Origin of the sequence: Providencia sp. R33, assembly GCF_019343475.1 — a bacterium.
Taxonomy (GTDB): domain Bacteria; phylum Pseudomonadota; class Gammaproteobacteria; order Enterobacterales; family Enterobacteriaceae; genus Providencia.
The window spans coordinates 4,487,637-4,718,322 of sequence record NZ_CP072453.1 but is presented as its reverse complement, the minus strand read 5'-3'; the positions used below and the strand labels follow the sequence as shown (position 1 = coordinate 4,718,322).

The 230,686-nt window shown below is 41.4% G+C and carries 206 protein-coding genes, 1 tRNA gene, 1 other RNA gene and 5 pseudogenes (2 of these 213 only partly in view); 95 read left to right on the top strand and 118 right to left on the bottom strand.

Annotated features, from left to right (window positions below):
• From J6836_RS21840 to J6836_RS21805, 8 genes are all read right to left on the bottom strand, one after another.
• Positions 1 to 909, bottom strand: partial view of a hypothetical protein gene (locus J6836_RS21840; protein WP_219245891.1) — the 5' portion only. Its footprint begins 246 nt before the window's first position; the window shows 909 of its 1,155 coding nt (coding positions 1-909); the start codon lies at positions 907 to 909; the stop codon falls past the left edge of the window.
• 11 nt (positions 910 to 920) lie between these two features.
• Entirely contained in the window at positions 921 to 3,530 is a 2,610-nt protein-coding gene (locus tag J6836_RS21835) for a fimbria/pilus outer membrane usher protein (RefSeq protein WP_219245890.1), read from the bottom strand.
• Positions 3,527 to 4,294, bottom strand: a complete 768-nt coding sequence (locus J6836_RS21830) for a fimbrial biogenesis chaperone (RefSeq protein ID WP_165119696.1) — start codon at positions 4,292 to 4,294, stop codon at positions 3,527 to 3,529. Before J6836_RS21830 ends, J6836_RS21835 begins: the two co-directional genes overlap by 4 nt.
• Positions 4,288 to 5,034 (bottom strand): fimbrial biogenesis chaperone, encoded by a 747-nt coding sequence (locus J6836_RS21825; protein WP_255586428.1) that lies wholly within the window; start codon positions 5,032 to 5,034, stop codon positions 4,288 to 4,290. The genes J6836_RS21830 and J6836_RS21825 overlap by 7 nt, the downstream gene beginning before the upstream one ends.
• A 37-nt stretch (positions 5,035 to 5,071) precedes the next feature.
• A complete protein-coding gene (locus tag J6836_RS21820) occupies positions 5,072 to 5,617 on the bottom strand; it encodes a fimbrial protein (protein WP_137019000.1) in 546 nt (181 codons plus the stop codon).
• 23 nt (positions 5,618 to 5,640) lie between these two features.
• Entirely contained in the window at positions 5,641 to 6,207 is a 567-nt protein-coding gene (locus J6836_RS21815) for a fimbrial protein (protein WP_137018998.1), read from the bottom strand.
• Positions 6,182 to 6,910, bottom strand: coding sequence for a fimbrial biogenesis chaperone (locus J6836_RS21810; protein WP_137018996.1), 729 nt, complete (start codon positions 6,908 to 6,910; stop codon positions 6,182 to 6,184). The genes J6836_RS21815 and J6836_RS21810 overlap by 26 nt, the downstream gene beginning before the upstream one ends.
• A gap of 70 nt (positions 6,911 to 6,980) precedes the next feature.
• A complete protein-coding gene (locus J6836_RS21805) occupies positions 6,981 to 7,517 on the bottom strand; it encodes a fimbrial protein (RefSeq protein WP_243154752.1) in 537 nt (178 codons plus the stop codon).
• A 1,656-nt stretch (positions 7,518 to 9,173) separates the two neighbouring features.
• Here J6836_RS21805 and J6836_RS21800 point away from each other — a divergent pair.
• Together J6836_RS21800 and J6836_RS22835 are read left to right on the top strand one after the other, a co-directional pair.
• Positions 9,174 to 9,905: pseudogene (locus tag J6836_RS21800) on the top strand (IS5/IS1182 family transposase).
• A gap of 71 nt (positions 9,906 to 9,976) precedes the next feature.
• Positions 9,977 to 10,212: pseudogene (locus tag J6836_RS22835) on the top strand (ATP-binding protein); the annotation flags it as partial.
• Between the two features lie 184 nt (positions 10,213 to 10,396).
• Here the strand turns inward: J6836_RS22835 and istB are convergent.
• Together istB and istA are read right to left on the bottom strand one after the other, a co-directional pair.
• Positions 10,397 to 11,173 (bottom strand): IS21-like element helper ATPase IstB, encoded by a 777-nt coding sequence (gene istB / locus J6836_RS21790; RefSeq protein ID WP_166697141.1) that lies wholly within the window; start codon positions 11,171 to 11,173, stop codon positions 10,397 to 10,399.
• Positions 11,170 to 12,192: an IS21 family transposase gene (gene istA, locus J6836_RS21785; protein ID WP_219244838.1), complete on the bottom strand. Its 1,023-nt coding sequence runs from the start codon at positions 12,190 to 12,192 to the stop codon at positions 11,170 to 11,172. Before istA ends, istB begins: the two co-directional genes overlap by 4 nt.
• 860 nt (positions 12,193 to 13,052) lie before the next feature.
• Between istA and J6836_RS21780 the strand changes: the two are divergent.
• A pseudogene (locus tag J6836_RS21780) lies at positions 13,053 to 13,201 on the top strand (IS3 family transposase); the annotation flags it as partial.
• Positions 13,202 to 13,453: 252 nt separating this feature from the next.
• Here J6836_RS21780 and J6836_RS21775 read toward each other — a convergent pair.
• From J6836_RS21775 to J6836_RS21635, 29 genes and pseudogenes are all read right to left on the bottom strand, one after another.
• Positions 13,454 to 13,606: pseudogene (locus tag J6836_RS21775) on the bottom strand (IS110 family transposase); the annotation flags it as partial.
• A 134-nt stretch (positions 13,607 to 13,740) separates the two neighbouring features.
• Complete coding sequence (locus tag J6836_RS21770) at positions 13,741 to 13,965, bottom strand: hypothetical protein (RefSeq protein WP_137018994.1); 225 nt, start codon at positions 13,963 to 13,965, stop codon at positions 13,741 to 13,743.
• A 507-nt stretch (positions 13,966 to 14,472) separates the two neighbouring features.
• Positions 14,473 to 14,700 carry a hypothetical protein gene (locus tag J6836_RS23260; protein ID WP_219245889.1) on the bottom strand — a complete coding sequence of 76 codons (228 nt, stop codon included), beginning with the start codon at positions 14,698 to 14,700 and terminating at the stop codon, positions 14,473 to 14,475.
• A 283-nt stretch (positions 14,701 to 14,983) separates the two neighbouring features.
• A complete protein-coding gene (locus J6836_RS22825) occupies positions 14,984 to 15,274 on the bottom strand; it encodes a glycoside hydrolase family protein (RefSeq protein ID WP_255586285.1) in 291 nt (96 codons plus the stop codon).
• Between the two features lie 31 nt (positions 15,275 to 15,305).
• The gene (locus J6836_RS21755; RefSeq protein WP_219245888.1) at positions 15,306 to 15,599 is read right to left on the bottom strand and encodes a class II holin family protein; all 294 of its coding nucleotides are present in this window, start codon (positions 15,597 to 15,599) and stop codon (positions 15,306 to 15,308) included.
• 201 nt (positions 15,600 to 15,800) lie between these two features.
• Entirely contained in the window at positions 15,801 to 16,028 is a 228-nt protein-coding gene (locus J6836_RS21750) for a hypothetical protein (protein WP_219245887.1), read from the bottom strand.
• Between the two features lie 67 nt (positions 16,029 to 16,095).
• A pseudogene (locus J6836_RS21745) lies at positions 16,096 to 16,770 on the bottom strand (type I restriction endonuclease); the annotation flags it as partial.
• 128 nt (positions 16,771 to 16,898) lie between these two features.
• Complete coding sequence (locus J6836_RS21740) at positions 16,899 to 17,288, bottom strand: zinc-ribbon domain-containing protein (RefSeq protein WP_219245886.1); 390 nt, start codon at positions 17,286 to 17,288, stop codon at positions 16,899 to 16,901.
• 275 nt (positions 17,289 to 17,563) lie between these two features.
• The gene (locus tag J6836_RS21735; protein WP_219245885.1) at positions 17,564 to 17,800 is read right to left on the bottom strand and encodes a helix-turn-helix transcriptional regulator; all 237 of its coding nucleotides are present in this window, start codon (positions 17,798 to 17,800) and stop codon (positions 17,564 to 17,566) included.
• Between the two features lie 113 nt (positions 17,801 to 17,913).
• Positions 17,914 to 18,258 (bottom strand): hypothetical protein, encoded by a 345-nt coding sequence (locus tag J6836_RS21730; protein WP_336432747.1) that lies wholly within the window; start codon positions 18,256 to 18,258, stop codon positions 17,914 to 17,916.
• A gap of 157 nt (positions 18,259 to 18,415) precedes the next feature.
• The gene (locus J6836_RS21725) at positions 18,416 to 18,703 is read right to left on the bottom strand and encodes a transposase (protein WP_219245884.1); all 288 of its coding nucleotides are present in this window, start codon (positions 18,701 to 18,703) and stop codon (positions 18,416 to 18,418) included.
• A 223-nt stretch (positions 18,704 to 18,926) separates the two neighbouring features.
• The gene (locus J6836_RS21720; RefSeq protein WP_219245883.1) at positions 18,927 to 19,196 is read right to left on the bottom strand and encodes a PAAR domain-containing protein; all 270 of its coding nucleotides are present in this window, start codon (positions 19,194 to 19,196) and stop codon (positions 18,927 to 18,929) included.
• 100 nt (positions 19,197 to 19,296) lie between these two features.
• Positions 19,297 to 19,779 carry a hypothetical protein gene (locus J6836_RS21715; protein ID WP_219245882.1) on the bottom strand — a complete coding sequence of 161 codons (483 nt, stop codon included), beginning with the start codon at positions 19,777 to 19,779 and terminating at the stop codon, positions 19,297 to 19,299.
• Positions 19,780 to 19,865: 86 nt separating this feature from the next.
• Positions 19,866 to 20,366, bottom strand: a complete 501-nt coding sequence (locus tag J6836_RS21710; RefSeq protein ID WP_219245881.1) for a hypothetical protein — start codon at positions 20,364 to 20,366, stop codon at positions 19,866 to 19,868.
• Positions 20,366 to 22,279, bottom strand: coding sequence for an S-type pyocin domain-containing protein (locus J6836_RS21705; RefSeq protein ID WP_219245880.1), 1,914 nt, complete (start codon positions 22,277 to 22,279; stop codon positions 20,366 to 20,368). The genes J6836_RS21710 and J6836_RS21705 overlap by 1 nt, the downstream gene beginning before the upstream one ends.
• On the bottom strand, positions 22,276 to 23,082 hold the full coding sequence (locus tag J6836_RS21700) for a DUF4123 domain-containing protein (RefSeq protein ID WP_219245879.1): 807 nt from the start codon (positions 23,080 to 23,082) through the stop codon (positions 22,276 to 22,278). Before J6836_RS21700 ends, J6836_RS21705 begins: the two co-directional genes overlap by 4 nt.
• Positions 23,079 to 25,208 carry a type VI secretion system Vgr family protein gene (locus J6836_RS21695; RefSeq protein ID WP_219245878.1) on the bottom strand — a complete coding sequence of 710 codons (2,130 nt, stop codon included), beginning with the start codon at positions 25,206 to 25,208 and terminating at the stop codon, positions 23,079 to 23,081. Before J6836_RS21695 ends, J6836_RS21700 begins: the two co-directional genes overlap by 4 nt.
• 69 nt (positions 25,209 to 25,277) lie before the next feature.
• Positions 25,278 to 25,796 carry an Hcp family type VI secretion system effector gene (locus J6836_RS21690; RefSeq protein WP_219245877.1) on the bottom strand — a complete coding sequence of 173 codons (519 nt, stop codon included), beginning with the start codon at positions 25,794 to 25,796 and terminating at the stop codon, positions 25,278 to 25,280.
• A gap of 705 nt (positions 25,797 to 26,501) precedes the next feature.
• The gene (locus J6836_RS21685) at positions 26,502 to 27,668 is read right to left on the bottom strand and encodes a GTPase family protein (RefSeq protein WP_255586284.1); all 1,167 of its coding nucleotides are present in this window, start codon (positions 27,666 to 27,668) and stop codon (positions 26,502 to 26,504) included.
• 280 nt (positions 27,669 to 27,948) lie between these two features.
• Entirely contained in the window at positions 27,949 to 28,281 is a 333-nt protein-coding gene (locus J6836_RS21680; RefSeq protein WP_219245876.1) for a hypothetical protein, read from the bottom strand.
• Positions 28,282 to 28,323: 42 nt separating this feature from the next.
• Positions 28,324 to 28,815 (bottom strand): hypothetical protein, encoded by a 492-nt coding sequence (locus J6836_RS21675; protein ID WP_219245875.1) that lies wholly within the window; start codon positions 28,813 to 28,815, stop codon positions 28,324 to 28,326.
• Positions 28,816 to 29,096: 281 nt separating this feature from the next.
• Positions 29,097 to 29,603, bottom strand: a complete 507-nt coding sequence (locus tag J6836_RS21670; RefSeq protein WP_219245874.1) for a hypothetical protein — start codon at positions 29,601 to 29,603, stop codon at positions 29,097 to 29,099.
• 470 nt (positions 29,604 to 30,073) lie between these two features.
• The gene (locus J6836_RS21665) at positions 30,074 to 31,018 is read right to left on the bottom strand and encodes a COG2958 family protein (RefSeq protein ID WP_219245873.1); all 945 of its coding nucleotides are present in this window, start codon (positions 31,016 to 31,018) and stop codon (positions 30,074 to 30,076) included.
• A gap of 2 nt (positions 31,019 to 31,020) precedes the next feature.
• Complete coding sequence (locus tag J6836_RS21660; RefSeq protein ID WP_219245872.1) at positions 31,021 to 33,921, bottom strand: type I restriction endonuclease subunit R; 2,901 nt, start codon at positions 33,919 to 33,921, stop codon at positions 31,021 to 31,023.
• A 68-nt stretch (positions 33,922 to 33,989) separates the two neighbouring features.
• A complete protein-coding gene (locus tag J6836_RS21655) occupies positions 33,990 to 35,192 on the bottom strand; it encodes a restriction endonuclease subunit S (RefSeq protein WP_219245871.1) in 1,203 nt (400 codons plus the stop codon).
• On the bottom strand, positions 35,192 to 36,799 hold the full coding sequence (locus tag J6836_RS21650) for a type I restriction-modification system subunit M (protein ID WP_219245870.1): 1,608 nt from the start codon (positions 36,797 to 36,799) through the stop codon (positions 35,192 to 35,194). Before J6836_RS21650 ends, J6836_RS21655 begins: the two co-directional genes overlap by 1 nt.
• Before the next feature lie 276 nt (positions 36,800 to 37,075).
• Positions 37,076 to 37,501: a zinc-ribbon domain-containing protein gene (locus tag J6836_RS21645; RefSeq protein ID WP_219245869.1), complete on the bottom strand. Its 426-nt coding sequence runs from the start codon at positions 37,499 to 37,501 to the stop codon at positions 37,076 to 37,078.
• A gap of 127 nt (positions 37,502 to 37,628) precedes the next feature.
• Positions 37,629 to 37,868 carry a helix-turn-helix transcriptional regulator gene (locus J6836_RS21640; RefSeq protein WP_219245868.1) on the bottom strand — a complete coding sequence of 80 codons (240 nt, stop codon included), beginning with the start codon at positions 37,866 to 37,868 and terminating at the stop codon, positions 37,629 to 37,631.
• A gap of 99 nt (positions 37,869 to 37,967) precedes the next feature.
• Positions 37,968 to 38,585 (bottom strand): inovirus Gp2 family protein, encoded by a 618-nt coding sequence (locus J6836_RS21635; RefSeq protein ID WP_219245867.1) that lies wholly within the window; start codon positions 38,583 to 38,585, stop codon positions 37,968 to 37,970.
• An 861-nt stretch (positions 38,586 to 39,446) separates the two neighbouring features.
• Here J6836_RS21635 and J6836_RS21630 point away from each other — a divergent pair.
• The 11 genes from J6836_RS21630 to J6836_RS21585 all read left to right on the top strand — a co-directional run bounded on the left by J6836_RS21630 (position 39,447) and on the right by J6836_RS21585 (position 49,080).
• Positions 39,447 to 40,265 (top strand): hypothetical protein, encoded by an 819-nt coding sequence (locus J6836_RS21630; protein WP_219245866.1) that lies wholly within the window; start codon positions 39,447 to 39,449, stop codon positions 40,263 to 40,265.
• Positions 40,266 to 40,347: 82 nt separating this feature from the next.
• Complete coding sequence (locus tag J6836_RS21625; protein ID WP_219245865.1) at positions 40,348 to 41,232, top strand: GTPase family protein; 885 nt, start codon at positions 40,348 to 40,350, stop codon at positions 41,230 to 41,232.
• Between the two features lie 217 nt (positions 41,233 to 41,449).
• Positions 41,450 to 41,713, top strand: coding sequence for a hypothetical protein (locus J6836_RS22820; RefSeq protein WP_255586283.1), 264 nt, complete (start codon positions 41,450 to 41,452; stop codon positions 41,711 to 41,713).
• Positions 41,665 to 42,144, top strand: a complete 480-nt coding sequence (locus J6836_RS21620; RefSeq protein ID WP_255586282.1) for a WYL domain-containing protein — start codon at positions 41,665 to 41,667, stop codon at positions 42,142 to 42,144. Before J6836_RS22820 ends, J6836_RS21620 begins: the two co-directional genes overlap by 49 nt.
• Positions 42,145 to 42,170: 26 nt before the next feature.
• Positions 42,171 to 42,455 carry a hypothetical protein gene (locus J6836_RS21615; RefSeq protein ID WP_219245864.1) on the top strand — a complete coding sequence of 95 codons (285 nt, stop codon included), beginning with the start codon at positions 42,171 to 42,173 and terminating at the stop codon, positions 42,453 to 42,455.
• Positions 42,456 to 42,488: 33 nt separating this feature from the next.
• Positions 42,489 to 42,803, top strand: a complete 315-nt coding sequence (locus J6836_RS21610) for a hypothetical protein (RefSeq protein WP_219245863.1) — start codon at positions 42,489 to 42,491, stop codon at positions 42,801 to 42,803.
• Positions 42,804 to 42,892: 89 nt separating this feature from the next.
• Positions 42,893 to 43,333 carry an antirestriction protein gene (locus J6836_RS21605; RefSeq protein WP_219245862.1) on the top strand — a complete coding sequence of 147 codons (441 nt, stop codon included), beginning with the start codon at positions 42,893 to 42,895 and terminating at the stop codon, positions 43,331 to 43,333.
• Between the two features lie 60 nt (positions 43,334 to 43,393).
• Positions 43,394 to 44,230, top strand: a complete 837-nt coding sequence (locus tag J6836_RS21600) for a DUF932 domain-containing protein (protein WP_219245861.1) — start codon at positions 43,394 to 43,396, stop codon at positions 44,228 to 44,230.
• 615 nt (positions 44,231 to 44,845) lie between these two features.
• Positions 44,846 to 46,555 (top strand): ATP-dependent nuclease, encoded by a 1,710-nt coding sequence (locus J6836_RS21595; protein WP_219245860.1) that lies wholly within the window; start codon positions 44,846 to 44,848, stop codon positions 46,553 to 46,555.
• Complete coding sequence (locus tag J6836_RS21590) at positions 46,552 to 48,006, top strand: UvrD-helicase domain-containing protein (protein WP_219245859.1); 1,455 nt, start codon at positions 46,552 to 46,554, stop codon at positions 48,004 to 48,006. The genes J6836_RS21595 and J6836_RS21590 overlap by 4 nt, the downstream gene beginning before the upstream one ends.
• A 165-nt stretch (positions 48,007 to 48,171) precedes the next feature.
• Positions 48,172 to 49,080, top strand: coding sequence for an IS481 family transposase (locus J6836_RS21585; protein ID WP_371031959.1), 909 nt, complete (start codon positions 48,172 to 48,174; stop codon positions 49,078 to 49,080).
• A gap of 473 nt (positions 49,081 to 49,553) precedes the next feature.
• On the opposite strand, the gene J6836_RS21580 is transcribed toward J6836_RS21585, so the two are convergent.
• Positions 49,554 to 51,764, bottom strand: coding sequence for an extracellular solute-binding protein (locus J6836_RS21580; RefSeq protein WP_219245858.1), 2,211 nt, complete (start codon positions 51,762 to 51,764; stop codon positions 49,554 to 49,556).
• Positions 51,765 to 52,107: 343 nt separating this feature from the next.
• On the opposite strand from J6836_RS21580, the gene J6836_RS21575 reads away from it, so the two are divergent.
• The 3 genes from J6836_RS21575 to J6836_RS21565 are packed head-to-tail and all read left to right on the top strand — an operon-like array spanning position 52,108 to position 54,927.
• Positions 52,108 to 52,929 (top strand): MBL fold metallo-hydrolase, encoded by an 822-nt coding sequence (locus tag J6836_RS21575; RefSeq protein WP_219245857.1) that lies wholly within the window; start codon positions 52,108 to 52,110, stop codon positions 52,927 to 52,929.
• Between the two features lie 13 nt (positions 52,930 to 52,942).
• Complete coding sequence (locus J6836_RS21570; RefSeq protein ID WP_219245856.1) at positions 52,943 to 54,190, top strand: MFS transporter; 1,248 nt, start codon at positions 52,943 to 52,945, stop codon at positions 54,188 to 54,190.
• A 23-nt stretch (positions 54,191 to 54,213) separates the two neighbouring features.
• Positions 54,214 to 54,927, top strand: a complete 714-nt coding sequence (locus J6836_RS21565) for an MgtC/SapB family protein (protein WP_219245855.1) — start codon at positions 54,214 to 54,216, stop codon at positions 54,925 to 54,927.
• A gap of 71 nt (positions 54,928 to 54,998) precedes the next feature.
• On the opposite strand, the gene hypT is transcribed toward J6836_RS21565, so the two are convergent.
• Positions 54,999 to 55,907: a hypochlorite stress DNA-binding transcriptional regulator HypT gene (gene hypT / locus J6836_RS21560; protein ID WP_219245854.1), complete on the bottom strand. Its 909-nt coding sequence runs from the start codon at positions 55,905 to 55,907 to the stop codon at positions 54,999 to 55,001.
• Between the two features lie 456 nt (positions 55,908 to 56,363).
• Here hypT and J6836_RS21555 point away from each other — a divergent pair, with 456 nt between their 5' ends.
• From J6836_RS21555 to J6836_RS21530, 6 genes are all read left to right on the top strand, one after another.
• On the top strand, positions 56,364 to 57,095 hold the full coding sequence (locus tag J6836_RS21555; protein ID WP_219245853.1) for an aspartate/glutamate racemase family protein: 732 nt from the start codon (positions 56,364 to 56,366) through the stop codon (positions 57,093 to 57,095).
• Positions 57,096 to 57,173: 78 nt separating this feature from the next.
• Positions 57,174 to 58,475 carry an anaerobic C4-dicarboxylate transporter gene (locus J6836_RS21550; protein ID WP_219245852.1) on the top strand — a complete coding sequence of 434 codons (1,302 nt, stop codon included), beginning with the start codon at positions 57,174 to 57,176 and terminating at the stop codon, positions 58,473 to 58,475.
• 734 nt (positions 58,476 to 59,209) lie between these two features.
• The gene (locus tag J6836_RS21545; protein WP_219245851.1) at positions 59,210 to 60,283 is read left to right on the top strand and encodes a zinc-binding dehydrogenase; all 1,074 of its coding nucleotides are present in this window, start codon (positions 59,210 to 59,212) and stop codon (positions 60,281 to 60,283) included.
• A gap of 149 nt (positions 60,284 to 60,432) precedes the next feature.
• Positions 60,433 to 61,293: an ABC transporter substrate-binding protein gene (locus tag J6836_RS21540; RefSeq protein ID WP_370661211.1), complete on the top strand. Its 861-nt coding sequence runs from the start codon at positions 60,433 to 60,435 to the stop codon at positions 61,291 to 61,293.
• 157 nt (positions 61,294 to 61,450) lie between these two features.
• Positions 61,451 to 62,935 carry a sugar ABC transporter ATP-binding protein gene (locus J6836_RS21535; RefSeq protein ID WP_219245850.1) on the top strand — a complete coding sequence of 495 codons (1,485 nt, stop codon included), beginning with the start codon at positions 61,451 to 61,453 and terminating at the stop codon, positions 62,933 to 62,935.
• A gap of 10 nt (positions 62,936 to 62,945) precedes the next feature.
• Entirely contained in the window at positions 62,946 to 63,917 is a 972-nt protein-coding gene (locus J6836_RS21530; protein ID WP_219245849.1) for an ABC transporter permease, read from the top strand.
• 163 nt (positions 63,918 to 64,080) lie between these two features.
• On the opposite strand, the gene J6836_RS21525 is transcribed toward J6836_RS21530, so the two are convergent.
• From J6836_RS21525 to J6836_RS21515, 3 genes are all read right to left on the bottom strand, one after another.
• Positions 64,081 to 65,088: a LacI family DNA-binding transcriptional regulator gene (locus J6836_RS21525; RefSeq protein WP_219245848.1), complete on the bottom strand. Its 1,008-nt coding sequence runs from the start codon at positions 65,086 to 65,088 to the stop codon at positions 64,081 to 64,083.
• A gap of 249 nt (positions 65,089 to 65,337) precedes the next feature.
• Positions 65,338 to 66,132: a sulfite exporter TauE/SafE family protein gene (locus J6836_RS21520; protein WP_219245847.1), complete on the bottom strand. Its 795-nt coding sequence runs from the start codon at positions 66,130 to 66,132 to the stop codon at positions 65,338 to 65,340.
• A 54-nt stretch (positions 66,133 to 66,186) separates the two neighbouring features.
• A complete protein-coding gene (locus J6836_RS21515) occupies positions 66,187 to 66,534 on the bottom strand; it encodes a thioredoxin family protein (RefSeq protein WP_219245846.1) in 348 nt (115 codons plus the stop codon).
• Positions 66,535 to 66,706: 172 nt separating this feature from the next.
• Here J6836_RS21515 and J6836_RS21510 point away from each other — a divergent pair, with 172 nt between their 5' ends.
• On the top strand, positions 66,707 to 67,582 hold the full coding sequence (locus J6836_RS21510; RefSeq protein WP_219245845.1) for a leucine-rich repeat domain-containing protein: 876 nt from the start codon (positions 66,707 to 66,709) through the stop codon (positions 67,580 to 67,582).
• A 49-nt stretch (positions 67,583 to 67,631) separates the two neighbouring features.
• Here the strand turns inward: J6836_RS21510 and J6836_RS21505 are convergent, their stop codons facing one another.
• The 3 genes from J6836_RS21505 to J6836_RS21495 form a co-directional block, all read right to left on the bottom strand.
• A complete protein-coding gene (locus tag J6836_RS21505) occupies positions 67,632 to 68,039 on the bottom strand; it encodes a DUF3597 domain-containing protein (RefSeq protein WP_219245844.1) in 408 nt (135 codons plus the stop codon).
• Between the two features lie 183 nt (positions 68,040 to 68,222).
• Positions 68,223 to 68,603, bottom strand: a complete 381-nt coding sequence (locus J6836_RS21500) for a hypothetical protein (protein ID WP_219245843.1) — start codon at positions 68,601 to 68,603, stop codon at positions 68,223 to 68,225.
• Between the two features lie 23 nt (positions 68,604 to 68,626).
• A complete protein-coding gene (locus J6836_RS21495; RefSeq protein WP_219245842.1) occupies positions 68,627 to 68,812 on the bottom strand; it encodes a hypothetical protein in 186 nt (61 codons plus the stop codon).
• 104 nt (positions 68,813 to 68,916) lie between these two features.
• On the opposite strand from J6836_RS21495, the gene J6836_RS21490 reads away from it, so the two are divergent.
• Positions 68,917 to 69,114, top strand: coding sequence for a SymE family type I addiction module toxin (locus tag J6836_RS21490; protein WP_255586281.1), 198 nt, complete (start codon positions 68,917 to 68,919; stop codon positions 69,112 to 69,114).
• Positions 69,115 to 69,164: 50 nt separating this feature from the next.
• On the opposite strand, the gene J6836_RS21485 is transcribed toward J6836_RS21490, so the two are convergent.
• Both J6836_RS21485 and J6836_RS23255 read right to left on the bottom strand, forming a co-directional pair.
• Positions 69,165 to 69,863 (bottom strand): hypothetical protein, encoded by a 699-nt coding sequence (locus J6836_RS21485; RefSeq protein WP_219245841.1) that lies wholly within the window; start codon positions 69,861 to 69,863, stop codon positions 69,165 to 69,167.
• An 11-nt stretch (positions 69,864 to 69,874) separates the two neighbouring features.
• A complete protein-coding gene (locus tag J6836_RS23255) occupies positions 69,875 to 72,124 on the bottom strand; it encodes a VENN motif pre-toxin domain-containing protein (RefSeq protein WP_255586280.1) in 2,250 nt (749 codons plus the stop codon).
• On the opposite strand from J6836_RS23255, the gene J6836_RS21475 reads away from it, so the two are divergent.
• Entirely contained in the window at positions 72,099 to 72,293 is a 195-nt protein-coding gene (locus J6836_RS21475; protein ID WP_219245840.1) for a SymE family type I addiction module toxin, read from the top strand. The genes J6836_RS23255 and J6836_RS21475 overlap by 26 nt on opposite strands.
• Positions 72,294 to 72,335: 42 nt before the next feature.
• Here the strand turns inward: J6836_RS21475 and J6836_RS21470 are convergent, their stop codons facing one another.
• The 6 genes from J6836_RS21470 to J6836_RS21445 all read right to left on the bottom strand — a co-directional run bounded on the left by J6836_RS21470 (position 72,336) and on the right by J6836_RS21445 (position 89,006).
• Positions 72,336 to 72,668, bottom strand: a complete 333-nt coding sequence (locus J6836_RS21470; RefSeq protein WP_219245839.1) for a hypothetical protein — start codon at positions 72,666 to 72,668, stop codon at positions 72,336 to 72,338.
• Positions 72,668 to 84,373 (bottom strand): hemagglutinin repeat-containing protein, encoded by an 11,706-nt coding sequence (locus J6836_RS21465; RefSeq protein WP_219245838.1) that lies wholly within the window; start codon positions 84,371 to 84,373, stop codon positions 72,668 to 72,670. Before J6836_RS21465 ends, J6836_RS21470 begins: the two co-directional genes overlap by 1 nt.
• Positions 84,374 to 84,384: 11 nt before the next feature.
• Positions 84,385 to 86,094, bottom strand: a complete 1,710-nt coding sequence (locus J6836_RS21460) for a ShlB/FhaC/HecB family hemolysin secretion/activation protein (RefSeq protein ID WP_219245837.1) — start codon at positions 86,092 to 86,094, stop codon at positions 84,385 to 84,387.
• A gap of 426 nt (positions 86,095 to 86,520) precedes the next feature.
• Positions 86,521 to 87,186 carry a heme exporter protein CcmB gene (gene ccmB / locus J6836_RS21455; protein WP_219245836.1) on the bottom strand — a complete coding sequence of 222 codons (666 nt, stop codon included), beginning with the start codon at positions 87,184 to 87,186 and terminating at the stop codon, positions 86,521 to 86,523.
• Entirely contained in the window at positions 87,186 to 87,803 is a 618-nt protein-coding gene (gene ccmA, locus J6836_RS21450; protein ID WP_219245835.1) for a cytochrome c biogenesis heme-transporting ATPase CcmA, read from the bottom strand. Before ccmA ends, ccmB begins: the two co-directional genes overlap by 1 nt.
• A gap of 24 nt (positions 87,804 to 87,827) precedes the next feature.
• A complete protein-coding gene (locus tag J6836_RS21445) occupies positions 87,828 to 89,006 on the bottom strand; it encodes an NAD-binding protein (RefSeq protein ID WP_219245834.1) in 1,179 nt (392 codons plus the stop codon).
• A 363-nt stretch (positions 89,007 to 89,369) separates the two neighbouring features.
• Here J6836_RS21445 and cptA point away from each other — a divergent pair, with 363 nt between their 5' ends.
• Entirely contained in the window at positions 89,370 to 91,079 is a 1,710-nt protein-coding gene (gene cptA, locus J6836_RS21440; protein WP_219245833.1) for a phosphoethanolamine transferase CptA, read from the top strand.
• Between the two features lie 49 nt (positions 91,080 to 91,128).
• Here cptA and J6836_RS21435 read toward each other — a convergent pair whose 3' ends face one another.
• Positions 91,129 to 91,815: a DUF421 domain-containing protein gene (locus J6836_RS21435; RefSeq protein WP_219245832.1), complete on the bottom strand. Its 687-nt coding sequence runs from the start codon at positions 91,813 to 91,815 to the stop codon at positions 91,129 to 91,131.
• A 290-nt stretch (positions 91,816 to 92,105) separates the two neighbouring features.
• Between J6836_RS21435 and J6836_RS21430 the strand changes: the two genes are divergently transcribed.
• From J6836_RS21430 to J6836_RS21415, 4 genes are all read left to right on the top strand, one after another.
• Positions 92,106 to 92,429 carry a hypothetical protein gene (locus J6836_RS21430; RefSeq protein ID WP_219245831.1) on the top strand — a complete coding sequence of 108 codons (324 nt, stop codon included), beginning with the start codon at positions 92,106 to 92,108 and terminating at the stop codon, positions 92,427 to 92,429.
• Between the two features lie 189 nt (positions 92,430 to 92,618).
• Positions 92,619 to 93,059: a GNAT family N-acetyltransferase gene (locus tag J6836_RS21425; RefSeq protein WP_219245830.1), complete on the top strand. Its 441-nt coding sequence runs from the start codon at positions 92,619 to 92,621 to the stop codon at positions 93,057 to 93,059.
• Between the two features lie 73 nt (positions 93,060 to 93,132).
• The gene (locus J6836_RS21420) at positions 93,133 to 93,399 is read left to right on the top strand and encodes a DksA/TraR family C4-type zinc finger protein (RefSeq protein WP_219245829.1); all 267 of its coding nucleotides are present in this window, start codon (positions 93,133 to 93,135) and stop codon (positions 93,397 to 93,399) included.
• 430 nt (positions 93,400 to 93,829) lie between these two features.
• On the top strand, positions 93,830 to 95,836 hold the full coding sequence (locus tag J6836_RS21415) for a BCCT family transporter (RefSeq protein WP_219245828.1): 2,007 nt from the start codon (positions 93,830 to 93,832) through the stop codon (positions 95,834 to 95,836).
• A 139-nt stretch (positions 95,837 to 95,975) separates the two neighbouring features.
• Here J6836_RS21415 and J6836_RS21410 read toward each other — a convergent pair whose 3' ends face one another.
• The 4 genes from J6836_RS21410 to J6836_RS21395 form a co-directional block, all read right to left on the bottom strand.
• Entirely contained in the window at positions 95,976 to 96,581 is a 606-nt protein-coding gene (locus tag J6836_RS21410; RefSeq protein ID WP_219245827.1) for a hypothetical protein, read from the bottom strand.
• Positions 96,578 to 101,875, bottom strand: coding sequence for a DUF637 domain-containing protein (locus tag J6836_RS21405; protein ID WP_255586279.1), 5,298 nt, complete (start codon positions 101,873 to 101,875; stop codon positions 96,578 to 96,580). The genes J6836_RS21410 and J6836_RS21405 overlap by 4 nt, the downstream gene beginning before the upstream one ends.
• A 24-nt stretch (positions 101,876 to 101,899) precedes the next feature.
• On the bottom strand, positions 101,900 to 103,573 hold the full coding sequence (locus J6836_RS21400) for a ShlB/FhaC/HecB family hemolysin secretion/activation protein (RefSeq protein WP_219245826.1): 1,674 nt from the start codon (positions 103,571 to 103,573) through the stop codon (positions 101,900 to 101,902).
• Positions 103,574 to 103,942: 369 nt separating this feature from the next.
• Positions 103,943 to 104,539 carry an FMN-dependent NADH-azoreductase gene (locus J6836_RS21395; protein WP_219245825.1) on the bottom strand — a complete coding sequence of 199 codons (597 nt, stop codon included), beginning with the start codon at positions 104,537 to 104,539 and terminating at the stop codon, positions 103,943 to 103,945.
• Positions 104,540 to 104,642: 103 nt separating this feature from the next.
• On the opposite strand from J6836_RS21395, the gene J6836_RS21390 reads away from it, so the two are divergent.
• Positions 104,643 to 105,545, top strand: coding sequence for a LysR family transcriptional regulator (locus J6836_RS21390; RefSeq protein ID WP_219245824.1), 903 nt, complete (start codon positions 104,643 to 104,645; stop codon positions 105,543 to 105,545).
• 572 nt (positions 105,546 to 106,117) lie between these two features.
• On the opposite strand, the gene hpaR is transcribed toward J6836_RS21390, so the two are convergent.
• Complete coding sequence (gene hpaR / locus J6836_RS21385) at positions 106,118 to 106,573, bottom strand: homoprotocatechuate degradation operon regulator HpaR (RefSeq protein WP_219245823.1); 456 nt, start codon at positions 106,571 to 106,573, stop codon at positions 106,118 to 106,120.
• Between the two features lie 429 nt (positions 106,574 to 107,002).
• Here hpaR and J6836_RS21380 point away from each other — a divergent pair, with 429 nt between their 5' ends.
• From J6836_RS21380 to J6836_RS21240, 29 genes are all read left to right on the top strand, one after another.
• A complete protein-coding gene (locus tag J6836_RS21380) occupies positions 107,003 to 107,632 on the top strand; it encodes a fumarylacetoacetate hydrolase family protein (RefSeq protein WP_219245822.1) in 630 nt (209 codons plus the stop codon).
• Complete coding sequence (locus J6836_RS21375) at positions 107,632 to 108,399, top strand: fumarylacetoacetate hydrolase family protein (protein ID WP_219245821.1); 768 nt, start codon at positions 107,632 to 107,634, stop codon at positions 108,397 to 108,399. The genes J6836_RS21380 and J6836_RS21375 overlap by 1 nt, the downstream gene beginning before the upstream one ends.
• On the top strand, positions 108,399 to 109,865 hold the full coding sequence (gene hpaE / locus J6836_RS21370; protein WP_219245820.1) for a 5-carboxymethyl-2-hydroxymuconate semialdehyde dehydrogenase: 1,467 nt from the start codon (positions 108,399 to 108,401) through the stop codon (positions 109,863 to 109,865). The genes J6836_RS21375 and hpaE overlap by 1 nt, the downstream gene beginning before the upstream one ends.
• A 240-nt stretch (positions 109,866 to 110,105) precedes the next feature.
• Positions 110,106 to 110,987 (top strand): 3,4-dihydroxyphenylacetate 2,3-dioxygenase, encoded by an 882-nt coding sequence (gene hpaD / locus J6836_RS21365; protein WP_219245819.1) that lies wholly within the window; start codon positions 110,106 to 110,108, stop codon positions 110,985 to 110,987.
• A 9-nt stretch (positions 110,988 to 110,996) separates the two neighbouring features.
• Positions 110,997 to 111,380 (top strand): 5-carboxymethyl-2-hydroxymuconate Delta-isomerase, encoded by a 384-nt coding sequence (locus J6836_RS21360; RefSeq protein WP_219245818.1) that lies wholly within the window; start codon positions 110,997 to 110,999, stop codon positions 111,378 to 111,380.
• A 27-nt stretch (positions 111,381 to 111,407) separates the two neighbouring features.
• Positions 111,408 to 112,634 (top strand): Bcr/CflA family multidrug efflux MFS transporter, encoded by a 1,227-nt coding sequence (locus J6836_RS21355; RefSeq protein ID WP_219245817.1) that lies wholly within the window; start codon positions 111,408 to 111,410, stop codon positions 112,632 to 112,634.
• The gene (locus J6836_RS21350; RefSeq protein WP_219245816.1) at positions 112,631 to 114,094 is read left to right on the top strand and encodes an NAD-dependent succinate-semialdehyde dehydrogenase; all 1,464 of its coding nucleotides are present in this window, start codon (positions 112,631 to 112,633) and stop codon (positions 114,092 to 114,094) included. The genes J6836_RS21355 and J6836_RS21350 overlap by 4 nt, the downstream gene beginning before the upstream one ends.
• A gap of 174 nt (positions 114,095 to 114,268) precedes the next feature.
• Entirely contained in the window at positions 114,269 to 115,072 is an 804-nt protein-coding gene (gene hpaH / locus J6836_RS21345) for a 2-oxo-hept-4-ene-1,7-dioate hydratase (RefSeq protein WP_219245815.1), read from the top strand.
• Positions 115,073 to 115,082: 10 nt separating this feature from the next.
• Entirely contained in the window at positions 115,083 to 115,889 is an 807-nt protein-coding gene (hpaI, locus tag J6836_RS21340; protein ID WP_219245814.1) for a 4-hydroxy-2-oxoheptanedioate aldolase, read from the top strand.
• Positions 115,890 to 116,049: 160 nt separating this feature from the next.
• Complete coding sequence (gene hpaX, locus J6836_RS21335; protein ID WP_219245813.1) at positions 116,050 to 117,417, top strand: 4-hydroxyphenylacetate permease; 1,368 nt, start codon at positions 116,050 to 116,052, stop codon at positions 117,415 to 117,417.
• A 349-nt stretch (positions 117,418 to 117,766) separates the two neighbouring features.
• A complete protein-coding gene (hpaA, locus tag J6836_RS21330) occupies positions 117,767 to 118,648 on the top strand; it encodes a 4-hydroxyphenylacetate catabolism regulatory protein HpaA (protein ID WP_219245812.1) in 882 nt (293 codons plus the stop codon).
• Positions 118,649 to 119,125: 477 nt separating this feature from the next.
• Positions 119,126 to 120,688 (top strand): 4-hydroxyphenylacetate 3-monooxygenase, oxygenase component, encoded by a 1,563-nt coding sequence (hpaB, locus tag J6836_RS21325; RefSeq protein WP_219245811.1) that lies wholly within the window; start codon positions 119,126 to 119,128, stop codon positions 120,686 to 120,688.
• Positions 120,689 to 120,707: 19 nt separating this feature from the next.
• Complete coding sequence (gene hpaC / locus J6836_RS21320; RefSeq protein WP_219245810.1) at positions 120,708 to 121,226, top strand: 4-hydroxyphenylacetate 3-monooxygenase, reductase component; 519 nt, start codon at positions 120,708 to 120,710, stop codon at positions 121,224 to 121,226.
• Between the two features lie 236 nt (positions 121,227 to 121,462).
• On the top strand, positions 121,463 to 122,296 hold the full coding sequence (locus J6836_RS21315) for a winged helix-turn-helix domain-containing protein (RefSeq protein WP_219245809.1): 834 nt from the start codon (positions 121,463 to 121,465) through the stop codon (positions 122,294 to 122,296).
• Entirely contained in the window at positions 122,274 to 122,768 is a 495-nt protein-coding gene (locus tag J6836_RS21310; RefSeq protein ID WP_255586278.1) for a FidL-like protein, read from the top strand. Before J6836_RS21315 ends, J6836_RS21310 begins: the two co-directional genes overlap by 23 nt.
• Before the next feature lie 452 nt (positions 122,769 to 123,220).
• Positions 123,221 to 123,772, top strand: coding sequence for a fimbrial protein (locus J6836_RS21305; protein WP_219245808.1), 552 nt, complete (start codon positions 123,221 to 123,223; stop codon positions 123,770 to 123,772).
• A gap of 44 nt (positions 123,773 to 123,816) precedes the next feature.
• Entirely contained in the window at positions 123,817 to 124,386 is a 570-nt protein-coding gene (locus tag J6836_RS21300) for a fimbrial protein (protein WP_219245807.1), read from the top strand.
• A 34-nt stretch (positions 124,387 to 124,420) separates the two neighbouring features.
• The gene (locus J6836_RS21295) at positions 124,421 to 126,910 is read left to right on the top strand and encodes a fimbria/pilus outer membrane usher protein (protein ID WP_219245806.1); all 2,490 of its coding nucleotides are present in this window, start codon (positions 124,421 to 124,423) and stop codon (positions 126,908 to 126,910) included.
• Between the two features lie 13 nt (positions 126,911 to 126,923).
• The gene (locus J6836_RS21290) at positions 126,924 to 127,652 is read left to right on the top strand and encodes a fimbrial biogenesis chaperone (RefSeq protein ID WP_219245805.1); all 729 of its coding nucleotides are present in this window, start codon (positions 126,924 to 126,926) and stop codon (positions 127,650 to 127,652) included.
• Positions 127,653 to 127,680: 28 nt separating this feature from the next.
• The gene (locus J6836_RS21285) at positions 127,681 to 128,031 is read left to right on the top strand and encodes a hypothetical protein (RefSeq protein WP_219245804.1); all 351 of its coding nucleotides are present in this window, start codon (positions 127,681 to 127,683) and stop codon (positions 128,029 to 128,031) included.
• On the top strand, positions 128,024 to 128,551 hold the full coding sequence (locus J6836_RS21280) for a fimbrial protein (RefSeq protein ID WP_219245803.1): 528 nt from the start codon (positions 128,024 to 128,026) through the stop codon (positions 128,549 to 128,551). The genes J6836_RS21285 and J6836_RS21280 overlap by 8 nt, the downstream gene beginning before the upstream one ends.
• A gap of 11 nt (positions 128,552 to 128,562) precedes the next feature.
• Entirely contained in the window at positions 128,563 to 129,072 is a 510-nt protein-coding gene (locus J6836_RS21275) for a fimbrial protein (RefSeq protein ID WP_219245802.1), read from the top strand.
• A gap of 14 nt (positions 129,073 to 129,086) precedes the next feature.
• The gene (locus tag J6836_RS21270; RefSeq protein ID WP_219245801.1) at positions 129,087 to 130,142 is read left to right on the top strand and encodes an MrpH family fimbial adhesin; all 1,056 of its coding nucleotides are present in this window, start codon (positions 129,087 to 129,089) and stop codon (positions 130,140 to 130,142) included.
• An 18-nt stretch (positions 130,143 to 130,160) separates the two neighbouring features.
• Positions 130,161 to 131,567, top strand: a complete 1,407-nt coding sequence (locus tag J6836_RS21265; RefSeq protein WP_219245800.1) for an O-antigen ligase domain-containing protein — start codon at positions 130,161 to 130,163, stop codon at positions 131,565 to 131,567.
• A gap of 62 nt (positions 131,568 to 131,629) precedes the next feature.
• Positions 131,630 to 131,893, top strand: coding sequence for a helix-turn-helix domain-containing protein (locus J6836_RS21260; protein WP_219245799.1), 264 nt, complete (start codon positions 131,630 to 131,632; stop codon positions 131,891 to 131,893).
• Between the two features lie 170 nt (positions 131,894 to 132,063).
• On the top strand, positions 132,064 to 132,621 hold the full coding sequence (locus J6836_RS21255; protein ID WP_219245798.1) for a LemA family protein: 558 nt from the start codon (positions 132,064 to 132,066) through the stop codon (positions 132,619 to 132,621).
• 20 nt (positions 132,622 to 132,641) lie between these two features.
• Positions 132,642 to 133,682 (top strand): E3 ubiquitin ligase family protein, encoded by a 1,041-nt coding sequence (locus tag J6836_RS21250; protein WP_219245797.1) that lies wholly within the window; start codon positions 132,642 to 132,644, stop codon positions 133,680 to 133,682.
• A gap of 1 nt (position 133,683) precedes the next feature.
• Positions 133,684 to 134,226 carry a LemA family protein gene (locus J6836_RS21245; RefSeq protein ID WP_219245796.1) on the top strand — a complete coding sequence of 181 codons (543 nt, stop codon included), beginning with the start codon at positions 133,684 to 133,686 and terminating at the stop codon, positions 134,224 to 134,226.
• Positions 134,223 to 134,618: a hypothetical protein gene (locus J6836_RS21240; RefSeq protein WP_219245795.1), complete on the top strand. Its 396-nt coding sequence runs from the start codon at positions 134,223 to 134,225 to the stop codon at positions 134,616 to 134,618. The genes J6836_RS21245 and J6836_RS21240 overlap by 4 nt, the downstream gene beginning before the upstream one ends.
• Positions 134,619 to 134,669: 51 nt before the next feature.
• Here the strand turns inward: J6836_RS21240 and J6836_RS21235 are convergent, their stop codons facing one another.
• From J6836_RS21235 to J6836_RS21200, 8 genes are all read right to left on the bottom strand, one after another.
• Positions 134,670 to 135,893 carry a RhtX/FptX family siderophore transporter gene (locus J6836_RS21235; protein ID WP_219245794.1) on the bottom strand — a complete coding sequence of 408 codons (1,224 nt, stop codon included), beginning with the start codon at positions 135,891 to 135,893 and terminating at the stop codon, positions 134,670 to 134,672.
• A 1-nt stretch (position 135,894) separates the two neighbouring features.
• A complete protein-coding gene (locus tag J6836_RS21230) occupies positions 135,895 to 137,310 on the bottom strand; it encodes a PepSY-associated TM helix domain-containing protein (protein ID WP_219245793.1) in 1,416 nt (471 codons plus the stop codon).
• Positions 137,307 to 137,558, bottom strand: a complete 252-nt coding sequence (locus J6836_RS21225) for a hypothetical protein (protein WP_219245792.1) — start codon at positions 137,556 to 137,558, stop codon at positions 137,307 to 137,309. The genes J6836_RS21230 and J6836_RS21225 overlap by 4 nt, the downstream gene beginning before the upstream one ends.
• The gene (locus tag J6836_RS21220) at positions 137,558 to 139,699 is read right to left on the bottom strand and encodes a TonB-dependent siderophore receptor (protein WP_219245791.1); all 2,142 of its coding nucleotides are present in this window, start codon (positions 139,697 to 139,699) and stop codon (positions 137,558 to 137,560) included. The genes J6836_RS21225 and J6836_RS21220 overlap by 1 nt, the downstream gene beginning before the upstream one ends.
• A 108-nt stretch (positions 139,700 to 139,807) precedes the next feature.
• Positions 139,808 to 140,677, bottom strand: a complete 870-nt coding sequence (locus J6836_RS21215; RefSeq protein WP_219245790.1) for a helix-turn-helix transcriptional regulator — start codon at positions 140,675 to 140,677, stop codon at positions 139,808 to 139,810.
• Between the two features lie 97 nt (positions 140,678 to 140,774).
• Entirely contained in the window at positions 140,775 to 141,956 is a 1,182-nt protein-coding gene (locus tag J6836_RS21210; protein ID WP_219245789.1) for a cyanate transporter, read from the bottom strand.
• Positions 141,956 to 142,420: a nucleoside deaminase gene (locus tag J6836_RS21205; protein ID WP_219245788.1), complete on the bottom strand. Its 465-nt coding sequence runs from the start codon at positions 142,418 to 142,420 to the stop codon at positions 141,956 to 141,958. Before J6836_RS21205 ends, J6836_RS21210 begins: the two co-directional genes overlap by 1 nt.
• On the bottom strand, positions 142,420 to 143,106 hold the full coding sequence (locus tag J6836_RS21200) for an ankyrin repeat domain-containing protein (RefSeq protein ID WP_219245787.1): 687 nt from the start codon (positions 143,104 to 143,106) through the stop codon (positions 142,420 to 142,422). Before J6836_RS21200 ends, J6836_RS21205 begins: the two co-directional genes overlap by 1 nt.
• Before the next feature lie 84 nt (positions 143,107 to 143,190).
• On the opposite strand from J6836_RS21200, the gene J6836_RS21195 reads away from it, so the two are divergent.
• Positions 143,191 to 144,045 carry a LysR substrate-binding domain-containing protein gene (locus J6836_RS21195; RefSeq protein WP_219245786.1) on the top strand — a complete coding sequence of 285 codons (855 nt, stop codon included), beginning with the start codon at positions 143,191 to 143,193 and terminating at the stop codon, positions 144,043 to 144,045.
• A gap of 203 nt (positions 144,046 to 144,248) precedes the next feature.
• Here J6836_RS21195 and fbaA read toward each other — a convergent pair whose 3' ends face one another.
• The 13 genes from fbaA to dnaQ form a co-directional block, all read right to left on the bottom strand.
• Positions 144,249 to 145,325, bottom strand: a complete 1,077-nt coding sequence (gene fbaA, locus J6836_RS21190) for a class II fructose-bisphosphate aldolase (RefSeq protein ID WP_219245785.1) — start codon at positions 145,323 to 145,325, stop codon at positions 144,249 to 144,251.
• A gap of 59 nt (positions 145,326 to 145,384) precedes the next feature.
• Entirely contained in the window at positions 145,385 to 146,548 is a 1,164-nt protein-coding gene (pgk, locus tag J6836_RS21185; protein ID WP_219245784.1) for a phosphoglycerate kinase, read from the bottom strand.
• A 99-nt stretch (positions 146,549 to 146,647) separates the two neighbouring features.
• Positions 146,648 to 147,676, bottom strand: a complete 1,029-nt coding sequence (epd, locus tag J6836_RS21180) for an erythrose-4-phosphate dehydrogenase (RefSeq protein ID WP_219245783.1) — start codon at positions 147,674 to 147,676, stop codon at positions 146,648 to 146,650.
• A 316-nt stretch (positions 147,677 to 147,992) separates the two neighbouring features.
• Positions 147,993 to 149,984, bottom strand: coding sequence for a transketolase (gene tkt, locus J6836_RS21175; protein ID WP_219245782.1), 1,992 nt, complete (start codon positions 149,982 to 149,984; stop codon positions 147,993 to 147,995).
• Between the two features lie 502 nt (positions 149,985 to 150,486).
• Positions 150,487 to 151,167, bottom strand: a complete 681-nt coding sequence (locus J6836_RS21170; protein ID WP_219245781.1) for a TenA family transcriptional regulator — start codon at positions 151,165 to 151,167, stop codon at positions 150,487 to 150,489.
• 223 nt (positions 151,168 to 151,390) lie between these two features.
• On the bottom strand, positions 151,391 to 152,029 hold the full coding sequence (locus J6836_RS21165; RefSeq protein ID WP_255586425.1) for a fimbrial protein: 639 nt from the start codon (positions 152,027 to 152,029) through the stop codon (positions 151,391 to 151,393).
• 28 nt (positions 152,030 to 152,057) lie between these two features.
• Entirely contained in the window at positions 152,058 to 153,674 is a 1,617-nt protein-coding gene (locus J6836_RS21160) for a fimbrial protein (protein WP_255586277.1), read from the bottom strand.
• A 7-nt stretch (positions 153,675 to 153,681) separates the two neighbouring features.
• On the bottom strand, positions 153,682 to 156,180 hold the full coding sequence (locus J6836_RS21155; RefSeq protein ID WP_219245779.1) for a TcfC E-set like domain-containing protein: 2,499 nt from the start codon (positions 156,178 to 156,180) through the stop codon (positions 153,682 to 153,684).
• 18 nt (positions 156,181 to 156,198) lie between these two features.
• Positions 156,199 to 156,882, bottom strand: coding sequence for a hypothetical protein (locus tag J6836_RS21150; RefSeq protein WP_219245778.1), 684 nt, complete (start codon positions 156,880 to 156,882; stop codon positions 156,199 to 156,201).
• Positions 156,883 to 156,972: 90 nt separating this feature from the next.
• On the bottom strand, positions 156,973 to 157,578 hold the full coding sequence (gene ecpA, locus J6836_RS21145; RefSeq protein WP_219245777.1) for a common pilus major fimbrillin subunit EcpA: 606 nt from the start codon (positions 157,576 to 157,578) through the stop codon (positions 156,973 to 156,975).
• Between the two features lie 123 nt (positions 157,579 to 157,701).
• A complete protein-coding gene (locus tag J6836_RS21140; RefSeq protein ID WP_219245776.1) occupies positions 157,702 to 158,022 on the bottom strand; it encodes a helix-turn-helix domain-containing protein in 321 nt (106 codons plus the stop codon).
• A gap of 955 nt (positions 158,023 to 158,977) precedes the next feature.
• Positions 158,978 to 159,054 (bottom strand) — tRNA-Asp (locus J6836_RS21135).
• 159 nt (positions 159,055 to 159,213) lie between these two features.
• Positions 159,214 to 159,978, bottom strand: coding sequence for a DNA polymerase III subunit epsilon (gene dnaQ / locus J6836_RS21130; RefSeq protein WP_219245775.1), 765 nt, complete (start codon positions 159,976 to 159,978; stop codon positions 159,214 to 159,216).
• A gap of 54 nt (positions 159,979 to 160,032) precedes the next feature.
• On the opposite strand from dnaQ, the gene rnhA reads away from it, so the two are divergent.
• Positions 160,033 to 160,503 (top strand): ribonuclease HI, encoded by a 471-nt coding sequence (gene rnhA, locus J6836_RS21125; RefSeq protein WP_219245774.1) that lies wholly within the window; start codon positions 160,033 to 160,035, stop codon positions 160,501 to 160,503.
• Here rnhA and J6836_RS21120 read toward each other — a convergent pair.
• The gene (locus J6836_RS21120) at positions 160,500 to 161,231 is read right to left on the bottom strand and encodes a class I SAM-dependent methyltransferase (protein WP_219245773.1); all 732 of its coding nucleotides are present in this window, start codon (positions 161,229 to 161,231) and stop codon (positions 160,500 to 160,502) included. The genes rnhA and J6836_RS21120 overlap by 4 nt on opposite strands.
• Positions 161,232 to 161,265: 34 nt before the next feature.
• Here J6836_RS21120 and gloB point away from each other — a divergent pair, with 34 nt between their 5' ends.
• The 4 genes from gloB (at position 161,266) to J6836_RS21100 (ending at position 164,645) form a co-directional block, all read left to right on the top strand.
• Entirely contained in the window at positions 161,266 to 162,021 is a 756-nt protein-coding gene (gene gloB / locus J6836_RS21115; RefSeq protein WP_219245772.1) for a hydroxyacylglutathione hydrolase, read from the top strand.
• A gap of 80 nt (positions 162,022 to 162,101) precedes the next feature.
• On the top strand, positions 162,102 to 163,475 hold the full coding sequence (mltD, locus tag J6836_RS21110) for a murein transglycosylase D (RefSeq protein ID WP_219245771.1): 1,374 nt from the start codon (positions 162,102 to 162,104) through the stop codon (positions 163,473 to 163,475).
• Positions 163,476 to 163,999: 524 nt separating this feature from the next.
• Positions 164,000 to 164,368 carry an Hha toxicity modulator TomB gene (tomB, locus tag J6836_RS21105; RefSeq protein WP_219245770.1) on the top strand — a complete coding sequence of 123 codons (369 nt, stop codon included), beginning with the start codon at positions 164,000 to 164,002 and terminating at the stop codon, positions 164,366 to 164,368.
• Positions 164,369 to 164,441: 73 nt separating this feature from the next.
• Positions 164,442 to 164,645 carry an HHA domain-containing protein gene (locus J6836_RS21100; RefSeq protein WP_004905417.1) on the top strand — a complete coding sequence of 68 codons (204 nt, stop codon included), beginning with the start codon at positions 164,442 to 164,444 and terminating at the stop codon, positions 164,643 to 164,645.
• Between the two features lie 352 nt (positions 164,646 to 164,997).
• Here J6836_RS21100 and ffs read toward each other — a convergent pair.
• Together ffs and J6836_RS21090 are read right to left on the bottom strand one after the other, a co-directional pair.
• An RNA gene (gene ffs, locus J6836_RS21095) (signal recognition particle sRNA small type) lies at positions 164,998 to 165,094 on the bottom strand.
• A gap of 153 nt (positions 165,095 to 165,247) precedes the next feature.
• Entirely contained in the window at positions 165,248 to 165,706 is a 459-nt protein-coding gene (locus J6836_RS21090) for a YbaY family lipoprotein (protein ID WP_219245769.1), read from the bottom strand.
• A gap of 239 nt (positions 165,707 to 165,945) precedes the next feature.
• On the opposite strand from J6836_RS21090, the gene tesB reads away from it, so the two are divergent.
• Positions 165,946 to 166,812 (top strand): acyl-CoA thioesterase II, encoded by an 867-nt coding sequence (gene tesB / locus J6836_RS21085; RefSeq protein WP_219245768.1) that lies wholly within the window; start codon positions 165,946 to 165,948, stop codon positions 166,810 to 166,812.
• Positions 166,813 to 166,949: 137 nt separating this feature from the next.
• On the opposite strand, the gene amtB is transcribed toward tesB, so the two are convergent.
• The 5 genes from amtB to J6836_RS21060 all read right to left on the bottom strand — a co-directional run bounded on the left by amtB (position 166,950) and on the right by J6836_RS21060 (position 172,815).
• Positions 166,950 to 168,182 (bottom strand): ammonium transporter AmtB, encoded by a 1,233-nt coding sequence (gene amtB / locus J6836_RS21080; RefSeq protein ID WP_442959481.1) that lies wholly within the window; start codon positions 168,180 to 168,182, stop codon positions 166,950 to 166,952.
• A 58-nt stretch (positions 168,183 to 168,240) separates the two neighbouring features.
• Entirely contained in the window at positions 168,241 to 168,579 is a 339-nt protein-coding gene (locus J6836_RS21075; RefSeq protein ID WP_219245766.1) for a P-II family nitrogen regulator, read from the bottom strand.
• A gap of 173 nt (positions 168,580 to 168,752) precedes the next feature.
• Entirely contained in the window at positions 168,753 to 170,537 is a 1,785-nt protein-coding gene (locus J6836_RS21070; protein ID WP_219245765.1) for a SmdB family multidrug efflux ABC transporter permease/ATP-binding protein, read from the bottom strand.
• Complete coding sequence (locus J6836_RS21065) at positions 170,534 to 172,279, bottom strand: SmdA family multidrug ABC transporter permease/ATP-binding protein (RefSeq protein WP_219245764.1); 1,746 nt, start codon at positions 172,277 to 172,279, stop codon at positions 170,534 to 170,536. Before J6836_RS21065 ends, J6836_RS21070 begins: the two co-directional genes overlap by 4 nt.
• 74 nt (positions 172,280 to 172,353) lie before the next feature.
• A complete protein-coding gene (locus J6836_RS21060; RefSeq protein ID WP_219245763.1) occupies positions 172,354 to 172,815 on the bottom strand; it encodes an Lrp/AsnC family transcriptional regulator in 462 nt (153 codons plus the stop codon).
• A 276-nt stretch (positions 172,816 to 173,091) separates the two neighbouring features.
• Here J6836_RS21060 and queC point away from each other — a divergent pair, with 276 nt between their 5' ends.
• Positions 173,092 to 173,790 (top strand): 7-cyano-7-deazaguanine synthase QueC, encoded by a 699-nt coding sequence (queC, locus tag J6836_RS21055; protein WP_219245762.1) that lies wholly within the window; start codon positions 173,092 to 173,094, stop codon positions 173,788 to 173,790.
• A gap of 36 nt (positions 173,791 to 173,826) precedes the next feature.
• Here queC and J6836_RS21050 read toward each other — a convergent pair whose 3' ends face one another.
• From J6836_RS21050 to bolA, 9 genes are all read right to left on the bottom strand, one after another.
• Positions 173,827 to 174,255: an acyl-CoA thioesterase gene (locus J6836_RS21050; RefSeq protein WP_219245761.1), complete on the bottom strand. Its 429-nt coding sequence runs from the start codon at positions 174,253 to 174,255 to the stop codon at positions 173,827 to 173,829.
• A 181-nt stretch (positions 174,256 to 174,436) separates the two neighbouring features.
• Complete coding sequence (locus J6836_RS21045) at positions 174,437 to 174,808, bottom strand: ComEA family DNA-binding protein (RefSeq protein WP_219245760.1); 372 nt, start codon at positions 174,806 to 174,808, stop codon at positions 174,437 to 174,439.
• Positions 174,809 to 174,952: 144 nt separating this feature from the next.
• Positions 174,953 to 176,824, bottom strand: a complete 1,872-nt coding sequence (gene ppiD, locus J6836_RS21040; protein WP_219245759.1) for a peptidylprolyl isomerase — start codon at positions 176,822 to 176,824, stop codon at positions 174,953 to 174,955.
• Positions 176,825 to 176,999: 175 nt separating this feature from the next.
• On the bottom strand, positions 177,000 to 177,275 hold the full coding sequence (hupB, locus tag J6836_RS21035) for a nucleoid-associated protein HU-beta (protein ID WP_206084605.1): 276 nt from the start codon (positions 177,273 to 177,275) through the stop codon (positions 177,000 to 177,002).
• 234 nt (positions 177,276 to 177,509) lie between these two features.
• Positions 177,510 to 179,945, bottom strand: coding sequence for an endopeptidase La (gene lon, locus J6836_RS21030; protein ID WP_219245758.1), 2,436 nt, complete (start codon positions 179,943 to 179,945; stop codon positions 177,510 to 177,512).
• A gap of 205 nt (positions 179,946 to 180,150) precedes the next feature.
• Positions 180,151 to 181,428, bottom strand: coding sequence for an ATP-dependent protease ATP-binding subunit ClpX (gene clpX / locus J6836_RS21025; RefSeq protein WP_206084603.1), 1,278 nt, complete (start codon positions 181,426 to 181,428; stop codon positions 180,151 to 180,153).
• A gap of 117 nt (positions 181,429 to 181,545) precedes the next feature.
• On the bottom strand, positions 181,546 to 182,166 hold the full coding sequence (gene clpP / locus J6836_RS21020; RefSeq protein WP_206084602.1) for an ATP-dependent Clp endopeptidase proteolytic subunit ClpP: 621 nt from the start codon (positions 182,164 to 182,166) through the stop codon (positions 181,546 to 181,548).
• 543 nt (positions 182,167 to 182,709) lie between these two features.
• Positions 182,710 to 184,014: a trigger factor gene (tig, locus tag J6836_RS21015; RefSeq protein ID WP_219245757.1), complete on the bottom strand. Its 1,305-nt coding sequence runs from the start codon at positions 184,012 to 184,014 to the stop codon at positions 182,710 to 182,712.
• Between the two features lie 353 nt (positions 184,015 to 184,367).
• Positions 184,368 to 184,706, bottom strand: a complete 339-nt coding sequence (gene bolA / locus J6836_RS21010) for a transcriptional regulator BolA (RefSeq protein ID WP_219245756.1) — start codon at positions 184,704 to 184,706, stop codon at positions 184,368 to 184,370.
• Positions 184,707 to 184,970: 264 nt separating this feature from the next.
• Here bolA and J6836_RS21005 point away from each other — a divergent pair, with 264 nt between their 5' ends.
• From J6836_RS21005 to J6836_RS20965, 9 genes are all read left to right on the top strand, one after another.
• Positions 184,971 to 185,552, top strand: a complete 582-nt coding sequence (locus J6836_RS21005) for a YajG family lipoprotein (RefSeq protein WP_219245755.1) — start codon at positions 184,971 to 184,973, stop codon at positions 185,550 to 185,552.
• A gap of 121 nt (positions 185,553 to 185,673) precedes the next feature.
• Positions 185,674 to 187,176 (top strand): muropeptide MFS transporter AmpG, encoded by a 1,503-nt coding sequence (ampG, locus tag J6836_RS21000; RefSeq protein ID WP_219245754.1) that lies wholly within the window; start codon positions 185,674 to 185,676, stop codon positions 187,174 to 187,176.
• A 283-nt stretch (positions 187,177 to 187,459) separates the two neighbouring features.
• Positions 187,460 to 188,230: a nucleoside-specific channel-forming Tsx family protein gene (locus tag J6836_RS20995; RefSeq protein ID WP_219245753.1), complete on the top strand. Its 771-nt coding sequence runs from the start codon at positions 187,460 to 187,462 to the stop codon at positions 188,228 to 188,230.
• Between the two features lie 437 nt (positions 188,231 to 188,667).
• On the top strand, positions 188,668 to 189,618 hold the full coding sequence (cyoA, locus tag J6836_RS20990) for a cytochrome o ubiquinol oxidase subunit II (protein ID WP_219245752.1): 951 nt from the start codon (positions 188,668 to 188,670) through the stop codon (positions 189,616 to 189,618).
• Positions 189,619 to 189,622: 4 nt separating this feature from the next.
• Entirely contained in the window at positions 189,623 to 191,614 is a 1,992-nt protein-coding gene (cyoB, locus tag J6836_RS20985) for a cytochrome o ubiquinol oxidase subunit I (RefSeq protein WP_219245751.1), read from the top strand.
• Entirely contained in the window at positions 191,604 to 192,218 is a 615-nt protein-coding gene (locus J6836_RS20980) for a cytochrome o ubiquinol oxidase subunit III (RefSeq protein WP_219245750.1), read from the top strand. The genes cyoB and J6836_RS20980 overlap by 11 nt, the downstream gene beginning before the upstream one ends.
• A complete protein-coding gene (locus J6836_RS20975; RefSeq protein WP_219245749.1) occupies positions 192,219 to 192,551 on the top strand; it encodes a cytochrome o ubiquinol oxidase subunit IV in 333 nt (110 codons plus the stop codon).
• A gap of 12 nt (positions 192,552 to 192,563) precedes the next feature.
• Positions 192,564 to 193,451 carry a heme o synthase gene (gene cyoE / locus J6836_RS20970; RefSeq protein ID WP_219245748.1) on the top strand — a complete coding sequence of 296 codons (888 nt, stop codon included), beginning with the start codon at positions 192,564 to 192,566 and terminating at the stop codon, positions 193,449 to 193,451.
• A 352-nt stretch (positions 193,452 to 193,803) separates the two neighbouring features.
• Complete coding sequence (locus J6836_RS20965) at positions 193,804 to 195,165, top strand: MFS transporter (RefSeq protein ID WP_219245747.1); 1,362 nt, start codon at positions 193,804 to 193,806, stop codon at positions 195,163 to 195,165.
• A 217-nt stretch (positions 195,166 to 195,382) separates the two neighbouring features.
• On the opposite strand, the gene J6836_RS20960 is transcribed toward J6836_RS20965, so the two are convergent.
• A complete protein-coding gene (locus J6836_RS20960; protein ID WP_042846924.1) occupies positions 195,383 to 195,874 on the bottom strand; it encodes a YajQ family cyclic di-GMP-binding protein in 492 nt (163 codons plus the stop codon).
• 183 nt (positions 195,875 to 196,057) lie between these two features.
• On the opposite strand from J6836_RS20960, the gene panE reads away from it, so the two are divergent.
• The 5 genes from panE to J6836_RS20935 all read left to right on the top strand — a co-directional run bounded on the left by panE (position 196,058) and on the right by J6836_RS20935 (position 199,052).
• On the top strand, positions 196,058 to 196,969 hold the full coding sequence (panE, locus tag J6836_RS20955) for a 2-dehydropantoate 2-reductase (protein WP_219245746.1): 912 nt from the start codon (positions 196,058 to 196,060) through the stop codon (positions 196,967 to 196,969).
• Positions 196,932 to 197,552 carry a protein deglycase YajL gene (yajL, locus tag J6836_RS20950; RefSeq protein WP_219245745.1) on the top strand — a complete coding sequence of 207 codons (621 nt, stop codon included), beginning with the start codon at positions 196,932 to 196,934 and terminating at the stop codon, positions 197,550 to 197,552. Before panE ends, yajL begins: the two co-directional genes overlap by 38 nt.
• Positions 197,553 to 197,797: 245 nt before the next feature.
• Entirely contained in the window at positions 197,798 to 197,941 is a 144-nt protein-coding gene (locus tag J6836_RS20945; RefSeq protein ID WP_206084588.1) for a Hok/Gef family protein, read from the top strand.
• A gap of 412 nt (positions 197,942 to 198,353) precedes the next feature.
• Complete coding sequence (locus J6836_RS20940; RefSeq protein WP_206084588.1) at positions 198,354 to 198,497, top strand: Hok/Gef family protein; 144 nt, start codon at positions 198,354 to 198,356, stop codon at positions 198,495 to 198,497.
• 411 nt (positions 198,498 to 198,908) lie between these two features.
• Positions 198,909 to 199,052 (top strand): Hok/Gef family protein, encoded by a 144-nt coding sequence (locus J6836_RS20935; RefSeq protein WP_219245744.1) that lies wholly within the window; start codon positions 198,909 to 198,911, stop codon positions 199,050 to 199,052.
• 72 nt (positions 199,053 to 199,124) lie between these two features.
• On the opposite strand, the gene thiI is transcribed toward J6836_RS20935, so the two are convergent.
• Positions 199,125 to 200,576 carry a tRNA uracil 4-sulfurtransferase ThiI gene (gene thiI / locus J6836_RS20930; RefSeq protein WP_219245743.1) on the bottom strand — a complete coding sequence of 484 codons (1,452 nt, stop codon included), beginning with the start codon at positions 200,574 to 200,576 and terminating at the stop codon, positions 199,125 to 199,127.
• Between the two features lie 219 nt (positions 200,577 to 200,795).
• On the opposite strand from thiI, the gene xseB reads away from it, so the two are divergent.
• The 4 genes from xseB to caiF all read left to right on the top strand — a co-directional run bounded on the left by xseB (position 200,796) and on the right by caiF (position 205,000).
• The gene (gene xseB, locus J6836_RS20925) at positions 200,796 to 201,047 is read left to right on the top strand and encodes an exodeoxyribonuclease VII small subunit (protein WP_219245742.1); all 252 of its coding nucleotides are present in this window, start codon (positions 200,796 to 200,798) and stop codon (positions 201,045 to 201,047) included.
• A 3-nt stretch (positions 201,048 to 201,050) separates the two neighbouring features.
• Positions 201,051 to 201,968 (top strand): (2E,6E)-farnesyl diphosphate synthase, encoded by a 918-nt coding sequence (gene ispA, locus J6836_RS20920; protein WP_219245741.1) that lies wholly within the window; start codon positions 201,051 to 201,053, stop codon positions 201,966 to 201,968.
• A gap of 234 nt (positions 201,969 to 202,202) precedes the next feature.
• A complete protein-coding gene (gene dxs / locus J6836_RS20915; protein WP_219245740.1) occupies positions 202,203 to 204,068 on the top strand; it encodes a 1-deoxy-D-xylulose-5-phosphate synthase in 1,866 nt (621 codons plus the stop codon).
• A gap of 539 nt (positions 204,069 to 204,607) precedes the next feature.
• Positions 204,608 to 205,000: a carnitine metabolism transcriptional regulator CaiF gene (caiF, locus tag J6836_RS20910; protein ID WP_206084583.1), complete on the top strand. Its 393-nt coding sequence runs from the start codon at positions 204,608 to 204,610 to the stop codon at positions 204,998 to 205,000.
• A 67-nt stretch (positions 205,001 to 205,067) separates the two neighbouring features.
• On the opposite strand, the gene caiE is transcribed toward caiF, so the two are convergent.
• The 6 genes from caiE to caiT all read right to left on the bottom strand — a co-directional run bounded on the left by caiE (position 205,068) and on the right by caiT (position 212,175).
• Complete coding sequence (gene caiE / locus J6836_RS20905) at positions 205,068 to 205,661, bottom strand: carnitine operon protein CaiE (protein WP_219245739.1); 594 nt, start codon at positions 205,659 to 205,661, stop codon at positions 205,068 to 205,070.
• A gap of 23 nt (positions 205,662 to 205,684) precedes the next feature.
• The gene (gene caiD, locus J6836_RS20900; protein ID WP_219245738.1) at positions 205,685 to 206,470 is read right to left on the bottom strand and encodes a crotonobetainyl-CoA hydratase; all 786 of its coding nucleotides are present in this window, start codon (positions 206,468 to 206,470) and stop codon (positions 205,685 to 205,687) included.
• Positions 206,471 to 206,555: 85 nt separating this feature from the next.
• A complete protein-coding gene (caiC, locus tag J6836_RS20895) occupies positions 206,556 to 208,115 on the bottom strand; it encodes a crotonobetaine/carnitine-CoA ligase (RefSeq protein WP_219245737.1) in 1,560 nt (519 codons plus the stop codon).
• A 72-nt stretch (positions 208,116 to 208,187) separates the two neighbouring features.
• Positions 208,188 to 209,408, bottom strand: coding sequence for an L-carnitine CoA-transferase (caiB, locus tag J6836_RS20890; protein ID WP_219245736.1), 1,221 nt, complete (start codon positions 209,406 to 209,408; stop codon positions 208,188 to 208,190).
• A 72-nt stretch (positions 209,409 to 209,480) separates the two neighbouring features.
• Entirely contained in the window at positions 209,481 to 210,623 is a 1,143-nt protein-coding gene (gene caiA, locus J6836_RS20885; protein ID WP_219245735.1) for a crotonobetainyl-CoA dehydrogenase, read from the bottom strand.
• Between the two features lie 34 nt (positions 210,624 to 210,657).
• A complete protein-coding gene (gene caiT / locus J6836_RS20880) occupies positions 210,658 to 212,175 on the bottom strand; it encodes an L-carnitine/gamma-butyrobetaine antiporter (protein ID WP_219245734.1) in 1,518 nt (505 codons plus the stop codon).
• A 504-nt stretch (positions 212,176 to 212,679) separates the two neighbouring features.
• Here caiT and fixA point away from each other — a divergent pair.
• The 5 genes from fixA (at position 212,680) to J6836_RS20855 (ending at position 217,425) form a co-directional block, all read left to right on the top strand.
• Positions 212,680 to 213,450: a putative electron transfer flavoprotein FixA gene (gene fixA / locus J6836_RS20875; RefSeq protein WP_219245733.1), complete on the top strand. Its 771-nt coding sequence runs from the start codon at positions 212,680 to 212,682 to the stop codon at positions 213,448 to 213,450.
• An 11-nt stretch (positions 213,451 to 213,461) separates the two neighbouring features.
• Entirely contained in the window at positions 213,462 to 214,403 is a 942-nt protein-coding gene (locus tag J6836_RS20870) for an FAD-binding protein (protein WP_219245732.1), read from the top strand.
• Between the two features lie 52 nt (positions 214,404 to 214,455).
• Positions 214,456 to 215,742, top strand: coding sequence for an FAD-dependent oxidoreductase FixC (gene fixC, locus J6836_RS20865; protein ID WP_219245731.1), 1,287 nt, complete (start codon positions 214,456 to 214,458; stop codon positions 215,740 to 215,742).
• A complete protein-coding gene (gene fixX, locus J6836_RS20860; protein WP_219245730.1) occupies positions 215,739 to 216,026 on the top strand; it encodes a ferredoxin-like protein FixX in 288 nt (95 codons plus the stop codon). The genes fixC and fixX overlap by 4 nt, the downstream gene beginning before the upstream one ends.
• 73 nt (positions 216,027 to 216,099) lie before the next feature.
• Positions 216,100 to 217,425 carry an MFS transporter gene (locus tag J6836_RS20855; protein WP_374447070.1) on the top strand — a complete coding sequence of 442 codons (1,326 nt, stop codon included), beginning with the start codon at positions 216,100 to 216,102 and terminating at the stop codon, positions 217,423 to 217,425.
• 66 nt (positions 217,426 to 217,491) lie between these two features.
• Here the strand turns inward: J6836_RS20855 and pgpA are convergent, their stop codons facing one another.
• The 11 genes from pgpA to queA all read right to left on the bottom strand — a co-directional run bounded on the left by pgpA (position 217,492) and on the right by queA (position 227,683).
• Positions 217,492 to 218,001, bottom strand: coding sequence for a phosphatidylglycerophosphatase A (gene pgpA, locus J6836_RS20850; RefSeq protein ID WP_219245729.1), 510 nt, complete (start codon positions 217,999 to 218,001; stop codon positions 217,492 to 217,494).
• Positions 217,991 to 218,983: a thiamine-phosphate kinase gene (gene thiL / locus J6836_RS20845; protein WP_219245728.1), complete on the bottom strand. Its 993-nt coding sequence runs from the start codon at positions 218,981 to 218,983 to the stop codon at positions 217,991 to 217,993. The genes pgpA and thiL overlap by 11 nt, the downstream gene beginning before the upstream one ends.
• Positions 218,984 to 219,235: 252 nt before the next feature.
• Complete coding sequence (gene nusB, locus J6836_RS20840) at positions 219,236 to 219,652, bottom strand: transcription antitermination factor NusB (protein WP_219245727.1); 417 nt, start codon at positions 219,650 to 219,652, stop codon at positions 219,236 to 219,238.
• Positions 219,653 to 219,744: 92 nt separating this feature from the next.
• Positions 219,745 to 220,218 carry a 6,7-dimethyl-8-ribityllumazine synthase gene (ribH, locus tag J6836_RS20835; RefSeq protein WP_206084570.1) on the bottom strand — a complete coding sequence of 158 codons (474 nt, stop codon included), beginning with the start codon at positions 220,216 to 220,218 and terminating at the stop codon, positions 219,745 to 219,747.
• A gap of 91 nt (positions 220,219 to 220,309) precedes the next feature.
• Complete coding sequence (gene ribD, locus J6836_RS20830) at positions 220,310 to 221,422, bottom strand: bifunctional diaminohydroxyphosphoribosylaminopyrimidine deaminase/5-amino-6-(5-phosphoribosylamino)uracil reductase RibD (RefSeq protein WP_219249572.1); 1,113 nt, start codon at positions 221,420 to 221,422, stop codon at positions 220,310 to 220,312.
• An 8-nt stretch (positions 221,423 to 221,430) separates the two neighbouring features.
• On the bottom strand, positions 221,431 to 221,880 hold the full coding sequence (gene nrdR / locus J6836_RS20825; RefSeq protein WP_206084569.1) for a transcriptional regulator NrdR: 450 nt from the start codon (positions 221,878 to 221,880) through the stop codon (positions 221,431 to 221,433).
• Between the two features lie 194 nt (positions 221,881 to 222,074).
• Entirely contained in the window at positions 222,075 to 223,043 is a 969-nt protein-coding gene (gene secF, locus J6836_RS20820) for a protein translocase subunit SecF (RefSeq protein WP_219245726.1), read from the bottom strand.
• A gap of 10 nt (positions 223,044 to 223,053) precedes the next feature.
• A complete protein-coding gene (gene secD, locus J6836_RS20815; RefSeq protein WP_219245725.1) occupies positions 223,054 to 224,901 on the bottom strand; it encodes a protein translocase subunit SecD in 1,848 nt (615 codons plus the stop codon).
• Positions 224,902 to 224,927: 26 nt separating this feature from the next.
• Positions 224,928 to 225,260: a preprotein translocase subunit YajC gene (gene yajC / locus J6836_RS20810; protein ID WP_004905542.1), complete on the bottom strand. Its 333-nt coding sequence runs from the start codon at positions 225,258 to 225,260 to the stop codon at positions 224,928 to 224,930.
• Positions 225,261 to 225,395: 135 nt separating this feature from the next.
• Positions 225,396 to 226,523: a tRNA guanosine(34) transglycosylase Tgt gene (tgt, locus tag J6836_RS20805; protein ID WP_219245724.1), complete on the bottom strand. Its 1,128-nt coding sequence runs from the start codon at positions 226,521 to 226,523 to the stop codon at positions 225,396 to 225,398.
• 89 nt (positions 226,524 to 226,612) lie between these two features.
• Positions 226,613 to 227,683: a tRNA preQ1(34) S-adenosylmethionine ribosyltransferase-isomerase QueA gene (gene queA, locus J6836_RS20800; protein ID WP_219245723.1), complete on the bottom strand. Its 1,071-nt coding sequence runs from the start codon at positions 227,681 to 227,683 to the stop codon at positions 226,613 to 226,615.
• A gap of 606 nt (positions 227,684 to 228,289) precedes the next feature.
• On the opposite strand from queA, the gene J6836_RS20795 reads away from it, so the two are divergent.
• The 3 genes from J6836_RS20795 to ggt form a co-directional block, all read left to right on the top strand.
• Entirely contained in the window at positions 228,290 to 228,901 is a 612-nt protein-coding gene (locus J6836_RS20795; RefSeq protein ID WP_219245722.1) for an acyl carrier protein phosphodiesterase, read from the top strand.
• 210 nt (positions 228,902 to 229,111) lie between these two features.
• A complete protein-coding gene (locus tag J6836_RS20790) occupies positions 229,112 to 229,714 on the top strand; it encodes a peroxiredoxin C (protein ID WP_219245721.1) in 603 nt (200 codons plus the stop codon).
• 226 nt (positions 229,715 to 229,940) lie between these two features.
• Positions 229,941 to 230,686, top strand: the beginning of a protein-coding gene (gene ggt, locus J6836_RS20785; RefSeq protein WP_219245720.1) for a gamma-glutamyltransferase. The gene runs 1,021 nt beyond the window's last position; only the first 746 of its 1,767 coding nucleotides appear in the window; its start codon is at positions 229,941 to 229,943; its stop codon lies off the right edge, out of view.

Genomic DNA, 230,686 nt, shown 5'->3' with positions numbered 1-230,686 from the left:
GTTGCCCGAAAAATAAATCGGGTTAATGCCAGCCGATAACGAGAGTGTGGCAGTCATAGGATTAGTATTTTGTTGACAATTGACCGTCAAGTTCCCATCCGATTTAGTGGTCAATAATTGCCCATTAGTCGCATTGGCGGATTGCGGCCCAAAATCAATCACCGTAGGTGTTGTTAAAGTACACCCTAATGTACTCACATTAATAGGATAATAGGTATTTGCTGGAAATAAAATTCCATAAGGATAAGGGCCAGCACCTCTAGGATCCCTAAGAATTATTTTAAAAGGATAGTTTAGATTGCTTGTATATCCTGATTTCTGGGCTCCCGTACCATAAATTAAAACACGTCCAGTCGCGCTAACTTGGTGAGTTACATATATATCATTATCATATCCATTATTAGGCGTTGACTGTTTCGGACTCCAGACACAGCCGGTTTCGCTCCCCAGATTTTGATTTGTATTTGAACCATAACCATTAAATATCGCAGTCACGGTATCCACATAGTTAGTATTGCCTATTTTCCAGCTACGATTATCCGTGTATGTAATTTCTGGTACCAACATAAGAGTACCTTCTGTATTTAATTTTATACCTGTAACTCCATCAATTTGCATTACTCCATATTCCGGGGTGGTTGCAACTTCACAGCGTGTATAATCAGAATAATAGGAAAGATAAACATAACTGAAGGGAAGAAAATTAATTGCATTACTTGTACGCCCTGACATTGATGTTGAAACTATATTATTCGCAACTCCAACAAGTCCACGACCACTTTGAACAGTAATTGATTCTGCATTAGCTTGATAAGCAATCGAGATAAATAAACTCATAAAGCTATATACATAAATAAAAGCTTTCTTTCTCGCTGTTTTTGAAAAAAATCCAAATAGATTAAACATCACTTTTGTACTCCTTAATGTGACATCTCTGTGATGGTATGACAGACCACCGTTAACTGGCGTATTGCGGTGTAAGGACTTTCCAGCGCCTTCGCCAAATCAAAATCGGCACCACATCGTTGAGCCTCTGTATTGCCCCATTGCACAGTCAAAACACCTGTCTCCGGTAATCCTGACAAATAAACTTGCCCATTATCCCCCACAATCCCGGTATTCTGATTGGGTGTCTCATCCTCATTATTGACGACAACCACCGCGCCCAACGGAATGACTTCGTCACTTTTTAAGGTCAGCAAGGCTTGATACCCTTTTTTCGTCTGAAAATGGGCTTTAACGACCGCGCCTTTGGTGGGGTAAAGATTGACCGATGTCTCTTCACTCGCCACATTCTCTGGTAACGTATTCACATCCAAGCTGACCACGTTTTTACTGTAATCCATTAAATAAGGTACCACCGCATAACCCCGCCCCCCGATGGTGGCACTACCCCCATTTAAGGTAGCGCCCTTCGCATCCAGGGCGTCTATCAGTGCGACTGAACTGCCCAAAAATCGGCTCAGAGTGATCCCCCCGGAATGTGCAACCATTCCCCCATTCGCACTGAGGTTTATTGACTGCATATCACTACCGTAACTGTATCCACCGCCGAGATAACCGTTATCGCCCTGATAGCCTACATTCAGCGTACTCGTGTTATGCTGAGACTGATTATCCCCACTTTCCGTTAATTGGTAAGTCAATGCATTATCCAACAATCGTCCATTGATCCCGAATTGTTGGTAAGTTCGCCCGTGGTTATCATGCGTCATTTGGTAGCTACTTTGGATATCTTGCAATAGTGGTTGATGACTGAACAAGTCAAAGGGAACATTGATATTCAACGCAATTTGCCGATTTTCGGGCCAATCCCCATCCCCTTCTGCGCGGCTAATACTGTAACTGAGGGCATAGTTCACGCCTTTAACACTTCCGTTGTAGCCAAAACCTAAAGTCGTAATCGTTTGCTCAGTTCCCCAATAATCTTCTCGCATACCCTGTAAAAAAATCCCCCCCCACTCCCCAAATGACTGGTTAATGTAGGTTTGAAAACTGCTGCGCTGACGTGACGTCAGCCAAGGTGCAAATCCTTGCTTCACCTGATAGCCCGCTTGGTTAAAATCCGCAAAGCTGTAATAATCTTTCGTGGAATATCTCAACGCCGTTAAATCAATAGAAGTGCCAGTTTCCAGCAGGTTTTTCGAGTAACGCAGTCGATACGACTGCCCCTCTTTAGTCGCCTCCGGCAATTCAGCACGCGTGTGCGTGATATCACTTGACAACGCCCCAAATGGCCCTAACGATATCCCGGTTCCCAGCATCACAGCGTAGTATTGCCTCGCGGCTAGCGCCCCTCCGTACAAGGTGATGGACTGAGGTAAACCATAGATAAGGGTCGCCTGCACAAAATCAGCGGCTTTCGAACCCACCGTGATCCCCCCATTATATTGGCCCGCTGTCATTTCATATTTAACACCTCCGGGGCGTAACATCACCGGTAAACTGGAAAAAGCTTGGGTAAACGTTCGGGTCGTGCCATCTTCTTCCGTGATAGTGACCTCTAAGTCCCCTGCCGAACCGGTCGCATACAAGTCATTGATATTAAATGGCCCGGGTGCAACATAGGTCTGGTAAACGGTGTTACCGTTTTGACGAATGGTGATACGCGCATTCGATTGGGCAATTCCGCGGATATCCGGTGCAAACCCGCGTAAACTACTCGGTAGCATCTGCTCATTGGACGCCAATTTAATCCCTTTAAAAGGTAGGCTATCAAAAACGGCATTCCCCGTACTGCTTTCTCCCACTAAAAATTCGGCACTAAGTCGCTGAATATCCCGCATAAGATGCGTATTGTTGAAGTTGGTATGCCGCGCGCGTGTTGTGATCCCCGCCTGAGTGGTACTCGTATCGGTATAGGTCATGGTGCTACGCAGTCGCCATGCCCCTAAATTTAGGCCGCCATTCAGGTTGACAAACGCATTATCATTTTGACTTTTAAGCCCATTGGATTTACCCCTCATCCATTGACGCCCGCCACTCAATTGGTAATTTAAGAGAAACGCCGTGATCCCTTGATCCAATAACGCGGGGTCAATATAACCGCGATAATCTGGGCGCATAGCCACTTGGGGCACACTCAGGTTTAAACGGAGCTTTGCCATATCAAACTGCACCTGAGCGGCGGGGATCCATGCTGACAAATCCTCAATTTTGGTGTCAGAGGCTAAAGCGTTTAGCTTCGGGATAGCCGCCACATTAACCCCGGATTCAGTGAGCAATGCGGGGGTAATATCGGGGGTCACTCTTCCTTCAGCCGTTGCCGTAAAGGCAATTTCACGTTGTCCGATAACTTGTTGATTAATGAGCAATGTCACCATATAGCGCCCTGCCGGGATATGGTCCGGTTGACTGAACGTTGATAAATCAATTTGCTGCGGGTCAACGCCTGCAGGCAGGTTCAATAACGCAGGGTCAAAATAAGTCTCCGCCTGCCCCCAAATTGATAACCCCATTGACACGCTTAGCGCACAGATATGCAGTAAAGTCCATGGCCTGCGGTTATTTTGCCGATGAAAATCAGTCATTGGGGCTCCTTGGCGGTCAGTCGACCTTGTTCAATTTTCGTGGCTAATCCATATTCATTGAGCACCCGCCATAAAACGTCACCTTTTGCACTTTTGGGTAACGGATAACGTTGTTCACTGAAAGGTGAAACCATCCGACTTAAGGCCGTATCCGGAATGGGATAGGCTCCAACTTGCAAACTGGCAAACGTCATCGACAACGGGGTGGGATTATTCACGACCAAGTATTCCCCTTGCCGTTCAAAGCGTAACTGCCTCACCACATTGTCAATGCGGGTATTCTCAAGACGTTGAGGGCGGTATAACATCTTGAGATAAATCACGGGGCTTAACACAAATTCACCTGCTTGAACTCCCTGATTGTTGGTCGTGGGAATGGCCTTTAGCGCGATGTAAAAAACGGATTCTTTATCCACGGGTAACTGTCCTTCATTTACCCGCTGAATACGCCAACGATAACGCTCTCCTGGTGCTAAACGCGTGAGCGGTGGTGTCACCATAAACGGAGAATCCATTCCTTCACTTCGTTGTGGATTAGGTAAGCCAGTGTCCGGGTCGACCGATGTTAGCCAACTTTGTATCAAATAAGGTGCTGCTGAACTATTTTCTAACTCTGCATACGCCCCCCCTTTGTCACTTTGTTGATAAACGATGCGGGCGGTAGAAAAGCGTAATCCACTGTCTTGTTGCGCAGATAAAGGCAGACTCACGGCCAAAATCCACATGCCAACCCCCCAAGTCCATCGCTGAAGGTGGATTAACATTTGTTACCTCCACGTTGTACTTGGGTGTCAAATTGGGGGGTACTGCCGCCGTAATCATTCAGTGTACGCCACTGTATACGTTGAATAGGCAGAGCGACATTCAGTGTATGATGACTAAATGGAGCCAACATCAAACCAGCCGGAAACGGCAATGGGCGCTCAGCCGTGTGCAGTGTACTGAACGTCAGATAATACGGGGTCGGATTATCAACGCAGAGGGTGTGATCCGATTGAGTAAAGGTGACTTGGCTCGATGCTTGCTCATACGTCATTGGTAACGTCTGTGGTCGATAAAACAATTTGACGACTAAGCGAGTGGCCACCGATATCTGGGCAACGGATGGAGTACCGTCCACCGATTTGGGTATAGCCGGTAACGCCGTTGCACTGAAATAAAACAGGGATTCGCGATCCGTTGGCAGGCTTTCTATCCCTGCTTGAGGCAATATTTTCATCGATTGCTGACTGTTGGACGCCAATCGAAATAACGGAGGCGTCACGAGCCATATGCTCGATACCTCACCGTCAGGCGTTTTATCCCGTATGTTGGTTTGGATCAGATACAGCTTGTCACTGTCATTCTCTATCGTGACGACCTGTTGCGATTGATTTGCCTGAACGATGATCCGGCTTTGGTCTAAGCGCAATCCTGCCGCAAATACCGATGGTAGGAATAAGAGACTCATCAGTGCCAGCAGACTCAAACCTAATGTTGCTTGTTTGCTCAAAATAAAGGGCATTAATTTCACGTGCTTTCTCTCTTAATATCTATTCGCGCTAATATGTCAATACCGTAAACGTCATCGTGGCGCGCATATCACCCACCGACATGTCATTCACATTTGTGCAATGGCCACAAGAAAGTGCCGCAGTCAACGTACGTGTATCATTTTCGGTACTCATACTGTTTAGTAACCACACTTCATCACCGTGGGTTTTCGCGATACCATCAGCAAGCAATTCAATCCCCACACCTCCTGCACTGCCACTGGCTTTAAAAAGGGCATGACCGTTGACGGTCACCGTTGGTCCCGTCACTACCACATGGCTATTCGCTAATGTCCCTGGGCCACTGCACTCAGTGAGGGTTAGCACGATATCGCGATTAAGACTATCGGTTGTCCCAGCATCATTTTTGATTATCGTATCTACCTGTACCGGCCCGTATTCAATTAAGGCATTAGGGCGAACGTCAATTTTACAGGTCTTGGTATACAAGGAAGCTTCGAACTGAACGGTCACGGAGTTAGTGCCTGCTGGTGCGCATAATGGCAGTAATACCCCCCAAACTCCGACGAAAGCCCGCGCAATTTTTAGAGCCATGTGAGACACTCCTCTTTTCGAAGTTATGGGGTGATATATGTCAAGGTGATAGTCGCGTTGACGTCACCGACGGTCACTGGGACACTGGCGTTTTGCTTCACCAAACCGACCGTGAGGAGCTGAGCGCCTTGTGTGTTGCTGGGTAGAACAAACGTATCGTTTGCCTGCAACGTCGTGCCTGCAGTATAAAACCCCACTAATTGTGAGACCTCGCCGAGTTTGAGCATAAATCCGCTGCCTGCCGCACTTTGACTTTGCGGTGACGATAAAAATACGTGAGCATCAGCCGCAGCCGTTTGCCCTGTCAATTTTACGCTTGGCAAAGTTTCGGCAGAGAATCCCGAACAATCATAATTCAGATGAAGAGGGGCACTCTCAACCGCATTACCTGACTGAAACTCACTGATAATGTGAGGCGATAAAAACGTCACGGTTGTCGGTGACACACTCAGTGCACACGTGCCTTTTGTGATCGATGCCGTCATTTCCAAGGTGTCATTGGCAGCACTAACGCACAGTGAAACCATCATGCCGCTCATCAGTGTTAGGCTTAACCTCGCTGCCTTAGCGTGGGACGTGATGAACATCATAGCCCCCTAAATCATTGATTGTGGTCCACGCTATCGCCCCATTTTTTACCGTTGTCGGATAGGTGCGTTCACTGAAAGGAACCAACATCGCTTCTTGCTGCCGAATAGTAATAGACTGTTTCCCCATTGTTAACCCTGCCAAAGTGACATGATAAGGCGATGGGTTAGTTACTGTGACTCCTCCCGGAGCGACTTCAAATAAGAGCCCGGCTTGTGCTTGCATTGGCGTAGAGGTTAGCCCTTTAGGGCGATAAAACACTTTAATCACATTTTCTAACGCAATTTTAACCGTGCCGTGGTTTTCTTCGTTTGGATTTATCACGTTATGTGCGTTATTCGGAATAGCCCGGGCATGAAAATAAAAAACGGACTCCCGGTCTGTTGGGAGACGCGTTGTCAATCCTGACTTCTCGACTAATCGTACTTCTTGCTGACTATTGGGAGCCATCTTTATCATTGGCGGTAATGCATCAAAGGGTGCAAAGGCTGTCGATTCAGCATTATCCGCACTGAGATATGATTGTACTAAGTACGTCTCTTCATCAGTATTGTTACGTAACGTCACCGATGCGGCTTGGCTACCTTGGTTAACAATAATTCGAGTGGCGTTAATCCCCACCCCCGCAGCAAACGATTGAGAAAGCCCCGTGAAGAGCAAGAATATAGGGATTAAACGGGTTGCGGAGAATGAAGGGAGCTGCATAATAACCTCAATAAAAAGACCTTCAAAAGTACGATGGCATGGGATGATGTCATGCCATCGTCGGATTTAGTTAGTTATAAGCAATTGAAAACGTGATTGGTGCTTCAATTAACTGTGATGCCGGAGTCGCAACAGTTGAGAAAAGAGCGGCGGTCATTGGAATGGTCGCACTACCATTTGCTTTTAACCCTGCGGTTAGTGTACTGATTGCTTTTACATCTGTAGCGACGTTGGGTTTGACAGCAACCGAAGCTGCTTTCAGTTGGACCCCCACGGTTCCGCCATCTTTGTTGTTAAAATATGCATTATTAGCCGCTAATGCAGTGCCTTTAGCCCAAAGATCGATTTGTCCTGTTGAGTCGGCGGTGCAGTTAGTTAAATTTAATGTGAAATTTTGTTCGCTGCCTGTAATCTCTGAGTTAGCGGTAATGCCTGTTGAGGTATACGTACCTAAATCAATACTGTTTTTAGTCACACTTAAGTCGCAGGTAGCCGCCGCAATTTGGCCAGTGATAGTCACTTGTGCATCCGTTGCTGCGTGTGCTGTGCTGGCTAAAGTAATGCTGGCTGCCAATGCAGTCAAAAGTACCGTTTTGTTTAAAGACATACTCTTTATTCCTTTTGGGTTGATGAATTGCGCGTAATTGCGCAGGGGGAATACAATAAAAACTAAAATGCGTTATACTTCATTCATATTTAAGCGAATTTTACATTCCAAAAACAATTATGAATTAGGATAATTATTCTACTTTTTATTTAATACAATGAATAATCCACCCTTGTTATTTCAGAAACAAGGCTACAAACATTCAAAATTAGACTACCGAATAATAATCAATTTAATTATTAAAACGAATTTACCAAGCGCTACTTAAGTAGAGCTTGATGCAAAATTAAAAATCATCACCTACATCATTCATATCACAATAATAATAAATTTAGATTAAGTAAAATCGTTAATGTCGATCGAAAAGCACTCATTTGATAGCCTGCAACTATTAATGCTTATCCTATGATCGTTTTAAACGATCGATTTGACTATTGACTTTCTATAATGGAATAAAAATCAATGACTTAAATTAACGGTTAAATTTAAATCACTTAAAGAATTACCCTAACTTGCTCCAGCGCATTTATATTAAATCATGTTTAAGCATCTCAATTTGGTTATTAGCTTTGATGAAGTGAATCATTTCTAAATATATTCCTTTTTTATACATAATTTAATATTTAAATGGACTCACAAAATACCCCTTCTATACCCAAACTAATTTTTTTTGAATAGATAATATCGATAACTGTATTTAACCAGCTCTTTAGTCGAATCCTAATTAAAATATCAGCTAATAGTTTTTTAGCTCTTAATAAACGTTCATCGTTTATGGGAATAAAGACAAACATTATAGGGATATAAACATCGAAAACACATAATCGGTGTATATTCTTAGCAAAATGTTGAGTTTCGTCAATTTAATATTGCATATTCGCCAATATTTTGTAACTTTTGTTACAATTAAATTATGTAGAATATAAAAATCAAATAAAACAATAACTACATACTCATACCTCAGATTAAGTAGTCTAAAAAAAATGGTGATTCTCACTAATTCTTACTCAAATAATGATTAAAAAAAATTTTAACTCTAAAAATAGCCAAAAAAAAATATTTGGTTACACTTTGTCATAAATTAAACGTTCGAGAACAAGAATATAAAGTTATACTTAACATTCCCAAATATAATTTCTTTATGGCAATTCGCTATCGTAAGTAACTAGCATGAACATACGGATAAAAAAGAACAGAAAAAAGACTAACAACACACTGTTTTATATTTATTTTTTTAATTATCACTTATAAATTCAAATTAAATAGTACCATATTTGATAAATTTCAAACCATCGTTATATTATAAGAAAAATAGCGAATCATAAATTAAATTAAAATCACATTTACAGTAATAACATTGATTATAGTTTCCATTATCATTTGATTAATTCTCTTAATAATGATATTCCCTGTTTATTCTCTGAGCCACAATAAAATACCCTAAATCAGAGTAATCAAAAAAAGATTTCTCCTGCCATAAAAAACTCTTAAAAAATAAACATCTCTGTAGGAATAATGTCCTAAGTGACAAATTACACTAAAATAACAATTAGAATTTAGAAAGCTTGTTTAGAGTCTATCCTAAATTGAATTATCATATAATAATAAGTTAAAGATAATTTCTGATAGAGAAATACGGCAAGCAACAAGTGGCAGATTAGCGACGAACTATGGATAAATATAGCTCCACTCATACTGATGTATAACACTCATGCGCCACTGGGGAGCACATCAATAACCATGCACCAATGAACGCCACTTTCTTTGTACTCATGACTGACTGCCAGTAGAATACGCTAAATGTGCCAGGTATCAGTTCACCAAGCTCAGCCATAGTTGTTTCCAGGAGTGACTTAATGCTGGTGCTTTCGAATGTTTATAGTAAAACCGATTATTGGAGAGTGAGAAGCAGGACACTATTGATAGTTCATGATTATCGCTGAACGACGTCATGATCAAATCTCCGCGAGCAGGCATAAAATAAGGCTGTAATCCAACAAAGCGAGGGAAACAGGACGCAAAGCACAGCCTGATGACCTATGAGCTGTCGCTCTCTCTGATGTAATAGAAAGGCAATACTCGCCACATAAAGCTGATTGCAGACAACCTCGATATCATTCAAACCAGAAAGCAAGTAAAAGACCCTGCCTCTGTATGGATAAAGGCTACGAAGCAGAATGACTAGAGTTATATCTAAAAAAACAATGAACCCCATAACCAGTCGAAAAAATCTGATGCAATAAAAAATAGCGATTTTAAGACTCATCGCTGGGTTGTGAAAAAACATATACCTTGATGAACCGTTTCCGTCGTTGATTTTCTCGTCGGAAGAAAAAGCTCAAGAACTTTGAAATGATGCTGCATTTTGCATGTGCTGTCATTGCCTAGAATAAAATCCTATACCCAATTAATGTTAAATAAATGTAAATTATAAGTTAACGCTGCAAGTGCAGAAATAGGATGTTGTCATACTCGATGAATTAGGTTATTTACCCTTAAGTCAGCGAAGAGAGACATTACTATTTCACTTTCTCAGTCAATTAACTTGATCATTACAAATAACCTTGGATTTTCAGAATGGGTAAAATTATTCACGGACACAAAGATGACGAACGCACTATTAGATCGTCTAGTTTATCATTGCTATATTATTGAAACAGGAAATGAATCTTATCGTTTTAAACACCAAGATTAAGATTATTTTTAGATGTTAGGTGAAGTATTTCTTATCAGATCATCATGGTGTTTTTTTTTGCAGATCATTGACAACAGAAAATACAAATAGAATAAATATGTATGCTTATACTCTCACTGTCAATGGCAGTTTAATTTTGACCCCTTTAAGGATCCAGTTGGCAATTTAAAATTGACCCCATTGACTACACTTCAGATACTATTGGTGCAATGCCTATTTTACGCTTATCTTTTAAACGGTAGCTTTCACCACTAATTTGAATAACATGGCAATGATGTAGTAACCTATCTAACATCGCTGCTGTCAATGTCGTATCATTGGCAAATGCGCCTGCCCATTGACTGAAGGGCAAGTTGCTGGTTAATAACGTACTCCCTTTCTCGTACCGCTTTGCAATTACGTTGAAAAAGAGATTAGCCTCCTCTCGACCAAAAGGTAAATAACCAATCTCATCAATAATGAGGAGCTTGGGGCTCATAACGACCCGTTGTAGGTAAGCTTTTAATTTACCTTGATTATGGGCCGTTCCCAATTGCAACATTAAATCTGCAGCGGTAATAAATCGCGTTTTTACATTGGACATGATCGCTTTATAACCCAGCGCGATAGCTAAATGTGTTTTTCCAACACCACTCGGGCCCAGCATAACAACGTTCTCATGACGTTCAATAAAACTGAGACCTGATAATTCAATCAGTTGGGCTTTAGGCACACCGCTAGCAAAGTTAAAGTCATATTCCTCAAGTGTTTTGATATTGGGTAACCCTGCAAACTTCAATAATGCTGCCTTAGTACGCTGCATCTTAGCATTGAGTTCCTCGGTAAGAAGTTTTTCAATAAAGTCAGCATACGACCCTTCTTGTGCTAGGTGTTTTTCAGCAATCCTAGGCCAACTTTCCGGTAATGCGTAGAGCCCGAGTTGTCGACAAGCATCAGTAATCCGCTCAGATTGTAAATTCACAATGCCCCCTGTAAAAGTTGATCATAGACGCTAAGTGGATGCTGTAGACTTTCAAATGGCATCGGCATTGTATTTATCCTCTGATAGCCATAAACATTGCCAAACTTTATCGGCAATGGCAGTAAGCCATTCTGCTCTGTGATTAATCGTTGGTTCGGTACTTCACCAGTTGTACCGTGGACTCTTGCATTGGCAACTTGAGTCAACCAGTAACCGATATAACCATTTGCAGTTTGGACATCGAGTTGTAACTCTGACATCCTTAATGTTGCTTGTAATGGCACAACAAAGCTTGATTTTAGGTAACGGTTAAAACGTTCAACTTTCCCCTTTGTTTTAGCGCGATAAGGACGACAAACGGTTAGGTTAAAACCATAATCCTGAGCAAGAGATAAAAGTTTAGGGTTCCAACGATGCTCTCCTATTCGGTAAGCATCACGCTCAAGGATGATCGCCTTTGCGTTATCAAAAAGGACTTCATGAGGAACACCACCAAAAAACTCGAAACTACGTACCAATCCATCAATCCACGCATCAGTTCGTTCATTGTCATAAAAATGAACATAACTGGCGCGAGAATAACCAAGCGTTGCAACAAAGGCCTTTAATGCCTGTTTACCTCGCCGAATAATGGTAAAATCAACTTGCAATTGCTTTCCTGGCTCTGTTTCAAATCGCACAAGTGGCTCAGGCAATGCTTTAGGTTTTAAAGCTGCAAGATATCCACTCAATATTCGACGTTTTCCTTGATACCCCAAAGCAAGGAGTTCTTCATAAAGAACGGATGCAGGTATCCAATCAGGATGAGCCGCATCAATCCGAGACTGAATATAATCTTTAAATGGATCCAATTTACTTGGTCGATGAGCTTTACGCTGATAAACAGGTTTTGTATCAGTACGTTGCAAATACTTTTTAATAGTATTGCGCGCTAGACCTGTTTCACGAGCAATCCTTTTGATCGATTTGCCCTGTTGTTTGAGAACTTTTATCGTCACAACCCTCTCCTGAGTTAACATTGAAAAGCGGCCTCACAAGTAAAACCGCTATATTACGTCAGGGGTCAAGATTCAATTGCCAATATGGGGTCATTTTTACACTGCCAGTAACACACAGGAGTCACCCAATCAGATTAAACATTTTTTCATGACAGCGACTACACTAACTGGGTGTCCTGTTGAAAATAGATCATTTTAAATTCCCATAATGTTTATAGTCTACTTATAACTAAACTTCACAATACTGTATCTTATTGATTGCTTATGAGAACTCAACACTGATACTATTTTGTACTTATCTTCATTGTTATAATGAATTGTATTTAAAAGATTTATACTTGACTTCATACACGAATTTTTAATAAAAAAACCCTCCAATCGAAACTTACACGCTCCCACGAGTTCAGGTACTTCAACTATTTTACCAAAAAAGGTCACTTTAACCTCCCCAGCATTTACAGCTGAGCTGAACAATACAATCATTAGAAAGAAATACATGTTTTTTATCATATAAACCTCTCATTCAACGGTATAATCTATCAATATCTAGCTCCCCCTCTTTTCTTTTGAAATACATCATTAACTATTTATTAACAATGCATTCACTTATTGTATTTAAACAATGCAACATGTCAAATAATTCCACACAAAAAAATAATGTTAGTTATCAGTTTTATGATGGAACACATAAAACTGAATAAAATATTGTATTTAGAAAAAACTTACTGTGCCATTAATACCCGTCAATTAAGGTGTTGATCTCAATAGTTATCGATATTAGCGTCATCCTTCAAAGCCACGTTTCTGCTGGAGTTCGTAACATCACTGACATCATATCCAATACAAACTAGGTTCCTTTGATACACTATCGAGAAACTAACCTAATGAAACAACTCGGTTTAGTGAATCGCCAATTGCTGAAACATCGGTATAAAAATACGGTGCAGGAACATATCGAAATACCAAATCATTTAGCACGCCAATTTGCGTCACGGAGCCAAACCAAGTTTGGGTGGATGACGTAACGTATAATGAGCCCAGAGCTCAAGGCGAGCATGGATATTCGAATAAACCGCGAGTCTGTCTGGAATATTGAGCCAGTAACTCATGACGAGAAGGCCAACAATCCCACTGGGGGTGACGGTGGAGAACCTGAGCAACAGTGACCTGAGGTATGCCAGCAGGGTGATGTAACCCACTGATAATAGGGGGTGAGGCAAGATTCACTAAGTCGATATGCCACCATAAAAGGCTGAAAAATATGAACCAGCTAAGACGCTCTCACAACAAGAGCTGATGGACATGTCGATAAAAAATCTGTCAGCTTAGAGCGAATCAACTTCTTACGTAACAAGGTATTACCTTGTGTATCTTGGCAATGAATATGAAAAGAATGTTTGCCTAAATCAATACCGATTAAAATGACGTTATTCATAATGGCCTCTTCCCCCCCAGCCAACTTCCCACTCACAGGGCGTGACTATCTCATTAAGCCACCAGTGACTAGCTGATCGTTTTTAGATGAGTGACTTGTTTTATCTACATAGCGGTGTATTACTCAACAAGTACTCATTCTTTAGGATGCTTTTTATCTATATAAGCATGATAGATTTTTGACAGACCATTTACAGACCAAATTGAAAGAATAACTATAACTGTTATAGGCCAAATCAGCGAAAAAAACATAGCCCAAATAAATGGTACTTTGTCAAATCTTTGATGAAACTGGAAGTAAACCAATAACAGGAAAAAGCCTAATACTGCTCCAGCTCCCCATATAAAAAGCTTATCCATTGCTCACCCCACCAAAAATAGTGTTTTCTTTGATTCATACGTAAAGATAAGTTTAATTCAGCTCATAGATTAAACAAAACTCAATTTCGCTCTACGGGGGATAACTCACATTCTTCAAACCATACATTCACCGCACGGCTATCTGCATATAGATGATGGACATAATGCTGATTAGTGCCGTTCAGGTATTCTGCACGCCCTTTAATATAACATTCTTCACCACTGATGGTGATCTGTACAACCTGACCTTAATTCATGTTTAAACATAGCATTTCCTCTCTATATGTCACCAATCGTTTTTCGATAATCTATTCCATATTTAGTAACAATTTATTCGTAGAATATTTAACATATACTGATATTATCCACACACCCAATTGGGTTATTAATAAAACGAGTAATTATTATTCCGAATTTTTGTGCCTCAGCCTACTGGGGCTTTTTTTTCTTTCGGAATACTTTTATCTAACTCTTCACAAAATTGCTCTGGTTTATAGAATCCTTGTGTTACCCATGATATTTCTCCTGTGATTTGGCTTCCACCTCAATACCATAGCGATAAGCTGTAGTAACTATTTGATTAAACCGATTGAATTGAAGCGACTCAATAGTAATGATTTTGCTTTTATTACTGTCATCCACTTTCTGCAATGAATTACTTCCATACTCAGTTACAGCCCACCAACTTAGACCAACAACCATGAGAAGTAACCAAGTGGAACTACCTATTTTCATAAGTTCATTTGCTTACCTCGATAGTACTCTAGTCCTTTTTGATAATGTTTCGGTAAACTCATCTTATCAATAGCACAGATATCGTCTCTAAGCACATATACGACAGCTGCAAAGTAGATGAGAAATCTAATAATGAAAGCGGATATGCATAGGCGAACTTGCCAAGGTATATCACTTTTTCTACGTCTTGTATTGTCATTACTCCTTTCCATTTGACGTCCCGTGAATATATCCAGCGTTTAAGTTCATTACAGGGTCTGCTTGATCACAAACATTGAGTTTTTTAAGTGGCAGGAACGAGAGCACCCCCTGTTCCTACGTTATAAGTAAACCAGTAAAGTGTAGCTCTGGTGTAATCAGGAATATTGACCTTAATTAAGGAGTTCACTGCTTTAATAATAATTGCCAAGCCTTTTCCTAATAAATCTTCGCACTCAACTTTTGTATAAGTTTTTGTGGGAATAATGCCAGAGCCGGTGTACCCATATCGTACCGTAAGTATTCCAATAGGATAGGGATTGGGATTGGGATCATCTCCCTCAAACTCAGTAGCCATCGCAAATATTAAGGTCATCCATCAGCCAGCTATAGCAACTCTTTTTATTTTATTTAGTATCTTTGGTATAAGCGGCTTCTTTGCGCTTATCTTCTCTTCGTGTGAAATATACACTTATCAAAAATGAAGCTACACCTAAAAGCAAACTGCCAAACACATCAATTGCTTCCCATTGCTCAGATGAGAAGTTATCTAACAATTGTTTTAGACAATAGAATGTTGAACCCGTAGAGGCAGCATAGGAGGCACCAGTTATAAATTTATTGATACGTATCCCCCTACGGAGTGCCCTATATTTAGTTAATAGAAAGCTACCAACAGCGACATTGCAGTAATTAAACATGTTGATGGTGATTTGTGGTAGCTATGTACGAAACAGGCCACGCAATGCGCAGCCCTTGGAATACCTTTTGGAGTATTTTGTTGTTGTAATAGTATTGGCAGGTTTAGTTCAGTCAGGCATGTTCCGCACTATCAGAACTTTTATAGTAGAGAATTTTGTTACTTCACTACAGCCTATACTTCAAACGATAATAATTTAAAGTTATCGTTTTTTCTCAAAAACACTATTCTCAGCTTGTATATCTGTCATACATTCTGAACAAGCCCTAACTCTGCTCGTAGTCATACATTCAACTTTCTGTAATGCACCATATTCACCAAAATAGTAACCTACATAAGTAGCACCACTATATTGAAAAAGTTGTGAACACGCTTTTTTGTGCAATATGACCGCTCCATCATGCTCACCTTTTGTTAAATAATAATCCATAATGCTTTTGCCTTATTTTTTATCTATTATTTTAAATTAGCAAATAGACTGCCTCGTGCCAACGTGTATTGCGGTCGGCAAGAAACAAAATGCGTTTTTTATTTTTTGCTTTCCATCGACGCCAGATAATCGGAAAAGCTGTATAAGTTTTACCTGTAGCCATCACGAGTAATACGCGTTTTTGTCAGGCAGAAACGGCTTCTACAGTTTTATTAATGGCTTGTAGCTGATAATAACGAGGGGACTTTCCACTACTATCATCGTAGTAATCTTGACTAATTATGGGTAGCTGCTCGGCAGTAAAACCTTTCCAAGTACAGTATTTAGTCCAAAGCAGTTCTGGTGTTGGAAAGTCGTTGAGTGTTATTTCGGATTCAATCTGCACAGAATTTGTTTTATCGTAGAAGATAAAACCATCACCATTAGAAGCAAAAACAAAAGGGACGTCAAGCAGGCGTGCGTAATCTAACCCTTGCTGCATCCCTTTCCCCATTTCGTGTTTATTCGCTTTCGCTTCTATGACGGCAAGGGGCAACCCTGGCTTATGATAGAGCACTATGTCGGCTGATTTCACTGTCAACCGTGCTGCTAACTTACCACGGACCACAACTTTACCATCACGCAGTTTGACTTCTTGGCGGATCTGCGACATCAGGTTCCAACCTGCATCTTTAACTGCTGGGAGGATATATTTTGTAATGATGTCTGTTTCAGTCAGATGAGATTTATTCATACCAGCCATAGCCGCTCTCTCAACGAAATTGGGTTTAGTGTTTAATTATACACAGAATAGAGGGGAGAGTTAGGTTATAAAGTGAATAGCATTATAATTATTAAAATCCATTAATATTTAAATCGCTTATATGGAAATTACCTATTTGTTTTAGGCTGATGTTCTTCTGTCACATTCAAAGCAGGAATACACCAAATCCCCTCATGGCACTTCGGGCAACATTTTTGATTACTTGTAAAATACTCACGACACTGCACGCAAAACCAATCCGTGATCTTTAAAATAGGGGACACTGATCGAACCTGTGTGCTCAGTCGTGCCTTGTCTTCTAAGTTCTTGATCTTACTGATGACCCGCGGACAGTGCTCTGCGGTCTGAGGATCAGAATGGGTAAACCATGACTCCGTTGGCGTCTTGTGCAGTGTGACGGGCTCACCGCAGTGAGCACAGTAATAGTTTTCTCGTGAATAACTCGGTTCCTGATTGGCTCCCGCGAAACGATTGTTCTGCGTTAGGGCTAGCGACATTTTGACTTCATGTAATTTAAGCATGGTTGTGCTCCTTCGGTAAAATTTAAACTAAACGTTCTGAGTACCCAACATTCAGGATCCACACTCGGCAACCCACCTTGAAACTCAGAAGACCACTGAGCATAGGCTGCATGCATATCGAGTCAGGTTCGTATATTTAGGACGTCGCTTTGCCTAGAGCGCATTCAATCGCACCAGGTGTGGTTGAAAGTGAGTTGGTGGGTAATGGGTAGGTATGCTATGGAAAATGCACGGCGACTCGCGCTAGCGCCTTAGAATTCAAGGGCTGAGTTGACTTCTCTCGATTCATCAATGCGTGCTTGTAGCCATTGTACGACTTCACTTTTTAACCAGCGCGACATACGACCAAACTTGATAGGTTTTGGGAACTCGCCATCTTGGATCAACTTATAGAACCACTTATCTGTTAATCCTGTTAGTGCGGTGATAAATTTCATGTCAATGAATTGGTCATCAAGTAATGCAATATTTTCAGTTTGCGTGCTCATGGTAAAACTCCTGTTTTTAATGTGGATAAAAAGCAGGAGCGATATCGAAAAATGGGATGTGGATATCACTCCACATCATTAACCGGATGTGTAAAAAATAATTTGGTTGCTAACTACTGGCGTTTTCTCGGTTTGATTTCGCCTCGCCAAAAGGTGCGTTTGAGTTCAGGCACAGCAAGGCGAACCCATGCATCAGCTTTACATAAATACCTCACTGCATTGAGCAATCCTTTCTTACTCTCCGCATCAGCACGTTTTAGTAAGCCAATCCCTAGTTCGCGATATCTTTCTTTTTGGTAATTACAGTTAAAGTACAGGCCTGCCATGTCCGTAATACGTTCTTGCCAGAGTTCACCAATGAGTTTGCCCAGCGTGATGTCCTGCCTCACTTTCTGACCGTTAAAGAAAAACAAGGCGTGGTAATGAAAGCCTTTTTCCATGCCAAATTCCAATTTCAAGATATACCCAACACAGTGTGAAAAGAGTGGGTCGCTATTAATGGCTTTGTACAGGGCTTGGCGATGCTGGCGCAGGTGGTGAGCTTTGACTCTATGGCAAATACCACTTTTGTAAGACAGGTCTATTGTGTTTTATGCTCTTGAACAAACCAACACCTTATAGCAACTCTTTCGCAAAGAAGGCACTCGCCTTTTTTAGGATTTCTTTCTCCATTTTCAATTGCTTAACTTCTTTGCGCAGAGCGAGTAGCTCTTGTCGCTCAAAAGGGGTTAATGCGTTAGGCTTATTTTCGGCTTCATGGCGCTTTCGCCAAGCATAGAGCAATTTAGTGGTAATTCCGAGAGCATTAGCCGCTTGTTGAACGGTATAGCCTTGTTCGAGTATTAAATTAATCGCTTCTTTTTTAAAACGTTCAGTATATTGCTTCGGTGATTTTCGTTTCATATCGACATCTTATTTTAAAGGTGAATAGATTCCTTTATCAAAGTGTCCACATTTATTAAAGCACAACAAAGAGAATAAATGATGCGATGATATGTTGGTTATATTAGTGAGTTAAAACATAAATCAAACTGAATAATATCATTTAGCCACCTTTGCGAATATTCGTAAAGGTGGTCATTACCTAGACTTTATTTTTTCCTAAGTACTGATATCGAGCTATGATTTAACCTAACGCGACAAGCACGCATCCTCCAGAACATCCACAAGCGACTTTATGACCTTCTAACGCGACAGGTATACCGTTAATTTTCATTAAGCTATCACCTTCAACGATAGCCCCTGTTTTTTTACATGATGGGCAATAAACAGAGTCACCCACACAGGCCACACCTTGAGTTTGCTTAGCAAGAGAAGATGCTGTCAGCACCGTCCCCCCCGTATTCGTCGTATCATTTTTTAAAATGAGTTTTCTGCCGTTCACAAGACTACGCATTGCGTTTTTTCTCCTGATCAAGCGTTGCTAAAAGTTGTTCAACCTATTATTTAAAATCAACTGTTTGGCGTAAAAAAATTAGAGGACTTTTCTAAAGAAGCTAGCAAATACTAAAAATGTCAAAAAAGTTACCTATAAACCAAATAACAAGTAAAACAGCAACAATGCTAGCTATAACTGCGGCAGCATACAATAGAAGAGAAATAGCGAGAACACTCCCATTTAGCGCTAATGCTATTCTGGATGAGTTTTTGTTTTCATGGCGAATAAATGAAATAGCCGCAAAAATAATACCAAATACACCGAGCGTTATACTGATTTGTTTTGATAATTCAATTTTATCTAATAAAAGTTGTCGCTGTTCATTGGCAGGATCTACGTTAGGAGCTTGATACGCTTTTCCTTTAATTGCATCCATTGTCGCTTTTTTTATGCTACTTACCTTTTCATGAACAATCTGCTCTAACTTAGGTTTAGATTGGACATATTCACGCTCAAAGCTTTGATTAACAAGTATTACAAGAATACTAAAAGCTCCAATGATGATAGCAACTAAACTGAATCGATTATAAACCATAGACATCAGTATTCCCTATTAAATTATCTCCAATATAACATCCTAAACAATATTCATTTATTGCTAGTTTACATTATTACACTAAGTCGGATTTATGAATGACGCTTCAAAGGTAAATAATGTTTTTCTAAATATTTATCGACATGTTTAGCAAGATTAATTAAATCCGCATAGGCTACCGGTCCTAATTCAGGCATTTTTCGTGATAAATATTCTGCCTTTGTTATCATCAATCTATTAGCTTCATCGATTACTTCCTGCTCCAAAAAGATAGAAGGTACTACTGCCCAATTATATTCAGGTGTGTTCGTTTTTTGTCGTCCCGTTAAAGCCCAGTCGATTTTTCCATGATAAGAGTCAACAGCTGCTTTCAATACAGCAATAAAATCTTGATGATTACGCTCATCTACAGGACGAAAGTTTGTTGAAGGAGCTCGATTTATAGTATCAACAATATAACGTTCTCCATCGATAAAATTGCTTGGGTCAACATATTTTTCTTTAAATCGTCTACTGCAATGTACCCATTCTAAATCTATGTATTTTTTTATAACCAGTAATAACTCATCACCTTGATTATTTTCAATTTTCATTATTTTAATCCTGTAGGCTTGTTAGTAATCGTTAGCTTTCCATCATTAATACCTTTGATGTGTTTCTCCCAATCCCCTTTAGGAATTGCTTGGGAGGAGATGCGGGGTTCATAAATATACATCCCATCTGAATAAACCTGATGGTATTCCATACCATTTTCAAACTCTCCGTTTTCAAATACCTTTATTGAACCATACTTTTCAGTTGATCTGACTTCAAGGATCTCACCTTGCCCCCCCGCGGCTTCTTTCAAATCTCTGGCGATTTCAGAACAATCATAATTTTCATCTAAGACTTTTTTCTGGTACTCACGCGAATTCATTTTATCCAATACATCTTGATTCGGTGGATAGTCTGGATGTGGATCTCGAAGCGGTTTATCAAGTCCCGGTATTTTTGGGTTTAAACTGATATAAACGGGTTTAACATCCTTCCTATCTACCGTCAGAATATAATCCCGAAAATCCACTGGTTCAACATCGTGCCCCGTATGGCGCCAAACGATTCCATCATCTGCAACGGGTAGTGTCTCTGGCCGATAATCGAAGTCATGAATAGCAAAACCTTCCGGTTTTTCGACCTTTTGTGGCAACGGCGAAGGGCCCGCATGAATGATAGGTTCATTTGGAATATCATCAATCCGCGCTGAGATATTAATTATCTCACCCGATGCCGACACGCCCATGTAAAGCGTTGTGCCGTCTGCATCAAAGCGGTAAATTTCAGCTTGAGTATTGGCGTTCGGCAATCCATTTGAGGATTGATATATCGGTAAGCTCAACACCCCTCGCGCTTCAGCGTCGGAAGCCAATTCACCTTTAATTACGGGGACTTGGTCAAAGCCACTGTCTCGCTCAGTATGGTACGCAATCAGTTGAGATGCACTTGCCATCGCTGCCGATGTGGTTCCCGTTGAGGCAAACCCCACTCGCATACGTGTTGGTGCGGTACCCCCTATTTCCGCGATTTCCAGCAAGTCTGGGTGTGTTAAACTATCCCCATCATAGATATTCGGTATCATACCAACCAATACGCGTGCACTGTCAAACCAAGTCGACGAACCGAATCCTTTCGATACCCCTTTGGCTATTGCATAGTCATTTTCAGACTGGAAAGCAAATCGACTTGAGTCTTGATTGATATCCGGTGGATTAATTGCTTGTTGACCCATAGCGCCACCTGCAGCTGCCCCACCGAATCCGCCTATAGGACTCGGAGGCATAGGAGCTACGAAGGCATTGGCAGTACCAATCCCTAACAAGCTCAAAAATGAGGAAGAACGTTGACGAGGTTGTTTCGCTGCGGCATCAATACCACAGGTATACGCGTTGTAATCACATAGCCCAAAGTTCGCCAAGTCTTCGACAGTGTCACCCGCATCCGTATTGCCCAGTCCTCTCAACGTGGATTTGGCAAATACCGGCTCTGCGATGCGCTTAATCGCAATCACACGGCGATGGTCATAGGGAAACAACAAGGGATAGCCGTTATCGCGCTGCTGGTAATGCACTGAACGGCTTATTTGCCCTGCCGTCATACGGTGAACGGTCGTCGGGGCATTGGGGTTAAACGCCCCTGCGCGGTTATTTTCACTCAGGAGATACCCTTGTTCACGGCAATAATCACTCAGTGCCTTATCGTTGCCTTGAATAGCCGCCGGAGGCGACAGCGTTGTAAGGGCATCGGCTAAGGGTTGCGGTTCAAGGCTCAGTGTATACGGGCGAGCCGTTAAGCCTTCCGCTTTTATCAGGCCTTGTGGGTCGCTACTGCCTTGCATCGTACGACCTGTACCTCGCTCGGCGAGCGTATACGGCACGTTGGCTAAAGGCTGCCCCTTATCATCGACCAATTGCAGTTCTAACCAAAATCGGTAGTTTTCACAGATAATACACGATTCGACTTTCTGACTCATGACGGCTCCGTTGTCGTGGTTAGCCAGCCTTGTTGCTGGGCATAGTCCGTAAACTGGGTGGCGGTACGGGTATGAATATCCCCCGCGAGTGAGGGATGCAGATGTAACCAATCCACTAAACGTCGGTGAAGTTGACCTTCCGGTGTGTCGAGGGATAGAGCGTCCTCCGCATGGTTTTCCCACAATTCACAGGCAAGGTTTTCCGCTAACAGTTGGATAAATTGGGCGGAGTTTTCCCACGCAGCCTGTAAATGCTCCCCCATGATGAACGGACGGGCTTGCAGTTCAGGAATAGGCAAAGGGTTATGGCGAGTAGGCGATTCAAAAAAAGCAGGGTCACTGAGTGTCTCCAGCATCACCTCATGAACAGGGGTCATCAACACAGACCAATCCACCGCACGCATTTTGGGAATAAGCACATTCGCAATGCGCGTATCCATTAAACGCAGCACCACGAGCTCTTCATTCAGCTCCACCAATTGGCGGTTTTGCCAATGCCGTAACTGGTATTGCCAATCCAGCGAGCTGCGATACGCCCAGCCCCATGTGTTATCACTGAAGCCTTTACGGTCAAGCAGTTGCCCCAATGGGGCATACGCACTCGGTTTTAATTGCACAAGCCACGGGCTCTGACCGATTAAATGGGCCAGTGAGGTGCCATTGTAAATAGGAAATGCCTGTTCAACCCAATCATTGGCAAACAATAAGTCTGTCGGGTTGGGTGTGGCTAACGTATTGAGCAGCAAATAGACGGGGTCGGTATTCGATGCGGTTAACCATGTTGTCCAAGGGGTGAGTCTCATTGATTTCCCCCACTCGGCTTAATCACCCAACTGCCCGTCGCTTGGGCTTGCATCGCGCAATAGGGTTTAATGGGGTAAGGCGGTATCGCAAACGGGTCAACACCATCTGGCAATTGAATATTCACTGCTTGCCCTGTGCCCCCCGCACTGTCACCAATCGCCACATTACCGGAGGTAAACACATTGCCCGGTGTCACCCGCACAAAACTGCCACCCACTTTTAAGGTAATTTCCGTCGCCGCATCAATCACCACTTTGCCTTGGCTGGTGATGTGGGTCTCTTGACCACTTTCACTCACCAGTGCACCGTTAATTTGTTGGTGATAACTGCCAAGCACCTGTTCAGAGATATCACCTTCTATTTGGGCTTTGTGTGTTCCCTTAACGTGAAGATGCTCATCCCCTTGAATGTCAGTAAAACGGTGTTGGTCAATGCGCTGTTTGACATCGTTTTGTACATGGGTATGGCTGTCATGTTGAATATGCACATTCATGTCACGCTGGGCATGAATGTACACTTCTTCTTGCCCCGCTTCATCTTCAAAGCGTAATTCGTTAAAGCCTTCCCCTTTGTGGGTGCACGTTTTAAAGGTAGTGCGTGTTTTTTGGGCTGGTAAATCTAACGGAGGGGCATTGCGACCGTTGTACATGCACCCCGTAATCACGGGGCGGTCAATGTCGCCATTCAGGTAACTGATTAAAACCTGCTGCCCAATATGAGGGATACTCATAAACCCATAGCCATTTCCGCTCCAGCCATGCGTCACGGGCACCCAGCAAGACGCACTGTGGTCAGGGATACCACGCCTATCCCAATGGAAATAGACGGTCACTTCCCCTTTGCTGTTCGTGTAGATTTCTTCCCCTTTTGGCCCTACGACTGTCGCGACTTCATCCCCATCGGCAAGCGGCTTATATCGGTAAGGCGGACGCCACTCTTGGGTGCTGGGCACAAAGGAAAGCTGATTGCTCAGTTGGGTGCCTTCTCCGCCACTGTTATCCGCTAATGGCTGCACACCGTGATGGGATACGCTAACCACCTGCCACGTGGTGTTCATACGCGCGCTGGGGTGGTTAGACAAGGTAAAAATACGCCCCGGTGCTAACTCAATGCAGTTAGTCGTGGCTGACCCCACTTGGCGCGGGTTTTGCGATTGCTCGTAACGAATTTGGTTTAAGTGTTTACCTTCTGCATCTTCTTGAAAGCGACCGTAACTTTCAAACATTTCATGTTGTTGGTGAACCTCCCCCGTCACTTGGTGTGCCAACGGATACGATGGGCGTACCGAGTTGTAATCTTTATCTACACGAATATCGCTGCACAGCTGCTCGGCATAACGCCATGTGGTGGCGGTGCTGTCGGTGATATCCGTTTCAGATTGCGGATTATAGGTGAGCGAAATACCCGCCTTCATACCTAAATGACGGTCACTGTAAAACAGTTGTGGGCCTTCTTCGAACCAGTAATTAATCCCTTCTTCAGCAGCAAGTCGACACCAGAATTCATACAGGGTTTCGCGCTTTTGGGTGATGTAGGGACGTTCAAGATGCTCTTCGGGATGGTAGAATTGCATATCGTGTTTCACACGCGCTTCATCCAGTAACACCTTAAGCACTTGGGGCACCGTCATATTTTGGAAAATTCGGCTATCCTGCTTAAGCGTCATTACCCACATTTCAGGGCGTATCACAAAGTGATACCACGTTTTCACGCCATCCGTGTTCCCTTGCTCTGCCCCTGCTAAAATCCCTTGCACCGTGCGAAGAATTTTTCCATCTCGCTTTACGGTCAACGAAGAGGCCGCACCCAATACCGTTTGAAAATCAATCTCGGGTAACGGACTGACCGCCTGAATCGACAGTGAAAAGAGTTGGGAAAGCCCTTCTTGCAAATCAAATTGCGTGACTTGAAAGGTGTTTTCAGGGAGTCCACCAATCGTACAGGTGAATACCAACCCCGTTCCCATTTCACCACTCATAATACAGTCTAGCAGTTGACCATGAGCTTCTTGCAGGGCTTGGTCCTGTGCATAGGTTCTGCCACCCGCATACCCACCACCGTGAATAAGTGGGTTATTTTCGGGGCTGCCAAGTCGTTTGTTTTTATTGGGGTCTGTCCAAGACATGGGGATTTCCTCCACAGGAGAAAAAGCTAAAAACGCAAACGAGCCTCGAAAGGCTCGCTAAATTCGAACTTATGCTTCGAGCGGCGCGCGCCAGTCATCGGCACCGGATGTGCCCGCAACAGTGTGTTCCCAGTCCACTTTACGGTAAGACAAAGACACTTCGATTAACTGCGTGAAATCCGCTTTCGCAGGGTCTTGGCAGTGCGGCATTTGGCAATCGATATTAACAATCGTCGCATCGGTTAATGTAGTGGTGAAGAAATGTTCTTGCTTGCCTTCCACTGACGTGCGGTACCATTTGAGTTCCACTTTCGGCAGCATTTCACCCGAGGCTAATGCGTTATATAGCAGTGGAACCGCTTTATTTAATGCCACCGTGAAACGGAAGGGTTTATGTGCACGCTGGCCTGAAGGTTGACCGGATTGTGGGTCTGTCGGCACAGTCACGACGTGAGAAAATTCTTGCACCAGCATTTGGTCTTCATGACCTTGCACGTAGATGTTACCCACAGAATCGGCAGTAAATGCACCGGCAGTGATGTTGCCTTGGGTTTTTCCTTGAATGGAAATATAACATGGAGTTGGCATAGCGATATCCTTTATCCAGAATGACAAATTGAGTTAGGTCGACATAATTATCGATTAATTTCCGTCATCTCAGCCAGTGCGCACGGTAAGATTTACTTGAAGGATAATAAAAGCTGATGAATAGGCTGTAAAGCTACCGGTCTTTTTGTATCTCTCTAGGATAAGTGACTTAGCGTAAACTGGTTGAAATATCGCTATATAATGCCAATAAAAACACCATAAAAAAATGAAAATAGAATAATCATCGAGCAAAAAACACACTAAACTGCGATAAGCCCAGTAAGTTCTAATGTACATAGAAATAAACTATGTAACCAAATATTTCATACAGAAGGATTAATACAACCTACTGATTTTAATTGAATAATATTGCATGACCATCCAATTTCCACTTTCAGTGAAATGATGACTAAAAATCGGCAGTGTATTTATCTACTATTTACCCATTAATAGCCATTAATTTTATTGATGGTATAACAGATAGCCTTTATCGCTAAACTGATAACGTGACGAAGGATAATGAGAGGGCGTTTAATTTTATTTGTACCATCCACGGGGACAAAGCTAAGCAATTTCAAAAATAAAAGAGGGGGACAGAAAAGCCGTGACTGAAAAGAGGTCATCGGCTTCATCGTTTGGCTAAGCTGTTTTATTGACAGAGGCCTCTACTATTTAAGCGCTTCTATTTTGGGGAATATTTGTGAATTAGCCAAAGAAAAAACCCCATACTTTTTTCACCGCGGAAACCACAAGCTTTTTCGCTGCTTTAGCAACGCTCGCGACAGGTTTAGGCAAATAATGGTCAATAATATCATCCAGTGCTTCATCCACAGTTGCTTCAAAACCGCCTTTTGCCTCTTCAACTATTTCCGTTGTTTTTACCTCGTTTTTGACCTGTGCTACGACACCACTTTTAGCTTCCTTTGGGAGCGCTCTGACCATCGTCTCGACCAGTTTTGAGATATTGTATTTTTCATTTGCAGAGACTGAGATAATAGGATGTTCAGTGAAACCAAACCGCTCGATTAAATACGCTTCTTTTTTTCGTATGTTAGTCAGTTGGTTAAGTGAAGGTTGATTATGTTCTACATCCCATTCTCGGAATGGTTCGATTTTATCGATTTGGTTTAAAACAAAGACGGTTTTTTTATCTCCGCCTGCTGGCTTTAAAACCTGTTGGTAAAAATGCTCGTCTGCGGAAAAGGCACGATCATCACCTTTAACAACCCAAAGAATTAAATCCATCTTGGGTAGCAAGCGTTTATATAATGCTTCATACTCGCTGTCCCTCTTCGCATTCTCGCCCCCCCCCGGGATATCAATCAATCGAATTGCTCTGTGACCAAATTCAATTTTAATTTCTTTTGTTTCTCTTGTGCAAGCTTCAACATCACTCACAGGGCAAACATTGCCTTTAAATATCGCATTAATAAGACTTGACTTCCCCGCCCCTGTTTTTCCCATGACACCAATAACTGGCTCATAGTCAATAATATTTTTAATTCGATTAAAAACAGACTCTCTAATTTCTTTAGGTAGGATATCTACTGCATTTTTAATTAATTGACCACCTTGGTTTTCATTTTCCATTTTAATATCACTCACAGTGTTATTTTCGATAACTTTCATTTTTACTTTCATTGCCTGTATATTGTTCTTTATTTCTTTTAGCTTATTTCTATTGTCTATTGACATATCGATGTTGTGATATAATTTCTCATTCACGTCTTTTTCTATCTTAGCTAAAGAGTCTAACATTAATGACTTGGCATATTCATAACTTATTTCATTATTATTGTTTAACATTAACGCTTTATACTTTTTAACTATAGAATTTAATTCTTTTCGCTGTATCAAACAAAAATCATTCATAAAACCCTATCCTTAATGTTCACCTTAATTCCACTCATAACCCCATACTGATATCAATTCTAAAATTGCTAATTTCTGAAAATCGCAAATACACCATAAAATTTATATCAACCTTTACATCACGAAGAAATTGCATTTTTTACTTAAGTTGTTTAACTCATCAAGATATAACTACAGTTTTATTAGCTCATAATTCGTTCAATGTTTAACAAGATTATTCTTCTCACCACTGTTCTTGAGTTAATTTACGTAATTTATTGTGCTAAAGACAATGACAAATTCAATCTTCTATTTGAACAAAAAATTGGCCTTTCTTATTTTCATCTAAAAAAACAGAATAGTTGATAACTTCAGAGGTCATTCTACCGTTAGCTCCTCGCAAAACAACGCGAGCTTCACAGGAATACTCTTTTGCTTTTTCATACTTTTCAATTAAATCATGTCCTGTCACTGTGGGTATAACTCCCTCAACGCCCAGATTATTAAAGTAATTAACAATCACTTTATTTAAAAGTTCTTTTGTCTCTTTACTATCACATTTAGGTGGCATATTTTCACTACAACCCAGTATGATAAATGAAGTCAGTATCATTAATAACAATTTAAATTTCATTACATTGCCTCTTAATTAAAAAAAGAGTGTGTTTTTCTAACATCACTGAATGTATGCAACATTAGGAATACCCTTTTCAGTGAGTGAATGACCAATCCTAATCGTATCGGGTAGACATTTATCCTCTATATTTTCCCCTGTCATTTTATTCTGACGGCTAAATGACATCTCATTCGTATAAATACGTTTGGTGCCTTTATTTCCAATAAATGTTTTCATATCACGATAGAATGAAACCACAACTGCATTTTCACTCTCTGGACTATCCCCCCGAAGACCAAAAAAAAGTATTTTTCCATCTTTATATAAAATATCTTGTTTAACTTCACCTGATGGGATATCCAATTTTATCAGTCCTCCACCTTCATCAGGATCATCTCCGGGAGCAAAGAACGCGATATAGACAGTATGACTGCCATGACTGACAGTCATTTGTACACCGTCATCAAGCGTACATTTCAAATCAAAATCCTCATCAGCAAAAGAAGCGGTTGTCAATAATATCCCTATAATCATTAAAATAACGTTCTTCATTGTAGTTTGCCTATTGAATAAAATTCACTCAGCCATAAAAATAAACTCTGGCATTTTACATATTAAAATCATCAAACGATAAAGACATCAAAGGTATTCGCTTATAATAAGCATGAGCATTCATTCTTTTTTATCTATCGCGAACGGTATTCATCTTTATGCTCTCTTTGAGGCTTGTATGGTCATTGAATAAAATTGCAATACAATTAAAAAATGCCAGTTGTATTCGCGGTATCACATTGTTCTAATGTTAATTTATTATCAATCTATTTAAGACATTGTTATTTCTCATTTTCATGATTGGCTTTTTTCTCATTTTGTAAATAAGCCTTTTGAACCAAATCACTTTTTTCTTTTATTTCTGAAATAGAATTAATTAAAAAATTGATGTAGTACGTGGAGAATAGCAAGGTATAAAATGCATTAGGTTTAATATCCACCCCATAGACTTTTAAATAATACATTTGTAGTACACTTTTCGCTTTGAACGCCCAAACAATTAGCGCAATGAAGTACACTTTTGAAAGAATGATAGAGAAACTATAAAAATCGCTGCCCATTGACATCACCAGTTGTGCATCACCTAAGAACATACTCCAACCCAGCAATAAGGAAGGAACAACAAAATAATAAGGATGAATAATGACGCTCTGCGTTTCCGACCCAATCAGTTTACTGGCATTATACAACCAGATAACCGGGTAAATACCCGCTGTTACTAGGGTTAATAATACAAATTGAAGCGTTGTCGTGCTTAGCTTTTTAGATAAACTATCAATATCAGACATGCGATTTCCTATATTCAAGATATGAGATACCACGTTGAGTTTTTAGAAAAACCAACGAATAGACGTGAAACATTACTCCGATATTAACAATATATCAGAGTATTCAACCATTATTATCGGTAAAGTTAGGCTGTTATTAATGTACACAACAACCCCAATGGGTTCAAATAGGTTTAACAGATCAATAAATTAAAACCGATCGGTTTCAACGATCGATTTTAATTTGTGATAAAAATCAATCAATTAAAATTGCAATAATCTTAAGCTAAATAAAAAAGCCCTTTTATTTAAAAAATAAATGTCACACATTGAATTGCATGTGCCCTAAATGGGGTAATCACAAGAATATAAATCGGGGGGATTTTCAAGAATGGAGCGAAAAGAGGCAGGCTGTTCGGATTATTGAGTGTGCTTAATGGTGAAAAAGGGTGAGAGATGCAGTACCCCCTAATCAAAACTAAATGGGCGCATTACTGGCGCCATTTCCAATCACTTTTTTTCACTTCACCGAGTTTATAAAATTCACTGACTAACTCAATATAATGTTCAAAATCACGATTGATGGAGATAAGACGATTACAAAGCTCCCAGTCCACATTTTCTTTTTCGGTGGCTTGAATGAGGATTTGGGTATTCGCGATATCCTCTTTATCCAGCAAAATAATCCCAATATGATGGGCGGCACACAGCATTCTGAGCTCTTTAAGCGTCTCATCCCCGGTGATTTCGGCAGCGACTAAATAGCCAACATTGGCCCATGACGAGTTAGATAGGGTTTGAAAGAACACCTCTCTGACATTACTCATATTAATTCTTTTTTTGACTTCAAAAGACCATAAGCGTGTTCGGGGTTCACTGTATTCATTCACACAGGCTTTTAATGTCGATTGCCAGTGTTGCCCTTTATCTTCTAACCCCACTAAGTCAGGGTGAAGCCATTTATTGCCATTTTTACCTTGTGTATTTTGGCTTTTCTTTTCATTAACACGCAGTGAATAGGCATTCATGTAACGCACCAACCATTCATTCAGCAAAGGATAAAGGTCATGCTCCGTCCACTCATTGGGATGAGCCGTGATATCAGTAATTTCACTTTGAGCGATTTCCTCATCATCGGTCATCTCACTGTAATAATATTTTCGGGGACGCTCAATTGTGGTTTTTATTCTGACAGGCCGTTGTTTTTTCGGGGTTAACCATGTGGGGGTTAAAGCACCAATTTCCGCGGCATACTGTTTCACTGCATCGTCTAACGTCGTAAGTGATTGGCTTTTATTGATTTTCTCTTTGGCCCAATCCGGGTCTTGCTTCACGAGTTGCTCAGCAATCTCCCGTGCCGTATATTGCTTCCCTTGATTTTGTTTGAGAAAAGCTAACGTTTTATCATACAGCGAACGTGTTTTTGAGGTGCTCACGGTTACAGTCCTTCTAAGCCATCAATAAAGGTATCGAAAAAGATATTGAGTTTTTGACTCACATTCGCAAAGACTTTCTTGCGTTGTAAAATCTTCGGGGAGTGGATTAAAGCGCCAGCCATTTCTTCTGTACGCGGAAGGCGCCCTTCAAAAAGGTACGTTTCTATCATACGACGGATGACATCCGGCTTAAGCTGCTCACGCTCACACAAATCATCAATGGCTTTTTGCTTCTCGGTATCTAAGTAGGCTTGGAAGCGTTGTCGAATGTCGTCATCCTGCTTTAACTGAGACAAGTCATTTTCAATAAATTGTTCAATCAGACCTTGTTTACTGCGTAAGCGCGTGTCCCCACTGATGATATCGAGGACTTGTTTTTTCCGCTCGGCTTTTTTATCGTCAGGCATATCCCGCATTTCACCGAGTAACCGTAAGATATACCCCACATTAATATCATCACGATGAATTAAGCTTAATTCAAAATCAATGTCAGTCAATGGGGAGGATTGTGCGGTATCGCCTTGTTGGTTGCGGCGAACGCTGTCATAAATATCGAGGTATTTACTTTTGAAGTCTTCCAACATTTGAACCGGCACAACTAAATTATCATCACTGTGTTCAATAAAGGTATTCATGATATTCCGCAAGCGCAGCACATCGCGATACGCCTTCACAAAGGCCTCTTTTTCTTCATCCGTGTACAGTCGGTCTACCGCGGCCGGATTTTCGGCAATATCCAGTAATGCTTGCAGTTTTTCACGGTAGTCAATCTGATATTCATTGTACGGTTGAACCAGTACGATAGTCTTCGCATTCTTGTTTGAAAATAAACGAATAGCGTCATCGGTATTTTGTTTTAGGTTTCGAAAAGACACAATGTTGCCTTGCTTTTTTTTGTCACCCAAAATCCGGTTGGTGCGAGAAAAGGCCTGTATCAAACCATGGTAGCGCAGGTTTTTATCCACATATAACGTATTGAGCGGTGGACTATCAAATCCAGTTAAGAACATATTGACGACCAATAAGATGTCAATCTCACGATTTTTTACTCGCTCAGCAATGTCGACATAGTAGTTGCGAAAACTGTCGCTATCTTTGGCACTTTGGTTTGTTTTAAAGTCGCGATTATAGTCGAGAATAAATTGGTCTAAATGGTCTCGGCTGGAAGAAGGACCTTTTGATTCTGGCAAGACCACATCTTCTTCATCCAACATGTCGCTAGCGCTTTCTTTATCCAGTGGCTCATTGGGGGCATACGTAAATATGGTGGCGATTTTTAACGGGCGATAATGGGGATTTTGACGCTGTCGTTCGGCCTGTTTTATTTTAAACAGGTGATAATAACGAATGAGTAATTCAACACTGCCCACACAAAACAGTGCGGTGAACTCACGATGAGCCGTTTTTGCATCATGGCAACCTAAAATATAATCAACCACTTGAGACAAGCGTGTTTCACTTTCTAAAACGGTTTTGCTTTCCGTAGGCTGTGTCAAAATGGCATCACAGTGGTTGGGATTAACGGTGCGATTTTCCCCTAAATACTCCACGGAGAAACGCAGTACATTTTCATCGCGTATCGCATCAACAATCACATATTTATGCAGGCACTCATCAAACAGCATTTCCGTGGTTTGCTCTATCCCCATGGTCATGTTGACATTTTCCGCAAAAATTGGCGTTCCTGTAAAACCAAATAACTGTGAGTTACGAAAGAACTTGCGAATATTACGGTGGGTTTCACCAAATTGACTGCGGTGACATTCATCAAAAATAAATATGACGCGCTTGTCTTGTAAATATGCCAACTTAGCCACGTGGTTTTCTTGAGTAATTGCCGTGTTGAGTTTTTGGATCGTAGTTAATACCAGCTTTGTGTCTGTATCAACCAATTGATTGACTAAAGTACGGGTATTATTGGTGGTGTCGACACTGTCTTTTTTAAACGCGTTAAACTCGCGCGCGGTTTGGTGGTCGAGGTCTCGGCGGTCAACAACAAAAATCACTTTATCAATTTCCGCCATCCCCATAATCACTTGACTGGCTTTGAATGAGGTTAGCGTCTTACCCGAGCCGGTGGTATGCCAGATATAGCCATTGCGCGCTGATGCTTGAACATGCTCAACTATCGCTTCACACGCATACATCTGATAAGGACGCATGACCATCAGGCATTTCGCCGTCTCCTTCAGCACCGTGTAGTGTGTTATCATTTTGGCGATATGGCATGGCTTCAAGAATTCAGCCGTAAACGCATGTAAGTGGGTGATGAGGTTATTTTCTTTGTCTGCCCAGAAAAACGTTTGCTCAAAACTCAACGACTTATTGTTAGCGTAATACTTGGTGTTGACGCCGTTACTGATAATAAAGATTTGGGTAAACAGGTAAAGGCCACTGCCCACCCAAAAGGCATCACGGTGATAACGGTCAATTTGATGAAAGGCTTCTTTAAGCTCTAGCCCTCGACGCTTCAGTTCAATTTGTACCAGTGGTAATCCATTAATCAGCAAGGTAACATCAAAACGTGTTTTGCGCGTTTTCTGCTGTGCATTGTATTGTCGGACTTGATTAGTCACTTGAAACTCATTGCAACACCAATCTTCTTTATTAATGAATCGTATCCACTTGGTTGACCCATCATCGCGGGATAACGAGTAATAATCCCGCAAGACTTTCGCACGCTCAAAAACTGTATTACCTACGGTTAAATGCAGGTAAATTCGCTCAAACTCGCCATCCGTTAAGGGAGCGTGTTGTAGCTTATTGTGCACCTCAATTTGCCCGCGAAGGTTGGCTTTCATTGACGCTTCGTCATGTACATCCACCCAGTCATAATGCAAATCAGTGGTTAAACGTTGAATTAAATCCTGTTCTAATTCAAATTCACTCTGTGTTTTTTGCATATGACGGGCTCCATTATTTTTATTCGATTGATATCAGTAGGGTAAAACATTCAAGTCACAGTAACAAATTACACAAACATTTGTTGTAGTAATCCCTGTTTCCATTGTTTTAATATATCCAGCTTAGTGTTCTCAAGGGTGATTTTATCATCAATCGATGAGAAGAAATTAGCAATTTTCACTTGCTCATCTAAAGATGATGGAAGTGTTATTTCTAAACTTTTGAGTTCTTTAGCATACAAATGAACAACCGAGTTACCTTGAGCTAATTTGGAAATTTCCTTTTTCTTATAATGAGTTAAATAATAAGCAAGTAAGAGACTATTGTAATCATTTTTAAGCCGAATAATATTCAAATCCCCCCCTAGAAGTACACCGGTAATTAAAACAGTTGATGCTTTAGATATATCTTCAGCTGTCTCTCCGGATGAGGGTATCAAAATATCGCCGTAATGGCTGATGAGTGATTCAGATGAAGAAAGGTTTGTTTTTGATAAAATATGGTTAATTTTTTCATTATAATGGGTGTATAACTCGCCATATCTAATACATTCATTTTCACCCTTGCTGGTAATATCTTGTTTAGAAATACCCTTCCCTTTATAGAAATTCGCCATTTTACCTAAAGCCGTTGTTTCCCAGCTAGGGTAAAAATCACCACTATCATTTTTAAAACGAATTTTTTGGCTAAACAGCTTTTGCATCATCCCTTTTTTATACTGCTGTAATAATTCTACTTTACGGGTTTGTAGCGTAATGTTCTCATCAACTAAAGATAAGAAATCAGCAATTTTATTTTGCTCTTTATCACTAGGAAAATAAAATTGTTCTGAAGAAACTATATCCCAGTCAGCTCTCGGCATTTTAGAGCCTGATGATTTTTTAGCTGATTCAACAAAAGTATTTGTTTGTATATATTGATATAAAAATTTATTTGTAACTTGTTTTCCTGTTAAAACCCAAAACTCTGTCGAACAAACACCATCGAATGTGGTATATAGATATTTTTTTAAATATGGTCTTAACTTTCCAAAAAGAACATCACCTTGAAAAAAAACATTTTTTATACTTGATTGTTGCTTTGCTGAATAAGTTTTTAGCAATTGACCACTTTCTTGTGATACACAATCTAATTCAATACACGGAAAATCCTCGTCCGCTAAACTAGGATTATACTTTTTACTCTTATTGGAAACTATTTGACCAAAGCTATTACTTTGCCAATTCTGTTCAAATCCATTAAATCTTAACTTAGGTGTGATTTTTTTCATTAATCAGCGCCTTTTGATGAAGTGAATGGCAATGTAATTTGCAACTCTTGGCAATACTGAGCAATTTTCTCATCTACACTAGCTATTTCTGACTCAAGGCTAATAAGGTCATTTGCAATACCATTTATATCAATTTCGTCTTCAGCTTCAAAGGTATCCACATAGCGGGGTATATTCAAATTGTAGTCGTTACCTTTAACTTCCTCTAATGTGGCTAAATGACTGAATTTCTCAATTTCGGTTCTGTCGGTATAGCAATCGATAATTTTATCAATGTGCTTAGGGGATAAAAGGTTCTGCGTTTTGACCTTGTCAAACTCTTGGCTTGCATCAATAAAGAGAATATGGTCATCATCTTTACGGCATTTTTTCAGCACCAAGATACAGGTTGGAATACTGGTGCCGTAGAACAAGTTTGCAGGCAATCCAATCACGGCATCAATACAGTTGAGCTTTTCAATCATGTATTGTCGAATATGACCTTCTGCGGCCCCGCGGAATAACACCCCATGAGGGAGTACAACTGCCATCGTGCCATCTTCCGCTAAGTGATAATACATGTGCTGGACAAAGGCCATATCTGCTTTGGTTTTCGGTGCTAATTTACCGTATTGACTAAAACGTGGGTCACTGAGCATTAAACTATCCGCAGACCAATGTGCTGAAAATGGCGGATTAGCGACAATTGCATCAAAGCGTTTATCCAGATGCTGCGGTTGAGTTAATGTATTTTCTTGCACAATCTCAAAGTCTGCATAATGAACCCCATGCAATATCATGTTCATTCTAGCCAAGTTATAGGTGGTACGGTTTAATTCTTGTCCGTAAATTTTACCCACGGAATGTGCTTCACGTTTAACTCGCAACAGTAATGAGCCTGAACCGCAAGTTGGGTCATAAACATTCTTTAATTTGAGTTTATGTGCAGTAACAATCTTAGCTAACAGTGTAGAAACAGGTTGGGGTGTATAGAACTCACCTGCTTTTTTCCCTGCACCACTAGCAAACTCACCAATTAAGTACTCATAAGCATCACCCAGAATATCCGTGTTAGCATCCGTTAAATTAAAACTCAATTCATCGAGCTTATTAATGATGCTCGCAATCAATTCATTCTTAGCCGCTTCCGTATTCCCCAACTTACTGGAGGTTAAATCTAAATCTTCAAACAGGTTACTAAAATCATCGACAGACTCTGAGCCCAATGTGCTTTGCTCAATCCCGCGTAGTATTTTACTTAAATCCTCTAAGATAAAACCTTGTCCAACCCCTTTCGGGTCAGCTTGAACACGTTTAGCCAGTGAGTGAAAAAGAGATTCAGGAGGAAGGTAATATCCAATCGCTTCAATGGCATCACTTTTTACTGCTTCAAGAATATCCGCATAGTCCGGTGAGCAAATGTCCAGTGAGCTATAGGTTAAACCGTCTTGTTTCAATATATGGTCTGCATAATTAGCAAATTGCTCAGATAAATACTTATAGAAAATAAACCCTAAGCAGTAATCTCGAAATTCATCTGCATGCATTTTTCCACGTAAAGAATCTGCGATATCCCATAATTTACCTTGAAGTTCACGCAGTTGCTGTGCGTCATTTGCCGTTGTCATGTCATTACCTTGATGATTGAAAAACTGCTACTCACATCCCTTTATATAGTGGGGTGTGAAAGTCACGATGGACACAAAATATCATAACGCCATCTTATCATAAAACCACGATAGAAACTGACTATGGCTGACAGCCCTGCGGATTAAAAACGTAAGATGACTACCTTAAGTTTTCAATTCTAAATTACCGAAGAATAATGGTCATAACACCGGATGAATACTTAACACACTCATCCATCCGCTGAGCCTTTAGATAGATGAGTGGGTAAGTTGAAATCAATACGGCAATGACCAATCTGATTTTGTTGCTGATGAAGTATCCCTTAATGCTGCCTCCGTACTGTAAACACTCTGCTGACAATAAGGGCAACCTTTTGGACCATGATAATCGCGCTGGCAAAGAGTACAGAACCAATGTCTTACAGGCACAAGCGGAGGAAGCCAAGCCCACCATCCTGCCAGCTTAAAATGTCGATAAAGTGGGTTTAGTTGTGCTTGGCAGTATGAACACTTCAGCTCCTCTGCGTTATTCACATGCATAAAATAATATTCTCGTCCTTCTTTATGTAACGAAAGTGCCGCTTGGCAGTGATAGCATTGGTACTGTGTGAGTGGTTGAGTCCCAGCGACTTGAGCACCAATGATTTTTAAGTCAGGGTTTAACGCGAGATAAAGTCGTACTGGCGAAGGTATTAGCATCATTATAATTTAACTCCAGTAAATTCCCCTCTTCTCAATAGGCGCATCAAAACACCGCATACGGATGGGCTATGCAGCAATATCAATGACGGAAGATAACTAAAAAGAAGAGGTAGCGGATAAGAGGGATTTATGACATGCGAGACATTTCAATACGTGCTGATAGCCACTGTTCAACTTCGCTTTTCAGCCAACGAGAGCTGCGCCCTAACTTAATGGGTTTGGGAAACTCACCATCTTGAATGAGCTTATAAAACCATTTGTCCGTTAGCCCTGTTAATTGGGTAATAAATTTCATATCGATAAATTGATCATTCAGTAATGAAGACGATGGAATTGCGGTCGTTGATGCTTCAATTGGATTTGTCATGAGGAAGAACTCCTGTCTTTAAAATTAAAGTCAGAAGCGATACCGGTTTGATGAAAGGGATATCACTTCAAGTCATGACATCCCTTCTCCAGTTTTTAATTACCGACTGCATCCAAATGACCGCTCACCCTCTACATAAAACTTGGTATGCAACTTAGCGAGATACCGAATTCGATTTAAAATAATCTCTTGGGACTGATTCGTCACAATGTAGGTATAAACGCCATCTTCAGTTTCTTCTTGCTCGACACGATATAAATGCGTGACATTTTTACCCGCAATATTGACTAATGGACGAGACGGTAAATACGCTATTTTGATGGCACTGCACCAAGCCTGTTGTAACATAACATAAAGGGTTCCACTCTCTTTTTTGAAATCCCCTAAGGAGTGATAGATATCTTTGTTAAGCAGTAACATCACGTGGTAGTGCTTTTGTTTATTCTTTTCACCAATCTCTTTCACCCATGAATAATGTAGTTCACAGGAAAGATTACGTTTCCAAGCCTCTTCTTTCTTTTTAAGGTCATTTTTGATTTTAGCCTTAAGAGATTCAAAGAATCGGGTAATAGCTGTAGAGTCATCGGCAACATCTTCTGTCGTTATAGGAAAGCGTAAATCAAGGTGTATGGCTGTTAAGCGTTTATGTACCGCTAGTGCTTTATTGATGGTACGGTTAATTTGGTTTACATAGTGTTGGTTTAGCTTTTTTGACATGACGTATTCCTCTTGTGTTGATTGGATGTCATATCAATGGGAAGGCTTGTTGCTAATTACAGTTTCGTTATTAGGAGAATAAGCTAACCGATCTAAGTCTGCTGCTTAAGGCAGCAAGATCATCATACTGACTAAACTTTTAAGGGAAGATGAGGTTGGTAAGTCACTGTAGATTTATAAGGCATGTGCTTAACTATTTAGGTTATCTATGCATTAATAGGTTTATGGAAGATGATGACAATCTAGGTCTATAGGTATCGTTTTAGATGTGTAGGTTGGTTTTTGTATTAGAATAGTCGTGTTGATATTTAAATGTATTGTTTATATGTAGCATGTATATTTATATAACTATACCAACACATTGATTAGGCTATTTTCGTTAAAAACCCTCAGTAAGTACTCAAGCGTATGGACGTTAACCTGAAATTAAATTGAGTTTGAGCGCATTTTTTCAATAAAAACCACAACTCACTACTCTGATATTAGCCCCCTATTTTCACTTCTCAATGACCTCATTTTTATACTCTTCCCCCTTAAAAAACATGCAAATTTTAACTGCTACCCTCATTTTTTCGCGGGTCATCACGAATACCGTAAGCCCTGAAGCCTTCCAGCCAATATCATCAAAAACAAAGACGGAAAATTATAGATATATGATAATAATGATATTTAATAAATGTGCGCACTTTGAGGTATGCGATAATCTACGTAAAAATTAAGCTTATCGCTTATCCGTGCCTTTGGGGGCTGAACGTTTTTGCCGAGTAACGCTTATTATTTTTTTACGACACAACGTATCTACTGGGTAACGTTTCATTGTGTCATACTCGTTCATTTGACAGTGTGGATTAGGAAGGGACGATGACAAGTGAATATCGAGTTCATATTAATTTTAAAAACCAGCGCATCTATGATCACATCCGTAAAGGTGCGAAGCGCGCTAATACAACACCAGGAAAATTTGCAGAACAACTTATTGAGAAAGAAATTAATCGTTCTATCACACATTATGACAGTGATAATGCCGATTTGAATCAAGCGTATAAGGATATGACATGGATAAAGTCGAAAGAAGGACTGATGTCGAGACCAACTAAATTCTGGCCCGGCGGCGTAAATAAAGATTACACAGTAGAGGAGTTTAATGCTCGATTCATTAAATCTAAGAAAATTAACAGAACGACTGTATCTGAATTAATTAAGGATGAAATTATCAATCTAAAAAATTATCCTGACAATCTCATCAAGCCACTTGCCGATATAACGCTTATACTCATAAAAGAGGTTAATGTGAATATCTTAGACATAAAAAAAAGTGATCATGATGAAAAAAAATATCAGCCAAAAATTAGAGTTGCCTTGAACTATGAGGCAGAAATCGTCCCTGTGTATTTAGGTAATAACATCTTAGAAATAAATATTCTAGACATTAAACACTATACATTTGCCCAGTTATTTCAAGAAAATCGAGCTTATCATTTAAAAAAATTATTCTGTGTTCAAATAACGCGAAAAGGGGGGTATTTTTTGAGGGCACTCAATTCCCCCATTTACCGTGATGACGTGTTATGTGAAATCAAAGAAAAATATCAACAGAAAGTTAAAGCCTACATTGATGATAAAAATATCAGTATAAAAAACCGTTCAGAGCAAGCTAAGCAACTGATGGTACTTTCTTAGTTATCACTTAATCACAACCCCTTTCAGTTAGATATTTTTTCAGCGCCATATTATCTCCTTGTAAAATCACAAGGAGATTTTTATGTCTGCTGAACATATTGTTTCATCATTAATCAAAGCCACTCTACCTAACTCACTGTCACACCTGCAATCTCAGCTATTACATGAAATTAATCAACTCGTTCATTATTCCCCTACCATTGGCCTCATGGGCAAAACGGGCGTGGGAAAATCGAGTTTATGCAACGCCCTATTCCAATCTAACGTCTCTGCAATAAGTGATGTCGAAAGTGGCACACAAACTGCCAAGCGGCTGCAAATGACGTTAGGAAAACGCACATTAACACTGATTGATTTTCCGGGCATCGGCGAATCACTGTCGTGTGATAAAACGTATCAAGCGTTATATCAGCAGATGTTACCGGAGCTGGATTTGATTATCTGGGTGTTAAAAGCCGATGATAGGGCATGGACGTCGGATGAGGTAACTTACCGCTTTTTAACACAGCATTGTGGGTATCAAGCTGCGCAATTTTTATTTGTTATTAATCAAGCTGATAAAATTGAGCCTTGCCGTGAATGGGATGTTCATGCTTGCCACCCATCCCACCAACAAGCTAACCATTTACAGTTAAAAATCGATGCCGTACAAAAAGCATTCTCTCCTCGACATCCCGTCATTGCTATCTCCGCGAAAGAAGGCTATCAAATTGATGTGTTCGTTGAACATTTCATACACGCCTTACCTGCAAAAGCCAGTAGCAGTACCTTGACGCAATTAAAGCCAGTCTACCGGACAGAGTACATCAATTCACAGGCGAAACAAGATTTTGGGCAATGTGTGAATAAGGCGATGGATGACCTGATTTATCAACTGCCTCTCCCTGTAGGGATAAAAGACACCTTTATCCAAATCAAAGACACACTGGTGTCTGCTGTCGTCTCACTTTGGCGATGGTTATTTTAGTTATTCATATACGAGTTACCCTCCGTGATTAACGACAGGATGTGTCACCCTTATTGATTGCTGTTCAAAAGGAATGTAATTTGCTTTATTTTCAATTTGTTATTGATTTTCAAATAACATAAAACGTTACAATTTCCATGTTGATGGCGACATATCCTGTCAAGGTGATTTCTTATACTACTTCCCTCTTATCCACTTACCTCCGAGCACTACATATATGAAGGAACATGAACTACGTCATGACCGTTTAGCGTTGCAGCTCTCCTTGATTATTAGTCGATTATTCTCAGGAGAAACTTTATCGTTACATGCTCTATCTCATGAATTTGGTGTATCTGAACGAACACTTCAACGCGATTTTCACCAACGATTAGCTCACCTTGATTTGGAATCAAGTAAAGACGGCTACCGTTTATCAGGCGTAGTGACTCCTTGGCGAACACCAGATACCTTTACTTTTTTACAAAAGGTGGGCTCTTAGCCTATTTTCCGGGGCTAACACGCAAAACCGTCAATAACTTGTTGCAAAACGAACTGGTCTATCCATGTTTAATACTGCATCCATCGAACATTAAACTATCAAAAAACAGCGCAGACTGCTTTTATAAGCTCATTCATGTGATCACTAATCAGGTCGTCATCTCTGTTAAACAAACGAATGGTATTTATCTACACATTGAGCCTTACCGCATGGCATTACAAGCAGCACAGTGGTATCTCATCGGTTATTCATCTAGCCAACTTACCGTAATTACACTCAACAATATTGAGTCCATCAAAATCACAGAAATTCCATTTCAGCGACGAAAAGAAATTTGTCGACTCACTTCAGAATCTCAGTTTATCCAAGGATTACCTTATTTCGAATTTATTCAATACGTTATCAACCAAACTCATCATTTTTCATCATGATGTCATCTTATCAATAAGGAATAACAATGAACCTAAATCCTATGTTCTCACCACTTAAAACAAAATTTGTCCTATTTAGTGCAGCCATCTCATTCAGCACTCTACTGGTAGGATGTGGTGAAAATGCCTCCTTCATCACACAGTGCAAACTTCAAGGGGGAAGTCGTGCAATGTGTGAATGTTCGTGGGATAAAATGGCTGAAAAATACCCCACGAAATACTTGGTTGCCATCGGAGAAGGCAAAGCGATGCCACCAGCCGATTTCACTCAGCAAATGCGAAATGCCTTTATTCAATGTAGTCGACAATAATCCGTTTAACGTCTAATCAGAAGGTCGTTAACTATGCTCTCCCTTTTTTTAAAGTATCTGGCTATCGCATTTAGCTTCGCCTTTATTATGCTCATTTTTAATGTGTTCAGCGCGACAGGTCATATTCGTGGATTCTGGCATGGCGCGAGTATTTTATTCTGGCTCACGCTGAGCCCAGCGATAGGTATGACATTAGGTGCCCTGATAAGACAATGGCTAATGCCTGATGCAATTTATACTCATGAAGGTTCATTAGGCATTGCTAAAGCTAAGCTCTTTTGGGCGATTGGACCACAAGGTATTGGTTGGTTATCCGGCGCCCTTGCTGTTGCCGATAAACTGGCTTAAAGCTTAATCAGTTATTTCATTCATTTTACCATCACGCCAACAGGGGAAACCTTGTTGGCGTTTTTCTTATTTCTGTAACGGAGAAAATTATGACGCAAACCTCTTTAGGTTCTAATGACATCAACATCATTCATAGCAGTACAGTTCCACTTATGCAGCGTTCTGATTTTTGGCTTAATTATTTTAAAGGCATCAAGGGCTGGCACACCTTTGAAGTCGTCATATTCACCACTATGGGGCAGTTTTGTGACGATTATGAAGGCGGCTATTGGGAGTATTGCACCTTATCGAACGGTGGTGCCTTTATTTACCCCGATTTAAATCAAGAAAAACTGACATTATTTAACCCTCATAACGGCAATGAAGCTGACGTCAGTTGTGAAGCGGCAGGGATTGCTGTGTGCTTGATGATGTACAGTTTATGGTCATTTCAAATCGAGAGTGAATTATTAGTCGAACGCTTTTATCAACTGCGTGATTATGCGGCACAACACTCAGAACGTTCCGCTATTTTCCATCTTATCGATTAAATCCCTCTTAATTCACTCTTTCTGTTTTACCTATCGACTTTATTTTTAAGGAAATTCATTATGACTCGTTTAGCTTCTCGTTTTGGTGCAGCGAATAGTATTCGTCGTGACCGCCCACTTACCATTGAAGAATTATACCGAACCGTACCGAGCGTATTTTCTGAAGAAAAACACGACTCTCGTAGCGAAAAGTACACTTATATACCTACTATTACCTTACTCGATAGTCTACAAAAAGAGGGTTTTTATCCGTTCTTTGCTTGCCAAACCCGTGTTCGAGATGAAAGCCGTCGCGATCATACGAAGCATCTGTTGCGGCTCCGACGCCATGATCAAATTACAGGCAACCAAGTCCCCGAAATCATTTTGCTCAATAGCCATGATGGGTCAAGTAGCTATCAAATGCTACCGGGATTTTTTCGCTATGTTTGCCAAAACGGGCTCGTTTGCGGTGACACTTTTGGAGAAGTCAGAATCCCTCATAAAGGCAACGTCGTTGATAAAGTCATTGAAGGGGCTTATGAGGTTTTAGGCACCTTCGATGCTATCGCTGAAAAACGTGAGCAAATGCAATCCTTACTATTACCGCCACCAGCGCAGCAAGCCTTGGCTCAAGCCGCGTTAACATACCGTTATGGTGAAGCGCATCAACCGATCACCGAAGCTCAAGTATTACAGCCTCGTCGCTTTGAAGATAAGAAAGACGATCTTTGGACGGTGTACCAACGTTTACAAGAAAATTTAATTAAAGGGGGACTATCCGGCAGAAATGCCAAAGGCAAACGCGCTCGCACGCGTTCAGTGAATGGGATTGATGGTGATATCAAATTGAATAAAGCCTTGTGGGTACTAACGGAACAAATGCACGCCCACTTTTCTGGGCGCGAACGACTATAGCCACAGTACACGTTAAATAATTTGATCTTACGGTGAACACGATGAAACTATCAGAACGGCAGCTAAAAACCTTGGGTAATGTGAAACTCAATTATGGCCCACTCTGCAACAAAAGGACGCTCAACTCGCTGGAGAAAAAAGGCTTAATCCGATGGCACACATCTAGTCGTTGGATCTTAACTGAATTAGGTTTTCATATGCTGAATAACGTAAAAGAGGATCTTTAAACATTAAGGTATTAAATAATTCATCCCCTTAACTTCCCCTTCCTCTATCAATGACTTGTATTAGCTCAGGCTTGAACCGACAAGGTTTATAGGTAGAACACGATTAAACCTGAAAGTCTGGTCTGAGCGAACACACCATTGTTGTTCCTACCAAACTCGCAATATTGACTACCTTGCAATATATTGTTAATACACGGTTATATGGTGAGCATAGTAAGTTCACTTTCGACCCAATGCCCCCTTCGGCTCGCAATCGCTTGGGCTTTAATGACTCTTCGAAAAAAGTGGCTATATAATGATTATTTTTTCTACTAAGTTTGTTTTAACCTGTACTATTTAGTGTTAACTTTATGAACATAATTACAAACAATAACTACATGGAATATAAATGTATATTCGTACGGTCAAGATTGAAAACTATCGAGCCTTCAAAGACTTCGAGATCAAACTTTCTCCACTCAACCTAATTATAGGTGAAAACGAAGCAGGCAAAACCAATCTATTTGACGCGCTTGCTCTGCCACTTAACGGCAATGATATTAGTTTCTACAAGAAACGCCTCTTGGTATCGGATATCAACCGTGAAGCAATCAAAAACTTTTATCAAGCTATCATCAACGGTATGGAAGATGATGAGATCAAGGATTTGATTCCAAAGGTTCGAGTTGAGATCGAGTTCACTGATCCAAAGAACATTATTGAAGAAGGCGTTATTGGTAAGTGGATAATCGGAGAAGAAGCAGATAATAGCTATAGGATTCGCTATGACTTCATGCCCAAAGAAGTAGATCATTTTGTAAATACTGTCAAAGATCAACTCAAAGGGATTAGGGACATCAAAGACACACGCTGGTTTAATCTACCAATAGAGCTGTACGACTACGACGTAACCCAAAGCAATAATGGGGTAAAGGTTAGCTACTCTGATTTAAGGCTTATAGCCATCAACTCAATCAACGCCGAACGTGACGATTTTGCCGAGAGTAACACACAAAAATCAAACGACATTCTGACCAAGATGCTGATTTCCTCTCTCGAGGATGTGGATAAGGCCAAGATTAACAGTGCATACACTTCCTTTTTTGATGAAATCGAAAGCACCGAGACATTCAAAAAGATTGTTACACCTGATCCAGACTTTGAGAATTTCTTCGACGAGATTGTAGATAAGCTTGAATGTATCCCCAACCTACCTAATTTAAAGAGCATCTTATCTAATATCACCTTGAAGTCTGGTGAAAGCTATCTATATCAGCGTGGCCTTGGGTATCGCAATCTCATTTACATTTACCTATTATTTGAGTTTTTTAACGTCAACAAAAATGTACTTAACCTCTGTTATATAGAAGAACCTGAAGCACACCTTAGTGTCAACAATCTTCGCTTCGCAACTGACTTTATATACAAAAGCACACAAAAAGGCGGTTCATCTCTACAGACGCTAATTAGCTCCCATAGTCCACAAGTCATCAACAAACTTGAGTTAACTAATGTTATCGTCCTATCTGGAAATGAAGCCATTCACCTAGCTGATAGTAAGATGTATCTAACTAACTACCTTCGTAAGCGACCTAACTTTGACATTCTAAAACTACTACTTAGTAATAAAACTGTTCTTGTTGAAGGCACTACCGAAGAGATGCTGATCAACGCTATCCTCTACCGTAACAACAAGAATGTAAGTAGTCTTGAAGTAATATCTATCGAGCAAACTGGCTTCACGATTTTTATGGATGTCTGGTTACAAGTCAATAAAAGCAATCCCAAGAAGAGACTGAGTATCATTCGTGATTATGATAATAATGATTCGACTAAAGATAAGCACCAAAAATACGATACTAATAACGACAACATAAGAGTAAGAACCACTAGTAAATATACGCTTGAAGACGATCTAGCAGAAGCTACTGGAAATCTTGAACGTCTAAATACACTGTTTAAAAAGAAATACAAAACCCCAGAAGAGATGTCCACATTCCTGAAAAAACGTAAAGCAGAAAGAATGCTCAAAATTGCAGACTCTATCTTAAATGAAGAGAACGAAAATCCAATCAAACTACCTACCCATATTCAAGAAGCCTTGGATTTTATGAAATGATTGAGGTTCAAATAGCTGGAGCAGGTGCAGGTAAGACTCACGGTCTAGCCCAAAGGATCATCTCGCACTATGACCCAACGTTGTATGGAAAAATCTTTGCGATCACATATACCAATAATGCAGCGAAGAACATCTCCGAAGCTATCATAAAACAACTCGGGTACTTGCCAGAGAATATTGTTATTTGCACTGTTCACACGTTTCTATTGAATGAGATCATTTACCCTTACTCTCCGTTTGTTCTAAATGAAGTTTATACCACCTCTTCTCGGTGTAAAACATTCTCAAATTATCCACCGGGAAAGACTGACGAACAGAAGAAGAAAGAAAAGGCAAGTACCATAAGCAGGCTAAAGAAAAGCGGTATAATACACGTCGATGAAACTTATTCCGCTGCATGGAGGGTTGTCGATGAAAACTACTCAAAACACAGTAGCCAAAAGAAAAAGTCTAAAGTTAGGAAAGTTCACAAACTACTAAGTAGCGCTATTAATAAGATTTTTCTCGACGAAGTTCAGGATCTTGATGAAATTGCCCTTAAGGCTTTTCAACAAATTGGTGAGAACTCAGTTGACATATACATGGTGGGAGATCCCAAACAAGCAATAGATTATCCAAAATCTTTCAAAGATTGGTTAGCTGCAAACAAAGCCAACGAAAAAATTAAAGTACTTCCTAATATAACAACTTCTCGTAGGGTTCCACAGAGAATTCTTGATCTCTCAAACATCTTCTGCCCCAGAGGCCAAGAGCAAACTAGTTTGTCAGACGTTGAAGGACGCCTAACATATATCACATCTAAAGATGATTATTACGACGAAGTTCTCTGTCATCACATTGAAAATGGAAGCTTAGTTAGCATCTTAAGAAAAGAAGGTAACTACTCAACCAAACAATCAGGATCACTACCAGAGTTCGATCCAGAAATAGAAAAAATCCTTACGAAGAAATTCTCTGAATACGAAGGCGGAGTGGTCATATACTCATTGCAGCGTTTCTTTGCGTCCTTGTTATCTGCCAATGATAACAACAGGTCTATACGTAAATTTCTTACAGAACTAGAAATCTCATATGAAAAAGAGCTGTTTAAAAAGCTTTGCCGATCAGCTGAGCAGTATAGTACATCTAAGGATAATTCAGCTAAATACGCAATCAGTAGCATCCAAAGAACTAAGGGCTTAGAGTCTAAGGTTTGTGTCTTAGTCTTAACACCTGCGATTTTTAAATGCTTAATACAAGATGGAGTTACTAAATACAACAAGACTTGGAATATGGTCTATGTTGCGTTAACTCGAGCAGAATCTGAACTAGTTGTTGCTGTAGACATGGATTTACTTGGTAAAGTGTATGAGCATGATGATATTGTTGAACGGCTTGAATCTATTGGGTTTGAAGAGCTAAATCCAAATCATCCAAATCACAAAACCGAAGAAAAATTAGGAAAGGAATAATATCAACAAATGAAAAGAGCCTAGTACGCTTTTGGCATAGACCGATCTATCGGATTACATTTAGTTTTGTACCACTACCATACTAGATCAAATCTGAGCGAGCACTATGAAAGTCTGGACTTCGGTTGACAATTAGTTTTTTCTAGTTGTAGCCGGAGGTCAGATATGATGAATATTAAAGCTAAACGAGATATTGCACATAAAACAAAAATCTTAAATCATGCTCGCGAGAGCAAAAATATTGCTAAAACTTGTCGTCATTTTGGGATCAGTAGAGAAACTTTTTATACTTGGAAAAGTGCTTATGAACGAGATGGCGAGAAAGGATTAATCAACAATAAACCCTGTCCTGAAAATCAAACCAGAAGAGTTGCGAAACATATCGAAGAGCTGGTTATTTATCTGCATACGACTTACCATTTTGGCCCCCAGCGCATAGCTTGGTATCTTCTGCGGTTTCATAACATCAAAATATCACGCTCTGGCTGCTACTATGTATTACTAAGAAACAAATTAAACCAACTTCCCCAAAATCAGCGAAGTCGCTCTAAACCACTATTTAAACGTTATCAGAAACAAGTGCCTGGGCACCATGTTCAAGTTGATGTGAAGTTCCTATTTTTTAATACGCCAGATGGTCAACGAATTAAACGTTTTCAATATACGGCGATTGATGATGCGACACGGATCAGAGCACTTAAAATTTATGAAAAGCACAATCAGGCTAATGCCATTGATTTTATTAATTATGTTGTAAATAAATTTCCCTTTAGAATCAAAACGATTAGAACGGATAATGGTCACGAATTCCAATCAAAATTTAATTGGCATATTCATGATCTCGGGATGGAGCATGTTTATATTAAGCCAGCTACCCCCAGGTTGAATGGCAAGGTAGAGCATTCTCATTTAACAGATAAACAAGAGTTTTATCAATTAATCGATTATAAGGATGATGTCGATTTACATGAAAAATTAGCTGAATGGGAGGCTTTTTATAATTGTCATCGCCCCCACTCAGCTCATGCTGGTAAAACACCGTATGAAGTGTTAAAAAATAAGCTTGGTCTTTAAGACTAAACGTCAGCCGAGGTTCTGAGTGACACAGCACATATAACTTAATGAGGTTGACTTTAGTGATCTCAAATACAACCTCCACGGAAATCCACCACAATCAATGGAGATATTCATTTAATAAAATTATGCTAAGATCATTCAACTTGACGTTGAATAGTACCGTTGAAGTTCGTAACAAGTACGATTCCGCCTTGCGAACCCAAACTGTAATTCAGGGTGGGACAAAAAAGTACCCTATTCGACTTCAAAATCAATGCAAAAACATCTTGGGGCCCTAACGGGGGCTCTTTTTTTTTGAATTTCGATAATTATAGGCATATCAATGTGATACATAGTGAGTTTCATTCTGAGTCCGGGCACCACTATTTAAAGAAACCAGCCTAAGGCTGGTTTTTTGCGTTTATAACGCCTATCAAAATTAACAATGCGACTTTTGCCGCATTGCTCTTACCAATCAAACAACGCCTACCCTATCGTTCCCCTTGTGTATCCACTAATAAACGCTGATTAATGTATTCAATGGTTTCGTCAATTGTCATGATCTTATTCACCACATTGGTAATTCCCTGACCAATAATCACTTCAGCTTGGCGCAAGTTAAATAACTTGCCGTTTGGAATGGAAGATTCACGGATCCCACCGTTAATTTCTTGATAAGCCAATGGCATCCACGGATAGCGATGGCAAATTTCTTGGTTATAGCTGAAATCTTGGTGATTGCTATTCCCACCTAATAAAATCAGGTGATCCATCACGATAGGCGAATAGAGCCAGCGATAAAACTGCTCTGCGTAATGTGATTTTTGGCTGTAACGGGAGACCCCAAGCGCCCCACCTCCAAGCTGTGGAAGACCTCCCGGCACAGGTGCATAACCAATTTTAGGGAAAATATCACTGTGAGCCACATCATTGAACAGGTTCATATAGGCAATCAGCATGGCAAGTTCCCCTTGCTCAAATTGCCTGACTGATTCACTCCACCACTTATCATAGATATTTTCAGTGACAGAAACTTGGTGTAGGTAATCACTTAACACCTTACCTGCCAAAGGCATTTCTAATCGAGGAATGTCCCCCTCTCCAATTAACCGCCCACCTTCTGCGTAGTAGCGTAATAAATATTCACTAGCGATAAGACCTGCACTTCCCAGTGTTGTTGATGCGCCAATTGGCCGGGAAAATTGCCCTTCCTCATGCAACTCTGTAAAAAACTGCGTAACTTGGTCGTATTCATGAAAATGAGTCGGCACAGTTAATTCATTGCCTGTTTTCTCGTAATACATACGTTTTAGAATCGGGTCTTCAAACAGGTCTTTTCGATAAAATAGCAGCTGTGCGCTCGCATCAAAAGGCATAGCATACGCGGTGTTCCCCACTAAACTAAATTTTTGTTGAGTGGGTAGGGAAAAGCTACTTAATAAATCCGTTACTCCATCCCCGACTTTATCTAATGGCTGTAATATACGCTCTGCAAACCAAGGAAAGCAGGCCATATCAATACGCAATAAATCATAATACGGATGCAAATGTAGCTGACCTAATATTTGGTAAACTTCATCATACGGGTGTATGGCTAAATTCACCTTAATACCCGTTTGGCGATAAAAATGGGGCAAAAGTTTTTTAAGCGCATTGGTTGAAGGGCTTGGCAAAATAAGGAGATTCAAACTCGGGTCATCGGTATTAACGGTGCTCAGTGCTGGCGTTGCAGTATACAAGTTGCCACTTTGGTTACGTACATAAACGGCATTTTCACCCACGACGTCACTTTCCAGCTCATCTTCTTTCATTAATTCATCAACAACTTCTAAGCCTAATTGCGCATAGTTCATCGCAAAGCAATGCAACCCCTTTAATATTGGAGGAATATTACCACTTAAGACGAAAATGGCGGGACAGTCACAATTACTGCCAAAAAAGCTGGCTTGAGTTAAAAAACTCGCTTTTTCAATATCTTCAGCGACAAATAAGTCTGGTGTTTGGTCTAAGGTAAAAAAATCAAAAGCTGCTTTGTACGATTCATCATTCGACGCGCGTATCACAACATATTTTTTATTTGGTGCATGTTGTTTGAGGCTTTTTTGTAATTCACTCACAAAGGTTGAGTGTTCTAATTCACCGTGTTCATCACTAAAAATCCCCACCAATTGACTGCAACTTGTCGCAATTTGTTGGCAAATTGCATCAGCGGCTTGAGAAAAATCTAACGTGAAAAAGTGATGGGCATGGGCTGGTTGGCGATAAATAAACACTATCTGAGAAGCAGGCAGTTTTAACGTATCAAAATAGATATTTGCGTCTTGCAAGCAACTCACTGCAACCACCTGTTTATAGCCACCCGCCGCAATTTTTTGTAATGCATCTAGCTCTGTAGTTTCAAGATCATCCGTCAAAAATAGATCATAGGTTATCTCTGGGTACAAAGAGATTGATTGCCTAAATGAATTAAAAAAGATTGCGTATTTATCGGATACCAACTGCGGTAACAATATCGCAATTTTATGGCTCTTATTGGTTCTCAACAATTGCGCTTGTGTATTGAGCTGATACCCCATTTGCTTTGCCGCTTTATACACTGCTTCAATTTTTTCCACACTCACATTTCCACGTTTATTCAAAACGTTAGAAACCGTTCCATGAGAAACACCCGCCAATTTTGCAATATCTTTAATTGTTGCCATGTCTTTTTCACCTTAGTCGCTTCTCGCAATAGCATACCTGAATTATTTATCACGACTACCGATAATTAATTTGAACGTTCCAAAATAAACTCGCTGATATAACAAGCAAATAAGCCAAAAAACTTCAATTTTATACAAATACAGAAAACACTTATAAATAAACTTATTAATCAAATAGATAGATATTTTAATTTGAATGAGATCACTGATCTGAACATCAATTATTGGCAAAATAAGCCACTCACATTAATATTGGAACGTTCAAATAAGTAACTTATAGATTTAACACAAGCACCAGGGATTTAATAAAATTAAATAAAACAATAAGATAAAGGTAATTATCATGAAAATTCACTTTTTAGGCACTGCGGCATCAGAGGGTATACCAAACCCTTTCTGCCGTTGTGAGCATTGCCAAAAAGCAAGGCAACTTGGCGGTAAAGATATCAGAACCCATTCTTCAGCGATTGTTGACGATCTGATGTTGATCGATGTATCCCCAACATTTAGCTACCAACTCATGCGCGATGGAATGGATGCAACCAATTTTGAAAGCCTGTTATTCACGCACACTCACCCCGATCATTTTAATGTGGGCGATCTGTTCAGTAGAATGGAAGGCTATGGTTTTGAAATCCATCATCCACTTCATATCTTTGGCAATGATCGTGCGATCAACGGCTGCCTTGAAGTGTTACCGGGGTACAGCAAAGAGCGTTTCGCTTTTCATTGTTTAATCCCTTTTGTCACTGTTGAAAGAAACGGATATAAAATTACCCCATTACTGGCAAACCATGCGAAATGGGAACTTTGCTATGTTTATCATATTGAAAAAGATGGCAAGGCGATTTTTTATGGCCACGATTCAGGCTGGTTCCCAGAACTGACTTGGCAATGGCTTGAAAACAAACCTCTGGATATTGTCGTATTCGAATGTACCTATGGCCTAAATGGCAATAACCGTACCGATAACCATATGAGCCTAGAAACCGTTTTTGCAGCGCAAGAAAGACTGCAACAACAAGGTTGTTTGCATTCAGATACTCAAATTGCCGTTTCTCATATTTCACACAGTGGTAAATTACTGCATGAAGAATTAGTGGCAGTTTGTGCTCCTTACAATATCCGTGTCGCATATGACGGATTAACGTTAGAAACAAATTAAGAGGGAAATAAAAATGGATATGAAAATTACTTCCCGCTTACTAATTATGATGTTTGTGCAATATTTCATGCAAGGTGCGTGGAATATGACTATGGGGCTGGTATTAAGCACCTATGGAATGGCACATATCATTGGTAATGCTTATGCGTTATTAGGTGTCGCAACCATTATTTCACCGCTATTTATAGGTATGGTTGCTGACCGTTTCTTTGCATCACAAAAAGTGATGGGGATCCTTCACTTAATTAATGCTGCCGTCATTTTATGTGTGCCTCAATTTATTGAAGCACAAAATAGTGGCATGACCCTATTTTTGATCTTTATTATTGGTCTGCTGTTTTACCCAACGACGGCGCTTTCTAATAGCATCAGTTTCTCCCATATTAATGGCGTGAAATATTTCCCTATCATTCGTGTATTCGGTACGTTTGGTTTTATGGCTATCGGGTTTATTTTAGGGGAAATGGGCTTCTCTGGCAGCACAATGACATGGTATATCGCTTCTGCGGTTGCTGTTGTATTAGGCTTTTACTGTTTTACACTGCCAAATACTCCACCAAAAGCCAAAGGCAAACCATTCTCTACACGCGATATTTTATGCCTAGACGCACTTTCATTATTTAAAGACCGCTATTTCGCGATTTTAATGTTTAGCATCTTTGTATTAATGATCCCAAAAACAGCTTATTCCGCCTATATCCCTGTGTTTATTAAAACGCTCGGATTCGATAATGCCGCATCGATTATGCAAATCGGTATTGCTTGTGAAGTGCTGTTTATGTTCTTCCTGTCGTTCTTCTTAATGAAATTTGGTTTTAAAATCACCTTATTATTAGGGGCAATTAGCTGGATTATTCGCTCCACTTTATTTGCCTATGCTGCGGTTGATACCAGTTTGTACTTTATCGTGTTTGGTTTAATGCTTCAGGGATTATGTTGGGACTTCTTCTTTACCGCTGGCGATATTTATGTCGACCGTAAAGCAAAACCAGAAATCCGCGCACAAGCTCAAGGGTTACGCTTTATTGTTTCAAACGGCTTCGGGTTATTATTTGCCTCCACGATTTGTGGGCAACTATTTAACTCAACGGTCACAGAAAAAGGCAGCGAATCTTTACCACAATGGGAAACCTTCTGGCATTACCCTGCTATCGTTGCCGCGGTTGTCAGTGTGTTCTTTATCTTCTTCTTTAAAGATGATGTATCTAAAAAGAAAAATAACGACGATAAAAAAGCACCAGAGGGCGCTGTAGCACCATAACTCGAAATATACAGAGGTAAGCCATGGATGCTCTTATGCAGTTTGTCGACACCATTGGCCCTTTGTCACTATCAAGTATCGCTAAATTACTCGCCGCCTTTATTTTAGGCGGCTTTATTGGCTTAGAGCGTGAATCAAAGGGAAAACCTGTCGGCTTTAAAACTTGTGTCATTATTGCCGTTGCCAGTTGTTTATTAACCATTGTTTCCATTCAATCTGCCGAATATTACGCCAATATTTCAGATAATATTCGCAGTGACCCAATGAGATTAGCTGCACAAATAATCAGTGGTGTGGGCTTTTTAGGTGCTGGTGTTATTTTACATCGTCGTGATGATGCGATTTCTGGATTAACAACCGCAGCGATTGTTTGGGCTTCAGCAGGAGTTGGAATTGCTTGTGGGTCAGGCTTTTATTGGCACGCATTAATTGTCACCGTTCTTTTTTTCTTGGCGATTCAACTGAGCCCACAAGTGGCATTGTTTCAGATGAAAAATCAAAAATTAGGTAAGATTAAAGTTCGAATGTTGTTTACCCACGAGGATGGTGTTCCCTTGCTCATTGAGTATTTAAAACAACATAGGGACATTATTGAAAACCTAACAATACGCGATATTAAAAAAGAGCGAGTAGAAGTCAATTTAAAACTGGTGGTTCGCCAAAAAACCACATTACCTGAATTTTATTGCTCGTTAAAACAGTTATCCTATGTGCATTCTGTTTCTTTAGATCACTAATATTCAATAATTATATGCCACAAAACCCGCGACTAAAGCGGGTTTTGCTACTATCGAATTTCTGTTAGGTTTTACAAATGCTTTAAATCCTCTGGAATATTTTTTTTCAAAATACGCCAAAAATCCTCTGCGGTTTTATTTAAACGAGTATCCATACGGTAGATGTAAGCTTGAATTGGAATGGTTAACTCTGGGGTATCAAGACAAACCAGCTTCTTTTCTTTCAGCTCATTAACCACCGAGTAAATCGGTAACCATGCGATTCCATGACCATCCAATGCCATATTTTTCAATAATTCACTCATGGAAGACATAAACAATGTTTTCGAACTAATTGTACCGAACTCACTTAACCGACGATTAACTAATCGGCCCATATAGGAGGCACTGGTATAATTCAGCAAGGGAACTTGTGGTTGGTAAATATCGAATAATGGCTTGCCAAATTCATCTGCAGCACAAATTGGGTAAAGCTCAGATTCAAAAACATTTAAACACGAAAATGGCGACTGCATTAAATCCTCATCATAAAATGAGATGATAAAATCACTTTTCCCCTCTCTCAATGCATTCACCACCTGCACCACGTCAATGGCTTCAACATGATAAACAAATTCTTCGCCAAAACCAGACAACGCATGAACAAGCTTGGGTAATAAGGTTAATGATAAAGAATGTGCCGCTGCAATTTTAATATTCGGTAAACTTAAAATATTATGACCAGATAACTCATTTAAATTACACTCTAATTGCTGTAACAAGCTACGAGCTTGGGAGTGGAAAACTTTGCCTTCTTCAGACAGCTGCAAGGGTGACGTTGTTCTATCAAACAATTCGACACCAATAGCCTCTTCTAGTGCCTTAATACGCCGGCTAAAAGCCGGTTGAGAAATATTTCGCTGCTCAGCGGCATGAGAAAAATGCCGACAAGATTCCAAGGTCAAAAAATCGTACAGCCACTTTGTTTCTATATTTTTCATGTTATTAAGCCTTAAGCAGACTCGCTGTTAAAATATAAAATAATAATGAGATTCTTATTGGTATATTTAGTTAACTATCAGTTAAATTATCATGCATAGATTGTATGTCTGTTATTTGTATTATGCATAAGGTTATCGTTTCAAACATTAATAAAAATCAAAATTTATTTTTTATTCACTCTAGTATCTTCATCAAACCTAATTATATTCAGGCTTTACCTGCCATTTCATTGCTCTTCTTCGAGTTAACATTAAAATCTTAATGCATATCTTGCATCATCCCATACTTACTTGCATTTCTCTTACCTAAAAAACATTGCTAAAAAATAGATACCGATTAATCAGAGCTAATCGTTAATAATTAATTCAATAATGTATTTCATGTTAAATAAGTTAAGCAATATCGCGTTTAATTTATCTTAAATCAAAAAAGATAAAAATCGCAGGAGCGTAATAATGAAAGGTTTAATTGGTGTATTAGGTGGAATGGGCCCAGCAGCAACCGTCGATTTATTTAATAAGTTTGTAACATATACGGTTGCAAATAAAGATCAAGAGCATATTCCATTAATTATTTCATCTATTCCTGATATTCCAGATCGTACAGAAGCATTGCTAAACCACGGGGTATCGCCACTTCCTTTAATGACTGATTACTTAAAAAAACTTGAAGATGCAGGGGCGGAATGTATTGTTATCCCTTGTAATACAGCTCATTTTTGGTTCGATGAACTAAAAAATGCTTGTCATGTAGATATGCTCAGTATTGTTGAAACGACCATGCAAGAGGTTCAACTAACTAAGAAAAAAAATATCGGTTTATTGGCCACCAATGCAACTATGTATATGGGGCTTTACCAAAAAAGTATTGAACAAAAAAATCTAAACTGCATAACACCTGATGAAGAAAGTCAGAAGTTAGTTATGAAAAGTATTTACTTATTAAAGTCTGGAAATAAAGATGCAGCGGAAGAAATTATGAAGTCACAAGCTGAATTATTATTTTCACGCGGAGCTGATGTCATTGTTTTAGGCTGCACTGAAGTTCCCGTTATTTTAGCCAATGAAGTTAATAAATATCCCGATAAATATATAGATTCAACAGGTTCTTTAGTGAGAGCAGGTATTCATTGGTATGAAAGTCGGGTTGGAAAATCACATTTAATAACAAACAAAAATTCACAGTAAATATTTAACCACTATTAATAATAATCATTTTTATAAATTCTATTACTAATGACAGTATATTGTCTATTGGAGACGATTATGGTTTGGCTAGAGATCATTGTTGTACTAGGTGCAATTTTCTTCGGTATACGCATGGGCGGAATTGGTATCGGCCTTTGCGGGGGATTAGGCTTAGCGGTATTAACTATTGGTTTTGGTTTGCCAATAGGTTCTCCTCCTGTCGATGTTATTTTAATTATTATGACCGTTGTTGTCGCAGCATCCGCATTACAAGCAGCAGGTGGGATGGATTATTTAGTTCGCCTCGCCAGCACATTTATGCGTAAAAATCCGAAGTACCTAAATATTATTGCGCCAATCACCACCTGGGTGATGACCATTATGGCGGGTACTGGTTTTATTGTTTTCTCAATGCTTCCTGTCATTGCTGAAATTGCCAAAGACTCGGGTATCCGCCCGTCTCGGACACTGGCAGGCTCTGTTGTTGCCTCACAGATTGCTATTTCAGGCTCGCCAATTAGTGCTGCAATGGCCGCAATGTTAACCATTATGGAGGGCAATGGCGTTACATTTATTGTTGTCATGTCAGTGTGTTTACCTGCCTCCTTCGTGGCTGCGATGGTTGCTGCATTTATTGCATCACGCCAAGGCTGTGAGCTGGAAGATGATGAAGTTTATTTAGATCGTTTACAAAAAGGGTTAGTTCATAAATACGAAGAGAAAAAAGGTGAAAGCACCACTCGTGAAAAATTTTCAGTCGTGGTTTTTCTCATCGCAACCGTAGGGATTGTGATATTGGCGGCTTTCCCACAATTACGCCCAGGTTTTGATATCGGCAAACCGATGGGCACCCGTGATATCATCATCATCTGTATGCTCAGCGCAGCCTGTTTGATGGTTATTTTCTGTAAAACATCACCAAACTCTATCGTTTTAGCGCCAACATTTCGTTCAGGAATGAGCTCTCTTGCAGTCATACTGGGGATTGTGACGCTAGGTACCACTTTTGTTGATGCCCATATGGATCAAATCAAAGCTATCGCAGGGGATGTGTTATCTGCCTACCCTATCTTGTTAGCTGTCGTGCTGTTTTTTACCTGTGCATTGCTCTATTCCCAAGGGGCAACAACACCGCTAATCATTCCATTGGCCATTGCTTTAGATGTACCAACATGGGCTATTTTAGCGTCATTTGTTGCTGTCACAGGGGTGTTTGTTTTACCAACTTACCCAACGTCATTAGCCGCAATCGAATTTGACTCCACAGGTTCAACTCGCGTCGGAAAATATATTCTTAACCACCCCTTTATGCTGCCAGGGCTGGGTGGGATTATTGCAGGGGTTGCCTTTGGATTTATTATCGCGCCGATGATTGTTTAGCTTGATGAGTGAGGGTCTCATCCCTCACTCATCACTATAAATAAAAACACCTATTTCCTTACAAAATGAAGTTATTAATTGGTATTTTTTGGCTTTATTCTTAGTTGAATTGATTATATACAATGCAGAATAGAGCCCTTTTTTCTTTCAAACCTTATTTATTCATACTCAATTTTGATAAAAATTTAAGTTACAGAACTTGTTGCTTTCACGTCTTACTATAAAATTATTTTTAATAAATAAAATATTGGCTTATTTCCAATTTTAAATCACCTTACTTAATGAAAATGAAATTAATTTTCATATAAAAATGTGAGCTGAAATGTTTTTGCATGAATTATCCACTTCTGAAAACAGTTAAAATAATTATACTCGGCTTCATATTCATTTCTTAATAAAGCTAACACGAGGGATGAATTTTATTTTATTACTTATTTTTCATCGTGTTAGAAACTTGTGATTGACGTTTCCTCCCTCTTTTGAAGGTGCCCTGAAAGCAATTAAAATTAAGAGTTAAATCACAAATCTTAGTTTTTCTTCTTCGCTCTTTCAAAAATGACGACGTCGTCATATTAAAAATAAATTATTTTATCTATAACATTAAAGAACCATTTTTCTTACATTCGTATCCAAATTTATCGTTAAGCGTAAAAATTAAAGCAATTTAGAGATAAAAAAAACGCTTAATGTTGACGTCAACATTAGGGCTAACAACTAGAAAGAGGTTTTAGAACATGAGTAACCTACCTGAAAAAATGAAAGCCGTTGTTTGTCATGGTCCCCATGACTATCGCTTTGAAAATATTAAAAGACCTGCGGCTGGCTTTCGTGAAGTTGTCATTAAAGTCGATGGCTGTGGGATCTGTGCAGGTGACTGCAAAGCCAATGATGGCGCACAAATGTTCTGGGGTGATGACCCTTGGATCAAAGCCCCTGTCGTTCCAGGTCATGAATTTTATGGCCGCGTAGCAGAATTGGGCGAAGGATCCGCTGAAAAATATAAATTAAAAGTGGGTGACCGTATCCTCGCGGAACAAATCGTTCCTTGCTGGGAGTGCCGTTTCTGTAAATCAGGTAAATACTGGATGTGCGAAACCCATGATATCTACGGTTTTCAAAAAGAAGTTGCAGATGGCGGTATGGCAGAATACATGCGCTTTTCTGAGCGCGCTATCATTCACAAAATTCCCGATGAGCTTTCCGATAAAGACGCCGCATTAATCGAACCAATGGCCTGTGCTATCCACACTGTTCGCCGTGGTGATATCGATTTAAATGACGTCGTCGTCATTGCAGGTGCAGGTCCACTTGGTCTGTGTATGATCCAAGTTGCAAAACTTAAAACACCAAAAAAATTAGTCGTCATTGATGCTATCGACGAACGCCTTGAATTAGCGAAAAAATTTGGTGCTGACGTGGTGATCAATCCACTGAAAGAAGACGCCATCAAGTTAGTCAAAGAGATGACGGAAGGCTACGGTTGCGATGTTTATATCGAAGCAACAGGCGCTCCTATTGGCGTGACGCAAGGGTTAGAAATGATCCGTAAACTTGGTCGTTTCGTTGAATTTAGCGTATTCGGTAAAGAAACTACCGTTGACTGGTCAATTATTGGTGACCGTAAAGAACTGGATATCCGCGGCGCGCACTTAGGCCCATACAGCTACGAGGTTGCTATCGATCTCTTTAGCCGTGGCTTAGTCAATGCCGATGATATCGTTACCCACTTCTACTCCATCGATGATTGGGAAGAAGCCTTTGTCATGGCGAAATCTGCCGACTCAATTAAAGTCGTCATCAAGCCATAGGCATGCACTAACTGTTTGTAATAATTAATAATTTTAATAAACACAAAACAAGTAACACCCTACATATAATTAAACGCTCTTTAGGAGAACATCTTATGTTGAGTAAATTCAAAAAGTTAGCTGTAGCTGCAAGTGTCCTGACTTTAGGTATGGCGTTCAACGCTACGGCAAAACCCGTTTCAGTTGGTATGTCGTTTCAAGAATTAAACAACGAATATTTCGTTACGATGAAAGAAGCTCTGGAGAGCGCAACTGGCGACATGGGTGCTCAGCTGTATATTTCTGATGCAGCGCATGATGTATCTAAACAAACCAGCGATATCGAAGATATGTTACAGAAAAAAATCGATATCTTGTTAATCAACCCTGCAGATAGCGTTGGCGCAGAAACCGCGGTACTAGCAGCGAAAAAAGCGGGTGTTGTGGTTATCGCTATCGATGCACAAGCGAATGGCCCAATTGACTCTTTCGTCGGGTCTAAAAACTACGATGCAGGCTTAATGGCAGGTAAACGTTTAGGTGAAGCTCTGGGTGGAAAAGGTGAAGTCGCGATTTTAGATGGTATCCCTGTTGTGCCAATCCTCGAACGCGTTCGTGGCTTTGAAGCTGCAATGAAAGAATATCCAAACATTAAAATTGTCACCAAATTAAATGGTAAGCAAGAGCGTGACACTGCGATGAACGTCACAGAAAATATGCTGCAAGCTAACCCGACTTTGAACGGTATTTTCAGTGTTAACGATGTTGGTTCATTAGGCGCATTAGCGGCTATCGAATCTTCAGGTCGTGATGTGAAGCTCGTCAGTGTTGATGGTTCACCTGAAGCCGTTGCTGAAATTGCGAAAGGTAACTCACCGTTTATTGCAACTTCTGCACAGTTCCCACGTGACCAAGTTCGTATTGGCTTAGCAATGGGTCTGGCGAAATATTGGGGTGCTAACGTACCAAAAGAAGTACCGATTGATGTTAAATTAATCGATAAAACAAATGCAAAAGATTTCCACTGGTAATCGAACGTTGACTCACTAATTGTATTGCACCTGTACTCTACGTATTAGGTGCAATACCTCTACATAACAATTAATAATTAAATACATATTGGAATCACTTTATTCCAAATGGCTTTGTTACCCATTTTTAAGCGGTTAAGAAATATAGGGAAGCAATATGATGCAATTATTAGCATTACAAGATGTCAGTAAAACTTTCCCTGGAGTTAAGGCGTTAGATAATATTAATCTCTCCCTTGAAAAAGGTGAGGTTCACGCATTATTAGGTGAAAATGGCGCAGGTAAATCTACGCTAATGAAAGTTTTATGTGGAATACATAAACCTGATAGCGGAAAAATTCTGATTGAAGGTAAAGAGCATACATTCCATAACTACAGGGATGCAATTAAGGCAGGCGTTGGTATTATTTTCCAAGAATTTTCCCTGATCCCTTATTTAAATGCATTTGAAAATATCTTTTTAAATCGCGAGTTAAAAAATAAATTTGGTTTATTAGATAGAAAACTGATGCGCCAAAAGTCTCAAGCCTTATTGGCCGATCTGGGTGTTAATATCGATATTGATGAGCCAATTAGCCACTTAAGTATCGCTGAACAACAATTTATTGAAATTGCCAAGGCACTCTCTTTAGATGCCAAAATTTTGGTATTAGATGAACCAACAGCAACACTAACACCGAATGAAGCAAATCATCTATTTGATGTAATGAGGGACTTAAAAGCCAAAGGTGTTGGCATGTTTTTCATTTCTCATCACTTAGAAGAAATTTATGAAATATGCGATACCATCAGTGTACTACGTGATGGGCAATATATTGGCTCGCGCAAAGTCGATGAAACGGACTTAGATGTCATTATTGAAATGATGGTTGGTCGTGAAGTGGAAAATATCTATCCACATAAGCGTGAATTCACCCAACAAGAAATTATTCTTGATGCTGAAATTCAACGTTTTGCGAATAGTCCAGTTAACCACCTGCAATTGAAAAAAGGCGAGATTTTAGGGTTAGCAGGCCTTGTAGGTTCAGGAAGAACCGAAACTATTCTCGCCATGATTGGTGCGGATAAGGCGTATAAGAAAAAAGTCGTTTTAGAAGGCAAAGAAGTCAAAATTAAATCTGCGGCAGCAGCTCTGCAATTAGGTATCGGTTTATTACCTGAAAGCCGTAAAACCCAAGGTTTAGTTTTACCGTTCTCAGTCAATGAAAATATTTGGCTGAATAACCATGCTCAAAAATTATTTTTAATTCAAAATAAAAAAGAACTGACTTTATCTATTGATTTAATTTCTCAAGTAAAAGTTAAAACACCAGAGCCTCACACTGCGGTTTCCACATTAAGTGGTGGTAACCAGCAAAAAGTTGTTATTGCTCGCTGGCTAAATAAACAAGCCAAAATTCTTATTTTCGATGAGCCCACTCGAGGTATTGATGTTGGGGCAAAATCAGAAATTTATCAGCTAATGCGCTCACTCACTGAAAAAGGGATCTCCATTATTATGATCTCTTCTGAATTACCCGAAGTTATCGGTGTGAGTGACAGAGTTTTGGTCTTTCGTGATGGTGAAATTGCCGCTGAGTTAAGTGGAGATGATATTAACTCGACTCAGATTATGGTGCATGCGGCTGGCAATATTATATAGGATAACGACTATGTCTAATCAAAGTGCAATTCCTTTAACTAAACCTAAATTTAGTTTTTCTAGATTAACAAAAATACCGGCATTTTTACCATTTGTTGGTTTAATTCTTTTATTTACTTGTATGTCCATTTTTAATGAGCATTTTTTAACGGTAAATAACCTTTCAACGATTGCGCGCCAAGTTTCAATTAATGCCATCATCGCTATTGGGATGACCTTTGCTATTTTAACAGGTGGAATTGATTTATCTGTAGGTGCCGTTATGGCGCTGTCAGGTACTTTAATGGCTGGCCTGATGAAATATTACGGTATGGATCCTTACGCTGCTATTGCTCTGGGATTATTATCAGGGATCGCATTTGGTTTTATTAATGGAATTTTAGCCGCTTACGGTAAAATGCCACCAATTATCGTCACATTAGGCGCGATGATTATTGCGAAAGGTTTAGCATTAATTTACACCGGCGGTTATCCAATATCTGGTTTACCCAAAGAGTTTGCCTTCTGGGGACGCGAAGAGCTAATGGGAATTCAAGTCCCCATTTTATTAATGCTTGGCCTTTATCTTATTTTTTATGTTGTTTTAAACCATGTCTCATTTGGTCGCTATATTTATGCCATTGGTGGAAATGAAGAAGCCGCTCGCTTAAGCGGTATCCGCGTTGAACGTTATAAAATGCTGGTATACGTAATAAGTGGTTTTACCGCCGCATTTGCAGGGTTAATTTTTACATCACGTGTCATGAGTGGGCAACCTAATGCTGGCGTCGGTTTTGAATTAGATGCGATTGCCGCCGTGGTATTGGGTGGCGCTTCCATTGCAGGTGGACGCGGCATGATTATCGGCACTCTAATTGGTGCGATGATCCTAGGGGTACTCAATAATGGGTTGAATTTATTGGGTATTTCCCCTTATGTTCAATACATTGTCAAAGGTTTAATTATCTGGGGTGCAACATTTATTAGCTCTATGAAGCGCTAAGTTTTTTCATGATCCAACCTTATCGGTTAGTTGCTTGTCGATTATGACAACCAATTAACCGTTTTTTTTAATCATTAATTAAAATGAAATATAAAACAGTAAAGGTATTCTGGAGAAGAAAGGATTGGATAAAATAGCCCCTTTACGGGGCAATTTTTTATTATTAATAAATAACAAGCTTACCATTAACAAAAATTTGTTTCGTTTCATGGTCTTTATTGGTATCACGCTCTATTTCTGAAAATAATAATTCTGTGGTTAATTCACCAAGGTAAACGGAATCATGATGAACACCAGAAATAGACAAATGATAAGTATCTGCATAAGGCGGTAAATCGACTGAAAAGTAACGACAAGATAACCCTAATTCTGCAATGATTTTATACATCCCCGCGGTAATAATTCCATTCAACCCAACAATGTACATACCCGGAGTGTAAAGCTCTTGAACCTTTTGTCTTAAATAGGCTTCATCTTTCTTATTAAACATATAACTACTATATAAAACATTAAGATTTTTTCTATTTGGAAAACTTGCATATATTCCTGATAAACGAGACAAACTAATTTCTGAATCTTTAGGGCCAGAAATAATTAACGTATTTTCGCTATTTTGTTCATTAAGGAATTTTCCTGTTAATGCACCAATTTCAAAGTTCTTTAAAAATAACCCTGAATATTTTTTTTCATAACCATAAATCGCACGGTCGACAAATACTAATGGCACATTATGTTGATCAATTAATGAAAGATAGCTGGGCTGATAATCTTTATCATCACGTACAGGGGATAGCAGAATACCACTTGCCTTGTAACTAACTAAGGTTTCTATTGCGGTTTTCTCTGCTTTTTCATCACTATCCGAATCAAAAATCATCACTTGATACCCTTTCTCTTTCGCTAAACGAGAAACGGTTTGAATGAGTACCACATAGAAAGGGTTAAATGTACTATCCGTAACCACACCAATTATACGGCTATTTTTATTTTTCAGATTTCGTGCAAAAAGATTTGGAACATAATTGAGCTCTTGAGCAATTGCTAATATTTTGTCCCTTGTTTCTTTCTTTACCATTTCAGGATGGTTAAATGCACGTGAAACGGTAATATCAGTAACATTTGCACGCTTAGCTATATCAATTATTGTTGTTGAACTATCTTGTTTTGTCATAATTATATTAGTCAACCTTTAATGACACCCCTGATTGATATAGTGAAATTCCTTTAAGCTATTATCAGAGAAGATGAAATGCGATTATTCATTATACCGTATTGATGGTGAAGATAAATCGTTTTTCTTCAATAGTGGCACAATAACTCACTAAAATCCAAAAGGGTGATATGCACCATAAAATGCAAAAATAATTAAATCACAAATAGAGCGAGTTAATTTATTCTATTTCATAATTAAACATACAATTCAAATTATATTTAACTCATCAAATATTGAATAGAGCAGCCCGATAGAGACCATAACAATTAAACTCGCAAATATATTTTTAACTAATTTCAATGAAATATAATTCATGATTAATCGCCCTATTAACATACCAATAATACAAGAGGCGATAAATATTAAGCTAATTTCTTTAGGGTATTGAAACCCATTCAAAATATTTATTAGGATGCTTACGCTGCCAATACAAAAAATGACCATTAATGAAGTGGCAATAATGCTTTTTATATTTAAGTTGGACACTTTCCGTAAGGCAGGGACTATCACAAAACCACCTCCAACACCTAGCAACCCAGTTAAAAGTCCCGCAATAATTCCTATCCCACCCAATATGGATGCCGTTTTTATATTCCAAATAAACTTGCCTGTTTCTTGGTTAATTTGGCAGGGTACATCGTTTAGTTCAGTTAATTGGCTAAAAAAAGTACGATATGCAACAAAAAGCATCACGAGGCTGAAGGCTAACGTCAGCCAAATAGGCGTAATTATTTGAGCCAGATAAATACCATATTTGGCAAAAGGAATACTAACTATGGCAATCCATATAGCCGCTTTGTAACGTATTGTTTTACTAATAAGCCCTTGAATAACACCAATAAAAGCAGCCAATGTTATTGCCAAAAGCCCAACAGGGGCAGCAAGTGCCACCGTCCAATTTTGGCTCGCCATCAACGCAGGAACCGCCAAAATACCACCGCCTGCCCCTGTTAACCCAAGCAAGCACCCAATCAGTAAACCTTCAAGAATCAATAGCAGCATAACAATGAGTTTATTCGTGTTATAAAAAAGGGAAAATCACTTTAAACCGAACGCCTAATTAATACAAAATATTTGGTTTAAAGTTTCTACAGCTTTAGCGAAAGATAGTTCTCCCGCCATCACTTTTATCAATCGAGACTCTTTAAAAACAGCGATCGTTGGGACAGATTTAATACCATATTTAGGCGCTAATATGGGGGACTGAGCGATATCAACCATAGCAAATTTAACCGAACTTTTTTCAAAGTGGCTCGCTAATTGCTCAAAAACAGGCTTCATATTTTTGCAAGGTATACACCATGATGCAGAAAAATAGACAACAACAATGGGTGAGTCTTGCTCTTGTGGGTTATATAATGTGCGTGAGAAATTTTCACTATCTAACAATAAAATATTAGACATGTTGTTCACCTAGGCTGATATTGATATCCGTTAACTTTTTAAACTGTATCATAGATAGCGGCATGATTAATGACTTAAAACGCCATTCAATTCAATCTTATTATGTTGTTCATTATTTTATTTTTTGCAGATAAAATGCAATTAATACATTTTAATTAGAGCGAGGAAGGCGATGCTACACCAACATTCAAACTCACAGTTTGAACTCAATCTGGATTCAAGCTGCCGAGACGAAATTGACACACACATTCTAGCACCTTTCGATTACAGCTTAGTCAGTGCATATAACAATAAACTCAGTGTATTTCCTCGTAATGTAACTCACTGTAAAAATCTCAGCGTTCTCAATCTTTCCTGTAACCAGATTCAATCGATTCCTGCTGAAATAGCAAAGTTAACACAGCTCAAAATGTTAGATTTAGGGCACAACCACATTGCCGAAATTTCAGATGAAATAGGTAAACTGCATCAATTGCAATTTCTCTATTTGAGCGACAATGGCATTCGCTCTCTGCCAAATTCATTATCCCAATTAAAAAATCTTGTTTATTTCAATGCAACGGATAACCTGTTAACTGAGATACCCTCTTGGTTTTCTCAGTTACAAAACCTTAATGAATTGCGGCTGTATAATAACCAAATCGAAAGCTTTCCCGACTCTCTTTCTCAATTAACTAATATGCATGAAATACATTTGATGAATAACCGTATTTCAGAACTTACGGATAATATTTCGGGACTATATTCTCTTCGTCTTCTGGATCTGAATCAAAATAAAATTCACACGATCTCCCCTGCAATATCTGCCCTTAAGAAATTGCATACTTTAAATCTAAGGTTTAATCAGTTAGCTCAACTACCTGAATCAATTAGTGAAATGGCATCTCTCCAATATTTGGATTTACGAGCCAATCAACTTCAAACACTACCTGACAGTTTAATAAATTTAACTAGCCTAATTAAGCTAGATTTACGATGGAATAGCTTTACTGAGGAACCAAAAGTGGTTGAAGCACTGAGAAATAAAGGCTGTACCGTTTTTATTTAATGATGACTTTAAGCGTGCCGCAGTCATGACACTACGGCACTGCTGAAAATTATTTTTTGAGTTGATTCACAAGCTCATTCACATTACCACCTGCTTGCTCTAATTGCTTAATAACTTCTTTAATTAGCCACACGTTCATGGTTGCAGTATCATTTGTGTCACCTTGGTAACCTAGCTCTGCGGCAAGTTTTTTCCGTGCAGTTAAGCTGTTATCCAAACCCAATAATGTTAATAAATCAACAATCGACACTTTCCAATTCAATTTTTGTGGGTAACTTTTTGCCAAGCCTTCTAGCACAGCCATGGCATCAATTTTATTTTCTGAAATAGCATCATTACTAATATTAATATTGGCTCTAATCGCTTCCGTCATGGCTGCAACAGGGTCTGCACTATTTTCTATTTTTGCATCCGCGGGTTTAAAAACCTTAGTTAAAATCTCTTGGAAAAAGCTCATAAGTGCCCCTCTCGTATTGTGCTAAAGGATAATATTCTTCATATAAACTATAGCACCCTACACTGAGAAATCTATTTTTCTGGTTATATGCTAGGTGGACATCTTTAGGTTATCAAAGTTCGATGACGGTATTGACTACAGACTAAATAGATCGCTTGAAGGTTAGGATAAGTTAATTATTCTTTATAAAAATTTATAATAACGTTGCTTAATTCTTAGCATTGATGTCTCAACTGATATTTTATCTTTAGGATTATCAATGAGATAACTTTCTGATAAATATTGCATTAACTCTATAAAAATAGACACTGTCATTTCCGTACTTTCCAACCCACCAACGTAAAACTCAACAGAGTCAAAGTCATTTGGGTCATCATAATCGCCATCCAATACAAAATCGAATCCTTCACTTTCACCATTGCTAATGCCATGAGATGCATCATAAAGGAATTGTCTATATGTCATTTTTTCCCTTTTAATCAATGATTCGAGCAAATAATAGAGATCTCCCCCCTCATGACTTATTAAATAGTTTTTTGTTTTTTTCAACCAACGAATGTCCATTAACTTTCACCTCCAGAAAATATTCATTTAAAGTTTATTACTAATATACCTTTTTTAAGATTAGCTAGTATCACCGTGATATCAAAACCGCCTTTGCCTGCATTAATACCCGTTTGTTTATCCACCGATTGATAATCACTGTGCATCTCGGTTTTATTCACATTCGCCGATGCCGTGGTATTCAACCCTGTGCCAATACTCCCCGACAAGCTACCGCCTTTTTGCTTCGAGTCGTATTTGTCGGTGGTTTGTTCGGTGTGCTTGAGTAAAAAAGACAGGAAAATAACAAAATAGGCTTGGAATATTTGGATAGGTGACTAAAGAAGATGAGGTCAAAAGCAGACGATATTCAGTGGGTTACTTGCCGAACAGCGGTAAACCCAACCCCAGCCCCCAACTGATAATCAGCGGTAAGTGGTTGAAGGAGTTGGGGTTTGAGGTGGGCAGTCACTATACCCTCACTCGTCAAGCCGGACAGTTGATTATCCGGTTGGCTGAGGGGGAACGCTAAAAAATATTTTTGACTAAAGTAATGCTTTTTTATTATCTACTTGATAGCATTCAATTTTTAGGAATGTAGTTTTTAATTGCAAAACTCCCATACTCTGTATCATCAAAATATTTAATAAAACCATCAAAGTTTAATAAGCTAGACTTTATCCCATTAAATTTACTTTTATCCATCCATCGTTTTTTCGTTTCTACGAATAAATCAAGCGCATTATTAAATGTATTTACACTTGTAGAGTCAATAAAACATTTGTAATTCATTGATTCAATCAATATATCTGACTCATCAAATTCAATTTTTATAGAACCATTAAAAATTAACATTATATTTACCATCGAATCCACATAGTCAGAGCTATAGCCTACAAGCCATATACATTTATCACCGATAGAAAACTCACTATCCTCCGAATGATAATGATTTTTTACTCCTGATTTAATCTGAATATAAGTACATTTTATACCGCTGATATGCAGTGTTGCTTTCTTTAACATTAATGTAAGCATTTCTAATTCTTCGTTTCCTATGCTTTTTAAAGCTTTTGCAACAATACTATCGCTATTATTATTTATTATCGGGTTATACCATTCTTCTTCATCAAGATTAACTATTATGTTACTCAATGATATTGAAGAATAAATAGAATTATTACTAAGATCTGAAATCGAAAAATATGATTTCAGATCTATATTATTATCTAAACAAATCATTTTCGGATAACTACAAGTTATGTCTATATCATATTTCATATATCACCCGATCACTCTCTTTCAAATTTATATTCTTTAACAGTTGGGTTATTTATAGGCTTACCATTTGAATTTTTAAAGCCTTCACTTGAAATTACTTTCACTTCTACTAATTTAAACCCATTTTTCTTAGCTTCTTTTTCAATGTTTTTCATAGCAGGATTATTCCAAGACCCCGTAACTACCATAGTTCCATCTTTATCCAATACTCTCAATACTTCATTATTAAACGGTTTAAATCCGTATGGGTTTTCCATGACAATCACTTTTTGGGAACCTGTCGCAATATTTGATAAATCATTAGCATTACCTGCATGAACGCCTAATCCTCGTGGATAATCTGGGTGCGAAATATTATATGCATTTTCAATCGGCTTTTTACCTGCACCAACATTTAATGTTCCACCTTGCTGAGGTTTATTGTAGTAACCTTTTTCCCATGGTATTAATGTGTTATTTGCTGCTTTAGCTCCATAAACCATCGCAACCGTATCCTGAAGAGCCATACCAAATTTCGCCCATCCAGGCATCTCATCCATTGATTTCTGATATATCGCAGCCATTCTATTATCAGACTGAATCTTATTCATGGCCTGTTCAAGGGTATATCCTTTGTACATCAAAGCACTAACTTCGCGAGAATATTCGTCTACAAGTGCATCAAATTGCCTTTTTTCATCTGGATGATCTTTTAATGCATCATAGAACGCCTGATATTCACCTTCTAATTGATAGGTTTTTTCTGCACTCATCGCCTGTTTTTTATCATTTATACAGGCTTCTGACATACCACCTTGGCAAGCAGCCATTAGTGATTCATTGCGTTCATCACTTTTTTCTTTAAGCGCATTCAGTTCTGATTGTTCCGCATCGGAGATAGTGCCTTGTTTCAATTTGTTTTCGAGGGTTTTCTCTCTTTGCTTTTCATCAAAACTCAGATAGTTATTCTCAACCGTGGTCTTCCCGGCCTCTGCGGCATTTGCCGCACTTGACGTATCGCCGCCAACTAATCCACCCGCGATACCCGCGGCCAGACTCGCAAACGCACTTACCGTCGATTTTTCATCTTCCGTTAGCTCACTTGGCTTTTTCTTATACAGCTCTTGCGATAGCATTCCCACCGCTTCTGCCGTCATCGCACCTAACGATTGTGCCCCTGCATTTTCACCTTTTGCCAGTGCTAATGCAACATTCGCAATACCGTGCGCCGCTATGCGGCCTTCTTTATTTTCAGCTGGGATATGTTGCGCTATTTGATTCGCAATATACGGTGCACTCGCATTCGCCACCGCTTTATTTACATCCCCATTCACCAATCCTTGGATTAAGGCTGTGCCCGATTCCACAATGCGGCGATTATCACCACCCACGCCCCACTCTGATGCTTGAACCGCTTTTTCAATGCGGTCGTTCAATACCGCCTCACGAATAGCTGTTTCATCCCCTTTTAAGTTCGGGTCTTTGATAGAATCAATCGCTTTCTTACGCTCATCAGCTGTGACTGGTGTTTTATCGAAGTTTTTCGTCTCTTCTTTGGTCGCGTCTATCCGCTTTTCCGTCACCGCAATATCCGTAATCTGCTTACCTAACTCGCCGACTAGCTGCGTTTTCTCTATCCGCTTCTGCTCTTTCTCTTTGTCAAAAATCGTGTTGAGCTTCTCGTGGGCATTGTCCGTATCACGGCTTAGCGCATTGACATCTTGTTTCTGATTATCCTTATCGCGGATAACAATCTCACCCTCCGACACCGCCGCATGCGTGGTATTGCTGTCTTTCCCTTTGTTATTCACATTGGTCAATAACGAACCTGCCGCATTACCTGCTAACTGGTCTTCAAATGGCGAGCCTCCCGTGCTAAACCCGCCACTTTGGCTATCCACTTTGTACTCGGCTTTGTTTTTGATATCCCCAAAGCCCAGTGTGCCCGTGTCGAGTTTGTTTTTATCGGCCTCGGCCGTGCTACCAATCACCGCACCATCAAGTTGCGTGTGATTGCCCACCGTGATATCAAAACCGCCTTTGCCTGCATTGATACCCGTTTGTTTATCCACCGATTGATAATCACTGTGCATCTCGGTTTTATTCACATTCACCGATGCCGTGGTATTCAACCCTGTGCCAATACTCCCCGACAAGCTACCGCCTTTTTGCTTCGAGTCGTATTTGTCGGTGGTTTGTTCGGTGTATTTGAGTAAAAAAGACAGGAAAATAACAAGATAGGCTTGGAATATTTGGATGGTGACTAAAGAAGATGAGGTCAAAAGCAGACGATATTCAGTGGGTTACTTGCCGAACAGCGGTAAACCCAACCCCAGCCCCCAACTGATAATCAGCGGTAAGTGGCTGAATGAGTTGGGATTTGAGGTGGGTAGCCACTATACCCTCACTCGTCAAGCCGGACAGTTGATTATCCGGTTGGCTGAGGAGTGAGGCTTTTAACGAAGATCCCAGCACTTACTGGGATCTTTTACTTTAATCTTCGTATTTAAAATCTATATTAATTTTCATTGTTTCTAAGTCTAATGTAGATTCACAAGCTTTCCAAACGGGAAGGCCATTCGTTAGATTATTTTCAATATAATAGTTTTGCAGTTCAACTAAATTGTGAAGCATATTTGTATTCACGACGCCACCCGCTGTAAGCCATTTCAACTCATTTTCATTATCAATATAATCATATTCATATTCACATGTGTCACCCTCGGCTGATAAGCTAGCTCTCATTATTATTTTTTGAGCATCATCTGGAGCTATGCCGTATAGTAATAACCCTATCTCATTATATATTTCTTGTTCAGTTTTCATTATTTACCTCCAGAATCGTTAATAAACGTTCTTTCTACAGGACGCTCATTTCCAATCTTATACGTAACGTTAAAACTACTTGGCCGACCACTTTGTCCTGAATATACCGGTTCTATTTTAACATTAACTTGTTTACCGTTCTTTAACGCGTCAGCCCATGAGTTCTCCATTTTTTTCCATTCACCTCTATTCAAGTTAGAGTTCATTGGAACAATATTGAGTTTTTCTCCTGGACCATTGAAACGAGTTGCAATTAAATGTCCACCTTCATCACCAGCAACGCCACATTTGCCAGCTTTACATTGCTGATAGCTATTTCTATCATTGGTATTTAATGAAAGTTTTGCTTCTACACTTTGTACTCGTCCTTGAGAATCTGTTTTATAAGTGTTGTTCCCATCGACTTTATAAACTGTATTTGGCTCAGGTTTATTCAGCTGCTTATTCCAATCACCTTTACCACCAGACTTGATATCAACAACTTTATGCTCTGTTGATGATGGATTTTTTTGAGAACTATTACTTTGTTCTTTTTCTTTATTCCCTTTGTCACCTTTACCTTTGATCCCTAAAGCTGACACACCGCCTGAGCCTGATACAGGTCCTCGGATACCCGTACTATCTAGAATTTCCTTACCTTGTAGTGCAACACGAACTGATGTAGGGAGTGATTGATAAATTGCATGAGCACTTTCGGCATTCTCTGCATTCACAAACGCATTGAATTTCGCCTGTTCTTCAGGACTTAACTTAGAGGCTAAAGCCGCTAATTTGGAGTTAGATTGCTCACTCCCTGTGTTCATCATTTCCCAAGCAGCAATCGAGCAATACACATTATCGCTACATTCTTTTGCTACCGCTTCTTCTCTTTGCTTCTCACTCAACGCACCATATTTTTCATAAATAGGTTGAGTGTCTTTGCCCTCTTTCTCTGCGATCTCCAGTTCTTTCTGCATGTTGAGAACATCTTTATTTGATAGATAGTTATTCTCAACCGTGGTCTTCCCGGCCTCTGCGGCATTTGCTGCACTTGACGTATCTCCGCCGACTAATCCACCCGCTATACCCGCGGCCAGACTCGCAAACGCACTTACCGTCGATTTTTCATCTTCCGTTAGCTCACTTGGCTTTTTCTTATACAGCTCTTGCGATAGCATTCCCACCGCTTCTGCCGTCATCGCACCTAACGATTGCGCGCCTGCATTTTCACCTTTTGCCAGTGCTAATGCAACATTCGCAATACCGTGCGCCGCTATGCGGCCTTCTTTATTTTCAGCTGGGATATGTTGCGCTATTTGATTCGCAATATACGGTGCACTCGCATTCGCCACCGCTTTATTTACATCGCCATTCACCAACCCTTGGATTAACGCCGTGCCCGACTCCACTATTCGGCGCTTGTCACCACCCACACCCCAACCGGATTCATTCACTTTCGCCTGAATAACTTGCTCGTGAATATAGTTATCAATTGCCTCATCGCTGACCACTTTTCCTTGTACTTCTAGCGCTTTTTTCGCAGCCTCACGCTCTTGCTGTGTCGTGATGTTCTTGCTCTCGTTCGCCTCCTTCGTGGCTTTTATGGTCGCATCCGTCACCGCAATATCCGTAATCTGCTTACCTAACTCGCCGACTAGCTGCGTTTTCTCTATCCGCTTCTGCTCTTTTTCTTTGTCAAAAATCGTGTTCAGTTTCTCGTGGGCATTATCCACATCACGGCTTAATTCGGTGACATCTTGTTTCTGATTATCCTTATTGCGGATAACAATCTCACCTTCCGACACCGCCGCATGCGTGGTATTGCTGTCTTTCCCTTTGTTATTCACATTGGTCAATAACGAACCTGCCGCATTACCCGCTAACTGGTCTTCAAATGGTGAGCCTCCCGTGCTAAACCCGCCACTTTGGCTATCCACTTTGTACTCGGCTTTGTTTTTGATATCCCCAAAGCCCAGTGTGCCCGTGTCGAGTTTGTTTTTATCGGCCTCGGCCGTGCTGCCAATCACCGCACCATCGAGCTGCGTATGATTGCCCACCGTGATATCAAAACCGCCTTTGCCTGCATTGATACCCGTTTGTTTATCCACCGATTGATAATCACTGTGCATCTCGGTTTTATTCACATTCACCGATGCCGTGGTATTCAACCCTGTGCCAATACTCCCCGACAAGCTACCGCCTTTTTGCTTCGAGTCGTATTTGTCGGTGGTTTGCTGGCTCGATAAAGTTAAATCGCCGCCAACATTGGCTTTCACTGTCTCGCCACTGACCTGCGCACCTGTTAATGTGGTATCTTTGCCGCTGTTCAAGGTCAGTTGTTTACCAGCATCCACCTGTGTATCGGTGTAATACTCGCTATTACCTTTTTCGAAACCGCTGCCTTTATTGACGCTGGCATTGACGTTCCAACCGCCTGAGCTGATACCCGCACCAATTGAACTGCCTGAGCTTGAGTTTTTGCCATCCACTGTTTGCGTGTTACTAGCACTGGTTAGGTCGATATCATTTTTTGCCGTTAACGTGATGTTTTTATCTGCGGTTAACTGGCTGCCTTGTACTGCCAAGTTGCCTTGGCTGCCCTCTTTTTTACCTGTGGCCGTAAGGTTAATATTGTCCCCAGCGCTCAGGCTGCTACCAGATGCAGTATTTTGCTGCGTTTTTGTCGTGGATTTTGACGAGCTACTGCCATAAGACACGTTCACACCAAAGGCGTCTGTGACACTGCCGCCTTTTTTCAGCCCAGCCAACTCACCGGCTTGTTCTGCTTGAACACCTTGCAGACCCGCTTTCATCCCTTTAAGTGCCGCTAATTGGCCATCGTCTTCCTGTTTCGCCGATTTCGCTGTCTGCGCCATACCGTCTAACATACTGCCCGCAGCACCACCTAATGACACCGTGAGGCCGCTAGACTTACTTTCCACCGTCGTTATATCGGTTCGGCTATTTTCAGCGGCCGTAATATTCACGTCACTGCCTGTGATATTAATATCTTTCGCGGCGATCACATCACTGCCATGGATGTTCGCTGAACCACCAGCCTCCAGTGTCACATCACCTGCGGAGCTGCCGATTACGCTGCCTTTTTTCAAGTTACTGTCACTATCAGTCGTGACTTTTTGAGACGTTGACCCGACAGTTAAGCCCAAGCCACCTGTACTCATCAGCCCTGATTTTTTCGTCTTCGACATGTGCGTTTCATGTAACGCCTCATCAGATGTGGTGACATTCAGCTGATTACCAGCATTGACGGTAACATCGTTAGTTCCCAGAACATTGCTGCCCTGAATATTGACGTCATTACCTGCGGTCATTTTGACGCTATCGCCACTTAACGTACTGCTGATTGCCGTACGCTCGTTGACTTCATCATGGGTTTCTTTTGTGGTGCTCGATAGAAAACCTTTGTCCGTGTGTTTGGTGTGCTTAGCATAATCACTGCTTTCCACCCCAGAGGTCAGGTTAATATCACGCCCCACATTCACGGCTAATTCGCCGCCACTGGATACATTCGCTACGCGAGCGGAGAGGTCTTGCCCTGCGGACAGTGTTAAATCCCCTTTAGTTTGGATTTGGGTGCCCACTTCAGTGCTATTTTCGCCGCGGTAATAATTCGTTGAATTATGCGTGTAATCAAAAGCCGAACTCACATCTCGCGTTTCTAAGCTGATATCACGCCCAGCGATAATGGACGTTTTACCTTCTACGCCTAAATTGCCGACATCCGTTGCAATCAAGTTGATATCTTGCACGGCTTTTAAGGTCAGTTGGCCGTTATCCCCTGTAACATAAATACTGGCAGGGCGGTCGAGCCATTGAGAATTGCCTTCGCCACGCTGCGCAGTTTCACTGAGAATGTCGCGCCCGGCTGAGAGTGATACGCTATCTAAACCACGGATTTCACCACCCACATTGTTTATATCTTTCAATGTGTTGAGTTGAACGTCTTTCCCTTGAATGCGCCCGCTGTTTTCAATGTTTTCTGCACGTAAATCCGTTAATTCGCGGCTGTTAATTTCACCACTATTGAGCAAGTCGCCCGTGATATTGGCAGACACATTGCGCCCTGCAAGTAGTGCTCCATTGCCGTTTAGATCGCCTTGGCGTGCACGAACATACACCTGCGGTACACTCACCATCTCAACACGGCCATCAGGCAAGGTGACTTCTTTATTTACCATCCATACGATATCGCTGGTCAAGTTAGCCATTTGCTCAGGCGAAAGTGCGACACCCGGTGTTAGGTTAAACTGTTGACCAAATGCCACACCGTTAGTTAGCAGGGCTCGATACTGCTCTTCATCGCTACTATAGTTGCCCAGTAACCGCTGACCTGTGGTTTCAATTAGCTGGTCACGAACTAAACGCTGCTCATAATAACCGTCACCTAAGCGCTTATGCAGTTGCTCATTGGTGACGATATCAATGCTGGATAACCACTTTTTGTAGTTAGTGAACCGTGAGTCTGTTTCAATCAAGAATTGGCTGTCAGTGCCGGGTATGACGTTGAACAGGCTGTTATCTGGTAATTGGGTGTTTGGCCCAACGGTTCTGATCACGGTATCGAGGTTATCTTTACCTTGAGGCGCTTTTTCTGCCGTGATATTTTCCCCTGCACCTGCATCACCTACCCCTTGAACATCAGCGCCATTCCCCACATTGGCATCACCAGTCTGCGCTGTCGCGCCAACGGTTTTATCGTCGCTCACGTCAGTTTTCGCCGAAACCGACGGTAATTGCGTCACTTCAGCTTGTTGGCCTGCAGCAAGCTCAAGAGGCGTATTTTTACCGCCTTTTAATGTGGTTTCTGCCAGCAATGCCCCTTGGTTATCTGTTATCGTTGATTCAGACACGGTATCCGCTGCGCCATCGAGTAGATTGACTTTCACACCATCCAAGTGAGTTTTATTAATTCCCCCCGCTTGCTCTTTTACTTCCAGTAAATGTAGCGGTAAATCCTCTTCACTATTAATACCTTGGTATTTTGACGTGCTAGTACGAGTTTTCCATTTACCACCGCCTTTGTAACGATAAATGGTGTCACCGTCTTCAACGATACGGCGGATGCCTTGTGCTTCTTCATTTTTTAGGCCATAACCCATTAAAATCAGGTTTTGCCCCGCAACAACACGTGAATTTTCATTATTCAGTTGCTGCCCATCAATGGTTAAGTGTTTACCACTGGTGATTAATGCCGCATCGCGTTTAATGACCTGTGTTTCATACACAACACGGTTATAGTCATATTCGTAAAAATCTTTTGTCCAGTTACCATATTCAAACATCCGCCAGCGATTGGATTTTTCATAGTGAATGCCCACTTCCTTATTGAGCGTACCATCATCATTAATCGCATAACGGGTTTGGTTACCATTACGTGGCTGAATTTTATAACGCTTACCATTACCGTAATCGAACCAATCGAAGTGTTCACGGCTAACTTCAATCGGCTTTTCAGTCAGTTCTAAATGAATATCTTTATTTTCAAGTAGAGAGGTTTTGAGAGTGAGATTGCCATCCGCTTCAATATTTGCACTGTGATTTTTCACGCTTTTAGCATGGCCAGTGGCTTGCAGTTTGTCACTAAGCACATTACCGATGGTCAAATCACCATCACTGTAAATTAAGGCGTGGTCACGGTTCACCAGTTCAGAAACCGCTAAGTTAACTTCTTTGCGCCCTGCAATAACAGCCGATTTATCCCCTTGCTTATCATTCAATAAGGTATTGACTGCTATCGATAAGAAATCGCCATAAATACGCCCTGTACCGACGTTATCGAGTTTTTTTGCCACAATGTGGGTCAAAGTGCCATCAATTAGCCCTGTATTGATGATGTTGCCACTGGCGTTGATTCGCGTATTGTGACCACTGATTTCCCCAGATACCTGATTAATGACCGTCGTCGTACTCAATGCAAACTCACCAAGGCTAGATATTAACCCATAGTTTGTGAAGCCTTGGGCAAAATTAGCGGTTAAGCGTTCCCCCGCCTGAATGCGCCCATGGTTTTCAAATGCTTGATTGATAGCCAATGTCAGTACTTTTTGGGCAATAAGTTTCCCTTCACCGGTTAATGTGTTTGCAGATACACTCGCAGAACCGTTGCTAACAATCACCCCTTGCTGGTTTGTGAGCGTTAAGGCTTTCCCTTTCGCATTATCAGCAACAGTCAAATCTGACCCTGCGGATACCATGCCTTGGTTATTATTTAAGGATTGAGCGATATTTGCCTGAATAGTTTGCCCTGCACGTACTGCACCACGTTGGTTATTCAATTCCGTCGCTTTTAGCGTGACATTCTGCCCTTCAATCCCTTGCCCTGCTTGGGCGGTATTTTGGTTATCAACATTCGTTGCTGTGATATTCAGGTTATCATTGGCTTTAATCCAACCTTGTTGGTTATCAAGCTGTTGCGCTAAAACCAACTCAACGTTGTTCAGCCCTTGAAGAGTACCTTTGGTGTTATTCAGGTATTGGCTGGCAACCTGTAAATCCGCCCCAGACAAAATTTGTCCTTGTTGGTTATCAATACGTTGCGTAATCGTCAGGTGGCTATTTCCCTGTGATTGCCATGTTCCTTCGCGGTTATTCAGGGTGGCGCCTGTGATTTGCGCTGAAGACTGGCTTAAGAGTGTACCTTTTTGGTTATCGATATGATTAGCATCAATATTTAAACCTTGTTTACCTTGCACAAACCCTTGCTGATTCTTCAGATCATTGGCTGTTAGAGTGAGTTGCCCTTCACTCGCCAACACGCCCTCTTGGTTCAATACATCGTTTTTCTGAGTATTGATATCCAATAAGCCACCTGAATAAATCCGCCCTTGCTGGTTATCCAAGGCCTGAGAGGTTAATGCACTTGCCCCCGCACTTTGGATTTGCCCTTGCTGGTTCGTTAATTTGCCGCTGTTGAGCGTGAAGCTCCCACCACTTAACAACCCACCACTTTTTTGTGTGTTGCTATTGTTTAGAAGCTGCCCATGAGTGTCCAAAACTAACTGCTGGCCAGCTTGAATCCGCCCTTGTTGGTTATCAAGCTCGCCACTGTTTAGGCTTAACCCGAGACTGGCTAAAATTTCCCCTTGGGAGTTATCGACACGGTTTTTCAGTGTGTCTATTCTGATATCACCTGCTTGAATATGGCCTTGTTGGTTAATCAGCTCACCAACCATTAACGCCAGTTTTTGGCTAGCAAAAATCCCTTTATCATCTGTTTTGCCGGTGTTAGTTAAACGTTGGCCTTGAGTATCAAGGACGATAGATTGCCCCTTAACCGTGCCTTCTGTGTTATCCAACTGCTGAGTTTTCATCGAGATAGCAGATTGGCTGCCAATCAAACCTTGCTGGTTAGTTAACGCTTGGCTGTTAAGCGCCAATGGGCCTTTTGCCACAATACGGCCTTTTTCGTTATCGAGATCCCCCGAGGTTAACGTTAGCCCGCCCTGTGCATAAATACCTTTATTATCACCACTTTGTGTATTATGTAATTGCTCGCCATGGGTATCAATCTGCATGTCACTACCAGACTGAATGCTTCCCTGTTGATTCTCAATTTTACCGCTGTTTAATGTGAGTTTTTGTTGCGCTAACAATGACCCTTGGGTGTTATCGAATAACTGTTTTTGGGTATCGATATTGATGGTATTGGCCTGAATGTACCCTTGCTGGTTTTGCAGGGCTTGGTTACGCATCTGCAATAGTTGTTCAGCTGCAATTAGCCCCGCTTGGTTATTGATATTATTCGTAATATCTAATGTGCTATTTCCATGGCGCGCGACAACTTTACCGTGTTGGTTATCCAACTCCCTCGCGGTGATTTTCAGGCCATTTTCACCCACCAGAGCGCCATTTTTGTTGACTAGCTCATTTTTTACACCAATGGATAGGTGACCATTATTTGCTGTTAAGATCTGGCCATCTTGGTTATCAAGGGAATCGGCTGTGATTGTAAAGTCACCATTACTGCCAATTTCACCTGCTTGGTTGTTTAGCCGCCCTTGCAGCGTGATTTCCCCTGCTTTATTACCTGTTTGTAATAATTTACCGTTTTGATGTTCAAGCGTATTTGCCGTGATCAAAACCTGATCAGCCTGAGTAATCCCTTGGTTTAATGACAGCGTTTCACCTTGAATATTCAAGGTATTCGCAGCCAATAGCTCGCCCTCATCACCATCAAGAGATTGGCTGTTCAAGGTAATATCACCCATACTCGCAATCACTTTACCTGTGCGGTTAATCAGTGATTGGGTATCAGCAAATACCCCTTGGCGCCCAGTTAAGGTACCACCCGTGTTATCCAGTACCTTCTGAATCTGTAGGTTTAACGCCCCCATTCTTGCACTGAATATTTTGCCTTGTTGGTTTCCTAACGTATTCGCTGTTATCTGCCAAGAACCATTACCACTGATGTTACCCGCTTGGTTATTCAGGTGCTGAGAAACAAGGAGTGAACCTTGCTGCTCACCGAGTTGGGTCATTGTACCTTGCTGATGATTTAGATTTTTCGCTATCAGCTGAATGTGATTGGCTTGTGTATTTCCTGCGCTCAAGTCAATATCTTGCCCATGCAGTACAAGCTCCCCATCTGCGACGATTTCTCCACGCTGGCCTTGTACATTATCAGCAACAATCAGCATGTCCCCTTGCTTGCTAATCACCTTGCCATCCACATTAGAGAGTCGCGAGGCATTCAATGTAAAATCTTGCTCAGCAAACAGCGTTCCTGCCGTGTTATCCACGCTGTCTTTCGCATTAATAAACAATGCGCCCACTTTCGCGGCAACGACCGTACCTTGTTGGTTAGCCAACGTGTTGACATCCAGATGTAAAGCGCCTTGGCTACTGATATTACCCGCTTGGTTATCAAGGGTTTGAGTCAGCTTTATTTGGCCTTTTTCACTGCCCGTTTGCAGCATTTTTCCACGTTGGTGGGAAAGATTTTTCCCGTCTATTTGAATATTATCTGCTTGGGTAATTGCATCATTAAGGTTGAGATTCTCTCCCGTTAAAGCCAACTTACCTTTGGAGAGAATTTCGCCTTTCTCGCCATCTAGCTGTTTAAGTGTTAGCTGGTTATCACCAAAGCTCGCGATAAGTTTACCTGATTGATTAATCAAACGATTTGCTACAAGTTTAATACCTTGATTACCTAATAATGTGCCTTGGGTATTATTCAGTGCTTGTTGAATATTCAGGGATAATTGCCCTAATTTCGCTGCAATAATTTTGCCGTCTTGGTTATTCAACTCATTGGCTGAAACCTCAATTTGCCCATTGCTGGAAATTTCCCCACGCTGATTATCAAAATGATTTTGAATGCGTAGTTCCGTTTTTCCTTCCCCAATTTGCAGTAACGTTGCACCTTGATGGGAAAAGTTATTGGCTAAAATAGTGATTTGATTAGCTTGCGTAAACCCATGATTTAAATTGATATCTTGGCTTTCAATGCGCAGAGAGTTTTGTGCAAAAACCGTTCCTTTATGGCCATCCAACTGGTTTGCAGTGAGTAATGCAGCGCCTGATAAACTGCTGATTTTTCCTTGTGTATTCACCAGTTGATTGGCTTTGATGGCTAAATATTTATCGGTTTGGATCACGCCCTGCGTGTTATTCAATTTTGTGGTTGCGGTGATCTCTAACTGTTTGTTAGCACTGGTGAATAATTTTCCATCAGTGTTATCAAGGTTATCTGCCTGTATGCGTAAATCACCTTTGGATGACACGCTTCCCCCATGGTTATCCAAGGTCGTCGCAACGTCCACCGTCATGGCTTTATCGCCTGTTTGGAGGAGATTTCCTTGGCGATGAGAAAGCGCATTGGCTTTTAAGGTGATTTGCTCTGCTTGTGTCGTCCCATTATCCAAATTCATGGATTGTCCTGCTAAACTTAGGCCGCCACTGGTCAGAATTTCTCCTTTTTGTCCATCGAGCTTGTCTGCGTTGATGGCTAGCCCTTGTTTACCGGAGGCTAAAATCGTGCCTTGTTGGTTGTTCAGGTTTTGGCTTTGGATATCGACTTTACCATCACGGCTGAGCAACTGCCCTGACTGGTTATTCAACTGTTGGATGGTGATGATTGTCTCACCCGCAAGGTTAATTTCCCCTTGCTGGTTTTCCAGTACTTTGGTTTGTAAGGTATTTTTTGAATGACCGGTTTGTACCAGCTTTCCTTGTCGGTTATGAATAAATTCAGGGGCAATTAACGACAATTCTTTGGCAACAATTTCCCCTTTTTGGTTATCAATCCCTGTTTTTGCCGTTAATGTGGCTTTATCCGTTGCCTGCAGATGTGCTTCTTTAGTGCGAATTTCTTTTGCTGTCGATGTCAGTGTGATGTTTTGAGCTTGAGTATTTGAAAACGAAAGGTCAAGTTCGCTCCCTGTCGCAGTTAACGATTCTTTAGCGACAATATCACCTTGAAGCGTAACGTTTTTATCACCTTTAACCGTTAAAGAACCCGCCGAAGTTAATTTTCCTTTGCTATCGACCCCTGCCGCGAGCAACGCGGTTTTGTCACTATTGATTTGTGCGGCATTTAAGTTCGCATCACGCCCTGCAACCATTTGGCCTTTATCGGTGTTGGTGATTGCCTGCTTAGAATTAAGCTTCACATTTTGCTGAGCTAAAACAGTACCTTGGTTATGAATGGATTGCTCGGTGTCGATGGCGATATTTTGGCTTGCCGTGATCACCCCCGAGTTTCCCACTTTACCATCCACTGATAAAGTGATGTCCCCAGCTTCTGCCCCAATATGCCCCGCATTTCGTACACCTACGCCATTTTCTGTTCCACGCATTTTGATGGTATTAGCGTACATTCCACCCAATGCGGCAACATCTAAAGCAAATTCAGGTTTATCGGCCGTTGTGGAATTATCTGTTTTAAGAATGGTTTTTCCATCCGCAGCAACGGTATTTTTCCCTGTGGTAATTGCTAAATCTTTAGCGTGTAATTTGGCATTAATATTGACTGAGCGAGCGATTAACGCCGTATAGTTGGTGCCGTTACCGTTGTACCCCTTACCAATAATATTGATACTACCTTTATCGACTTCAAACCCTTTAATTTTGCCATTTTCAATCAAGGTCTTACCTGCCGATAGCAAAGCTTTGTCCGCATTGATAAACCCACAACCATTACAGGTGATCCCCGCAGGGTTGGCGATGATCACATCGGCTTTTTTCCCTGCAACTTCAATAAAACCATTTAATTGGCTCGGATCGCGGCTATTGACCTCATTTAAGATGATTTTCGCCTCACCCTTTGACAGCCACTCGTTACCTTGGATCATTCCACCCAATTGTGTGTTAACGTCGTGGCGGCTGTTATTCAGGATCGCTCCTTTGTTATCGACATCAAATTGGCTGTATTGGTTACGTGAAACGCCATCACGATTAGGCGCTTGAATGTTCACTTGAGGTAACCCATTTTGGGTATTCACAATCGTCGGCTGCTGATTGCCCGGTGCGTTACCATCCGCTTTAATATTTGATGCAGAGGCACTCATACTCACCATACCCAACGTCAGCCAAAGGCTGGTAACAATGCGTTTAATTGACCAGCGAATTCGGCTATTTGCGGCTTTTTCAACACGGTTTTCTGTTTGGCACGCAGGCCCTGCTTGATGGCTGCGAGTAATATCCGCAACGACCATCACCATTTGGCGCGCTGCATTAAAAATTAAGCGGTAAAATAACTTATTCATCCTGAGATACCTTAGTAATTCCAGTTAACAGAAAATGCAAACGTCGCCGGATCCGTTTTAAATCCGTCAGGTTTAGAGAATGGTGTACCAATAGAGAGGTCATAACTGAGGTTAGCCGCACTGATCGCTCCTCGCAGGCCAATTGCGCCCCCCGCAAGGTGATTGCCAAGATTACGGTATGTGCCGTGCCCGCCAATTTCCCCATAGTCTGCCCCAAGATAGAGCTCTTGGTTCGGAATTGGTGTTACCCATGAAAGGGTATTTCTTAGCGTCCACCCTTGGTCTGCACTGAGTGTGCGTTCCCCATCAAAACCCCGGACCGTCCAGCGGTTACCAATACTGAATTGATCTTGAGGAGTGAGCTGTCTGTCACTAATTTGGCGTAAATATTGGGTTTCAAAACGCAGTTGTTGGTCTAAAACATGAAAAGGAATGCTTGCGGAGGCCGAAAATTGCATCACTTTTGCCAGCGCTGTAGCATATTCCCTTGAGTTAGGATCGTTCGTTTCTTCAAAAGCAGGCATCGCACCAAACCAACGAGTTCCATGCTGATAGCTTGCGCTCGCAGTGATCGTTGACTGCCCGATATATTGACGATGATTGAGACCCAGTTTCCAAGAGGTGGTACGGCGCTTTTGGTTTTCAATTTCGGTATCACGAACAAAGTTGCGTGTTTCCCGTAAGTTAACATCATACGTTGCCGTAGTTTTTGCTGTTGCATCGCGATATAGCACATTGCTGAGCTGCAAGTTTAAGCTCTTACTTTTCCCACGGTATTGAATATCATCATTCATACCAGCAATTGTTTGTGTGTATTCATAATCACTTGCTGTGGTTGCAAATTGCCAATAACCAAAAGGAACAGAATAGTGGGCACTGTAGTTCGTCGTATCTTTACTACTTGAAAAGCTCAAGTCGCGAGTTGCAGTAATGTAGAAAAGATCGCTAAGCGAAGTAGGATTATCCAAGGCAAGCATAATACCTGCTTGGTTTTTACCGGTACTTTTTGACCCTGTGTTATCTGCCCATGCGCTCGCATGCCAGTAGCGTGACTGTTGTCGATTAATCACAATTTGCGTTTCACCCGGCCCATCCCCGGGGATCATTTCCATCGACGCTTTTACAGTTGGTAAACGTTGCAAATTTTCGAGGCCTTGCTCAATATCACGTAAATCTAATAAGTTCCCAGCATGCGCTGGCATCGCGGTATATAACGTGCTGTATTGAGAAGAGTCATCAGTAAAGAGAACTTTTTGTACCTTACCAGGTAAAACCACCAATTTAAGTGTGCCCGTGGATAAATCTTGCTCAGGCACCAACACACGGGAAGTGATCCAACCATGGCTGATCAAACGATTCTGTACGTCAGTAATTAAGAGATTGATGCCATCAATACCAATGCAATGCCCAACTGCTTGATTGGCTAAACGTTGCACTGGAACCCAATGAGGTAGCCCTTTCTGTCCTGTTATTTCAACCTGTTCAATCACAAAACATGGCGTTTCTTCAGGAAATTGCAACTGTGTTTTTGCAATAGGAGCAAGCAAGCTGACATCAGGCGCTTTCGCTTCAAACTGTTGTTGTTGCGCTTGCTGCTGCTGTGTCTGCCGATTAAATAAATTATCTGTATTATCAGGTTTCAATAATGAGGCTTTTGCGACAATAGGAAAACAAACGGTAAGTAAAATTGATCCATAGATAAAATTACGCTTTAAAAACATTATTTTTATTAATCACTATTATTTGAGTTAGGTCGATATACGCAACTTTACATAATTTGAGTTAAATTACAATCGGACTAGCCCCAGCATTTTTATTACACCCATGGAAAAATAAATCAACCAACTGTTTTTATTAAATATTTAATTTGTAAGAAAGATTTTCAAAAAAATAAAGAAAAAAACTGATATTATTTAATATAGAGTTAAATTAATGATTAAATTTGATTAATTCGATATAAAAATCAATATCCATATACTTTTTTTGACGACAAAAATAAAGCGTAACTAATAGTCACTCTAAAAATGAGTAAGATTTTCTTATTGATTTGGATTTTATTGTGAAAAAGATTTCGATTAGTGAAAATAACTAAAATGAATATAAAAGGGTAGGTGATTACCCTTGTTATAATGAAAATGATGTAATTTTTAGCTATTACTAATATTGATTTTCAACGCTGCCGCAATTGCTAAAGGGGAGAAAGTAATACTTGCGGCAAATAATGCGGCGAGAATGGCAAAATAGCCATCTAATGGCATTTTGAAACTGTGGGCTTCCATGGTACCTGTCGCATAAATCAGCACAGGAATATATAACGGTAATACCAGCAAACTGACTAACACACCGCCTTTTTTTAATGACACTGTCAGCGCTGCGCCTATCGCGCCAATAAAGCTTAAAACGGGCGTACCGAGCAGCAACGTTCCCGCAAGTACCATTAAGGTATCGCCATTAAATGACAACATCAGCGCCGCTATCGGTGACAATAAAATCAGCGGTAATCCTGTCACTAACCAGTGCGCAATGACTTTTGCGAAAACGGTGATAAACAAAGGATGAGGCGCTAACAACAGCTGCTCAAGTGAGCCATCAAGGTAGTCATCTTTAAATAAACGCTCTAAAGAAAGCAAAGAAGACAAAATTGCGGCAACCCAAAAAATACCCACAGAAATACGCGATAATAGCTGGGGCTCAGGCCCAATGCTCAGCGGAAAAAGCGTAATAACAATCAGGAAAAACCACAGTGGGTTAACTAACTCAGAAAAACTGCGAAAAGCAATTTTCAGTTCTCGCCTAATTAATAACCAAAACATTATTCACCTCCCCCTGTCAGTTTTAATGAACCAAATTGCCCTGACATTGCTTGGTGAGAGGTAAACAAAATAATGCCCCCTTGCTTGGCATGTTGATGAAAACGCATCGTTAACCGTTCAACCCCTGCCACATCAATTGCCGTAAAAGGTTCGTCTAAAATCCACAACGGCGCTTCACTTAACCACAAGCGCGCAAGGTTCACTCGGCGCTGCTGCCCCGCAGAAAGCTGGTTCACAGGGATATCTTCAAAGCCAATCAATGAAACTTCCTCTAAAGCCTGCCATATGCTCTCGCCCTCAGGCCCTTTATGGTGCATTTGATGATAAAACTTGAGGTTTTCATATGGCGTGAGTAACGATTTAACCGCGGGTTTATGGCCTAAATACAGCAAATGACGGGTAAATTCTTCTTTAAGTTTATCAATCGGTTGATTCTGCCAGCACACATCCCCTTCGTCAGGCTTAAGTAACCCCGCCATCATCCGTAAAAGCGTGGTTTTCCCTGCGCCATTAGGCCCTTCAACCTGCAAAATTTCACTGGGTTGAACAGTAAATTCAAGCTGTTGAAATAAAATGCGATTTTGACGATGGCAACTGACTTGTTGTGCACTTAGCATGCCGCTGATTTCCTGTTTATTATTCTAAGGTTTGGCAATTTTGTTCAACAGCATATCACTGATGGAGTCACTCGATATTGCTTCACCGCAAAGCACTTGCATCAAAACTTCAGAACCTAAGGTTGATAACGAAAATAACATGTCGGGTTTAAGCAAACGAATTTTATCCATATTGCTTTCTTGGTTGATCAAGACAACAGTTTTCACAGTGCTATCGTTGCCCGCTAATTCCCTGACACCCAATAAAGCAAACGTACTGAGTGAGTCACTGTCCGTCATGATAAGCACGCACTTTGCATGTTTAACATTCGCGGCGGCAAGTAGCTCCGAACTGGTAGGGTCGCCTGTGACAATATTGTCTTTTTCAGGGTAATGGCTACGGTGATTTTCTTGGCAAATAACCGCCACAGGTAGCTCGCGTTTTTTTAACCCTTGATACACATTGACCGCCATTGGCGTGCTACCAATCACCACATAATGATTTTTCATATATGAAAACCTCTTGCGCACAATTTCTTTTGTGCCTTTTGCCAATACGCCAACAACATACACCACTGAAGTGGTAAAAATAGTGATCCCTAAAATAATCACCGTAACAGTAAAGACCCTAGCATCTAACGTTACAGGCACAATATCGCCAAAACCAACAGTCGTCATGCACACTAATGCGAAATAAAAGGCCGTGGTGCCATCTTTTACGATAGGTAAGAATTCATTGCCAATATAGAGGGTGCCAAAAATGGAATATAACAATAACGAGATAATACAAGTGATTGCCACAAAGCCGGCACTGGTTAAGCTGTGGTGATGATAAAGCTTCCAAAATAGCCCTAATGCAGTAAATAAGGACAGTGAAAAATAACCTTGGTGAATATTTTCTTGCGCGAGTCGTAGGTCAACAAATGAAATTATTCCTAATAAAAACAGAGCAAAAATCCAAGCGATACGCGCACCGTTTAACATAAAGAGAGAAAGGAAAATAAGTGAAATACCGAGTAAAAAGCGCGGAATATCCAATAATTTCATAAACCCTAATGATTTTAACCATTCAGTAAAACCACTTTCACGCCAGTCAATGTAATCTGTATAAGCGCTTAATACGGGTTTTAAAATCATCGAACCATCAATGATGATCAAAATAGAAAGTACGATCCTAATCGTTAAGGATGATCTCAAAAAAGCCACAAACGCGTTATCTAACATGACGGACTCTCACCCTTTCTCAGCAAACCATTAAAACTTTTTATATACCATAAATATAACAAAAGATAATATCAATTCGGCTAGCCCGATAACAAACGATAATTCGTTATCTTGTCATTTAGATTATGAATGATAAAACATCGTCTATAATTGAAAATCATCTTATTAGGTGATGAGCTAAAATGGATTGCACTCAGCGCCATTTAGCCAAAAAAAACATAACATTAAGAAATACTTAAAGATTTACTATAGATGACCAAACTATTATTGAACTTAAGTTAGGCCAGTAAATCTAAAAAACGATTTTTCGATTATTTTTCAATATTACTTCGCGATTAAAGAAAATAAGAGTTTAAAAATACTATGCTCAACATTACACGCACAGAGAAATTTAGCTGGTTATCGCTGTTCTGGCTATTAATCTACTTTTGGTATTTCTCATCGTTATTGCAGCTTTATGTGGTCGTCACTGGCCAAAGTAACAGCATCGGGCTGAGAGATTCACTGCTGTATAGCTCATTATGGTTAATCCCTGCCTTACTTTTCCCACGGAAAATTAAGCTTATCTCAGGGGTTATTGGGGTCATCTTGTGGCTATCTTCTGTGGTCGCCCTCGCTTACTTTGTGGTTTACGGCCATCAAATATCGCAAAGCGTGATGTTTGTGATGTTTGAAACCAATACCAATGAAGCAGGGGAATTCCTCAAACAATACTTTAGTTTTAAAGTGGTTGGCGTCATTCTTGCCTATACCTTAGTGGCTATTTTCTTGTGGTCACGCCTAAAACCGGTTTATATACCGAAAAAAGGCAACGTGGTTGTTTCCTTGCTGATATTGGTCATTTTATTTGGTGTGCCGTACTACAACAAAGGCATCAAACAAGATAGACCACTGCCAAATGTGGCTTCCTATGTGAATAGCAAATTGGCTTACGCCGCACCATGGCAGTTTGTTAGTGGTTACTTCCTCTATAAAAATCAGTTAGCCAATATGGAAGAGCTGATCCGCGATAACAGCAAAATTCCACCACTTGCGAACTTTGTGGATGCTAATGGCAGTACACCACGAACTTTCGTATTAGTGATTGGTGAGTCCACCAGCCGCGATAGAATGAGCCTGTACGGTTATCAGCGCCCAACGACCCCTGAATTAGCTGAGCTGGCAAAAGACTACCCCGCTAACTTATCGGTATTTAATGATGTTGTAACCCCTCGTCCGTATACCATTGAAGCTCTACAACAAATTCTCACGTTTGCGACCCAGACTGAGCCTGAACTGTTTAACTCCCGCCCTTCTATCATGAATATGATGAAGCAAGCAGGCTTTAAAACGTTTTGGATCACCAATCAGCAAACCATGACTGAGCGAAATACTCTACTGACGGCCTTCTCTCGCCAGACCGATAAGCAGTATTACCTCAATAATGATATGGCTCAGAGTTCGCGTATCTACGATGACGTGGTGTTCGACCCGTTCAAAGAAGCCCTTGCCGACCCAGCAGAAAAGAAATTTATCGTGGTGCATCTGCTAGGGACCCATATGCGTTATGAATTCCGCTACCCTGAAGATAAAGCGGTGTTTACGCAAAGGGACAGTTTGGTACCAGCTAACCTGAAAGATGACCAAGTCAAAGATTACAACGCCTATGATAATGCACAGCATTATAATGATTATGTGGTGTCTACCTTAATTAAAGACTTTGATTCTTCAAAAGAAAATGGCTTCTTAGTCTTTTTCTCTGACCACGGGGAAGATGTCTATGATACACCACCACATGAGATGTTAGGCCGTAGTGAAGGTAAACCAAGCAAGGTTATCTACAATGTGCCGTTTCTTGTTTGGCAATCACCTGAATGGTTAAGTACCCATCAGTTTGATTTAAATGATAAAACAACCCGTCCATTTAGTACGATGGATTTTATCTACGCATGGTCTGACTTAGCGGGCTTCAACTACACAGGTTATGAACCAGAAAAGAGCCTGTTTAGCACAGAGTTTAAGCCTCAGCTTCGTTATATCGGTGACCCTGATAATAAGTCCTCAATCATGCTTTATGATGATTTGAAGAAGTAATGTCATTACAAGTAGATGGAGTGCATTGCATTTCATCTACTTGCCTACCTTAAGCAATGCTTTTTAGTTCATGTGTACCTTCGCGGTTTATTTTGCCATCTTGCAAAATAAAAGTGACTTCACCACGCCAGAACTCCGCTAAGAAAATATCATCAAGTGATTCAATACCTTGAAATTCAATCTGTTGTTTTAACCAAGCTTCATCCCTTTCTATCGATTCCAACTCACTGGTTCTTATCACACCATCTTTCATTAAAATAACCGAAGGCATATTTTTTTCATCACAAATGATGGTCAGTTGCCCGTCAGGCTCAATTTGTGCGTAGTAAATTTCTTGAAATGAATGAATACCTTGGGCATGAATACGCGATGAGATATTGATGATATCTATTTTATTTTTTTTCTTGAGTATATTTTCCATAATGAATTGCCCCTTTTTAATAATCGGTATTGGGTTGCCAATCGCCACATTACGGAAAAAGTTCACTTTTTTTGTTAATAAATTCAAAGAGCTAATAAATAAGACACCAATCATTAAAATCGTTATATATTGATACAGCGGTATCGTATCACTATAAATCACCCCTCCAATAATCCCCCCTAAAACAAAATTACCAATAAAATCAATCGGAGTCATTTGGGAGAGCTGTGTTTTTCCAGATAAATTCATATGGGTAATAACGATAGCGAAACCAATAATGAACTTTAAAATGATAAACGAATAATAGTACGTCATATTGCTATCCTTTTATTTACCTAATTTAAAACGTTTTTTTTGCTTCTTGTGCAATCAGTTTAGCCTGTCTATTGAGCTTTAGGTGCGATAACTTCCCCAACCATTAAAAACCATGAATATTCAGCATAAGATAGAAATTAACAATGCCAGAAAACCAAAAATCATTTTAATATTTCAAAAATTCATCCATTGGTTTTATAAAAAGCTTAAACTCAGCTATATTAAACGATGAGCACAAGTATTAATGCTGATAAATAGTTTTAATCTCACTTAATTCTAAGGACATGTTTATGAAAAAGAAAATCATCGCTTCATTATTCTTTGTCGGTCTATTTACTGTCATAACAGGCTGTGATGACTCATCTAAACCTAGCGATACTGTTAAGCAAGCTGAAGAAAAAGCTCAGCAACTCAAGGCCGATGGCGAACAAAAAGCCAATGAACTTACTGAAGCAACAAAAAATAAAGCAGAGGAGCTGAAACAAGATGCTTCTGCACTTGGTCAAAAAGTTAAAACAGATGCCATCAATAAAGCTGATGAAGTGGCAACTGACGTTAAAGAAAAAACAGAATCCATCAAAGCTGAAAATGATGCAAAAACAGAGAATAAGTAATGTTTAAAAAAGTACGCTAAGCGCGCTGCAATCGCACTTAATCATTACCTCAAATGCAGGTTTTTCACCTGCATTTGCCTGTTTTATCTATTAACATCCTAAAAAGCACCAAAACCTACCTGTTCCAATGGCTATCTCGTTATATAGTAAACCTTCTTTTATTTTATGACGTCAATACTAGGACTCTCCATGGAAATCAAACACAGCCTTGGCCATGCAAACCCTGCACTGGTCGTAGATGCTTTTGACCTACGCCAGCAAGTTTTCACTCAAGAACAAGGCTTCCCCGCTGACATTGATGTGGATGAATATGATGATGCCGCACTGCATGTGGTTTTATATTTAAACCAGCAACCTGCAGCGGTTTTGCGCTGTGTATTTTTAGATGATGGGCTGATCAAAGTCGGACGTGTAGCCGTGCAAAAAACGCACCGCGGCAAAGGCTTAGGGCGTGAAATGATGAAATTTGTCCAGCAATATGGCGCTGAAAATCAGCATCAAAAAATCGGACTTTCAGCCCAACACACCGCCATTGCGTTCTACCAAAGCTTAGGCTATCAAACCGAAGGGGAAATGTACGATGAAGATGGCATGGACCATATTTTTATGAGCTTATCTTTAAACCGTTAACCCTGCCCTTGAAATTACTGTTCTCGCCTCTATATTAATGTTAGGTCAATTATTAATCAATTAGAGGTGTGCTATGGCTAATGGCTGGGCAAATGAAGATGCAGTGCAGGAACAAATTGATGCCACGCTAGATGACGCAATTGCGAAGGCACGTGGCCAATTGCCTTCAGGCGAAAGCGCCGAATTTTGCGAAGAGTGCGGCGAACCTATTCCTGAAGCACGCCGATTAGCCGTATTAGGCGTGAAACTCTGTCTAAAGTGCCAATCTGAACTAGATAAAAAACAAGCCGCTTTTAGTGGTTATAATCGGCGTGGGAGTAAGGATAGCCAATTGAGATAATACGTTTTATCATCAACTAATCCGCACTTTATAACAAGTTAATAGTGACTTTCACCTATCTTCCTTAACTTATTGGTAAAACATGTAAATTTATCATTCTTAATGATTAATAAATTGATAATTAACATGATATTCCATCCATTTAACCAATCTTATTTCCCCCTATTGTTGATCATTCATCCATATCATGGCAGTATAACCGCCTATTTTTTAACTTCCCGAGGTGGCAAAGACTCGATATTTATCATTTTTTTCGGCAGTTTTCACTGTCAACAACACCACGTATAACGCGTTTTTATTGTTCTTTCTATTACGTTCCCTTAGGGAATATTTTCGCAATTATCCATTGTTTCATTAAGAAGGACAGGTCGTTGCATACCCTTCTCACTCTTGGTATGCCAAAAATAAAATAAAACAAAAGAAGGTTGTTATGAGTCAAATTGCTACTGATTCGAAAAAAGTTCGTTCTAAAATTAGTCCCCCAGTGTTTTATAGCTCTGCCATTATTATTTTGGTTATTGTTGGCTTTGCCGCACTGATGCCAAAAGTCGCAGAATCTCATCTAAGTCATCTTCAACAAAACTTGTTTAACAACGCCAGTTGGTTCTACATCCTTGCTGTAGCCATTATCCTACTGAGTGTGACTTATCTGGGACTCTCCCGTTATGGGCAAATAAAACTGGGGCCAGACCACGCGCAGCCAAATTTTAGTTATGTGTCGTGGTTTGCCATGCTGTTTTCCGCAGGTATGGGGATTGGTTTGATGTTCTTCGGGGTCGCTGAGCCCGTGATGCATTACCTCAACCCGCCTGTGGGTGAAGCCCAAACCATTGAAGCGGCAAAAGAAGCCATGCGTTTGACCTTCTTCCACTGGGGCTTACACGCTTGGGCCATTTACGCCATTGTTGCCTTAATTTTAGCGTTTTTTAGTTATCGCCACGGGTTACCCCTGACACTACGCTCTGCACTGTATCCAATTATTGGCGATCGCATTTATGGCCCTATTGGCCATGCCGTTGATATCTTTGCAGTCGTTGGTACGGTGTTTGGTGTTGCCACTTCATTAGGCTTCGGTGTATTGCAGGTCAATGCGGGTCTAAACCACTTGTTTGGCTGGCCGGTGAATGAAATGGTGCAAGTGGGGTTAATCGTCACCTTTACCGCACTGGCAACGCTTTCTGTGGTCTCAGGGTTGGATAAAGGCATTCGCATTTTATCCGAACTTAACTTAGGTCTCGCGTTCTTGCTGCTGTTGCTGATTGTAATATTGGGGCCGACTGTTCTGTTATTAAAATCGTTTGTGGAAAATACGGGCGGTTATCTTTCTGAGATTGTGACCAAAACCTTTAATTTGTACGCCTATGAACCTAAATCAAGCGATTGGTTAGGTGGCTGGACGTTACTGTATTGGGGTTGGTGGTTATCATGGTCACCGTTTGTAGGGATGTTTATCGCGCGAATTTCCCGTGGTCGTACTATCCGTGAGTTTGTCATGGGCGTGTTATTCGTGCCTGCTGGGTTCACATTGATGTGGATGACGTTCTTCGGTAATACTGCCATTGACCTTATCAAGAACCAAGGAGCGGTAAAGCTCGCCGAAACCGTGCAATCGGATGTCTCCCTTGCCTTGTTTGAGTTCTTGAATTATTTCCCATTTTCCTCTGCATTGTCATTTTTTGCCATGTTGATGGTAGTCGTATTCTTTGTCACCTCGGCGGACTCAGGGGCGATGGTGGTCGATACACTGGCCTCTGGCGGTGACTCTAATACCCCAATTTGGCAACGTATTTTCTGGGCTGGGCTGATGGGCGTCGTGGCTATTACCATGTTACTGGCGGGTGGCTTACAAGCGCTGCAAACTCTCACCATTGCCAGCGCCTTACCGTTTGCAATGGTCTTGCTTGCCTCTATTTATGGGTTATTTAAAGCGTTGCGAGTGGATGCTTATAAGCGCGATAGCCAGCAATTAGCGACGATTGCGCCTACGGCAAGCCGTAACCCAATTCCATGGCAACGTCGCTTGCGCAATATTGTCTATTTCCCTAAGCGTGCCCATGTGAAGCGCTTTATGGAAGAGTCTGTTAAGCCGTCAATGGAGATGGTTTCTGAAGAACTCGCTAAGCAAGGCACGGTTTGCCATATTCACACAGACAAAGATGACAGAATCGGTTTTGAGGTGGATTTAGGCGACGATATGAACTTTTTCTACGAAGTTCGCCTACGTTACTATGTTCAGCCATCTTTTGCCTTAGCGGGTATGGGCACGGAAACAGATGACGAAAAGAGTGAAGAACAACGCTATTACCGCGCTGAAATCCACTTAAAAGAAGGCGGCCAAGACTACGATGTGATGGGCTGGGCAAAAGAGCAGATCATCCACGATATTCTCGACCAATATGAAAAACATATTCACTTCTTACACTTGCTGGGTAAGTAGCCCAAAAGAGAAAATTTAGGCGTTAGAGGCTAAAGTTTACTCAACAGTACCCGCCATCGTTACGTAAAGATGGCGGGTACTTATGATACTTTCCTAATTTTCGTCATGTTTTATTTTTTTCGTATAATGGCCCATAGTCTTAATCATGGTACATACGAGGAAAATACTCACTAATTTTATTATTATCGAATAATTGGTCTGCAGTGAAATCAATGGTATCTGATACTGCAATTCCATGGCGCAACTCTTTGGGAAAATCGTCAATTGAAGCATAAATAGTTGGCATCAAATAACGAAAATAATCCCCCATCTTAGTTTCACTATCATAGCCAACGGGGTAATCATCCCCAGGGTTATTGCCTTCTATAGCTTGATAAATAAAGAAACCTTTATTGACTGACAGATTAGTATCACTGTAATGTCCCGAAGTCATTAACTCGTTTTCTATGCACTCTTCAACTTCTTTTTTCGAAGATAGATGTCGATAAAGACATGATGAATATAAATCTAAAATAGCTGAGCCATCTTTATTGAGGGGATAGTTTACAAAGGTTGCTGATTCTTCCCACATGTATTCATTTAAATCATTCAATAGTTCTGTAACATTACTAATCGCCAGTAACGATTTAGGTAAATCACCAAAACTATTATTAATCATGACAGCGATTTTTCCGTTTTTATCCATAGCAAACCAAGTAAAAACCGAACCAAAACTAGGTTCCCAATTAATATCTAAAATACTCATTTATCTACTCCTGTTGGCCATGTAATTAGGCAATTATCACATGTTTCTTTTATTGCTTTTATCGGAATGGTATCTTTTCCCCAAACCTCTCGCGGCCTGACCGCTTGGGTAAATCGGATATTTTCTGGCTTGACTCCTTGGCTGATCAACGAGTCTGCTGCTGATACCTCAGCACAAGCACCAACTGTATTTTTACAAAATTTTGTATATTCACCTATTTCAACTCCAAGTTGTTTCTTAACATAAATTACAGTGTCCTTGTTCAGCATTTCAGCTGAAATTTTACCATCGCTGTATCCAATAGCTATCTTTCCTGTTACAGGATCATACGCACCTATCATGGTGGCTGTATTTGTAGCCTGCGTCTTAGACGGGAATCGATTGATCTCCTCAATCAATTTTTTAGTCGCAGAGGCATGCAACTGCTCTTTTTCTATAATAGGGATTAATTTTGAAATATTAAGCTTACCGGAAGCCAATAACTCTTTTGAGGTGGTTGGTATTGCATTTTTTAATGATTTGAGTGCCTCTTCAGAACTCACTACAACTTTATAACCCGCACCTCCAATTGCGCCTGTCGATAATGCAGCTTCAGGTGCAGCTATATCTGCAACCACTAAGCCTAGCTTATTAGCACAAAAACTGAGGCTGGCTTTACATCCAATGAAACCTAATTTTAGCCCTTCCGCAATTTCTGGCGTTGCGGCAACAACTATTTCACCTCCGAGAATGATTGCTACCCCGCCGACAGCAACTAACCCCACCACTCCAGCAGCTTGTTCTCTTGCAGCAACTCTTTGTGCGGCGGCTTTATCTCCTTTAGCCGCCGCCATCATATCGAGATTGTTCTCTATAATTATTTGCTGGAGTTGATGCTCTGTATAATTATACGTATAAACCAATTCAGCTGAATTAGCGGCAGAAAATGCCCCTTCTGGCTTATGAGTGATTAATGCCCCTGCAAACCCGCCTAATACTTTGGTAAATTGAGTTTTGGCCTCATTACCCTTAATTGCATCTTGTAGCAATGCGAGTTGTCTTTCTTGCTCATTGAGATATTTGGATTCAAACAATTTGCTGTTCAATGTTATTGCAGCTAACTCGGCAGCTAACGCACCAACAACTGCGCCTTTTGCATCTCCCCCTGCTATTTCAGCACTCACACCTGCGACAACTGAGTGACTTAATAATTTACCTGTATGCTCTAAAATTTCACCGTTATCACCAATCAGCTTTGCGCCTTCGGCATTAATCTGACTCCCGATATTACTGAGTAAGGCATTCTTGAAGTTATCGGTGAAGCTGCCACCTTGAATTGTTGTGTTCACGGTAGAACTAATCACGGATTGCGCGGCAACACGCTGTGCGACTTTATTCCAATCTCCATTGCTTAATAGTGGTAATTTGGCATCAGCGGGGTTACCTGTCGTCCAGCCCATCTTGGCATCAAGGCCATTAAGTGCCCCTGAAATCACCATCTGAGTGATAATAGATTTGACGGTATCACTTTTACCCAGCGAGTTAAGTGTTTTGGATAGATTTCCTTGGTTTTCTGCCAGCGCGACCGCCGCTTGCGTGGAAAGTGCTGTCATACCTGAATAGGCTGCGCCTGAGATGACCGCTGCGGTGGTTCCACTTGTTCCTGATGCTGCCCAAGCGGCAAACTGCGATGCAGTACCCGATGTCATCGCTGCAACAGTTATCATGATTAACGCTGAAGCGACTGGGTTTAAGCTTTGACTTTTATAATCCCAGCTATCATACGCATCCTTAACTAATCCCCATTGCACATCCTTGCGGTCTTTTAGACCCGCAAGCCACTTTGTGCCTTCGGTTTGTCCAAGGGCATTAAGGGCATTTTGTAAGCTTTGGTTATTTTTGGCTTTAACATCTGCGGTAATGCCTTTATTCGCATCAACAGTTAATTTCCCGCCGATATGAAGGCTCGGTAAAATCCATTTATCTTCGGTATACCCTTTATTACGTTGGGTGATATAAAACCCTTTCGAGTTAGTAATCACTTGCTCAAAAGTGGTGTTCTTCACCGCTTTAAAATTTACCTTACCTGTTTGGCTGGTGATTTTGGCATTCTTGCCCGCATTAATTTTGGTGGCTTCTAACGTGACATCATCCTTGGCGTACAAATTAATATCGCCGCCAGCGGTAAATTCAGTGACTTTATTCGTCGTTTCACTGCGCGTTTTTTTGACATCTTTTTTGGTGATACAAAGCGTCCATTTATTGCACTTTTTACTTTGCTCTTCATAGTGGCTGGTTTCTTCCATCGCTTGTGCGTAGAGATACCCGCCTTTTGCCGCAATATCCATCGCACCTTTGGCAACGAGACGAGACGCTTGGAAGAGGATGCTTCCCTCTGACAACATAGTCAGGTTTTTTCCACTGTTAATTTCAGTGCCAATTTGGCGATATAACTCTTCAAATCGTTTACCTGATTGCTTGCGATATTGGGTTTTGACAGACTCTAAGCGTACATTTCCCCCACTGGAAATGGTGATGTCATCTAGGGATTTGATTGTGCTACCTTGCGCGGTTAATGCACCATTAGAAGCAAGAGTGACGCCTTTATCCCCTGAAAGGGTTGAGGTCACATAGCGCACATCTTGGTTATCTTCATTAGGGTTGGGAATGGCAGAGTAGGCGGTAGCGGTTAATTTAATATCACGACCTGACAATGCAGTGAGCTTGTCTTTGGATTGGAGATTGGCGGATTGCAAATCAATATCACGAGCGGCATTTAACGTAATATTGCCATTCGCAATAAGTTGAGAGCTCAATTCTGGATATCGATTAGTTTTAAATACATTGTCGACATCTTTAATGGCTTTAGAACCTAAAATAATATCTTGACCCGCATTGAGCGTCAGGGATTTTCCACTGTTAAAGGTTATACCCCGTGCTTCAATGTTTTTACCTGCGGTGAGGTTGATTTCCCCCGAACTAGCCCAATTTCCTGTTTTCGTGAGTAACGCATTGATATTTGCGACTGGCTCTAAAGCCGCGAGTTTCATTAGATTGGATTCATCGCGGCGAATAACGATATTGTCATTGGCACTGAGGGTGAGTTTATTCGTTTTAGCTAATTGCGCATTATCGAAAGTGACATTTTTACCCGCTTGGATATGTAACGAATTCGCAGCGTTAATAACTGGGAGAGATAACGCATTATCTTTAAAGGCAGAGACAGGGTTTAAGCTGTACGAGATATTGCCATTTTTGGCAATTAACGTACTGTCTTTCGCGGTTAAATTGACTTGTTTAAGATTAAGGTCGTTATTCGCAATTAGGCTTTGTGATTGATTGGCTACGAGCTGTGCATTATTAATATTGATATTTTGACCCGCGATAATAGACAGGTCATTTCCAGACTGTAAGTTGGAGGAAATATTTATATTATTAGAATTTAAGATAATATTTTTTGCGGTAATGGCAAAGGAAGGAGCACCTACTTGCATTATTTTCGCTATAGGTTTTTCGGTGCTAGGAAGTTTGCTTTCAAGGTTAATAGTGTTTTTAAAATCAAGAACAACATTATTTCCCGCAGATATAGACTGATAACTTAATACATCAGGAGACCAAGAATAGAATTTATCGAGCAATTTAAAGTCTATTGGCTCACTAACATAAAATATATCGTAAGTTCCTGTATCATCACTTTCATCTGCAAATTGCCCTAAATCAGCATTAGATGTATCATATTTATACCAAAGATCTAATTTCCCTGAGTTAAATGAGCCAACAGATGCGTTCTGTCCCGTCAATATTATGTTATTTTTTGCAGTGATTTTTCCAAAGTCATTCACTAAATCATTTGCATTAATATAGGTATTTTTTCCTGATGTTATAGCACCTACATATCCCTGGCTAGAATACTGTTTTCGTTCAACATTAATACTGTCATTGTTGATAAAATCCATCTCCCCAAACCATTTTTTATAGGGAAAACTTTCTAATCGGGGATAGAGTGAAATAATCGATACAACTCCTTGCCTTTTACCAAAAAAAGAAGACACATAAGAGCCATTTTTATCACTGGTAGTCGCATTGATATCGGATATCTTTATAGGCGATGTTATTGCTGAATTAGTCAATTTCTTCGTCCGAACAACCAAATCCCCGGTATTGGTCTTTATCGTTCCCGATTTATTTTCAATCAGGGTGCTCAAATCCCCCTTGGCATTTTTCTGCATCCACAGATTATCTTGTGCCTGAATAAGCGCACTATTGCCCGTATTGCTGACCGACTCGGCAAAGACACGCATATCCTTACCAGCGATAACTTTCCCGTTATTGGTCAGGGTATTGGTGGCTAATGTGATGTCCTTGGTGGCATTCACGTTTGCATTGGCATTAATTTGCAGATTTTTGGTGCTGACATTAATGTCTTTTTTCCCTTGAATATTGCCTGCAAGGGTAATTTTGCCATCGACAGTTAATGTCAGGTCATTTTGGTTGATTTGCACATTACTGAGGTTAATTCCCACCCCCGCCTCAGTACTGACCAATTTAACTTGGTTGGCGTACATGCCGCCCAGTGCTTTGGTATCTACCGAAATACTGGGTTTTGTCCCTTCACCCGCAATCGGTGTTACGGTGCCTTTTTGAAAGTCGACACGGTTGGTGCCTTGCATCAGAGTCAAGTTCTTAGCTTTGATTTGCCCATTCAATTCGGTGGCGCGGCTGATAATATCGGCATAGGTTTGCGCTTCGGCATTCATACCATTAGCGCCGATAACCACACTGCCTTTTTTTACCTCAATCGCAGACAAAGCCCCCTTGTTATCCAGAATGGGTTTCCCCGTGGTCAAGGTAATCGCAGGGGTATTTACAAAGCTACAGCCATTACAGGTAATCCCATTTGGGTTGGCAATTAAGACATTCGCCCCTTTGCCAGCTACTTCCAGCTTTCCTTGTAATTCTGAGCGGCTACTGCCTGTGACTTCGTTAATAATCAGATTGGCAGCATTCCCCTTTAAGTTAGCATTGGCTTTGATTTGCCCGGCAATTTGGGAGTTCACATTGCTGGTGGCGTTATTGAGTACCGCGCCTTGTTTATCCACATTGAAGTCTTGGAATTTATTGTGTGATATCCCCGCCCCATTCGGCGTGGCAATATTAATAACTGGAATATTATTTTGTTGGCTGACTTGGGTGTTTTTATCTGCCGCCGTCATGGCTGCACCCCAAGCGGGATGTAAAGGGTAGACAGCCGTTAATAAAATAATGGTGTAACTTAATAGCCGCTTAGGGCGCGAAGGCAACTGTTCATTGAGCATAAATAATCCTTTAAAAACGTAAAGCTACAGAGAGAATGAAACCGACCAATAGGCCGACCAATTGTCTGGTTTAAGTTGTGAGGGATAATGCAAAGGCTTACTGAGTAAAAACTGAGAATAAAACAGGCTATTGCCAGTAAAAGAGAGACCAACGGCTCCCCCCGCAAGGGTGTCATGTTCAATGTGGTATTTATCTGAGCCAATAAACCCATAATCTAAAGCACCGATAAAACGCAGTTGCCCAATTGCCGTATTGGCGATGTCTTTGTTAATTTCATTACGCCAATACCCGCCACGGTTACCGCTTAAAGACTGCTCATGGTAGCCACGGACAGAGTACTGACCGCCGATGCTGATACGTTCAATACCGTATAAATTATCGGGGGAATATTGACCGTAAAATGAGGTTAAATAGGTCAAACCATTGGGAAAAAAATACTGATAACTGCTGCTTAGACTAAATTTGCGGTAATGGCTGCGTGGGGAGTCTTTCGCGAGCGTATCCGATGAGGCGCCAAAGGCAGAAATTCCCCATTCAGCCGAAGGGTTAAACGTGAAATAACCTTGCCCGAGCGTGGTACTGTACTGCGGGGTAAATGAGAGGGAGGTTAGCGTTGGGCTACTGATACTCAGCGTTTGGGAAGCCAACTGAGTATTGGCTTTTTTATGTTTTAAACTGCCTTGTAAGGTTAAACGCTGCTTGCCATCACGATAAATTAAACGGCTGACATCAAATTGTTGGTTGGTATTTTTGCCTTCATAACGGTATTGCTGGCCCGACGTCTTAAACGGTTGTAGCGTGCTGTTACGGTAAAATTGATAGCGGTAAGACCAATAGCCATAAGGGATATTCAAATTCGCAACAATATAACGATTATGGTGGGATGCGCTTCCTTCCATGTCGCTATTGGCTGAGACTGACCACTGTTCACCAATTCCCAAAAGGGTATCAGCCGTCAAACTGCCAGTAAGTAGCTGTTTCCCTGTTGCCTTCATCCCTGAATTATCGAGGTTCAATTGGCTTGTGAGTGGCCATTTTTTCCCTTGCTGATGAATAATAATCCGAGAGTAACCATTTTGGCTGCCAGGCTGGATATCGATAGTGTATTTAGCAGACGATAATCGATTGAGTTGCTCCAACCCTTGTTCAATATCCCGTAAATTTAATATGTTGCCTTGTTGATAAGGAAAGACCTGATGAACCAAACGCTTCGGAGAATTTTCTATCTCGATAGCTTCAATATTCCCTTCAATAACTTGCAATATTAATTGATGTGAAGACAAATCTTGTTCTGGGATGATGGCTTGAGAGGTAATAAACCCTTGCTCGATATAATAATTAGTAACGTGCTTGGTGAGCCCATGTATTTCGCTAAGTGTGAGACAACGTTTGAGATAAGCTGAGGTTAATTGCGTTTGCGTTGTGGCGCTAAGCTGCGTGGCGCCGACAAATTGGATCTTGTCGATAGGAAAACAGGTTTCATCTTGAGTCGGTTTTAACAAAGCATCATCAACAATGATAGCTCTTTGTTTTTCCAGTTGATTACGTTGTTTCAGCTCCAACTCTAACCGTTGCTTTTGTTCAAATTGAACGCTCTCCTGTGATGAGCCCAGCAATTGATTTTCTGCATAACCATAAGGAGAAATGATAAATAACGATAAGCAGAATAAGCGCCACAAAGCTTGTTGATTTGTCATGTTATTTTAGTTTACGTCATGAATAGTAAATTTAACGTAATGTAACTCATTCTCATTGATGACTTTTAGATAAAAAATATCCACCATGAATAAAATTTATTCTTTTCATGTTTAATACGTTTTTTTGTGTTTTTTTATTTTATTGCTTCGATTAACTCTTTATTGGCGGTAAAAATAAATGTTATATGCTAATAACCAATCGTTTGATTTTATTAGGAATGATTTTGTTGAAGGGTTTTTCATAAGTAACCCTACAGGTAATTCCACCGTTACAAAAAAGATAAAAAACAGGCAACTCAAAAATGAGCCGCCTGTTTTTTATCTTTTTTACTCACGGTTATCGAGTTTGGACTTACCTACACACATCATTTAAGTAACGTTGGCAAGGTAATGCCTCGCATTGGCGATACCCAATTTACGCCCATCAGGCTTCATATCCATTCCTTCAGCATAAATAAAATTAACATCATTTATTCCGATAAGTCCGAGAGCAGCACGCAAATAAGAGGTAACGACATCTGTTGGTTGGCCTTCATGCACTCCCCCTCGAGAACTAATCACTACTGCTCTAACCCCTTTGACTAACCCTTGAGGGTAACGGTCAGTATAGAAAAAAGTTTTGTTCGCTCGTACAACGAGGTCGAACCACTTTTTTAAGTCAGTAGGGACATTAAGGTTATACATTGGGGCACCAATAATCAGTAAATCGCTTTCCTTTAGCTCATTAATTAGCGAATCCGATATTTCCACGCCATTTCCTACTAATGAAGATGAATCGTCCCCTCCCCGCATAGCTGAAAAAAGCGATTGGTTGAGTTTAGGTAACGCCATAGTCGTCAGGTCATGCTCAATAATCGTATCTTGGTAGCCTGCCTGCTCGCGCAATAATTGGTATTCATCAATCAATTGATTGGTTAAGGAGCTTTGCCCATTAATGCTAGATTTCAAAATTAAAAGATTACTCATAGTCATATTCCCGTATTAACTGTATGACTAAAGAATATCACTGTCTTTTTACCCTTATTAGTGACATTATTTCTGGTTATTGTATCCTAAAAGGAACCAATAAATGTTAAATGACCTAAGTGGCATACCTGTTTTTGTCGCTGTTGTGGAAAGCGGTAACTTTTCTAAAGCCGCACAAAATCTTTTTCTCACGCGTTCCGCTGTAGGGAAGACCATCTCACGATTGGAAGAAAGGCTCGGTGTCGACTTGTTCAAACGCACGACTCGCACTCAGACATTAACAGAAGAAGGTAAGATATTTTATCAGCAATCCCGCCTGGCTCTTGATAGCATTCATAAAGCAGAAGATGAAATACAAAAAGGAAAAGTGCTCGTTAAAGGCCACCTAAAAGTGAGCTTACCCGTCTTATTTGGCCATAAATGCGTTATGCCGATCCTATTTTCCCTTGCTCAGACTTACCCTGAACTTAAGCTAGATCTTGCATTCAGTGATCAACAAATCAATTTACTTGAGGAAGGCGTCGATCTTGCTGTGCGCATTGGAACCTTAGCAGACTCCTCTTTTATTAAAGCTCGCCAACTTGGCCAGCATGGAATGGTGCTTTGTGCATCACCTGACTTTCTAAAAAAATACGCGGAGCCTTTCACTTTAGCGGAGTTAAGTCATCACCCTGCTATTGGGTATAAGCGAGGGGGCGTTATTCAGAATTGGCAGCTGAAAGATGACATTGGAAATATCGTTGATTTTTGCCCTAACACGATTTTGACAACTGACGATTTTACCGCCATCGCAGCAGCGGCATGTAATGGGATTGGCTTGGCCTGGCTTCCTGATTGGTTAATCTCAAGGGAAATCGAATTAGGTGAGCTGCAGCAAATCTTACCAAATAGCGCCTGTACAGCTTTCTCAATTAATTTGATATGGCCAAATTCTACATGGCTGCCTTATAAAACTCGTGTCGTCATCGATGAACTTGTCGCTAAGCTTCCTAAGATGATTTCTTAAGTTAATCAGATTATTACACCGAGTTATTTTAGAAAAAGAGATAGTTTGGGGAGCATACATCAGTATGTGACCCAAATAGCCGAAAGAAGTCAACACAGCTAGAGCTCGAAATATGACGAAGGCAAACTCATTTTCTAGATACAAATTAATTTTCTAAAGAGTTCGAACGCTAGCAAGGCGGCAATTGAGGATAGTTTGGGGAGCATACATCAGTATGTGACCCAAATAGCCGAAAGAAGTCAACACAGCTAGAGCTCGAAATATGACGAAGGCAAACTCATTTTCTAGATACAAATTAATTTTCTAAAGAGTTCGAACGCTAGCAAGGCGGCAATTGAGGATAGTTTGGAGAGCATACATCAGTATGTGACCCAAATAGCCGAAAGAAGCCAACACAGCTAGAGCTCGAAATATGACGAAGGCAAACTCATTTTCTAGATACAAATTAATTTTCTAAAGAGTTCGAACGCTAGCAAGGCGGCAATTGAGGATAGTTTGGGGAGCATACATCAGTATGTGACCCAAATAGCCGAAAGAAGCCAACACAGCTAGAGTTCGAAATATGACGAAAATTAGGCGCTCTTTCTCTTATCAGCAACAATATTACTATAATCCGGGCTCTCTAAAGCGATTAGCTCATCCAACAACGCCGCCAGCTGCTGCATTTTCTCTGGGGAAAATGCCAGTTCAATTTTTTGGTAGCCTGCTTCGACTTCTTGACGTGCTTTGTCGTACAGCTCTTGCCCTGTTGGCGTTAGCGAAACGTACAGTTTGCGTTGGTCATTCAGTGGCTTTAAGCGGAAAATTAAACCTTCTCGCTCCATACGGGTTAAGATCCCCGTCAGGCTTGGGCGGAGAATACAGGTTTGAACCGATAAATCATGAAAATCAATTGAACGGTTATCAGCTAAAACGCGAATGATACGCCATTGCTGTTCAGTCAAATTATATGACTTTAAAATTGGTCGGAAAAAACCCATTGCGGTTTCTCTCGCCTGCAATAATGCAATTGTCAATGATTCATGCATAAGCTTAAAACTCACCACTTAATTAATGTTATGTAATCTCAATTTAAGTACTTTGAGATTATGTATTTTTACGTATTTTTGACTTATCTCTAATAATGTCAGCCATTTTGCTGTGATTTCAACACACCACAATCATCTCTGTTAAAGAGTAGCATGCTCAAATAACAATCTCAAAGAAAAACCCTAAAATATTAATGAGTAAATAATTCTTTAATTATCATTGAAGTTAAATAATTGTAATTAAAAAAAATTTGAAAAAATAATAAAATAATTAATAACAATCACTTACAGAGTAGCCATTGGATTTTGTTAATGCGATCACAATTAAAATTAACATTTCCATAAAGGTATTGCTAATTTCAAAATTATACTTTATTAATATGTTAATAATTACTCGAAAGTTGAATTCTTTTCATTAAGGAGTTGTCAATGAAAGGCACAGTATTTGCCGTTGCCCTCAATCATCAAAGCCAACTTAGCCATTGGCTCGAGGCATTCCAGCAAGCCCCTTATAAAACCCCACCAAAGACCCCAGTGTGGTTTATTAAGCCGCGCAATACGCGCATCAATTCTGGCGAACAGATTCTGCACCCAGCCGGTGAAGAAGTGCAAAGTGGTGCAACCCTCGCGCTGGTGATTGGCCAAGATGCACGTAAAGTGAGCAAAGCGGATGCCATAAAATTTATCGCTGGGTTTGCGCTTGCAAATGAAGTGAGCCTACCAGAAGACACTTTCTACCGCCCTGCTATCAAAGCAAAATGCCGTGATACCTTCTGCCCAATTGGCGAAATGGTAAAAACCTCACTGAATGCCCCTGTCGATATCATCACTCAGGTGAATGGCAAAGAAGTCGATCGTTGGTCAACAAAAGATTTGATCCGCGATGCCAGTGAGTTAGTGGCTGCCCTCAGTGATTTTGCCACCTTGAAACAAGGGGATGTGATCCTGATGGGAACCCCACAACAACGCGTTACTATCAAACCGGGTGATGAAGTCGTGGTTCAAGCAGAAGGCTTCCCTAGCCTGAAAAATACTGTTGTCGCGGCAGGAGGAAAATAATGAAGCATGCAAAAATCCTTTTTAAAGGGACGGAATATGCCGTCACTGTAGGCGATAACGAAGCCATTACATTACCCAACGGAGACGTTGTCGCCGGTGATTCCGCAGATGTAACTTGGTTACCCCCTGCACAAGGTACCCTATTCGCCCTTGGTTTGAACTACGCCGACCACGCCGCAGAATTAGAATTTAAGCCACCTGAAGAGCCATTAATTTTCTTAAAAGCAGAAAGCAGCTTAACAGGACATCGCCAAGTGTCTGTTCGCCCAGATAATGTTGAATACATGCATTATGAATCTGAGCTGGTGGTGGTGATTGGTAAAACAGCACATAAAGTATCTAAAGAAGATGCTATGGATTATGTCGCGGGTTACACCGTGTGTAATGACTATGCAATTCGCGACTATTTAGAAAATTACTACCGCCCGAATTTACGGGTAAAAAGCCGCGATACCTTAACACCGATTGGCCCATGGTTAGTGGATAAAGACGATGTGAAAGACCCACATAACCTTGCGCTGTATACCTATGTGAATGGGGAATTACGCCAAAAAGGCACCACGGCAGATTTAATTTTCGATATTCCATTTTTAATTGCTTATCTCAGTGACTTTATGACACTGCAACCGGGCGACATGATTGCAACTGGCACGCCAAAAGGGTTGTCTGATGTGGTACCAGGTGACGAAGTCATTGTTGAAGTTGAAGGCGTTGGCCGATTGGTCAATACCATTATCAGCGAAAAAGACTATGAGGAACGTGTGTAATGACTAAGATTAATCATTGGATCAACGGTAAGAACGTTGCCAGCAAAGAGTATTTCCAAACCACGAACCCAGCCACTGGCGAAGTACTCGCTGAAGTTGCTTCTGGCGGTCAAGACGAAATCAACCAAGCGGTTGCGGCAGCAAAAGAAGCGTTTCCAAAATGGGCTAACACGCCAATGAAAGAGCGCGCTCGCTTAATGCGCCGCTTGGGTGAGCTGATCGACGAAAACGTCCCTCAAATCGCGGAAATGGAAACTAAAGACACGGGTTTACCAATCCACCAAACTAAAAATGTGTTGATCCCACGCGCTTCACATAACTTTGAGTTCTTTGCTGAAATTTGTCAGCAAATGAATGGTCGTACCTATCCGGTTGACGACAAAATGATGAACTACACCCTCATTCAACCAGTGGGTGTATGTGGGTTAATCTCTCCATGGAACGTGCCATTTATGACCGCGACATGGAAAACAGCACCTTGTTTAGCGCTCGGTAATACCGCAGTGTTAAAAATGTCTGAGTTATCACCATTATCCGCAAACCGCCTTGGTGAATTAGCCCTAGAAGCGGGTATCCCTGCGGGTGTTCTGAACGTGGTTCAAGGCTACGGCAGCACAGCGGGCGATGCATTAGTGAAGCACCACGACGTTCGTGCCATTTCCTTTACGGGTGGTACTGCGACGGGTCGTATGATCATGCAAAACGCGGGTCTGAAAAAATACTCAATGGAACTAGGCGGTAAATCCCCTGTTCTGGTATTTGAAGATGCAGACATCGAACGCGCACTGGATGCAGCTTTATTCACCATTTTCTCTATCAATGGCGAGCGTTGCACCGCAGGTTCACGTATTTTCATTCAAGAAAGCATCTACCCAGAGTTTGTGAAACGCTTTGCTGAGCGCGCAAACCGCCTGATCGTCGGTGACCCTAACGATCCAAAAACTCAAGTCGGTGCATTGATCAGCGAACAACACTGGAACAAAGTTTCTGGTTATATCCGCATTGGTATGGAAGAAGGCGCAACTTTATTAGCGGGTGGCCCTGATAAACCAACAGACCTGCCGGCTCACCTTAAAGGCGGTAATTTCTTACGTCCAACGGTTCTGGCTGATGTTGATAACCGTATGCGTGTCGCGCAAGAAGAGATCTTTGGCCCTGTAGCATGCTTAATTCCATTCAAATCTGAAGAAGACGGTTTACGCATGGCGAATGACATCGAGTATGGCCTTGCTTCGTATATTTGGACGCAAGATGTCAGCAAAATTCTACGTTTATCACGCAGTATCGAAGCGGGTATGGTGTTTGTTAACACCCAAAACGTCCGCGACCTACGCCAACCATTCGGCGGCGTAAAAGCCTCTGGTGTTGGCCGTGAAGGTGGCGAGTACAGCTTTGAAGTGTTCGCCGAAATGAAGAACGTGTGTATCTCCTACGGAGACCACAATATCCCACGTTGGGGTGTGTAACTTATTAAGTCATTTTTATTATCAATTAGATACCTATAAAAATTTGAACTGTAAATGATTCACAACAAATAATAGCTACAACAAATTATGGGTAAACTCGTTCCTTACCCTAAATAGTTTGAGTTGTAGCTAGGCGGCAAGCGGAATCATCCCTATGAGCATACATAAATATGTGATTAGGGTGGTTTTGTGCAGCCAACACCGCTACAGCTCAAAATATAACGGGTAAGAGAGGATGAAATGGGTAAACTAGCACTCGCTGCAAAAATAACACACGTCCCATCCATGTACCTATCTGAACTACCAGGTAAAAACCATGGGTGTCGCCAAGCCGCTATCGATGGTCATAAAGAAATCAGCCGTCGTTGCCGTGAATTAGGCGTGGATACCATTATTGTTTTTGATACCCACTGGTTAGTGAACAGCGCGTATCACATCAACTGTGCCGATCATTTCAAAGGTATTTATACCAGTAATGAACTTCCACATTTCATTCGCGATATGGAATATGAATATGATGGCAACTCTGCCTTAGGCCAGATGATTGGTGAAGAGGCTCGCAAGCTCGGTGTTCGTGCTCAAGCGCATGAAATTCCAAGCTTAACTCTCGAATATGCCACCTTAGTTCCAATGCGCTATATGAATAGCGACCGTCACTTTAAAGTGATTTCAATCTCTGCATTTTGTACGTCACATAGCTTTGAAGACAGCCGCAAGTTAGGCGAAGCCGTCCTCACTGCCATTGAAAAATACGATGGTACGGTAGCGGTATTAGCCAGTGGTTCGTTATCACACCGCTTTATCGATGACCAAAAAGCGGAAGATGGCATGAATAGCTACACCCGTGAATTTGATGAGCAAATGGACAAACGTGTCGTCAAATTATGGCGTGAAGGCCGTTTCCAAGAGTTCTGCAAAATGCTACCTGAATACGCGGACTACTGCTATGGCGAAGGCCATATGCATGACACAGTTATGTTACTTGGCATGTTAGGTTGGGACAAATATGCCGAGCAAGTGGAAATCTTAACCGATTTATTCGCCAGCTCTGGCACAGGGCAGCTCAATGCTGTGTTCCCGCTGCCAAGCTATATCACTGATAAGCAAACGGAAACTGCGTAAGGAGTTGTTATGCCACATTTTTATGCAGAATGTACCGAAAATATCCGTGAAGAAGCTAAGCTTCCCGAGTTATTTGCCAAAGTCAATGACGCCCTTGCGGGTACCGGTATTTTTCCATTAGGCGGCATTCGTAGCCGTGCAATTTGGTTAGATACATGGCAAATGGCAGACGGTAAACATGATTATGCTTTCGTGCATATGACGCTAAAAATTGGTGCAGGTCGCTCCCTCGAAGATAGGCAAAAAACGGGGGAAATGCTTTTCGACCTGATCAAAGCGCATTTTGCAGATTTAACAGCAAAACGCCTATTAGCCCTGTCATTTACCATGGAAGAGCTTGACCCTGTATTAAACTACAAACAAAACAACGTTCACGCCTTATTCAAAGCGTAATCGTTGAGCGCAAAAAACGAGGGCACGATGGTCAAAAGTTTCGATAAACACATCCCACACTGGTTGATTCCATTATTAGGATCATTGGTAGCATTTGGGCCATTGTCTATCGATATGTACCTTCCTGCCCTGCCCCAGATGGGCATTGCTCTTCATGCAACACAAGGGCAAATGCAGTATACCCTCGGGGCATTTTTTGCGGGTTTCTGTGTGGGCATGCTGTTTTACGGCCCACTCAGTGACCTACTGGGTCGGCGAAAAATGTTGTTAAGTGGGCTGGCTATTTTTACTGTGGCAAGCCTGTTATGTGCCCAAGCGACTGATGCCAACACCTTGATTATTTTCAGGGCGCTACAAGCGTTTGGTAGCGGTGCCGCCATCGTGATGGCAAGGGCAATCGCGCGGGATGTTTACCCTGCAAATGAATTACCGAAAGTGCTGTCATTGATGACGTTAGTCACCATGATTGCGCCGTTGTTAGCTCCTTTACTGGGCGGCTTCTTATTAATTCATTTCCAGTGGCAGGCAATTTTTTATCTGTTGGCGTTAGTTGGTTTGATTTCGGTGAGTGCTATTTTCCTGCTGTTACCCGAAACGTTAGTCCACCAACGTACATCAGAGAATTTACTTTGTGTGGCGTTTAAAAACTACACACAGGTGCTCACAGACCGAGAAGCACTGAGCATTATCGGCACCATGGCCTTCTCTTTTGCCGGAATGTTTGCCTTTATCAGTGGTTCACCGTTTGTGTACATCAACTATTTTGGGGTATCTGAACAGCATTATGGCTTGTTGTTCGGCTGCAATATTTTGGGGATGATTGTGATGTTATTGCTGAACGTGAAACTGCTAAAAATTTACAGTTTAACGCGCATACTCACCATGCAAAGTGGCTTCCAACTAGCATTTGGTCTGCTTTTGCTACTTTTTTACCAACAAAATCTCCCCATAATTGTTATTCTTGTGGTGCTGTTCCTATCGATGGTCAACGCTATCGGCACCAACAGTTTGTCACTGTTACTGCAACATCGCGGCAAAATTGCTGGCAGTGCAAGCGCACTTGCGATTTCAATTCAATTTGCATTAGCAGCGCTCGCCAGTGTTGCAGTTTCTGTCTTACAGGATGAATCCCCTTTTGCTATGGCACTTGTGATGGCGATTTGTGCTGGATTAAGTTTTACGAGCCAACGTCTATCGGCTAAAAACATCCGCCCACAAATCCAATCCGTGTCTTCGGAGAAAAACGAAAAATGAGCATAAACACCAATTCTACATTATTCCGCCAACAGGCTTACATTAACGGTCAATGGGTTGATGCCCAAGACAAAAGTGTGTTTGAGGTGACTAACCCTGCGGATAACACGGTGATTGCCAAAGTCAGCAATGTGGGCGCAGTAGAAACCCAACGCGCTATCGAAGCAGCCGAAAAAGCCTTGCCCGCTTGGCGTGCAAAAACTGCTAAAGAGCGTAGCCAAATCTTAAATAAATGGTTCCGTTTAATGATGGATAACCAAAAAGAGTTAGCGCAACTGCTAAGCGCAGAGCAAGGCAAATCGATGACAGAATCGATGGGTGAGATTGCTTACGGTGCTAGCTTTATTGAGTGGTTTGCTGAAGAAGGTAAGCGTGTTTACGGTGAAAGCATTCCATCACCATTACCAGGTCGCCGCCTTGTGACCATCAAACAACCTGTGGGCGTTGTCGCGGCTATCACACCGTGGAACTTCCCGAATGCGATGATCACGCGCAAAGTGGGCCCAGCCCTTGCGGCAGGCTGTACGATGGTGCTGAAACCTGCGGCTGAAACTCCACTGTCTGCCCTTGCGCTAGCCGTTCTTGGCGAAGAAGCGGGCATTCCTGCTGGGGTGTTTAATATTGTTCCAGGCACTGACGCACCAGCTATTGGTGGCGTGATGACCTCAAGCCCAATCGTGCGCAAGCTGACATTCACTGGCTCAACCCGTATTGGTAAATTATTGATGGAACAGTGTGCCAACACAGTGAAAAAAATGTCATTAGAACTTGGCGGTAACGCACCGTTTATTGTGTTTGATGATGCCGATTTAGACGCGGCAGTTCAAGGTGCTTTAGCCGCGAAATTCCGTAATAGCGGCCAAACTTGCGTATGTGCAAACCGCATTTTAGTGCAAGAGGGTGTTTATGATGAGTTTGCAGCTCGCTTAGCCAAAGCGGTTAACGCACTCAAAATTGGCCCTGCAACACAAGCCGATTCCCAACAAGGCCCATTAATTAACCAAGCGGCTATCGACAAAGTTTCCGAGCACATTGCGGATGCTGTTTCTCATGGGGCAAAAGTGATTGCTGGCGGCAAAGTAGCAAGTTTAGGTGGCTTGTTCTTTGAACCTACTGTTATCACTGGCGTGACAAAATCCATGAAAGTTGCCAAAGAAGAAACCTTTGGCCCATTAGCACCTTTATTTAAATTCCGTGATGAAGAAGAGGCTATCGCCCTTGCCAATGACACTGAATTTGGCTTGGCATCTTATTTCTATTCACGGGATATCGGCCGTATCTACCGCGTTGCTGAAGCATTAGAAAGCGGCATGGTGGGTATCAACGAAGGCATTATTTCGAATGAAGTCGCCCCATTTGGTGGCATTAAGCAGTCTGGACTGGGGCGTGAAGGTTCGCGCTACGGGATTGAAGATTATCTGGAAGTGAAATACCTCTGCTTTGGCGGTCTTTCTAACTAGTTAATTAGCAGACTATTTTTCAAAAAATCGCAGATAAAACCTAAGCTCGAAGTATAACTTGAACGGATGATTTTAAATCCAAATTGTTAGCTCTAAATAATTCGAGTGAGAACAAGGCAGTTAACGTAGTTCTCACTCGAAGTATGACGAGCTGAGGTACAAAAGGAAAATAAGATGTTACAGAAAGACATAATCTTGCAAATAGCACAGCGTCTAAATCAAGCGGAGAAAAGCCGTGAGCAGATCCGCCAGATTTCTTTAGATCACCCTGAAATGACGATCGACGATGCTTATGCCGTTCAAAAAGAATGGGTTGGGTTAAAAATCGCTGAAGGGCGTGTGCTTAAAGGCCATAAAATTGGGCTAACATCAAAAGCGATGCAGGCCAGCTCACAAATTGATGAGCCAGATTACGGTGCGCTACTTGATGATATGTTTTTTGATGATGGCTGTGACATCCCAACCGACCGCTTTATCGTACCGCGCATTGAAGTTGAACTCGCGTTCGTTTTAGCAAAACCACTGCGTGGGCCAAACTGCACTATTTTTGATGTTTATAACGCCACTGACTATGTGATCCCCGCACTTGAGCTGATCGATGCCCGTTGCCATAACAATGATCCTGAAACTAATCGCCCACGTAAAGTGTTCGATACTATCTCAGATAACGCCGCAAACGCCGCGGTTATTTTAGGCGGACGCCCAATTAAACCACGCGATTTAGATATGCGTTGGATCAGCGCCCTGCTTTATCGCAATGGTGTCATTGAAGAGTCAGGTGTTGCGGCAGCAGTGCTGAATCACCCTGCCAATGGCGTTGCATGGTTAGCCAATAAATTGGCGCCACATAATGTTCAACTTGAACCCGGCCAGATCATTCTTGGGGGTTCATTTACCCGCCCTGTTCCTGCACGTAAAGGCGATGTATTCCACGTCGATTACGGCAATATGGGCTCTATAAGCTGCCGTTTTGTATAAGGAAATCACGATGGACATCTTAGAAAATAAATTTAAAAAAGCGTTAAAAAGCGGCCAACCTCAAATTGGTTTATGGCTAGGTTTATGCAGCCCATATAGTGCCGAGTTGTTAGCGGGCGCGGGCTTTGACTGGTTGTTGATCGATGGCGAACATGCACCGAATAATGTGCAAACGACATTATCGCAATTGCAAGCGATCGCCCCTTACCCATCACAACCTGTTGTTCGCCCACCGTGGAATGATCCAGTGATCATAAAACAACTGTTGGATATTGGCGCGCAAACTTTATTGCTACCAATGGTACAAAACGCCGAACAAGCGAAGCAAGCTGTACGCGCAACACGCTACCCACCAGCAGGGATCCGCGGTGTTGGCAGTGCATTGGCTCGCGCTTCTCGCTGGAATCGCGTTCCTGATTACCTCACTCGTGCCAACAATGAAATGTGTGTGATCGTACAGGTCGAAACCCGTGAAGCAATGAATAACCTCCCTGAAATCTTAAAAGTTGAAGGTGTTGATGGTGTGTTTATTGGCCCTGCGGATCTCAGTGCAGACATGGGCTTTTCAGGCAATCCGAATCACCCTGAAGTCAAAGCCGCAATCGAAAAAGCGATTGTGCAAATTCGTGCTGCAGGACTTGCCCCTGGCATCTTAATGGCAGCCCCTGAGGTTGCGGAACATTATCTGAAACTCGGCGCATTGTTTGTTGCTGTCGGGGTAGATACCACGCTGTTAGCACGGACCGCAGAAGCCCTTGCCGCAAAATTTGGCAAAACGGTCTCGGAAGTGACATCCAGCACACCGAGTGTTTACTAACTAAGTCAGCTCATTTAGATAACTTTTTACCCTACAGACAAACGGTTTATCTAAATGAGTGAAATATTAAAATCGCAATAAAGGGCAGACACCACCATGACTGCCTCATCGTCCCTTGTACCTATAATAATTTTCAGAAGAAAGAATTGAGGGCCCTACAATGAGTAATCAACAACTTGCAAGCACTAACCCTGCTGATCAACATAAAAATTTAACCGAGCCCCAGCAGCGGGTAATTAATAAATTATTCAAACGGCTGATCGTCTTTTTATTCGTGCTGTTTGTCTTCTCTTTCTTAGATAGGATCAATATCGGCTTTGCAGGTCTCACCATGGGGAAAGACATCGGTCTAACCTCAACCATGTTCGGTTTAGCCGCCACCTTGTTCTATGCCACTTACGTTATTTTTGGTATCCCAAGCAATATTATGTTGGGGATTGTTGGTGCGCGTCGCTGGATAGCCACCATCATGGTACTTTGGGGGATTGCTTCAACGGCGACCATGTTTGCCACGGGACCGACAAGCTTGTATGTCCTGCGGATGTTAGTGGGTATCGCTGAAGCCGGCTTCCTTCCGGGGATTTTGGTTTACCTCACTTACTGGTTCCCTGCCTATTTCCGTGCCCGTGCTAATGCCCTATTTATGATTGCGATGCCTGTCACCATGGCGTTCGGTTCATTGGCTTCTGGCTATATTTTAGGGATGGATGGCATTTTAGACTTAAAAGGCTGGCAGTGGTTATTCCTGCTTGAGGGCTTCCCATCCGTCATTCTCGGTGTTTTAGTTTGGTTCTATCTTGATGATTCACCGAAGAAAGCAAAATGGCTGACACAAGAAGATAAAGACACACTGCAAGAAATGATGGATAAAGACCAACTGGAGCTCGTACAGCCGCAGGGGTCAAAAAGCCACAGTGCCCTGCAAAATACCAGTTTATGGAAAGAGATTTTCACCCCTGTTATTTTGATGTATACCGTCGCTTATTTCTGTTTAACCAATACGTTAAGTGCAATCAATATTTGGACGCCACAAATCATGCAGAGCTTCAACCAAGGCAGCAGTAATGCCATGATTGGTCTGCTTACCGCGATACCGCAATTCTGTACGATTTTGGGGATGATCTACTGGAGCCGCCGTTCAGATAGGTTGCAAGAACGGAAAATGCATACCGCCTTACCGTATTTATTCGCCGCGGCTGGTTGGGTTCTCGCCGCAATGACGAGCCATCCAATCATTCAATTGATTGGTATTATCATGGCATCAACGGGTTCATTTACCGCGATGGCCGTATTCTGGACAACCCCAGACCAATCCATCAGTTTACGTGCTCGTGCCATCGGTATTGCGGTTATCAACGCGACAGGTAATATAGGTTCTGCCGTCAGCCCATTACTCATTGGCTGGCTGAAAGACCAAACTGGCAGCTTCAACTCTGGCTTATATTTTGTCGCAGGTTTACTGGTCGTCGGTGCGTTGTTAGTCATGGTTATTCCAATGAAAAACTCACGCCCAAGAGCAACGCCTTAATATTTTAATGATTCGAATGTTTTGAATGTCTTAATAATTTATGCTGCATAATAATTATTAAAGGGTGTCAGTAATATATTTGTATCCAAACTGCTACAAGCCGAAAACGTGGGGATGCCCAAAATAGTTCGGCTTGTAGCTAGGCGGCAAACGACGATATCTCGAGGAGCATACATAAGTATGTGACCCGAGTAACGGAGTGTAGCCAACAACGCTACAGGTCGAAAACGTGGGGATGCCCAAAATAGTTCGGCTTGTAGCTAGGCGGCAAACGACGATATCTCGGGGAGCATACATAAGTATGTGACCCGAGTAGCGGAGTGTAGCCAACAACGCTACAGGTCGAAATATGAAGGGCATGATTACAAATATAGATATTAGTACCGACTACGACGAAACCCAAGGCACCGACGACGTCCACTACCAAACCTTCGGCAACATGGCTGCCTTTTTTGGTCGCGACATGCAGGCGCATCGTCATGATGGTTTCTTCCAGTTGCACTATTTGGTCACTGGCCACATTACCTTGCAGCTTGACGAGTCACGCTATTCAGTTCAAGCACCGCTGTTTATTTTAACACCACCGTCTGTCGCCCATGCTTTTTTTACTCAAGAAGACACGGATGGTCATGTGCTTACTGTGCGCCAAGATCTTATCATGCCGCTATTAGAGTCCCTTTATCCTGCTCACCCTGACTTGGTGGATATTCCTGCTATTTGCTTGTCTGCTGCTGACAAACCCGAAGATATTGATACTTTCAATCACTATTGGGCATTAATGGCGCGTGAATCAGCGAACAGCTTCGTGGGGAAAACTCAGGTTTTATCCTCTTTAGCCCAAGCCCTATTTACCTTTCTGTTAAGATCTATTCCTTTAGATGAACACCCGACTAGCGGCGTTAGGGGCGAACATCGCTTGTTCCAGCGGTTTAACCAATTGATTGACTTGCATTATCATGAGCACCTCGCTGTGCCTGACTATGCAAAAAAACTGGGTATCACAGAATCTCGCCTCAAAGATATGTGCCGACGATTTGCGAATCGCCCGCCAAAACGGCTTATTTTTGACCGTATTTTACGTGAGGCAAAGCGATTACTTATTTTTTCAGACAGCCCTGTTTCTGAAATTGCCTACCAGCTTGGGTTTAAAGACCCTGCTTATTTTGCTCGTTTTTTTAACCGATTAGTCGGTTCCTCACCAAGCACTTGGCGTGAACAAAATATCCATTAACCGACTCAACTTTTCCTTCCTCCGAAAAATTTTTATTACCGTTGAATTGTTCAGCGGTAATGTCATTTAATTTTACATATTAAAAACATTTTTATCTCTTATCAGTTTTGTTTTAATTTTCTTGTTTTTACATAACAAGAATAACAAAAAGTGAAATTGCAGACTAAATTTCAACCATAAAAATTTAATTACTAACATTTTTATTAATATATAAATAAACTTTAAGATTATGTTATTTAAGTAATTTCAATTAAAAATAATAATTACATTAATATTAAAACATCGGTAAGATCACATTTCTTTTATAAACATTCGATTCCAACGAAAAGTACCAGCGAACCTTTCGAAAGTCTCTTTAAAATCGACTCGGAAAGCGATTCAATTAAGAAACAGAAAACAAACATAAAATTAACATATTTCGCTTGCACCTTTGTCCCCTATCAATGCAAGCCCTCATTGTGAGATAACGAGGTAGACATGAAACCAGAAGATTTTCGTTCAGACGCTAAACGCCCTTTTAATAGCCAAGAATACTTAAAAAGCCTACAAGATGGCCGTGAAATTTATATTTATGGCGAACGCGTAAAAGATGTCACCACTCACCCTGCTTTTCGTAATTCAGCGGCTTCCATAGGACAGTTATATGATGCGCTCCATGATAAAACGACTCATGACCAGCTTTGCTGGAACACCGACACAGGTAACGGTGGATACACGCACAAATTCTTCCGTTTCGCAAAAAGCGCAGATGAATTACGCCAACAACGTGATGCCATCGCAGATTGGTCACGCCAAAGCTACGGATGGATGGGACGCACTCCAGACTATAAGGCGGCATTCGCCAGCTGTTTAGGTGCCAACCCTGAATATTATGGCCAGTTCGCAGATAACGCGCGCAATTGGTACAAACGCATTCAAGAAAGCGGCTTGTATTTTAACCATGCGATTGTTAACCCACCGATTGATCGCCATAAGCCTGCCGATGAAGTGAAAGACGTTTATATCAAACTCGAAAAAGAAACTGATGCAGGTATTATCGTCAGTGGCGCAAAAGTAGTTGCGACCAACTCAGCGCTAACACACTATAACTTTATCGGTTTTGGTTCCGCGCAAGTGATGGGCGATAACCCTGACTTTGCCCTGATGTTTGTTGCACCAATGGATGCCGACGGTGTGAAATTAATTTCTCGCGCATCTTATGAATTAGTGGCAGGCGCAACTGGCGCACCATTTGATTACCCACTTTCTAGCCGTTTCGATGAAAATGATGCCATCTTAGTGATGGATCATGTATTAATTCCATGGGAAAACGTCCTGATTTACCGTGACTTTGACCGTGCACGTAACTGGGCAGTACAAGGTGGGTTTGCACGTTTATTCCCATTACAAGCTTGTGTCCGCTTAGCGGTTAAATTAGACTTCATTACCGGATTGTTACAAAAAAGTTTAGAATGTACAGGTGTTATTGATTTCCGTGGTGTACAGGCTGATCTGGGTGAAGTGGTTGCATGGCGTAACCTGTTCTGGTCATTGACTGATGCAATGACTTCAGAAGCGAAAGCATGGGAAGGCGGCGCATTCTTACCTGATACTCAAGCTATCCAGACTTACCGTGTTATGGCACCAATGGCCTACACAAAAATTAAAAATATCATTGAAAGTAACGTAACGAGTGGGCTGATTTACTTACCATCCAGCGTTCGTGATATGAACAACCCAGAAATTGATAAGTACTTAGCAAAATATGTACGCGGTTCAAACGGAATGGATCACGTCGAACGTATTAAGATCCTCAAACTCATGTGGGATGCAATTGGAAGTGAGTTTGGTGGCCGCCATGAACTGTATGAAATTAACTATGCAGGTAGCCAAGACGAAATTCGTCTGCAATGTCTGCGTCATGCACAAGGTTCTGGCAACATGAAAGCTATGACAGATATGGTTGATCGCTGCTTATCAGATTACGATCAACATGGATGGAAACGTCCACACCTGTATAACAACAATGATATTAATCAGTTAGATTCGCTGCTGAAATAATCAGTAGCAGGAGGTCAATATGTCTTTAGAAAATGAACATCGCCTGCGTTTCAGAGATGCGATGGCAAGTCTCGGTGCAGCAGTGAATATAGTCACCACGGATGGCACTGAAGGTCGCTGTGGAATTACAGCAACCGCAGTCTGTTCAGTTACAGACACGCCACCCACTTTGATGGTATGTGTGAACCGCAATAGTGCAATGAATGCGGTCTTTCAAAAGAATGGCCGCCTGTGTGTGAATGTGCTTAGCCATGACCAAGAAGAGTTAGCGTGCCATTTTGCGGGAATGAAAGGTTCCACAATGGAAGAGCGTTTTAGCTGGAATGTGTGGGACAACGGTCTTTTGCAGCAACCTTTACTGAAAAATGCCCTTGCCAACCTCGAAGGTGAAATCACCCAAGTGCAGGATATTGGTACGCACTCTGTCTACATGGTTGAAATGAAACAAATCATTGTGAATGATACAGGGCACGGGTTAGTTTACTTTAAACGTAAATTCCACCCTGTTGTGCATCAAATTCTTGAGCCTACGGCTTAACGGATAATCTAATACATCATAGCCCCCTAACCGGGGCTTTTTTATTTAATTAAACATAATAATTGTAATTATCTCAATTAAATTCCACCTAGTGAGATTGGATATATATTCTATACTTTTCACTTTAAACAATATAATAATTTACTCTAATTCAGTTTAATTGACATATCCCGAATTACGGGTATAAACTGACACCATACAGTTGTATTCCACTATAAATAAAAACCCATCCTAAAATGAAATATTTAATTAATCAGCATGTTACCTATGACAGCTATCAGGGGCTGTTGTATACGAGTGACGTTGACGATGCAATTAAGCTGACGACAACGTTAAATCGTTTACTTTTAGTATTAGCACAAAATAATGGGGAAGTTTTAGATAGAGAAACTTTATTGCGCCGAGTTTGGGAAGAACATAACCAAGTTGTTTCTGACAATAATTTAAATAGCAGTGTCTCTGTTTTACGCCGCCATTTATCTTCTTTTTTCGATGAGGAAGTTATTTCAACTATTCCCAAGGTAGGAATAAAATTTTCAGCTGATTTAATGTTTATCACCCCTGATGAGCAACCAGAAGAACAATCAGAAGAAACCACTTTAGAAGCCGCACCATCACTTTCTACTTCTTTTGAACCACCTATAGAAAGCAATGAACAAAATGAAATAAAATCCGAGGCTCCTGTTAAAAAATCCTATATTTTAAATAATCGGTATCTCGAAATAACATTGATTGTCGTTATTATCTTTTGTTTGCTTTATCTGTTTAAAAGTTATTTTTTTGCTAACCGTACAGAATACCCAGAAGTCGGTCAAATTGATCAATGCACCATCCGGTATATAAACAGTTATCATAAAGCAGACACTCGTTCAATGAGCTTTTCTGTACTAAAAGAAAGGCTAGAAAACTTAGGCATTAACTGTAAAAAACCTGCCACTGTTTTTTACTATAATGTAGGGATTATCACTCAAAATAAAAATTTCAACGATGACTATCTCTTTTTATCTTACTGTCCTAAAACTGCAAAAGATGGTGCCACGATAAGCTGTGAGAATTTCTATGTCAAATAATAGACCTGCACGCCTTGTTTTTTTATTTCTCACTGCCATTATTTTAGTTTTTATTAGTTTATATTTTTACATTAAAATTAATACACCTATTGTGCCTGACTGCCGCGCAACCTTGAAAATTGACATTTCAGACGACCGTTCTAGTTTAAGTGGCTATTATTTATTGAGTGTCATTCCAAGTGAAGAGAATAATAATCAGCACTCTTTTATTATGACGGGGGAAATTAATTTTAATCATAAAAAATACATTATCTCTCGTAAGCTACTTATTGAGTATAAACAACAAGGCAGCCATTTTTTTTCTCGTGTAAAAAATATCTATATTGATCCAAGTGACCAAGCTGGCGATGACATTTATATCCGAGGCCTCCCGCAGCTTAACCAAATTTACTTCACCAGAGTAAAACGTTTAAACGATAAAAATTATATTTTTGAAGAAAATTACTCACCAATGTTTATTTGTACGATCTAACTCCCCCGTAATCATCAAAAAAAACCACAAAAATGCATCAAATATTCTAAATTTGATGCATTTTTTTTTGCATTTAAAAAAAGACACATTAAAACACCTTAAAGACACAAAAATTAATTATTTACTTCAATATTAATAAAGCATAAAAACATTAAAATACATTAAAATACATTAAATAACAGAGCAAATAATCATATTGAGTTAAAATACAAGAATTTTATTTCAAAATACACCTGCGAAGGGTAATCTTTACTCCGTCGAACAGACTACGTTTCAAATATCATTTCCTGATATGGAAGTACGAATGGAAACAGGTTTATAAAAGGCCCAATTATCTTTTATATACAACCAGCCACATCCCAATGATGGGTAAGTAAATGAATTCCTATAATGGCTCTTAATTTAGAGACTTCATTATAGAAGTTGTTAATTTTTCTCTTAAGGATTTTAGTATGAAATTAAATAAATTATCTGTTGCTGTTTTATTTGCTGCGTCAACACTGTCTAGCGCTGTATTAGCAAGTGGTAACACAGGTGAATTACATTTCAGCGGCCAAGTAGTTAATGCGCCATGTAATATCGAATCTGAAAGCACTAAACAAGAAGTTCCTTTTGGTCAGCTTTCTCGTGCCTCTTTAGAAGCAGGTAATGCCGCTGAAAAAGATATCGCGATTAAAATTAAAGACTGTAATTTCGATGAGTTCAGCAAAGATGCTGACGATAACTGGGTAGCCGTTAAAGATATCAAAATTACTTTCGGTGGTAAAAACTATGTTGGTACTAACAAGGAATTCTTAGGAACAACAGGTTCTGCAAAAAACATTGGTGTTCAGATCAAAGACTTTAAATTTGATGAAGCAAAATCTGTGATGAACCAAATTCGTAATAAACAAGGCGAAAACGTTTTAGAATTTACCGCATTAGCAAAACGCGTTGATGGTGCAACAGCCGTTACTGAAGGTGAATTTAGCTCGATTGCTGATTTTAAAATCACATACGAGTAATATTTTTAAAGGGAGGGTTATTCCTCCCTATAAAAAGGTTCATTATGAAAAAATATATTTATTTTTGGACGGCATTATTATTGAGTCCTCTAAGCTCCTATGCAACAAATTCTAACGTGGGGCATGTGCAAGATGGGCTTCGTGGTGAGGCAGTCATGCAAGGTTATATTGTTGCGGCGCCCTGCTCTATTGAAACAGACAGCCAATATCAATATATCAATTATGACTATATCTCTAACTTTAGTATTAATGAAATAGAAGATAGAAAAATAGCACGAAAACCCTTTTATATAAAATTGAATAACTGCATCAGCGAATATGACAATAATAACCACAAAGGAATTAAAATTCGCTTCTTTGCCCCGCAAGATCTATACAGCAACGCCATAAAACTTTCAGGCCCTAATCCCGGTGTTGTTTTATATATTTACGATAGCAATGACAACTTATTAATGCCAAATAAACTCTATTCCATATCCGATAACTATATTTATTTCGATCATAAAAGTAAAGAAAGTTATTTGAAATATGAAACAGAACTAGGCACAAGTAATAATGAAATTACACCTGGGGATTATTTTACCACTATTAAATTCAACGTTACTTACGATTAATAAATACACTCATAATTAATTTGATGAAAAAATCATGGTTAAACTTAATATTTATTCCTACATTATTGTAACGTCTTTTTTATCGTCTATTTCGTCAATCGCCTATGCGGTCGAATTTAATACGGATATGCTAGATACCGAAGACACACAGAATATTGATTTTAGCCAGTTTTCTCAGGCCGGATTTATTATGCCTGGCACTTACCATTTAACAGTCAAAGTGAATAATGAGAGTGTGGGCAGTGCGCAAGATATTACGGTGGTCGCACCACAATCCCAACAAAGTCACTTATTCAGTACGGTTTGTGTTCCTTCCAATATTCTGGATCGTTTAGGACTAACATCGGATGCCATCAAGTTAGTCCAATACCGTGATGATGGGAAATGCTTGGATTTATCCGCACTTGAAGGCGCATCCTTAAATGTGGATTTATCCACGCTCACGCTCTCCATTTTAATTCCACAAAGTTATTTGGAATACACCGACCCGAGTTGGGTGCCCCCTTCCCGTTGGGAAGAAGGGGTTAATGGCTTTTTATTGGATTACAACCTAACGGGTTCTTTAACGCGCAGAAATTCAGGCTCACGTGAGTCGTATCTTTCAGCCAACGGAACTACGGGGCTGAATATAGGTGCATGGCGCTTACGGGGTGATTACCAAGCTAACTACCGTAAATCCACGGGGAGCTTTGAGAACCAATACAGCGATGTCGCCTTTAGCCGAGTATTTGCGTATCGCTCAATTAAATCCATCGCGTCTATTTTAACGCTGGGTGAAAACTACTTTTACTCCGCTATTTTTGACTCTTGGCAGTACACCGGTATTTCCCTTGAAACCGATGAAAATATGATGCCGCCAAAATTAACAGGGTATGCCCCTGAAATTATTGGTATCGCCCAGACTAATGCGACGGTGATTGTCAAAAGCCATAACCGTATCGTGTTAGAAACTACCGTGCCTGCGGGGCCGTTTCGTATCCAAACACTCGATAGCTCCATTCGTGGGACGCTAGATGTCACGGTGCGTGAAGAAAACGGTGAAGAACAACAGTTTAGTATTACCACGGCCGCGTTACCTTACTTAACAAGGCCGGGGCAAATTCGCTATAAATTTGCCGCAGGGAAACCACGTTTTAATGGCCGAGAGCTTGAAGGGGATTTAACCGCGTCAGGCGAGTTGTCCTATGGGTTAAATAACCTGTGGTCTGTCTATGGCGGGTCGGTTTTATCAAAAAATTACCAAGCCTTTTCGGCAGGTTTTGGCCGTGACTTGTTTAGGTTCGGCAGCCTTTCCTTTGACGCCACGCAGTCACATGCACAGTTAATTGATAAAACATTAACTGGGCGAAGCTACCGTCTCAGCTATTCCAAATCGTTTGACGAAGCCAGAACAGATATTACGTTCGCAGGGTACCGTTTCTCGGATGAAACCTACCGCTCCTTGCAGCAAACCTTGGATGAGCGCCGAACAGGCAATGAAACCCAAGCACAAAAAGAAAGCTACCAAGTCAACATCAACAAATATTTTGATGATTTCTCGCTGGGTGGCAACTACCAATACAACACCTATTGGAATAGTGAAACTGAAGAACAGTACAGTTTATATCTGAGCACCCTGTTGAATTGGGCGGCGGTGGGACTGAAAAATATTAACCTCACTGCATCGGCAACTCGTTCAAAAAGAGCAGGCTACCAAGATGATGCCATCAGCCTATATTTTACCATTCCCTTATCCCAAGGCAGCAGCTTTAGCTTTTCGGAGGGCTACACGCGGGATCAAAATGGGAAACATAGCTCAACCCACAATGTGGGCTACAGCGGGTACAGCGATCAGCGTAGCTATAACCTGAATGTGGGCTACCAAACTGGGAGCAACCAAGATGACCAAACCAGCTTCAGCGGCTATTTAAGTCAAAACCTCCCATATGCCTCTATTTCAGGGAATGCCAGCTATGTGCCCAATGAATACCACAGCGTGGGGGGCTCAATTAATGGCGGGTTCACCTTAATTAAAGAAGGGATCGCCATGCACCAAGCAGCCTATGGAGGCACACGCCTCGTCGTCGAAACGCCGGGCGCCGCGAATGTACCGCTCAGTGGTGGGGTGTATCAAACGAATCACTTTGGCCTTGCGGTCTTACCGAATGTGAGCAGTTACCGAAAAACCAGCGCATCGATTAATACCAGTAAGTTACCAAAAGATGTGGAAGCATTAGAGACCGTCGCAGATGCCACGTTAACTCGCGGTGCCATTGGCTATCGTAGCCTGAATGTGATTCAAGGTGAAAAAACTTTTGCGCGCTTAAAACTCGCGGATAACAGCTACCCCCCATTTGGGGCCAGCGTGCGTAATAGCAACAATATTGAGCTCGGCATTGTCGGTGAGCAAGGCATTACGTGGATTGTCGGCATTCGAGCCAAAGAATTATTAAATATCTATTGGGGAAATAAACTTCAGTGCAGTGCACACGTTCCTGACGTCATTAACCCTCAGGACGTTTACCCCACAATCATTTGTCGTTAAGAAGAGAACTAAGATGAAATTGAACCGCCCTTTTTTATATTTGACTACAGCATTTACGCTCACGGTAAGTGTCTTGAGCACTGCTCACGCCGCTGTCACGCTTGACCGTACGCGTATTATTTTTGATGGTAATCAGTCTTCTATCAACATTACCATCCGCAATGACAACCCTGAATTACCTTATTTGGCACAATCATGGTTAGAAAATGCATCTGAGCAAAAACTCGAAACGGGCCCGATTATTGCCACGCCACCTATCCAGCGTATGGAGCCCAAATCCACCAGTTTAGTGCGCTTAAGTACCGCACCTGACGTAGCAAAATTACCCCAAGACCGAGAATCGCTGTTTTATTACAACCTGCGCGAAATTCCGCCGAAATCATCTGAAGCGGGCGTGTTGCAGATTGCATTACAAAGCCGCGTAAAGCTGTTTTATCGCCCTGAAAGCATTGTGGCGCAAAGTAAAACAGATTGGCCGAAACATATCACGCTAACACCTACGGCTACGGGCTACACGTTGAATAATTCAACACCGTTTTATATCACGGTGATTGGGATTGGCAACAGCCAAAAGCAATCGGAAGAGAGTGATTTTGAAGCCATCATGGTGCCACCAAAATCAAACCAAATCATTAAATCGGCAAAATTTTCAACCCCTTACCTGACCTATATTAATGATTATGGCGGAAAGCCATCACTGGCATTCAAGTGCCAAGCGTCACAGTGCAGTGTCACGGAATAATGTGTCAAAAATAGAAAGGAGCAGGACAATGAAATTAGGTTACTTAGCGCTATGGGCCTTTGCAATTCCCTCGTTTGCAAAATCCACTGCGCCTGTCACTACAGGCACCGTCTATGTCAACGCGCGTATTGTCACTGCTCCTTGTCAGCCTGTGATTTCATTGAAATTAAATGAAAGCACTTTGCTTGCACAGACCTATCAATTGGAAATAAATTTTTCCCATTGTCGTCTATCAACACAACAGCACGCTTGGGTCCCTTTTACCTTGAAGTTAGGCACGCAAAAGTATGTGTTCTCACAGCCCCAGAGAAATAACGCCTTCGTATTATCGCTTCCTGCCAATAAGGTGGCTCAACGTTTGGAAATAAATTATGACTAGATGCGTAATCTTTTTATTTAGCCTTTTATTCCTTACGGCGAATAACACTTTTGCCAACAGCCTCACAGTGTATTTTGAAGGGGTACTCGTGCCGTTGGGTTGTCGCCTCAGTGATGATGACACCCAGAAGAAAATTTACTTGTCTGGGCTGCGTTTTTCATCCCTCGAAACATTGGGGCGCTCTGACATGCAGCCTTTTAAACTGGATATCGTGGACTGTTCAACGATGGCATTAAATAAAACCATCAAAATCACCTTAAACACCCAAAATACCGAAGTACACAATGGTATTCACTACCTAAAAACAACCGGTGAATCCAATGTGTTATTAGCGCTGACCGACAGTAATGGCAAAGAGCTCGACCTAAATACAAAAATAGATGTCAGTACCGTCACTGAATCAGGAAAGGGGTCAATTAACACCCTGTCATTTGGGGTGTATGCGCAAAAACCCTTTAATGCACGTTTAAAAACTGGCGGGTTTGCCTCGACCGTGACGTTCAACCTTGATTATCAATAAGGAGAATGAAAATGAAACTGGCACGTTTTGTCTTCCCTTTCATGGGGCTATTAATTTCCTTTGGTACTCAAGCCGATATATTGCTGTCACTGTCTGCCAAGTTAGTGCGGCCACCGTGCGTGTTAACCACCGAAAATGGTGAAAAAGAGTTATTTATTAACTTTCGAGAAGTCGCTTTAGATAGATTAACGGAAGAAAAACAATCGTTTGGTATTTTGATTAAGCAATGTGAGCTGCGTAAAAATTTGCAGATTTATCTTTCACCAAAGGAAGGCAATACCCTGACCGTCAATAACGAAACGGTACTGGCTACCTCAATTAATGGGTTAGGTATTCGCTTTTCAGAAGAAAATAAAAGCACGGCGTTGAACTTGAACAAATGGGAAAGGATCGCCCCCACTGTCAGTGGAGATACAGGGAAAATCGTTATTCAGTCGCAACTGGTGACTAACCAAGCCTTAGAAAACCTGACCGCTGGGCCATTTAGCGCGGCCTTATCGGTGATGGTTGATTACCTGTAATAGTGGGAAACCGTATGAAAATGTTAAAAATTTATTCGCAATTGCTTTTATTATTACCGCTATGTTTAAGCAGCTTACATGCGCAGGCCACCCGCTACGCGGGTGCTGGCGGTGGTTATAAAATGAATTTAGTTTCAAACAATTCGGTTGTTGCGAGTACCCCAACAATTGGCACAGATAATAATAAATATTATCTAATTGCCCCTGCCAATAAAACAGGAATTGTTATTGATGAAACCAGCTCACAGCCTTTTGGGCAGGTTAAATGCACAGTTAACTATCTCGAAGGAAATTACAGTGCAGGACTCCCTTGGAGTTATGCTTATCACCGTGTATTTGCTTATATGCCAGAAGCCGGGTTTTCACTTAAAGGGTTAACGGCCTATAAAATCAACTCAAATACTTTTTTTACCCTTTATTCTGATAACGGTATCACTAGCGGGTGGCGAAATATTTCAGGGCGCGGGTGTTCCAATGAAGAAATGGGGCCATTAGATACTTCTTTCTTTACTGTGCATTTTCCGTTTGAAGTGAGAATTTATGTTAAAGATATTCCTGTCGATGGCAAAATTGTTATCCCTGATGCGATGATTGCAGGTTATACCCGTTTATTCCAAGACACAGGGACTCCAACTCTTTACGTCCCAGCTGATAAGTCCAGTGTGAAACTAGACCTCACGACATCGGTGGTAAATTATCCCTCCAATTGCCGTTCGAATATTGATAATCTCAATATTGACCATAAAACACTGGATGCCTATGAATTTAATAGTAAGGAAACACGTACTGTGACTTACACCTGTGAACGTGTTCAGCCCGTTAAAGTAAAATTAAAATTAGATTATGCCACTGACACTGACCCAGAAAAACGCGTCCCACTAAAATCAGGCAATAACACGATTTACTCTGATGTCACGTTGTTTGATGAGCAAACCAACCAAAGTGGTAAAACCATTGAAACAACAATAGACAAAGTCAAAAACATTCGTATTGAAAGCAAACTTTCAGGTTCAGATGCAGAACCAGGGGACTACAAGGGTAATGCTTGGTTAATCGCGACCTTTATTTAATGTAGCGGTAATTGCACTATGATTATGATATCTCGCTCATTATTTATTGGTATATTTATTATTTGGCATTTAGCCAGCCTAATTTACATTGATAGCTTAGGAAGTTTACGTCAATCACTTCCCCAAAATATCATTAGTTGGCTTGCTATTGCCATGTTGATTTCGATTGTTTCATTTACGGTATTTTATCGAAAAAATAAAATTGTTATTACCGTACCTGCAATTTGCTTTTTTATTGCGCTAATTTTTTTAGCCATAGGGCTTGCTTATTCAGCAGACATAAATAGCGATTTGATTTTTTGGTATTGGTCTGGCATTACCATTGGCGTCTTGTTTTATATCACTGGGCTACAAATAAAAGATAGATGGCGGGTACAATCATTTTGTATTTATTGTAATATTGCATTTTCAGCTATTCAGGTGTGTTTGACAGGTTACCAATTTTTTACTCAACCAGATATTTTTTATTTCGCAACGGATATGCGGTCAAAGGGTTTATCACAGCAAATTAATATATTGTCAGTAAGTGTAGCTGCATCATGCTTACTAGCTATGATGACGCTTATTTTATCGCAATTTACCTTATTAAATTCCAAGTATGAAAATATAAGGGCGATTGCTTTAGGTTGCGCAATATTTTTATTTACTTTAACACTCGTAACGTTGCAATCTGTGACAACATGGTTAAGTTTTATTGTTGCCATTTTTATATTTTTTTGTCTTTTCTACAAAAAAAATCAATTAAGAGTGATTGCAAGTTACTTTATTATGGCTATAGCTGTGTTTATTGGCATTTACCTTATTAAACTCTGCCCACAGTTTATCAATGCTGAAGCAATTAATCAGTTTCATTTAAAACAGATGCTACGGTTTTCAATTACTCTTTTTTTAGAGCAACCTGATGATATATGGGATCCATCGTTAATCCCTAAGGATGGCTATGGCAGAACACAACTTCCATTGTTAAGTTCGGAACAGTATATTGTTCCACATTCTCATAATGAAATTTTCCTTTGGATTATGAAAGGTAGCAATATTAACTTAGTTTTTATGGCACTGCTGATAACAGGGAGCATTTACATTATTTTCCAGTCTTTTATTAAATACAAAAAAAACGGTAATGGATACTCATTAGCAATGATAATTTCAATAACACCAATTGTCATTCACAATAATGTCGAATACCCGTTTCTTTTATCGGTATTACACTGGGGGACTATTATATTATTTTTATCTTTTTCAGACTCAGCATTTTCATTAAAAGAACAATCATTATTTTATATTAACAAGAATTTATCCAAGTTATTTAGCATTATGATATCAATTATTGGGCTTAGTGTATTTATTGTAGGGATAGCTTTATTTAATGGAGATAATAATATTTATTCCAATAATGATATCGAATTAATAAGCCTTGAGGGGTAATTGAGTATACACCTGCTATCTCTCGCGGATTCGATTCATTATTATTTTATTAGAGTTATATTATGAAAAAATATCATGCAGACATCTCAAATTCTTATATTGGGCAAAAAATGCGCAAGCGTCGTTTACAAATGGGCTTAACAGGCGACAATTTAGGTAAACAATCAGGGTTAAGCCAACAACAAATATCGCGTTACGAGCGAGGTGTGCAAAACTTCACTATTCGCCGACTTTGCATATTCGCCAATATTCTACAATGCGATTTAAACTATTTCCTTGAACAAAATTATACCGAAATAGATGTCACTGTAGATCAGTTCTTTTAATGCCTTTTAAATATGCATAGCTAGCATCACTCTAGTTTAGGTGTTAGCTATGTATATCACCTCTCAACTCCCGCAATTTATCCCTTTTCTGATTGCATAATTTATCACCCTCTTATACGTTTAAGCTCAAATCCTAAACTCGCACCATTTTCTGGTTAAAAGGCTCGAATATGACAATCACCCTTATCGTGGTATTTATTGCGCTATTACTTTTAGTGGGCTGGGGAATTTCGATCTATAACCGCCTAATCAGTACACGTAACCAAGTCAGCAACCAATTTGCAAATATCGATGTCATTTTAAAGCAGCGTGCAGACCAGATCCCGCAACTTGTCACCATCACTGAAAAAGCGATGGAGCATGAAAAAACATTATTTACTTCATTAAGTGATGCACGCCAAAGCTATTTTAATGCCAAAGGGTTAAATGAAAAAATTGCTGCATCGAATGAGATGGGCAGTGCTCTGCGCAGTATTATCGCGATTGCAGAAAATTACCCAACGCTGATTTCAGGTGAACAATTTACCCAATTACAAGTCACCTTAAGTGATGTGGAAAATAAAATAGCTCAACGCCGTGAAGGCTTTAATGACGCAACAACCGAATACAATACGGCAATCCAAATGTTCCCTGACAGCATTATTGCCAATGCGTTTCGTTTTACGCAATTACCCTTATTGGAAATTGCAGATGACGAAAAACAATACCATGGTGTTCAATTCAAATAGCCTTCACTGGGTGAACAAAAATGTATTTTTTACTAGGTGCCACAGTCGGTGCGTTAATTTTATTTCTTGATAAGCAATTTTCGATAAATAAAAAAATCACTTGGGGCATCATTCCCTTTTTTAGTATGGCCTTTGGTATGTGGGTATCTATTTCCCCGACTCAGGGGGATTACCCGAGTATCCTGTATTACGTTGTTGTGATGGTGATTACCTTTTTTGTTTCTCGTCATTTAGTTAGGATCACGGAATCGGGTATTCAAGCCTACCAACGAATGCAAAATGAAGGCTCATCGAAATTTGCGGCATTTGTTAAAGTTGTTGTGGGAACATTATTGGCCACCTGTTTAATGGCCGGCTTTTTTATTGACATGCGCATCTTTTTCCTCGCATTTGTCCTCACCTTTGTTTTTAAATTTATTGAAAACACACCCACCAAACGCTTTTTAAAATTCCAAAAGAACTTAGCCACCTCAAAAATACGTTCCGTTGCCATGGGGTTAGTGGAAGTTGAAGGGAAGATCACTGCGGGTACGGAAATCAAAAGTGAATTGGGGAATAAAAGCTGCTATGGCTCATTTTATTTTGAATATTCCGTTTCCAAAGATAAAGATGGCAAAAAAAGTTATACGCTACAAAACAGCAAAAAACGTATGCATCACTTTACGTTGACCGATGATACTGGCTCAATCAATGTTGAATGTGATCCTGATTATTTTGTCTATCCAGGTTTATCACCCCATGCAGATATGGAAAGTGGTAACCGCCGATATACTGAATATATTTTAGAGCCAAAAACTAATTATTTATTAATCGGCACCGCCGATTCGGATGAAAATGGTAAACCCATTATTATTCGCAAAGCACCGCATTTATTACTGGGTGTTTCCCCATCAGATTTTGTGGTCAGTTGGAACAAAGCACGGCCTTTGCGCCGTAATTTGACACTCACCGTTATTGCTGCACTTTTACTGATTGGGACGATTATTATCACGCCAATGGATTACCAAAATGGTCAATTACGTATGCATTTCGACCAAATTTCATGGCTAGGTGATGACTAATATGGAAAAAATTATTTTCTTTCTAATCATCGGGATTGTTGCTTTTATTTTTTTACGTTATTTGGTGAACACCTATAACAACATTATTTTTTTAAAAAATAACTGCTATAAAGCATTTGCCAATATTGATGTGTTATTAAAAAAACAGGTGGAATTATTGCCTGTGCTGACCCAAGTTGCAGACCAAGCCATGGCGCACGAAAAACAGCTATTTAGTGAATTGATTCAGAGCCGACAGCGCTATTTAGACAGTACAAAAATAGAAAGCAAAGTCGATACAGCAAATCACATTGCCCCTAAAATGAAGCCATTAATTGCCATCGCAGAAAAGTACCCACAGCTCATCAGTAAATCGGCACTATTAGAATTGCAAAAACAAGCAAAACTCGTTGAAGACCAAATAGCTGACCGCCGTGAATTCTTTAACCAAACCGTCACGCTCTACAATACGGATATTCATGTGTTTCCAAACCTGATTTTTGCTGTGTTATTTCGCTTTAAGGATATCCCTTTGCTGTATGGCCAACAGGAGTCTACATCATGATTAGCATCCCTTTTTCTTGGCTGGGTTTTACCGATTGGTTATTAGATCAAGAGGCGGGAATTATTATCATGTTTGCCACATTTGGCACTCTGTTTGCTTCTATTGTCAGCTTAATTATTCTCAATGTGTTGGGGCTAAAAAAATTGTCAGGCTATGTAGCGGGCTCTTTGTTTTGCTCTGTTTTTATCAGCATGATTGTTATGATCCCATTGATGTTATTGTTTGGCTTTGAAGAAACCATTAAATTCCAGTTAATCTGGCTAGTGATTGTTGGCAGTTGTTTGCTATTTTTCTTAACCAACCAAAATTATTTAGATAGCTACTTCAATAAAGCAGTAGACAAAGCTAACAATGAAATTAAAAACAAACAGAAAAAATCTAAGGGCAAATAAGGCACAAAAACAGAGCAAGGCTCTCTTGCTCTGTCCGATTATTTTACACTCTTAAGCTTGCTCTGTTTCTAAACGTTGTACATAACGGTAATGTGAAAAGGTCACAAAAAGTGCCACTAAGGCGATTGAAGCCCCTAAAATAAAACCACCTGAATAGCCAACCGCTGCCGTCAGCCCGACTAACATCATTGAGCTAACTAGCTCACCAATATCCCGCGTACTCTGTACCGCCGTCATGTCTGTTCCTGCTTGGTGATATTGTGATGCAAATTGCATCCCAGCGGTCATGATCGCTACCGATGTCACTCCCGCAGATAACGAGCCAAAAGTGATACACAGTGCAACCATACTCATGGATACACCATTAAACGATTGCAACATCCACAATAAAGAGGAAATCAACGCGAACAGCAAGCCAAACGAAAATGCACGCCAAACGCCAATTTTGCCAATTAACCATGCCCCTCCGCCGCAGCCCAACACTAAGGTGACCATCCCCCCCGCCATCCCCATCTTGCCGATTTGTGCCAACGACCACCCAGCATCGTTTAAAAACAGTTTCGCTAGCCCAAATCCTGAAACCGCCGTTACCGCAGACAATAAGGTTAACAACAATAAACGCGAAGCTCCACGGCGCTTAAACGTATTGAATAAGCTCGCTTTTTCGTCTGAGCCTGTCTCTATCACAGTATTTTTTAAGGGGCACAAAGAGATGAACAATAGGCTGAGTAACGGCACGCAGGCTAATATCCCCAATGCCATATGCTGCCCTAGACTTTCGCTCATGATCATTAAACCGGCTCCGCCAATAAAGAACCCTGCCATCACACCCGCAATCTGAACCGCATTAATTTTTGACAACATCGTGCCACTGACTTGTTCCGCTGCCATTCCATCCGTTGCAATGTCCTGCGTTGCACTTGCCAGTGAAGCAACAAATAGCAACACCACACAAGGGAGTGCATTCTCAACGGATAAACCCAACGAGCTCAGCGCAAACATCGTCAGGGTGACAATAATTTGCATGGGAATGATCCAGCTTTTTCGGCGACCAAGCTTTTTCCCCCAATGGTTGTCCACAAATGATGCCCACAAAAATTTCACCACCCATGGCAAGCCCACTAGCGGTAAAAACGCCAATACTTTCAATTCCCCACCATCGTGGCGCAAGAAGGTCGGCAATGCGTCCATCGCAATCCCCATTGGGATCCCTTGGGCAAGGTAAAGCAGGCCAAGCGTCAACACTAACTGTTTATTTTGTAAAAGATCTTTCATATTAACTCCGTGCACGTTTTGCTGTGCATGACATTGTCTGACAACCGAAAAAACTGATAAGCAGCCCTACTGCGCTACACAGCACAGTGAGGTCAATACGTGAAAATGGGGTTGAATGGGAAACCCAAGAAGTAATAAGTGTGGTAAATAATAGGCTGGCTGATAACACGCAAATCATTGCTAAACTGGCGCGTACATTTTTATACAGCAAACACAGTAGCAAGCAGGTAGCCCAGCATAGGAAAAAAGAAGAGGATGACAGCAACAAAGGCCACGGTGCCAATGCAAGTAAAAGGCTACTTGCCAGCAGCAACCCACCACAGCTTCCCACAATGAAACGCGCTGATAGCGTCTCCACTCGCCGCCAGCACCACATTGCCAACCCCGCCGAGACTAATATCAAGGCACCGATGCCCGCCATAAAATGCAACGTACTGGCAAGGTTTTCACCTTGAGACCACCATTGGTATTGCCCGTAATGCACAGGCTGAACGGCAATAAAAGCCCTTGTCCACACACTTTGCTGGGAAGAATCACGCATACCAATAAGCTGTTTTGTGGCGCTATCAAATTGGTATTGTTCAAAATTCGCAGTGGAAAGCTGCCCTTCTCGCATACCGCCAATAATCCACTTTTCACCTTGGAACCCAACGGTTTGGGGGATAAAAGACGGTGCGATTTCCCCTAACGCCGCAATAACGGATGCCACCGTGCTTTCAGCTACATCAGTCGGAATTTCTATTGCATCAAACCCGCCCATCAGATTTTTCATTATTATTTGAGGTGATTCGGGTGCCGCTCTTTGTGCCAATGTGACTGTGCCCAAAGCACCTAATCCAGAAAGCGCCCCAGTCAACGCAAAGAGAATCAGCCACGGGTAACACCAAAGCCCCAGCCAACTGTGTAAGTCATGAAAAAATAATCGTAAACTTGCTCGCCTCGGCAAACGCAGCATCGTAGCGATACGCTTGCGTTGAATGAACCACCCTGTGATCAACAAAACCGCCAGCGCAAACCCAAATAAACTGAGAAAAATACGCCCAGGAAAATCAAGAAAGAGGTTTTTATGCAGTGTGACCAACCACATCGCAGGGGTATTTTGTTCGATTGGCTTACCTGTAATGGCACTAAAGCTGGAGGCGCACTGCCCCATGCCTTGGCAAAAAGTGATAACAGGGTTATTCCCTTGGGGCAATTGGATCATTTTTGCATCAGACTGCAGAGCAACTAGCCTATCCATCGGTAATATTTGCCCTGACAATGGAGCGCCATTCCACCATAAGCGCAGTGCATCACTACCTAAACTCCAGCAACCACTAAATAAAATGATAAATAAAAAAATGCCGAAAAATGCCCCTGCACTACGATGCAGCCTATCTAAACGGTGAGATAAAGAAGGTCGTTGGCGAAGGCTCATAATACGCCCCCTAACATAAACGCGAGTGGTAGAGGCCACCAGCCATAGCTGCGTAATAACGCGCGCTGCCAAGTCGGCGCTGTTAGGTTGTACACTAATAGCCCCATAGTGACCAAGCTGCTAAGAAAAACAGCAGCATATAATCGGTTTAGTGGGTCTAATGACGGGTAAAAGCGTGCTATCAACATCGATAGCACGGCACCGCCCATGATTGTCCCAATAACTGACAAGGTACTCGCTAATTTCATTAAAAATCAGCCTTTAAGGTGAACATCACATTCCGTGGGTCGCCATAACGGTTATTCCATTGTGGAGAGAACAGCCCGGAATAGTAACGACGGTCAAATAAATTGTTCACGTTCACCGCAGCCGTCCATGTTTCATCAATTTGGTAGCCTAGACGCGTATTGAAAATCGCGTAGCCCCCTTGGCGTAATGTTATATTTCCATTGCTGGTGCTATAGGCACTTTGTGCCTGCATACCACCGCCTAAGCTCCACTTACGTTCCCCCCAAGGGAGGTCATAATTTGACCAGACACGCAACATATGGCGAGGCGTCAAGGTATTGTAAGAATCCCCTTTGTGCTGGCTATCATCACGGTATTTCGTGTCCGTATAGGTATAGCCCACGGATAAATCCCAGAATGGCGTGATATACCCAATGCCTTCAAGTTCAAAGCCTTGGCTACGCACTTTTCCGCCACTAATAAAATAGTTATTAAAGCCGCCCGTTGGGTGCTCAGGGTCAATTTGTGGGTTATTTTTGATATCGATTTGGTAAACAGCCCCCGATAAATTCAAGCTACCATTTAGTAAAGAACCTTTAATTCCCGTTTCTAAGGTTTGACCTTCAACAGGCTTAAGCATTTTACCGCTCCATGTTTTCCCTGTTTGAGGTTGATACACGGTGGAATAGCTGTTGTACCAAGACCATTGCGGTGCAAAGTCCCAAATCACACCGCCGTAAGGGGTAATTCGGCCATTTTCGGTGAAATTCGCCGTTGGTGTTTTGACATCCCACCAACTATCACGCGCGCCAACAATAACCGTGACAGGCTCCACCACTTTAATGCGGCTCATCCCGTACACACCCTTTTGAGTGGTTTTGGTGGCACCCGCTGAGCTATAAGCACCAATTTTCGGTTTCGGCACACTGTGCGGATCCCAACGATACACGTTCACAGGCACATTCAATGCTGGATCAAGATTGGCACTGTATTGTTTTTCACTGGCGTGGGAATAGCTCGCGCCCACAATAACATCATGCTTTAAGCCCCAACCATCCACTTTGCCATTCACGCTGGTGTCTAAGCTAGTTTGTTCATTACGAAATTTATAGGCCCCGCCCATCAACATCGCGCCATCACCAGTGACTGGGTCAATGTTACCCCATGCCCCTGCGTACAAGAGACGTGCGTTAACATGTTGATATTCAGCGTTTAATTTATATTGCCAATCATCATTGATTTGGTGCTCAATACCCGCAAAGCTACGTGAGGTATCCCATTTGAAGCGATCCCAATCCACATCCAGATAGGTTTTGCGTGGAAGATGCAAATCACTGCCATCTTTCCCCATCGGTACCCCCGCCATATTGGTTACTGAATCAATGGTTTGGAACTGAGCACCCATACGTAATAATGTGTCTGGGGTGATATCGATATCGACCGTGCCGTACATCAAGCGAGTTTGCTGGTCTGAGATATCATAGAAATAATCTTTATCTTCCCACGCCATCACAAAGCGCCCGCGCACTGAACCAGAGTCATTGAGCAAGCCGCCCACATCCACTTCACCACGGTAGCGATCCCAGCTGCCCACACTGAGGCTCAGTTTTGCCATATTCTCTTTCGGGGCATGCTTACGCACCATATTGACCGTTGCCGCAGGGTTTCCCATGCCATGCAATAAACCATTTGAGCCCCGCAAAATTTCCACACGCTCATACACCGCCATATCTTGAGGTGAGCTTGCCATATTCCCTAACAGGGCTGGGACGCCATCAATTTCGAATGAATCGATTTGGAAACCCCGCACATAATAAGCGGTGGTCAGTTTCACATAAGGTGCACTGGTCACCCCTGTTGCACGTTGCATAACATCATCAAGGGTTTGGAGATTCTGTTTCTCGATTTGCTCTCGGTCTATCACACTCACCGACTGCGCGACTTCCCGTGGCTTCAGCGCCATTTTGCCTAAGGTTGTAACGCCAGGCTCGATATAGTCATCATCTGACGCCGAAGATGCTGTCACTTGAATGGCATCGTGCTTGGGCTGCACTGTGGGCTCAGCATATGCCATCAAAGACCAACTTGCAGTGGCACACAGTAGCGCACAAGGCGTTAGGCGGGGGATCCCAAATATTTTGATGTTAGACACTGACAGCATTTCCTACCCTTAAAAAGTTAAATGATAATTGTTATCAATTTAGCAATTAATGGCAGGGGATACTTTCGACCGCCGGAATTTGTCTATGGTTTTCCGGCGAGGTATTTACTATTTTTTAAGTTGATTAGGGGACATGCCAAAACGTTTGCGAAATGCGACCGAGAAGTGTGCTGGGGTATAACCCACTTGATAGGCGACCGTTGAAATGTTGGCGTCATTTAAACTCAGTAATTGAAATGCGGTTTCCAACCGATATTCCTGCAACCAGCCGTAGATACTATTACCAAATAACTGGCGAAACCCTTGCGTCAATTTGCGGGTATTCAGCCCCAATCGCTTGGCTAATTCATCTAAACTAGGGGGAGACTCCATTTCCTGAATCAGTATTTCTTTTGCCATATGTAAATTATCAATATCCCTTTGTCGCAATGTGGTCAACGAATGACTCTCTTGGTGAGATAATGAATGATGTAGGCACAATGCTGTAATTTCGGCGACTTTTGCTCCTAAATAGAGCTGACGGACAGCCGCATGGATCGGCTGGCTAAACAGTTGGTGCGTCATTGCTAACACATTGGGCGGTATCGCCAAGCGCACTAATTTGGGTTTGTGAGGGTGGTAGCAAGATGTTGGCAATTTGAGTTGTTGCAGCTCTAACCATTGAGGGGAAATATCAATCATGGTGTATTTCATGGGCTGCTGGCTATAAAACTGGTTATTCAGTTGATAGCTGTTTGCACTGCTAGATAAAATCAGCGACGGTGAGTTCACATCAACCCGCTGCCCTGCACTGCTGTGGCATGCCATCATACCTTGATGGATAGCCACAATCTTTAGTCCTGCACTTTGTTCTTCCTCAATCCCTAGATCGCGGTTAATGAAAAACTCCCCTCGGCGAACGCGAATAAACTCCCCAACACAGTGTTCTTCATGTGTTGAGTGGGCTTGAGAGAATGCTTTTTCGATATACTGCGACATAGTAGCTCTTGTAAAGTGAACAAATATGCAGCTATCTTGGCAAAAAAACATCAAAATAACAATAATTATCATTCGCAATAAAAATAAAGGGGATTTTTTATTTTAAAGCGAAGATTTGGCTATATCCTTTCGGGTTTAAACGCAAATAAAGCAGCAATGTCACTACAACAAAGATAACGTGCATCCCCCACACCCAGATAAAACTTTGGCTTAATTGGTGTAACCAGGCCGCTAACAATGGGCCAAATGCGGCGATAATAAACCCGCCCGCTTGCATTAATGCGGTTAATGCCCCCGCACTAACAGGATGAGGAATATGGTCCAGTGCCGTAATAATACTCAGTGCAAAGCAGCCACCTAACCCAACGCCTAATAATGCGATCCATAAATAAGGCATATCGCGGGCAAACAACATTAACCCAATAAACCCGATAGCTTGGCAACTTAACGTCGCAATAAGCCAGAAACGACGGTCGATATTATGGGAGGCGAATACAGGGATCATCAGTGCTGACAAGGCTTGAAACACCGTCAGCATAGCAACAAAAGAGCCACTTTGTGCAGCACTCATCCCCTGCTCTTGGAAAAAAGGTGCTAACCACGTTACGACAGTTCCATAACCCGCATTGATTAACCCAAACCCAGCCATCAATAACCAAGCCCGTGGTTTTTTAAAGAACGCTAATACAGAAATATGACCAACACTAGTTCTATTCATCGTGCGAATATTTAATAGGATAGCAATTAACGCGATCAGCGCAGGTAGTGCGAGCCATGCCAATGCACTTTGCCAATGACCTGTCATGCTTTCTAAAATTGGCGTTAGCTGTGCCCCTATCGCGCCGCCCGCCATTAACGTTGCAGAATAGAGCCCCGTCATCATGGCCATTTTTTGTGGAAAATGCGTTTTAATAAAACCGGGGAAAACCGCTTGAATATAGGCCGCACCTGCACCACACAAAAATGCGGTAAACAATAATATGTGACCATTTTCGGCAAAGTAGCGGGAAAATGAACCCAAAAATAGCAATAACATCGCCAAAGCAATTCCACTTCGCTCGCCTATTCGTTGGTTTAGTATGGGCACAACTAATGCACCAATCCCCATTAATAACATAGGTAATAACGTGAGAAGCGAAATACTTTGGTAACTCATTCCTGTGGTATGAATAATACTATCGATGACAGGGCCAGGACCTGTCATAAAGGGCCGTAAATTCAGCCCAACTAACACAATAGTGACCACTAACGCGAGGGAGTACGATGCTGTTTTACCCATTATTCTTGCTGTTCCCACCACATTTGGTACAACGCTGAGCGCGGTGCGTCATTTGGCCTTAACTGTTCAAATTTAAAACCCAATTGCTGCTCAGGCGCCACACGCAGTGCTTTAGCAATCTCTGCTGTCGATAAACCAAACGGTTCGGCATCTTGGTTTGAATAACCATATACCACACGAGTAATCCCCGCCATACGCATTGCTGCTAAGCACATTGGGCAAGGTTGCCCGCTGGCATAGACAATGCAGTCTTCCAGTTTAACGCGCTTTAATACCTTCCCAGCTTGGCGTAATGCCATTAACTCCGCGTGTGCGGTAGGGTCGTGTAATTCAAGCATTTGGTTCACGCCTGTCGCCAACACTTTACCTTGGCTAACAATAACAGCACCAAATGGGCGACCACCCGCCTGTACATTTTCTTCAGCAAGGGAAATGGCTTGCTGTAAAAATTGTTTATCCGACATTATTTCGCCCCCGCCTTTTCAAGGATGTCAATCAAGTTACGGTAGCCTTTGCTTTTTGCTAACGTTAAAGGCGAAATTCCTGAACCATCCGCTAAATTCACATCAGCGCCGCCATCAATCAACAACGTGACAATTTGCGCGTATTTGTCGCTACCATCTCCCAAAATAATCGCTTCAATCAGTGCCGTCCACCCTAAGCGATTGATATGGTTTACATCTACGCCCGCATCAATCAAGGTTTTGACGGTATCGATATGGCCACGTTCTGACGCGGGGATCAGCGCAGTACCGCCATAACGGTTGGTACTTTTTAAATCAGCCCCATTTTTCAGGGTTAACAACAAAATATCTTGCAGCCCGCGCGCCCCAGCATAGAGGTACGGTGAATCTTGCATATTGTCTTTCGCATTCACATCTGCACCGCGCTCAATTAAGTAACGCGCCACATCCACACGGTTTTCATGGGTAGCCGCCATTAATGGAGTACGTTGGCGCAAATCCCGTTGTTCGATGTTAGCCCCTTGCTCGATTAACGTTTGGACTTGGTGTAAATCCCCTTGCTCAGCCGCGCTAACCAGCGTATCAGATTGTGATTTTGCCATGCCTTTCACCATAAATATTAATGAAATTGAAAGAATACCCAGTAAATAAACCAACCACTTAACACCTAACACTGTTGTTTTCATGATTTATCTCCTTTTCATCTCTTTAATCTACGCAAAAAGTATGCTATTTAGAAATTAAATAACTAAATGATAGGTATTAAATAAATGAATCCATTGCTCAATTTAGTGCTGTTGAACACCTTTGTTGCTGTTGCCGAAACAGGGAATTTCACGGTAGCTTCGCAACATTTAAATTCAACACAATCTACGTTGAGCCAGCAAATTCAGCGGTTAGAAACCTTGGTGGGGCAACCACTGTTTGTTCGAGGTCACCGTATTTTAACCTTAACAGAAACAGGTGAAATTCTGCTAAGTTACGCAAAGAAGATCTTAGCCCTAAACGACACCTTTTTTATGAAGATCACTGGTAGTGCCGTGATCCACACTCTTCGCCTTGGCTTTCCCGAAGATTTAGCATCAGGGCAAGTCACTCCCACCCTCGCCGCTTTTATGCAGGCGAATCCAAATGTACGATTAGAAGTCACCAGCGGTTTAAGCCGCCAGCTCCATCAGCGCTATCAACATGGGGAACTGGATTTAATCATCGTGAAGCAGAAAAAAGGGGAATTCAAAAGTGATTACTGCTGGCCTGAGCCACTGTGCTGGCTAACAAGCAATCAGCGACAATTACTCAATAGCGATTCTGTACCGCTCATTGTTTTCCCTGAGAATGGGTTATACCGCAATGATATGTTTAAGTTATTAGATAACGAGCAACGCCCATGGCACATTACCTATACTTGCTCAAGTCTTGCGGGTATCCAAAGCGCCATTACCGATGGCTTAGGGATAAGCCTGCTCCCTCTGCGTGCTAAGTTGCCACAGCACCGTATTTTAACCGAAGACGACGGTTTCCCTGCCGCACAAGAAATGGAAATTGCCATGCACTTTCATAGCAATGCCTCAGATACCCTCGCAGAACTCGCTAAAAAACTGGCACAACAGCTGGAGCAACGTTAATCGAGGAAACGTTATTTAATACCTTGAATTACATCAGGGAGAAAAAACAAGGCAGACTAATCGCTCATCTATTTGGTTAAAGAATTCATCAAACCAATGGCAACTAAGGTTTCATCAGGGGCGCCAACAATTAATCAATAAAAAAATCCCCCTGCAAGCTGCCTCACTGGGGGGATTTCAATTCAAAGCTTAGTCTGTATTAATTACAGAACATCAACACAGTTCAATTCTTTGAAAGCTTGTTCTAAACGAACAACCATTGAATCTTGTGCTTTACGCAGCCATACACGTGGGTCGTAGTATTTTTTGTTAGGTTTATCCGCACCTTCTGGATTACCTAACTGACCTTGCAGATAGCCTTCGTTCTTTTTGTAGTACTGTAAAATACCATCCCAAGTTGCCCACTGAGTATCAGTGTCGATGTTCATTTTGATAACACCGTAGCCGACAGCTTCTTTGATTTCAGCAGCGCTTGAGCCAGAACCACCGTGGAATACGAAGTCTAAGCTGTTGTGTGGCAGGTTATATTTTTCTGAAACGTAGTCTTGTGAGTTACGCAGAATTTTTGGCGTTAATTGAACGTTACCTGGTTTATAAACACCGTGAACGTTACCAAAAGAAGCAGCGATAGTGAAACGTGGGCTCACTGCATTCAGTTTTTCGTATGCGTATGCAACGTCTTCTGGTTGAGTATACAGCTCAGAGCTGTCCATACCTGTGTTATCAACACCGTCTTCTTCACCACCAGTACAGCCTAATTCGATTTCCAGCGTCATATCGATTTTAGCCATACGCGCTAAATATTTAGCACAGATTTCGATGTTTTCTTCCAGTGATTCTTCTGACAGGTCAATCATGTGAGAAGAAAACAGTGGTTTGCCAGTTTTCGCGTAGTGTTTTTCACCTGCGTCTAACAGGCCATCAATCCATGGCAGTAATTTTTTCGCACAGTGGTCAGTATGCAGAATAACCGGCACACCATAGTGCTCAGCCATTTGATGCACATGATAAGCACCAGAGATTGCACCTAAAATCGCAGCTTGTTGGCCTTCGGCTTTCAAACCTTTACCTGCGATAAATGCTGCACCGCCGTTTGAAAACTGAACAATAACAGGCGCACGCACTTTCGCGGCCGTTTCGAGTACGGCGTTAATTGAATCCGTACCAACACAGTTCACCGCTGGCAATGCAAAGTTATTTTCTTTGGCAACTGCGAAAACTTTCTGTACATCATCACCCGTGATAACACCAGGTTTAACAAAATCAAAAATTTTAGACATGTGAAAAGGTCCTGTGGTAAACAGGCAGCCTACGCTGCCTGTTGTGTATGAACAATTAATTACGCTTTAGCACGTTCTTCTAGCATCACAACGGCAGGGAGCTTTTTGCCTTCAACGAACTCAAGGAAAGCACCGCCACCAGTAGAGATATATGAAATTTTGTCTGCAATACCGAATAAATCGATAGCGGCTAATGTGTCACCACCACCCGCGATAGAGAATGCATCACTTTCGGCGATAGCTTTTGCAACGATCTCTGTTCCTTTACGGAAGTTAGGGAATTCGAATACACCAACTGGGCCATTCCACAGAATGGTTTTGGCGTTTTTCAGGATCTCAGCCAGACGTTCCGCTGATTCATCACCTAAGTCCAGAATTTGCTCGTCATCTTTGATTTCAGTACTTGATTTCAGGGTCGCTTCTGCTGTTTCAGAGAACTCAGTGGCAACACGGACATCTGTCGGTACTGGAATTTGGCAGTTAGCCAGTAATTTTTTCGCTTCAGGGATTAAGTCAGCTTCATATAATGAACGACCAACATTGTTGCCTTCTGCTGCGATAAAGGTATTTGCGATACCACCACCAACAATCAGTTGGTCAGCTATCTTAGACAGTGAATCTAACACGGTCAGTTTTGTGGAGACTTTAGAACCACCCACAATCGCAACCATTGGACGCGCTGGATTACCCAGTGCTTTGCCTAATGCTTCTAACTCATTGCTTAACAATGGACCTGCGCACGCAACAGGTGAGAATTTTGCCACGCCATGGGTCGATGCTTGAGCACGGTGAGCCGTACCAAACGCATCCATCACATACACGTCACATAATGCAGCGTATTGTTTTGACAGCGTTTCGTCGTCTTTTTTCTCGCCTTTATTAAAGCGAACGTTTTCCAGAACGACTAACTCGCCAGCGGCAATATCAACGCCATTTAAGTAGTCTTTGACTAAACGAACTGGGTAATCGATTTTATCTGTCAGATAGTCAACAACAGGTTGCAGTGAAAACTCTTCGTTGTACTCGCCTTCAGTCGGACGACCGAGGTGAGAAGTGACCATAACTTTAGCGCCTTGCTTCAGAGCAGCTTCGATTGTTGGTAATGAAGCACGGATACGTGCATCAGAAGTAACTTTGCCATCTTTTACAGGAACGTTTAAGTCAGAACGAATAAAAACACGTTTACCCGCTAAGTCTAAATCGGTCATCTTAATTACAGACATGGTGAATCCTCTTGTTGATTCTCTATAAAGTTTCCATCAACTACTGGGCAGAGGCGAAAAAGGTTATCATGCCCTGCTGTCTGTCAGTAGCCAATTAGTTTAAACCTGTTCGTCGAAACCGACCGCTACCATTGCTAGCGTTGTATCTAGCATCCGGTTAGCAAACCCCCATTCGTTATCACACCAAACCAGGGTTTTTATTAAATGTTTTCCGCTAACTCGCGTTTGCGTACCATCTATAATAGCACTGTGTGGATCATGATTAAAATCCATCGAGACTAACGGTAATTCTGTGTAGTCCACTATACCACGAAAATGCCCCTGTGCGGCGCTTCGCAGTAGTTGGTTCACTTTTTCAACACAGACATCGTCATGTACGGTAACACTCAAATCAATCGCTGTCACATTGGTTGTAGGCACACGGACAGAGATAGCTTCAAAATGATCTTTGAATTTCGGAAAAATTCGCGTAATACCTGCCGCTAACTTGGTATCAACTGGAATAATAGATTGGCTGGCAGCACGCGTTCTTCGTAAATCTTTATGATAAGCATCGATAACGGGTTGGTCATTCATTGACGCGTGGATCGTCGTAACGGTCCCTGACTCAATCGTAAATGCTTCATCAAGCAATTTAATAATTGGGATAATGCAGTTAGTGGTGCAAGAGGCGTTTGATACTATCTTGTCTTTGGCCGTTAAGCTTTCGTGGTTAACACCATAGACAACAGTGGCATCAAGGTCATCAGTACCAGGATGAGAGAATAGCACTTTTTTAGCGCCTGCCGCGATATGCATTAAGCCATCATCACGGGATCCGTAAGCACCACTGCAATCAAGTACGATATCAACACCGAGTTCTTTCCACGGTAAACCTGTGATATCGGTTTGGTGAAATAAACGAATGTTATCATCGCCGACCTGTAAGAGTGGGCCATTAAGCCTCACATCCCATGCAAAGCGCCCATGGCTGGAATCATACTTCAGCAAATGCGCGATGCCTTCCGGTTCAGCAAGTTCGTTAATTGCAACGACGACTATCTCTGCCCGACGGCTCGATTCATATAACGCTCTTAAAACGCTTCGACCAATTCGACCAAAGCCATTTATTGCCACCCTGATTGCCATTCCACACCTTGTATCTGAGCAAAATCACACGGTTGCTAAGGATAACTGAGTCGCACTCACTCTACTGCTCATTTTAGCTGTTAAACATCAAAAGTGTGCTGTAGCCGACACTTTTAAAATATTTTTTCATTGATTTTCATTTCACTGAAACGGTTCAGCTAATCTAGAATTAGATTAAGGGATAAAATGATAGAACGCAATAGAAAATCATCGATTAGTGCACAAAAAAACAACGCCTAACGATCCGCTAGGCGTTGTTCAGCAAAATAAGATTATGCAGGGCATTCAACTAATGAATACCCCATCATTAAATCACTTATTTCAGAAGAGATTTCGCTGCTTCAACTGCTTTTTCTACAGTGATGCCGAACTCTTTGTACAGTTCTTCCGCTGGCGCAGATTCACCAAAGGTATGCATACCGATGATAGCACCGTTTAAGCCAGTGTATTTGAACCAGTAATCAGCAATACCCGCTTCGATAGCCACACGAGCGCTAACATTTGCAGGTAAAACAGCTTCACGGTACGCAGCGTCTTGTTTATCAAATGCATCTGTAGATGGCATTGAAACAACGCGAACTTTGCGGCCTTCAGCAGTCAGTTGGTCAGCAGCTTTAACCGCTAATTCAACTTCAGAACCTGTTGCGATGAAGATAAGCTCAGGTGTACCTGCGCAATCTTTCAGAACGTAAGCCCCTTTCTCGATATTTGCTAATTGCTCAGCGGTACGAGGTTGCTGCTCTAAGTTCTGACGAGAGAAAATCAGTGCACTTGGGCCATCTTTACGCTCAACGGCATATTTCCATGCAACCGCAGACTCAACTTGGTCACACGGACGCCATGTGCTGACGTTTGGCGTCACACGCAGGCTTGCCAGTTGCTCTACTGGTTGGTGAGTTGGGCCATCTTCACCCAGACCGATAGAGTCGTGAGTATAAACGAAGATGCTACGAATTTTCATCAATGCGGCCATACGCACAGCATTACGCGCGTATTCAACGAACATCAGGAAGGTCGCACCGTAAGGAATGAAACCGCCGTGTAATGCGATACCATTCATGATGGCTGACATACCAAATTCACGTACACCGTAATGGATGTAGTTACCCGCTGGGTCTACATTCAGTGCTTTAGAACCTGACCACATGGTTAAGTTACTTGGAGCTAAGTCAGCAGAGCCACCCATAAACTCAGGTAATACTTTACCGAAAGCTTCTAGTGCATTTTGTGATGCTTTACGGCTAGCGATGTTGGCTGGGTTTTGTTGCAATGTTTCAACGAATTTTTTCGCTTCTGCATCAAAGTTTGCAGGTAATTCACCGTTCATACGACGAGTAAACTCAGCCGCTAACTCAGGGAATTCCGCGGTATAAGCAGCAAATTTCTCATCCCACGCTTTTTGTTTCGCTTCGCCCGCTTTACGTGCATTCCAAGCTTCATAAATATCTTGTGGAATTTCGAACGGACCAAATTTCCAGCCCAGTGCTTCACGTGTTGCTGCAATTTCAGCATCACCTAATGGTGCACCGTGAACAGATTCAGAACCCGCTTTATTAGGTGAACCAAAACCAATGATGGTTTTGCACATAATCAGCGTTGGTTTATCTGCTTTTTTCGCTTCATTTACCGCAGCATTGATTTGCGATGCATCGTGACCATCGATGTCACGAATAACATGCCAGCCATAAGACTCGAAACGTGCCGCAGTATCATCAGTAAACCAACCTTCAACTTCACCATCAATAGAGATGCCGTTGTCATCATAGAATGCGATCAGTTTATTTAATTTCAGTGTACCCGCTAAAGAACACGCTTCGTGCGAGATACCTTCCATCATACAACCATCACCCATGAAGACATAAGTGTGGTGGTCAACAACATCATGGCCAGGACGGTTGAATTGCGCCGCTAATGTGCGTTCTGCAATCGCGAAACCGACTGCGTTTGCAATACCTTGACCTAAAGGACCCGTTGTTGTTTCAACACCTGGAGTATAGCCATATTCTGGGTGGCCCGGTGTTTTAGAGTGTAATTGGCGGAAGTTTTTTAACTCTTCGATAGATAAGTCATAACCAGTCAGGTGCAGCAAGCTATAAATCAGCATTGAGCCATGGCCGTTTGACAGTACAAAGCGGTCACGATCTGCCCAGTGTGGGTTTGCTGGGTTATGATTCATATGGTCACGCCACAGTACTTCAGCAATATCAGCCATGCCCATTGGCGCGCCAGGATGCCCTGATTTTGCTTTTTGAACCGCATCCATACTTAGAAAGCGGATAGCATTAGCAAGGGTTTTACGAGTCGTCATCAGTATACTCCAGGTAGGATAAAAACGTACTTAAACCAATTTTTACAACGCAATACGGATAGTGCTACTTTGATTTTGCCACAACGAAAAACGTCAATTTACCGATGTAGCGCGATTGAAAGTAACCCAATTCTACCCATACCGCAATATTTGCTATGTTCATGGCAGCAGATCGCTAATAAATTGAACTGCCGCAAAGCTGAATCCATTCCATTGCGCAAAATATCCCTTAAGGCTTACATTTTTGCGCAAGTGACTAACCTTATTAAACCTGAGTTCACGGTCTGGGATCAAGGTGATTTATCCATCTAGCACATTTAGCTGCCACATTAGTGATGATTGACAAAGTTTTAAGCAAAAAAATGCTTCAATATGCCCGAATATTTTTGTTTTGATTTAAGTAGAAATACACAACCCCTTTCCAATGACGGGTCAATGAGTACAAAAAAGGTGCCGTTATTGCACCTTTTTTAATATAAAACTTTAGAGAGTTACTCTCAGGTCACGACAAACTGTAATAAAAACTCGTATAGGCATTCGTTAGTAAATGGCTACCAAATTTAATTCCGTCTTTAATTAAATCTTGAACCTCTGGTTCAAGCCAGTTTTCATTAACAACTTTCAAAAAATCTTCCGCATGCTCAATATCAATTTCTTTATGCAATCCATAATGGGTAATTTGGCTCTCCTCTAGCCAGCCCTGCTCCTTGATTGCCTCATAAATCAGCGTTGATGCGTCAACAAATGTACGCTCAATACCCGCATATACGGCTGACGCAAAACGGTAATCTGAGAATGAAGAAACACTACGAATCGTTTCGTTAAACACACGCGCATTCAACGGTGGCTGGTGAATGTTGACTTTGCTAGGGTCGCCACCGAGACGAGAAATTAACGTTAAGATCGTATTCCCATGAACATTTTCTTTAATGCCTTGCCCATGTTCTTCCCAAAGATTTTCTACAATGGCAATACGCGGTATTGCATCAGGAACATTCGCAATAATTTGTGCCATCGGGCGGCTAAAGAAAAAAACCATTGTTGCGAACTCATTTTGAGTTTCTACAAATTGCTCTTGAGACAATTCACCAGCACATAATGCTTTAAAATAAGGAGTTTCAGATAAATTTAAGGTCTTGATCGTCGATTCTAAATAATTTTTCAACTCACTATTTAATGCCATAATTATTTCTCCCCTAATTTATCAGATAAAGAAAAGCAACCTTATTAAATTCCAATTAGAACCTAATAATTAGATGAAAATTAATTCTCACATAATTCGCATGTAATACATTAAAACGAAAAATGTTAGTTATTATTAAGAAACAATGCGTAACATGAGTTGAAAAAAAACCAGTAACAATAAGTATTACTGGCTAATCATATAATATGAAATTTTAAACAGGCTAATCGCAGTTGCCTATAGAGTGGTATTTATCAAATATAACAATGTACTTACGACTTTTTTTCTTTAAAACCTCATTGCGAAATTCTTGCTGGGGCAAAAGGTGAAGAACCAATGGCTGCACGTCATCACTCACCTCGCAATTTTCGTGAACTAATACCCTAAAATAGGTATTCCCCGTATTTTTTAATACGCCCGCATTTGCATCCATGGCATATTGGAAATCAATATTTTTCGGTCTAACCACAAAGTAGGTTTCTAAACTCACCGTGGGGTAAAATAAAGATTGTTGATTCAAAGCAGGATCCGTGTCCACATCTAGTGCTGTTTCGCTAATCACAATCTTATAATAGCGTTCTTTATCATCCTCTTTACCACGATAAAAAATCTTAAAATACTCTTGCTCACCAGATAATAAAATTTTTTTTAAAGGGGTAAAAATAATCTCCCCCTCTTCGATTGGCTTCCCCTTCTCATTATTATCTGGTTTATCTATTTGATAGGCACTAAATGTATATAAATTTACCTTTTTTGTATCATTGATATAAGATTTTGAGAAAAAGCTTTTATTTGGTTCAAGGGCTGAAATATCGGAACTTAGATACAACGCCTGCGCTTTACCAAAGAATAACAATATCACCCCAAATAATATGAGCTCGTAAAATCGCTTATAGATGCACATCAGGTCCCGTCCAAATCGCCTTCACAACGACAGTTCCACTAGCCGATACCGTTCCTAACCAATCAATTCCATCCAAAGTAAACAACGAATTCGATTCATTCATTGGGAAGCGTAAATCTAAATAAGTCCGATAAAATGACCCTAAGTCTTGGTTAGGTATATCCCACGGCGTTTCTGCCCATAAGGCATTATTCATCGATATTTCCGTACCATCACAGCTTGAGCGGTAAGATTCTTCAGAACCTGACGCATTTTTAAATGACAGATAAGCCGAGAATGGCACGCGGAATTTGTCATCGTCAGAGCTGAACAAGCAAAAGTTTTGCCCGTTAACGTTGACGGTTGGGCCTTCTACCCTCGCCGTAATAGAGTCAGCCTGCCGAGGGCCACTGGTTGTTACAATATAATTAAACTCAATTGGCGGTTCTTCTGGGCCAATTTTGCCTGTCTTTGACGGGTTTGGAATGTAATCTGCCGGCACAATACTGATGCTATAATCCCGAGGCTTTATCACTAACTGATTTGACGGTGTAAATTCATAGTACCCTGATTGTGGAGCTGCCGCCGGGTTAGTAAACGAGAAGGTAAAAAAGTCTTGGCTATTGGTAAAATCCACATTATTGGTTATTAACTGCTTAAAGAACGTATTAGAAAAAAAGATAGAAACATACTGGTTCGAACTTTTAAAATACGTATTCGCAGCATAGGTTGAATTATAATTACGCCAAATATTAGAGCCATCATCAGGCCCTATTTTTATTGATGCTCCCGCAACAGTAAATGGGATCAGGGTTGAGTTAACTTTTAAACTCAATAACACGTTGGCAAAAACATCCCCCGATGTTTCATGCTTCACGACTTGGCAAATCAAACCGTTCACATTAGCGACAACGCCAATTCGGCAAAATTGTTCCCCCGGTCCTAAGCTTGGGTTCCCATTACTGTCAATATAAACCTCTTGCATTGCCCCTGTTGAGCTAAGCTTAATATGGGCAGATTTAGTAATCGTAAATTCGTGGGATGCAATAATTCGCCCGCCGACACTTTGGCAACTTTCCCCTTTCGCTGGGTCATAATCCAAGTCGGTCATACATGCACGATAACTGTAGGTTTCAACCGCCCCAACAGCCATCTGTCTAAAATATTGATAGGTTGATTCGCTAAAAATACCTCGCGCGTATGTCCCTTCTCCCAATGTATTGTCCTGCACAATTTTATATGCACCATTTCGACCAACGTATTGTGCAGGCCAATAACCTGTATCTCGGTTGCAATAATTACGCATACAACGGTTGCCGATAAATGGGCCATCAATGGGGGAATTTTCAAACCAAATATCCACATTCTGATTTGCTCGAATCGAAGTATTGGTGTAGCCCATATACCCTAAACTTTCTTGGCTTTTTGCTGAATAACGAGAAAATTTATTCGCGCCAGTAAAGCGGGGGTCTAACGACCTCGGTGTGACAAAATATTCATCATCCACACCATTCTCAACAAAAACTATGGAATTACTCAGTGCAACGGCACCCGCCGTTGAACTGAATAACACACTGAATATCACGCCACTAAGAGAAAAAAAAGAAATCGGTTTAATCATCATAGAATTCTCATTGCCTTAATGCGACTGTGCGCTGCGGGTCACAAGTCACATCACCCAGCCACAATGCACCGCGAGCACCTTCTAAATTTAAATCAGCTTCGCAAATGGTTTGCTCATCTTCTTGTAAAAGGGAAATAACCGGATAACGCACGTCTACATCCATTGAAAACTCACCATTGTGGTCAGTTTTGGTTCGACCAATATGGTTACGAATAGACGCATATTTAATAAACTCACCATTTGGGGATTTTAAACGGCCAAATACCGTTACTAACTGCCGAACTTCTGGTTTATATATAGCAATATTCCCAGGGTATAAAGTAACTGACTTATTTCGCCCAGACACAATGTCAAAACTGTCTTTAGACTTCGCATCATTCATTAGTTGGATGTCATAATCTGAATAAGGTGATAAAGGGATAAACGTATTTTTTCCACTAATTGGGTAACTTTGCCCATTAACTCGAGCGGTCATACTCCCTGCCCCATAAATATCCGAGTTAATTATGACACCCGACTTCCCTTGCTGCCCGCTAGGCATAATTGAGCCATCGCTGTAGGCTAAAGAGCCGCGAGACGTAAAGTTGCCATTTAATCTTTGGTTATCAGGGCGATTAACCGTCAGCATTCCTGAGTTATATTTTGTCTCATAGGAGGCATAGCCCATCGTTGAGAAATCAGACTCTCCATTATTTTTATCGCGCACTAATTTAGAGACTGAGCCACCAATATCCGTAATCACCGAGTCATCAAAGCGTTTATTGGCGTAAATATTGGCTTTCATATTGCCATTACTTGAAGATAAGCCCGTGCTCAACCAAGTCGATAACGGTAATGAAAAATCAAGGCTAATAAATTTTTCATTAATGCTTTTTTGGTCATCATAGTGGTAACGTTGAACGCCCGTTCTTAAACCAATCGTGCCATAACGACCTGAAAACAGTGTATTTGAATACTCATAGTTAATTGAATCACTACCAATACGTTTATCTGTTGTACTACTAATGGTAAATGACCCTGCACGGTCAACAACCTTATCAAGGTTCAGTGTCGCACCATAAGAGTAACTATTTGAATCATAAACTGGCAGGTCACCTTTAATGGCCGCTTTTTCTTTTGAAGCCCAAACAGAACCATAGCCATCTGGCACACTGGTAGATACTGTAGCAATATTCCTAAAGCTCCCATGATTCTCAACCATGCCTTGCCAAGAAATAGAAATATATTGGTTTAATGAAAGGTTAATACTGCTTTCATTAATTAAAAAATCGTCATAACCATAATTCGACATTTGAACATTTAACCCTGATAACACAGGGAAGCTTTTGGCAACAGATGCACCCAATAAATAACTTTTTTCTAGTGGTTGACGGTCTGCTTGTTTTCCTCTGACATAACGTTTTTTATCAAAATCGATATATCCGCCGTAGATTTCCCAATTAAGCTTGTCAAAATCAGCGCCACCTGAACTAAATGACTTATTAATTGTTTGTCGCTGCGAAGTCACAATCTTGCCATCAACAACAGTTTCAATCGTGACGTCATAAATACCAAACGGCAAAATACTGGTATCCACCTCATAACTACCCATCGGAAAGTTTTGGATATTGAGTAATTTTTCATCACGGTAAATACGCACTTCCCCAGGGCTATTTAAAAAAACATAAATTGGTGTCAGGGAGTATTTTTTGTTAACGACGACACTTGATGCATTATTTCCAATAGATGCCGCATATATTTTGCTGCGATTTAAGGTGGTTAAACTAGCAATAGACTGCAAGTTCCACGTACTCATTAACCCAATCGCAAAACGCAAGCCATCAAAGTCACGCTCATACATTGCACGGTAAAGCTCAATGTCAGAATTCGATTTACCGATACTGTATGCCGATGCATTTACGTTTATATGGTGCTCAGCAATCGCAAATAACGTATCTAAGTTAAAATAGCTACTTGATGAGTTTTTTCCTTTTTTTACCTGACTTTCAAAAACCCCGAAATCATAATTCGCAACCGTTGAAAAAGCATCAACGGTAGAGTCGCCCAATGAAAACTGCCTAATTTTTTCATTTGGCGCAATGGCTTCTTTATTAACATCCAGAGATAAATTAAACGACGCGATATTCAATTGCAGTTCAGCATTTTTATCGACGTCGATAGTATTGAGTTCATTAAAGAAAGCATCTTTTTTTTGCTCTAAATTTTCAATCAGTAAAGGTTGTATTTTGGGGCCTTTATTTGCATCAATAAAATGAATATTGGCAAGTTTAATTTTCCCCTGCTCTATAATTATTATGGCATCTGCAATTTTACCTTCGCTCTGATTTTTTCCATCATCTGATTTTAAACGCAAAAATACAGGCACTGACATTCCTTCTGCCAAAGCCGATACAAAAGCAGGTGGAATAATATACCCCCCGATTTTAATTCGCTTGATATCTTTAGCAGAAAGATTACTTGAAAAAATAAAGCTTATTATTGATAAAGCGATAACACTTTTACGCATAATTAAGACCCAACCTAATTATTTGACAACAATAAACTCCCCTTTGTGCCAAATACCAATACTTGTTTTTTTATTGTTTATATCAACCAATTGAAGATTAACTGCTAAATTTGGCATTAGATAGTAACGCTCACGGCAAATACCATCGTTCCCTAATTTTATTTTTTCAGTTAAACAAGGTCCTGATGCAACAATACGAAAAGAGCTATTACCAAGATTTGCAACTTTGTTTTTTTCATATTTATATTTAAAGTTCTCAACTCGAGGAGCCACAACTAATATGGTACTAATTGTTGCCGATGTGGTCGCTGATGCAGACTTGGCATTTTTTGTCATTCCACTCTCACTAATTGGATCATCCGTCCAATTTAACCTGTAATAACGTTCCTGATCATCTTTCGGGCCTTGGTAAATAATTTTAAAGATATCTGTCGCTTTACCCGGAAGAATAATATTCGCTGGTGTTGACAATATTTCATTAGGATCATTAATTGGAATGGTTTTTCCATCAGCTAAAGGTGTGTCTATTCTTTCAATACTTAAATTAACCAATCTCGCCGCATCAACAGTATTTTCAATTTCTTTTGCTAAGGTTTCTTCATTTGAAGAGATAATTTCAGTAATATTACCAACATTAACAGCCAAACTATTTTCTAGTGGTAGCATTGATAATAAAATGACTGCGAATGTAATTTTTTTCATTATGTGAACTCAAATAAATACGATAAAGATTTATTTCCTTATATTATCTTTATCGTAATATAGGATTTATTATTTAATTAATGGAAAAATTTATGGAGTAACGAAGTTACCTTCCCAGTTTGCAGTAAATTGAACTTTTACATCGCCATCCCAAACACCATCATCAAGGTCTTTGAACTCTGCTGCAGCACCTGCAGCTTTAGCATTAGCAATCACAAAAGTGAACTCACCACGATCTGTAGCACGGTCTGAGCTATTGTATACACCATCAGCAGCTAAGTTATCTAAACCTGAAGTGATACCTTGTGCAACATCAATCAATGTTGTATCAGCAGTGGTATCTAAGTCAGTACCATTCCATTTAACACCTACTTCCAATGTTGAATCATCAGTGGTTCTTGCTAAAGTATTTGCAATAATTTTAGACGTTAATTTAAAGTCTGTTGCACCTGATTGGCCTTGAATAGCAACATCAAATGCGCCATTTTGTTGGTTAAAGCTTTTTTGACCTTCCGCATAATTAAAGGTTAAACTTTTCAGTGGAGTAACAACTAACATACTTGTCGTATCTTTAATTGCTGTTGCTTGCCACGTTGCTGTCGCTTGAGCAGTGCGAGTGTCTGCATTTGCAACAGTAGCAAAAGAAGCAGCAATAATCCCAGATAATAGTACAGATGCCATTTTTTTATTAAACATATTGTTCTCTCTAATTAATATTAAAAATATAACAAATAGAAAATTACATAGTATAAAAAACACTTAATTGTGTTCTTTATAAAATATAATCTGACCACGAATTTAATTTCAAAAATATAATTATTATTCTTTATGAGAAACAAAATCCATTAAATACCGACTTAATGAATAGTTTTCTTTCTTATCCATTTCGTTTTTTAAATTATTCTCATTCTCTTTTTCATTTTGTACAAAATGAATGAGTTCCTCCCAACTTTTATCGAGAAAAGTTAATAGTTGATGTAATTGATCAAGTGTTAATGGCGTTTTCCCTGTTTCATAACGAGAGATCTGTTGCTGACTTACATGCATTAACTTTGCTAACTGCTTGCCAGTTAAATTTTTTTCTCGTCTGGATTTTCTCAAGAAAAAACCGGCATAATAGCTTAACTTATTTGATTCCATAAGCATTTCCAAAACTTTCCCAACGGTGAAATAAAACGAATTACACTATAAAAATGATTATTAATATATTTATATTATTAACTAAATAATTCAAAATTTAATTATTCGTAACTAATTTGTTCTTAATAATATAAATGGATACAAAATCGTGTAAAAATGTTTAAAGCTATTAAAATAAATAAAATTGATAGGCTGATTCTATTAAAAAATTTTTCTTGCAACATTGTCTCGACTAAAAACGACAAAAAACACGCAATTAGAGTATTAAATTAATAAGTAACTATGTGATTAATAGGTTAATTTTAAATGTTAAATTAATGTTTTTAATATACGAAAAATAAGTTATAGATATAATTACTTATTTTTTGATATATATATTATGGACACCTAATTTAATAGGCATTTTCATTTTGTTACAAATTGGCATGAAATGTATTATTTGAATGGGGATTTAACACTCGATAAGAGTATTAAGGCTTTTCACCTAAAAAAAATACGATATCTAGTGTTAAGATCGAGTACGCCAAGTTTATCCTTGGGGGAGTAAAATGTACTCTTTGCTTTTCAACTTTCCTAAGCATTAAAAAAATTCGAACAATGACTAAAATAACATTTCCAACTGAAATAGTTCATCAATGATATAAAAAAAACGTATTTTTGATCGCCACAATAACGCATAAAAAAGCATCTAATTACCGCTATTATATTAATAATGAAATAAAATGAGTTACTGTTCGAAATCATAAATAGGCGTCTTACTAGCAGTATGCGTTGTAAAATCGTCATATACAAAAACAATAAACGCATTCTATGCGTATATCTCCTATTCATTACGATATGAATCAGTGAAATAAAAATGTATCAGGAAAACAGGTATCGATGACAACACTGAGGAATTCGCGTGAATAAAAACCATAAAAAAAGCCCCGAGATAATGCTCAGGGCTTTCAATGTTTGGCGGAACGGACGGGACTCGAACCCGCGACCCCCTGCGTGACAGGCAGGTATTCTAACCAACTGAACTACCGCTCCGAATGTTCCCTGTTGGGAACGCATGCATATTACGAACACTTCATTACGCAGTCAATACTTTTTCTTGAAAAATCGTGCAGTTGAACAGTTTTTAGCCTTAAAGTGAGCTAATAACTAATGCTTTCTTTATTAAGCTTATTTATCTCAAATCAATCACACCTAGTGTAAGTTTTCTTTTTCTTCTTCATTAGATTGGCGCCACAAACAAGGTTTTCCACCTTTTTTATCAACAATATCCAGTCGGGCTTCATGAGCAATAAGCTCTTCATCGGAAGCATACAACACCGTTAAACCACTGGATGGACGCTCAATACGTTGAATTTCATACGCTTGCTCATTATTTGCTGATTCGGCATCCATCGAAAATGATAACGATGTCTGCCCACCTGTCATCGCAAGATACACATCCGATAAGATTTCGGCATCGAGTAAAGCCCCGTGCAACATACGTTTTGAGTTATCAATTAAATAGCGGTCACATAAAGCATCTAAGTTATTTCGTTTACCCGGAAAAAGCTTTCGTGCTAACACTAAGCTATCGGTGATAGTACAGAAATCGGCGGTGGGTGGGATACCTTTGTTGAGTTTACGGAATTCATAATCCATAAAACCAATATCGAAGGGTGCGTTGTGAATAACGAGCTCTGCGCCACGAATAAATTCTAGAAACTCATCAGCAATGTCAGCAAATACAGGTTTATCCTGTAAAAATTCATCACTGATCCCATGAACTTCAAAAGCTTCGGGGTCGACTAAACGGTTAGGTTTAATATACACATGAAAATTACGGCCAGTTAAGCGCCGATTAATCACTTCAACTGCACCAATTTCAATAATGTTATGGCCTTCATAATGAACACCAAGTTTATTCATACCTGTGGTTTCAGTATCGAGGACAATTTGTCGGGTTATCACCGTGCTCATAATGGTATTTTGTGTCAAACTAGAGATGAATGAATAATATAGAGTGTACCAGAAATGACAAAGCAGGTAGAAATTTTCACGGACGGTTCCTGTTTGGGTAACCCAGGACCAGGCGGATACGGTGTTGTCCTTCGTTATCAACAACATGAAAAAACGCTTAGTGACGGTTATTTTATGACGACGAATAATCGTATGGAGCTACTTGCCGCTATTGTTGCTCTTGAATCCCTTAAAAGGCCATGCGATATCATCTTAACAACGGATAGCCAATATGTTCGCCAAGGGATAACTCAGTGGATCCATGGCTGGAAACGCAAGCAATGGCGAAAAGCGGATAAATCCCCCGTCGTGAATGTTGACTTATGGAAACGTCTTGATGAGGCAATTCAACGTCATACAATAGATTGGCGCTGGGTTAAAGGCCATGCGGGCCACCCTGAAAATGAGAAATGTGATGAATTAGCACGCGCGGCAGCGTCATCACCAACCAAAGAAGACACAGGTTACCAACCAGCGAAAGATTAAGCACTTGGTGTTTTTGTACGCTTGCTTAGCTCTTTTGCCGCACCTAATGCCGTTCCGATTTTTACTTTTGGTTGTTTAAATTTTAGTGGCGTGGGCGTAAGCGGATATGTCCGTTTTCGTGCCACGATGACACTCAGCACACCAATTCCACCACAATTTTTATTGACCCGCCGCTGCGGACTCATCCATGGAATAACATGGCAATTTCGATGATATAAAACTTCATAATTTAATAAACTCAACCAATCAAACACCCTAACCGATGGAAAGAAACGACTGCAATAGGGCTGCTTTTTACGTAACACTGGAACCAATTTAGCTATCCCTGCAAGACTAAATGGGTTAAAACCTGAAATAATCAACCAACCATCATCCATTAATACCCGATCAACCTCTCTCAATAACCAATGTGGATCATGACTATACGCTAAACAATGAGACATTAAGCATGCATCAATCGACTTATCAGCAAAGGGCAAAGCTTCAGGTTGTGCAATAAGGTGAAAACGAGGATCATTTCCCCCCGCATTAAATTGATGGGAAATTAGACATTCTTCGGTATGGATTTCAGTGCTTAAATGCCCTAACTTAAGGAGATGAAAACCAAACATTTTCGGCCACCAAGGGCGAAGCTGGTTTTCCAGCGCTTGTCGGTATTGTTCACCAAAAGGAATATCAGACCAACTAACGGGCATTTGAATTTTTTTATCAATACGCGCAGGCTTCATGAAATTCCCCTATTAAACAGTTTTCGAGGTCATTATGGAGTTAATTCGAGTCCCCGCCTTAAATGATAATTACATTTGGATTTTAGCGGATAACCAGAAACAGTGTATCATCGTTGACCCAACAGAGGCAGAGCCTGTACTCGAAATAATCACCCAAAAGCACTTAACTCCTGTCGCCATCCTATTAACTCATCACCATAACGACCATACCGGTGGCGTGGAAGAAATTTTAAACACGTTTACAACCTTGCCCGTATTTGGTTCTAAGGAAACAGCCAGTAAAGGTGCTACTGAGTTAGTTGAAGATGGTGACAACATCATTATCAACCAATTTAACTTTCACATTATTTCTTTACCTGGACATACCCTGGAACACATCGCCTTCTACCAAGCCCCCTATTTATTCTGTGGCGATACATTATTTTCGGCTGGCTGTGGTCGTATCTTTGAAGGTACCCCTGAGCAAATGTACCAATCAATTCAAAAAATTGCTGCACTTCCTGATGACACACAGATTTGTTGTGCTCATGAATATACCCTATCAAATCTAAAATTTGCCCACCATATTTGGCCTGAAAATGAAGCAATTACTCAATATTTACAAAAAATAATACAAATGCGTGACAAATATCAACCTACTGTTCCTACCACATTGAAAACTGAAAGAAAAATAAATATTTTTCTTCAATGCGATAACCAACAATTACAGAAAAAACTACAGGTTAATATACAAAACCCACCGTTGAGGGCTGTTTTTACCCTATTACGTCAATTAAAAGACCAATATTGAAGTTTATTGATTGTCATCTTAGGGTGGGATAAGTATTATTGTTCGACTTTTAAACATTAATATGAAGAACAATAGAAAAAATGAAGATAATCGCGACACTTATCGCCGTTGTTCTGCTGGCTGGATGCCAAACTGCCCCAAAAAAAGTCAAGCAGAATAAACCCCCTGTAAATCATACAATTGAAACTATCGCATCACATAACCAAGCAGCTAGTCGACAACAATCTAAAGTTGATTATGACTTATGGGGCTATATTAGTGATGAATTAAAAATGGACATTCCTGATAACCCACAAATTAGGGAAATGGCCAACAGCTATATGAATAAACAAAGTTTTGTCTACGATGTGGCATTAAGGGCTGAGCCTTATATGTACCTCATCGTAGACGAAATTAATGAACGTAATCTCCCTATGGAATTAGCCTTAATTCCCATTATTGAAAGCTCTTTTAATCCGAAAGCAACTTCCCCTGCACAAGCCGCTGGTTTGTGGCAAATTGTGCCAATTACAGCCCGTTCATATGGGTTAAAACAAACTCAATGGGTTGATGAGCGCAGAGATGTTCTTTCATCCACTAATGCGGCATTTGACTTACTCGAGAACCTAAATGTGATGTTCGGTCATGATTGGGAACTCACCTTAGCGGCGTATAACTGCGGTGAAGGTTGCGTGCAAAATGCAATTAAAAAGAACGAAGCAGCAGGGCTACCAACTGATTTTTGGTCACTATCATTACCGAAAGAAACCAAGCAGTATGTGCCTAAAATTTTAGCGCTGAGTAAGGTATTAAAAAATCCAAAACAGTACCAAGTTAATTTACCAACAAGCAATAAAAACAGAGCACTAACACAAGTGGATGTTGGCCAACAAATTACCTTATCCCAAGCCGCTGAACTGGCTGGGTTAACGGTTGAATCTGTCAAAACCTACAATTCAGGTTACACCCGTGGGATCACATCCCCCACTGGACCACACTATATTATGTTACCCACCGCAAAAGCGGAGCAATTTAAAACCTCATTGACGGACCAAGAGGTGCTAGAAACGATCCGCCTCGCTGCAGTGAACAATCAACAAGTAAAAGCAATAGCACAGCCAACAGCCATTTCTACGGCTCGCCAAAATCGTGCCAAGATCACCACCTATAAAGTTCGCAAAGGTGAATCTATCGCCAGTATCGCTAAAAAATTCAATACGACAGCAAAAAACATTCAACAGCTAAATGGCCTCAAAACAGCCAGCGTGATTAAACCTGGCCAAACTATCAAAGTTACAGGTGCAGCCCCTGCCGCCAATAGTCGTAAAAGCACAATATACAAAGTTCGCAAAGGTGATTCTTATTACAGCATAGCAAAACGCCATGGTATCAAACTTAATGATTTAATGACTTGGAACTCTGGCGTGAAAATGGCAGATCTGAAACCAGGCGTTACCTTAAATCTCTATCTCTAAGTTGCAACCTAATTTAAAAACCTTTACTTCCTTTTGTGAAGGTTTTTAAATATCTCATCTCATTAGTTAAATAAATTTATTTAAATACTTTGAATAGAGTAATACTTTTTATAAGGTGTTGCGTGTAAATTTTTATCTCAGATTGTATTAAAATACACTAAGCACTTAAACGATTTAAATATACTATAAAATTGCGTTTAGTCAGAACATACCGTAAAAACGCCCTCTTAGCCCCCTACAAAAGTAGAAAAAAGTAGTTAATAGAGGGTGACTTATGCAAGAATAATGATATTATTACATCTAACCTAAAGCGGTTCTTACTGCCAGCCTGTATTTGAATATCACTTATGTTAATAGTATAAACTTTCAGACATTCAATGTTTTTATAATAAATTTATATTTTTCAATATATTAACATATCATGTTTTCATATTGGACATAAGTGTTTTTAATTCGTTATTATGGCTGTATTATTGATATAAAAAGATACATAGCAAAAGTCAGATTCGCCCGCGGAGGTGATTATGGATGAATACTCACCCAAAAGACATGATATAGCAGAACTTAAATACTTATGTAATAGTCTGAATCGGGACGCTATTTTAAGTTTACAACAAACAAATACACATTGGATTAATGACTTAAGTTCCGAGCAGAGCGCTGCGCTTAATGAGCTCATAGAGCACATCGCCGCATTTGTTTGGCGATTTAAAATCAAATATCCAAAAGAAAATCTTGTTATCTCATTAATCGAAGAGTATCTCGATGAGACTTATGATTTATTTGGAAGCCCAATCATCACGTTAAGTGAAATTATTGATTGGGAGACAATGAATCAAAATCTTGTTGCTGTGCTGGATGACGATCTAAAATGTCTAACCAGTAAAACTTAAAGGCTTTGTTTATCTTTAGCCTAACTATCACATTGTATATTACCGAGTTATTTCTCATAAAAGAAAGGGCGTTATGACCAAATCTGATTATCTGATGCGTTTAAGAAAATGCACAACAATTGAAACACTTGAGCGAGTGATTGAAAAAAATAAGTATGAATTATCTGATGATGAGCTGGAATTGTTTTACTCAGCAGCAGACCACCGTCTTGCTGAACTTACAATGAATAAGCTCTACGATAAAATCCCTGCTTCTGTTTGGAAATTTGTTAGATAATATCTTAGAAACACGCACAGATAGTAAATGGTTATAGCCGGTAATAACATTTATCGGCTGAAATCATGATCACTCAAGTACAATTATTGGCATTACTTTAATGCTAGTAACCCCTTTTGCTGCTTATTCCCCCCTAAAGCTTAAAATATATCCCGTTTTAACAATTAATGCGTTTTTTAACTTCCTGCTATTTATATATTAGGTATTATTTAAAAAATAAAATCTAACTTAACATTCATATAAATTTAAATGTTAAATAAATTGAGCGTAAATTTATTACGTTATCAATAATGGATTTAATGTATTTAAACTGTATTAAGGAGTAAATCAAGAAAGGAAATTTGGGTGGGAACTCTGCCAGCGACATCCCGGCACACACGACCCCTGCTATGGCTGCTTCCTTCCGGACCTGACCAAGTTAACAAGTTAGCGTTGCGGGAGAACCAACAGAGCCCCCATTGAATGCTTCTCTCGAAGCAAGGGCATTATGCTCGATAGTCGCTTAAATAGCAAGAATACTGCGGCTAAGTGCTGATTTATTACACAAATAAGGCAATGTATTCTCTAAATATTCAAGGCATTAGCCAATCGTTAAAATAGCACTAATTTGCAGGCACCATTAGTAACTCAACATTTTCAGTTACGCCATTATTAATCACTTCTACCACAGAATCTGCGATATAAAGTAGTTTTCCATCGGCATTAACCGTTGCGTTCACAGTCAATTTACCTTCTGGTCTTACTTCGTTTTTATGATAAGTTAACTCAAAAGGTATTGTCGGACGATTATTCAGCGAGTCATAATATTTTTGAGATAAAATAAGCGCAGGTAAATCTGTAATTGAAGTATCTGCTAACGTGACTGTTACAACCGCACCTACAGGTATAACAGAACGTTGCACAATCACAACACGCCCTTCGATTTTTCCTGAATCAACAGCTTGGTTGTTATGGTTCGCTTTACTATTCAGAATTTTTTCACTTGGCTTCGTGCTATTCCCTTCACAGCCAATTAAAGAAAAAACAAATAGTAAGCTGATAAAGTAGCGTAAAAACATCATAGTTATTACCTATAAGACAATGTTTATTAAAACATTTCAAAAAAATTGAAATTAGAGACTCTTTTTTTGATGAGGGAATTGAAAAAAGTATAACCAATTTGAATACAATAATAAAATAATATTTCAAATTGTAACTATACGTAAATGTCAATTTACCCATACACAATCTGCCTACCTATTTTGGTAAAATAATGTGAAAATACCGGTATCTCATTATTTTTAACTGTATTAAGGTAATTATGAGCCCAGAATTACAGAACTTAATTAGCCTCATCGAGCTAGAAAAAATTGAAGAAGGCATTTTCAGGGGGCAAAGCGAAGACCTTGGTTTACCACAAGTTTTTGGTGGCCAAGTTGTTGGTCAAGCTATGTATGCAGCCGAACAAACCCTCCCTGAAGATCGCTTCATTAACTCTTTTCACAGTTATTTTTTACGCCCTGGTGATAGCTCTCGCCCTATTGTGTATGACGTGGAAATTTTACGTGATGGTGGAAGTTTTAGTGCACGCCGTATCAGTGCCATTCAAAATGGTAAACCTATTTTCTTTATGACGGCGTCATTTCAAACCCAAGAAGAAGGGTATTCACATCAGAACTTGATGCCTGATGTTCCACCACCTTCCCAATTAATTTCTCAAGATGATATTGTGCAAGCGCTGGCCGATAAATTACCCGAAGCAGTCAAAAAGTATGCGTTAAGGCCTAATCCTTTCGAATTTAGACCTGTGGAATTCTACAGTCCATTTGATGCGCCACCTCAAGAACCATTTCGCTATATCTGGTTTAAAGCGAAAGGGCAATTACCGAATATCCCTTCACTACATCATTATTTATTGGGCTATGCTTCTGACTATAATTTCTTGCCTGCAGCATTACAGCCCCATGGCCGTGGTTTTATGGAAAGAGACTTACAAGTTGCCACCATTGATCACTCAATGTGGTTTCATCGCCCTTTTAAAATTGATGATTGGTTACTTTATGCCGTCGAAAGCCCGTCAGCGTCTGGTGGAAGAGGTTTTGTGAAAGGTCAAATCTACAATCCTCAAGGTGACCTTGTTGCAACAGCGGTGCAAGAAGGTGTGATACGCAAGAGGCAACTACGCTAAGCAAGCTATTTCGAGAAGTAAGTGATTACTCACTTATTCCGCTAAAAAGGTAATGGCAGTGTCGTGCATACTGCCATTATCAATTTGAATAGAACACAGTTTTATCCTGAATTCATAGATAGATGAACGTGATTGCCTTAGTTATAAGCACTCTCACCGTGAGAAGTAATATCCAAACCTTCTCTTTCCTTTTCGACACCAATTCTTAGCCCTGATGTCTTAGCGGCAATCATAAAGGCAATAAACGCAACAATGGCAGTCCAAACAACACAGACTAAAATGCTAAACGCTTGAATGCCAACTTGTTTTAACATTGTGATACCTTCCGCAAAACCACTTCCTCCTAATGCACTCGAGGTAAATACCCCCGTCAGCAAGCAACCCAAAATACCACAGACACCATGAACGCCAAAAACGTCACAAACATCATCCACTTTCAGCTTGCGTTTGAGTATTACCACCCCCCACAAACCTGCAATCCCTGAAAGTAGCCCAATCACTAATGCACCGCCTACACCAACAGTTCCAGCCGCAGGCGTTACACCAACAAGCCCAGCTAAGCAACCTGAGCAAGCGCCTAATAAAGAAGGTTTCTCTCTAAAAATCCACTCAGCCAATGTCCATGATAAAATCGCGCCAGACGCTGCTGCAACAGTGTTAACAAAAGCTAAAGCTGCAATACCATCTGCACTTCCTGCAGACCCCGCATTAAAGCCAAACCAACCAATGAACAGGATTGATGTTCCCATAAATACCATCGGTAAGTTATGGGGTTTAATCGCCTCTTTCCCTAATCCTGTACGATGACCAAGTAAGTAAGCGCCAACTAAACCCGCAACTGCCGCATTAATATGCACCACTGTTCCGCCCGCAAAATCCAATGCGCCATCTTGCGAAAGAATTCCGCCACCCCACACCATGTGCGCCATGGGCAAATAAGCAAAAGTGGTCCAAATAACGGTAAAAATTAAAACGGCTGAAAATTTAATTCGCTCCCCTAAAGCACCAACCACCAGCGCCACGGTTAAACACGCAAATGCACCTTGGAATGCCACATGGACAAACTGCGGGATCGTGGCAGATAAGCTTTCCACCGTAATGTCGTTTAACATAACCAGACTAAATCCACCAAAAAATGCATTCCCTTCACTGAACGCTAAGCTGTATCCATAAATAATCCAAATAACAGAGACCAGCGCTAAGATCACAGTCGTCTGTGCCATAAGTGAAAGGACGTTTTTGCTTCTTAATAAACCACCATAAAACAATGCAATACCCGGGACAATCATGAAAATTACCAAGGCAGTGGCTATCATCATAAAGGCATTGTCTGCTTTATCTAATTCTCCTTGCGAAGCCAAAACGGTCATTGGAAAACCACTTATTGCTATTAATATGTATTGAAACCATTTACGCATCGTCGTTCTCCTAAAGTGCTTCGTCTTGTTTTTCACCAGTACGGATTCGTACTGCTTGCTCTAATGGCAAAATAAATATTTTTCCATCACCAACTTGGCCGGTATGTGCTGTTTTCTCCACAGTTTCAATCACTAGTTCAACTAGATCATCAGGAACGGCGATCTCCATTCGCACCTTAGGTAAAAAATCGACGGTATATTCTGCACCTCGGTATAGCTCTGCATGCCCTTTTTGCCGACCAAAACCACGTACTTCTGTTATGGTCATTCCTTGAATACCAATTTCAGACAGCGCTTCACGTACTTCATCTAACTTAAACGGTTTAATAATTACGATGATGTATTTCATTCTTGCTCCTATAAATCTTACGAATAACACGCTCACTCTCGATGAGCGCCATTCTCTTAAGAGCAAATCTCATGCCAAAAAATATTTATCGTTTAAATTCAATTAGAAACCGCAAAATAAAAAACCACTCGAGTGAGTGGTTTTGTACAGTGCATTATAATCGTGCAGAACAATTAACTAGGAACAGCCTCAATTTCAGCATCACAACGGGCATTTAAGGATTCACCAACCTGTTGCAACTGGTACATTTGGTAATAACGTCCTTTTTGTTGTAAAAGATGCGAGTGAGTACCTTTCTCAACAATTGCACCACGATGCAGCACAATCACTTCATCAGCATCAACAATGGTTGATAGGCGGTGTGCAATGACCACTAGTGTTGTATTTTTACGAATAACACGCAGTGCCTTTTGAATCGCTTGCTCTGTACCTGAATCGATATTTGCAGTTGCTTCGTCCAAAATAAGAATTTTAGGTGTCACCACTAACACCCTTGCCATCGCCAATAGCTGCCGCTGCCCAACTGATAGCGTGTTACCTTGCTCACCAAGTACCGTATCTAAGCCATCAGGAAGCTGACTAACCAAGCCTGCAAGCTGCACAGTTTCCAACACTTCCCATACTTTTTCTTGGCTGACATCACGACCTAGCGCTACGTTGTCAAAAAATGAGGCAGCCAGCACCACTGGGTCTTGTTGAACCATCGCGATCCCATTACGTAACGCTTGGTGCGATAACGTATGCAAATCACGACCATCGAGCAATATTTCACCTTGCTGCCACGGGTAATACCCCATAATCAAGTTAGCAATCGTACTTTTACCGCTTCCTGTATGACCAACCAATGCAACAAAATGGTTATTCGGTACATGCAGATTAATATCATTTAAGACCAATTTGTCATCACGGTAAGCAAAAGAAAGGTGATTAATGGTGATTGAACCGCCTTGTAATGGTGCAATGCTTTCACCATACCCTTGCTGTGGGCTATCCATTAATTCAAAAACACGCTCGCCAGATACCACCGCCTGTTGCAACATCGATTGCTGCGAGGTTAATTCAATCAGTGGCTCATTTAATCGACCTAAATAATTGATAAAGGCGTATAGCACACCGACACCAATGGTTGTAGTCCCTTCAACACCAAATAGAAATAATAAGCCACATAATATAGAGGCAGAAAACAAACTGAGTAATGGACGTAACAACAAACCATCCAACTTTAAGGCTTTCATTCTTGCTAGATAGTGATCTTGGCTCACATCCTGCATATTTGCGCCAAACCGAGCTTGCTGCAAAAATTGTTGGATCACCGTCATGCCATTAATAACTTCGTTAAAGCCGTTATTAATATCCGCAAGATATGAACGAACTCGACGAACAATCGGCGTACTTAGTCGCTGATAAGCTACCATCACAACAAACACTGCTGGGAAAATCATGACCGCAACTGATGCCATTCGCCATTCAAGGGAAAACATTGCCACTAACATGGCACAAATCAGTGCTAAACTACGAAATACGGTCGGAACAACCATGACAAACAGGTCTTTGATCACCTCCGTATCATTGGTAACACGAGAAATTAGCTGACCAACTGGTTGTTTATCAAATGCACTTAATGGCTGCCTAAGTGCCGCATTCATCACGTCAGTTCGCAAGTTTTGCACCACACCAACAGCTGCTTTATTAAATAAAATAATTTGATAATAATGCAGTAACGCAGCAATTACCTGTAGCAATATGAAGCCAACAGCCATGTATAAGGTCAATGGCATGATAATTTCTTTTTTGGCGACCATATTATCAATAAAATAGCTAACGAGCAGAGGCCCACTGACCTCCGCGATTGCCGCTAGCCATAACATGCCGATGGCTATCCCCATCGTGCTACGATAGGCTTTCCCGTATGAAAGGAGCCGTTTCAGTGCAGGCCAAAGTGGTTTTTTCTGGCTCATAGTTCACCATCCAAAGCCGCTTCAATCTGTTGATAATGATACATATCTTTGTACCAGCCTGACTGAGCGATAAGAGAGTCATGCTCACCTTGAGCCATAATTGACCCTTGGGATAAAACTAAAATATTGTCAGCCTCCACTAAGGCAGATAAACGATGCGCACTAATAATTAGCGTACGCCCTTGTCGCCAGCGGCTTAAATTCTGCAAAATAGTAAATTCTGTCTGCCCATCTACCGCGGAAAGGGAATCATCCAACACCAGTATTTCGGCATTTTGCAAAATCGCTCGCGCAATGGAAATACGTTGTTTTTGCCCACCAGAAAGCATAACTCCCCGCTCACCCACTTGTGTGTCGTAACCTTCTGGCAAACGCAAAATATCATCATGCACACAAGCGATTCGTGCCGCCTCTTCGATTTCAGCCTGCGTGGCATCTGGCCTGCCAAGGGCTATGTTTCCTGCCACGGTATCTGAAAACAAGAAAGGGGATTGGTTCACAATTGATAGCCTTGCACGCCATTCATCTAATTTGATTTCAGGTAACGGCAAACCTTGATAGCAGATACGCCCTTCCGTCACATCAAATTGGCGCTGTAATAATGTTAATAAAGTGGACTTCCCTGAACCTGTCGGCCCACAAATCCCTAAAAACTGCCCTGGTTTTAAGCTGAATTGCACGTTGTGTAAGGAGGCTCGGGCTGTTTCTGGGTAGCTAAACGCGGTAATGTTCACACTCAATTCACCTTTTTCGGGTTGCAATGAATGCGAGCCATCGTTAATCACTAGTGGCTCATTTAATAAACTTAAAATTCGACTATAAGCGGCACTACCGCGCTCAACAATATTAAACATCCAAGCCAGTGCTAACATCGGCCAAATCATTAAACCTAAATACATAATGAAGCTGGTTAGCTCACCTAATGTAAGTGTTCCTTCTAAGACCATCCAGCTCCCACCCGCGATGGCAAGTAGATTCGCCATACCTATTGCCATAAATATGGTTGGGTCAAAACGTGCATCAATTTTAGCGACATGCATATTACGGCGGCCAGCTTCTGTCGCGACTTGCTCAAACTGATTAGATTGATGATCTTCAAGGCCAAAAGCTTTTATCATACGAATGCTGGTTAGGCTTTCTTGTGCATGGTTATTTAATGATGAAAATGCACCTTGAGCATGTTTAAACCGATGGTGAAGCTGGTCCCCATAGCGTTTGATGACGATCGCCATAATTGGCATTGGGATCAACGCCAATAAGGTTAACTGCCAGCTGATTTCAACACTCATCATAATTAAAACAGCGCATCCCATAACCAGCGAATCAACTAACGTTAATACGCCTTCACCCGCTGCAAATACGACACGATCTACGTCATTTGTCGTGCGTGCGATCAGATCCCCTGTACGATATTTCAGGTAAAACGCTTGGTTTTGCAGGCTTAATTGACGGTAGAACTTCTGGCGTAATTGAACAGCTAACTTGTAAGAAGCACCAAATAGCCAAAGCCGCCAAACATATCTCAAACCATAAACAATTAATGCGATGAATAACATTAGCAGTACATAGTTGACCAATTGGCTTCTCTGCATGGTTTCTTTGCTAATCCCATCAACCACCACCCCTACAATGCGAGGCGGAATAAGCTGTAAGATAGCAATGACAATCAAAAAGCAAACAGCGCCGAAGTAGCGCCGCCATTCACTTAAAAAATACCACTTGAGTTGTGAAAATAATCGCACGTATTACTGCCTTGAATAATGTTAATTAATTTATACGCTTTAAGCTGCTTGATATCGCAGTTTCTGCTGACAATCTAATCAGGGATCGGTAAAACCGTTGTATATTTGATTTTTTCCATCGCAAAGCTTGAAGTGACATCAATTAAACCATGCACACCATTAACCAATTTTTTATAGAAAAGGTCATAGGATTTCATATCATGCACCTCAACTTGCATCAGGTAATCATACTCCCCCGCCATTCGGTAAAACATCAGTACCTCAGGCATTTGGCTAACAAATGACACAAATTGCTCATACCATTCACTATTATGGTGCTGTGTTTTTATCGTTACGATAACCGTCAGGCCTAAACCGAGCTTTTCTCCATCAAGCAGTGTGACTCGACCACGGATATACCCTTCATCTTCGAGGCGTTTCAGGCGTTTCCAGCACGGTGTAGAGGTTAAATTAACCGCTTCAGCGAGCGTATTGAGGGATAAGCTACTGTCATTTTGCAATAAACAAAGCAGCTTTTTGTCTATTTTATCTAACATGAGTGGTCTCTTGGCTTAGGTGTGAATGCTTTTGTTATGTTTTTAGTATTGGAAACCTTATTATGCAAAACATCATCATTTAAAAACAACAATAATGTCACCAATTCGATTTATTATAGAATAATTTTACACAGATTAAAGAATAATGGGATAAATAACACACTAAATGGACTGAACTTGTAAAAATAAGGCTGTTAATTGTGTTATCACCTCGCTAACATAGAAATCTGAAACCTCATTTTCTTGAATTACATGAATTATCACCAAGGAGTGACCATGAAACGCGCTGTTGTCGTCTTTAGTGGCGGGCAAGACTCAACAACTTGTCTGATCCAAGCCTTAGAAAATTATGATGAGGTACATTGTGTCACCTTCGATTATGGGCAACGACATCGTCAAGAAATTGAAGTTGCACAGAAACTAAGTGCATCATTAGGCGCAGCCGCTCATAAAGTTTTAGATGTCACGTTGCTTAATGAACTCGCGGTGAGTAGTTTGACGCGAGACAACATCCCTGTTCCTGGTTTTGAAGAAAGTGAAGCAAGCGGCTTACCAAGTACCTTCGTTCCTGGGCGTAATATTTTATTTCTGACTCTAGCGGCAATCTATGCCTATCAAGTCCAAGCTGAAGCGGTAATCACTGGCGTATGCGAAACCGATTTTTCGGGTTACCCTGATTGCCGAGATGAGTTTGTTAAAGCACTTAATCACGCCGTCAGTCTTGGTTTAGCAAAAGATATTCGCTTTGAAACACCCCTTATGTGGTTAAATAAAGCCCAAACATGGGCGCTAGCTGATAGTTATGGTCACTTGAATACCATCAGAGAACAAACACTGACTTGTTATAATGGCATCCAAGGGGATGGCTGCGGTGAATGTGCTGCCTGCCACTTAAGACATAACGGCTTGAATGAATATCTGAATAACAAAGAAGCCATTATGCTTTCATTGACACAAACGCTAAATTCCAACTAAAAATGCGTACTCCACCTATCCTTTGATTGGTGGAGCTCAATGATTGATAAAATCATCCGTCACCGCTTTAAACGATAAAATCTTCTCACGGAGTTCATCATCAATCACAATCGCTTTATTGGTTGCATTATTAATAAAAACAAACGTCACGTAGGCATCTGAAACGACCTCCGATTGACCTTCTCTGTTGCGAATAATTTGCTGATAACAAACGGCACTTTTTGAACCAATTTTTTCCATGCGCGTAACAACCGTCAATTCATCCCCCATAAGCACACCTTGGATATAATTGACGTTGATATTCACGGCAGCCATGGTTAGTTGGTTATCTAAAATCCATGATGCAAAATTTTCTTTCCCCATCCACTCCCAGCGGTCTGCTTCGTAGAACTCTAAATAACGTGCATTATTCACATGCTGGAATACATCAATATGATAACCATGTACTTTAATCTTTGTTGTCATAACTACTCCGACCAGTTTGCTTTCTGATAACATAAAAATAACAAATGTACGGGAAATGTGCTGAATAAATGTCACGAATAAGACTTAGCTCGCAAATTATTTACCATTAAACAATAGATATGACTAATAAATAACCATAACATAAGCTGCTCCCCAATCTTTTGAATGAGGAGCAGAGCTATTAAAGTATGAGCTTAGTTTTATTTTTCTCTAGAAATGCAGGGCCTATTCCTTGTACCTCCAAAATATTTTCAATGGAATTAAACGCACCGTATTTTTCCCGATACTCAACAATTGCTTTTGCTTTTTGCTTACCAATACCATTTAATTTTTGAGCAAGCTCTTCCGCACTTGCATGGTTGATACTCACTTTACCTGATTGATTAATATCGATGTTTTTTACGTTCTCAGTAGAATCAGTGGACTGAGAGAGTGTTGTTGCAGGTTTTTCCACTGTATTTTTCTTTGCCCATGCTAAAGGTGATAACCCCCCAAATAAAGATAAGCATAATGCGGCGGCTAAACTACGTTGAACAATTGTTTTCCATGACATGGTGTTTCTCCTTTGAGTGTAGAAACATCACAGTGCCAGAGAAAAACCATCGGAGCATTTAGCGAAAAATAAAAATGCGAAAGGCCACCCAGAGGTGGCCTTTTAATAACATGCTTGCAACTTAAGTTGCGAAGCTACTCGCAATTATTCAAGGTTTAGAACTTCAATTTTCGCGTTTTCACGTAAATTAAGCATCAACGCTTCATTCACGGCAGAGCTCATCACACCTTGGTATTCACGAGATAACTGTTTCAGTTCATCTTCAGTTGGTTGGCCTAAAGTGACTTTATCCAGCTGAATAACGATATAGTTATCAGACTCATCACGTGCAATTGAATATGCAGGTTTACCATCAACAGGTTGAGGCATTTCCATTGCAGCGTTAATCGTCGCAGTTTGTGGCATTAAGCGAGAAACAGTTTGCACGTCAGCAAATTTAACACCTGCTGTGTTTAAGGCCTCTTCGCCTTTACCTGCTTTCAAGTCAGCCAATAGTTTGTCTGCGGTTGCTTTAAGTTCTGCATCTGCTTTTTGGCGCTTAACTAATGTTTCAATCGCAGGTTTAACTGTTTCAAACGGCTCAGTGCTTTCTGGCTTATATTCAGTTACACGGACAACAAATGCACGGTCACCTTCAACGTTAATTACGTCGGAGTTAATCCCTTTAGAACCGTTTTTATCAACCAGACGGTCACTAAAGACTTCATTGATAACTTTAGGGAAATTCAACGCTGCAGGTGGATTGTTACGATCAAACCAATCTGTTGTTACCGCTTTTAAGCCAGAAACAGATTCAACTGAGACCAGTGATTCCATATCGCTCGTTGCGGCCTCACTGACTTTCTGTTGTAAGTCATAGAACTGTTTGATGTTTTTATCTTGAAGCAAGCTAACTTTAATTGTTTCAGAGACGTCTTCAAATGGTTTTGTTGACTCAGGTTTGATGTCATCCAAACGGAAAACAACGTAGTTATCTTGCGCTTTAACCGGTGCCGAAAGTTGGCCTTTTTCAGTTAAATTTGCAGTGATGATTTCGCTCGGCGTTGAAGCCGCTTCCATCCAACCAATCAGGCCTTTGTTACCCGCACTGAATTTATCAGTCGATTTTTCAGCGGCTAACGTAGCAAAATCTGCGCCTGCTTTGATTTCATTGATGATGTTGTTTGCTTCTTTTTCTGAAGCCACTTGGATCATACTATATTGTTTTTGCTCTGCCTGAGTATAGTTTTTCAGGTTTTGCTCATAATATGTTTTCACTTCTTCATCAGAAACCGTCGCTTCTGGCATGGATGCTGCGTCCATTTCAACATAGCTAACTTGCACTTTTTCAGGCGAGATAAAGCTGTTTTGGTTAGCATCGTAATACGCTTTCAGCTCTTCGTCAGAGACCGTTTGCTTCGCTTGAATGTCTGCTAAGGACAAGGTTGCAGTGCGAATTTCACGCTCTTGCATAAATAATTCGGCGTAAGCTTTCACCTCTGATGGTAAAGCGAAGTCCGTCCCAGTAAAGGCTTTACCTAACTGAGCACGTGTTAAATCTTGACGAATTTGCGCTGCAAAGCTATCCGCATTGATGTTGTAACGACTTAAAATTTCACGGTATTTGTCGCTATCAAACTGACCATCGGTTTGGAAGACTGGCATCGAGAAAATAGATTGCTCAATCTGTTGATCGCTTGCTGAGAGATTCAGTTCATTAGCATATTGATTAATCAATTCATTGTTAATTAAATTATCAAGCGCTTGGCGACGCAGCAAATTCATGCTTTCTTCGTTGCTAGCCACTTCAGAGAATTTATCTCCCAAGTAGTCTTGCAATGATTGGCGCTCCTGCTGAAAAGCCTGCTGTAACTGTTCCCTGCTAATTGACTGTCCATTAACTTCTGCTGCTTTGTTGGCGTTATTGCCACCTAAGCCACCCATCATAACGCCTGTCAGCACGAATGACAGCATAATGAGCCCAAGCAAAATTTTAATAAAAGGACTGTTCGCCTTCGTGCGTAGATTTTCCATCATAAAAAGGCTTAACTCCGCTTTGTTGAATTCAATTTCCTAATAATACGCTAATCTTAACTCAGAAAGAAAAAAAAGCGCACCATTTCCATGGTGCGCTTATATATTAGCTGATTAAAGGCATTCCGTCAGTTTGAGTTTTCGCAAAAATGCAAGAAAGACAAACTAAAACACTTAATTAGCTATTAACAGCGTCTTTAAGACCCTTGCCTGGACGGAAAGCTGGAACTTTCGCCGCAGCGATTTTAATCTCTTTGCCCGTTTGTGGGTTACGGCCTGTACGTGCTGCACGCTCACGAACAGTGAAATTACCAAAGCCAACTAAAGCAACATCGTCTCCTTTACTTAAAGAACTCGTTACAGTAGCAACGAACGCGTCAACAACGCGGCCTGCCGCAGCTTTAGAAATATTCGCATCAGAAGCGATTTGATCAATCAGTTGAGCTTTATTCACTCTTATCATCCCCATTATTAGTTGGACTATAAATCACCAAATTAACTATAGCAGCTAGCTTCTATTCGTACAGTTAATTAATGATTTAGCCGTTATATCAATCCTGATTACCAATGGCAAGAGAACAGATTGCATACAAACAATTATCAGAATCATCGTTAAATTAGCGATGAAAAAAAAGGCTGACAAGCCCTAAATTAGCTGTCAGCCTTACTTTTATACAAACTTCTTGATTCAGCTCACTCTTTTCGCTTTCTTTTTAACAACCTCAGCCCCAAAAGGCGGGTTAACTAATGCCAAAGAAAGAACCTCTTCAATGGTTTTGACTGGATGAATTTCCAAATCAGCGATCACATTTTGAGGAATTTCCTCTAAGTCACGTTCGTTTTCTTTAGGGATTAATACGGTTTTTATTCCGCCGCGGTGTGCAGCTAATAATTTTTCCTTTAACCCACCAATTGGGAAAACTAACCCTCTTAATGTGATTTCACCTGTCATTGCCACGTCTGCACGAACTGGGTTACCTGTTAAACAAGAAACCAGTGCTGTTGACATCGCAATACCTGCGCTTGGGCCATCTTTTGGTGTTGCACCTTCAGGGACGTGAACGTGGATATCGCGTTTTTCATAGAAATCGCTGTTTATACCCAGTTTCTCAGCACGAGCTCTTACCACGGTTAATGCCGTTTGGATTGACTCTTGCATCACTTCACCTAAAGAACCGGTATAAGTCAGTTTGCCTTTACCTGGTACGCACGCCGTTTCGATGGTCAGTAAGTCACCACCTACTTCAGTCCACGCCAAACCAGTCACTTGGCCGACACGGTTTTCGGTGTCTGCTTGGCCGTAATCGAAGCGGCGAACACCCAGATAGTCTTTTAGGTTATCTGCGTTGATTTCGATGTGCTTAAGTTTTTTATCCATTAACAATGCTTTAACGGCTTTACGGCACAATTTCGAAATTTCACGCTCTAAACCACGCACACCCGCTTCACGTGTGTAGTAACGAATAATGCTCATTAATGCGCTATCATCGATGGTTAACTCGCCTTTTTTCAAGGCATTACGTTCAATTTGTTTCGATAATAAATGCTTTTTAGCAATATTCAGTTTTTCGTCTTCGGTATAACCAGAAAGACGAATCACTTCCATACGATCCAGCAGTGGCGCAGGGATATTCATCGAGTTTGACGTTGCAACAAACATAACGTCAGACAAGTCGTAGTCCACTTCTAAATAGTGGTCGTTAAACGCAATATTTTGTTCTGGATCAAGCACTTCTAATAATGCTGACGCAGGATCACCGCGCATATCTGAAGACATTTTGTCAATCTCATCCAGCAGGAACAGTGGGTTTTTTACACCAACTTTTGCCATTTTTTGGATAAGTTTACCCGGCATTGAACCAATATAGGTACGACGGTGACCGCGGATTTCCGCTTCATCACGTACACCACCTAATGCCATACGAGTGTATTGGCGACCCGTTGCCTTCGCAATAGATTGACCCAGAGAGGTTTTACCAACCCCTGGAGGCCCTACTAAGCAAAGAATTGGCCCTTTGATTTTACTGACACGGCTTTGCACTGCCAGATACTCTAAAATACGGTCTTTTACACGCTCAAGGCCATAATGGTCGGTATCCAACACTTCTTGCGCTTTCACTAAATCTTTTTTGACTTTGCTACGTGCATGCCATGGCACTTGCACCATCCAGTCGATATAGCTACGGACAACCGTAGCTTCTGCCGACATTGGAGACATCATTTTCAGCTTCTGCAATTCTGCTTCTGCTTTTTCTTGTGCCTCTTTTGGCATTTTCGCTTCTTCGATTTTACGTTTCAGCGATTCATATTCGTCTGGTGCATCATCCATTTCACCCAGCTCTTTTTGAATGGCTTTCATTTGCTCATTCAAATAGTACTCGCGCTGGCTTTTTTCCATCTGCTTTTTAACGCGATTACGGATGCGTTTTTCCACTTGCAGCAATTCAGTTTCTGACTCCATCATCGCCATCAAGAATTCAACACGTTCAGCTATATTTGCCATTTCAAGAACGCGCTGTTTATCCGCTAATTTCAGCGGCATATGGGATGCAATGGTGTCTGCAAGTTTATCGAGCTGGTCTTGTTCAATGGAGTGCAATGCTGTCAGCACTTCCGGTGGAATTTTTTTGTTAAGCTTAATATAGCTTTCAAACTGGCTCACAATCGTGCGATACAGCACTTCATTTTCTTTTTCATCAAGAATTGATGATGGAGCGCCCGCTGTTGTTTCGTCGTAAACGGCACCTTCAGCGTGTTTATCTTGTTCAGACACTAAATACTCAGCTTGCGCGAGGAAATACTCGCCGTTATCCGTTAAGCTGGTAATACGTGCACGTCTTAAGCCTTCAACTAAGACTTTCACTGTGCCGTCTGGCAGTTTTAGCATCTGAATAACGGATGCAACTGTACCAACAGCAAATAAATCATTCACCCCAGGCTCATCAGTCGAGGCTTCTTTTTGCGCAACCAGCATCACTTGTTTGTCATGATCCATCGCTGCTTCCAGACTGTGAATGGATTTTTCACGTCCAACAAACAGTGGGATCACCATATGTGGGTATACCACTACATCACGCAGAGGCAATACTGGTATTTCAATGCGTTCGGAACGCTCTGGATTCATAAAGCTCTCTCTTCGTTTAGCTTACGCTAGTTTAAGGGTTTCTTTCTCTCGCTTAAAATTATTATCAAAAACAAGGAAACCACACCTCAGAATATAAACTATATGGGGACAAGATTTTAGCATTCAATGGTTAGTTAAACATAAAAAACAAAATGAGGGATATCCCTCATTTTGTTTGATTATTTTATGAACGCTTTATTAAAGATTAGTTATCGCCTGAAGCTTGGGCATCTGGCTTGCTGTAGATCAACAAAGGTTCTGATTGTTCGTTAATCACATTTTCATCAACGACAACTTTTTCGACATCCGTCATAGAAGGGAGGTCATACATAGTATTTAACAGCGCAGCTTCAACAATTGAACGTAAACCACGGGCACCCGTTTTACGTGCCATCGCTTTTTTCGCAATTGCTTTTAATGCTTCTTCACGGAACTCAAGTTCAGTTCCCTCAAGGCTAAACAGCGCTTGGTACTGTTTAGTTAACGCATTTTTCGGCTCTTGTAAAATTTGAATCAGCGCTTCTTCGCTCAGCTCAGTCAAGGTCGCAACGACTGGCAGACGACCAATAAACTCAGGAATTAACCCGAACTTAATTAAATCTTCTGGCTCAGCTTGCGTTAGCAATTCGCCTTCTGTAGCTTTATCTGACTCACCTTTGACTTCAGCAGCGAAACCAATACCTGAACGGGTATTTAGACGCTGACCAATTACTTTATCTAAACCAGCGAATGCACCACCACAAATAAATAGAATTTTCGAGGTGTCTACCTGTAAAAACTCTTGTTGTGGATGCTTACGCCCACCTTGTGGAGGAACAGCTGCAACTGTACCTTCGATAAGTTTCAAAAGTGCTTGCTGCACACCTTCACCCGACACATCTCGGGTAATAGATGGGTTATCGGATTTACGAGAAATTTTATCAATTTCATCAATATACACGATACCGCGTTGTGCTTTTTCTACATCGTAATCACATTTTTGCAGTAATTTTTGGATGATGTTTTCAACGTCTTCCCCTACATAACCTGCTTCGGTCAATGTGGTAGCATCAGCCATCGTAAATGGCACATCCAAATAACGTGCTAAGGTTTCAGCCAGCAGAGTTTTACCGCTACCTGTTGGACCAATTAACAGGATATTACTTTTGCCTAATTCAACACCATCACTGGTTTTGTCACCATTGCGCAGGCGCTTGTAATGGTTATAAACCGCAACTGCCAAGACTTTTTTCGCTTTTTCTTGACCGATGACGTAGTCATCAAGATGTTGCCTAATTTCATGTGGCGTCGGCAGTTCACTGCGCTCACGATGTGGCGCTAGTTCTTTAATTTCTTCACGGATGATATCGAGACATAAGTCTACGCATTCATCACAGATATAGACTGACGGACCGGCAATCAGCTTACGTACTTCGTGCTGACTTTTTCCGCAGAAAGAACAGTAAAGCAGTTTACCCGTCCCTTCTTTGCGTTTCTCTGTCATCAGTGACCTCACTTTTATCCATATTGCCTTGTTTTTGTTTGGTTAAAACTGTAAACACGGCAACGATTTTCTTAAAATAGTTTATGGTATGAATTAATTATACCAAAAGTTAACCAATTAACGGCTACTATAAATTTGGTCGACTAAACCGTACTCTTTCGCTTCATTTGCTGACAAGAAACGGTCGCGCTCAGTATCACGGCTGATTTCCTCAATGGACTTCCCAGTATGGTGAGCCATGAGTTCATTCATGCGTGTTTTCACTTTTAAAATTTCCTGCGCGTGGATTTCAATATCCGTCGCTTGGCCTTGGTAGCCGCCTAACGGTTGGTGGATCATCACACGGGAATTTGGCAAGCAAAAACGCTTACCTTTAGTGCCAGCCGTCAATAAAAATGCGCCCATAGAGCATGCTTGCCCCATGCAAATGGTACTAACATCTGGCTTAATAAATTGCATGGTATCATAAATAGACATACCCGCCGTAATTACACCGCCTGGTGAGTTGATGTACAGCTGGATATCTTTTTCAGGGTTTTCTGCTTCAAGGAATAACATTTGAGCGACAATTAAGTTCGCCATATGATCTTCCACTTGACCCGTCAGGAAAATAATACGTTCTTTTAATAGACGTGAATAAATATCATATGAGCGCTCGCCTCGAGAGGTTTGCTCAATGACCATTGGCACAAGAGCCATTTGGGATGCTAACTGTTCCTGACCGCCAAAATGTGACATCGAAATCTCCTATTAAAAACTTTCTGGTGCTTGCGCCTAATTTGCTATCTACTAACCATCATATTGAGCAAAAAGAGTATGGTATAACAACGTGTATTAAAAATACCTCTATCTGCAAGCTTTAACGATCTGCTTATTTCACTATTTTAGCCTATATTGGGCCGATTACAGGTGAAATAAGAAGAAAATGCAGCAAACTGTGCTGATGTCAATAAGACCCTCTTTTAACAAGTTTAACACAAGTCTGTTTACTTACACGGTATTATCCCATTAGAAAACCATAACTGATTTTCAAAAGTGGCGAAATAACTCTTTTGGTTGAATTCGCCTATTTCTATGATATTTGCTCTTCAAAATAGTTCAAATCGCAAGCGAAACTGAATACATGCTAATTGAAGTGTTAGGGATATAATTAGGGTTTAAATGTGATTTTCAAGGTCACCCTATCTTAATTCACAAAAAAGTCGTTATTTAAAAGCTTTAATTGCAAAAAAACCCGCAGTAGAACACCACGGGTTTTTATTTTGTACAGCAAGAAATAAATTAACCAGCTTGAACTTGGTTCATCAGCTCAGTGAAATTAGTTTCTTTTTCAGTCACTTTAGCAACAGCCAGAACAGTTTCAACTGCTTGTTCTTCTAATGCTAAGTTACGAACGCTGTTCATCAGCTCTTCGTTTTTGCTGTAGTATTCGATAACTTCAGCTGGATCTTCGTATGCAGACGCCATTTCTTCGATCAGCGCTTTAACACGATCTTCGTCAGCTTTCAGTTCGTTTTTGTTGATCACTTCGCCTAACAATAGGCCGATAACAACGCGACGTTTTGCTTGTTCTTCAAACAGTTCACGTGGTAATTCCATCGCTTGTTGTTCGTTGCCACCAAAACGTTGTGCCGCTTGACGACGCAGAACATCGATTTCACCATCAATAACAGCAACTGGAACTTCGATGTCGTTCGCTTTGATCAAACCATCAAGAACTTGTGCTTTAACACGGTTACGAATGGCATTTTTCAGCTCACGTTCCATGTTTTTACGTACTTCAGCACGCAGACCGTCTAAAGTGCCATCAGCAATACCGAAACGCTTGATGAATTCTTCAGTGAATTCTGGCAGTTCACGTTGTTCTACTTTCTTCAGAACGATAGCAAATTTCGCTGCTTTACCTTTCAGGTTTTCAGCGTGGTAATCTTCTGGGAAGTTAACTTCGATATCGAACTCTTCGCCAGCTTTGTGGCCAACAACGCCTTCTTCAAAGCCTGGGATCATGCGGCCTTCGCCCATAACCAGTGCGAAGTCTTCAGCTTTACCGCCTTCGAACTCTTCGCCGTCGATAGAACCTGTGAAGTTGATAGTGATGCGTGAATCAGCAACAGCTGCCGCGTCAACTTCTTTCCACTCTGCTTGTTGTTTGCGCAGAGTATCTAACATGTTTTCCAGGTCTTCATCTTTAACAGAAACCGCTGGTTTCTCAACTTCGATAGTATCTAAACCAGTTAATTCGATTTCTGGGTAAACTTCAAACTCAACTGCGTAAACGAAATCTTTACCATCTTCCAGTTGCTCTGGCTTATAGCTAGGTGCACCTGCTGGGTTGATTTTGTTTTCAATGATTGCGTTGATGAAGTTACGTTGCATCACATCGCCCAGAACGTCTTGCATAACAGACGCACCATAACGTTGTTTAACGATGTTCATTGGTACTTTCCCTTTACGGAAACCATCAACACGTACTTTCTTAGCAACGCTAACCAGCTCGCTATTTACTGCTTTTTCAATATCAGTGGCAGGAACGGTGATTGTTACACGACGCCCAAGGCCTTGAGTCGTTTCAACAGAAACTTGCATCTTCTTACCTCAAAATAAATCTTAGTGATCGGTCTACTCCAGAGTTATGCCACTAAATAAATAATGGCGTTCTCCCTTCCAGAACCGGGGGGCGTTACTTTCATAACGGTCAATCCCTGATATCAGAAGCGTCCCGAAACCTTACTGAAAATTAGACGCAGCATTATACCGATGCCAGCGCCCTGAGTCGAGAAAAGCCGAGAAAAGAAGCGATCTTTCCTCTTTATTTGTGACTTTTCTGACTAAAATTTTTATTTCTTCACCAAAATTGAAGAAAAAACACCCAGCAAACTCGTTTTGAGCCCGAAGGATAATGCCAATAATCACCCATCAAGGTCAATTGGCAGTACAAATTAGCGGTTAACGCCGCCAACACCACGACAAGCAGGTGATTTTAACGCTGTATCAGCCATTTCGTCCCATTCTTTTGGTGTATAGGTATGCAATGCAAGAGCATGAATGCCCCCCGCTAATTCATCCGCTAAAATAGCATAAATTTCGCGATGACGGCCAAGCATTCGTTTATTTTCAAATTTATCAGTGACTAAAATAACTTTGAAGTGGCTTTCAGAGCCTGGCAAGACATTATGTTGATGGCTTTCATTAATGACATCCAAATGACTTGGCTCGAAAGCATCTTGTAATTTTTGGCTCACACGTGACTGCATACTTTGTGATGCATTGGCGACCATAAAATACTCCTTAATTTGCGGCTCACACTAGTATTGATAAGTGCAGTAAACTATATTGCACATCTCGATTATTGCTATCTTCTTATTATAGAAATATCCGATAATGACCTGACAATGTATGATATTGGCACGTTAGTGCGAATTTTTTCAAAAACTGTTGTCTAATAGTTCAGGATAATTTAGCCACTGGATTTCACATCGTGTGGCGGCTACCCGCACCATAACGAAACATTTTCAATTAGGAAAGATGAACTGGAAAAAATTATGTTAAGAAAACTGTGTTTTCCACTTTTTGCGTTGTTTCTACTTGCTGGATGTGCAACTAGCAGCAACACGCTCTCACTTGAACCAAAAATTGCTTTACCGGCTAAAAACCCAACACTCAATGCCACCTCAATTAGTGTTAGCAGCGTAGACAATCGCACCAATAAATCATTAGCGGAAGTCAATCGTAATGGTAGCTTAGTCATACTTAATCCATCCCGTGACCCGCGCTACTTAATGCAAGAAGCGGTTGAAAAACAAATGGCTGCGCGTGGTTTTATGGTTACATCACCAGCCAACGTTAATTTAGTCGTTCAATTAAACAAATTAGACACTAAAGTCGCTGAAGGTAGTCTGCGCCATAATATTACGGTGAATTCTAGCGTCAGCATTACGGCAACCGCACCAAATGGCTCAACAAAAACTCGCTCATTCACCCGTAATTTCAATACCCAAGAATTGTTAGCGGCGAATAATGCAAAAATCGAAGCGGCAATTAACAGTGCATTAGCTGATTTAATTGCAGATATGGCCTCTGATCAAGAAATCACAGATTTTATCAGACAAAATTCACGCTATTAAGCGAGCGAATACCCCAATTTAGTATTAAGCTATCCAAGTTAACTCTTGGATAGCATTGCGCGGTCAATACCTCTACAGCGCTATGTATTGCAGCAAAATCACTTTAGGCTTAGAGGGAATAATGCCTCGTTTCACACTACCGAATAATATTACCTTAATCCTTTTAGGCTTCGTCTCAGGCTTACCTTTAGCGTTGACGGCAGGGACATTACAAGCTTGGTTAACCGTTGAAAATGTTGATATCAAAACGATTGGCTTCTTTTCTTTAGTCGGCCAAGCGTATGTTTTGAAATTTTTGTGGTCACCCATGATGGACCGCTATACGCCGCCGTTTTTGGGTCGCCGTAGAGGCTGGCTGTTAACCACTCAAATTCTCCTGATCATCAGTATCGCAGCAATGGGGTTCATGAATCCTTCTGAACACTTGTGGTATCTTGCAGCATTAGCTGTCACCGTCGCATTTTGCTCAGCATCCCAAGATATTGTGTTTGATGCCTATAAAACAGACTTATTGAGCGCGGAAGAACGGGGCATTGGTGCGGCAACCTCAGTCATGGGTTACCGAATCAGCATGTTAGTTTCTGGTGGATTAGCTCTTTGGCTCGCAGATAAATTCCTGACATGGAAACAGCTTTATCTCGTCATGGCCGGACTAATGATTATCGGTGTGATAGCCACTTTGCTAGCAAAAGAGCCCGAAGAAAACAGCGCACCGCCGGCCTCGTTAAAAAAAGCGATTTACGACCCTTTAGCGGAGTTTTTCAGCCGCAACAACGCATGGCTCGTCTTATTATTATTGGTATTTTATAAATTAGGCGATGCCTTTGTGATGGCACTCAATACCAACTTTTTATTGAATGCGCTGGGCTTTAGCCTTAGTGAAGTTGGTACCGTGAATAAAACCGTCGGAATGGCTGCCACTATAATTGGCGCACTCTTGGGCGGTTACCTGATGAAAAACATGAGCTTATTTAAGGCTCTGTTTCTTTTTGGCTTACTCCAAGGTGGGTCAAATATTGGGTATTGGTTCCTCGCCGTCACGCCGCCTAATATCATGACGATGGGTTCCATTATTTTCCTTGAGAATATCTTTTCAGGAATGGGCACAGCGGCGTTTGTCGCACTCTTAATGACGTTGTGTAATAAATCCTTATCCGCAACGCAATTTGCACTTCTTTCCGCGCTTTCAGCAGTAGGGCGGGTGTACATTGGCCCGGTAGCCAGTATTTTCGTCAGTAACTATGGCTGGCCACTATTTTATTTGATCTCCATTGGCGTTGCCGTTCCTGGGATCTTACTGTTATTAGCCTGTCGAAGTTCTTTACTCTACACGCAAGCTACAGGGCTATTCCAGCGCCGTGAGCTATACGCAAATGGCTATCGTTTTGCTGTTTATGCCCTACTCGCTGCGGTAACTTGCCTTGCGATTTGGCTACTTTCTCTATTGGCATTTTCTTTTAGTGGAATGAAAGTATATCTATTCACCACACAGATTGAATTTTGGTTAGCTATCCCAAGCTATCAAAACATCCTATTTAATACTGGCATTAGCATCGGTGCTATCAGTTTAATTATCGGTGGTAGTTTAGATTTCCTCGCTGTTCGCAAAACCGTCAAGCAATAAGCAATAATTGATTTTCCTTTCATTCTTACTTATCTATTTAGCTGATTCCCTAAGACTAACTTATTAGTTTAGGGAATCTGATCATTCCAGAAAAATAGCCTTATCACACAAAAAACATCAAAATCACTTTTTGATCGTGATTATGATCACTCATTCAATGAAAAATATTTCTTAATTGCAATTTTTAAGCCTAATATATCACATGTTAGAGACTGGTTAGATAACACGTTAACGAATAGTGCACTACTCAATCCCATTAATTAATTAACGAAAATAATCTATTATGAAAAAACTCCTTTGTATTGCCGCCTTAGCTTCTGTGGCAGGTACGGCATATTCTGATGATCTTTTGGGCTATCAAAATGGTTTTGCTGATATCAATATTAACTATTTAGATTGGTCGCACCGTACTGAGACCAAAACGGAGAAAACGACTCGTAAGAAAGATTTCGCGTATATTGAATTAGAAGGTGGTGCTAATTTTAATTGGGGTGAACTTTACGGCTTCTTTGATGTAGAAAACCCGCTCCATACACAACATACCGATTCAGGGCGTAATAAGCGCTACACCATCAAAACGACAGGCCGTTTTTATTTAGGTGATACAGGTTTTAATCTGTACGGCCACGTTTATGGCACATGGTCACTACCTGGAACAAAGTATGGTGGTAATTTCCATGATGTAAACACGTTATATGGTATTGGTTACAATACCGCTTTTGGCGATTTATGGTTTAAGCCTTTTATCGCCCTAAACTATACTGATCAAACGTTCTATTCAGGTAATAACGGTTATACCGCAGGGTGGGTAGCGGGTTATAATTTCAGCGCATTTGAAGAGAACTTCATGATAACCAACTGGCACGAAATGGAATTTGCACGTAATAAGCGCTACAACGGCGGTAAGCGAAATGGCATTAATGGTGCCATGGCTTTTTGGTGGAATGCGACACCACATTTAGCGGCGGGTGTACAATACCGCTATGCTGACAATAAATTAGGCGATACTTTTTATCAAGACGCAATCATTTATACATTAAAGTATACGTTCTAAAAGTGTTCTAATGCCTTATTAAAAATTGTATAGCAATTTAATATTTTTCTTTTTAAATCAAATCAATAATAATTTTTCTTAACAATTTTGCCGATAAAGTGATAAAAATAGCTTTATCGGCACTAAAAAACGTAGTTTCCCTTACCATATTGCTTATCATTCATATCAGTTTTGTCTTTTTTTCACTTCTTTTGTATATATTTTTCTTTGAAAAATTACTAAGATAATTTAGTATTAAAGGGCTTTTATCAAAATATACTTATAATCTGTATCAATTTTAACTTTTTCTTTATAAGCTCTTTACATGTGATCATATTAACATAAAGAGCTAACAATTCAGTTTCTTTACCTTACAATCATTTACACTCGCATAACCTTACCGTAAAATGCCCGCACTGATGAAACGACAATTAGAATCTTGTCATTTGGGGTCGTGGATGAGACTTATGAACTACAAAAAAAGTATCGGAGCAATCTCGCTGGTTGCAGCAGCCTTATTATTAGGCGGTTGTGATATGGTGTTGATGGATCCAAAAGGCGCCGTAGGCGTAAAACAAAAAGAGCTAATTCTTATTGCAATTGGCTTAATGCTGCTTGTTGTTATTCCTGTTATTTTTATGACGATCATCTTCGCCAGAAAATATCGTGAATCCAACACGTCTGCTACATACCGTCCAAACTGGGCTCACTCAAATAAAATTGAGTTAGTCTGCTGGACTGTTCCTATCATCATTATCATCATTCTGGGTGCTATCACTTGGAAGACGACACATGAGCTGGACCCGTATCAGCCATTAGTGAGTGATCAGGAACCTGTCACAATCGAAGTTATTTCGGCTGACTGGAAATGGATCTTTATCTACCCAGAGCAAGGCATTGCGACAGTTAACGAAATCGCATTCCCTACTGGTGTGCCAGTTAACTTCAAAATCACGTCTGATTCGGTGATGAACTCGTTCTTCATTCCATCTTTAGGTGGCCAAATCTACGCGATGGCGGGTATGCAAACTAAACTTCACTTAATCGCCAATGAACCGGGTACTTACAAAGGCTTCTCTGCAAGCTATAGTGGCCACGGCTTCTCTGATATGAAGTTCAATGCGATTGCAACCCCTGACCGCCAAGGCTTTGATGAGTGGGTACAAAAGGTAAAAGCGTCTCCTAAGACAATGGATACAATGCAGGCATTCGACGAAGTCGCTAAGCCAAGCACAAATGTTCCTGTTACCTACTTCTCTAGCGTGAAACCTAACCTTTATAACGACATCGTTCTGAAGTTTGGTCATGAGCACCATAAAGGTCACGCTCCTGTAGAAACCAAAGAAGAATCTACAGGTCATTCTATGCATATGAGCCATAACGCTCATGCAGCAGGCGCTGAGGAATAAGGGCATGTTCGGAAAATTAACACTAGATGCAGTTCCGCTCCATGAGCCGATCATCGTTGTCACACTGATTGCTATTGTCCTTGGTGGGCTTGGCTTAGTCGGTGTGATCTCCTATTTCGGTAAATGGAAATGGCTGTGGAAAGAGTGGTTAACCTCGGTTGACCATAAAAAAATTGGTGTCATGTACATCATTGTTGCGATGGTCATGTTGTTCCGTGGTTTCGCGGATGCTGTCATGATGCGTGGTCAGCAAGTTCTTGCTTCTGCTGGCCAAGAGGGCTTCTTAAACCCTCATCACTATGACCAAATCTTTACCGCGCACGGCGTTATCATGATTTTCTTCATGGCAACCCCATTTGTTGTCGGTCTGATGAACCTCGTTGTACCTCTACAAATTGGTGCACGCGACGTTGCCTTCCCATTCCTTAACTCATTGAGCTTCTGGTTCTTTGTAGTCGGTGTTGTCTTAATCAACATCTCTTTAGGGGTAGGTGAATTCGCACAGACAGGTTGGTTAGCTTATCCACCATTATCGGGCTTGGAGTATAATCCGGGGGTTGGGGTCGATTACTGGCTCTGGAGTCTTCAGATATCCGGTATTGGTACGTTATTAACAGGGGTTAACTTCATCGCCACGATTATCCGTATGCGTACGCCGGGTATGTCGATGATGAAAATGCCTGTATTCAGCTGGGCTGCGTTATGTACTAACGTATTGATTGTTGCTGCTTTCCCTATTTTAACCGTCACACTGACGCTTCTGACGTTAGACCGTTATTTAGGTACCCATTTCTTCACTAACGATATGGGCGGCAACATGATGATGTACATCAACCTGATTTGGGCATGGGGTCACCCTGAGGTGTATATCCTTGTTCTGCCTGTGTTTGGTGTATTCTCTGAAGTCGCAGCAACCTTCTCGAAAAAACGTTTATTCGGTTATACCTCATTAGTTTGGGCGACAATCGTTATCACCGTTATGTCCTTCATCGTATGGCTGCACCACTTCTTTACGATGGGTTCTGGCGCGAACGTCAACGCCTTCTTCGGTATCGCCACTATGATTATCGCAATCCCAACAGGGGTTAAGATCTTCAACTGGTTGTTTACGATGTACCAAGGCCGCATCGAGTTTAAATCACCGATGCTATGGACTATCGGTTTCATCATCACCTTCTCTGTGGGTGGTATGACGGGTGTTCTGTTAGCCGTACCAGGTGCGAACTTCGTTCTGCACAACAGCTTATTCCTGATTGCTCACTTCCATAACGTTATCATTGGTGGTGTGGTATTCGGATGTTTCGCTGGTATGACTTACTGGTTCCCGAAAGCTTACGGCTTTACGTTAAATGAGAAATGGGGTGTCCGCGCATTCTGGTTCTGGATCATCGGTTTCTTCTTAGCATTCATGCCATTATATATTCTGGGCTTTATGGGTATGACCCGTCGTTTAAGCCAGAATATTGACCCTGCTTATCACTCAATGTTAGTTGCGGCTGCATTTGGTGCTGCGTTAATCGCAATTGGTATTGCATGCCAAGTTATCCAAATCATTGTGAGTATTCGAGACCGCCATGAAAACCGTGATTTAACGGGAGATCCATGGGGTGGACGTACACTTGAGTGGGCAACTTCTTCACCACCACCGTTCTATAACTTTGCGATTGAGCCACACGTTCAAACTCGTGATGCTTGGTGGGATCTGAAAGAAAAAGGTCTTGCTCATAAGAAACCAACTTCATATGAAGAAATTCATATGCCGAAAAATACCGGCGCTGGCGTAATCATCGCAGCATTTAGCTTGGTTTTAGGTTTCGCAATGATCTGGCACATCTGGTGGCTCGCAATCGTTGGTTTCGGTGGAATGATCGTAACTTGGATTGCAAAAAGCTTCGACGAAGATGTTGATTACTACGTACCTGTGGCTGAAATCGAAGAAATCGAGAATAAGCACTTTGAAGAATTGCGTAAGGCAGGTGTGAACGATGTCAACTAATACAATGACTAACCAAAATATCGCCCATGCAGAGCATGGGCACCACGATGCAGGTGGCACGAAAGTATTCGGTTTCTGGCTCTATATCATGAGCGACTTGATTCTGTTTGCTTGTTTGTTTGCAACCTATGTTGTTTTGGCCGATGGAACTGCTGGCGGTCCTGCTGGTAAAGATATCTTCAGTCTGAAGTTCGTATTAGGCGAAACCTTCTTACTGTTAGTAAGTAGTATCACTTACGGCTTCGCTATGATTGCGATGCATAAAGGAAAAATCGCTGCGGTTAACTTATGGCTGTTCGCGACATTCCTGTTAGGTCTTGGCTTCGTTATCATGGAAGTCTATGAGTTCCACGAACTGATTGCAGAAGGCTTTGGCCCTGACCGTAGTGGTTTCTTATCTGGCTTCTTTGCACTGGTTGCAACGCACGGCCTGCACGTTTCTGCGGGTCTGATCTGGATTGTCATCATGATGATTCAAGTCACTCGTCGTGGCCTGACTGATGTTAACAAAACACGTTTGAACTGCCTGAGCCTGTTCTGGCACTTCTTAGACGTGGTTTGGATCTGTGTATTTACCGTTGTTTATCTTCTGGGGGCTATTTAAATGAGTCATGCAAAAGATGCTCACACTGGAGCAAGCCACGGTAGCGTTAAGACATACCTGATTGGCTTTATTCTGTCAGTCATCCTAACGGTTATACCGTTCTGGATGGTGATGGAAGGCACTGCGACGACGGCAACAATCCTTTGGACTGTTGTGGGTATGGCAGTCGTGCAAATCTTCGTTCACTTAGTATGTTTCTTACATATGAATACCTCATCTGATGAGCGTTGGAACTTGGTTGCATTTCTGTTCACCATGCTTATTGTCGGCATCGTTGTTGTCGGCTCGCTGTGGATTATGTACAACCTGAACATCAATATGATGCTCGACTAAAGAGTTGCCGATATGTTTAAGCAATACCTGCAAGTGACCAAACCAGGAATTATATTCGGAAACTTGATTTCTGTGATCGGCGGTTTTCTCTTGGCTTCAAAAGGGTCAATTGACTACCCGCTGTTCGTTGCGACTTTGCTGGGTGTATCACTGGTCGTGGCTTCTGGTTGTGTTTTTAACAACTACATCGACCGTGATATCGACCGTATCATGGAAAGAACTAAGAATCGCCCTTTAGTTAAAGGGCTGATTGACCCGAAAGTTAGCCTGATTTACGCCGCTGCATTAGGTATTGCTGGTATGGTGCTGCTACTCGTAGCAGCCAATGCCTTGGCAATGCTACTTGCAGTCATCGGTTTCATTGTTTATGTGGGCGTTTATAGCCTATATATGAAACGTAAGTCAGTCTATGGCACGCTAATTGGCAGCCTGTCTGGCGCAGCACCACCAGTTATCGGTTACTGCGCTGTCACAAATGAATTTGATACTGGGGCTCTGATCCTGTTATTAATTTTCAGTTTGTGGCAGATGCCTCACTCGTATGCCATTGCCATTTTCCGCTTTAAGGATTACAAAGCCGCGAACATTCCTGTGTTACCGGTGATTAAAGGAATTTCTGTCGCTAAGACACATATCTTCCTGTATATCCTTGCGTTTATGGTTGCAACGTTAATGTTAGCTATCAGCGGATACGCGGGCTATAAGTATTTGGTCGTAGGTGCAGCAGTTAGCTTGTGGTGGCTGGGTATGGCGATTTCAGGTTTCAAAACTGAAAACGACGACCGCGTCTGGGCAAGAAAACTATTCATTTTCTCAATCGTAGCAATTACTGCATTGAGTGTAATGATGTCTGTTGATCCTACAGTTTCAAGCGATACTGTTATAGCTCTCGTCAGATAACCTATCTGTTCTCTGATGATAACAATGTCTAAACGGCGGGCTTTCCCCGCCGTTTTTATTTATCTCTAATTGCTTTTACAACTCACTTTTACGTATTCCGCCTATCCTTATGAATCTATTTTATGGTTAAATAGCCCCTTGCTATTATAAGCTAGATATAAAATGCACTATTAAAAGCTACAACTCATTGAATTTAAAAATTAAAGAGAAATGTCTTCCCATAAAAATTCAAAATAGTTCGAGTTGTAGCAAGGCGGCAAAGTGAGGACATCGCAGGGAGCATACATAAGTATGTGACCTGTGTGGCCGAACGAAGCCAACACAGCTACAGCTTGAAATATGACGAATAAAAATGAACGATAACAAAATGACATCCGCAGAGCTTAGATCCACATGGGGATTAGGCTCTGTTTTCTCCTTGCGAATGCTTGGCATGTTTATGGTTTTACCCATTTTGACTAGCTACGGAATGCACCTACAAGGGGCAAATGAATTTTTAGTGGGCGTTGCCATTGGTATTTATGGTCTGAGCCAGGCACTTTTTCAGATCCCTTTTGGTTTGATGTCAGACAAAATCGGTCGTAAGCCACTTATTGTTATTGGGTTAATCATTTTTATTATTGGGAGTATCGTTGCGGCGCTCAGTGACTCCATTTGGGGCATTATTATTGGCCGCGCATTGCAAGGTGCTGGTGCGATATCCGCTGCAGTAATGGCGTTACTGTCTGATTTAACCCGTGAACAAAACCGTACTAAAGCAATGGCATTTTTAGGCATAAGCTTTGGGCTAACTTTCGCGATTGCGCTTGTTTTAGGCCCTATCATTACCCATCTAATTGGGTTAAATGGTTTATTTTGGGGAATAGCCCTGCTTGCTGTTGGTGCGATTGCACTCACCATTTTTGTAGTACCAAACACCAACACCCATATATTGAACCGTGAATCTGCCTTTGTGAAAGGCAATTTAAAAACGGTTTTAGCCCAGCCTCAATTGCTAAAATTAAATATTGGTATTTTGTGCCTGCATACTTTGCTGATGTCGAGCTTTGTTGCCCTGCCCCTTATCATGACAAAAGCGGGTTTTCTCGCCCAAGATCATTGGAAAGCCTATTTAGTCACCATGCTAATTTCCTTTGTTGCGGTTTTGCCTTTTATTATCTACGCAGAAAAATACCGCAAAATGAAGCAAGTCTTCCTGTTCTGCGTCGTGCTTTTAGCAGTTGCAGAAATCACATTGTGGTTCTCTGGTAGCCAATTATGGGTCATCATCCTTGGCTTGCAGCTCTTTTTTATTGGTTTCAATATTATGGAAGCCATTTTGCCATCGTTGATTAGCAAGGAAGCACCTGCGGGCTATAAAGGAACCGCGATGGGGGTTTATTCCACCAGTCAATTTTTAGGTGTTGCCCTTGGGGGGATTGTCGGTGGATGGTTATATAACTTCGAAGGGGCAGATACCGTCTTTATTGGTGGGTTGATCCTGACAATCCTTTGGTTTGTCGTTAGTTTAACCATGAAACAACCGCCATACGTCAGCAGCATTCGCATCGAATTACCTGCACACCTAAAAAACACTCAGGCCCTGGAGCAAAAGCTACGAGCTCAAAATGGTGTCATGGAAGCCTTGGTTGTCGATGAAGAACTCAGTGTCTACGTTAAAGTTGATCGGAAAATCATTAATCGCGAGCAACTGGAAGCCATTATTCAGCAATAAAAAAATAGGCCTGCAAAATGCAGGCCTGTGGTTGTTGACAAAGCAGGATAAAAGCGTGGTTTTTCCTGCTTTGTGTTATCAGCCGAAAATCAATAAATTGATTTTCCTAGCTTATTTTCAAAACCTATCCAACCTGCGGCCAAACCTAATCGGTTTGTCTGCAGTCTGAGGCCTGCAAAATGCAGGCCTATTTTTATTGATAACTTACTCGCCGTGATTAATCACGGAAGTTATTAAATTGGAAAGGCTGACCTAAGTTTCCGCCACGAACTAATGCCATGACCGATTGTAAGTCATCACGCGCTTTGCCCGTCACACGCACTTGGTCACCCTGAATTTGCGCTTGAACTTTCAGCTTGCTATCTTTGATTAACTTAATAATTTTTTTAGCAATCGCCGCATCGATGCCCTGTTTGAACGTCACTTCAACGCTGTAGGTTTTCCCGCTATGAACAATATCGTCAGGAACATTTAGCACCGCGCCATCAATACCGCGCTTTGCCATTTTTTCTCTTAAAATATCAACCAATTGAAGAACTTGGAAATCAGATTCACTGGTAATTTTCACTGATTCATTTTTATCGTTCAGCTCAAAACTCGCTTCGACATTTTTAAAGTCCCAGCGGCTTGTTAACTCGCGCTGCGCATTTTCTACCGCATTACGCACTTCATTCATTTCAACTTCAGACACAATATCAAATGATGGCATTGTTCAGACCTCTAAGGATATTTTTTGTTAGGTGCATAATAACGTTTTTAGCCACTGTACTTCAAGTTATGAGGGCATCTCCCCTTCCCTACGCTATAATTACCCCACACTAAGGTATATACTGGTTAGATAGCCAATGTCAGAGATGACAAGGTGTTAGAGCACATATTTCAGAGGGACACTATGAAAATAACCCTGATCGGTTGTGGTGCTATCGGTAAGCTGTGGCTTGCTGCGCTCACCTTACAAGGCCATGATATTCAAGGCTGGCTGCGTGTGGCTCAGCCCGATTTGTTTGTCGATGTGAATGAGCCTGATGGACGTACTTTTCGCGAACTCATTCCCTGCAATAATATCCATCACCTACAAACCAGCGAACTAGTCATTGTCTGCCTAAAAGCATGGCAAGTTTCCGATGCTTTATTGCCTCTACTTAGCAATATTCCTGAAAAAACACCGATTTTACTGCTCCATAATGGAATGGGGACAATAGAAGAATTGGCGCCTTTACGACACCCCATTTTAGCAGGTGTGACAACCCATGCCGCTTGGCAAGAAAACAACCAAGTATTTCATGTTGCTCACGGAATGACACACATTGGGGCTATCAATTCACAAGCACAAGCTTATTACCCTATTGCAGATATCCTACATGAAGCGCTTCCTGACGTTGCTTGGCACAGTCAGATTTTGACGACCTGTTGGCGAAAACTAATCGCTAATTGCGCCATCAACCCACTAACTGTGGAACACGATTGTAAGAATGGTGAATTAGTGCACCACACTGAACAAATTTCACGGATTATTGATGAAATCTGCCGCGTGATGGCAGCGGAAGGGTTACATACCGATAAAACAGAGCTAACTGAGTATATTGCTGGCATCATTCAAAATACCGCCAATAACTACTCATCCATGTTGCAGGATATTCGCAATAATCGCCGTACTGAAATTGATTACATAACTGGATTTTTAATTAAGCAAGCCAGAGCTCATGGCTTAAGCACTCCTGAAAATGACCGTTTATATCATTTAGTCAAAAATAGAGAACAACAATATGACGACTTCCGTTCTAATTTGCATCACCCATGGTAGTGAAGAAATTGAAACTGTTACCACAGCAGATTTATTAGTCAGAGCAGGTATTCAAGTCACTCTTGCCAGCACCAATGAAGACGGCTCCCTGCAAATTACAGCTTCACGCGGTATGAAACTCATCGCAGATACTGCACTTATTAAGGTTGCAGATGAGCCTTTTGATGCCATCGTCCTTCCAGGTGGCATTCAAGGTGCTGAAACATTTCGTGATAGCCCATTAGTGGTTGAAAAAGTACGCCGCATGCACCTTGATGGTAAAATTGTTGCAGCTATCTGCGCTGCCCCCGCCGTCGTTTTAGAATATCACCAGCTATTTCCACTAGGAAATATGACGGGTTACCCAACGATGAAAAATCAAATCCCAGCCGAAAAGTGGGTAGATCGCCGTGTTTACTTTGATGAACGCGTCAATTTGCTGACAAGCCAAGGGCCCGCTACGTCCTTTGATTTTGCCTTGAAGCTTATCGAGTTATTAGTCGGTCGAGAAACGGCAGGAATGGTTGCCGGACAGCTAGTTTTACCGAATGGAATTAACGACTATTTGGAAGATAAACCCTCGACTCATACCCACAATGAATGATTGATGAAAAATCAATTAACATACTGAATTAAAATAATTTATTTTACAAATAATGACAAGAAAAGCCTTTGACGCTCCCGACTTTTTGTTATGATTGCGACGGGTGCTTGGATCATTTTTGGTTCAAGCATGAGCAAGAGCCAAAAAGATAAAAGCCCCGAATTTAGATGTTAATCTTAATCCGAGGCAGTCTCAAAACCCAAACAGTTTGATTCTGTCTCCTTTTAGAAAAGGAGTCAAGAGGAATGGCCAAAATTGCCCTTGTAGGGTTAATTACCGTGTGTCTTACGGTATTGAGTTTTTCAGGCATGATGCAAGAAAGGTTATGTTCGTTAAGCATCAGTAGCGGAAACACTCTGGTTCAAGCTACTTTATCGTGCGGTAAGTAGTCTTGTGGGGGAGTTATCTCCCCCACATTTCTCTTTGATTGGTTTGGATGGTACAAGCACCCTACCTTATTTATCACTCATATGACATACCACTATCATTGGTTTTTCCCAATAGAATTAACGACTATTTGGAAGATAAACCCTCGACTCATACCCACAATGAATGGTTGATGAAAAATCAATTAACACACTGAATTAAAAGAATTTATTTTACAAATAATGACAAGAAAAGCCTTTGACGCTCACGACTTTTTGTTATGATTGCGACGGGTGCTTGGATCATTTTTGGTTCAAGCATGAGCAAGAGCCAAAAAGATAAAAGCCCCGAATTTAGATGTTAATCTTAATCCGAGGCAGTCTCAAAAACCTAACAGTTTGATTCTGTCTCCTTTTAGAAAAGGAGTCAAGAGGAATGGCCAAAATTGCCCTTGTAGGGTTAATTACCGTGTGTCTTACGGTATTGAGTTTTTCAGGCATGATGCAAGAAAGGTTATGTTCGTTAAGCATCAGTAGCGGAAACACTCTGGTTCAAGCTACTTTATCGTGCGGTAAGTAGTCTTGTGGGGGAGTTATCTCCCCCACATTTCTCTTTGATTGGTTTGGATGGTACAAGCACCCTACCTTATTTATCACTCATATGGCATACCACTATCATTGGTTTTTCCCAATAGAATTAACGACTATTTGGAAGATAAACTCTAGACTCATACCCACCATGAATGATTGATAAAAAACCAATTAACACCTTGAATTAAAAGAATTTATTTTACAAATAATGACAAGAAAAGCCTTTGACGCTCACGGCTTTTTGTTATGATTGCGACGGGTGCTTGGATCATTTTTGGTTCAAGCATGAGCAAGAGCCAAAAAGATAAAAGCCCCGAATTTAGATGTTAATCTTAATCCGAGGCAGTCTCAAAACCAAACAGTTTGATTCTGTCTCCTTTTAGAAAAGGAGTCAAGAGGAATGGCCAAATTTGCCCTTGTAGGGTTAATTACCGTGTGTCTTACGGTATTGAGTTTTTCAGGCATGATGCAAGAAAGGTTATGTTCGTTAAGCATCAGTAGCGGAAACACTCTGGTTCAAGCTACTTTATCGTGCGGTAAGTAGTCTTGTGGGGGAGTTATTTCCCCCACATTTCTCTTTGATTAGTTTTGGATGGTACAAGCACCCTACTTTAATTTATGGGCGATAAACCTTAATATTATCAAATCCTTGCTCTTTAAGGTACAGCGCCTGTAAACGGCTCATTACCCCACGGTCACAATATAATAGATAGGTTTTATCTTTTGGTAAGTCACCAAATTGTGTGCTGAGTTTGTAGAATGGGATATGTTTGATTTCTATACCTTCAACTTTTAAAGGCTTATCTTCGAACTCATCAATAGAGCGAATATCCACAATCACTTCGTTTTCTGCTGAAAGCTCACTGACCATTTCAATCTCAGGGACTTTCTCCAGACTTTCTTGCGCGATTTGGCGAATATCAATATTTTGTGCCTGCTCAACAACAGACTCTAAAATACCAAAGTCAAAGTTTTCTTCTTCTGCTTCGATACGCGCTTTGACCGCTTTCACCGTTGGGCTTTTCGAAATCACACCACAATATTCCGGCATGGTTTTCGCGAAATCTTCAGTACCAATTTGGCGAGCCAGTTTAATAATGTGTTCTTTATCATGGGATATCAGCGGCCTTAATACTAAGGTATCAGACGCATTATCAATCAAACGTAAGTTTGTTAAGGTTTGGCTGGAAACTTGCCCAAGCGCTTCACCCGTCACAATCGCTTGCACGCCATAACGCTCTGCAACTTTAGACGCTGCACGCACCATCATACGTTTTAATACGACACCCATTTGGCCATCGTCAACTTTTTCTAAAATTTCCGCGACAACGGGTTCAAAATTAACGGCAATAAAGCGAACTTTATGAGAGCTACCAAAGCGGTTCCATAAATAGTGAGCAATTTGTTTCACACCAATTTCATGGGCTGCGCCCCCTAAATTGAAGAAACAATAATGCACACGGCAACCACGACGCATTAACATGTAGCTAGAAACGCCAGAGTCAAAACCACCTGAAATTAATGATAAAACGTCTTCTTGAGTTCCAATTGGGAAGCCGCCAATCCCTTCAATGCGAGCTTTAACTAAGATGAGTTTGTCATCTTCAATTTCTAAATGCACCGTGGTATCAGGGTCTTTAAGCTTCACTTTCGCAGAAGCAATGTGTTGATTTAACCCGCCGCCAATGTAGCGCTCGGCTTCAATAGAGGAAAACTCGTGCTTACCGCGACGCTTTACACGCACGCAGAACGTTTTATTTTCTAATGATGGACCGTAAGCTTCATGGGCCATTTCAAAGATATGGTGCAAACTGGTAAACGGTTTTTCTTCGACTTCAAGAATATGGTGAATACCGGGAATACGGCCCAGCATGTCACAAATTTCGTCATGCTTCGTTTCCCCTTTCACACGCACTTCTATGTTATCCCAATTACGGACAACCGAAATTTCTTCGCCAAGTGACTTAAGCACGTTACGAATATTGCTGGTCAAAATTTTAATAAAACGTAGCCTAACAGTTTGGCTTTTAATGGTAATTTCTGGGAATAACTTAATGATAAACTTCATAATAGCTGCATGTTCATGGTTGTTGGGGCAAACGAATGTATCTAACAGTGACACATGTGCACGTTACCAATTGTCAATAAAGAGGCGTATTATAACACTATCTTGCGGACTGAATCTAAAAACACCAATAATAAATTGTAACCGTAGCAAGACTGCGTTAGTCTGCTAAATATTTAAAATACCCCAAATATATTGATTTAACATTAGTGGCTAAACAACATGGCTAAAGAAAAATCTCAGCAAGTTCCAACGGTTAGTTTCGAAAATTCACTTCAAGAGCTGGAGCAAATTGTTGCTCGCCTCGAATCTGGCTCCCTTCCATTAGAAGATGCGCTCAACGAATTCGAGCGTGGTGTTCAAATCGCCAAACAAGGTCAAAAAGTACTGCAACAAGCCGAGCAGCGCGTACAAATCTTGCTTAGCGACGATGAAAATAAACCCCTTGCCGATTTTTCACCTGAAACTGAATAAATTATGTCTGAACAACTTCCAGATAGCTTCGCGCTGCAACAAAAATACGCCTACGACAGAGTTAACCAATACCTATTAGATACGCTAAATTCGCTGCCCTTTGCCGAGCTGCCGTTGGCCAATGCGATGCGTTACGGCGCATTATTAGGTGGAAAGCGTTTACGCCCCTTTTTAACTTACGCAGTCGGTTCCATGCTGGGTGTCAGTGAAGAAAACCTTGATGCACCTGCATCAGCGGTTGAATGTATTCATGCTTATTCATTGATTCATGATGATTTACCCGCTATGGATGATGATGATTTGCGTCGCGGTCAACCAACTTGCCATATCAAGTATGGTGAAGGCAATGCTGTTTTAGCGGGGGATGCCTTACAAACTTTAGCATTTCAATTACTTGCATCAGCAAAAATGCCTAATGTCTCTGATAAAGACCGTATTGCAATGATAGCTGAGCTAGCATACGCCAGTGGCCTTGCAGGGATGTGTGGTGGCCAAGCCCTTGATCTAGATGCAGAAGGCAAACGGGTTGACCTTGCTTCATTAGAACGCATTCATCAACATAAAACTGGCGCACTCATTCGTGCGGCAATTCGCCTTGGGGCATATGCCGCGGGCAATAAAGGCCATCAACTGTTACCAGTCTTAGATAAATATGCTGAATCCATTGGTCTTGCCTTTCAAGTACAAGACGATATCCTAGACGTCATTGGTGACAGTGCAGTAACGGGCAAGCGCCAAGGCGCGGATGCCGAGCATGAAAAAAGTACCTATCCATCTCTACTTGGCCTTGAGGCCGCACAGAAAAAAGCGCGTGAGCTATATCATGATGCGATAGACGCTTTAGAGACGATCCAATCCCATGGGTATAATATAGATATACTAAGTGCTTTAGCTAATTTTATTATTGAGCGTAAAAGCTGACAATATGCTTTGCCTTTAGGCATTAAGAAGACTGATAATTACGGCATTGATTACCCGACGTAGTTTAAGCTGTAAAACGGGCTTTACCTTAAATATTTGATGTGACAGGTCAGAGGCTAATAGAACAAATCGCGAAACATCGGCTTTTATGTCTGGTTAGCGTAAGAAAATACAGCCCCTTACTGTCGCTGAAAATATGAAGGGTATTTTTGATTAATTATAAGTGAGCACCTAATGAGTATTGATATCGCTAAATATCCAACGCTAGCATTGGCAGAGACGCCAGATGAGCTTCGTCTGCTGCCCAAAGAAAGCTTGCCTAAGCTTTGTGATGAACTCAGACAATTTTTACTGAGTAGCGTGGGTCGCTCTAGCGGTCACTTTGCCTCTGGTCTTGGTGCAGTAGAACTGACTGTTGCCTTGCATTATGTCTATAAAACACCGTTTGATAATCTAGTTTGGGACGTAGGCCACCAAGCGTATCCCCACAAAATATTAACGGGACGTCGTGACCGCATTGATACTATTCGCCAAAAAAATGGTTTACATCCATTCCCTTGGCGTGATGAAAGTGAGTATGACATTTTAAGCGTTGGCCATTCCTCAACATCCATTAGTGCCGGTTTAGGTATGGCCATTGCGGCAGAAAAAGAGAAACAAAACCGTAAAACTGTGTGTGTGATTGGCGATGGTGCAATCACGGCTGGTATGGCATTTGAAGCAATGAACCACGCGGGGGATGCTGCACCTGACATGTTGGTGATCCTCAACGACAATGAAATGTCGATTTCTGAAAATGTCGGCGCGCTAAATAACCATTTGGCTCACCTGCTTTCTGGCAAGCTGTACACCACATTACGCGAAAGTGGCAAGAAAGTGTTTTCTAACATGCCACCGATAAAAGAATTACTGAAGAAAACCGAAGAACACATCAAAGGTATGGTGGTTCCTGGTACGATGTTTGAAGAGCTTGGCTTCAACTATATTGGCCCTGTCGATGGGCACGATGTTGTCGCCCTCACCCAAACATTGAAAAATATGCGCGACTTAAAAGGGCCTCAATTCCTGCATATCATGACGAAAAAAGGTCGTGGTTATGAGCCTGCGGAAAAAGACCCAATTAGCTGGCATGCTGTGCCTAAATTTGACCCAAGTACCTTTACGTTACCGAAAAGCAAAGAAACGGGCCCAACATTCTCCAAAATTTTTGGTGATTGGCTGTGTGAAGAAGCAAAAGACGATGACAAATTGATGGCTATCACGCCAGCTATGCGTGAAGGCTCTGGTATGGTGCGTTTTTCAAAAGAGTTCCCGAACCAATATTTCGACGTCGCGATTGCTGAGCAACACGCAGTCACCTTTGCCGCAGGTTTAGCCATTGGTGGTTATAAACCGATTGTGGCTATCTATTCAACATTCTTACAACGTGGGTATGACCAAGTCATTCACGATGTGGCGATTCAAAAAGTTCCCGTGATGTTTGCGATTGATCGCGCGGGGATAGTGGGTGCTGATGGGCAAACTCACCAAGGGTCTTTTGATATTTCATTCCTACGCTGCATACCAACTATGGTTATTATGGCTCCGAGTGATGAAAACGAGTGCCGCCAGATGCTACACACCGGCTACCATTATAATGATGGCCCAAGTGCTATTCGTTACCCTCGCGGTACGGGGACAGGGGCTGAGCTCGAGCCTTTAGCACCATTACCAATCGGCAAAGGCGTTATCCGCCGCCAAGGTGAAAAAGTGGCTATCCTGTGCTTCGGTACTTTACTGACTCACGCTCTTGAAGCCGCAGAGCAATTAAATGCGACCGTTGTTGATATGCGCTTTGTGAAACCATTAGATGAAGCATTGATCCTCGAAATGGCAAATAGCCACGATGTGTTAGTCACACTTGAAGAAAATGCCATCATGGGTGGTGCAGGCAGCGGCGTGAACGAATTTTTAATGCATGAAAAGAAAATAATCCCTGTATTAAACCTTGGCCTGCCAGATTACTTTATCTCCCAAGGTAGCCAAGAAGAGCTAATTACTGACCTTGGATTAGATGCCAAAGGCATTGCAAATTCAATCACAAGCTACCTGAATAAATAACCGTTTATTGAATGAGAGTCATTATTTTACGTAATGACTCTCATTCTTTAAATACACACAAATTGAGTAATAAATTAATTTGTTATAAAAACATTTATTTTAAATAACAACTTTCACATATCCCCATTAATTTAATATCATCCATTCCAATAAAAAAACCAAATATAATCAGCTTATAAACAACAATGTTTATCTCTTTACCCAAAAATAGAATATAAACAAAATTATTGCTTTGAATGTAATTTTCAAAAATAAACACATGCAAATTATATTTAAATCTATTATTATGAACCCTGTCACTGTATGACTGCGCAATTTAGGCTCTGACTTATATTCGTTTATAAATTCCTTAACTATTTTAAAGTAAAGTGAAACAAATTAATAACGACTATATTATTTTAACAATTTTAACCAGGCTTTAATAATTAATTATTTTTCTTTAATTTATCATTGAAAAATAAATGACATTATTCCAACTACAATTTACATATAGTTTCTCTTTATTTATTCAATTTTAATAATTAGATTTGGGAGCGCTTATGTGTGGACAATATATTAACGAACCCTTGTATTTATCCATAGCACATTGGGTAATGAAGCAAGGTCGTTGGACAACCGCCAGAGAAATATCTAACAATTTCGATATTCCGCATCCTAATGCTGTCAATATTGTTTCTTATATTCTATCGGATGTGGCTGAAATCCAATGTGAAGTTAAAATGATCCCGAATAAACTTTCGGGTCGTGGGTGTCAATGCCAGCGTTTAATTAAAGTGAGTAAAATTGATAACCAACTTTATTCTCGTTTAAGAAACCACCAATCGGAAAAAGTCACCATTGATTCCCCCGTGAAAGCGGCCTCAATGCCACCCAGTGAACTGAATAGAGAACAGAAATGGCAATGGATGTTATCCAAAGCACAGCGCCGATAGTTAATGTGTTATATCAATAAAAAAACGCAGGTTTTTAAACCCGCGTTTTTTTATTTCCGACCAATATTTATTGTCCTTTAGGCTTCACGTCTGTGGTACCAAACAATTTTGGTCGATTAATTTCAATTTCAGTGAGGGGCTTCGTTTCTTCGAGCCCAATAAGATAGCGCCCAGCAAGGTCTTGATACTCTTTTGTATTTAGCTGCTTCCAATGCAATTCTTCATCCCTAACCTGCCGAAGAAATCGCGCAGGGCTTCCCACTAACATCTGCCGTGGTTCACCTTGAAATCCAGCTTTAACGAAACTCATTGCAGCAACAATACTTTCTTCACCAATCACTGCGCCATCCATAATAACGCTATTCATGCCGACTAACGCATCGCGGCCAATAATACATCCGTGTAAAATAGCGCCATGCCCAATATGCCCGCACTCCTGTACAACCGTTTCTACATCACTGTAACCGTGCATAATGCAGCAATCCTGAATGTTAGCCCCTTTTTCAATCACTAAGCGCCCATAATCCCCTCTGAGTGACGCATTAGGCCCAACAAATACCCCTTCTTTGATAATCACATCACCAATCACAACCGCAGAGGGATGAACATACGCCGTTGGGTGTACCACGGGCCTTACGCCTTCAAACGAATAAAAGCTCACAGTTAACCTCTCAGATGACTAGACTAGCGGCCTTTCCAGCTTGGTGAGCGTTTTTCTGCAAACGCTAACGGCCCTTCTGTCGCATCTTCAGAGTGTAAAACCGCTGGGTAGTTGGTTAGTACCCCACTGCGCATCAATTTGTAACCCTCTTCGATAGTCAACTCCCCTGTCGCACGGAAAATTTCTTTTAATGCCGCAACCGCCAATGGCGCACTTTGCGTGATTTGTTCCGCTAGCTCACGGGCTCTATCCATCAATTTTTCAATTGGCACCACGTCATTCGCAACACCCCAACGCAAAGCTTCTTGCGCATCCATGCGCCTTCCTGTCATCACCATTTCATTTACAATAGGTGCTGGTACAATTTTCGGCAGACGTAAAACACCACCACTGTCTGGGACAATCCCTAATTGAGCTTCAGGCAGCGCAAAACTGGCATTTTCTGAACAAATAATCATATCTGCTGCCAATGCGAGCTCAAAACCACCACCAAATGCATAGCCGTTCACTGCCGCAATCACGGGTTTATTGAGATTAAAAATTTCGGTTAAGCCAGCAAAACCGCCGGGGCCAAAGTCTGCATCTGGGGCTTCACCTTCTGCGGCAGATTTTAGATCCCACCCCGCAGAAAAAAAGCGCTCTCCTGCCCCAGTAATAATCGCAACTCTCAAAGAAGGGTCGTCCCGAAAGTTAAGAAAAACTTCGCCCATTTTGAAACTGGTTTTTGCATCTATCGCATTCGCTTTAGGCCTATCGAGTACGATTTCCAAAATGGAGCCATTACGGGTAATTTTTAATGATTCGCTCATAGTGCAATCCTTTAGTCATCATAGGGTGGCAGCTCTGTTTTAAGTCATAAACAGGGCTGCACTCATAATTAATAGAATGATCCGATTATTGCAGATGTTTTTTCAGTACTTTCCCAGAACAATTTCGCGGTAAATCTTTGCGCACCTCGACACATGTCGGCACTTTGAATTTCGCCATTTGTTTTTCGCAAAAGGCAAAGAATTCTTCCTGTGTTAAGGTTTCCCCTTCCTCCAGCACTATAAACGCCTTAATGGCTTCATCGCGTATATCATCCGCAACACCTATGACAACCACATCGACGATAGCAGGGTGTGAGGCAATGATATTTTCGATTTCACTGCAAGAGACATTCTCACCACCGCGTTTGATCATGTTGCTGCTTCTATCGACAAAATAGAAAAAGCCATCTTCATCTTGGTATGCAAAGTCCCCCGTGTGCATCCAACCTGCGTCATCAAAGGTTTTTGCCGTCACTTCAGGGTTGTTGTAGTACTCTTTGAATAGCGTTTTCCCGCGTTCGCCTTTAACACACAATTCGCCGACCACGCCACTTTCGACGGGTTGATTATTTTTATCTCGAATTTGCGCTTGGTAACAAAAACCTGGACGACCAATGGACGGCCAGCGGCGGATATCGCCGGGTCTGTCTCCAATTAACCCCACTATTGTTTCGGTCATACCATAAGAGGTCAAAAAGCGTTTTACGCCAAAACGCACCATAAATTGCTCTTTTTCTTCATCGCTTAAATTGAGATAAAACATCGCCTCTCGCAGGCAATGATCTTTTTCGTTATCCGCCAGCGGTTGGCTTAATAACGTTCGGATCATCATTGGGATCAGCTCTGTGACGGTGGCGCGGTGCCTAACAACTTGCTGCCAAAAACGCCGCGCACTGTATTTTTCGATTAAGACAAACGTGGCACCAACTGAGAAAGCCGCCATCGATGCCGTACACTGGCAGTCTATGTGAAAGGCGGGCATCACGGTTAAATACACATCATCGGCACGTAACGCGTTCTGCCATGAAGAGTAATACCCCGCAAAACGTAAATTATAATGGGTGATAATTACCCCTTTGGGCTTTGACGTTGTTCCTGAGGTAAATAATATTTCCGCAGTATCACTCACACTGAGCTCGACAATTTTTGTGAGTTCCGTAAGCTGATTTGCTTGTTCTAATAAAAAGTCTGAAATACCGTCTTGTTGTGGGACGGGTGCATCTGCAATTAAAAAAATATGCTCAAGACAGGTGCTTTCATCCGCTAAAACACGTTGATAAATATCTAAAAATGGCGTGCAGGTCACCACCATACGAGGTTGGCAGTTCTGCATAATCCACGCACTTTCGTTATATTTATACCGTGCATTGATGGGCACCATAATTGCGCCGATTTTCGCTAAACCAAACCAGCAAAAGAAAAATTCAGGGCAATTGTCCAGATGTAAGGCAACTTTATCTCCTTTTTGAATGCCATAGGCTAAAAAGAGATTCGCTGTGCGATTAATTTGCGTATTCATATCTAAATAGCTGAATTCGCGAATATTTCCATCACAAGACTCAAAGATAAGCGCCTTATTATCTTGGTGAGTCAACGCAAGGTCGTCCCACATTTGACGCAAATTTTGTCTACCGATTACATCCATTAATTGTTTTCCCTCTATTTCCCCAATGAACATTCAGGCCAACAGGAAAGATTGACCTGAATAATCATTTAATTACTCAACAATTTTGGCTAGCCCTTTATCGACTAGCTCCCGAATATCATTTTCGTTGTAGCCAATGTTTTTTAGTATCTCAGTAGTATCCATGCCGTGAGATGGCATACCGCGCCAAATTTGCCCCGGATTGTTTTTGAATTTTGGCATCACATTTGGGCCACTGCAGGTTTCGCCGTCCATGGTTTGCCAACTGGTGATGGATTCACGGGCAATATATTGTGGGTTAGTTTCTAACTCAGGAATGGTTAACACTTTGGCGCTCGCAATATTTAGCTCGGCTAACCTTGCAAGTACCTCTTCGATGGAACGCGCGCCTAACCACTCATCTAGTTTTTCTTCAACGAGTGGCCCATATGGGCATTCCACACGGTGAATGAGTTGCGTACCTTCTGGAATTTCAGGCGTACCCAGCAAATGCGCTAGGCCGATATCTTTGAAGATTTCTTGAATTTGCGTGATACCGACAATTTCCATGACAATATAGCCATCATTACAGCTATACAGACCACAACCTGCGTAATACGGGTCTTTCCCTTTGGTCATACGTGGGCAAACTTCACCCCCATTGAAATAATCCATCATGAAGTATTGCCCCATGCGCAGCATAACTTCATACATTGCCACGTCGATGCTTTCCCCTTTCCCTGTTTCGCGCGCTTTATATAACGCCGCTAATGCAGCGGTTGTGGCGGTCATGCCAGAGAAATAGTCTGCCGTGTATGGGAAAGCGGGCATCGGTTGGTCTTTATCACCGTTTTGAATAAGGTAGCCACTGAAGGCTTGAGCGATGGTGTTATATGCAGCAAGGTTGGTATATTGCGGATCGCCATACTGGCCAAAGCCCGATAAGTGAGCGATAACCAATTTCGGATTGTGCTCCCACAGCACTTCATCCGTGATCCCGCGGCGAGCAAATGCAGGGCCTTTGCTTGCTTCAATAAATATATCCGTCGTTTCCATCAACTTGAGAAATGCTTCTCGTCCTTCATCCTTAAAGATATTCAATGAGAGCGCCCGTAAATTACGTCGCGAAAGTTGCGGGTAATTTGGCTGGACACGGATAGTGTCGGCCCATGCCACGTTCTCAATCCAAATAACTTCTGCGCCCCATTCCGCAAACATTTGTCCCGCGAATGGGCCTGCAATTTCAATTCCTGAAAATACGACTTTAACCCCTGAAAGCGGGCCAAATTCAGGCATAGGTAAATGCGCTGCCATGTTCGATTCTCCTGTGAAACTCGGTTGACCCTCTAACTTTGGTCAAAGGGCCAATCCACGACGGTTACGTCATTAGCGGTACTGTTTCAGTACACTGCGGCCTAGTGTCAGTATTTGCATTTCATCTGAACCACCTGATACGCGGTCAACACGCAGGTCGCGCCAGAAACGTGCGATCCGATGTTCACCCGCGATACCAACGCCACCCAGTACTTGCATCGCAGAGTCCACCACTTCGAATGCGGCATTTGCACAGAAGTATTTACACATAGCTGCATCACCTGAGGTGATCAGCCCGTTATCACTCTTCCATGCAGTTTCGTATAACATGTTGCGCATTGAATTGAGCTTGATCGCCATATGTGCAAATTTTTCTTGAATTAATTGGTAACGACCAATCGCTTCACCGAATTGAACACGTTGGTTGGCATAACGCGCCGCATCTTCAAATGCGCACATTGCTGTACCGTAGTTAGTCAGCGCCACCAAGAAACGTTCGTGGTCAAACTCTTCTTTTACGCGGTTAAAGCCGTTACCTTCGCGACCGAACATGTCTTTTTCATCCAGCTCGACGTTATCAAAGGTAATTTCACAGCAGCTGTCCATGCGCAGGCCCAGTTTTTCAAGTTTGTTAACCTTGATACCTGGTTTGCTCATATCCAAAAACCATTCAGTAAAGACAGGTTTATCCGGTGAATCCGCGTCGCGACTCATTACCACAATGTATGGTGTGTAAGCGCTACTGGTGATAAAACATTTGCTTCCGTTCAGGTAAACTTTACCGTTACGGCGCTGATAAGTGGTTTGCAGGCTACCCACGTCAGAACCCGCGCCCGGCTCAGTAATTGCCGAGTTCCACATTTGCTTCCCTGTACCGCGGAACGCCATGATTTTATCAATCTGCTCTTGAGTCCCTTCACGAAGCACGGTATTGAAGCCACCCGGTAGTTGGTACAGCACGTAAGTTGGCGCACCTAAACGACCCAGCTCCATCCACACCGCAGCAACGGTGATAAAGCCTGCGTTTAAACCACCGTGTTCTTCTGGGATCAGCAGGTTATCGATTTCCATATCCGCTAACGCTTTCACAAAACGTTCAGGATATTGGCTGTCACGGTCACATTGTGCGAAGTAGCTTTCCCAGTTTTCACTGGCCATCAGTTCACGGATCCCTGCGACAAACAGTTCCTGCTCATCATTCAATCTAAAATCCATATCAATAACCTCTTAAATGTTGTTTCTGAGTAAATTAGTCATCTTTCCAATGCACTTTGGCATCTTTAATAAACGAGAGCGTTACCATAATGTTGACGAAAAAAAGTGGGCATCCTCCAGCAATTATCGCTGTTTGAATTGGTTTCAATCCGCCGAGTGCCAATAAAACAATGCCGATGACACCCACTAAGACAGACCAGCCGATGCGCACTAACAATGGCGGCTCTTCACCGTCTTTCACTGCGCGACAAGTCGACATAGCGAGGGTGTAGGAACAGGCATTAATTAGTGTCACTGTGGCGATAAAGCAGAGGATGAAGAAGCCCCAAATTGTTACAGTGCTCAAAGGTAAGGCAGCCCATGTCTCAATGATGGCGCGTGGAACGCCAAACTCATCAATCAGTTTTGGAATGTTAATAATGTTTTGGTCAACAAGTTGCAGTGTGTTACTGCCTAAAATCGTCCAAATCAGCGTGGTACCTGCGGTCAGACCCGCAACCATACCAATACACAGTTCACGAACAGTACGACCTTTAGAGATACGTGCGAGGAAAATACACATTTGGATAGCATAGATAACCCACCAAGCCCAATAGAATACTGTCCAGCCTTGTGGGAAACCGCTTTTACCGACCGCATCTGTATAGAACAGCATGCGTGGCATATACATCATTAATACCCCGATAGAATCGGTAAAGTAGTTAACGATAAAACTTGCACCGCCGACAATGAACACCCACCCAAGCATTAAGAAGCTCAGGTAGCTACGCACATCACTGGCAATTTTCACCCCTTTTTGCAAACCAAATGCCACACAAATTGCGTTCAAAATGATCCAACAGAAAATGATGATCGCATCGAGCTGTAAGGTATGCGGGATCCCAAATAAATACTGAATACACTCAGTGACTAGTGGTGTTGCTAACCCTAAGCTGGTACCCATTGCGAGGATTAACGCGACTAAATAGAAGTTATCAACGATTGTCCCGAACCAACCATTAACATGCTTTTCACCCACCAGCGGTACTAATGTGCTACTTGGGCGGATAACATCCATTTTACGCACAAAGAAGAAGTAACCAAAGGCGACAGTTAAGAAGCTATATGTTGCCCACGGTAATGGCCCCCAGTGGAATAAGCTATAGGCCAGCCCAATACTTTTCGCCTGAGTTGAATAAGGTGCAAATTCAAAAGGTGGCGTTGAAATATAATAATAAATTTCAATAGACCCCCAGAAAAGCACCGCTGCTGATGTACACGAAGCGAACATCATGAAAATCCAGCTCGCGCGGCTAAACTCAGGCTTCTCTTCCCCTAGGCGTTTTTTGGCATATGGCCCTAAAATCAACCAAAACCAACCACCAAACATCACGACCATATACCATTCAAATGCCCAGCCCCACACGTTTGTCACGTAGCTAAACACTTGGTTGATCACTTCATTCGAAGCATCAAGGTCACGGACGGTTAACCAACACAATAGTCCAACAATGATCAATGGAGGAAAAAACACTTTAGGTTCTATCCCACCCTTTTTATTTTCTTTGCTCATAGTTCGATCCCGATTTATTATTTAATGCATAAGTTTTAAAATAGATATTATTCTCAATACCTCACCACTTATTTATTATTTAATTCCCATAAATTTAATTAACTATTAATCCAATCACTATTCAAATCATGTCGGCTCGTCATTAACAATTCTGTTATTAAGGTCACAATATTATTCGTGATAAATATTTGTTACTATTTTTTCGCGTTTTTATTATGTAAATAATCAATAAATACAAATGGATAAAATATAGTGTAACGACGATGTTATTAAATACCTTCAGTATTGGTGATTAGGGTAGCAATATTGAACATTTCGTCGCTAAGTTGATGATTTTTACAATATTGGTGAGTAAGGTAGCAGTATGAATATTTAAAGCGCCTTTAATTTCAAGTTTTCAATATTGGTGACCTAAGTTTTATTTTTAAATATCCAGTTCATGATAATTATATAATCCGAAACCAAAACGGATCATATTTATTAAATATATTTTTAGGAGATGTAATGAATATTATTACATGCTATAAATCTGTTCCTGATGAACAAGATATTATTATTAATAGCTCAGATGGCTCTTTAGACTTTTCTCGTGCGGATACCAAAATTAGTCAATATGATTTAAATGCCATCGAAGCGGCTAATCAAATTAAAGCACAACAACCCGATAGCAAAATTACAGCGTTAAGTATTGGTGGCAAAGCGCTAACCAACATGAAAGGCCGTAAAGATGTGTTATCCCGCGGCCCAGATGAATTGGTGGTGGTTATTGATGACCAATTCGAACATGCCCTTCCTAATCAAAGTGCGATTGCCCTCGGTGCAGCTGCACAAAAAATAGGTTTTGACTTAATCATTTGTGGTGATGGCTCTGCTGACCTCAATGCACAGCAAGTCAGCATTCTACTGGGTGAAAGCCTGCAAATTCCTGCCATTAATGGCGTGAAGAAGATTGTGTCTCTTGGGGCTGATAACATTGTGGTTGAGCGTGAACTTGAAGATGAAATTGAAACATTGTCGCTCCCGCTGCCAGCCATTATTGCTGTGACCTCCGACATTAACGTCCCTGCTATTCCATCCATGAAAGCAATTTTAGGCGCTGCGAAAAAACCCGTTCAAGCTTGGGGCATTGCAGATATTGCCCTCACTGATATCGCCGCTTTATCGGCGCAGTCTATTGCGGCACCGCAGCAAAAAGTACGTCAGCGCATCATTATTGAAGGTGATGGCGACGACCAAATTGCACAGTTTGCTGAACATTTAAGAAAAATTATTTAATCGGAGGCGTCATGAGCAAATTATCAACCGTTTGGGTCTTTAGTGATATGACTTCTCGCCTACCCGAACTGATTGGCGGAGCACTCACCCTTGGTGAGCAAGTGAATGTATTAGCATTAGATGAAGCGCAAAGTTCCCAAGCATTTCAATTAGGTGCAACACAAGTATTTCAATTAACGGGCAAACCAGATGACCGTATTTTGGAAGACTACGCTGATACCATCGTTGCGACCATCAAACAACATGGCGACAAAGGCTTATTGTTATTACCAAATACGCGTCGTGGCAAATTACTGGCCGCCCGCTTAGGTGCAAGATTACAAGCCGCTGTATCGAATGATGCGGCATCGATTTCTGTCGAAGCCGACAAAGCAGTCATTAAACATATGGTTTACGGTGGCTTAGCTTTTGGTCAAGAAACCTTGAATAGCGTCTTTTCCATTGCAACCGTTACCACAGGCACCTTTGACGCGGCTACAAGTGATGCATCACGTAGCGGCGCAACTCAGACTGCACAATGGGTCGAACCAAAACAATCTGTTATACGTACCTCGGTTCAGAAAAAAGCAGGCAACTCCGTGGAATTAGACAAAGCTCGCCTTGTGGTGAGTGTCGGTCGTGGGATTGGCAGCCAAGAGAATATTGCGATTGCGAAAAACCTTGCAGATGCCATTGGCGCTGAAATCGCCTGCTCCCGCCCTGTCGCTGAAAACGAAAAATGGATGGAACACGAGCGTTACGTTGGAATTTCCAACCTAATGCTCAAACCTGAACTGTACCTTGCAGTTGGTATTTCAGGGCAAATTCAGCATATGGTCGGGGCAAATGGCGCACAAACTATCGTTGCCATTAACAAAGATAAAAACGCGCCAATCTTCCAATTTGCCGATTACGGCATTGTCGGTGATTTATTCAAAATTCTGCCTGCTTTAACGCAGCAATTGGCGAAATAAGCCTATCGCAGTGGAGCGTTGGCTCCACTGCTTTGTAAGATTTGGAGAAACTATGTCCGATGATATTTTTGATGCGATCATTGTTGGCGCAGGCCTTGCGGGCTCTGTCGCTGCACTGGTTCTTGCCCGTGAAGGTGCGCAAGTTCTCCTAATTGAAAGAGGAAACTACGCAGGCGGAAAGAACGTCACTGGCGGGCGAATGTACGCCCACAGTTTAGAACGCATTATTCCTGGATTTACCCAAGAAGCGCCTATCGAGCGCATGATCACCCGTGAACGACTGTCATTTATGACCGATACGGGCGCCGTCACAGTCGACTTCCAAAATAGTGCAGAACAAAGCCCAGATGAAACATCTTGGTCTGTTTTACGTGGAAAACTCGACCCATGGCTGGTAGAACAAGCTGAAAATGCGGGAGCGCAATGTATTACGGGTATCCGTGTTGATAAACTGGTCGAACGAGATGGCAAGATTGTCGGTGTCGAAGCGGATGGCGATGTGCTTGAAGCCAAAGTGGTCATTTTGGCAGATGGGGTAAACTCACTGCTCGCTGAGCAAATTGGCATGACAAAACGTGTGAGTGCTGAACATGTTGCCGTTGGGGTGAAAGAGTTAATCGAACTCCCTAAAGATGTTTTATGTAACCGCTTCAATATTAAAGACAATGAAGGTGTTGCATGGTTATTTGCGGGCTCACCAACTGATGGACTAATGGGCGGAGGGTTCTTATATACCAATGAGGATACGGTTTCTTTAGGCCTGGTTTGTGGCCTGCATCATATCAAAGATGCCAAGAAATCCATTCCACAAATGTTAGAGGATTTTAAACAGCACCCCGCGGTCGCCACGTTAATTGAAGGCGGCAAAATGATTGAATACGCAGCTCACGTTGTGCCAGAAGCGGGTTTAAAAATGCAGTCTGAGCTTGTCCGTGATGGCGTGTTAATTGCGGGTGATGCAGCGGGCATGTGTATGAATCTTGGCTTTACCATTCGCGGCATGGATTTAGCAGTTGCTTCTGGGGAAGCTGCAGCCAAAACTGTACTTAACGCAATGAAAAAAGAAGATTTCAGTAAACAGGGGTTAAGTGAATATCTCACATTATTAAATGAAGGCCCACTTCGGGACATGAAAATGTACCAAAAAATGCCTGAATTCTTAGATAACCCACGCATGTTTACGGCTTACCCAGAAATGGCGGTGGGGATTGCGAAAAAACTGTTTACCATCTCAGATGAAGCGCCTGTTCCACTGCGTAAAACCATGCTGCAACATGCGAAAAAAGTGGGCTTCATGAATTTAATCAAGGATGGAATTAAAGGAGTGAGAGCAATATGAGCCAACCAGTTAACGTGGACGTCAAACTTGGCATTAATAAATTTAATGTCGACGAAGAAAATCCACATATCGTCATCAAAGAGCACCCAGATATGCAAGTGCTCGACACATTAACAAAGGCCTGCCCCGCAGGTTTATATAAAAAACAAGAAGATGGCTCAGTCCGTTTTGACTATGCCGGCTGCCTTGAGTGCGGTACCTGCCGTATTTTAGGTTTAGAGGGTGCACTCGAAAAGTGGGAATACCCACGCGGCACTTTCGGCATTGAATTTCGTTACGGCTGATTAGCATTACTCTCGAAGTTTCAAAGGCTTCGAGAGCTTTATTGCGTACTTTACGCTGACACTGGGATACATAATGAAACCGAAAAGTTTTGATGATATTCAATTCTCCTCCGTGCATCGGCGGATCATGCTATGGGGCAGCGGCGGGCCTTTTCTTGATGGTTATGTATTGGTCTTGATCGGTGTCGCACTTGAACAACTCACCCCCGTACTCAATTTAAGCAGCGAGTGGATAGGCTTACTGGGTGCAGCAACCCTTGCCGGGTTATTTATCGGTACATCGCTCTTTGGCTACATATGCGACCAAGTCGGTCGGCGCAAAATGTTCCTCATTGATATTGTGGCAATCGGCGTCATTTCTGTCGCGACCATGTTTGTCTCCACACCATTGCAACTACTTCTTATGCGCTTTTTGATTGGTATCGTAATTGGTGCGGACTACCCCATTGCCACCTCAATGATCACCGAATTTTCAAACACGAAACAAAGGGCATTTGCCGTCGGCTTTATTGCAGCAATGTGGTACGTGGGTGCAACTTGCGCCAACCTTGTAGGCTACGCGCTGTATGATGTCGAAGATGGCTGGCGTTGGATGTTAGGCAGTGCAGTGATCCCGTGTATCGTGATTCTGATCGGCCGCTTTGATTTGCCAGAGTCTCCATTATGGTTAATACGCAAAGGGCGAATTAAAGAATGCGAAGAAATGATGAAAAAACTCTTTGGCCAGCCGGTGATTTTTGAAGCTGAAGAACAGAAAAAAACACATTTCCTGCAACTATTCACTAAACGTCATTTTTCTTTTGTCTTATTTACCGCGATTATTTGGACTTGCCAAGTGATCCCGATGTTCGCTATCTATACCTTCGGCCCACAAATCGTTGGGCAGCTCGGTTGGGATCAAGGTAAAAATGCCGCGCTCGGTAACGTCGTGATCAGCCTATTCTTTATGTTAGGCTGTATACCTGCGATGTATTGGCTCAATAAAATGGGCAGACGCCCTTTACTTATTGGCAGCTTTGCCATTATGACACTTGCACTAGCGATCCTCGGGCTCTTCTCCAACCTTGGGATCTGTCTGGTGATCATTATGTTTGGGATCTACGCCTTTTTCTCTGGGGGGCCAGGGATCTTGCAATGGCTGTACCCAAATGAACTGTTCCCAACCGATATCCGAGCTTCAGCCGTTGGCGTGATCATGTCGATTAGCCGTATCGGAACCATCTTTTCTACGTGGGCTCTGCCTGTGTTTATCAGCGAATATGGTATTAGCAATGTGGTATTGATGGGGGCGGGAGTGTCGTTATTAGGTTTGGTCGTTTCGATACTGTTTGCGCCAGAAACCAAAGGGTTAACGTTAGCACAAACATCAGTAATGGGAATTAGTCGTCGAAAAAAATAACATTTTAAACATGTTAACAAGCAAAAAAGAAAGGCTATCCATTGATAGCCTTTCTCATTTTGCTGATTAAAATGGCAGGAGCTTATACCAAACGCATAACCAAACGGTGAAATAAGCAAAAATAGCCGCGATAATATCGTCGATCATAATGCCAAAACCGCCGCTGACTTTACGGTCAAAAATACGGATCGGCCAAGGCTTCCACATGTCGTAAATACGAAAAACAACAAATGCGGTGAGAACCCACGCTACATTTACCACAGGAATTGCCATCAGTGTGATCCACATACCGATAAACTCATCCCACACGATACTGCCGTGATCATGAATTTTCATGTCGTCCGACGTACGCTGGCAAATATAACAACCAATAATAAAACCAACCACAATAATAGCCCAACATAACCATACTGGCAGGTTGATCATCAACAACCAAAATGGGATCGCAGCGAGTGACCCCATTGTGCCGGGAACAATTGGCGATAACCCACTGCCAAACCCTGTAGCAAGTAAGTGCCACGGATCACGCATGTTTAACCGCTTTTTGGCTTCAGCTTTTTCTTGGCTAGTCGCCATAAACACCTTCCGAAACAAAGTGATCGAAACCTTTAAGGTTTACATCAACTTCTTGGTTATTGCAAAAGTAGCTGATCCCTTCGGATTGTGGTTTGATCTGCCCGATGCAGGTAAAACCAGAGCCTGTATGCGCTAATGCCATTTCTAGCGCACCACGATTTATTTCAGGCACCGTAAAGCACAATTCATAATCTTCACCACCACTAAGCGACCATAAACGGCCTTGCTCTACGCTACAACTGTCCTTTAACGCTTGAGATTGAGGTAGTGAATCTAAATTGATCCGCGCACCGCAGCCACTGGCTTTCAAAATATGATTTAAATCGGAAACCAAACCATCAGAGATATCAATCGCTGAAGAGGCTAAATTACGTAGCGCTTGCCCTTGTAAAATACGTGGTTGAGGACGCAAATGGCGTGCAACTAACCACGCTTTATCTTCTGTGTTCGAGACATGCAACCTATCTTGTAAAATAGCGAGACCCGCCGCGCTATCCCCCAATGTACCCGTCACATAAATCCAATCGCCATTACGTGCACCAGAACGGGGCATCGCTTTGCCAACAGGTACTAGGCCATGCACTGTATAAGTTAAGCTCATTGGTCCACGCGTGGTATCACCGCCAATTAATTGCATTCCATAATAATTTAGCTGTTCGAACAAGCTATCACTAAAGGACTGCAACCACTCACAATCCACACAAGGCAGTGTAATGGCTAAAGAAACCCAAGCAGGATCAGCACCCATTGCAGCAAGGTCACTTAAATTAGAGGCTAATGATTTGTACGCAAGGTCAGCGGGAGAAATCGTAGGTAGGAAATGAATGCCAGAAACAAGAGTATCAGTGCTCACAGCAAGTTGCTGTTTTTCCGGGATGGTCATCAACGCACAGTCATCACCAATACCGATATTCACATCACGTCGGTTAGTGGTTTGACGGTTAAAGTAACGTGCGATGAGGTCAAATTCGCCATATGACATGGTAGATTTTCCGTTTTCGCTATCTCTATTTTCGTTTTAAACGAAATAAATAATTTATACTCTGAATAATTCAAGCTACAAATAGGCGGCAAATTTCTGCCCTACCTAAAGTCGGCTAAAACCCCCATCTGAGGCCATTTTAGCCAATACACCTGTAACTTAAAGTATGACGAGCCTATAAGTACAAAGGTAGACTGGAACCCAGCCTACCTCTCGACTACTGTAGTGTTACAGGAGGGAACCCTGATATTATTATTTTTTACGGCGAACCGCAGGTGCCGCTTTATCTAATACACCGTTAACGAATTTATGGCTATCTTCTGCGCCAAAAACTTTCGCTAATTCAATACCTTCGTTAATTGCGACTTTATAAGGCACATCTTCACGGAAGCTTAATTCAAACATAGAGACACGTAAAATCGCTTTTTCTACCTGACCCAGCTCTTCGAGTTGACGAGATAAATAAGGCGTCATCAGTTGATCAAGCTTAGTTGCGTTGGTTGCAACGCCTGATAACAGTTCACGAAAATAGTTTACGTCAACGTCTGACATGTCCTGTTCAGCAATAAACTCATATTCGACTTCAGCAATTGGATTGCCAGATAATTGCCATGAATAAATGGCCTGTACAGCACACTCACGAGCGCGGCGACGAGCAGCAGGTTTCACAAGATTCCCCTTAAATTTAAAAACTATACACAAAACAATTTTGCCGCATGGAGATTAACACTCTCATCATGCGACATCCTATTATTTGTGTATTATTTGCCTTTAATGGCTTTAATTACATTAATCATTTCAAGTGCCGTTAATGCAGCTTCAGCACCTTTGTTACCCGCTTTAGTACCCGCACGTTCGATAGCTTGCTCGATATTTTCAGTGGTTAACACACCGAAAGTCACAGGCACTTCGCTATTCATCGCAACATGGGATAGACCGGAGCTACACTCACCTGCAACATATTCAAAGTGAGCAGTACCACCACGGATAACCGTACCTAATGCGATAACAGCATCATATTTTTTGGTTTCAACCAGCGCTTTCGCGGTTAATGGCAGTTCATAGGCACCTGGCACCCAAACGATAGTAATGTTGTCGTTTGAAACCTGACCGATGCGCTCTAACGCATCAACAGCACCTTCCAGCAGACTATCATTAATAAAGTTGTTAAAACGAGCAATAGCGATAGCAACACGCGCTTTTGGCGCAGCAACAACACCTTTAATTACGTTCATAGTCTTCCTCTAATATTAATTATAACCCGCGGGGCGCGGATTTTATCACATTCTTTCGTTTATCGTATGCGCGAATTTCAAAAAAACGCACTTACCAGACAGGACGCAGCCTGACACGCAGGTCATCACCGACTTTCGTCACATCTGTAAATTCAAATCTTGGTGCATCAACTAAAGCACTTAATGCAGGGAAATCAACCAAACCACGTGCATTGTTGCCCAATAATTTAGGGGCGATATACACAATCAGTTCATCAACAATACCCAGTTTGAGTAACGAGCCTGCTAATTTAGCCCCTGCTTCTACCCAGATACTGTTGACGTTACGTTTCGCCAGTTGCATCATCAAAATAACCAGATCAGTGCCGTTATCATCAGCAGGAACAGCAATTTGCTCAACCTTCCCTTGCCATGATGCGTTTGCATCTGGGTTTGCACGAACTAACCAACACTCACCATCAAGTTGAGTGACTTTATGGTCAGCCGTCACACGGTTGTGATTATCCAGCACAATACGAATTGGCTGACGCACTTGGCTTTCTGGATAAACATGTTGGATATCTGCGGGGAGCTCGTTCCAACGCACTGTCAGTGAAGGGCCATCCGCAATCACGGTGCTACTGGTGCTTAAAATAGCGCTGGCCTGCGCACGGAATTCTTGGACATCTTTGCGCGCCGCGGCACTGGTGATCCACTTGCTTTCACCTGACGCTAGTGCGGTCTTGCCATCCAGTGAGGCCGCAAGCTTTAACTGAATATACGGGAAGCCCGTACGCATGCGTTTTAAAAAACCGCGGTTTGCCGCTTCGGCTTCATCCAATAAAACATTGCTACGAGTTTCAATACCCGCTTGAGACAACATGTACAGGCCACGCCCTGCAACTTGTGGATTGGGGTCTTGCATCGCAGCGACAACACGGCTCACGCCAGCGTTAATCAACGCTTCTGCACAAGGTGGCGTGCGCCCATGGTGACTGCAAGGCTCAAGGGTGACATACGCCGTTGCCCCTTTCGCTTTCTCCCCCGCCATTCTCAGTGCATGCACTTCTGCATGAGGTTCACCAGCTTTTTGGTGGTAGCCTTCGCCCACAATTTCGCCATCACGCACAATCACACACCCGACATTCGGGTTCGGTGATGTGGTAAAGCGGCCGAGATGTGCCAATTCGAAGGCACGTGCCATGTAAATGTTATCTTGTTCAATCATTGGCACTAATCCTGTAATTTCGCGATTTCTTCGCCAAACTCACGCACATCTTCAAAACTACGGTAAACCGAGGCAAAACGGATATACGCGACTTTATCGAGCTTTTTCAGCTCATCCATCACTAAGCTACCAATGAGTTTCGACGGAACCTCACGTTCCCCCGTCGCACGGAGTTGAGACTTAATGGAAATGATGGCTTGTTCAATATCATCAGAGCTAACAGGGCGTTTTTCCAATGCTTTTTGCATACCGCGATTGAGTTTTTCTTCATCAAACGGCTCACGCACTTCATCACTTTTAATGACTCGAGGCATGACCAGTTCTGCTACTTCAAACGTGGTAAAACGTTCATGGCAAAGTAAACATTGGCGGCGTCTACGGACTTGAGCACCTTCACCAACCAGACGCGAGTCGATGACTTTCGTATCTACAGCTGAGCAAAATGGGCAATGCATAGCGTTTCCTGAGTCCTATTTACGGAGGGATAGTTTACCCTACTATGCAATAAAAAACACCCTAGAAGATGTCTTCTAGGGTGTTGGTAACGCTGTATATTCCGCGCTGTAGAGGTGTTCGCTTAGTTTATTCACCTTAGTGGCATATTGTGAATGCCCTTAGGGATTAATAATACTTGCACCTAGCTACAACACTAAGGCAGTAATGACTCTTGGTCTGCGCCTTCTTTCTCGACTTTCGCTTGCATCAAGTGCTCGCGTTTCATTCCCATCTTCAGTGCTAATGCAGAAGCAACGTAAATAGATGAGATAGTACCGATAGTTACACCGATTAACATAACCAGTGAGAAGCCTTCCAGCATCGCGCCACCGAACAGATACAGCATCAGAACCACTAATAATGTGGTGGCTGATGTCATGATGGTACGGCTCAATGTTTGCGTCAAAGAGACGTTCATGATTTCGTACGGTGTACCGCGACGAATTTTACGGAAGTTTTCACGGATACGGTCGGAAACAACGATACTGTCGTTCAGCGAGTAACCAATAACCGACATTAATGATGCCACGATGGTCATATCTATCTCAATATGGAACAGAGACAGTATTCCCAAGGTAATCACCACGTCATGGGCAAGAGATAACACGGCACCCGCCGCCAAACGCCATTCGAAACGGAAACCAACGTAAATCAAAATACAGATAAGCGCGGTTAACAGAGCTAGTGCCCCCGTTTGCGCCAATTCTGCACCGACACTCGGCCCCACGAATTCGATTCGTTTAACGGTGGCTTTATCATCCACATTTTGGTTGATAACCGTAATAATCTCTTTGCCAACTTCTTGACCCGCAGTGCCTTCAATTGGCGGAATACGAATCATGATGTCACGGCTGCTACCAAAGTTTTGAATCAATGGGTCTTTATGGTTCGAGTTAGACAAGCTATCACGAATTTTGTCCAAATCAGCAGGTTGGCTTAGGCTAATCTCAATAACCGTCCCCCCGGTGAAATCCAGACCCCAGTTAAAACCTTTTAGTCCGATAATGACAACCGATGCAACCAATAACAGAGCTGAAATCGTGAAGGCAACGTTGTCCCAGCGCATAAAGTCATAGACTTTACGGCCATAGTTCAATTGTTCAACAGTATAATCCTGTGCCACAACGTGCTCCTTAAATTGACAGCTTGTTAATACGTTTACCGCCGTACAGCAGGTTCACAATCGCACGTGTACCTACAATCGCTGTAAACATAGAGGTTGCGACACCAATCGCTGTCGTAATCGCAAAGCCTTTAATCGACCCTGTTCCCACTGCATATAGAATGATAGCGGTGATCAATGTCGTTAAGTTTGCATCGGTAATACTTGAGAAGGCGCCTTTATAACCTTCATGAATCGCTTGCTGAACAGATCGCCCGTTTTTCAGCTCTTCTTTGATACGTTCGTTGATAAGTACGTTGGCATCGACCGCAACCGCAAGGGTTAATACGATACCTGCAATACCTGGCATGGTGAGTGTTGCACCCGGCAACAACGACATCACACCCACGATTAACACCAAGTTCGCTAACAGCGCGCTACTCGCAATCAAACCAAATTTACGATAGTAGATAATCATAAACAGGATAGACGCTAACAGACCCGCGATACATGCCTTCAGACCTTGCTCGATATTTTGCATACCCAGTGTTGGACCGATAGTACGTTCTTCAACGATTTGAATTGGCGCAATCAACGCACCCGCACGTAATAATAATGAAAGCTGGCGTGCCTCATTACCATTATTGATACCAGTGATACGGAACTTGCTACCAAAACGTGCAGAAATACGTGCAGCATTGATAACTTTTTCATCTTTCACCAAGATTGAACGGCCCGTCGCATCTTTTTTGCCGCTGTCCTTATATTCAACGAACAGCGTTGCCATCAGCTTGTCTTGGTTATCACGTGTAAAGTCAGACATGATAGAACCACCAGAACTATCAAGGCTGATGCTCACTTGCGGTGCGCCGTTTTCATCGGCTTCAGACGTTGAGTCCGTAATATGGTCACCCGTTAAAATAACGCGCTTATACAGGACATACGGCGCCCCTTCACGGTCGTATTTAACTTCTGAGTCACCCGGTACACGGCCACTTTCTGCTGCGGATGAATCCACGCTGGTATTCACAAGGCGGAATTCTAATGTGGCGGTTGCACCTAAGATTTCTTTAGCGCGTGCTGTATCTTGAATACCCGGTAACTCAACCACAATGCGGTCTGCACCTTGGCGTTGAACTAAAGGTTCGGCAACACCTAATTGGTTTACACGGTTACGAATGATGGTAATGTTTTGAGAAACAGCATAGTTGCGAGCTTCACGTAAGCGCTCGTCGGTCATCACAGCGATCATGGTGTTGTCGCTGCCATCACTAAACACGAGGTCTGGGTATTTACGTGCCAGCGCTTTTTCTGCTTGGCTACGATCGTCAGCGTTACGGAAGCGAACTTCGACGCTGTAATCATTGCCTTTACGAATAGAAGAGTACGCAATGCCTTCTTGACGCAGGTCATTACGCAAACCATCCATGTTTTGTTCCTGCAATTTACCTAATGCAGTGTCCATATCAACTTCCATCAGGAAGTGAACCCCACCACGCAGGTCAAGACCCAGCTTCATCGGCTCACCGCCGACAGCTTCGAGCCATTTAGGCGTCGCAGGTGCAAGGTTTAATGCAACAACATACTGGTCACCCAGTGCATTCATGATGACTTCACGAGCACGTAACTGAACATCAGAGTTGTTGAAACGGGCTAAAATTGCCCCATTTTCCAGAGAGATTGACTTACTCTCAATTTTGTCATCTTGTAACGATTTTTGGACTTGGACCAGCGTTTGTTCATTGGCGGCGGTTCCCCGCACGCCAGTGATCTGAACAGCCGGATCCTCACCATATAGGTTTGGAAGCGCATAAAGCAGACCGATGAGGATCGCAACGATCAACATCAGATACTTCCACAAAGGATAACGGTTTAGCACGGCAGTTCCCTTCGGGAAAATCAGAATTAAATTGCTTTCATTGTGCCTTTAGGTAAAACAGCAGCAACGAAATCACGTTTGATGGTTACTTCTGTGTTCTCACTCAGTTCAAGAACAACATAACCTGTTTCAGACACTTTAGTAACACGTCCGATTAAACCGCCAGTTGTTAAAACTTCATCACCTTTCGTGATAGATTCCATCAATTTACGGTGTTCTTTCGCACGTTTTTGCTGCGGACGCAAAATCATGAAATAGAAGATCAGCGCGAAAACAACAAGCATGATAACCATAGTGTATGGGCTACCCTGCGCTGGTGCACCTGCTGATGCCGCTGCTTCAGAAATAAAAAAACTCATTCAACTTTCCTCATTGTTTTATTGAAAGCAATTTTAAGTACAGACTCTAACTAATTCAGTGCGTTTATATTCGATGTATAACGAATAAACCAAGCTAACTATGCTACACAGGTTAACGTGATTTCGCACTTAAATTCATTCGATATTTAACGAAGGTTCAGGTTTTCCAATCTTTTGATAGAAATCTTTCGCAAACTCTTCGAAATTACCGTCTTCAATGGCTTGTCGGATACCCGCCATTAAACGCTGATAGTAACGTAAATTATGGATGGTATTGAGCCTTGCGCCAAGAATTTCATTACATCTATCAAGGTGATGCAAATAGGCACGACTATAATGACGACAAGTATAACAGTCACAATCCGCATCGAGCGTTGATGTGTCAGATTTATACTTCGCATTACGAATTTTTACCACGCCATTTGTGACAAATAAATGGCCGTTTCGTGCATTTCGTGTTGGCATCACACAGTCGAACATGTCGATACCACGACGAACGCCTTCCACTAAATCTTCTGGTTTACCGACTCCCATTAAATAACGCGGTTTTTCTGCCGGAATTTGTGGGCAAACATGCTCTAAAATACGGTGCATGTCTTCTTTCGGTTCGCCAACGGCAAGGCCGCCTACAGCGTAACCATCAAAGCCGATTTCCACCAGCCCCTTAACCGAAATATCACGTAAATCTTCGTAAACACTACCTTGGATGATACCAAACAGGGCATTTTTATTGTTTAACTCGTCAAAACGTTGGCGGCTACGTGCAGCCCAACGCAGTGACATTTCCATTGAGGTCTTTGCATAATCCCAATCTGCTGGATATGGCGTACATTCGTCGAATATCATTACGATATCTGAACCGAGGTCGTACTGAATTTCCATCGATTTTTCAGGGCTTAAGAAAACTTTCTCACCGTTAATTGGGTTACGAAAATGTACGCCTTCTTCTTTAATTTTACGCATCGCGCCAAGACTAAAGACTTGGAAACCGCCAGAGTCCGTTAAAATCGGGCCTTGCCATTGCATAAAGTCATGGAGGTCACCATGCAACTTCATGATTTCTTGGCCAGGGCGTAACCACAGGTGGAAAGTATTGCCTAACAGGATTTGAGCGCCCGTTTCTTTTACTTCTTCTGGGGTCATGCCTTTTACGGTACCGTAGGTGCCCACTGGCATAAATGCAGGGGTTTCAACCACGCCGCGCTCAAACACTAAACGGCCACGGCGTGCATTGCCATCGGTCGTTTGTAATTCATATTTCACGTTTGCCTCCAAACATCAGAAAAACAGTCTGATGTTATCGATAGTATTAATTTGCTAAGCAAGCAGCTGATGCCACCGCTTATCACTGATTATTCGCCAATTTTTTCGAATTTTGCATTCGCATTGGGGGTGATAAACATCGCATCACCATAGCTAAAGAAACGGTATTTCTCAGCAACCGCCTCTTTGTACGCATTCATTGTATTTTTATATCCAGCAAATGCAGAAACCAACATAATTAGTGTCGATTCGGGCAGATGGAAGTTAGTGATAAGTGCATCAATCACCTGATATTCATAACCTGGATAAATAAAAATTTGGGTATCATCAAAAAATGGAGCAATTAAGGCATCTTGGCAGGCTTTAGCTGCGCTTTCTAATGAACGAACTGACGTTGTTCCCACAGCAACAACACGGTTACCACGCGCTTTACATGCTAATACCGCATCAACCACATCTTGCGGCACTTCCGCATATTCAGAGTGCATGATGTGGTCTTCGATGGTATCAACACGAACAGGCTGGAACGTCCCCGCGCCAACATGTAACGTGACAAACGCCATTTCGACACCTTTTTGGCGCAAAGCGTCAAGCAAAGGCTCATCAAAGTGTAGGCCCGCCGTTGGTGCTGCTACAGCACCCGGTTTTTCGCTATACACGGTTTGATAGAGCTCTTTATCGGCTTCTTCGTCAGGTCGGTCGATGTAAGGGGGCAATGGCATATGACCAATTTGGTTCAAAATGCTCAGCACATCCCGCTCATCATCAAAGCGCAGCTCAAATAAGGCACCGTGACGTGCCACCATCGTAGCTTTGACGCTTTCATCTTCACCCAGCAACAATTCAGCACCCTCTTTTGGCGCTTTTGAAGCACGAACATGTGCCAATACACGGTGTTCGTCCAACATGCGCTCAATGAGGACTTCAATTTTGCCGCCGCTGACTTTGCGACCAAACAGCCTTGCGGGGATCACGCGGGTATTGTTGAATACCAGTAAATCCCCTTTCTCCAATTTTTCTAGGACATCCGTAAAAACACCATGCGTTAGCTGCCCTGATCCGCCATCCAAACTCAATAAGCGGCAAGCGCTACGTTCAGCCTGTGGATAGTGGGCAATCAGTTCTTCGGGTAATTCAAAAGTAAAATCAGAAACACGCATTGTATTGACATCAATCTAAAAAAAATAGGGAACTAGTCTAGTGCCGCACCGCCTTTGGCGCAAGAAATAAGCGCAGAATTGCACAAAAAACCACCATTATTTAATAAATATTTTGTTAGCAAAAAATTCTGTACGCTATTTATCCATTCGATGAATGAATTATTTCAATTTTACTTACCTTTCATGACAAATTGATTTCTATTATTTTTCATTACCCAGCTAAGGACTAAATAATGTCCTATGGATTTCGAATCACAGGTAGGCAGCAAGTAATAACTATGCTGTAGTTGAACTTTGGTTTTCATCTCAATACTGATACCCCATAAGTTTCGAATTCAACGTAATTATTGCTATAGTTTAAACTTTGCTAACTACTGCTGCATGTCCTATGGATTTCAAATCACAGGTAGGCGGCAAGTAATAACTATGCTGTAGTTGAACTTTGGTTTTCATTTCAATACTCAATACTGATACCTCATGAATTTCGAATTAGAGCAAGGCAGCAAGCAAATTGAGCCCTAGGAGCATACATAAGTATGTGACTAGGGTCGGTTTGCGCCGCTAACACAGCTATAATTTGAAAGGCATCAGGTATACTATAAAAGAATGAATTATCTAGCACACCTCCACCTAGCCCACCTCGCTGCCAGCTCCCTGCTCGGCAACACAATGGCTGACTACGTTCGCGGCAACCCTGCGGGCCTTTACTCACCTGAAGTTGTCTCTGGCATTATGATGCACCGCGCTGTCGATCGCATCACTGACACGCACCCTTTGGTCAAAGAGGCCAAATTACTGTTTCGTGAGGAATATCGCCGTGTTGCACCGATTACGTTGGATTTAGTGTGGGATCATTTTTTGTCTTTGCATTGGTCGACGATTGAACCTGCCATTTCACTGCCTGAATTCGTGCGTTATTGCCGAAATATTATAGAACCTCAACTGTGTCATACCCCTGAAAAGTTTCAGGAGTTAAATGAGTTTCTCTGGCCACAACAGTGGTTAATTCGTTACGCAGATAAAAACTATATTGGCAAATCCCTAAATGGGATGGCAAAAAGAAGACCTAGGCTCAGTGCGCTAAGCGGTTCATTTGATGATTTTTTATTGCAATATGATGCGCTGGAAAATATTTTCTTTCAATTTTATCCACAAATGATGGCGAATGCGCTGCAACAAATTTTTGCACAAAGTGTCACAATACAGGCAAAGGAATAAATTAATGCTTGCACTTTGGCAGAATAAAACTATCTTATTGATATTAATTTATTAAATCAGTATAATTGATAGTTAAAACCTATCACAATAATTGGTTTAAATGTCTTTATTATCAAAAGATAATTTTTTATCCTTTTGGAAGTCTATGTCCGAAAATACACAATTTTTGTGAAATCTCTCGGACAAAAATCAAACTCATAGGAGTAAATTATGGTTCTGGTAACACGTCAAGCCCCTGACTTTACTGCTGCTGCTGTTTTAGGTAACGGTGAAATCGTTGAAAACTTCAACCTGAAAACCCACCTGAACGGCCGTCCAGCTGTGATCTTTTTCTGGCCAATGGACTTCACTTTCGTGTGTCCTTCAGAGCTGATCGCATTTGACCACCGCTATGAAGAATTCAAAAAACGCGGTGTTGAAATTGTTGGTGTTTCTTTTGACTCTGAGTTTGTTCATAACGCATGGCGTAAAACCCCTGTCGATAACGGCGGTATCGGTGAAGTTAAATACCCGATGGTTGCTGATATCAAACGCGAAATCATGAAAGCTTACGGTATTGAACACCCAGAAGCAGGCGTTGCACTGCGTGGTTCTTTCCTCGTTGACAAAAACGGTGTTGTTCGTCACCAAGTGGTTAACGACCTGCCATTAGGCCGTAACATTGACGAAATGCTGCGTATGGTTGACGCACTGCAATTCCACGAAGAGCACGGTGATGTTTGCCCTGCTCAGTGGGAAAAAGGAAAAGAAGGTATGAACGCATCTCCAAAAGGCGTTGCTGACTACCTGACCAAAAACTCTGCAAAACTGTAATCAATCGATTTAGTTTTTCAAAAGCGGGCTGATTGCCCGCTTTTTTCTTTTGTGCACCCCATCAATATTATTACGTCTCTGATTAGTAATATCCCTACCCAGTTAACACTTCTTAACTCAAATATTCAACACTCCACACTATTGTATGCTATACATTAAAAATACAAATAATTAACAAATCATTAATTTGTGTTATATCAAACCTTACCTTAACTGGGAGATACGAATGATCAGAACATCATTACGCCCTGCTGCATTATTGCTTTCCTTATTATTTTCAAGCCAAATCTTTGCTGCATCAGAACCTGCCGTTGAAGCCAAAAAAGGCATGGTCGTTTCATCTCAACATTTAGCCTCACAAATTGGCGCAGATATCTTGAAATCAGGCGGAAACGCTGTGGATGCTGCAGTGGCAGTTGGCTATGCCCAAGCCGTTGTTAACCCGTGTTGTGGCAATATTGGCGGTGGCGGCTTTATGACCATTCACTTGGCTGATGGCAAAGACCTATTCATCAATTTTAGAGAAACCGCTCCTGCCGCAGCAAGCGCGGATATGTATCTCGATAAAGACGGTAAGTTAATCAAAGACGCAAGCTTATACGGCTACCTCGCTTCGGGTGTGCCAGGTACCGTTAAAGGCCTAGATTATGCCTTAGAAAAATACGGCACAATGAGCCGCCAACAAGTGATGGAGCCTGCAATTAAGCTTGCCAGAGAAGGCTTTATATTAACCCGTGCAGATACGGATGTGCTGGATACAACCACCGAGCGCTTTAAGCAAGATCCTGAAGTCGCACGTATATTCTTAAAACCTGACGGTAGCGCTTTTCAACCTGGCGACTTATTGGTGCAAACCGATTTAGCCAATACCCTTGAAAAAATTGCCAAGAATGGGCCATCGGCTTTCTATGAAGGGGAAATACCGAAAGCTGTCGAAGAAGCGTCAAAGAAAAACGGCGGCATACTCACCGC

What these genes read in the sequence shown, in the direction of transcription:
- J6836_RS21835 (WP_219245890.1), bottom strand. Translation starts at nt 3,530, where the DNA reads ATGACTGATTTTCATCGGCAAAATAACCGCAGGCCATGGACTTTACTG.
- J6836_RS21830 (WP_165119696.1), bottom strand. Translation starts at nt 4,294, where the DNA reads ATGTTAATCCACCTTCAGCGATGGACTTGGGGGGTTGGCATGTGGATT.
- J6836_RS21825 (WP_255586428.1), bottom strand. Translation starts at nt 5,034, where the DNA reads ATGCCCTTTATTTTGAGCAAACAAGCAACATTAGGTTTGAGTCTGCTG.
- J6836_RS21820 (WP_137019000.1), bottom strand. Translation starts at nt 5,617, where the DNA reads ATGGCTCTAAAAATTGCGCGGGCTTTCGTCGGAGTTTGGGGGGTATTA.
- J6836_RS21815 (WP_137018998.1), bottom strand. Translation starts at nt 6,207, where the DNA reads ATGATGTTCATCACGTCCCACGCTAAGGCAGCGAGGTTAAGCCTAACA.
- J6836_RS21810 (WP_137018996.1), bottom strand. Translation starts at nt 6,910, where the DNA reads ATGCAGCTCCCTTCATTCTCCGCAACCCGTTTAATCCCTATATTCTTG.
- J6836_RS21805 (WP_243154752.1), bottom strand. Translation starts at nt 7,517, where the DNA reads ATGTCTTTAAACAAAACGGTACTTTTGACTGCATTGGCAGCCAGCATT.
- istA (WP_219244838.1), bottom strand. Translation starts at nt 12,192, where the DNA reads ATGTTAACTCAGGAGAGGGTTGTGACGATAAAAGTTCTCAAACAACAG.
- J6836_RS21770 (WP_137018994.1), bottom strand. Translation starts at nt 13,965, where the DNA reads ATGGATAAGCTTTTTATATGGGGAGCTGGAGCAGTATTAGGCTTTTTC.
- J6836_RS23260 (WP_219245889.1), bottom strand. Translation starts at nt 14,700, where the DNA reads ATGAAAATAGGTAGTTCCACTTGGTTACTTCTCATGGTTGTTGGTCTA.
- J6836_RS22825 (WP_255586285.1), bottom strand. Translation starts at nt 15,274, where the DNA reads ATGACCTTAATATTTGCGATGGCTACTGAGTTTGAGGGAGATGATCCC.
- J6836_RS21755 (WP_219245888.1), bottom strand. Translation starts at nt 15,599, where the DNA reads ATGTTTAATTACTGCAATGTCGCTGTTGGTAGCTTTCTATTAACTAAA.
- J6836_RS21750 (WP_219245887.1), bottom strand. Translation starts at nt 16,028, where the DNA reads ATGGATTATTATTTAACAAAAGGTGAGCATGATGGAGCGGTCATATTG.
- J6836_RS21740 (WP_219245886.1), bottom strand. Translation starts at nt 17,288, where the DNA reads ATGTCGCTAGCCCTAACGCAGAACAATCGTTTCGCGGGAGCCAATCAG.
- J6836_RS21735 (WP_219245885.1), bottom strand. Translation starts at nt 17,800, where the DNA reads ATGAGCACGCAAACTGAAAATATTGCATTACTTGATGACCAATTCATT.
- J6836_RS21725 (WP_219245884.1), bottom strand. Translation starts at nt 18,703, where the DNA reads ATGAAACGAAAATCACCGAAGCAATATACTGAACGTTTTAAAAAAGAA.
- J6836_RS21720 (WP_219245883.1), bottom strand. Translation starts at nt 19,196, where the DNA reads ATGCGTAGTCTTGTGAACGGCAGAAAACTCATTTTAAAAAATGATACG.
- J6836_RS21715 (WP_219245882.1), bottom strand. Translation starts at nt 19,779, where the DNA reads ATGTCTATGGTTTATAATCGATTCAGTTTAGTTGCTATCATCATTGGA.
- J6836_RS21710 (WP_219245881.1), bottom strand. Translation starts at nt 20,366, where the DNA reads ATGAAAATTGAAAATAATCAAGGTGATGAGTTATTACTGGTTATAAAA.
- J6836_RS21705 (WP_219245880.1), bottom strand. Translation starts at nt 22,279, where the DNA reads ATGAGTCAGAAAGTCGAATCGTGTATTATCTGTGAAAACTACCGATTT.
- J6836_RS21700 (WP_219245879.1), bottom strand. Translation starts at nt 23,082, where the DNA reads ATGAGACTCACCCCTTGGACAACATGGTTAACCGCATCGAATACCGAC.
- J6836_RS21695 (WP_219245878.1), bottom strand. Translation starts at nt 25,208, where the DNA reads ATGTCTTGGACAGACCCCAATAAAAACAAACGACTTGGCAGCCCCGAA.
- J6836_RS21690 (WP_219245877.1), bottom strand. Translation starts at nt 25,796, where the DNA reads ATGCCAACTCCATGTTATATTTCCATTCAAGGAAAAACCCAAGGCAAC.
- J6836_RS21685 (WP_255586284.1), bottom strand. Translation starts at nt 27,668, where the DNA reads ATGAATGATTTTTGTTTGATACAGCGAAAAGAATTAAATTCTATAGTT.
- J6836_RS21680 (WP_219245876.1), bottom strand. Translation starts at nt 28,281, where the DNA reads ATGAAATTTAAATTGTTATTAATGATACTGACTTCATTTATCATACTG.
- J6836_RS21675 (WP_219245875.1), bottom strand. Translation starts at nt 28,815, where the DNA reads ATGAAGAACGTTATTTTAATGATTATAGGGATATTATTGACAACCGCT.
- J6836_RS21670 (WP_219245874.1), bottom strand. Translation starts at nt 29,603, where the DNA reads ATGTCTGATATTGATAGTTTATCTAAAAAGCTAAGCACGACAACGCTT.
- J6836_RS21660 (WP_219245872.1), bottom strand. Translation starts at nt 33,921, where the DNA reads ATGCAAAAAACACAGAGTGAATTTGAATTAGAACAGGATTTAATTCAA.
- J6836_RS21655 (WP_219245871.1), bottom strand. Translation starts at nt 35,192, where the DNA reads ATGAAAAAAATCACACCTAAGTTAAGATTTAATGGATTTGAACAGAAT.
- J6836_RS21650 (WP_219245870.1), bottom strand. Translation starts at nt 36,799, where the DNA reads ATGACAACGGCAAATGACGCACAGCAACTGCGTGAACTTCAAGGTAAA.
- J6836_RS21645 (WP_219245869.1), bottom strand. Translation starts at nt 37,501, where the DNA reads ATGATGCTAATACCTTCGCCAGTACGACTTTATCTCGCGTTAAACCCT.
- J6836_RS21640 (WP_219245868.1), bottom strand. Translation starts at nt 37,868, where the DNA reads ATGACAAATCCAATTGAAGCATCAACGACCGCAATTCCATCGTCTTCA.
- J6836_RS21635 (WP_219245867.1), bottom strand. Translation starts at nt 38,585, where the DNA reads ATGTCAAAAAAGCTAAACCAACACTATGTAAACCAAATTAACCGTACC.
- J6836_RS21630 (WP_219245866.1), top strand. Translation starts at nt 39,447, where the DNA reads ATGACAAGTGAATATCGAGTTCATATTAATTTTAAAAACCAGCGCATC.
- J6836_RS21625 (WP_219245865.1), top strand. Translation starts at nt 40,348, where the DNA reads ATGTCTGCTGAACATATTGTTTCATCATTAATCAAAGCCACTCTACCT.
- J6836_RS22820 (WP_255586283.1), top strand. Translation starts at nt 41,450, where the DNA reads ATGAAGGAACATGAACTACGTCATGACCGTTTAGCGTTGCAGCTCTCC.
- J6836_RS21615 (WP_219245864.1), top strand. Translation starts at nt 42,171, where the DNA reads ATGAACCTAAATCCTATGTTCTCACCACTTAAAACAAAATTTGTCCTA.
- J6836_RS21610 (WP_219245863.1), top strand. Translation starts at nt 42,489, where the DNA reads ATGCTCTCCCTTTTTTTAAAGTATCTGGCTATCGCATTTAGCTTCGCC.
- J6836_RS21605 (WP_219245862.1), top strand. Translation starts at nt 42,893, where the DNA reads ATGACGCAAACCTCTTTAGGTTCTAATGACATCAACATCATTCATAGC.
- J6836_RS21600 (WP_219245861.1), top strand. Translation starts at nt 43,394, where the DNA reads ATGACTCGTTTAGCTTCTCGTTTTGGTGCAGCGAATAGTATTCGTCGT.
- J6836_RS21595 (WP_219245860.1), top strand. Translation starts at nt 44,846, where the DNA reads ATGTATATTCGTACGGTCAAGATTGAAAACTATCGAGCCTTCAAAGAC.
- J6836_RS21590 (WP_219245859.1), top strand. Translation starts at nt 46,552, where the DNA reads ATGATTGAGGTTCAAATAGCTGGAGCAGGTGCAGGTAAGACTCACGGT.
- J6836_RS21585 (WP_371031959.1), top strand. Translation starts at nt 48,172, where the DNA reads ATGATGAATATTAAAGCTAAACGAGATATTGCACATAAAACAAAAATC.
- J6836_RS21580 (WP_219245858.1), bottom strand. Translation starts at nt 51,764, where the DNA reads ATGGCAACAATTAAAGATATTGCAAAATTGGCGGGTGTTTCTCATGGA.
- J6836_RS21575 (WP_219245857.1), top strand. Translation starts at nt 52,108, where the DNA reads ATGAAAATTCACTTTTTAGGCACTGCGGCATCAGAGGGTATACCAAAC.
- J6836_RS21570 (WP_219245856.1), top strand. Translation starts at nt 52,943, where the DNA reads ATGGATATGAAAATTACTTCCCGCTTACTAATTATGATGTTTGTGCAA.
- J6836_RS21565 (WP_219245855.1), top strand. Translation starts at nt 54,214, where the DNA reads ATGGATGCTCTTATGCAGTTTGTCGACACCATTGGCCCTTTGTCACTA.
- hypT (WP_219245854.1), bottom strand. Translation starts at nt 55,907, where the DNA reads ATGAAAAATATAGAAACAAAGTGGCTGTACGATTTTTTGACCTTGGAA.
- J6836_RS21555 (WP_219245853.1), top strand. Translation starts at nt 56,364, where the DNA reads ATGAAAGGTTTAATTGGTGTATTAGGTGGAATGGGCCCAGCAGCAACC.
- J6836_RS21550 (WP_219245852.1), top strand. Translation starts at nt 57,174, where the DNA reads ATGGTTTGGCTAGAGATCATTGTTGTACTAGGTGCAATTTTCTTCGGT.
- J6836_RS21545 (WP_219245851.1), top strand. Translation starts at nt 59,210, where the DNA reads ATGAGTAACCTACCTGAAAAAATGAAAGCCGTTGTTTGTCATGGTCCC.
- J6836_RS21540 (WP_370661211.1), top strand. Translation starts at nt 60,433, where the DNA reads ATGGCGTTCAACGCTACGGCAAAACCCGTTTCAGTTGGTATGTCGTTT.
- J6836_RS21535 (WP_219245850.1), top strand. Translation starts at nt 61,451, where the DNA reads ATGATGCAATTATTAGCATTACAAGATGTCAGTAAAACTTTCCCTGGA.
- J6836_RS21530 (WP_219245849.1), top strand. Translation starts at nt 62,946, where the DNA reads ATGTCTAATCAAAGTGCAATTCCTTTAACTAAACCTAAATTTAGTTTT.
- J6836_RS21525 (WP_219245848.1), bottom strand. Translation starts at nt 65,088, where the DNA reads ATGACAAAACAAGATAGTTCAACAACAATAATTGATATAGCTAAGCGT.
- J6836_RS21520 (WP_219245847.1), bottom strand. Translation starts at nt 66,132, where the DNA reads ATGCTGCTATTGATTCTTGAAGGTTTACTGATTGGGTGCTTGCTTGGG.
- J6836_RS21515 (WP_219245846.1), bottom strand. Translation starts at nt 66,534, where the DNA reads ATGTCTAATATTTTATTGTTAGATAGTGAAAATTTCTCACGCACATTA.
- J6836_RS21510 (WP_219245845.1), top strand. Translation starts at nt 66,707, where the DNA reads ATGCTACACCAACATTCAAACTCACAGTTTGAACTCAATCTGGATTCA.
- J6836_RS21505 (WP_219245844.1), bottom strand. Translation starts at nt 68,039, where the DNA reads ATGAGCTTTTTCCAAGAGATTTTAACTAAGGTTTTTAAACCCGCGGAT.
- J6836_RS21500 (WP_219245843.1), bottom strand. Translation starts at nt 68,603, where the DNA reads ATGGACATTCGTTGGTTGAAAAAAACAAAAAACTATTTAATAAGTCAT.
- J6836_RS21485 (WP_219245841.1), bottom strand. Translation starts at nt 69,863, where the DNA reads ATGAAATATGATATAGACATAACTTGTAGTTATCCGAAAATGATTTGT.
- J6836_RS21475 (WP_219245840.1), top strand. Translation starts at nt 72,099, where the DNA reads ATGGTGACTAAAGAAGATGAGGTCAAAAGCAGACGATATTCAGTGGGT.
- J6836_RS21470 (WP_219245839.1), bottom strand. Translation starts at nt 72,668, where the DNA reads ATGAAAACTGAACAAGAAATATATAATGAGATAGGGTTATTACTATAC.
- J6836_RS21465 (WP_219245838.1), bottom strand. Translation starts at nt 84,373, where the DNA reads ATGAATAAGTTATTTTACCGCTTAATTTTTAATGCAGCGCGCCAAATG.
- J6836_RS21460 (WP_219245837.1), bottom strand. Translation starts at nt 86,094, where the DNA reads ATGTTTTTAAAGCGTAATTTTATCTATGGATCAATTTTACTTACCGTT.
- ccmB (WP_219245836.1), bottom strand. Translation starts at nt 87,186, where the DNA reads ATGTTTTGGTTATTAATTAGGCGAGAACTGAAAATTGCTTTTCGCAGT.
- ccmA (WP_219245835.1), bottom strand. Translation starts at nt 87,803, where the DNA reads ATGCTAAGTGCACAACAAGTCAGTTGCCATCGTCAAAATCGCATTTTA.
- J6836_RS21445 (WP_219245834.1), bottom strand. Translation starts at nt 89,006, where the DNA reads ATGTTAGATAACGCGTTTGTGGCTTTTTTGAGATCATCCTTAACGATT.
- cptA (WP_219245833.1), top strand. Translation starts at nt 89,370, where the DNA reads ATGCTCAACATTACACGCACAGAGAAATTTAGCTGGTTATCGCTGTTC.
- J6836_RS21435 (WP_219245832.1), bottom strand. Translation starts at nt 91,815, where the DNA reads ATGACGTACTATTATTCGTTTATCATTTTAAAGTTCATTATTGGTTTC.
- J6836_RS21430 (WP_219245831.1), top strand. Translation starts at nt 92,106, where the DNA reads ATGAAAAAGAAAATCATCGCTTCATTATTCTTTGTCGGTCTATTTACT.
- J6836_RS21425 (WP_219245830.1), top strand. Translation starts at nt 92,619, where the DNA reads ATGGAAATCAAACACAGCCTTGGCCATGCAAACCCTGCACTGGTCGTA.
- J6836_RS21420 (WP_219245829.1), top strand. Translation starts at nt 93,133, where the DNA reads ATGGCTAATGGCTGGGCAAATGAAGATGCAGTGCAGGAACAAATTGAT.
- J6836_RS21415 (WP_219245828.1), top strand. Translation starts at nt 93,830, where the DNA reads ATGAGTCAAATTGCTACTGATTCGAAAAAAGTTCGTTCTAAAATTAGT.
- J6836_RS21410 (WP_219245827.1), bottom strand. Translation starts at nt 96,581, where the DNA reads ATGAGTATTTTAGATATTAATTGGGAACCTAGTTTTGGTTCGGTTTTT.
- J6836_RS21405 (WP_255586279.1), bottom strand. Translation starts at nt 101,875, where the DNA reads ATGCTCAATGAACAGTTGCCTTCGCGCCCTAAGCGGCTATTAAGTTAC.
- J6836_RS21400 (WP_219245826.1), bottom strand. Translation starts at nt 103,573, where the DNA reads ATGACAAATCAACAAGCTTTGTGGCGCTTATTCTGCTTATCGTTATTT.
- J6836_RS21395 (WP_219245825.1), bottom strand. Translation starts at nt 104,539, where the DNA reads ATGAGTAATCTTTTAATTTTGAAATCTAGCATTAATGGGCAAAGCTCC.
- J6836_RS21390 (WP_219245824.1), top strand. Translation starts at nt 104,643, where the DNA reads ATGTTAAATGACCTAAGTGGCATACCTGTTTTTGTCGCTGTTGTGGAA.
- hpaR (WP_219245823.1), bottom strand. Translation starts at nt 106,573, where the DNA reads ATGCATGAATCATTGACAATTGCATTATTGCAGGCGAGAGAAACCGCA.
- J6836_RS21380 (WP_219245822.1), top strand. Translation starts at nt 107,003, where the DNA reads ATGAAAGGCACAGTATTTGCCGTTGCCCTCAATCATCAAAGCCAACTT.
- J6836_RS21375 (WP_219245821.1), top strand. Translation starts at nt 107,632, where the DNA reads ATGAAGCATGCAAAAATCCTTTTTAAAGGGACGGAATATGCCGTCACT.
- hpaE (WP_219245820.1), top strand. Translation starts at nt 108,399, where the DNA reads ATGACTAAGATTAATCATTGGATCAACGGTAAGAACGTTGCCAGCAAA.
- hpaD (WP_219245819.1), top strand. Translation starts at nt 110,106, where the DNA reads ATGGGTAAACTAGCACTCGCTGCAAAAATAACACACGTCCCATCCATG.
- J6836_RS21360 (WP_219245818.1), top strand. Translation starts at nt 110,997, where the DNA reads ATGCCACATTTTTATGCAGAATGTACCGAAAATATCCGTGAAGAAGCT.
- J6836_RS21355 (WP_219245817.1), top strand. Translation starts at nt 111,408, where the DNA reads ATGGTCAAAAGTTTCGATAAACACATCCCACACTGGTTGATTCCATTA.
- J6836_RS21350 (WP_219245816.1), top strand. Translation starts at nt 112,631, where the DNA reads ATGAGCATAAACACCAATTCTACATTATTCCGCCAACAGGCTTACATT.
- hpaH (WP_219245815.1), top strand. Translation starts at nt 114,269, where the DNA reads ATGTTACAGAAAGACATAATCTTGCAAATAGCACAGCGTCTAAATCAA.
- hpaI (WP_219245814.1), top strand. Translation starts at nt 115,083, where the DNA reads ATGGACATCTTAGAAAATAAATTTAAAAAAGCGTTAAAAAGCGGCCAA.
- hpaX (WP_219245813.1), top strand. Translation starts at nt 116,050, where the DNA reads ATGAGTAATCAACAACTTGCAAGCACTAACCCTGCTGATCAACATAAA.
- hpaA (WP_219245812.1), top strand. Translation starts at nt 117,767, where the DNA reads ATGAAGGGCATGATTACAAATATAGATATTAGTACCGACTACGACGAA.
- hpaB (WP_219245811.1), top strand. Translation starts at nt 119,126, where the DNA reads ATGAAACCAGAAGATTTTCGTTCAGACGCTAAACGCCCTTTTAATAGC.
- hpaC (WP_219245810.1), top strand. Translation starts at nt 120,708, where the DNA reads ATGTCTTTAGAAAATGAACATCGCCTGCGTTTCAGAGATGCGATGGCA.
- J6836_RS21315 (WP_219245809.1), top strand. Translation starts at nt 121,463, where the DNA reads ATGAAATATTTAATTAATCAGCATGTTACCTATGACAGCTATCAGGGG.
- J6836_RS21305 (WP_219245808.1), top strand. Translation starts at nt 123,221, where the DNA reads ATGAAATTAAATAAATTATCTGTTGCTGTTTTATTTGCTGCGTCAACA.
- J6836_RS21300 (WP_219245807.1), top strand. Translation starts at nt 123,817, where the DNA reads ATGAAAAAATATATTTATTTTTGGACGGCATTATTATTGAGTCCTCTA.
- J6836_RS21295 (WP_219245806.1), top strand. Translation starts at nt 124,421, where the DNA reads ATGGTTAAACTTAATATTTATTCCTACATTATTGTAACGTCTTTTTTA.
- J6836_RS21290 (WP_219245805.1), top strand. Translation starts at nt 126,924, where the DNA reads ATGAAATTGAACCGCCCTTTTTTATATTTGACTACAGCATTTACGCTC.
- J6836_RS21285 (WP_219245804.1), top strand. Translation starts at nt 127,681, where the DNA reads ATGAAATTAGGTTACTTAGCGCTATGGGCCTTTGCAATTCCCTCGTTT.
- J6836_RS21280 (WP_219245803.1), top strand. Translation starts at nt 128,024, where the DNA reads ATGACTAGATGCGTAATCTTTTTATTTAGCCTTTTATTCCTTACGGCG.
- J6836_RS21275 (WP_219245802.1), top strand. Translation starts at nt 128,563, where the DNA reads ATGAAACTGGCACGTTTTGTCTTCCCTTTCATGGGGCTATTAATTTCC.
- J6836_RS21270 (WP_219245801.1), top strand. Translation starts at nt 129,087, where the DNA reads ATGAAAATGTTAAAAATTTATTCGCAATTGCTTTTATTATTACCGCTA.
- J6836_RS21265 (WP_219245800.1), top strand. Translation starts at nt 130,161, where the DNA reads ATGATTATGATATCTCGCTCATTATTTATTGGTATATTTATTATTTGG.
- J6836_RS21260 (WP_219245799.1), top strand. Translation starts at nt 131,630, where the DNA reads ATGAAAAAATATCATGCAGACATCTCAAATTCTTATATTGGGCAAAAA.
- J6836_RS21255 (WP_219245798.1), top strand. Translation starts at nt 132,064, where the DNA reads ATGACAATCACCCTTATCGTGGTATTTATTGCGCTATTACTTTTAGTG.
- J6836_RS21250 (WP_219245797.1), top strand. Translation starts at nt 132,642, where the DNA reads ATGTATTTTTTACTAGGTGCCACAGTCGGTGCGTTAATTTTATTTCTT.
- J6836_RS21245 (WP_219245796.1), top strand. Translation starts at nt 133,684, where the DNA reads ATGGAAAAAATTATTTTCTTTCTAATCATCGGGATTGTTGCTTTTATT.
- J6836_RS21240 (WP_219245795.1), top strand. Translation starts at nt 134,223, where the DNA reads ATGATTAGCATCCCTTTTTCTTGGCTGGGTTTTACCGATTGGTTATTA.
- J6836_RS21235 (WP_219245794.1), bottom strand. Translation starts at nt 135,893, where the DNA reads ATGAAAGATCTTTTACAAAATAAACAGTTAGTGTTGACGCTTGGCCTG.
- J6836_RS21230 (WP_219245793.1), bottom strand. Translation starts at nt 137,310, where the DNA reads ATGAGCCTTCGCCAACGACCTTCTTTATCTCACCGTTTAGATAGGCTG.
- J6836_RS21225 (WP_219245792.1), bottom strand. Translation starts at nt 137,558, where the DNA reads ATGAAATTAGCGAGTACCTTGTCAGTTATTGGGACAATCATGGGCGGT.
- J6836_RS21220 (WP_219245791.1), bottom strand. Translation starts at nt 139,699, where the DNA reads ATGCTGTCAGTGTCTAACATCAAAATATTTGGGATCCCCCGCCTAACG.
- J6836_RS21215 (WP_219245790.1), bottom strand. Translation starts at nt 140,677, where the DNA reads ATGTCGCAGTATATCGAAAAAGCATTCTCTCAAGCCCACTCAACACAT.
- J6836_RS21210 (WP_219245789.1), bottom strand. Translation starts at nt 141,956, where the DNA reads ATGGGTAAAACAGCATCGTACTCCCTCGCGTTAGTGGTCACTATTGTG.
- J6836_RS21205 (WP_219245788.1), bottom strand. Translation starts at nt 142,420, where the DNA reads ATGTCGGATAAACAATTTTTACAGCAAGCCATTTCCCTTGCTGAAGAA.
- J6836_RS21200 (WP_219245787.1), bottom strand. Translation starts at nt 143,106, where the DNA reads ATGAAAACAACAGTGTTAGGTGTTAAGTGGTTGGTTTATTTACTGGGT.
- J6836_RS21195 (WP_219245786.1), top strand. Translation starts at nt 143,191, where the DNA reads ATGAATCCATTGCTCAATTTAGTGCTGTTGAACACCTTTGTTGCTGTT.
- fbaA (WP_219245785.1), bottom strand. Translation starts at nt 145,325, where the DNA reads ATGTCTAAAATTTTTGATTTTGTTAAACCTGGTGTTATCACGGGTGAT.
- pgk (WP_219245784.1), bottom strand. Translation starts at nt 146,548, where the DNA reads ATGTCTGTAATTAAGATGACCGATTTAGACTTAGCGGGTAAACGTGTT.
- epd (WP_219245783.1), bottom strand. Translation starts at nt 147,676, where the DNA reads ATGGCAATCAGGGTGGCAATAAATGGCTTTGGTCGAATTGGTCGAAGC.
- tkt (WP_219245782.1), bottom strand. Translation starts at nt 149,984, where the DNA reads ATGACGACTCGTAAAACCCTTGCTAATGCTATCCGCTTTCTAAGTATG.
- J6836_RS21170 (WP_219245781.1), bottom strand. Translation starts at nt 151,167, where the DNA reads ATGGCATTAAATAGTGAGTTGAAAAATTATTTAGAATCGACGATCAAG.
- J6836_RS21160 (WP_255586277.1), bottom strand. Translation starts at nt 153,674, where the DNA reads ATGATGATTAAACCGATTTCTTTTTTTTCTCTTAGTGGCGTGATATTC.
- J6836_RS21155 (WP_219245779.1), bottom strand. Translation starts at nt 156,180, where the DNA reads ATGCGTAAAAGTGTTATCGCTTTATCAATAATAAGCTTTATTTTTTCA.
- J6836_RS21150 (WP_219245778.1), bottom strand. Translation starts at nt 156,882, where the DNA reads ATGAAAAAAATTACATTCGCAGTCATTTTATTATCAATGCTACCACTA.
- ecpA (WP_219245777.1), bottom strand. Translation starts at nt 157,578, where the DNA reads ATGTTTAATAAAAAAATGGCATCTGTACTATTATCTGGGATTATTGCT.
- J6836_RS21140 (WP_219245776.1), bottom strand. Translation starts at nt 158,022, where the DNA reads ATGGAATCAAATAAGTTAAGCTATTATGCCGGTTTTTTCTTGAGAAAA.
- dnaQ (WP_219245775.1), bottom strand. Translation starts at nt 159,978, where the DNA reads ATGAGCACGGTGATAACCCGACAAATTGTCCTCGATACTGAAACCACA.
- rnhA (WP_219245774.1), top strand. Translation starts at nt 160,033, where the DNA reads ATGACAAAGCAGGTAGAAATTTTCACGGACGGTTCCTGTTTGGGTAAC.
- J6836_RS21120 (WP_219245773.1), bottom strand. Translation starts at nt 161,231, where the DNA reads ATGAAGCCTGCGCGTATTGATAAAAAAATTCAAATGCCCGTTAGTTGG.
- gloB (WP_219245772.1), top strand. Translation starts at nt 161,266, where the DNA reads ATGGAGTTAATTCGAGTCCCCGCCTTAAATGATAATTACATTTGGATT.
- mltD (WP_219245771.1), top strand. Translation starts at nt 162,102, where the DNA reads ATGAAGATAATCGCGACACTTATCGCCGTTGTTCTGCTGGCTGGATGC.
- tomB (WP_219245770.1), top strand. Translation starts at nt 164,000, where the DNA reads ATGGATGAATACTCACCCAAAAGACATGATATAGCAGAACTTAAATAC.
- J6836_RS21100 (WP_004905417.1), top strand. Translation starts at nt 164,442, where the DNA reads ATGACCAAATCTGATTATCTGATGCGTTTAAGAAAATGCACAACAATT.
- J6836_RS21090 (WP_219245769.1), bottom strand. Translation starts at nt 165,706, where the DNA reads ATGATGTTTTTACGCTACTTTATCAGCTTACTATTTGTTTTTTCTTTA.
- tesB (WP_219245768.1), top strand. Translation starts at nt 165,946, where the DNA reads ATGAGCCCAGAATTACAGAACTTAATTAGCCTCATCGAGCTAGAAAAA.
- amtB (WP_442959481.1), bottom strand. Translation starts at nt 168,182, where the DNA reads ATGACCGTTTTGGCTTCGCAAGGAGAATTAGATAAAGCAGACAATGCC.
- J6836_RS21075 (WP_219245766.1), bottom strand. Translation starts at nt 168,579, where the DNA reads ATGAAATACATCATCGTAATTATTAAACCGTTTAAGTTAGATGAAGTA.
- J6836_RS21070 (WP_219245765.1), bottom strand. Translation starts at nt 170,537, where the DNA reads ATGAGCCAGAAAAAACCACTTTGGCCTGCACTGAAACGGCTCCTTTCA.
- J6836_RS21060 (WP_219245763.1), bottom strand. Translation starts at nt 172,815, where the DNA reads ATGTTAGATAAAATAGACAAAAAGCTGCTTTGTTTATTGCAAAATGAC.
- queC (WP_219245762.1), top strand. Translation starts at nt 173,092, where the DNA reads ATGAAACGCGCTGTTGTCGTCTTTAGTGGCGGGCAAGACTCAACAACT.
- J6836_RS21050 (WP_219245761.1), bottom strand. Translation starts at nt 174,255, where the DNA reads ATGACAACAAAGATTAAAGTACATGGTTATCATATTGATGTATTCCAG.
- J6836_RS21045 (WP_219245760.1), bottom strand. Translation starts at nt 174,808, where the DNA reads ATGTCATGGAAAACAATTGTTCAACGTAGTTTAGCCGCCGCATTATGC.
- ppiD (WP_219245759.1), bottom strand. Translation starts at nt 176,824, where the DNA reads ATGATGGAAAATCTACGCACGAAGGCGAACAGTCCTTTTATTAAAATT.
- lon (WP_219245758.1), bottom strand. Translation starts at nt 179,945, where the DNA reads ATGAATCCAGAGCGTTCCGAACGCATTGAAATACCAGTATTGCCTCTG.
- clpX (WP_206084603.1), bottom strand. Translation starts at nt 181,428, where the DNA reads ATGACAGAGAAACGCAAAGAAGGGACGGGTAAACTGCTTTACTGTTCT.
- clpP (WP_206084602.1), bottom strand. Translation starts at nt 182,166, where the DNA reads ATGTCACATTTTGGCGGTCAGGAACAGTTAGCATCCCAAATGGCTCTT.
- tig (WP_219245757.1), bottom strand. Translation starts at nt 184,014, where the DNA reads ATGCAAGTTTCTGTTGAAACGACTCAAGGCCTTGGGCGTCGTGTAACA.
- bolA (WP_219245756.1), bottom strand. Translation starts at nt 184,706, where the DNA reads ATGGTCGCCAATGCATCACAAAGTATGCAGTCACGTGTGAGCCAAAAA.
- J6836_RS21005 (WP_219245755.1), top strand. Translation starts at nt 184,971, where the DNA reads ATGTTAAGAAAACTGTGTTTTCCACTTTTTGCGTTGTTTCTACTTGCT.
- ampG (WP_219245754.1), top strand. Translation starts at nt 185,674, where the DNA reads ATGCCTCGTTTCACACTACCGAATAATATTACCTTAATCCTTTTAGGC.
- J6836_RS20995 (WP_219245753.1), top strand. Translation starts at nt 187,460, where the DNA reads ATGAAAAAACTCCTTTGTATTGCCGCCTTAGCTTCTGTGGCAGGTACG.
- cyoA (WP_219245752.1), top strand. Translation starts at nt 188,668, where the DNA reads ATGAGACTTATGAACTACAAAAAAAGTATCGGAGCAATCTCGCTGGTT.
- cyoB (WP_219245751.1), top strand. Translation starts at nt 189,623, where the DNA reads ATGTTCGGAAAATTAACACTAGATGCAGTTCCGCTCCATGAGCCGATC.
- J6836_RS20980 (WP_219245750.1), top strand. Translation starts at nt 191,604, where the DNA reads ATGTCAACTAATACAATGACTAACCAAAATATCGCCCATGCAGAGCAT.
- J6836_RS20975 (WP_219245749.1), top strand. Translation starts at nt 192,219, where the DNA reads ATGAGTCATGCAAAAGATGCTCACACTGGAGCAAGCCACGGTAGCGTT.
- cyoE (WP_219245748.1), top strand. Translation starts at nt 192,564, where the DNA reads ATGTTTAAGCAATACCTGCAAGTGACCAAACCAGGAATTATATTCGGA.
- J6836_RS20965 (WP_219245747.1), top strand. Translation starts at nt 193,804, where the DNA reads ATGAACGATAACAAAATGACATCCGCAGAGCTTAGATCCACATGGGGA.
- J6836_RS20960 (WP_042846924.1), bottom strand. Translation starts at nt 195,874, where the DNA reads ATGCCATCATTTGATATTGTGTCTGAAGTTGAAATGAATGAAGTGCGT.
- panE (WP_219245746.1), top strand. Translation starts at nt 196,058, where the DNA reads ATGAAAATAACCCTGATCGGTTGTGGTGCTATCGGTAAGCTGTGGCTT.
- yajL (WP_219245745.1), top strand. Translation starts at nt 196,932, where the DNA reads ATGACGACTTCCGTTCTAATTTGCATCACCCATGGTAGTGAAGAAATT.
- J6836_RS20945 (WP_206084588.1), top strand. Translation starts at nt 197,798, where the DNA reads ATGGCCAAAATTGCCCTTGTAGGGTTAATTACCGTGTGTCTTACGGTA.
- J6836_RS20940 (WP_206084588.1), top strand. Translation starts at nt 198,354, where the DNA reads ATGGCCAAAATTGCCCTTGTAGGGTTAATTACCGTGTGTCTTACGGTA.
- J6836_RS20935 (WP_219245744.1), top strand. Translation starts at nt 198,909, where the DNA reads ATGGCCAAATTTGCCCTTGTAGGGTTAATTACCGTGTGTCTTACGGTA.
- thiI (WP_219245743.1), bottom strand. Translation starts at nt 200,576, where the DNA reads ATGAAGTTTATCATTAAGTTATTCCCAGAAATTACCATTAAAAGCCAA.
- xseB (WP_219245742.1), top strand. Translation starts at nt 200,796, where the DNA reads ATGGCTAAAGAAAAATCTCAGCAAGTTCCAACGGTTAGTTTCGAAAAT.
- ispA (WP_219245741.1), top strand. Translation starts at nt 201,051, where the DNA reads ATGTCTGAACAACTTCCAGATAGCTTCGCGCTGCAACAAAAATACGCC.
- dxs (WP_219245740.1), top strand. Translation starts at nt 202,203, where the DNA reads ATGAGTATTGATATCGCTAAATATCCAACGCTAGCATTGGCAGAGACG.
- caiF (WP_206084583.1), top strand. Translation starts at nt 204,608, where the DNA reads ATGTGTGGACAATATATTAACGAACCCTTGTATTTATCCATAGCACAT.
- caiD (WP_219245738.1), bottom strand. Translation starts at nt 206,470, where the DNA reads ATGAGCGAATCATTAAAAATTACCCGTAATGGCTCCATTTTGGAAATC.
- caiC (WP_219245737.1), bottom strand. Translation starts at nt 208,115, where the DNA reads ATGGATGTAATCGGTAGACAAAATTTGCGTCAAATGTGGGACGACCTT.
- caiB (WP_219245736.1), bottom strand. Translation starts at nt 209,408, where the DNA reads ATGGCAGCGCATTTACCTATGCCTGAATTTGGCCCGCTTTCAGGGGTT.
- caiA (WP_219245735.1), bottom strand. Translation starts at nt 210,623, where the DNA reads ATGGATTTTAGATTGAATGATGAGCAGGAACTGTTTGTCGCAGGGATC.
- caiT (WP_219245734.1), bottom strand. Translation starts at nt 212,175, where the DNA reads ATGAGCAAAGAAAATAAAAAGGGTGGGATAGAACCTAAAGTGTTTTTT.
- fixA (WP_219245733.1), top strand. Translation starts at nt 212,680, where the DNA reads ATGAATATTATTACATGCTATAAATCTGTTCCTGATGAACAAGATATT.
- J6836_RS20870 (WP_219245732.1), top strand. Translation starts at nt 213,462, where the DNA reads ATGAGCAAATTATCAACCGTTTGGGTCTTTAGTGATATGACTTCTCGC.
- fixC (WP_219245731.1), top strand. Translation starts at nt 214,456, where the DNA reads ATGTCCGATGATATTTTTGATGCGATCATTGTTGGCGCAGGCCTTGCG.
- fixX (WP_219245730.1), top strand. Translation starts at nt 215,739, where the DNA reads ATGAGCCAACCAGTTAACGTGGACGTCAAACTTGGCATTAATAAATTT.
- J6836_RS20855 (WP_374447070.1), top strand. Translation starts at nt 216,100, where the DNA reads ATGAAACCGAAAAGTTTTGATGATATTCAATTCTCCTCCGTGCATCGG.
- pgpA (WP_219245729.1), bottom strand. Translation starts at nt 218,001, where the DNA reads ATGGCGACTAGCCAAGAAAAAGCTGAAGCCAAAAAGCGGTTAAACATG.
- thiL (WP_219245728.1), bottom strand. Translation starts at nt 218,983, where the DNA reads ATGTCATATGGCGAATTTGACCTCATCGCACGTTACTTTAACCGTCAA.
- ribH (WP_206084570.1), bottom strand. Translation starts at nt 220,218, where the DNA reads ATGAACGTAATTAAAGGTGTTGTTGCTGCGCCAAAAGCGCGTGTTGCT.
- nrdR (WP_206084569.1), bottom strand. Translation starts at nt 221,880, where the DNA reads ATGCATTGCCCATTTTGCTCAGCTGTAGATACGAAAGTCATCGACTCG.
- yajC (WP_004905542.1), bottom strand. Translation starts at nt 225,260, where the DNA reads ATGAGTTTTTTTATTTCTGAAGCAGCGGCATCAGCAGGTGCACCAGCG.
- queA (WP_219245723.1), bottom strand. Translation starts at nt 227,683, where the DNA reads ATGCGTGTTTCTGATTTTACTTTTGAATTACCCGAAGAACTGATTGCC.
- J6836_RS20795 (WP_219245722.1), top strand. Translation starts at nt 228,290, where the DNA reads ATGAATTATCTAGCACACCTCCACCTAGCCCACCTCGCTGCCAGCTCC.
- J6836_RS20790 (WP_219245721.1), top strand. Translation starts at nt 229,112, where the DNA reads ATGGTTCTGGTAACACGTCAAGCCCCTGACTTTACTGCTGCTGCTGTT.